We start from the raw sequence: 181194 nt of genomic DNA on the forward strand, positions 1-181194 counted from the left end.
TTGGTCAAAATTATGAGGGATCATTTTTTATAAAGGGACTATATGCGACTTATCCCGATAAGCAAATTGCGACAGATATAGGCGAATTTCCACAAGTCAATAAGCGGTTTACTATAAGTCCAAATCCAGTTATTGATGATTTAGTGATAGGAAGTCAATTAGTTAGTGAGGCCCTAGAGTTTGAGTTGTTTAATTTGAATGGACAGCTTGTTGGAGTATGGAATGTGGCAATGGATGGAGTAAGCAGATGCACCGTGAATGTGAGTCATTTGTCGCCCGGCCTTTATATCTACAAGATTAGAACAAGTAGCTCTTTAGAAACAGGTAAAATTCTAAAGAGATAATTAAAGTGTTAAATTTTAAGTGCTAAAGATGAAGAAACTAATACTTTTAATATTAGTGATTTGGGTATGTCAGATTATTAGAGTCAGTGCTCAATCGCCTAAGCGAGAAATGCGCGCGTCATGGTTAACAACTGTCTATGGTTTAGATTGGCCTCAGCAGCCAATTCCTGTAACTAATCAAGCATATTATATCAGTCAGCAAAAAAGTCAATTAGTCAGCATTCTAGATAATTTGAAAGCTGCTAATATGAATACTGTTTTTTTTCAGGTGCGTTCGGAATGTGATGCTATGTATCAGTCTTCTTATGAGCCATGGTCCTCATACTTAGTTGAGACCAGAGGCGCTAATCCGGGGTATGATCCATTGGCTTTCGCTATTGAGGAGGCACATAAGCGGGGAATGGAGTTGCATGCATGGTTAAATCCGTATCGCTTTGAAACACAGGTTGGGAAATACAAAGGTAAAGCAGGTGATTACCGGCAAACGAATCCAGAATGGGTGTTGGAATATCCGGATAAAGCAGATGGAGGTAAAAACGTATCAATTTTAGATCCTGGCAGGCCTGGGGTTCGTAAGCGCATTGTTGATATTGTGAAAGAGATTCTTTCAAATTATGATGTAGATGGAATTACGTTTGATGATTACTTCTATGCTTACGGCGGAACACCCGATAACTTAGACCTTAATACACAGAATCTGCATAAGCCGGCAGGTATGGATTTGCATGATTGGCGCCGTGATAATGTCAACAAAATGGTTGCTGATGTTTATCAGGCAATTCAAAGCACCAAGCCTTGGGTAACTTTTGGATTATCTACTTTTGGTATTTGGACTACAGATCAGACTGTTGCTGCAAAAGAAGGTTTAACCTTACCACAGGGAATTAAAGGGTTGGATACTTATAAGTCAATATATTGCGATCCTGTTGCCTGGTTACGTGACGGTAGTGTAGACTATATTTCACCCCAGTTATATTGGCCCACAACTAGCATCGGTCAGGATTATGATGTATTAAGTCCCTGGTGGTCAGATGTGTGTGGTAAATACCATAAGCATTTATATGTAAGTCACTCTTTGTCCGATTTGGAAGCATCCTCTTATTCGGCTTTGAAATCGGGCTCTTCGATTGATATTGCAATGGAATTGAATGGAATGTCTATGCTCGAATACTTATCTTTTAACGAAGGAGTTAATTTAAAGTCAGCTCCTACAGAGTATGGTCAACAAATTCAAATTAACAGGGCTGCTGATAAAATGGGAGCTCCTGGGAGTGTGTTTTTTAGAGCTAGTAATTTTTATACTCAGGGATTTGTAAACTACCTGAAAACCAATGAGTACCGCAATAAATCTTTAGCTCCCGCAATTAATTGGAAGACAGCGCCGGTAATGAATTTGCCTTCAAATATACAACTAGATGGGCAGCAGCTGGTATGGGAATCAGTCGATAAAGGCATGAGGTATGTTATATACGCGGTTCCAAATGAAGCAGTTGGAGGAAAAGTTAATTATGCGAGTCCAGAGTATTTATTGGATATTACTTATACGAAAAGTTTCGACTTAGCTAACCAGTCAGAGTTAATAGCCACACATCAGTTTGCTGTTGCTACATTGGACAGGTATGGCAACGAGTCTTCAGCGGTAATGATGGGGCAAAATCCGGGCAATAACTTGCCAGCTAGTTTGTTGATGCCTGAAAATGGACAATCTGTTTTTCTACCTTTTTCATTTAGATGGGAAGAGGTCGCTGATGCTAATGGTTATCATATTGAAATAGCAAATGATATTTCTTTTTCTGATGTGATCTATAAACGGGAACTTTCAGGTACTGATTTTAAAGCCTCAAACGTAAATTTTCTGGTGGGGAATACCTACTATTGGCGTGTTTATTCTAGGAGTAATGGAGTAGTTGATGAAGTATCAGAGACACGAAGCTTTACGGTTATTGAAGCCCCTAAATGCGTGATTTCATCTCCTGCCAATAATGATATAAATGAATCTTTAACGCCGCATATAGCTTGGGAAAAGTTTGGGGATGGATATACTTATATACTTCAGGTGTCATCGAATAGTAGTTTTTCATCTTTTGTGTTTGAGAATGCCGATATAGGATCTACCAGTATTCAGATTCCAGCTAATACTCTATTGCCATACAGCACCTATTTTGTAAGAGTTAAGGCGGTTTTCGAAGGAGTAGAATCGGCATGGTCTGATGTTGTTCAGTTCTCAACGGTTGAGGAAGCTCCAAATATACCTGTTATTCTATCTCCTACAGAAGGACAGAACATTGGGGCGAGTTCTGTTGAAATATTGATACAAGCAGATCCTAAAGCTGCATCATTCAGGGTTGAGCTGAGTGAACGACCAGATTTTCATTTTATGTATTTAAAGGTTTTAACCTTAGATGCATTTACTTACAAGGCTAATTTCGAAAAATTAGACGCAACAAAATATTATGTCAGGGTACGCGCTAACTATGGGAAAAATAATTATACAGCTTGGTCAGAAGTACGATCTTTCGAACGTTTGGCAACTAATACGCCACAGCTTGAAGGTGATATGTTGAGTTTATATTGCCCAGGGCAACTATCCGATAGTGAGGTGATTGTTAATGTGGAATTACCCGAAGAAACCATGGTTAATTTATCTCTTTATAATATAAGTGGTGCACAGGTCATGTTATTGGAAAGTTCTCAGATGAGAAGAGGAAAGTATGAATTTGTTTTGCCTGCAGACCAGTTGCAGCGTGGTATGTACATTTTATCATTAAAAACTGGCCTAGGAAGTAAAACTCTTAAAATTGTAAAGTAAGTTTTTATCCCACTCGATCTATTTGTTGGGTGGGATTTAATTCATTCCCTATGAAAATAAAATTCTTTTTCTTCGTCTTTTGGCTATGTAAAACTATTGTAGCACAGGATTTTGTGCAAGTTGATTCTGTGCAAAAAGTAAATCTACCAACTTATGGGGGTGTTTTTTACCCGGTTTTAAGTCATGATGGTATGAAGGTGGCTTTTACAAGTTATGCAAAAAGAGGTCTTCAATTATATCATTTTAACAGTGGTCAACTAGACACTCTTTTATTGAGAGATACCTTTGTTAAACATGTTGTTTTTGATAAGAGTGATCGACAGCTTTTTTTTACAAAATCTGTTGAAAAAGGATCGTCCGAATTAGATTCATATGCCATTAGGGAGTGTTCATTATATGAATCTGTTACGCGGAAAAATCGCGGTGTTTTTCGTCTTTTTTGTTCTGAAGATGATTCTTATAAGGATGATATGCTTGATTCTTTTGCCATCAAAAATGGGTACTTATCGTATCCGTTTCTAATAGCTCAAGATAAAGAAATAAAAGAGTATGTTGATTCATTAACTGCATACACCCACCTACCGTTAGGTCAATGTTATTATTTAAATCCATCTTTATCCCCCGATGGTGAAAAGATATTGGCGTTTGGAGTTCATAAGGGAACTTTTGTTGCAAGGCGAGATGGAACAGGCTTGATGATGATTCCGAGAATAGAATCTCCTATTTGGTTGTCCGATGAGGTCGTAATAGGAATGGTTACTCAGGATGATGGGCATGAAGTAAGTTCTTCTGCAATTGTGGCCTATAATCTTAAAAGTAAGAGCTATCAGGAGTTACTTCCGTTTAGCTCTCTAGCTCAGTATCCACGATATAATGCAAGCTGTAAAAAAATTGTTTGCCACACGGCCGGTGGTCATTTTTATATCATTCATTTAGCTCCTTAAATATTCAAATTTACATATTATTTAAACTATTCTCTTGATCCGCGCAGGAACAAGGATAGGGGAATTTTTTTTGCTGATTTCACGAGGGATGTTGCCTCTTGTTATTGGCTGAATGTTAACACAATAAATTTAAATTCAAAATTATGAAACATCCTATGTTACTCATTAGTTTGTTGGTGTTTTGCACGTGCGAAATGCTTGCGCAACCAGCTTTGAAAAGAGGGCCTGTCAAGCTCATTGAGGCTCATGAGAAGCACTACATGAATGCAGAATGGTCGCCCGATGGGACAAAAGTAGCATTTACTTCTGAAAAGCACGTTGGCATATACGTGTGCGATCCAAATGGAAAAAATTTAAAGCAGCTCAGTGAAGACGATAATGCTGGCTTTAGTTTTTCTTGGTCTAGTGATGGTCGGTCTATTTTATCACGTCCAACTGTCATTACCGATGGGAATAGATATAAAGAAATTGTGATGTATGATGTGGTTGACGGGGTAAAAGAAGTACTTGTTGAAAAGTCTCAGAGTATTATCAGCCTGCCAGTCTGGGCTGAAGGTGGATCAGCTGTCGCATACAGCACATTAAACGGACTAGAGAAAGTTGAAACGGGGAAGGTTGCTTTAAAAGGACAGGAAACACAGCCTGTTTCATTACTGAAGAGTAGTGTTGTTGCGGCTCCTAAGGATATTGTACTCCATCAACCCGAATTTGAAAACAGATATGTTTTCAATGTTGTACAGTCACCTAATAGGGCAAAGGTCGTGTTTCAGGTAAATGGATTGGGTTTATATGTTATAAATGCCGATGGAACCGAGCTTAAGCATTTGGGGTATGGTGAGCAAGCGTCCTGGACACCCGATAGCAGGTATGTATTAGTGACCCTTGTGAAGGATGATGGAGTGACTTTAACAGAAGGTTCAATTTCAGCGATTGATGTTGAGACAGGTGTTACTTATCCTTTGCTTAATGACCAGCAAATTATTGCATTAAATCCTGCTGTATCCCCCGATGGAACAAAGGTGTTAATTGATAATGCTAAAGATGGTTCTATTTATCAGTTTGAATTAAAGTAATGTAATATCCGATATTTAAATAAAATGAGAAATAATATATATAGAAGTGTGCTTTTTATACTCCTTATGAGTATTGGGGGGCAAAGCATTTTAGCACAGATTACAGGACTTAGTGAGTATGAGATTTTTCTTGATCCCGGGCATTCGCAAACAGAAAATATGGGACTGTATAATTACTCAGAATCTGAAAAGGTGTTGCAAGTTGCATTAGAACTGAAGGCTATGTTCGAACAGCAAACCGATATTAGAAAGGTGCATATGTGTCGTTTAACTGATGAGGATGTTATTTCTTTAACAGCTCGAACAGACCTGGCAAATTCACTGGGAGCTGATTTTTATTATTCCATACATAGTGATGCAGGAAGTCCTTCTGCAAATAGCACTTTAACAATGTATGGTGGGTATAATAATGAAGGAGTAACTTTGGAGAAAATGCCTCAAGGAGGCAAAGCCTATGGTGCTATTCTTTGCGCGGATTTAACAGGTGTTATGAGAACTATCACAAGAGGGAATTATGCTGATCGGGTTTATTACGATGGAAACTTAACAACACATTCAACTCAAACCCCATGGCTCCATGTTAATAGAACAACAAACATGGCATCTTTACTTAGTGAGGCTGGTTTTCATACTAATCCAACTCAGCAGCAGCTTAATATGAATGCCGAGTGGAAAAAAATGGAGGCCTTATCTGCTTTTAGGTCCTTTTTACAATATAAGGGATTGGTTTGTCCTGAAATAGGCATATTAGCAGGAATAATTACTGATGCTGACACAGGTATGCCAATTAATGGGGCATCAGTATCTGCCGATAATAAGAACTATATCACCGATACTTTTGAATCATTATTTAATAAGTATTCGAACGACCCAGAGGAACTGAGGAATGGCTTTTATTTTATTGATGGCTTTCAACCTGGCAAAATGCTTGATGTTTCAGTTGAAGCAGACGGATATGTTTCGCATCAGGAGGCTATATCGTTGACGTCTGCGATAGAGGGTTCAACGGCTGATAATATTTCCTTTTTGGATGTTGCCTTAACAAGCACAAAACCTGCAAAAGTTGTCGAGGCAATCGCTTCAGAGGGGGAGTTGTCTTCTTTAATGCCTGGTCATGACATTATTGTTTCTTTTTCACGAAAGATGGAACAGGCGTCAGTAGAAAGTGCCATTGCAATATCACCTGAAGTTCCAATTTCAGCCAAATGGCAAGATGAATTTACATTACTGATTAATACTGAGCAGTTAAATTTTGAAACAGCATATGTTTTATCATTAGATGGGGGTGTAGCTAAGAATGCTTTAACTCAGCAGTTGTTGGATGGAGATGCAGATGGAACAGAAGGTGGTATTTATGAGTTAGCTATTAAAACATCGCCAAATGATGTTGATGCGCCAGTAATTATACAATGCTGGCCAGAGGAAAACCAGATGGTCGAAGAAGTAAGACCAGTAATTCGTGTTGTGTTTAACGAGCGCATTGATGCTGCCAACTTACCAAAAGAGGCTTTGAGTGTTGTGAATACTGTTTCAGGTCAGGTAATTAGTGGAAGTTTGGAAGCAAATGAATACGATGGACAGGCGATTCTTCATTTCTTTCCTGCTGAGGATTTGGTCGATAATGAATCTTACAAGGTTGTAGTTGCTCCAGGGGTATCAGATATTTATGGTAATGAGATTCTGGGCAAAGAAATTGTGTTTAATGTCGAAGAAAATGAAATTATCTCAGAGACAGTAATCGATGGTTTTGATAATGGAATCGCACCTTGGTGGCAACCACAGGCTTCGGGCTCAACTTCAGGAATTGTAACGGAGCAAACAAACACTGTTCATGAACAACAGACGGTTGTCAAATTTAACCAGCTAGAAGGAAGTCTCAGGTTGAATTATGGTTGGCTAAATCCAGGTTCAGGCTACATCAGACACTACCTGCCACCATCATCACAACAAAATACAAATCGGTTTAGTTCAAAACATGTCCTACAAATGTACGTTTTTGGAGATGCATCAAATAATAAATTTCGTTTTATGCTAAAGGATGGAAATTCAACCTACGAAGCAAGTGATTGGTATGTGATCGATTGGTTGGGCTGGAAGTTAATTTCTTGGGATTTGAGAGAAGGAAAGTCGGTTGCTTGGGTTAATGGTGACGGTGTTTTAGACGGTGAAGGATTCTATTTGGATGGCATACATCTTACATCATCTGCCGAAGGGAAGAAGCTTGGAACTATTTATTATGATGATTTGAAGTTTGTTGAGTATCGTAATGTGGTAACCTCTTCTGGAGCGGAACGGCAACAAGTTATAGACGTGTATCCAAATCCGGTACGCGACATACTATTTCTTGAAGCAAATTCGGTTATTGAGAAGGTTAGTGTGTTTGGAGTTGATGGTCGATTATTACTTAATAAAGTTCTTGGTGCTAAGAGTGGTAGTTTTAGTGTAGTAAGTTTGCCTACTGGTTATTATATAGTTCACATAACAACAAGTGAAGGGGTAGAAGTCCGAAAAATAAAGGTTGTGATATAATAATATATCCTATTTGTTAAGATATATTATAATTGACTTGTTAGTTTAAGTTATTGCCAAACAGTTGATTACTATTTTTTGGTTCAAAAAAATAGTATGGCTGTTTGGCAAATCTTAAAAAAGAAATATATTTGAACATCTAATTTGTAATACATATTAGATGTGATAAAAATATAAACTTTTAATTCAATGTTATGAAAAATTTTTTTACTCTTTTAACGGCGGTTGTAATCAGTTGTACCGCATCAGCTCAAAATTTGAAGGTGAATAAACTTTGGGATCACTCAGTTCATGGCACTGCCGACTGGAGTGGTGGATTTCCCAATGGAGGTAACGTCCCTGCTTGGATGGGAAATTTAACAGAGCGTGGAATGGCTCATTTTGATGGAAAGCTATACATTCCATCTCGTCACTCTAATACTATTATAGTTTTAGATGCATTAACAGGTAATAAGGTCAAAGAAATAGGAATTGACGCTTCAATAACTGGCGGTACGTATGCTTTTAATGATATTGTCATGACTGATAATGGTGATATTGTTTTAGCTAACTTAACAACAGCGTCAACAAAATCACCATTTCAGGTATATGTTTTATCTGATGATGGAACAGGAAATTATACAAAAGTAAATAAAATAATAGAGTGGACCTCTCCTGCCGGTACAGAGGAGACTCCTGAGCCTGAATTTCGTATTGGAGATGGTATTGGAGTTTATGGAGATGTTATAAATGGAAATGGGTATGTAGTAGCTGCGAATAATGCTATACCGGCAAGGGTGTTCCGTTGGGATGTTACCGATGGAGTTGTTACAGCCGACCCTGTTGTGTTTGATGTCCAAACAGTTTTACCTGCTGTAGATCCTGGGAAAGCTCCAAAGATTGGTTTGGCCCCAAAGTTTTGGCCGGTGAGTAATGATTATTTATATATTGACGGACACTCAATAATGCCTGGTTTATACGATATGTCTGGAAACATGATTAGCTCCTTTGATGTTGAAGGAGTTCTTCCTAAAACTTCCGGTATTTCTGGTATTTCTGCATTTTCATTTAAGGGTAAAGAGTATTTATGGTTGGCTACTACTAATCATGTAGCAGAGCCGAAAGCGGCGTTTGAATTATTTGAAGTTCCGACTTCTGGTTTGGCAAGTGCTGTATCTTTAGGGGTGTATCCTGAAAACGGTTTGGGTACTAATACTAATGCCTCTTATATGGCTCCAGTTGCTTTTGATGTTCAGTTGAATAAGGTGTTGCTTTTCTGCTTGTCGCCTAATAATGGTGTTGCAGCGTTTGAATTGGTGGAAGATGCAGCTACCTCAGTAGATAAAAATGAACGAGGAGGTTTGAGGATGTATCCTAACCCGGCAACAGATGTTATTAACTTTACAGAAGAGGTGGTTGAAGTGCAGTTGATGGATATGGCTGGTAAAGTTGTATTGCGTTCAAATAATGTTCAAGAATTGTCTTTAGTAGGGCTTAAAGGGTTTTATATTATAAAAGCAACCTCTCAGACTGGAGCTCAGTTGGTTGAAAAGCTGATTGTTAGATAGGGGTAAAATATAAGTTATTATTGATAGGATTAGCTGCGCTACAGCTAATCCTATTTTTTATTATAGAATAGAATGAAGTTAAAAAATTTAGTTTGCCTACTGCTTGTGGTGTTTATTTCTCAACAATATCTTGTTTCTCAAGTTTGTTTTATTAATTCTACAGATAATGTTTTCACCTTCTCAGGTCGTGTCGATCACACAGAGGAGGGAGCGGTGCGCTTCGACTGGCCGGGGGTATCTGTTAATTTTCAGTTTACTGGCGAAACCCTGGAGTTGTGCATCGATGGTGGAGCGCGCAACTATTACAATGTCTTTATAGATGGCGATTTGCACAAGGTGATTCATGCACCGGCTGATACTATAATACCAGTTGAAGGAATAAAAGGCAATGGTTGGCATTCGTGTCGCATTCAAAAACGGACCGAAGGTGAGATGGGAATGACTGTATTTAAGGGTGTCCGTTTGGCGGCAGATGCTCAAATTAGAGCACTTAATGACAGTCATCGTCGTAAAATCGAGTTTATCGGTAATTCAATAAGCTGTGGCTATGGTACCGAGGGGAAAGCGCCGGAAGAGGATTTCTTGCCAGAGACCGAGAATGTGGATAAGTCGTATGCTTTTATCTCTGCACGGGCATTTAATGCCGAGTGCTATGTTACTGCTCATTCGGGCCTTGGGGTGGTGCGTAATTACGGCGATAAAGAGCCGGTTTCAACGCAATTGGCAACACTGCCACAGCGCTATCACCAGGTCTTTGATATGGATACCTCTTTAGTCTGGGATTTTTCTCAGTGGCAACCCGATGTGGTGGTTATAAATTTGGGAACTAATGATTATTCAACAGATGTCAGTCCGCCAAAAGAAGTGTTTATTAATAGGTACCTTGAGTTTATAAGGCAGATACGGTCGTACTATGGTGATGTGCCGGTTTTTTGTGTCAATGGTCCGATGCGTGATGAACCGGCCTACTCCAATGTTAAAGAAGTGGTGGAACGGGCTCGTAATCAATACCAGGATAAAAACACTTATTTTATAGGTATTCCTAACTATTTGCTCAACACAACTTCCGATTTGGGATCGGATTATCATCCCTCTTACCGGGGGCAATTGAAAATGGCCCGCCATATTTTGCCTGTCATTGCCAATGTTATGAATTGGGAGTATGACGATAGTGAGTTTGAGACACTAATGTATTAATCTGAGTTCGATGTGAAATTTAGAACTCAGGTTGTTTTGAGTTCTTTTTATCGTTCTGTTTGTTGGTGCCTTTTGAAGTAGTGTTTTGAATCTCCCCATTCTCCATAACCAATTTCACGCCCGGCCATCTCAACCCGTATGCTTAAGCAGTTGCTGCAATCTTCGGCTCCCTCATCGGTGCAGGGTTTGTTTTCATACAAGGTGTAATCTTTACGGTGAATGGTTGGGGTGATGTTGGGCATAATAACATTGGCACCGTATTTTAAGGCTTTTTCTCGTCCCATTGGGTCGATAGCCTGTAGAGCCGTAGCTGCTGCAATATTAATATCGGGCATCAGTAATCGCAAGGCAGCTATCATGTTTAGTGCCACCTCAAACCGTCGCTGGAGTGGCCATAGTGTCTTTCTGTGTTGATACAGTGGTGTTTCTGTGTGTTCAATAAACGGGCCCATGCCTACCATGTCTATCTCCATGCCTTTGAAAAACAGCAGGTCGTCGGCCAAATGGTTGTATGTCTGAAATGGCAGGCCAATCATAACGCCTGTTCCGGTTTGGTAGCCTATTTTCTGAAGAATTTTCAAACAGTTGATACGGCTTTCAAAATTGTGTTTGTCGTCGTTGGGGTGAATTTTATAGTATAATTCCTTGTTCGAACTTTCGATTCGTAAGAGGTAACGATGGGCACCAGCACTGAACCATTCCCGGTAGACATCTTCACTTTGTTCGCCAAGTGATAGGGTAATGCCAAGTTCTCCCTGGGTTACTGATTTTACTTCCTTTAAAAGCTTGGTAATCCTCTCGGTGAAAGTATTATCGCTTCTTTCTCCTGATTGAAGTACTATCGATCCATATTGGTTTTTGTGAGCAAAAATAGCTGCCTCAATAATGGCCTTGTCATCAATATCGTAACGTTGAGAGTGACTATTGCTTTTTCTAATTCCACAATAATAACAGTCTTTGGTGCAATAGTTTGAGAATTCAACAAGCCCTCTGAAAAACACTTTTTTTCCTAAGGTCTTTGGATATTTACTGCCTACAGACTTTAGAAAGTAGTCACGTTCTGCCCCGGAAAGGCTAATTAGAAAGCTCAAGTCTTCCTTTGTAAGCGACTGTTTATTAATGATATTGAGTATTTTGCTATTCACACTTTGTTCCTTTTTAGACTGTGTAAAAATAAGAAAAAAACAGTAGCTTATCGTTTGAAAGTTGAATCATTCGTGTATTTTTGCCATAGTAACAATTTGTTATTAAAAGGTCTTTAATGTGTTGTGTATGGCGATATAGATGCTTTATATATAGGTCTTTTAGGGGCTTATGATTTTCATCATATTTCAACATGACTTTGCATGAAGACCGATTTTAGCTGAATAGACAAAATCGAATTCAAATGATAAATGAACAACTGCTTAACCCCAAAAGTATTGTAGTAGTAGGAGCTTCTGAAGATGTGATGAAGCCGGGAGGTAAAATACTGAAAAACATCGTAGATGGTAATTATAATGGCGATTTGTATGTTACCAATCTTAAGAGTGATGTGGTGCAGGGTATTAAATCCTATCGCGATGTGGCCGATTTGCCCGATAGTATTGACTTAGCGGTGCTGGCTATTGCAGCCAAATTTTGTCCCCACACCGTTGAGGTACTGGCCAAACAAAAAAATACTAAAGCGTTTATTATTATTTCCGCTGGTTTTAGTGAAGAGAACGAAGAAGGGGCTCAGTTGGAGCAACAAATTGTTAAAACCATTAACGAAGTGGGTGGTTGTTTGATTGGACCTAATTGTGTGGGAGTGTTGACAACAAACCACAGTAGTGTCTTTACCACTCCAATACCCGCCTTGGAGCCTCATGGAGCTGATTTTATTTCGGGTTCGGGAGCGACAGCTGTTTTTATTATTGAGGCCGGAATGGCTAAAGGACTTAAATTTAATAGTGTTTATTCGGTAGGTAATAGTGCTCAAACAGGGGTTGAAGAGGTGTTAGAATATCTCGATTATAGTTACGAGCCGGAAAAGAGTTCAAAGATTAAACTGTTGTATCTCGAGAGTGTAAATAATCCTCAAAAGCTACTTAAGCATGCGTCTTCGTTGATTAAGAAGGGTTGTAAAATTGCGGCGGTCAAGGCGGGTAACTCCGAAGCAGGTAGTCGTGCTGCTTCCAGTCATACCGGAGCGTTGGCCAGTAGTGATTTGGCAGTGGATGCTTTGTTTAAGAAGGCAGGGATAGTCCGTTGTTATGGCCGCGAGGAGTTAGCCAATGTAGCGGCTGTGTTTATGATTGAGGAACTTCGAGGAAAAAATATTGCTGTTATAACCCACGCTGGAGGACCAGCAGTGATGTTGACCGATGCCTTGTCGAATGGAGGCCTCGAGGTGCCTGCCATTAGCGGCCCAAAGGCGGATGCTTTGCTTGAAAAGCTCTTTCCTGGTTCAAGTGTAGCTAACCCGATTGATTTTTTAGCAACAGGAACAGCCCAGCAATTAGGGGATATTATTGAGGCTTGCGAAAATGATTTCGATCACATTGATGCGATGGCGGTAGTGTTCGGAAGTCCTGGTTTGTTTAAGAACGAGGAAGTCTACAAGGTACTGCATCAAAAAATTAGAGCTTGTAAGAAGCCTATTTACCCAATTTTACCATCCGTAGTAAACGTCAAGGACGATATTGAGATGTTCATCAATATGGGCAATGTTAATTTCCCCGATGAGGTATTGTTTGGTAATGCATTAACGAAGGTGTTTAATACGCCAAAGCCGGTAATGGTTAATGGAGATGATGCGTCCATTGATGTGGCTGCTGTCAGACGAATTGTTGAAGCACAACCCAATGGGTATTTAACACCGGAGGCGGTTCAGGACTTGCTGGATGTGGCTGGTGTGCCAAGGGTGAAAGAGTTTGTGAGCAGTAAGGTTGAAGAATTGCAGAAAGCTGTTGATGAAGTGGGATTCCCGGTTGTGATGAAGGTGGTTGGTCCTGTGCATAAGTCAGATGTAGGTGGTGTGGTGCTCAATATCAGTTCAGGCGAGCAGTTGGTGGCTGAGTTTGAACGCATGATGAAAATTGAGGACGCCACTGCTGTAATGGTGCAGCCAATGGCAAGTGGGAAAGAGTTGTTTATTGGCGCCACTTATGAGCCTGGTTTTGGTCACATGGTGCTTTGTGGCATGGGTGGTATTTTTATCGAAGTGCTTAAGGATGTGTCAACAGGATTAGCCCCTGTTAATCAGGATGAGGCTTTGGAAATGATACGTAGTTTGAAGAGTTATAAAATTATACAGGGCGTGCGCGGGCAAAAAGGCATAGACGAAAACAAATATGCTGAAGTCATTGTTCGTTTATCTAATATGTTGATGCATGCACCTGAAATAAAAGAAATGGATATAAATCCGTTATTGGGCGAAGGCGAAAAGGTTATTGCTGTGGATGCCCGGATACGGATTGAAAAGTAACTGTTTGTGTATTGATAATGATGAAAAAGTCGGTGCTTCAATGGAAGGCCGGCTTTTTTGTGGTTAATAACCTAATTAGAGAAATAATTCTATAATTAAAGGTATTTTATTGGCTTTGTCTAGTTTTTAGTCAGGATGAAGTCGTGATTTAAAGAAAAAATACCTTAAACTTGATTTAAATCATTATTGGCGATGCATCAATAATGATAAAACCTTATATTTTTGTAAAGGCTTATAAATTGATACGTATATATGTGGTTGGTTGTTAGAAGGTAGGTGTTGGTTTGGTCTTGTGAAGTCGGATAGTAGCTTAAGAAATGAAGGGGTGATGGCACGTGAATTAATCTAAACATGATGAACAGGAAGTTAACATACGATTTGGTCTTTTTTACTTTTGTTATAGGGCTGTTTGCTCCATTTTTTTTGAGTGCTGCCGTTTTTAACTGGTACGAGGGGTTTAATCACAATCATCCGATGGTAATGAGTTTTATAAAGTTCGCGGTATTAGCAACTTTAGGTGAAGTAATTGGGCTGAGGATAAAAACTGGACGCTACCGAGCCGATGGATTTGGTACCCTGCCTCGAGCAGTAATCTGGGGTTTGCTGGGACTCACTATTCAACTTTCTTTTGTAGTGTTTGCATCGGGTGTGCCTGTTTTTCTGGAAAAAATGGGGCTAAGTGGTGCATTAAAAATAATGAATCAGCCCTTTTCTGGTGAAAAGTTACTGGTGGCCTTTAGTATCAGTACAGCCATGAATTTGATTTATGCCCCCATAATGATGACTTTGCACCGTATAACCGATACGCACATTGTTTTAAATGAGGGGAAATTTAGTTGTTTGTTAAAGCCAATAGCTTTTGGGAAAATATTAAAAGAACTGGATTGGGGGGTGCAATGGAATTTTGTGTTTAAAAAGACCATCCCGTTTTTCTGGATTCCGGCACATACAATTACATTTTTAATGCCTCCGGAATATCGGGTATTGTTTGCCGCCCTATTGGGAATTGTGCTGGGAGTGTTACTGGCAATCGCAGGAAATAAAAAGCCTGCAGGGCGCTGATTAATTGCATATCTCGGCTAAAAAAAGCATATTTGAAATAATAGAAACCTCTGTAAAATCAATAACTATGTCTAAAATTGGTATATTTTATGGTCCTGAATTGGGTAGCGTTGAGAAAGTTGCTCGCGTTATCGAGCAAAAGTTAGGTGCCGATAAAGTAGAGTTGATAGCTGTTAAGAACGCTGATGAATCAACACTTAATAAATTTGATAAGGCCATCTTTGGAGTGTCAACAATTGGTAAAATCAACTGGAATTCAGAACATAAAGATACCGATTGGGATGAGTTTACTACACATTTTGGTAAAGTGAACTGGAATGGCAAAAAGATTGCGATGTATGGGTTGGGCGACCATATTCAGTACCCTCAACATTTTGTTGATGCGTTGGGCTGGATGTATGAGCGCCTGGAAGGTACAGGGGCCGAAGTTGTAGGCTTTTGTGCAACCGAAGGCTATACTTATGAAGAGTCGGAAGGTATAAAAGACGGGCAGTTCCTCGGTTTACCGATAGATGAAGATAATGAGGCTGATAAGACAGAAGTCCGCGCAGAAAACTGGATTAACCGACTCGTAAATGAGTTTGGTTTTTAAATGATATTTAATTGGGTGGTGCACTGTGCCACCCTTTTTGTTTTCAGTCAACAAGAGTATGAGCTCTAAAAAATCAAATTAAATGCAATCACACATAAACACCCCAATTGATGCCAAAATTGTTGATAAAGTTTTGGCTAAATACCAGGTTGGCGATCTTAACAATGCGACCATCCGCGAGATTGTTTCAATTGTTAATGATATTGAAGAGGAGAGCGGTGATCAATTTATCCGCATGGAAATGGGGGTTCCAGGCCTGAATCCCTCAGAAATTGCGACTAACGCTGAAATTGCAGCATTGCAAAGAGGCGTGGCGTCCAAATATCCGATGCTGGAGGGGATTAAGCCGCTAAAGGAGGAGGCCAGTCGGTTTGTTAAGGCGTTTCTAAACCTGGATATACCGGCAGAGTGCTGCGTGCCAACGGTGGGATCTATGCAAGGTTCTTATGCCAACTTTTTGGTTTGTGGGCAAATTTATAAAGAGAGAGATACGCTTTTGTTTATTGATCCAGGCTTTCCGGTGCAAAAGCAGCAGTTGGATGTTCTTGGCTATCAATACGAATCGTTCGATGTGTATGATTACAGGGGCGAGGCTTTGCGCGAAAAACTGGAATCTTATTTCAAAACCGGAAAAATTTCGGCAGTTATTTACTCGAATCCTAATAATCCAACATGGGTGTGTTTCACCGAATCGGAACTGCAGATTATAGGTGAGTTAGCTACAAAATATGATGTGGTGGTGATTGAAGATCTAGCCTATTTTGGTATGGATTTCCGTAAGGATTTATCGCGACCATTCGAGCCGCCTTACCAGGTGAGTGTTGGAAATTACACCGATAATTATGTGTTATTAATTTCCAGTTCGAAAGCATTTAGTTATGCCGGCCAGCGTATTAGTATGACCTGTATGTCGAAATACCTTTATAACCGGCGTTACGACAATTTGGAACAACGCTTTGGTGTTGATAAATATGGGCAGGTTTTGGTAACACGCGTGTTGTATGCGCTATCTTCCGGTACGTGTCATTCGGCCCAGTATGCGTTAGCCGCCATGTTGAAAGCTGCTAACGATGGTGACTTCAATTTTCTTGAAGAAGTGAAGGATTACCGGGATAGGGGCCACGTGATGAAGGAACTATTTTTGGCAAATGGTTTCAATTTGACATATGATAAGGATATTGATCAGCCATTGGCTGATGGATTTTACTTTACGGTTTCCTATAAAGACTGGAGCGGAGGAAAACTCCTCGAAAAATTATTGTACTACGGTATTAGTGCAATAACCCTCGGAAAGACTGGTAGTAAGCAGGAAAGCCTGCGGGCTTGTGTTTCCCAAACAGGTAAGGAACGCTTTGATGACCTAAGGAAAAGATTGGAAGCCTTTAGAGCAGATAATCCCTGAAATGGTTGAGTTGTTATAAATCGTAAGCTTGTTTATATCCTTTATAAACAAGCTAATAATGACACTCATCATGTTGATATTTGGCACTTAAGTTTAAATTTGTAACATCTATTAAAGACTCTATAATATGGCAAAAGCAAAAGGTGCAATTGTGGTGGATATAGCAAGGTGCAAAGGCTGCGGCGTTTGTACAACAGCTTGCCCTACAAAGGTAATTGAATTAGCTGCCGAGGTTAACGGCAAAGGGTATCATTATGCCTATATGGCAAATCCTGATGCCTGTATCGGTTGTTCTAATTGCGGGATTGTTTGTCCCGACACTTGTATTACTGTTTATCGCGCTAAGGCAGGAGCTACTGCTTAATGTAAAACTCATAAAGGAAATTAGTCACACATGAGAGAATTAAAACTAATGAAAGGAAATGAGGCAATTGCTGAAGCAGCTATCCGTGCTGGTGTGGATGGTTACTTTGGTTACCCTATTACTCCGCAATCCGAAGTAATGGAAACCCTCATGTCCGAAAAGCCTTGGGAAACAACCGGGATGGTTGTGTTGCAGGCAGAGAGCGAAATCGCATCTATTAACATGGTTTATGGCGGAGCCGGTTGCGGTAAGCGCGTAATGACTTCTTCTTCGAGTCCTGGCGTGAGTTTAATGCAAGAGGGATTGACCTATCTTGCGGGAGCTGAACTCCCCTGTGTTGTTGTAAACGTTGTTAGGGGAGGACCTGGTTTAGGTACCATCCAGCCTGCTCAGTCCGATTACTTCCAAACAGTTAAAGGAGGAGGACATGGCGATTATAAATTAATCACCTTAGCGCCGGCCTCAGTTCAGGAAATGGCTGACTTTGTTGAAACAGCTTTTGACCTGGCTTTTAAATATCGTAACCCGGTTATGATTTTATCTGATGGTGTAATTGGTCAGATGATGGAGAAAGTGGAATTGAAGGAATTCAAACCACGTTGGACTCAAGAATACATTGAGCAAAACCATACCTGGGCTACTACCGGAAAGAAAAAAGACCGTGCTAAAAATATTATCACTTCAGTTCAGTTAGAGGCTTCAGTACAGGAAGCTTTCAACCACAAGTTGCAGAACAAGTATCAGCAGGTTGAGGCGAACGAAGTATTGTTTGAAGAAGTGATGTGTGATGATGCCGAATACTTGATCGTAGCTTACGGTTCAAGTGCACGTATCTGCCAGAAATCTGTAGAGATAGCTCGCGAAAAAGGCATTAAAGTGGGTATGTTACGTCCTATCACGCTGTATCCGTTCCCAGTCGAACAGCTTAAGGAAAGAGCGAAACAGGTAAAAGGAATTTTATCAGTTGAAATGAGCGCCGGACAGATGGTTGAGGATGTGAAACTGGCAGTGGAATGTAAAGTTCCGGTTGAGCATTATGGTCGTTTTGGTGGTGCGGTGCACTCGCCAGGTGAAGTGGTTGAGGCACTCGAGCAAAAACTAATTGGAGGATAAGTAATGTCAGATATTAATACAATTATAAAGCCTGAAAACATCATCTATAAAAAGACGGATGTTCTTTCAGAGAATGAAATGCACTACTGTCCAGGCTGTAGCCACGGAACAGTGCATAAGCTGATTGCTGAAGTAATCGAAGAAATGGGAATACAGGAAACCACAATTGGTATTGCACCTGTAGGGTGTTCTGTACTCGCTTATAACTACTTGGAAATTGACTGGCAGGAAGCAGCCCACGGACGCGCTCCGGCGTTGGCTACAGCTGTCAAGCGTCTGATGCCCGAAAAGATGGTTTTCTCTTATCAGGGAGATGGTGATTTGGCGGCTATCGGTACGGCCGAAACCATTCACGCATGTAACCGAGGTGAGAATATTGTAATGGTATTCATCAATAACGGTATTTACGGGATGACAGGCGGCCAAATGGCACCAACAACTTTGCCAGGTATGCCAGCTTCTACTTGTCCCGCAGGTCGCGACGTAAGCCACGATGGTGCACCAATCAAAATTTCTGAGATTTTGGCTCAATTGCCGGGTACTTGCTATGTAACGCGTCAGTCGGTACATACGGCTGCCAATGTTCGCAAAACAAAAAAGGCTCTGAAGAAAGCTTTCGAAAATCAGGTTGCTAATAAAGGAACGTCATTGGTGGAAGTTGTTTCAACCTGTAGCTCAGGCTGGAAAATGACACCTGTTAAAGCCAATGAGTGGATGGAAGAAAACATGTTCCCATACTACCCGCTTGGCGATATTAAAGACGAGTAGTTCGGTTTAATCTCTTAAAATTTGAAGAAATGAAAGAAGAAATAGTAATAGCCGGATTTGGTGGACAAGGAGTACTTTCAATGGGTAAGATATTAGCTTACTCAGGCGTAATGCAGGATATGGAAGTATCTTGGATGCCAGCTTACGGCCCGGAGATGCGCGGTGGAACGGCTAACGTAACAGTGATACTTAGCGACGAACGCATCAGCTCTCCGATCTTACACGAATATGATACTGCAATTATTCTTAATCAGCAGTCGATGGATAAGTTTGAGCAAGCTGTTAAAGCCGGTGGTACGCTAATATATGATGGGAATGGTATTACCCGCCATCCGGAGCGTACTGACATTAACATTTTCCGTGTTGATGCAACTGAAGAAGCAGCACGTATGCATGCTGTCAAAACATTCAACATGATTGTATTAGGTGGTTACCTGAAGGTGAAGCCGGTTGTGAAAATGGAGAATGTGATTAAAGGCCTGAAAAAGTCGTTGCCAGAACGTCACCACCACCTTATTCCAATGAATGAGAAGGCCATTGTGCGTGGTGGAGAAATAATTAATGAAGTTTCGTTGGTGGAATAACCCAACTTGTTCATAAAGTAAAAAGAGCACATCAAAACTGGTGTGCTCTTTTTGTATTATCTGCAAAAGGTTGTGGTTTTAGTCGAGTTCAAAACAAACAAAACCTCGTGCCCGCCATATTTCCATTACATTTTGCCAAGGCATGCAATAGGTATCGAACATTGGGTTATCTGACCTGAGTTCGAGCAGCTTGTCTTCGGTTTGGTGCAGCCGCTTAAAAACAACACCTTCGTCGCGTGTAATAACGATGTGTGGATCGCCCCATTTGAGTTGTTCCCAGTTTTGAGTGTATTCGCAAATGATGTAGGAACCATGTTTGATGGGAAGCATGCTGTCGCCTTCAATTTGAAACACCCGATAGGTTTGGTGTTGCGATAACTCTGCAAAAGGAAGCGAAAAGCGGGGTAAGTCAGCAATAAACTCTGCATCGGCATAGCCGGCTGTATAGCCAGCCGCTGCTTTAACAGGAACCAGCGATACGTGCTCGGCATCACTTTGCTCATCCACAACAATGGGGAGGATTCTGATTTTCTCACCTCTCAGGTGCTCTGGAGTTTCCTTGTCTGCTTTTTGCAGATCAATGTACAGCAGTTCGTCAATCGTTCTTTTATAGACCTCAATTAATTTTTCGAGACTCGATAGTTTAGGCTGCGACTGTCCTTTTTCCCACTTGCGGTAGGTGGAGATAGTAATTTGTAATTGACCAGCCGCCTGACGTTGCGACCAGTTTTTAAGCTGTCGTAAATAAATTATGTTGCTTGATAAATGGTGCATGTGTGGATAACGTGTTTTAAAATCCGGCGCAAAAGTAATATTGTTTATTGAAGATACTGTATGTGATAAGAAGAGAATACAGCAAAAGAATAACTTTGGTGATGTACCTCTTACCTTAATATTAGCCGAAGTATTGTATATTTAATCATAGAAAAGCGCAGTGTGTGTTTATCCCCTCGCTTTTATAGCTAACCTTACTGAATGACTGAATAAATGGTGCATTTTATTGAGATTATTATTTTTGGGGCCCTGGTTCTCTTAAGCTTTTTGCTTATCGCAAACCCATTTAAAACAAATGCAGTTGCCAACCGATGGCTTGGCGTATTTACTTTTCTGTGGTCCTTATACTGGTTAGAAGAAATCATCTTCTTAGCAACCAACAAGGCGATTTCAATTACTTCAATTCCTGTGGTGGGATTTGTTCAGTTTCTGCTTCCTATTACATTTTACTTATGTGTTAAATATTTCACTAATCCCAACTATCGGCTTCGCAGGAGGAGTCTCCTAATTTTAGTGGTGCCCATCGTTTACCTGTTTATTTTGATTTGGCAGCAGAGAACTGGCATCAATCTTCAAGTATTACTCATTGCTTTTTTGTTGTTGCACTCACTGTTTTATGTGACCCTCTCATACGTTTGCATTTTTAAGCACCAGAAGCAAATACAGCGCTTTGCCTCCAATACTGTTGAGATAGATTTACGATGGCTCGAGTACATTATTATTGTGTTGTTTCTGGTGACTTTACTGTTTGCCGGTTTTAATATTCTGTTTTATGAGGCTCCTTTAAACCTTATTATGAATGGTATTACCTTGTGTACCGTTTTTTTTATTGCCTATTATGCGTTGAAGCAAAAAGAAATTTATCCTGTGGATGAGCAGGAGCGTTGCGAGGCACTCAATGTGGGAAGTGAAGATGAAACAGTGTTGCCAAAACGCAAGTTGCTGACTGATGAGAAGCTCGTTGAGCTCAAATCACAGCTCAATGAGTTAATGCAAGACGAGGAGCTTTATTTGGATACCGAATTAAATCTAATCAGCCTGTCGAAACACCTGCAGATTTCAACCAATCACTTGTCGTATGTGATTAATAATGGGTTTGATGAGAACTTCTACAGTTACATCAATAAGTTTCGTATTGAAAAAGCAAAATTGCTTTTGAATGATAAGCGCTTGGCCCATTTGTCAATAATTGGCATTGCATATGAATCCGGGTTTAGTTCAAAAACATCTTTTAATACCACGTTCAAGAAAATGACTGGCCTAACGCCATCAGAATACAAAAATAGATGTTCTGATCTATAGAAGTGCACTTGATGTTTTATTAATGCATTAACTATGAGTGTTCTAAAGAGGGTGTTCATCTCCTCATTCTCGAACATCTGAAGCCTGGTTGCCCTCTACTTTTGTCACGAAACCTAAAAGTAATCGTGATGAAAAATAAAACGAATTCTTCCTATGCAGTCATTACAGGTGCTAGCCAGGGACTAGGTAAAGCATTTGCTTTTGAGTTGGCTCGTTTAGGCCGAAATGTTGTATTGGTTAGCCTGCCTGGCCAGAGTCTGCAGAGTGTTGTCGCTGCAATAAAAGAAGCTTACAATGTTGAAGTCGCCTATTTTGAAACTGACTTTGCCTGCAATGACAACATTATGGAGTTATGTGAATGGCTCAATAGTAATTTCAGCATCGATATTTTAATTAATAATGCCGGTGTGGGTGGCACAACCCGCTTTACTGATGTGGATGTTAACTATATAGAAACCATCATACAGGTAAATGTAAAGGCAACGGCTATTCTTACCCATCAGCTGCTATCAAATTTAAAAAGGCAGCCTTGTTCCTACATCTTAAATGTGTCGAGTATTGCAGCCTTTACGCCGGTAGGTTATAAAACGGTTTATCCGGCTTCAAAAGTGTTTGTTCATTACTTTGCCCGCGGCTTAAGGGCCGAATTAAAAGATTCAAATATCAGTGTCAGTGTGATTCATCCGGGGGCGATGGCTACTAATCCTGAAATTGTTTCACGCATCGAAAAGCAGGGTTTTATCGGTAAGCTTACCTTGTTAAAGCCCGAGAAAGTGGCACAGTTCGCCATTTCTCGTTTGCTGAAGAAAGATTCTGTCATTGTACTGAGTCATCTTACCTGGGTGGTATCAAAACTAATGCCCGAATGGCTGACACTTTATCTGATGACCGGAATTGTGAAGCGTGAGATAAACAATCAACTTGTCTGATGTACAGCTTTAGTTTAAGCACAAATTATCGAAGCATGAAAACCATATTTGTAACTGGAATAAATGGTTTGCTGGGCACCAATCTGGTCAATTTACTATTAAAAAGTGGGTTTAAGGTAATTGGTCTGGTTCGCAGCATCGACTCCTATAAAGGAGAGCGGAGTGAGCACCTGAAAATTATGAGTGGTACTTTGTTTGATGATTATACAGCCATCCTGTCGAGAGTGGATTATGTGATTCATATTGCCGCTGTAACGGGACAGAATATTTTGTCGGAAGCTTATTATTGGAAGGTTAACAGTAATGCCACCAAGCATCTTTATCAGGCGGCCAGCAGCTGTCAGGTTAAGAAGTTTGTGTTTGTGAGTAGTGCAAATACCATTGGCTATGGTTCAAAGGAGAAACCGGGCAGTGAGGAGAGCTGGTTGAGGCAGCCCTTCAGTGATTCGATATATGCCCAAAGTAAGAAATCAGCCGAGAACCATGTTTTATCCGACAATGGAAGTATGGAAACGATTGTGGTTAATCCGACATTTATGCTTGGTGCTTTTGATACCAAGCCCAGCTCGGGCAAAATTGTATTGATGGCATGGAAAAAAAAGATGGTGTTTTATCCTCCCGGAGGTAAGAATTTTGTCCATGTTGAAGATGTGGCCAAAGGGATTTTATATGCCTTGCAAAAGGGACGAAATCGGAATAGATACCTTCTATCCAATGAAAACTTGTCTTATTACGAGTTTTTTCAAAAGCTGAATAGCGTGTGTCAGCAAAAGCCTGTTATGGTAAAAGTTCCAAAGGTGATTTTACTGGCGGTTGGTTATTTGGGCGATTTTATGCGACGTGCGAATGTGGCTACAAGTTTGAGCTCTGTTAATATGCGCATATTATGCATCAATAACTACTACGCCAACAATAAGTCGACAGAGGAGTTAGGGCTTAGTTATCAACCTATTGATGAGGCGATCGCCGATGCCGTGAGCTATTTCGAGCAAGGAATTTCTTCTTAAATATTTGACTGTCCATAGCGGGTAAGCTTAAAAAGATGATTGGGCGATTTTACCATTGTAAGAAACTGACGGCAGTTTAAAAAAACTAACGAGCTATTGTGATGAAAGATGATAAATTAAATAGAATGCTATTGATGCTGATGCTGTTGATTTGGGCTATTAATGCCAACTCACAGCTCAAAACAAAAGCAAATTATAAGGCCTTGTTGAGCAATGCCAGGTGCGATAATTGGCAGGCTATAAAACATGAAGAGGGCGTTGATATCAGGTATCGTTGGCTGACCTTCGGCGATACGCTTAAAACACGTGAACTTATGCTGAGCTTTTCCGTGAGGGCAAGCGTTCAGAATGTATTGCATTATTTGCGCTCTGAGTCTGCTTTGTCAAGTTGGAATTTAGGTGTGCGAGATTTAAATGTATGGACAGACTCTGATTCGACCTGGCTCACGCACATGATTTATGATATTCCCTACCCTCTGTCGCAACAGGATTTGGTTACTCAAAACACCATTGTTGAGAGCAGTGGAGATGTATTGATTGATGTTGATGCTGCACCTGCATTGGTGAGCAGGCTCCCTAATGTAAATCGGCAGCAGTTTTACTTTGGTCAGTGGAGGTTAAAGACACAGCCAAACGGAAAAACCGCTGTGACGTTTTCGCTTGTCTCCTTATCTAAATCCAGGATTCCACGGTTTATCCGCGATCCGATTATTCAAAATAAATTACTCGGCTCTTTTATAAAGCTGAAAGAGTTGTCTGCCAATCGGATGGAAATTGTTTCTGTCGGTCGAGTATTGTAACAACTGTCGCGCAGGAGTTGCTGAAACGGTTGAGCTTTCAAGAAGGTTTGAGTAGGTGGGTTGTGAACCTGTAACTGTGTGTCGATAAAAGCTACAGTCTCCTCAATCTGTTTTGGTTATCTGGCCAAAAAATCGGGTTTTAATGTTTAAAAGCATCCAATCCAACCGGGCTTTTCTTTTTTTAAGTATTCATGTTTAAACATTTTAGTGTTAGTTTTGTCACCGTGAATCATCAGTCTCAACATATCAACTGTAAATCGGTTAGCCGCTTTAAAAAGTGGAGCCGAAAAGGTTACGCCATTTTCGGATCACTTGGGCATGTCGTGCACATTGGCCGTCTGTCGGTTGATTTGGTGCAATGGATTGGCCAGGTTGTACTACATGTTGAAACAACGCTCCAACAGGCCTTAGAGCTTGAGCAGGATGATGATGATTTAAAAGAAATAAATGAAGAGGCATTGCTTACATTGGTTTTACAAACGAATGAAGAGGCATGTGCTGTAATGAATAACGAACATTATTAACAACCGTCAGCAGGGGTAATCCTTGTTGGCGGTTTTTTATTTTATGCATATGGTACAAGAGATTACCGAACGAATTCTACAAGGCGGGGCGCTGACCCATGAAGAAGCCTTGGCTTTGGTTCACCTGGAGAACAAAGACGAACTTTATAGGGCCGCCGATGTGCTGCGTCGCCACTTTAAGGGCGATTTTATGGAAATGTGCTCCATCATGAATGCCAAATCGGGCAAATGCACGCAAAACTGCAAATGGTGCTCACAATCCATGTTTCATAATACCAATGTGGAGGAGTATGAGCTGGTTGATTTAAAAGAAGCCGAGCAGCTGGCCGAGGAAAATGCAAGTAAAGGTGTTTATCGCTTCTCCTTGGTGACCAGTGGACGAGCAATTTCCAACAGCAACCTGGATAAGTTGTGCGGGGTGTACAAAAGCATTCAGCGTAAAACACCCATTCACCTGTGTGCTTCAATGGGCTTGTTAAACCGTTCGCAACTCGGTAAGCTGCGGGAAGCAGGTGTTGGGCATTACCATTGCAATATCGAAACGGCACCATCTTTTTTTAAAGAGGTGTGTACCTCGCATACCATGGAAGATAAAATTCGCACCATAAAGGCAGCCCGTGCAACTGGTATGGGCATTTGTTCAGGAGGTATCATTGGCATGGGCGAAACCATGGAGCAGCGCATCGAAATGGCCTTTACCCTGTCGGAGTTGGAGATTGAGTCCATCCCATTGAACGTGCTGATGCCGGTGGAAGGCACCCGGTTAGCTGCTGCAAAACCTTTGTCGGATGAGGAGGTCTTGACCACTTTTGCTCTCTTTAGGCTGATTAATCCTAAAGCTAACATTCGTTTGGCCGGCGGTCGCAACCTGATTAGTCATATTCAGGATAGGGCTTTAAAAGCCGGAGTGAGTGCTGCTTTGGTGGGTGATTACTTAACTACTGTTGGTACCAATATCAATCAGGATAAAGAGGCATTTAGCGGTGCCGGTTTTTCACTTGACCATGAATTATTGAAAGAAAAGACCTGTTGTAAAGCCTAATTGGAGTTTCAAATGGATATAAATCAACTGATTGACACTGACCGCGAGCATGTGTGGCATCCCTATACTTCCATAGTTAAGCCGCTGCCTGTTTATCCGGTTGAAAGAGCCGAAGCCTGTACTATTTATCTTAAGGATGGTCGTGCGTTAACGGATGGAATGTCGTCGTGGTGGGCGGCCATTCATGGCTATAATCATCCGGTTTTAAATGGGGCTGTTGAGAAGCAGTTAAAAAGTATGTCGCATGTAATGTTTGGTGGATTGACGCATGAGCCGGCCGTCGAGCTGGCTTCCCGCTTAATTACGCTTACTCCACCGGTTTTACAAAAGGTTTTCTTTAGCGATTCGGGGTCAGTAGCTGTTGAGGTGGCCATGAAGCTGGCACTGCAGTATTGGATAGCACGAGGACAGAGCGAGAAGTCGAAGTTTGCCACCATACGTTCCGGCTACCACGGCGATACCTGGATTGCCATGTCGGTTTGCGATCCGCACACGGGGATGCACCACATATTCAGTAAAGCTTTGCCGGTGCATTTTTTTGCCTGTCAACCGAAGTGCCCGTTTGGTTCATCTGCTATTCAGTCCGATTTAGAGGCGGTACATGCCATTTTGCAAAAACACCACGCTGAAATCGCCGCTTTCATTCTGGAACCAATTGTGCAGGGGGCAGGAGGTATGTGGTTTTATTCAGCTGACTACTTACGTGAGTTGAGGTCGCTGTGCAAGCGTTACAATGTATTGCTCATTGCCGATGAAATTGCTACCGGCTTCGGGCGTACCGGTAAGCTCTTTGCTTGCGAGCATGCTGGTGTAGCGCCCGATATTATGTGTCTGGGGAAGGCCATTACAGGTGGTTACATGAGCTTTGCCGCGACTTTAACCACCAATCAGGTGGCTGAAACCATCAGTAATGGTCAGCCGGGTGTGTTTATGCACGGGCCCACTTTTATGGGAAATCCTCTGGCCTGTGCGGTAGCCAATGCAAGCATTGATTTACTGCTGCAGTCAGGCTGGCAACAGAAAGTGCAGCACATAGAAGCGCAACTTCAAAAGGGCCTGAGTGCTTGCTCGCAATTACACAATGTGAAAGAGGTGCGTTGCTTAGGGGCGATTGGTGTAGTGGAGCTGCATCAGCCGGTTGATATGGCTGTTGTGCAAAAACGTTTTGTGGAATTGGGGGTTTGGGTCCGTCCCTTTGGGCGAAATGTTTACCTGATGCCACCTTTCATTATCCGTGATGATGAATTGGAAAAGCTATGTTCAGCAGTTTATAAAGTTGTTAAAGAGGAGGGGGAGAAATGACTTATGAAGAACAGCTGGCTGGGTTAGAGGCGACAGGGTTGCTGCGTGAGTTAAGGGCTGTGCAGCAGCTAGACGGTGCGTATTGTCGGTACAAAAATCGGCATTTGCTCAACCTTACATCCAACGACTATTTGGGCTTGGCCAATAATGAATGGCTCAGGCAGTTCTTTTATCATCAGCAGGAAGAAAGCGGGATGTTTCATTTCGGAGCTTCGTCCTCGCGCTTACTAACGGGTAACACAGCGCTCTATGATGAAGTGGAGGACCTGTTAAAAAATTACTACAAGACTGAGGCGGCTTTATTTTTCAACAGCGGCTATCATGCCAATATGGGTATTTTACCGGCTTTGGCCGACAAGCAGGACTTAATACTATCTGATAAACTGTGTCATGCCAGCCTGATTGATGGCATACGATTGTGTAATGCTGACCACGTGCGCTACCGACATCTCGATTATGTGCAGCTGGAAGCCATCTTAGCTAAGCGGCGACACCTTTATCAACGGGTTTTTATTGTCACCGAGTCGGTGTTTAGCATGGATGGCGATGTGGCCGATTTGAAACAGCTTGTGGCAATTAAAGAGCAGTACGATTGCACTTTGTATGTAGATGAAGCCCATGCGGTTGGAGTGTTGGGCGATAAGGGCTTGGGGGTGTGTGAGGTGCAGCAGGTAAGCCCTCGCATTGATATAATTGTGGGTACATTGGGTAAGGCTTATGCATCGCTTGGTGCTTTTGCTGTTGTAAGCAGTGCCATGAAGCGCCTGTTGGTTAATAAGTCGCGCACTTTAATCTATACCACCGCTTTGCCACCGGTTAATATGGCCTGGACGAAGTTCATCATCGAGCGGATGGCCGGTTTTAGTGATGAGCGACAACGTTTAAGCAGTCTTTCGGAGTTTATGTGTGAGGCTTTGCTCAACAAAGGGTATCCGGTGCAGCAAAGTCACATTATACCCGTTTTGTTGGGAGCCAATAGAGTGGCAGTGCAATTGGCCGAACACCTGCAAAAAGAGGGCTATTTGGTGTTTCCCATTCGTCCGCCAACGGTGCCGCTAAATACCGCAAGGTTGCGTATCTCATTAACATCAACGATGGAGAAGGGCGATTTAGAGCACTTCTTGCAGTATATCCCTAATAATCAATAATGATGAAATACAAATGGTTACATAAGAATGAATCGGAAAGGCTGATCCTGTTTTTTAACGGATGGAGTTGTGATGAGCACCCTTTTAAAGCCATTGGTGATGGTGGCAATGATGTGCTGATGGTCTATGATTATCGCGATTTAGCCTTGCCAAACCAGGTGATTGAAGCCATGGAGCACTACCAAAGTGTTTCAGTGGTCGCCTGGTCTTTTGGGGTCTGGGTGGCTCAGGTGGCGCTGGAGCCACTTAAAAATAACCTGGAGCGCACCATTGCGGTTAATGGTACAGGAGCGCCTGTTGATAAGGCTTTGGGTATTCCGCCGCCAATAGCAATGGGGACCTTATCGGGCCTGAATGACAGAAACCTGCAAAAGTTTCAGCGACGCATGTTTTGCACGCAGCAGCAATGGATGCAATTTAGAGGGAATCAGCCGATTCGCCCTATGGATGAGGTTAAGGATGAGCTGTTTCTTCTTTTGCAGCATGTTAAAGTACAGAAATTGACAGGTGATTTTTACGATACTGCTTTTATTGGTTCTTGTGATCTAATATTTCCTACGACCAATCAGCATAATTATTGGAAAGACAAGGCAACAGTCATTGAATTGGAACACGGACATTTTTGCTTTTATGAATTTGAAAACTGGGAGAAACTCATTCATTTAACTAAGTGATATGGTAGAGGAATTATTAGAACTGAAGCCTCAGATAGATAAAGTCTTGCTGAAGAAACGCTTTGAATCGGCTGCATCGACTTACTGTGCACATGCAAAAGTTCAGCAACACATGGCCGTTCGTTTGGTCGAAATGGCACAAATGTATTTACCAATCAAGCAAGAAAGATTGATGGAGTTTGGCTGTGGAACAGGCTTATTAACCCAGCAAATTATTAAGTATTTTTCAGTAGGTGATTATGTAATCAACGATTTGGTCGATCGCGTAAGTGGCCTGGTTCATACCATCCTCAAGAATAGAGTTGCAAAGCAGCAATTTATTGCCGGAGATGTTGAGTGCCTCGATTTGCCAGATGCATTGGATAGTATCTGGTCGGGTGCAACCATTCAGTGGATAAACCAATTGCAGCCATTTTTTTATAAACTATCTCAGCACCTGAAACCCGGAGCTTACTTGCTTGTGTCGTCATTCGGACCCAATAACTACAAGGAGATAAAAGCCACAACCGGCAATGGAATCGCTTATAAAACAAAGGAGCAGTTGATTTCTGCGGCAAGCAGTGGTTTTGAGCTGATGGCTTTTGAGGAGTGGCACGAGCAGTTGTGGTTCAGTACGCCATTGGAGGTGCTAAAACACATGCGTAGCACCGGAGTAAATGGTGTTTCTGCATGTTCCTGGACCAAGGGTAGAATGAGTACCTTCTGTAATTCCTACAGCCAATTGGCTCAATCTGATGGGTATCCGCTCACCTATCATCCTTATTTAATGGTATTCAAAAAGAACTAAATATGTCAACTTACTTTATAACAGCCATTGATACCGATGCCGGAAAAACAGTGGTGACCGGCTTGCTTGCTAAATTCATTAAAGAGCTTGGTCGAGATGTTATCACCATGAAGCTGTCGCAAACCGGGTGTGAAAAGTTGTCCGATGATATTGTAATGCATCGGCAGATAATGGGAATGGAGCTTAGCAACGATGATCAAAATGGCCTGACTTGTCCTTATTTATTCCAGTTTCCGGCCAGTCCGCATTTGGCTGCAGCAATGGAAAACAGGCGCATATCAGAAAAAGTATTGATAAAAGCCATTGATGCTATAGAAAAGAAACACGACCATGTACTGGTTGAAGGTCTGGGAGGGCTGATGGTGCCCATTAATGAAGAGTTGCTGGTAGTTGACTTTATTCAGATGTACAGTGTTCCAGTTATTTTAGTGACATCAGGTCGTCTGGGGTCAATCAATCATACCCTGTTAACTTTAGAAGCTTTAAAGGCGCGGAACATTCCTGTTTATGGTCTTATTTATAATCACTACCCAGTTACTGCACCTGAAATTACAGCCGATTCAGCATTGCTAATTAAGTCATATCTGCAACGTTATTATCCTGCGGCATTGTGGGGCGAAGTGCCGGTTCTCGATCATGATGCCTGTACCGGTAAAGCGCTAAAACTAAATGGTTGGTTTGAGTAAATTTGGCAGAGCACGGCTTTCTTTTTTGAATGGGGTATCGCCATCATAACTAATTGCTGCATCTCTGTTCTTTTTTTGTCCTGCTTTATGCTGTATATTTCTTTCTTTTTTGCTAACTTTTTGAAGCTAATGATTAAAACCTGACACTATGAAAGGGGGACACATCAACTTAATAGATCTCGATTTTGAGTATAAAATATGGAAGAATCGATTGGAGCTGTTTATTAATGAGATTGATATTCTTAAAGACAGGAATGAAGAAGTTAAAGATGAGGAGTTTATAGCTGAACTTAATACAGTGGAGTTAATGGTTCTCGACGAGCACAGTGAGCAGTTGAAAAAGCTGGTGAACCGAATTAAGGTGCAGGAGAATGAACTTCAATTCTACAATAAGGATTTTCCTATTACGCAATCGCATCAGTATTTTAAAGATCATGAAGTCTTGCGGGTGAAGGTGGCAGATATTTCCGAGGTGCATTTTTATAGGGTGGCCGACTTAATGAAGGCTCTTGGTATTTAGTGCTGTTCTCAGAAATGGCTTTGGAAAATAGATTGCAGCAAAGGAGGAAGCAGGTGCTTTATTTGGCCACGCACTATTTCTGTTTTGAAACATCTGTTGATGTGATAATTGTCAACTTTTCGCGCGGATGCATTTGATAGTTTTGTAACAAAAATATGCAGGTGCGCCTATTGATTTGTGCAATGTATGCTGCAGTAGACGATTGTCAAAATGAAGGAGAACAGAAAAGTACACGCTATATTTTTTAGTCCGGCCAGATCAACAAAGAAAGTAGTGGAGGCCGTTGCTTCAGGTATTTGTGGCGAAATTGTTATTCATGATATTACACAAGGCATTCAGAAAGCAATCACTATAGACTCAGGTGATGTGGCTGTTGTGGGTGTGCCTGCCTATTCGGGCAGAGTGCCCGCTTTAGCCCGGCAATATCTGGAGCAGATAAAGGGCAACGGGGCAAGAGCTGTGATGACTTGTGTTTATGGCAATAACGACTACCAGTTCACCCTGGATGAATTGGTGCAAATTTGCAGCGATGCCGGGTTTATTCCCATTAGTTCGGGCGCTTTTGTTGCGCGTCACTCTATTTTTCAGGAGGTGGCAAAAGGGCGTCCGGATAAAAATGATTTGGATAAGGCCCGGCAATTTGGAAAACAGAGTGTAAGGCATTCTCGCATAGGTGCTGATGGTAAACGCCGGCTGAGATGCCAACATCCAAATCATCCTGCTGGCGAAGTGCCGCTTGTGGCAAAGGTTAATTCCAACTGTAATTTTTGCGGTGCTTGTGCGCGTCTCTGCCCGGTAGGTGCCATTGATATACACAATCCGGCGAAAACCAATAAAAAGAAATGCATTGCCTGTGCCCGTTGTGTCGAGATGTGCTCCTATAATGCCCGCAAGTTTAGTGGCCTGATGTATTACATGGCGCGTAAGCGTTTTGAAGAGAAGAATAAGGAGCGCAAAGAGATAGAGGTATTTATTCCTTTATAGAACCTACCTCAGTATTGAAATGATGAAGTCGCATGGCACAAATAGCAAGCGCTCGAGTTATCAGTTCAACAATTTTCCTTTCCTTTGCATAAAATAACTAGAAACATGTACAAGGACTTTAAAACACGTATCAAAGTTAAAGCAGAAATGGAAGATGCTTTTGCTGCCTTTATTAACCCATTTACCATTGAGCTTTGGAGCGGGTATCCGGCTGTGATGAGTAAAGAACCAGGCTCCGAGTTTTCCTTGTGGGAAGGAGATATTGTGGGGCGTGTTTTGGAAGTTGAAGAAGAAAAAAAGATTGTGCAGGAATGGTTCTTTGGTGAGCAGGAGGAACCTTCTGTGGTAACTATTAAGTTTTTTCCGCAAGGAGGCTCAAAGGTGCAAATAGACCTGTTGCACACAAATATTCCTGAAGAAGCCTATGACGACATTGTTGAAGGCTGGAATGACTATTACCTAGGGGCAATAAAAACCTTCCTGGAGCTGGAATAGCAGGCCTAAAAAGTAGGGCCAGACCATTGAAAGTGGCTTTCGGTAGTCTGGCTTAAAATAGCTTACTCAACGGCAACTTTAATCACAATCTTTTCAACCTTTGTTGGCGCATCAATGCTGATGCAAGGTGCATGTAGGTCTTCGGGGTAAAGTATGCAGCCCGTTCCGGCAGTTAGTCTGAATGAGGAATAGTCGGCTACTTTTGGAAAATGCAAGTCGTTTGTTGCATCGTAGGCAGCCTCCTTAATAACCCTGTTAATGGGGGCCACTAAAATCTGTTCCGTGCCTTTATGGATATACTGGATATCAATATATTTTTTGTGTCCTTCTATTTTAGCCTCGCTAATAGATTTGGTTTCATAGGTTTGGAAGATGGCGAACACCTTTCGTCCATCAATTTCAATTTCCACAGGAGCATCTTTTTTTACTCCCGCAAAAATATTGCTCAAGTCGGTTTTGCTTAAGTACTCGAGAGCGGTGCGGATTGAAGCACTGCCGGTTTGTTTGCTCAGCGTTGTTAGGCTGCCTAATATTGCCATTGTATCAATTTTAAGGTTGGTGTAAAGATAATGCATTTTTAGTTGTCGGAGACGCTAAAAATAAAGAGCCGGCGACTGAAGTCCGGCTCATTATCGGTTTAGTTGTGCAAATACTAGGTAAAAACATTGACTGGCAATGTTGGATTATATCGATTTTGGTTTTATTACTGACAGTGAATGTACCTTAGAACTAGTTCGCGAATTTCTTCATTTTTACCATATAAGCGCTCGCTAAGGTTGCTGTCTTCAAAGCCTTTGAGTTTGTTAATGGTGTGTGAAATAACTCTTTCCGGGAAGATGCCGTTTTTCTCAAAAAGATGCCTTTTATGCTCGAGTCGCACAGCAGATTCGTAACACGAAGTGGGCAGTTGTTCAAGGCCTCCCTCTGGCATTTTGTGAAAGATATTTCCGCTAACGTAGAGTTTCTCTGCTCTCTCCAGGCTGTCTGGTAGATTTAAACCATGCTCGGCTGCAGTAATTAGTCCTGCTATGGTCAGATGGATATTTGCAGAACCATCTGGTGCCCTAAATTCAACTGTTTGCTTACTATCAGTGGGCGCGGTCGTTATTTCTACACCAGGATTGGCATCATAAATCATTTGTTCAACTCCTCCGGTCCAGCCCAAAGGAACACGCACCAGGGCTGAACGGTTGCGATCGCCCCAGCAGATGTTGGTTGGAGCTTCCTGATGAGGTACCAGGCGCAGATATGAGGTAGGGATGGTGTTGCCAAAAGCAGTGAGCGCATCGGCTACATCAAGTATGCCGGCAATCACTTTTTTAGCAACCTCACTTAAGCCATCACTGCCCAGCATAATGTTTTTCCCGTCTTTTTCTACCAGCATGTGAAAATGAAGGCCGCTGCCAGCCTTGCCAACTGTAATTTTGGGAGCAAAACTGATCTCCACATTCAGTTTCTCGGCCAGCATACGAAGAACCCATTTGGCAATGAGCATTTGATCGGCCGCAAACTCCGGGTCAGTAGGTAAAAATTCGATTTCATGCTGCTCGTAAGCCTCATTGCCAGCAGTGAACGTGCCCACTTCGGCATGGCCGTATTTTATTTGGCCGCCGCATTGAGCAATCAGTTTAAGCGCTTCCTTGCGCATAGCTTCAAACTTCGCAAAAGGTTCTGATTCGTGGTAGCCTCTTTGATCAGATCCCGGGAAAATGCTTGAGCGCTCACTGTTTACGTAATATTCTAATTCACCCAGAAACTTCATTGACATTCCGGTAGCCTCCCTAAAGTGCTGGTGGGCTTTGCGTAAAATATTTTCGGGCGCCGATTCTAAGGCCTGACCTTTGTGATCGTAAAATGAGCACAAAATCTCCAGCGATGGTATTTCCGAAAACGGATTTAAAAATGCCGTGCGGTAGCGAGGTACCACATACAGATCGCTGCTGCCGGCTTCCATAAACGAAAAAAGACTGGAGCCATCCACACGCTCGCCTGCTGATAAAATGGCGTCAAGGTGTTCACGGCTGGAAGCAACGAAGTTCAGGCTTTTTAACCGGCCGTCTTCCGCAACATACCTGAAATTAAGCATTCTAATCTCATTCGCTTCCATGTATTTGATAATGTCTTCTTTGGTAAATTCAGAAGTGGGCTTCTGGAGATATCTGACAAGTGGATTTGGATTTAATGTTACTGATAAATTCATGGTTGTCATTTAATATTTTGAGAATTGCAAGATGCTAATTGTGAAAAGTCAATTTGATGATGAAAATCATATAGTTTATAAAAATGACATGTTTTAGAGCAGAATACAGGGTTGATGTGTCACCTCATTCAAAAAATAGGCATAAAAAATAATTCAGTATGGGGTTGCGTGAGTACTAGTAGAATATTTACTATTCAAAAAGGAAATAGTTACAGGTAGAAATTGTTGATTACATGGAAATGCGACTGGCGATTGGTGTGATTTTTGTATGTTTACTGCTTCAAAATTAGAAGGTATGCGTTTATTCGGAGTCATCGTTTTACTAATCCTTAGTTCTCACTTATTAAGTGCCCAAAATGAGGTGTTTGATCAAACTTCTATAAAGTTTACCGAACCAGAGAGCAGTATAGCCGTTGATAGTTTGGCAGTGACTGATTTTTCAGTAAATGTTGGACTGAGCGCATTTACCAATTTTGAAGGAGCATATGGTTTTAATACCTACGTGGCACCTACATGGTCAGTACTTCCCTTTAAAAAGTTTCAGGTGGATATTATGCCCTTTGCCAGTCGTACCAACTACTACAATATACCAGCCTGGGGCATGAGTGATGCAACAAGGCTTACATTGGACGAAACCATGCTTCAATTTGGGGTGTATGCTCAGGGCACCTATATGATCAATGAAAAGTGGTATGCTGGGGCAGGTGTTTTTCTGGATACTAATATTCCTGAAAGCTCCAACTCTTCGCTAAAAGGAGTCAGTAATTATGGTGCTTCAACTTATGTTGGGTATAAATTCTCCGATCATTTTAGTGCAGAGGTATCTTTTGGCGTGAGTAAATACCCATCATTCTACATGCCATCACCCGGATTTATGCCAATGGTACATCCCCGAAATCCGTATAATCGATTCTGATTTTTCAGAAGGACTCATACATATAGGTTAAGTAATTAGTGCATTGTTCATAAGGACCTGTCGAGTGGGCCTCAAGTTGTCTTGTCACTTTCAGATATAATTAATATCTTCAAGTAGCTCAATCTTAGTTATGTACATCCTAAATCTCATGCATTATGCTCAACATTGCTCTATTTGGTCCTCCGGGCGCGGGTAAAGGCACACAGTCCGAATTTCTAATTAAAAAGTACAATTTGTTTTACATCTCCACTGGCGATATTTTGAGAAAGGAGCTGGCTGAAGAAACAAAACTTGGACTCCAGGCAAAGCATATTATTGCGCAAGGCGGACTGGTTTCTGATGAAATTATTGTGCAGATCATTGAGAAAACCATCAAAAATAACCCCGATGCCAATGGATTTTTATTCGATGGATTTCCACGCACATTTGTACAGGCCTATATCTTGGAAGGGTTAATGATTAAGCTCAATACCAAACTTGATTTATTAATTAGCATTGAAGTGCCGGAAGAGGTATCTGTTGAACGCCTTTTACTGCGAGGAGAGACCTCAGGGCGCTTGGATGATAATGAGCAGGTTATACGCAACCGGCTGCGAGAGTACGATGAAAAAACCAAGCCTGTTCTCGATTTTTACAAGCAGCAAGGGACTTATGTTTCAGTGAACGGGGTGCAAAAAATTAAGAAGGTAACGTCTGATATTCGAAAAGCCGTTAATAAAGTGGTTGGGAAAAAGCAGGTGAACATTGTTTTATTTGGTTATCCTGGCTCCGGGCGCGGGTCCTTGGGCAAAGCTATCGCTGAAAAATACAAGCTGGAGTTTGTATCCACCGGTGATATGATTGATGAGGAAATTAGCAAAGGCACACCGCTCGGCCTGCAAGCAAAAGAGCTGTATGAGAACGGACAACTAGTACCTGATGAAATGGTGATCCGACTGATTGAGCGGAAGATTGAGCATTCGAAAAAGGCCAAAGGTTTTATTTTTAAAGGTTATCCACGTACTTTAGTTCAGTCTTACATCCTAGATGGAATATTACACAAGCACGATGCCATTATCAATAAGATAATCGAGTTAAAAGTGGATACGCTTGAGCTGATTAAGCGGCTCGATAGTAGGAGTAAAACAGCGGCCTGTATGCCGTATGATACCAGTACAGAAAAAATTGTTAAGCGTTTGCAGGAACATCAGGATAAAACCCTACCTGTAATTGAAAAGTACCGGGAGATACATGATGTGGTGGAAATTAATGGAACAGATGCCTTTGATAAGGTGATGGCGCGTGTGTCCTGTGAGATCGAAAGCAGCTTTAAAACTATGGATTAGATGGCGGTAAGGCACAGGCGGATTTCAAAGGGCAAGGGGATTACCAGTTTATCTGATTCCTTTTGTTAAACCGCAATGGACCACCAAAAAAGAAACCACCTCGCACAAATGAGGTGGTTCTGTTATTTTGATGTCAACCAAGCAGCGCCTATAGTTCAATAATTTTATCTTCTTTTGTTTGGGCATCCACAGCCGTAATAGCCGCCATGTCAACAATTTCGCGCACAGAGCATTGCTGTTGCAAAACGTGTATGGGTTTTTTTATGCCCAACAGAATCGGACCAATTATTTCTGCTTGCCCCAATTCGTTCATCATTTTATAGGCAATGTTTCCGGAGCTGAGGCTTGGAAAGATAACCGTGTTAACCTCTCTGTTTCCCAGTTTCGAGAATGGGAAACGACTGGCTCTAAGTTCGGGGTTAAAAGCATAATTGGCCTGCATTTCGCCATCAACCAGTAAATCGGGATAGTTTTCGTGCAAGTACTCCACAGCATTTCTTACTCTCAGGGGACTGCCATTGCGGGTAGAGCCAAAGTTGGAGTAGGAAACCAGCGCTACCACCGGCTCAATATTAAACTTTCTCACTTCGTTAACAGTCAATAGAGTTGTGTCGGCCAGGGTGCGGCCCGAGGGCTGGTAGTTAACCGTGGTGTCGGCAAAGAAGTATGGCCCTTTTTTGGTCATCACAATGTACATCCCAGCAATGTGGTTGAGCGTATTGTTGGTGCCTGCAATTTGAAGAGCCGGCCTTATTGTGTCGGCGTACTTATTGGAAAAACCACCGATAAAGCCATCAGCATCTCCATTTTCAACCATCATTATACCAAAGTAATTCGGATCAAGCATCTGATTGAGTGCTCCTTCTCTATTGAGGCCTTTGCGTTGTCTTTTCTGGTAGAGCAACTCGGCATAGGCTTGACGTCTGGAAGCCTGATCGGCTGCTTTATTATCGATGATTTCTAAATCGTGCACACTCAGGTTATTCTCTTTTGCGATTTCTTCAATTTTCTGGCGGTCGCCCAACAGTATAGGTTCGGCAATCTTTTGTGAACGAACAACTTCAATCGCTTTCAGAACTTTAAAGTTATCCGCATCAGAGAATATGATTCGCTTGAGGTCCGCTTTAGCCCGTGTTCTGATGTCGCGAATAAGTTTGTTATAGATGCCCATCCGTTTCATCAGATCAATTTTATATTGCTCCCAATCGGCAATGTCCAATCTGGCTACACCCGTTTCCATGGCTGCTTTGGCCACAGCAGGGGCTATTTCGGTGATCAGCCGTGGGTCAAGGGGTTTGGGGATGATGTATTCTTTACCAAAAATAAGGTTTTGACTTTTGTAGGCGGCATTCACTTTATCGGGGACATCCTTTTTAGCCAATTCGGCGAGCGCATAAACGGCTGCTTTTTTCATTTCCTCATTAATGGCTTTGGCGCGCACATCAAGGGCGCCTCTAAAGATAAATGGGAAACCCAATACATTGTTCACCTGATTAGGGTAGTCAGAGCGGCCTGTTGCAACAATTACATCGGGACGGGCAGCAATGGCTTCCTCATAGCTTATTTCCGGAACCGGATTGGCCAAGGCAAACACAATAGGATTGGGAGCCATGCTTTTGACCATGGCCTGATTCAAAACATTGCCTTTTGATAGACCAAGAAACATATCGGCTCCCTGTATCACTTCTTCTAGCGCGGTGAGTTCACTATCCTGGGCAAATTCAATTTTGTATTTATTCAGGTTCGTTCTGCTGGTTGTCATCAGCCCTTTGCTATCTAGCATCCACACATTTTCACGTTTCACGCCCAGGCTGATGTACAACTTGGAGCACATAATTGCCGAGGCGCCCGCTCCATTGACAACAACTTTAATTTCATCGATTTTTTTGCCGGCTATTTCTAAAGCATTGAGCAGGCCGGCGGCTGAAATGATGGCCGTGCCGTGCTGATCGTCGTGGAAAACGGGAATATCTAATTCTTGTTGGAGGCGCGTTTCTACTTCGAAGCACTCAGGGGCTTTAATGTCTTCCAAATTAATACCTCCAAATGTTGGCGCTATGGCTTTAATTACTTTTACCATTTCATCAACATTTTTTTCATCAATTTCAATATCGAAAACATCAACATCCGCAAATACTTTAAAAAGTAAGCCTTTTCCTTCCATAACAGGTTTCCCGGCTATCGGACCGATATCTCCGAGGCCTAAAACTGCGGTTCCGTTGGATATTACCCCAACCAGGTTGCCTTTTGCTGTGTAACGATAAGCATCGTCAGGATTTTGTTCAATTTCTTTGCAAGGTTCGGCTACCCCGGGTGAGTAAGCAAGCGATAGGTCGAGCTGTGAGCTGTAAGGTTTGGTTGGAATGACTTCAATTTTACCTGGCCGTCCATTTTCATGATACTGCAAGGCATCTTGTTTTGTGGTAGACATGTGTAGTTAGTTTTATATTGTGGCAAATGTTGAGATTTTAAATTAATTCTTAGTTGATAAATAGCCAGTTTATAACATAACTTATATCACTCTTAAGGTTATTGAAAGTTACCTATTCGGTTTTTCAAAGTCCAAAATATCTTTCGGAATCTTTAGAAAAAGATGCAGCTTTTTGCCTTTGCTCATAATTATCCAGGACGAAGGATAGTGGATTATTAATATTTGTTAAGTATTGAGGAGCGTGTTGGGGGCTATTGGGGCAATTAATGTGTTATTGCGGGCGTCAAGTAATTGAACAAGTTGTTATTATGAGTGTTTTCACTCAGTGGGTTGATTGAGAATAGTTGGGGGCAGCTGATTTGAAGAGACTTTTTTTACGAGACGTTTAAGTCGCTTGGCTCATAACAAATTATTAACTTTGCAAGCTGTAGCTAATGAAACATTAGTTAGCTGGTAAAAAATGGTAATAGAATAAAACTACTCACATCGGGTATATAAATTGGATGTAATATGTCAGTTGCTCAAAAAGGACGTAAAAAAGTGACCACTCACGTGTTGAGTGAGATGAAGATGCGCAGTGAGAAAATAGCCATGCTTACGGCTTATGATTATTCGCTGGCGAAGATTGTTGATAGTGCCGGTGTGGATGTGATTCTTGTTGGCGATTCAGCATCGAATGTGATGGCAGGATGGGAAACGACACTGCCTATTACGCTGGACCAAATGATTTACCACGGGGCCTCGGTTGTGCGTGCTGTGCAGCGTTCGTTGGTAGTGGTTGACATGCCATTCGGTACTTATCAAGGGAATTCTAAAGAAGCCCTCACATCGGCCATTCGAATAATGAAAGAAACGGCAGCCGATGCAGTTAAGTTAGAAGGTGGAAGTGAAATTCTGGAATCGGTGCAGCGCATATTGTCAGCTGGCATACCTGTGATGGGACACTTGGGATTGACCCCTCAGTCGATTCACAAATTCGGAACTTACACCGTGCGTGCCAAGCAGGAAGAAGAAGCTAAAAAGTTAATCGAGGATGCTCATTTACTCGAGGAGGCAGGCTGTTTTGGAATTGTGCTCGAGAAAATTCCCGCCAGCCTGGCCGGTCAGGTAGCCGGAGAACTAAAAATACCAGTAATTGGTATTGGAGCAGGTCATCAAGTTGATGGGCAAGTTTTGGTGTTGCATGATATGTTGGGCATAACTCATGAGTTTTCGCCACGATTCCTACGTCGTTATCACAACTTGTTTGCCGAGATTCAGGGAGCAGTAGGTAGTTACATCAATGATGTAAAAAGTGTTGACTTCCCCAATGAACGGGAGCAGTATTAGAAATGTGAACTGCCACTAAAATGACAAATAATAGGGGAGGTGAGCAGTGGTTGCCTTACCAGGTTTAAAATATAATTGATTGCATTAACGCTAAATAGCTAGAAGCGAATAGAATGAAAAAACTGGATATATTATACGAAGATAACCACATAATTGCTGTCAATAAGTCCTCGTCAGACATAGTGCAGGGCGATAAAACTGGCGATGAAACTCTGAGCGATCGGGTTAAAGCATACATAAAGAAGAAATACAACAAGCCAGGAGATGTGTTTTTGGGAGTGGTACACCGCTTAGACAGACCGGTTAGCGGGGTGGTGTTATTTGCACGCACCAGTAAGGCCTTGAGTCGGTTAAATAAGATGTTTCAGGATAAGGAGGTTAAGAAAACCTACTGGGCATTGGTGGCTGAGTTACCCGCCGAAGACAGTGGTCGCCTGAGGCACTATATTCTCAAAAATTCGGAGAAAAACAAATCCTATGCCTTTCCAAAGGAGCGGGCTGGAGCTAAAGAGGCCATCTTAAATTACAAACTGATTTCAGGCCTGAAAAATTATTACATGCTGGAGGTCGATCTGGAAACCGGACGTCATCACCAGATTCGCTGTCAGCTGGCAAAAATAGGCTGTCCGATTCGGGGAGATTTAAAGTATGGTTTTCCCCGTTCCAATAAAGATGGAAGCATATCGCTGCATGCCCGGAGAGTGGAGTTTATGCATCCGGTTAAGAAGGAGCTGATCACTATTGTAGCACCAACACCTGATACAGAAAACCTCTGGAAAGAATTTCGAAATGTAAATGAATAACTATAAGGTGGCCGTTAGCTTTTAGCTATCGGCCTTTTTTCAGTCCTTCACCGACAAATGATAATGGCAGCAAATCTTTGCTGCTTTTTATTTTATGGATGGCAGAGGCGCCAACAAGTATAATGTCGTAAGGTTGTTCAAAGCGTAACTCTGTCTCAAGCAGTACTTGTCGGCAAGCGCCACAGGGAGCAACCGGTTTGTCAATAATGCCATCTTGGTTCATTGCTATAATGGCAATGGAAGAAACGGGTGTATCGGGGAACTGAGCATTGGCATAGAACATAGCAGTTCGCTCGGCACATAAGCCTGAAGGGTAGGCCGCATTTTCCTGATTACTACCTGTGATTATTTCTCCATTTTCTAATAAAACCGCAGCGCCAACGCTGAATTCCGAATAGGGTGCATAGGCTTTGTGACAAGCTTTTTCAGCTGCATCAATCAGTATCTGTTCCTGGGCGGTTAATTCATCTTTCGTATCGAATGCCTCGATGCTTGTTGTCAGGTTTAGCTGTTTCATAATTTGTTAAATGGGCACGCAATATACTAATTAAAGCGGAACTGCAACAGGGAGGAAACAAAAAAGGAGACTCATCAGGTCTCCTTAGTATCATCTTGCTTAATGATAATTAAGCGTTGGTTGCTTTCTTTACGATTGCTTTGAAAGCTTCCGGGTGGTTCATTGCCAGGTCAGCAAGAACTTTACGGTTGATTTCAATGTTTTGAGCGTGCAGCATACCCATTAATTTGCTGTATGATACACCTTCAAGGCGTGCAGCGGCGTTAATACGCTGAATCCAAAGAGCACGGAAACTGCTTTTCTTCTTCTTTCTGTCGCGGTAAGCGTACTGTAAACCTTTTTCGTATGAGTTTTTAGCAACTGTCCATACGTTTTTTCTACGTCCAAAGTAACCTTTGGTTTGCTTTAAAAGCTTTCTGCGTCTTTCTCTTGACGCCACATGATTTACTGATCTTGGCATTTTAAAATCATTTTCGAATGGTTAGCGCCCCCTTTGGGAATCTTTTTCAGCTAATTCATTCTGGTTAAAAAAAATCGTTTCTCTTCCTTGAAATTTGAATTACTTCATGTTCAGTAAGAGCTTGATGTTTGTTTCATCAGCTTTGTGAACAGTGCCAGCATAGGTCAAATTTCTCTTCTGCTTTGTAGTCTTCTTAGTTAAGATGTGACTCTTAAAAGCATGCTTCCTCTTGATTTTTCCACTTCCGGTAATTGTAAAACGCTTTTTAGCACCGGAATTTGTCTTCATTTTTGGCATTATTCCTATATATTTAGTTATAAAAAATAAACTATTTATTCTTAGCACTTGCCTTAGGGGTAATGAACATTGTCATTCGTTTTCCCTCTAATTTTGGCAGTTGCTCTACTTTGCCAATTTCCTCTAAGTCCTGAGCAAAACGTAACAAAAGAATCTCGCCTTTATCTTTAAATAGGATCGAACGGCCTTTAAAGAATACATAAGCTTTTACTTTTGCGCCTTCGTTCAAAAACTTTTCAGCGTGTTTTAACTTAAACTGATAATCGTGATCATCGGTATTCGGGCCGAAACGAATCTCCTTAACAATAACTTTAACAGTTTTGGCTTTCAATTCTTTTTGCTTGCGCTTTTGCTGATAAAGGAACTTCTGGTAATCCGTTATCTTACAGACTGGAGGATCGGCGTTTGGTGAAATTTCTACCAAATCCATATCCAATTCGTCAGCAATCTTAATGGCCTCCATCGTAGGGTATACTCCTGGGTTTTCGATGTTGTCTCCAACTAATCGAACCTGGGGTACCCTAATGTTTCTGTTAATTCTGTGAGCAGGCTCCTTTTTTTCCGGACGCACATGCCTTCTGTTTGGTCTAGCTATTGTTAAACCCTCCTTTGTTTAATTAATACTTATTTTTCAATCTCTGAAAGCATTGTATTCACTTCCTGATTAATGAAATCGACGAAATCTTGTTGTGACATGGTGCCTTTATCTCCTTCGCCTTGCTTCCGAACGGCAACTTTCCCTTCTTCAGCTTCCTTTTCACCTACAATCAGGAGGTATGGAATACGCTTTAACTCGTTGTCTCTTATTTTCTTACCGATCTTCTCATTGCGGTCGTCAAGAACGCCACGAATATCGGAATTATTTAGGAAATTTAAAACTTTTTCTGCGTAATCATTATATTTTTCACTGATAGGCAGAATAACCACCTGTTCGGGGGTTAACCACAGCGGGAATTTACCGGCTGTGTGCTCAATCAGTACAGCCACAAAGCGCTCCATGCTACCAAAAGGTGCGCGGTGAATCATGACCGGACGGTGCTTTTGGTTGTCGCTGCCAATGTATTCTAGTTCAAATCGTTCTGGTAGGTTATAGTCTACCTGAATGGTTCCCAACTGCCATTTACGCCCCAGGGCATCTTTTACCATAAAGTCGAGCTTTGGACCGTAGAAAGCGGCTTCTCCATATTCGATAATGGTATTCATCCCTTTTTCTTCGCAAGCTTCAAGAATGGCTTGTTCAGCTTTATTCCAGTTATCTTCGCTGCCTATGTACTTCGAATGATCGTTTTTATCGCGCAGTGATACCTGCGTAATATAATCTTTAAAGTCAAGGGCCTTAAAAATGTAAAGGATGATGTCTATCACCTTCTTGAATTCATCCTTCAACTGATCGGGGCGACAGAAAAGGTGAGCATCATCTTGAGTAAATCCTCTAACCCTTGTCAAACCATGTAACTCGCCACTTTGCTCATAACGGTACACCGTACCAAACTCAGCAAATCGAATGGGTAAATCCTTGTAGGAGCGTGGCTTTGTTTTGTATATCTCGCAGTGGTGCGGACAGTTCATAGGTTTAAGTAAGAACTCTTCGCCTTCAGCGGGTGTGTTGATGGGTTGGAACGAGTCTTTGCCATACTTAGCATAGTGCCCCGAGGTAACATACAGCTCTTTATTGCCAATATGTGGTGTTATTACGGGTTCATAGCCGTATTTAACCTGTACGCGTTTTAAGAAATTCTCCAAACGTTCGCGCAGCCTGGCTCCTTTAGGTAGCCACAAAGGCAACCCTTGCCCAACTTTCTGTGAAAAGGCAAAAAGTTCAAGTTCCTTACCTATTTTTCGGTGATCCCTTTTTTGAGCTTCTTCCAGCATATGTAAGTGCTCTTCCAGCATCTTAGCTTTTGGGAATGAAATAGCATAGATGCGTGTCAGCTGCTTACGGGTTTCATCACCTCGCCAGTAGGCACCTGCCACACTTAACAGTTTAATCGCCTTAATTGGAGCTGTTGAAGGTAAGTGGGGGCCACGGCATAAATCGGTAAAATTCCCTTGTTTGTAAAAAGAGATGGTGCCATCTTCCAGCTCACTAATCAGCTCCAGCTTGTACTCATCATCTTTTTTGGTGAAATAATCCAATGCTTCCGCTTTGGGGACTTCACTGCGAATGTATTCTAGTTTCTGGCTGGCCAGTTCCTTAAATTTCTTTTCAATTTTTGGCAGGTCAGCATCCTTAATCACCTTATCGCCTGTGTCAATATCGTAATAAAAGCCATTTTCGATGGTGGGGCCTATGCCAAATTTAGTACCAGGATAAAGAGCCTCAATCGCTTCAGCCATCAGGTGAGCCGACGAGTGCCAAAATGCGTGTTTCCCTTCTTCATCTTCCCACTTATGCAGCTTAATGCTGGCATCGGTGGTTATAGGGCGCGTTAAATCCATTAAGGTATCATCGACCGTAATTGATAAAACTTCTTTAGCCAAACGCGGGCTAATACTCTGCGCAATTTCTAAACCAGTTACGCCTGCCTCAAACTCTCTGACACTTTGGTCCGGGAAGGTAATTTTTATCATGCTACTTTTGCTTAGATTTTTAAAACACGCAAAGATAAATAAAACGCACGAAAGCAAAGAGATGTGGTGCTTTTTTTTAGCAATATTACTTTGAAATGGCAAATGCTGTCAAAATCCATTGTTTTATAGCTAGGTAATTTGTTAGTTTTGACATTCTTATAAATTAAAACACTTTTAAGGTATAAATATTTTACAAATGAAGTACTTAAGCATTTTAGTTGTAACATTACTTTTATCGCTGGCCGCACAGGCACAACAGCAGCATGTTTCGCTGGACGATATAACCAGTAAAGGAACCTTCTATGCCCGTTCGGTCAATGGGTTGCGTTCAATGACTGATGGGGTTCACTACACCACCCTCGAAGAAGGCAAGCGCATTGTTAAATACCAGTATGCTACCGGTAAGCAGGTTGCAGTGGTGTTTGATTTGGATAAGAAAATGAAGGGGGAGTTCGATATACAGCGCATCGAAGGGTATGAGTTTAATAATGATGAAAGTAAGATTTTGCTCTATACCAATGCTGAGTATATCTACCGTCACTCATTTAAGGCCAATTATTATGTCTATGACATCAAGTATAACGAGATGAAGCGGCTGTCGGAAGAAGGAAAGCAGCAAATCGCTTCTTTTTCCCCCAATGGTGAGATGGTGGCTTTTGTGCGCGACAATAACCTGCACCTGTCGAAGCTGAAGTTCGGAACCGAAAGTGCTATTACGAGCGATGGCGAGTTTAATAAAATTATTAACGGGATGCCCGACTGGGTATATGAGGAGGAGTTTGGCTTTAATAAGGCCTATGACTGGTCGCCCGACAGCAAAGAAATTGCGTTTATTCGTTTTGACGAATCGCAGGTGAAGGAGTTTGCTTTTCCACTCTATAAAGCCTCCCATCCAAGCAACGAAGAGTATAGTCTGTATCCCGGACAATATAAGTTCAAATATCCAAAAGCTGGTGAGGCCAATTCGGTGGTAAGTGTGCATGTGTTTAACATTAAAAACCGTACTACAAAAACGATGGATATTGGTGAGGAAACTGACATCTATATTCCAAGGGTACGTTTTACCAAAACAGAAGGCAAGTTAGGCATCATTAAAATGAACCGTCACCAGAACTACCTGGAGCTGATGATTGCCAATACCAACTCAGGAGTATGCAATACTGTTTTTACAGATCGGGATGAGCGTTATATTGAACAGGATGTGTTAGATAACCTGCAGTTTTTGGAAGATGGTGAGCATTTCGTATATGTGGGTGAGATGGATGGATACAATCATATTTACCTTTATACCATGGCCGGTCGTCAGGTGCGTCAGATAACCAAAGGAGAATGGGATGTGACCGATTATCTGGGGTATAACGAAAAGACCCGCATGTTCTATTACCAAGCAGCCGCTAAGTCGCCTATGCAGCGCGAAGTATATGCTATTCGTAATGATGGCAAGAAGCACATCGACTTTTCGAGCGTTGAAGGTACTAACCGTGCTGTGTTTAGTAACGGGTTCAAATACTTTATTAACTACTTCTCTAATACACAAACACCCACACAGGTAACACTGCATGATAGTAAAGGGCGACAGATTCGTGTATTGGAAGACAATAAGGCATTGAATCAGCGAGTGGCTCAGTTTGAGATCAGTCCGAAAGAATTCTTTTCGTTCACCACTTCTGAAGGAGTGAACCTGAACGGATGGATGGTGAAGCCATTAAACTTTGACGCCAACAAGCAGTATCCGGTGCTGATGGTGCAGTATAGCGGGCCAAACTCTCAGCAGGTAGTCGACCGTTGGGGATTAGGCTGGGAGCAATACCTGGCGGCAAATGGTTACATGGTGGCCTGTGTGGATCCGCGCGGAACAGGTGCTCGTGGAGAAGAGTTTCGTAAGTGTACCTATATGAACTTAGGAAAACTGGAGTCGGACGACCAGATTGAAGCAGCAAAATACCTTGGCTCGTTAGAATATGTTGATGCATCGCGCATTGGTATATGGGGCTGGAGTTATGGTGGCTTTATGTCGTCTTTGTGCTTGAGTAAATCAGATGTGTTCAAAGTAGGTATTGCGGTGGCTCCGGTCACCAACTGGCGCTACTACGATTCGGTTTATACAGAGCGTTACATGCGTAAGCCACAAGAAAATGCGCACGGTTATGATGATAACAGCCCCATCAACCATGTGGAGGATTTAAGCGGACGCTTATTTTTAATTCATGGTACAGCCGATGATAACGTACATTTTCAAAATGTAATGGAATATGTGGATCGTTTGGTACAAGCAGGGAAGCAGTTTGATATGTTTGCTTACCCGAACCGTAATCATAGCATTTATGGGGGCAATGTAAGAAATCACCTGTATAAAATGAAGGCCGATTACCTGTTCAGAAACCTGTAAAAGAGCCTGCGAAAATAAAGTTAAGCCCCGGTGTGATGCCGGGGCTTTTTTATTATTAGTTAAGAAGCATTTTCTATGACATTTTACCAATCGGCCAGGTGATTATTACTGCTATAAATCATTTCGCCAATTATTTTACCATCAGAATTGAAGGTGTGGGACAGCATGAAAGAGAATTTATATTTCTCACCATTTTTTTTGATAGTCATGTTCCACCACGAGTATACCACATACATATCGTTTTTAGCGTAGTAGATGCAGTCCGGGTAACCCATTTGCTCGATCATAAATTTTTTGTCGGGTGTAAATGTTTTATTATAAATTTCCTTTTTCTCATCCACTGTTTGGTATTCACCTGCTTTAAGAGCAATGTGCCCCATTTGGGCATCAGCTGCGTAAAAGCTGCCCCAAAGCTCATAGTCTCGGTCAATAAATGCATTCATTGCCTTGCGAACAGTTAGAATATGGGGATGGTTGATGTACACTGTTCCGTTTTCTTTGGTTTGGTGGCTATTACTTATCTCTTCAAATACATCGTTGTTGTAATACCAATGGATAGACGTAATTTTACCATCTTTATTAAAACTGTACAGGCGGTGTACTGGCAACTTGACGTTAATGCCTGTTTTAATGTTTCGCGCGCTCAATATCATCCAGTCCTGAACCCAAAGACCTCCATCTTTATATTCCAAGGCATCAGGGTAGGCTGGCTTGGCATCTTTGAATTGTATGTTTTCAAATTCTTTTTGCCACCAGTCGTAGTTTTTGCTCAGGTTTGTCTTTGTCCATGGCCGCATAATGCCGTGACTGAACACTTTAACGCTATCTGAAAAATAGTTCATGTAAGCTTCTTTATCACCGGCTTCAAAGGTTTTCCATAAAGCAGCAACTTTATCAATTGCCTCATGTTCCGAAAAGATGGTGCCATTTTTCTTTTGTGAATGCGCTGTTAGTCCAACTAAAAGCAACACCAGTAAAATACTCGTTGAAGTTCGCATAACGTAATGTATTTAAGTGATTAAACGAGAATTGAGGCGTAAAGATACTGCTGTATTCAGCGCGAGTAAAAGCAGGAAGAGGTGGCAATGTATGGTTAATATTGCTGAAAGTCAAATTATTGGAGGTATCAGTGTCGCAGCTGATTGATGATGGGGTTCTGCTTATTCAGGATGTGTTGTATTAAGCACTTGATGTAACTTCGTCTGGCGCTAGCTTTACAAACTGGGCCAGACGAAGCTTTTCTTAGTCAGCAATTTTAATTACTGTTCGACCTTTTAGCTTGCCAGCCAGAATTTGTTGGATGCTGGCTGATACTTCTTCTAATTGTATCTCTCGGCAGTTGGCCTCAAGTTCTGATGGTTTCCACTCATTGGCGAGCAGCTCCCAAACCTTCACCCTTTCGCTCATAGGGTAGTTTTGTGAATCGATACCTATCAATGACACGCCTCGCAAAATAAATGGAAATACGGTGAGATCTAATTTGGGAGAAGCTACGTTTCCACAGCAAGTCACTGTGCCTAGGGCTTGTGTCGATTTAATAATATTCTCCAAAATAGTGCCCCCCACTGTGTCAACAGCCCCGGCAAAAGTTGGTTTTAACAGAGGTCTTTTGTCCAGGTTTTCTAAATCTTGGCGCAGTATTACTTCTTTTGCACCTATTTGTTTCAGATAGGGAGTTTCAGCTTCTTTCCCTGTGATGGCGGTAACTGAATAGCCCAATTTACTGAGTATCGACACGCTTATTGCGCCCACTCCTCCGGTGGCACCAGATACAGCAATGGGACCATCGGAGGGGTTGATCTTTTCTGATAATCTTAAGACAGACATGCCGGCCGTGAATCCGGCTGTTCCAAATATCATGGCTTCCTTCATTGTGAGTGAAGCCGGTAATTTTACCGCCCAGTCAGCTGGTACTTTGATGTATTCGGCAAATCCACCATCTGTATTCATGCCGAGGTCGTAGCTGGTCACTATTACCTGTTCCCCTGTCTTGAAAAGAGGACTGGCTGACTCTTCAACAACGCCTGCTGCATCAATGCCAGGTGTGTGAGGGTAGTTTCTTGTGACACCTTTATTACCCGTGGCCGACAAGGCATCTTTATAGTTTAATGAGCTGTAGTGCACCTTTATCAAAAGCTCACCTTCTTGCAAGGGACTGGTCGTGAGCTCCTGAATGGAGGCTTCAAATTGACCTGAACTTAGCTCTTCCACGCGAAAGGCTCTAAAAGTCTTTTTCATATTTTTCATGCTTGCACTGTTAATTGTTTATTTTTGTGCAAAATTCAGCATAAATAAATTAGATATCAATAACTTACAAAAAGTGCCTTAGCGCACATTTATTTCCGTATTGTTGATATTCAGTCACTTGAGCACATAAAAAATGGAGAAAAGTTATTGTCCGATAGATACCTTTATTAATGCCGTGAAAGGCAAGCGTAAAGGAACCATTATTTTGCACCTCTCGCAGGGTAATAAAAGATATTCTGAACTGGTTAAGTTGCTCACAGATATAAGTGAACGGATGCTCACCAAGCAGCTTAGAGAATTGGAAGATGATGGTTTGGTGATTCGGAGTGTTTTTCCTGAAGTGCCGCCACGAGTGGAATATAGTTTAAGTGAATTGGGAAAAACCATTCATCCTTTTCTTAAAGGCATGTATAAAGGAGGGCTTTTACTCGAAAAAAGCCTTGAAAATAACTCGCCACAATCGCCTTAGTTTTGCAAAGGCAATTGCGGTAGGGAGTTGTGAACGGAATAACTCAATTTTGTTCCTCTTACACAGTTATTTGAGTCTTCTATCTGATGTTGAATGAGACAGCCAACTCTATGGACATATATAGTTAATTCGGTCTATTTATCCAATTTCACGCCCCGGGTAATGAACGACAGGCCTTGTTGTCCATAAGTTGAAATCATTACTGCTTCAAATAACGGAGGAATGTTGCTGTTTTTTGCCGCCCAGTCAAATACAAAATTCGCACCGGAGCCCCCTTCGTTATCCTGCTCCTTAATAATTATTTCAATGGTTTCCATGGGTTTTAAAAAGACCGGGTGTTTCAGGTATTGCCTGATGTGGTCTCCCTGCGTGTTGAAATAATCGGCTTTAAGTATGTGCACCGTGTCGCTTTGCGATATGTTTCGAATGCTGATGGTTACGGCCAGGTCAACTGTTCTGTGCTCGTGAATATGATAGATGTGTGAATAAACAGGGAGGTAGCTTTGGCCCTGCGCATACCCATTAAAATCTGCGGGAGCTGATTTTCTATTGGCCCAATCCACAATTTTTATGGTGTCCTTTTTTGCCGGATGTTGGCACGAAAAACTTAGTAACGCGATGAATAGTATAAGTAGATTTCGCATGGCAGCTTTTTAGCAAAGTTAACAAACTTATTAGTAAACTTTTCTTCTAAGTGTGCAGTTTGGGCCGTTCAGGATGACTTGCTGCATAAGGTGTAATATGCCTATGGGTTATGTAAAGGATTAATGGGTGTGCTGTTGTATTAAAGCAATGCAGCCAGTCGAGGAACTTTCTGTGCTATTTTTATTGCAATGTCGCCCAACTCCCTTATGTTGTCAGCCAATTGAGACTTTGAAATATTTTCTTTGGATGCCTGTTCAACCACTTTAATAAGTACCGAATAAACTCTTAAATCTTCAGTCCCCGGTGTCACTGCGTCAATTTCTTTTTTAGACAAGCCAGTAAGCTGCTCCAGTTCGTCCTTGTATAGTCCATCGAAAGCTGCATCGGCTTCTGCAAATAGCTCTTTGAATCGTCCCATTTTTACTTAGTTTTATTGGTTATTGTTTTAATCTGTTTAGTTATTTCTTCTATTTTTTGGAGTGCTTCCTTACTTTTAATATCAATCTCTTTCCCTTTATTTATAGCTGTTTCCACAATGTCAGATGTCTGCAACAGAATGCTGTTAAGTTCAGCTTCAGCTCCATCAAGGCCGGCCAGAGACAGAGCTTCCTGCTGGGCTTCTTTCACTTTTCTGATGGATTCCAAATAGCTGGTAATGGTTAAATTGGCGTAAATGGCATTTGCATAGGAGGCTTTGATACGCGCTATCAGTTCTTTTTTTTGTTGGGTTATTGGGGTTAATAATTCCGTTCTTTTCTTCTCAATCTGGTAGTTGGCATCTTCCAGAAATTCAGTCATGACATTTAGCGCTTCATCCGTTTCTGTTTTACCTCCCGTTTTTCCAGCCGCTTCAATTGTGCCATAAATAGACGCTTGCTGGTTCGAGTAGTTTTCCATCTCCTTTTTCAGGACATAATGAATGATAAAGGGTGCGTAAACGTCATCAATGAAGCGATTAACATCGGTGATGATTTTATTGTAGTATAAGTCAATCATGGATTCGTGCGACCTCTGAAGCGTTTGGATATCGCTCCCTAATACTTTTGATAATTCAACCGTTTCTTTAGGGATAGAAGCACAGGAGCTAAGTAAAGAAATGATGATGATCGCCGCTAAAAATTTTAATTGCATGGGGTATGATGTTTGGTTAGCTATTAGGCTCCCGCTGGTAACAGGAGCTTTTTAGGAATTGGTTTTTCGAGTTTAAAGTGTTTAACCGGAGTTGACCTGCTGGAGGTAACCAGGTTTTGTATTTTGATAAGTAAAAATATAAAAAATCTTTGATACTCCTACTAAAAGCGTCAATGATAGTGAGTTTCATCTGCTTGAATGGCGGAGTGCCATCTTGCAGGTGCTTTATGTGGCTCCATTGCAGAGTGAGCGGCTGCCAGACCAGGTCTTTTCGTTAGTGGAGGAATGTATGTTGAGATACGGCTATAAAAATAGCGGTTAAAGTAGCACCTTAACCGCTATTTATCTGTGTATGCAATAATCGTTTTTATCTTTCAATTACCAAGTCCCAGTGGGCGCCGCTAATGTCGGTTATTTTAAGGGTGTAGCTGCCTTGTGGTAAGTTGGTAAGGGCGTCATTGTGTAGACTTAGCTTTGCTTTTGCACCAAGTGGTACAATTAAGCTATGCTTCCCCGGTTTTATTTTTGCCACGTAGTAGTTGGCAATGCTCTCGGTGGGTAAAGCGGCCAAATCATCTTGTTTATATTGCAGCACTGTGTTATTATGCTCATCGAGCAGGTGTATGCTGATTACCCATGAGCCATATACATCCACGCCTTCCGTGCGGTAGACATCGAAGGAGAGCGTCGAGTTATCAATTTTGCCCTCTGTGATCTCCAGCTTTGGCTTGACTGATTTATTGTGAAGTGTTCCCCATAGCCCGCCGTGGAAAATCTGGTTCGTCATTAAGGTGGTGCCAAAAATGATTAGAGAGCCGATTAAAACAACTTTTGGGAAGAGGCTTTCTTTTATGGGAAGGATGCCCGAGCCAAGCCAGCTGAACCATTTCTTTTGAGTAAATGCAACATCCTTTTTTATCAGGTAGTTGTCTATGGAGTATTTTCCACTACCCGTTAAGAACAAGACAAAACCGGTGGCTATTCCTAAAACACCTATTTGCCATTCGTCTAAACAGGTAGTTCCTATCCAGCCTGAGCCAAGTAATATGCCCAATGCTAAACCGAATACACCAATGCTCATCAGGCGCGTAAAGAAGCCAAACATTATTAGTAAACCTACAATGCCTTCAATAATGGTGAATGCAACCATGCTTATCCACAGGCTGTCTGGATTTTCTACCAGGTATTGGATAATGGGTTTAATGCCCAGTGCATTGGGCAGGAAATGATTGAATTTTTCGCCAATATAACCGGCAACCTCCGGGTCGAGTTTGTTGGCCAATAGTGTTCTTCTCCAAAAGGCTGAGAAATAGGTCCAGCCTATTACTAGTCGTACAGCCAGTGCTAAAAGTCCGGCATCCTTTTTTATATTATTGGTATTCATGTGTTTGTATTTTAACCGTTATTTGGAACTTGCTACCATAGCTATTTGTCTGATTGATAAATACTCTATGCTCGCTTGTTTCATACGTTTTACGTAATTGTTTATAAAGAGGAGTTTCTTCCTGATAACTCTTCGTGAGCTTTTTCGAACTTGATGTGGGAGCGTCCAATCATCGCTTGCTGCTCAATTGCATTTTTAGCTGCTTGAGTAAGCTTAGTCCGCAATGAATTATAGATAAGCTCTTAAGTTTCGGTATAAAATGTAGAACGGAACATCCCTGGCTACCTTATTTTGTGCCAAAGCAGGGGAGGACGAAGGTGCTTGCCGGGGATTGTTAAAATCAAACTGATAAAAATTAGAAATGAAGCCATCGGGCTGCTGCGATGTTGTGGGAGAGTTGGCCAAGGCCGACTCCAAAAACTCAAGCGATAAGCAGCTGAGCTGATGCACTGCCGATTGACTCTTGTTTAATACTTCGGATGGAGGAACGCCCAATTCGGATTGGATAGAATGCCTCACCTTACAAGGAGAAATCAGCAGTAAAAGTACCAATGCAGGAACGGACAGGTACGACCAGAGGGCTTTTATTTCGAATGGTTTTTTCACTACTGCAAATGTAAAAAAAGCCATTGGATGGTTTTGTTAAGGCGATCCTAATACGCACAAATCTTCAATGATACAGGGCAGCAGGAGTGTGGCTGGGTTAACTCACCATGGTTTGCGGTTGCCGTTCCATTCATATTTTTAGAGCGCTTGGTTTTTGCAGGCTAGTTTATTGTCAGGTAAGCCAAGTTGGTCAATGAATTGGGTTAGGTCTGGTAACGATTTTTTATCGATGAACTCGGCAAAGATTCTTAACTCTTTTTTGTCTGATATGAGGGCGTAGCCATAGGAAGTCCTTTTAATCTGACTGATTTCGTTTAATCGGATTTTTCTGCCGAAAAAAGTGTGTTTTTTAATGGCCCCATTTTTAATCGTCAGGTATTGATTAATTTTCTTATGGAGGAAAATTGCAAAGTAGAGGATGGCTACCATAAAGAATCCCAAATTTTTCCAATTATCAGCGGCCTGATGATCGTAGCCAATTAGTCCGATAATAAGCCATAAAAACCCAAAAGCCAGATAATAATAGACGCGATGTTTTTTATAAGCTATTTTCATATCATCAACTGTTTACTGGCTAATGTACAGAATTTTTATCCATTTCATTGGATGCAATATATCTTAAAATCCATATTGGCCATCGATTAAAAGTACTTTTATTCGTTCTTAGTCAAACTGCCCTTGTATGATGGTATAATAGTTACAAATTTTATCTACGGATTTACAGTCCATGCACTTCCCGGTTTTTGTGCACGGTGTTTTTTTATTTAACCTTTTGGCATCAATGGGAGCGGCAATATTTCTTATTCGAGCCACCGCTTCTTCATCATTCTTCACAATTTTATTGGTTCCACAGACCAGAAATACGCGTTTGGGACCAAATATTATTGGAGCCACCCGACTGCCATTACCATCTAAGTTAAATATTTTACCTTCAAGCGTAATCGCATTAATCCCACTAAGAAAAAGGTCAGTCGAAAAATTATCTCTATAAAGCTGGTCTTTCTCGCATCGTGTTAGGTCTTTTCTGTATTTATCCAGAAAGTTAATATTACTGTTCCTCAAAAGTTCGAATACTCCCATTTGTTCGAGTGTTAGGGAGTCGCCAGTCCCTACTGTAATATTGGGTTTCAGATGATCAATAAAAAAATCAATTAGTTTTTCTTTCGATGTGAAATAGCTTGCTTCAATTCTATTTTTTTTAACGACCTAATGAGCTGCTCTATTTTTTCTATATCCATTTTATTCATCAATAACAGTACGAGTTCTTTTCCTTATCCTTGTTAGAAGTTACACTATTGTTGTTGGTTGGTAATCTTCATAAGTAGGAGGTAAATTTTTGGGGACTAATTCCATATATCATTAGATTTGGTTAGAATGACCGGTTGGTTATCAGTTACTAGAATTGTGTGTTCATGTTGTGTTACGTAGCCTCCTTTGTTTCCAACAAGTGTCCAGCCATCGCTTAATTCAACCGCTAATGTTGATTCAGTTGAAATGAAGGTTTCAATAGCAACTGTTGTGTTTTTCTTAAATCTTTCTTTGTTGGTCTTTACTCTGTAGTTTAATATGTTTTCAGGCTGTTCATGTAAGCTTCTGCCAACTCCATGTCCAGCCAAATTCTTGATTACTTTAAATCCATATTTTTTTGCTTCTACTTCTATCAAATCGCCAATATCAGCAATTTTTACACCTCCTTTGATGTTATGAATTGCTTTGTATAAGATTTGTTTAGAGGCATCAACAAGGGGTTGATGATTGTAAATGTCTTTCCCCAGAATAAAAGAACCGCCATTGTCGGACCAAAACCCATCTAGTTCAGCCGATACATCAATATTAATTAAATCGCCCTCCTTTAAAATTTTTTCCTCAGATGGAATGCCATGAGCCGCTTCTTCATTTACACTTATACAGGTATAACCCGGGAATCCATAAGTTTCAAAAGGGGCTGATTTAGCTCCGTAACTTTTTAAAATCTCACCTCCATATTCATCCAGTTCCTTGGTTGACATGCCAACTTTTGCATATTCCCTCATTAGTTTTAGTGTCAGTCCTACAATTTCACTAATTCTTTCCATTCCAATTAATTCGGCCTCTTTTGTGATCGACATATTTATTTTCTTTTATTTAAATTTATCTATTAGTTCGGTCAGCTTTTCATTAATGTCTTCTTCCAAAATCCCTCCATGGTAACAAATGATTTTACAGGGATTTAATTTTTTTATTTTTTCCAAAGATTTTACAGCTGATTTAATATCTAATGTAAACGATGGATTGGCTATATTTAACTTTCCATTTTCAATGACCATTGAGTCTCCGGCTACTAAGGTTTTTGTTTTAGGGTGGAACAAAGATATATGCCCTTTAGTGTGCCCGGGTGTGTGAACCACCAATATCCCGTGCTCACAATATTCCATATCAACTAGCCCTTTATCTACATTAACGGGCTCTATGCGTTTTAACTTTTCAATAAAATTTATTGCCCATTTTTTTATACTCTTTGGGTATGCTGTCCAGAGATGCTTCTGCTTGAATAAGTCTTTCTGATTTGGTGAGGCCTGAAATAGAATCTTTTTCATATTCGCCACAGTATACCTTCAAATCTATATTTTCCTGTTTCATTAATTTCAAACTGCCCAAATGGTCATAATCATCATGGGTAACAAGCACTCCTGAAAGGTCTTTTATTTCTACCCCATGTAAGTTTAATTGCGATTTAAGCTCTGGATAAGTTTCTTTATACCCGCAATCGATAAGGTAATTGCGATTCTTACTTTGAATCAACACCGGGAACAAAACAATGTTCTCGCCATCGATTATCTTTTCAATTTTTAATACAATCAGTTTCATTTGCTGTTTATAGTTGTTTAATTGTCAGTTGGGTGTATTTTTCAAACCTAAACTAACATAACGCATTTGAATCGTCGTTTTAATATTGTTTTTTCACCTGAGCTCTCAAATAAGGGCTACTAGCATAGAGAACAAGGCCTACCACATTTTGAGATTGCTTTCGTATAGTTTACTCGTTTTTCCGATTTTGTCTGTCCCGGTGAAGGGGAGTAACTGAACTGCCTGAATATGCCGAAGCAAGCTTATTTTCCGGAGTATAAGTCATTTACTTTTCGGAGGTCAGTTGAATTGTTTATTTCGTAAAAATAATTCAATTGCCATTTTTGAGTTCTCTCTGCCAGTTTGCTCATTGGAATATCCCATTGAGGGTAAACTCTGAATGCTCTTTTACCTTCTTTTGTTTCTGTTGAAATGATTCCCTTCTTTATCAGTATTGATTTGGGAAATACGAATTGGCCGTATTTCTCTTTCTTTCGAGTGTTCACAACGAAGAAATCGATTTCATCTTTCTGGGTAAATGGCTCAATTACCCCGTTTTCATTTCTTTTCCAGAATGTTACAAATTGTCCTGTTTTTTTGGGCGTGATTTTGGCATTTCGGTAAAAGATATTTAGTTCGTTAAGTTTAAATTGACAGGCACCATATTCTTTACCTTCCAGCTCTTGCCTATAGTCTGCAATTTTCAAAGAGCATTTGCTATAGATCTCCCTATTAATTTCATTGAGGGTTTTATCCATCTGTTCTTAATTCCTCTGGTTATTGTTTCCCATGCAATGCCGAAATAATATTGACAGTATCGGACTTATACCTTTGTGTCGAGCCAAAGTTAGATCCTTTTACGTAGTTCAAAGAGTAGATTTGGTAGATACTACGGCCCACATATGCTGTTATTATTGACTATAACTACTTATAATTCTTTTGGTTTCTTTAGTATGTGGCTTTTTATACGCGCATTAATAGCCGGTTATGCTTTATTAACCAGGCAATTCATCCAATAGCAGAGATAAATGCTTTTAGCACTGCTGAGTTGTATATTCAGTTGTCACCCTAAAAAAATGGTGGATTTTCTTTATTCCATGCGGGCGAAATGTATAGGTTGCTTTAATTGTTCCTATACAATGCATTTGATTGGATAAATCGGGAAGATGCAAAAGGTTGGTAACCTTCCACTGTTTTTCACCCAATGTTTTTTGTTTAAGTTCACTGATAATTGGTACTTGTTCCTTGTTCCTGATACGCTTCCACTACGGGTGATTGGTTATAGGCATTGATGTGCCAGACTATGACAACAGCAAATGTTTTATTTCCAATTGCATTGAAAACTTATCGCCTATTCGAAATAGGATGTTCTTCATTCAGTTCCAATAAATCCCACAGATTTCCGTATAGATCTTTAAATACAGCAACCATTCCATAATCTGCTTTTTTAGGTTCTCTTACAAATTCAATTCCTTTTGAAACCATTTCGTTATAGTCTCTCCAAAAATCATCTGAATTCAGGAAAAGAAATACTCTTCCCCCTGTCTGATTTCCAATGAAATCTTCCTGTTTTGCATTTGATGCTTTTGCAAGAAGAATTGTTGTTCCTATGGAACCCGGGGGAGCAATTACCACCCACCGTTTATCTTGTTCTGGTTGGTAAGTGTCTTCAAGTAATTCGAAATTTAATTTCTTGGTATAAAACTCAATTGCCTCATCATAGTCTTTTACGACCAATGCTATATGAACTATCGTTTGTTTCATCTGTGTTTTTCCTCTGTCTTTATGAATTGGTGCTATAGGGGAGATGGCTACATTAGGTTAACATCAGTAATTCCTCCTTCTATCCACAATAAAAGTACGATAATTATTAAAAAATGAATGTTAAGGTTATTACTAATTATGTAAGTAATATCGGCTATTGTCAGGTCTATCGGCTATTGATACTTCCACTGCAGGTTAGAGGACCTGCGGCACTTAAGGGGATGCCTGTTTGCATCCTCATACAGAAAGATTTGGGCAATTATTGCTAACTGCCCAAAATCCACTGCAGCATCCTTGTGCCTTTGTTACGGCCCACTATTTACTCTCTCCAATGCTCTGGTTTATTCAATTCAACCGAACAAATCACATTTCCTTTACTAGTTACAATTCCATCCGGATGTAACGATTGAACCATCCATGCATTGGCGTGCTCATTTGGTATTGGATGAGGGGCGTTAAATCCAAGTTTTTTAGCATCGGGAATAAATCCAAACTTGGGGTAATAGTCCGTGTGCCCCAATACAAACACCATTTCGGAGCCCATTTCTTTTAATCTGTTTAACCCTTCGGTAATCAGTAAGCCTCCAATACCTTGCTTTTGGTATTCGGGTATGACCGCTAAGGGGGCAAGAATATGGTTTAAGGGCTGTGTTGTGCTCATTTCGTTTATATACACGCGGGTAAATAAAACATGACCAATGGGCTTTTTATCATGAAATGCCAGCAAGGATAGAACTGGTTCGGCGCTTGTGTCACTTAGCAAATCGGCCGTTAACCGGGCTTCTTTCACGTAGCCAAATGCTCGCTCTTCTACTGTCATAATGTCTTCGAAATCCTTAGGATTCGTCTCTCTGATTTCAATATTTATTTTTGTCATACTAATGTATCGTTTAGGGACACCTACCTTGGTAGGTTAACTCAAGGTTCTGCTAAAATTAGCTGAATTGTGCAGCTATCCTGATAGTTGCAGAACAATGCGTTTTGCAATTTCTGCAAAAGTGTCGTAATGAAATTATTTAACAGGAATAGGTGACGATCAGAATCACACACAATGTAACTTGATCAACACATTGCTTGAAGAGTTCGACAGGCGTTATGTTTTTTTTACCCTTATCAGAATAAGGGCAGCACTTTCCATAGAAGACCGCCTGCCTGCTATGCCGAATACTTATAGGTATTGAATGAAGTTTTATTCATAAGCCACAAGGATACTCTTTTTTAGTGAGTTATGAAAATAGTATTGAAATTTTATCTATTGTAATGGCCTCTGGCAGACGCTGCTACCAGGCACAACTAGAGTTGCACCGGTGGCGAGCGTTGCAATATGTTCTGGCTTGAGGGTTCGGTTATTTATTCACTCCAAACCCCGTTTTTAAACAGTTGGAACCATTTTTCTAAATCGCTGTCCTTTTTAAGCCCTAGTGTTCTAAAAACCTCTCTGGCGAATTCGATTGGAGCAATGCCGTTTGCCGTAATAATGTTCTTATCTGTCTCAGCCAATTGGTTTTGGTAATAGTTGCTCCCCTTATACTCTGGCGCAACGGCTTTTAAATAATTCAGGTCGATGCTGGTATGATTCAGGTTATCTAAAATTCCCAATTGTCCTAAATAGACTGTTGCCCCACAGATGGCCGCAATTGTTTTTCCTTTTTCAAACAAGTCTTTTACCAGTTGGTCGATGGTGGTGATTGCTCTTTGTTCCCATGCCGTTCCGCCCGGAAGCACTAATAAATCAATTTCGCTACTGTTTAGTTCCTTGAGTGAAGCTAAAGGCTGAACCGACATGCCGCCCATTGACCTAATTGCATTTCCATCTGCCGAAAAGTATATCAAATCAAATCGTTCGTCCTTATTGATTTCCGGCGTTAAGTAGGAAATTTCCCAGTCTGAGAAGCCATCAAATAGAAACACATATACTTTCTTCTTCATTTTATTTTTTTGGTTTAATGAATAGTCTTTTATTGATATAGAGTGCTTTGGGTGGGTGTGTGGCCCGGCCGTGTATGCTGGTTACTTGCTAAGTGGCGCCGCGGTGGCGTAAATGTTGGGTTTTCTGTTATTGCAGATACTCCGTAATTTCTTCATAAATAATGTCGGTTCGCGCTTTATAAAAATCTTTCAGCACCGCTGTGTGGCCCTGACCAAAGATGATCAGAATGCGATCGCCCGGCTCTTCAATTTGATCAATGTTGAACATGATTCTGAAATTCCGTTCCCACCATTTTGCCACCAAATTGGTTCCGACAGGATTATTGGCATCACCCATTTGATTGGTATGGTACAGGTACATGTTTTTATTACCTGCATCAAATTCATCGCTATTGAGCAGCACAAAATAATCGCTTAGGCTGCTTTCATCATAGGCTTTTTGAGAGGCCTGCAGAATATTCGTCTTCATATCTGTAATCATATTCTCCAATTGCGCCATTTGATCAGTTTCTTCCATGTAATCGCTTAGCTCTTTAAAGGGCAGGCTCATTTTATGATCGGCCGGATAAATGTGGTGATGCCCCATTTTCCTGGCCAATCGAAAGCCTATTTGTTGGCTCTCGTGGATGGATAGGGCATGAGTACCTTTTAAATATAACTGGTAGAGCGAATCTGTTTTATGATCGCCGAAGGGATGCTCAACCAGTATTTTGGTCGGCTTAAAGTCGCTTAATCGATTCACCAGATCTTTGATCTCATTCTGCCTTTGAGCAGACGCCAAATCATCAGCCTTAATAGAAATAAGATCGGACGTGCCCGCAAAATGGAAGACGCCCAGTAAGGCGATTACCGATTTTTTGGCTGGCGCATCAGTATCTGTCTGACCTTTTATCATATAATTGGAGGCCATCAACATTATTACTACAATAATACTTGCTTTCTTCATGGGGTTTAGTGATTGCTGTTGGTTATTTTTTCATGACTGCCCGAGGCTTAAATTTCGATGTTATAATTCGCCCTTGTTGGCATAGTCTTTTTATCTTTTCCGTTTATAATGACTCTGTGTGATCTGATCCAGATAAGTTTTTGTTCCAATCAATTCAAACTGTAATTCGTTGGGTAGTTCGGCAAATAAGGAAATACCGCCGCCTAATAAAATGGGGATGGTGGTAAGCACCATATCATCTATTAAGTCCTCTCGCAAAAAACTTCGAATTGTGGAGCCTCCATCCACATATAAGCGATAAAATCCTTTTTTGTGAAGGTGGGCTAAAACGTCCATTGGTGGTCCTTTGAGCAAAAACGCCTTGTCTTTATACTTTTCCGGTATTTCGTTTAATGTGTGGCTCAATACAAAAACAGGTTGAGTATAGGGCCACTCCATATCAAATCCGATCACTGTTTCAAAGGTTGTGCGTCCCATTACAAGTGCGTCAATGCCTTTCATAAATTCCAAATATCCCATATCATCGTTGCTGGGATTAGGAATGGAAGATAGCCAATCGATTCCTCCATTTTTATCTGCGATATAGCCGTCTAAACTTGTTGCGATAAATACGCTGTTGTTTTTTTTCACTTGCTGTTCTGTGTTTATGTATTATTGATGTCCCTTCCAGAATTCTTCAATCGTCCAGAGGGGCTTTTCGCCTATTCCATTTCTTATTTCTTTTATGACTTGTTCATATTCCTCGGAATTAAAATTGGACCATGCAGTCTTATTCGAATCTCTCCAAAACTTAGCTTTTCCATTAAAATTCTTCGCGGCTAACTCCTTTAGCAATACAGAATCGATAGGTGGATGAATGAATTTTGAATTAGGATGCTTGTAAAATCCGCCACAAATAATAATTGATTTTAAATAGACATTGATAAGTTTTGTGCTCACTCCATGCGTAAAGGGTATTGACTCTTCTTTGGCATAGGCGATAATTTCATCACGCCACTCTCTATGCATTATGCACATAGTTAGTTGTAGTTTTTATCTTGTTTTTCACATTCTCAGTGAGTTTAAGTGCGAATTGATCCACGTCTTTCACAATAATTTTTTTATCTGCATAGGGACTATGTAGCGTTACTGTTGGTAATTCAGCTTCAAATAGTTGATTCATATAGTCCAATGCTTGCGGTCGTCTATAGAAAAGCATGCCTTCTGGGAAATTATTTTTTTGATGCCATACTTCAAATTCTTCCCAAAAACAATGATGCTTTGGGCAAGCTATTTTTTCAAATAGTTCGGGATCAATAACTCTGGCGAAGCGATACAGGCCGTGAATTTCGGAAGCAAAACATTTAGCCATTTTATTATCCAGTTTGCCAACAGTATGTTCCATTTTTTGATACGCAATGCATAGTTCCTGCAGGCAGTTGCTGGCTTCTGTGCTGTTTTGGTTGACCAATGCAACAAAATATAAAACAACATACTTTTCCCAACGCGAAATTTTTTTTGAAAGAAACTTCTGTGCTTTTTGTAAACTGTCTGTTTTTAGCGAAGTTTCTTTGTAATAGAGTACTTTCAATAAATTAAACGCTATTTGGGTGTAAAATTGGTCTTTAGCAGGAGATAAAGCTTTGGGCAGGAATGAGTCAATCACACCAAAATCGTTACAGGCAAAAGCGCAAAATACGTTCATTAAAATATTACAGTGGTCTGTTCCGCTCGCCGTCATACCGCTGTTTAGAAGTTTTTGCCGTGAAGTTTGGTATAAAACATTATTTAATAGTTCACAGTTGGGTTGTTGAAACGCGAGATAGAATCCAAAGTCATTGGTTGTGTCCAATAGACTGACATACGATTTTGTCTTTTTTATACCATCCTCTTTGTCTGCCAGATATTTTTCAAAGGTGTCATTTTCCCAGGTATAAAATTCATCCCAGGTTTTGGGCGGATAATAATAGCCCCATTTCTGGAAGCTTTCTCCAGTTTTATCTTCGTAAATGGTTATAAATTTTTTTGCGCTCTTCATTTCTTAATTATTCGATATCGAAAACTTTTTTGCACCCGAACTAAAACAGCAGTTAAATAGATTAGGTATGCTTATGTTTTATTCGGAAGCTTTGCGTGGGCAATTATGGCTACCAGGTTGCCATCCGAATCCCACTATATTCGACCTAAAAGTACCATAATTATTTAAAGCAGTGTTTAGGTGTTTTTGCTTTCAAAGTCTGAAACGAAATTATGGGAGTGCCATGGTTGATCATTCGCAAGCAGCTCCCAAAGTCAGGTTATTAATAGCTGTTGATAGTCGTTACCAACTTCGGCGAGCGGGGGGCTCGGCTATGAGTGTTGCGTGGTTTAGCGCTTAACTTAGCAAGTACCCACCAAACTGAAAATCTGGGAGGATTTTCAGAAGTAGACAAAAACCAGGCAATTACTTATAGCCATTGTTGGTGCAGTTTTTATTCCTTCATTTTTTTGTAAATTAATGAACCCGTTAAAAGGGAATCATTTTTAATTTCAAAATCTCTTGTTAAGACACCTAAATTACTAAAGTACCCGTCTTCTTCTTTTGTATAGATTTTTCCATCTAAAATCCCCCACCTAAAAGTGTAATAATTATCTTTTTTGCCAATGGAAATGATAGGCCAATTTTCTGAATTTTGATAGGTCCCCAATATTTTGTCCGTAATGTTACTTTGGATTAAAAGTTGTGAATCCTTAGGATATGAGATTTCATTCTCTCTATCAAAACTTTTGTCAAATTTTGGTTTTTCACTCTTGAAAATACTGTCTGCTGCTAGGCCATTGATTAGACTGTAAGCATAATCTGCCATTAAATGAGGCAACAGATAGGCTCTGTTATCATTTGAAAATGCGATAATTCCATTTTTTTTATCTGGCATAAATGACATATGAAAGCTGATTCCTGCCAAGTTTCCGAAGCGTGTTAGGATTTTTTCTTTCTGATATTCGGCAATATCCCAACCCAAACTGTAGCCATTACGGTAGTAAGAGAAATAGTCTTTATTTTGAGGTGTGGTCGAACTATGAAGCTCTGACCAAGAGTTTTTATCAAGCAAAATATGGTCTTCTCTAATATTTGCACTTAACCATTTTGAAAGGTCGTTTATAGTGGAAATTATACCACCTGCTGCGTGCATTGTAAGGTCTTTTTTATAAAACCCTTTTTCAATGATTTGTCTTTCTTTGGAAACGGTAAGTGATGGACGGATGTCTTTTAGGCTATAATCACTAACATTGGTACTTGTGTTTTCCATTTTTAAAGGGCTGAAAATATAGTCGTTCATTTCTGACTTCCATGTTTTTCCTGTGACGCTTTCTACGACCATACCTGCGATGATAGGACCAACATTGGAATATCGATATTTACCTGATGGGTCATAAAGAAAGTCGGCATTTAAATCGTGGATTAATTCTTCATTTTTACCGCTATATCCCAAAAAGGCCGTTTTCCAGGTCATACTTGTGCTAAATGTTCCGTGAGTGTGATTTAAGAGGCTTTTTATTGTGATTTTCTTAGTGTCTATACTGTCATTGTAATTTAGTTGAGGAAGGTACTCATTAAGTGATTTGTTTAAATCGAGTAGCTTTTTCTGTTCTAATATTTTTAGTAATGTTCCTGTAAATGCTTTTGTGCTGGATGCAATATAAATAGGGGAATTATTGTCAAGAGAAGACTTTTTACCATTTAAAATATCCCTGTTGATAGCAAATGAATACGCCAATCCATTTTCATCAACTACGGCAAAAATGAAATCTCCAAACAACTCTTTGTCTTTGTAGATGTGTTTTATTCGGTTTTCGAGTTTTGATGAAAAATTGGGATGTTCTTTTTTAAATTTGCTTGTGTTTTGAAATGTAGAATCTTTATCGGTATTGCAAGAAAATGCCAGGAGTAAAAAGAGTATTAAAAAATGTGGTCTGATAATTCGATTTATTTTTTCCATTATTTATTGTTTTATAAATAAGACAATAAAATTGTTAAATCGGTTACAGGTTTATAGGGGGAATTGCACATAATGGCCTGCCGCATGAAGCGGATGGAGGTTTATCCTAACAAACGTTCCAAGTTGAGCGGAGCCAAAGCGTTGTATTTGTTTTTAACTTTTCATTTTTAAAGCCAAATCAACCTTTGGCGGTGGTTGCCGAAGCCACAAAATTTCAATATTCATTAATTCTTCCAATCCATGCATTCATAATGAACTCTTGAAGTATGTGCAATCGCAACTGGTTTCCCATCTATTTTGCCTGGATTTGTGTGAATATTTTCAAATAGCCTGATAAATTGAGCTTTTAGTATTTTAGAATTACTTTCAATAGATAATGAGTCACATGCTATAAACTGTGGGCAAACAACGATATTTGATAAAGTCCCGCTAGTCTCGACTACAAAAGCAAACCAAACATATATTGGGCAACAGCTTAATTCATCTAATCTTATTTCCTTATTTTTTTTCATAAAGAACTCACTACTGCTAAATATATCAGGCATTTCTTCAGCTATAAATACAACTTTTCTTTCTGTAGTATCAATTGTCGCAAGATAGTTCCTTAGTGAGTCTTTACAGGTTTGTCCATGAATTGACAAGCCAATAGATAACAATAATAAAATGGTCAGTTTCCTCATGTCAAAGTGTTGCTAACGGTTCGGCAATGAAGCTGTGGCGATAGCCATGCTTTATTAGCCACTGTTGTGTGCAGCGTTATTTTCTTTTTACTTTCAATGTATATTCAGAATTCACTATTTCACCGTCTTTAACGCCAGGTACAAAAGGTTCAAGTGTTAAAATTTCAAGTTTCACAGCTTCATAATCCTTGTTTCCTATAGAATCCAAATCTGCGATAAATCCATTCTTGTCGATTTTGATATTCAACTCAAAATCCTCGTATTTAATTTCTTCAATGACCAATTCATCTATTAACAATGAATACCCTCTCATAGAAATTGATATCAATTCTGAGTTGTCAAGTTCATTTGATGAATAAAATTTGGAATTATTTGATCTCACTAAGTTTTTATTGTAATTCAAGAATTCAAATTCTGCTTTATGAACATCCTTTAATTTTTTCGTTGCTGAGCAAAATCCAAAACCGTATTTGCCATCAATTCTTTCTTCTGCGTATATCAACCATTCCTCTCCAACACCTAGATAAATATCACAATCTGAGAAATAAATTAGAGTATCACCATTTTCAACTGTTTTATAATTTTCAGGAGTACTAAATACTATAAATTCAGATATACTATCACCTTTAAATATATTTTTTATTTCAATTTCTATGTTATAAGAGTCCTTTGTTCTATTGAATACCTTTTTTACTTTACCTGAAACAATTACATCGCAATGATAGTATTCCGAATCATATGAATACTCACCATCACAATCACACGGAGACACTTTCATAGAATAAATCAGGAAAGCAAATAGTAGGATTGTTAATCTTTGCATATTGTTCGTTATAAATCTGCTTTTCTGCTAGATGTGGGGAATGCGCTACAACTAGTGGATATCCCCAATCACCTCATATATCCCACCTAAAAGTACAATAACTATTGCAAATAGCGCCTGCGGCAAGTTCTGTTTCAAAAGCCATTAATTGCCACTTCATTTTTGAATTAATTGTTCAATTTGATTTAATAACTCATCTCCTTCGCTTGGCAGTGCTGCTTTATTTTCCAGAATACACCCTTTGGAATCAATTATTAGGAAGGTTGGAAAGCTCAGGTTATTTGCTGAAACTCTTTTTAAATCCTCTTTAAATTTATCATTGGCTATAAAATGATAACCCTCCAGCGCTTTTGCTTTAATTATACTTTCCCATAGCTGTCTGTTATCATCGTACTCATAGGCAATATAAACCATTGCTATATCCTTTTCTTTTAAGCGTGGTTTTAGAGGCTCTAGATGGTTAAACTGAGCTAAACACGGCATGCACCAGGTTCCCCAGCAATCGATTAATAGTGCTTTCCCTTTTAATAGCTGTGATAATTGGCTAAATGAATCAATAGAATCTCCATCTAAAAACAGACATTCGGGAGGCATTTCTATATATTGAAGCTTCTCATATTCTTCCACTCGGGGAAGCAGTATATTCTCAATCAATTGATTGCCATAAGAATCTTTCATATCATCATTATCTGCCAGATACTTCTCAATGCGTGCTTTTGAAATTGTTCCTAAGGCTGCGGCATTGCACATGGTATGGTATTGTTGATAGTGCTGATTAACTTTAACTGGTAGTATTTGGTCACTTTTAGCATAGATATCTTTAAAAGCTCTATTTCCCTTTCGTTTCGTGTAGGTGTAGACTCCGTCTTTATAATCTTCTATAAACTCCAGATACATATTTGTGTATTCAATCATATTATCAATGAGTCCAATTGTTTCAGCATGAATTGGATATTTCTCAAAAACTTTAGGATAAATCTGACTTAGCTGTTTAGATAGGATACTATCATTAACTTTAAATTTATCGTGCCAAAAGGTTGACCGAATAGCTGTTGCCAGCCTTTCAGCATATTTATACTGCACATTAAGTTTACATATTTCAAAGAATTCACTATCAATTTCTCCTGAAGCCAATAGTTCATTGAGTGGGATTAGTTCATTGTTTATCTTTTCATCCAGTCTATCCAATAGTGCATCTGGCTGTTTTAGCCCCCATTCATCTTGATGAGAGAGAATACCATGTGATTCATTGTCGATTAGGTTGTAGTATATTTGTCCTTTATCCAACTTGCTTAGAGGTACTCCATCATTTTGTCCTATGTCAATAGTATAAATATCAGGGCTATTGGGATATCCCCACCAGGTATTCCTAATAATTTCAACTCCTGTACTGTTGAATGAATACTTTCTGTTAGGCCTCACAATTAGTTCTACTAAATGATATCTCGAAGCATCATAATAGCAAACCCTGAAGAACTCTGTTTTTTCGACATAAGCTTTAATAACAAAATTCCCTAGATTATCTGGTGTTATTTCTTCAGAAGCATTGGCTCCAGCAACAGTTTCCAGGGAATATAAAACTTTTCCACTTCCATTATAGCCAATAATTCTGCCTTCTATTACAACATTATGCTGCTGTGCAAAGGTTTGTAGCGATAAAAGAAGTGCAATAACAATTAAGGAGCTGATTTTATTCATGTGTACTGGTCGAATAGTTTGAATCTGATTATTACTGGTTTGTAAATTTGCATGCATGGCAGCTGGTTGCAGCTTGTTGTGTTGCGTTATTTTAATATTCTTAACGCTGGAATATATTTTACTTTTTGTTTTTGATGATAATAATTTGAATTGCTAAAAATCATGATTAGGTTGAAAACATAAAGTCCAACTACAACAAATATTATTGCAGGAAATGGAAGTGGAATTAGTACGACATGAAAAAGGAAACTAATACCTAATAAAGAATAAAACGCAAATAATAAGATAATCCAACTAATCTGGAAATTGATAATGGCTTTTCCTGTGGTATCCACATCTCTAATTTTTTCTTTTTTCAGCATCCATATTGCTAATGGTATAATAATTCCAAGTAATGGAAATACAAGAAATCCTAACTGTGATAAATTTAGCATCGTTATCACATTTTTATCTTCTATTGTTTTCCAATCAATAATATCGTCAGGTGAAACTTGAAGAGAAACAGCTAATCGTTTCAAAGTATCGCCACGTGGAACTGTTTCACCATTTTCAATTCGTTGAATAGTTCTTACACTTAATTTAGATTGTTCAGCCAAATTTTCTTGAGACATACCTTTCGATGTCCTAAGTTCTTTTACTCGTTTTTGTAATTCCGTATTATTCATTTTTTCTTGTTTTTGAGTTCTGAGTAAAAGTATGTTTCGTCTTCATAAATTGTAACGTCAGGCTTACGACATTTACCTGACAATTATGTCTGATTGTTTTCAACTCCCTCTTTTTTAATGGCTAATGTGGTTTTACTAACTGCAACACAACTAGCGGATATCCCCAATCACTTCACATATGACACCTAAAAGTACAATAATTATTTAAAGTAGTGTTGAGGGGTTTCGCCTATCAAACTCTGAAAAGTAATTATAGGAGTACAATGGTTAATAATTCGCAGCAAACCCTCAAACTCCGCCAAAGCAAGGGGGCTTAAGGGCTGATGTTATTCGTTGTAAACTCAGCGTTATTGGCCGCCGAAGTTGCCAGCTTCGGCGAGTGGGGCCCCTTGTTATAGGGCGTTTTTTAATTCTTCTTGGATTTCTTTTTCCTTGGTGTCAATTACTTCTGTATTAATTCCAGTTAGTTGTTTTTTTAATTCTTCGATTACAAGTTCAACCCGTTCTTCCATAAACTGGTCAAGTGCATTTGTTGGCATTTCGTCCATTCTTGCCCAAGTCAAGATTTGTTTAGGGAGGAGATGAGAGTCAATTACTCTCTCAAAATTTGGATTTTGGTCGTATTCTTTGATGTATTCTAAAGGATTTTTGTCGCTAATCTCCAAGTTTGTAAGCTGAGTGAGATATGCGATATTCATTAGACTATTGTTGTCAAGTTGATTGTCCGCCCTGTTGTTTGTGATATAGTTGGTAGGGAAAATATGATGAAGATTTGGTTTGTCCGTTGAAAAGAAAAGATTGTCAACGTTTACGTTTCTATCCGTGTACTTCCAATCTTTAGGGCATTTGTGTGAGAAGAGAGACAGTATTGCTCTCGAAATGCGTCCTTTTGAACTATATGATGATTTTCTCAATGTGTCTTTGTCGATTAGGAATCGACCAAATCGTTGTTCGTTGTCGTACTTCTCTCCATTTAAAAGACTTATGTGTTGATTTATGTCTCCTGTGTTACTTAATAAATCGTCTCTATGCAATGAGTTAAACCAAAAATATTTTTTCAAAAAGTCATAGTTAGGATTGTCGTTCTTGTAGAAGTAGTTTGCAATCGTGAGATAGAAGTAACGATACGGAATAAGTTGTGGCCCTTTTAAATTTAAGGTGTTTTCAAAGAAATCAAACGTTTTAAGTATTGCCTTTTTTGCTGAATCCCAAATACATTCTATTTGTTCTGTCTTGATGTCGTTCAGATATCTTGGTGTGATATTATGGATGCCTGAATTGTCAATGTTCTCACGGATTAGAATAGCAATTATTTGGAGGTAATCGAAATTGTCAATTTGCAAGTAGTTGCTATTATTGACCTTTTTGAAATCATCAATTAGGTCACGTAGATAAAAGCCTTTATCGATTTCAGATTTTGGTCTAAATGTTTTTGCAACGACTATATCAAAAATGTCAAGTGGTTTGCCAGCTTGATTTATTCGCTCAAATATTTGACAGACTTCTGCTACCTTGATACCTTTTAGTTCTATAAAAGAAATTCGATAGTTGCTTAGTACTTGTTGAACTTTTCTAAGCTCTACCCAATATGGATGGTTGTACTGTTGAGCAACATCTGGATGGTTAACAATTTTTTGCTGTATAGTTTCAAAGTTTTGTTTGACTTCAAGTAGTTTGACAATTAGTCCTTCATCATATTTATTCTTCCTTCCAATATTTCTTTTGAAACTGCCGTCCCGGTCGTCAATTTCGTTCCAATAAAGGAACCTCTTCTTGTAACTTTCATCATCTGTTTCGTCTTCACTCTCAATTGTCAGGTCAATGTAAAGAGAAGGGTTGAATCCGTCTCTACCTTCTATTTTACCACCGTACAGAGATGTTAACAAAGAAGTAGTTCTTTGCTGTCCGTCAAGTAAATATTGGTACTCACTTCTCGTGAAATTTTCAGCTGCTATTTTATGTCCACCAATTTGTCGATGGTTTTGTAGCTTCAAATCTGTTTTCCAAACTAAAATGCTTCCAAGAGGGTAGAATTTGTAAATACTGTCCCACAACTTTTTCACATTTTCTTCTTCCCAAACCACATCTCTTTGGAAAGTCGGAATTTGATAATTCTGGTTTTTCAGTTCGTCAAGGTAGGTTGTGATTCCCTTGTCTGTTGGTTTTATTCTGTCGGTAAAGTTCATTCTCATTCGTTTAATGTCTTGCCTAACGGTTGGCGGTATAAAGCGTTGGCTTGTGTTGCTGCGCCTGCGGCAAGTCTATGCTTTATACCGTGTGTTACAGGCAGTACTTTTTTAATCTTCATTAATGGAATCAAGTATTTCTACTATTTTTTCATTTCTAACAATGTGCATGCCTAACCTTTCATGGGACACACCTTTTTTAAGTAAATAATCATAAACAGGAACATTATTGACTAATGTTGAATCAAAATAATTATAAGCTACAGAATCTGATTCTCCAATCTCTTTTGCAACTTCAGTAATATGAGTGGATATGCAAAATTTACAGCTTTTAATTTCCGCAAATGCTTTAATTATGATTGATGAAGCATCAAAAGCATCCTTGACGTTTGTTCCTCTAAATAACTCATCAAAAATCACGAATAATCGCTTCTTATCTTTTATTTTCAATGCTGTATGTTTAACACGAGTAACTTCACTATAGAAATGACTATATCCTTTATGCATATTGTCTGACAAATTTATGGTCGTAATTATTCCATTAAATACTGAGGTCGTCATTCCGGATGCAGTTACAGGAAAACCTAAATGTGATATGTAAATAGATAAACCTATTGATTTGAGAAATGTAGATTTTCCAGCCATATTCGGTCCCGTTAAAAAACAGAGATTCTTACTTTTTGTAAAATCAAAATCATATGGTACAGCATTATCAAGAAGTGGATGATAAAGGTTCTGAATTGTCAAGGTAGGTGCAGATGTTTCTACAAATTCTGGAAATGAAAGATTCTTCTTATTTGCAATTCGTCCAACAGAGCTTAATGCATCGAATTTATAAAGAATACGAACCAAATTAAGTAATTCATTGATATACCTGTTTCTAAAGAGATAGTCCAATCTATTTAATTGTCTTTTTTTTATACCATCATCGTTCCCTGTAAAAACATCAAACTCTCTTTTGCTAATAAACTCTAATATAAAAGCAATATCCTCTTTTAATTTAGCTGGTGCATTGTTATGCTCAATCTCACTTATAAAACCTTTCAAATAAACAAATAAATGCTTTAAGTGCAATATTCCTGTTTGAATGATATAATAATCATTGTTTGGCTTTAACTTGTATGATAAGTCTTGGAAAAATGCATTTATAATATTGTCTTTTAATGAGGGTATATTTAGTTTACAATAGCGTTCTATAAAATCAAATTGACTTTCACTAAAAACGAATTCTATATTATTTGTTGAGAAGTATTCTATCGTTCTTTTCCTAGTGCAAAGTTCTTGAAAATTCGTTGAAGGATTACTCATAATCCGCATTAAATAATCTCGTCCACCTATTGTTTTTGTATTGTTATAAAAACTGAAAATAGATTTCGTGGACCTACCATCACTAAATATTTCTAGATCTTTTATTGTTTGTGGGTCAAGTTCAAATTGCATATGCTTATTGGTGTTAGTCGTATTACCTGTAACTAGCGGATATACTTCATATATCCCACCTAAAAGTACAATAATTATTTAAAGTAGCATTGAGGGGTTTCGTCTATCAAAGTCTGAAAAGTAATTATAGGAGTACAATGGTTAATAATTCGCAGCAAACCCTCAAACTCTGCCAAAGCAAGGTGCTTAATAGCTGATGATATTCGTTATAAACTCAGCTTTATTGGCCGCCGAAGTTGCCAACTTCGGCGAGCGGTGGTTTTATTACCTTAATTTCCATTAGAGAATCAATCAAAAGTAGAAATGAGTCTTTTAAATAATTTAAATCCTTTATCTCTATAGAATCATAATTCCCCCTTAATCTAATTATTGTCGTGTCATTTGAATTCCTAACATTAAATACAATTCGTATATCTTGAAGAAAAAGGTCTCTAACCTTTTCATAGTTAAATAATCTTGCAATAGCTCTTTTATTTTGTCCGGCTACTCCAAACTGACGATCAAAATCTTTGTTGCCTGTTTTGATTCTATTCCAATTGAATATTTTATCCAAAAAATCTATTTTCCAAATTGATATGTTAAAATCAATTGATCTTTTAATATTAATTGAAATGTCAATAGGGTTAAATCTAAAATGTCCTTTACCACCTTGCAGAATTCCTTGATGAATCAAGATTTTAAATCCTTTATAATTAAATTTTACTTCGGCAGTTATTATATTTGCATCTACTTCTGCTCTTATTTTTTCACAGAATTTCAACTCTCCATCTAAAGAGTCTGACAGTTTTTGCCAAATATTTTTGAGTTCTGGAACTGTAATTTTGTATCTCATTTGTTTGGTGGTGGATTTCCCCTTGCTTACAACGGTCCGGCTATGAAGCGTTGGCCTGTGTTGCGCCTGCGGCGGGCCCATGCTTTATGAGCCACTATGATAAAACATAGGCATTTACCAAACGACTCAACTGTTTTATTTTGAGTCCAAAATTAAGATCTATGAAAACGCAAATTAAACAAAAAAAAGATTTTACAGGTCAGGATATCTTTATTGGTTTAGATGTTCATAAAAAAAGCTGGCATGTTACTTTAATGGGGCAGCATATTTGTTTAAAAAGTTATACCCAACCTGCCAGTAGCGAATGTCTGCATCAGTTTTTACAGGAACATTATCCTGGCGCTCGGTATTTCAGTGCCTACGAAGCCGGTTTTTCGGGTTATAGCCACCACAGAAAACTCAATGAATATGGAATCAAAAATATAGTGGTCAACCCGGCCGATATTCCCAAGACCAACAAAGACGACCATTACAAAACTGATAAACGCGACAGTCGCACCATTGCTGAAGCACTTCGAAGCGGACTTCTAAAAGGGATTCATGTTCTCTCCCCCAAGGATGAAGAATTTCGCAGTTTATTCAGGTCTCGTTTAGCCATTGCCAAAGACATACGTCGCACTCGAAACCGGATTAAGAGTTTTCTTGCTTATCGTGCCATAGAGATACCATCTGCTTATATCTATAATCCTAAGAGCAAAGGTTTTCTTGTATGGTTACAAAGCATCAAGTTGCCAGATGCTCAATCTGTCATTCAAAAACAGCAACTTATAGAGCGTTTACATTTCTTACTGGAACAGCGGCTCTCGTTAGAGCGTCAATTACGTATTCTAGCCCGAAACAAAGACAAAGTATTGTATGAATTATTACAAACTGTTCCTGGCATAGGTCCCATAACAGCTATTGGTTTTATGGCTGAAATAGGAGATATAAATCGGTTTAGACATATCAAACAATTTGCAAGCTATATTGGCATGGTCCCACGAATACATCAAAGTGGCAATACAGAGCGAATAGGAAGCATTACCTACCGCAACAACGGCTACCTGCGTCCTTTGGTTATAGAGGCCGCATGGCAGGCTGTCCGCTGCGATTCTGCCATTTTACAGTACTACCAAGAAAAATGTGCTCATGAAAATGCAAAAAAGGTTATTGTAAAGGTGGCTCGTAAACTATTAAACCGCATAATGTATGTGATGAAACATAGAACAAAATACGAAAGAGGAATAAACTAACTGATCCAATTGGGGAGAAGCACATAACAATGTGGTGGTATTTGCAATAAATCCCTTTTATGAGACTGTGCCTCCCCATCATTTTCATAAGTAAGCTGTGACTCAGATCACAAATAGCAGCCTGATCAAATTAGTTTATTCAACTCTTTCAAAAGTTAATGTACGAAAGAGAACCCGTCAACCCACAAGGGGTATGACTGAACCTCTTTTTGCCGATTAAAAGTGTAATTACAGGTTGAAAAAACTTGTAAAATGATGTAGATTAAGAATATACGGTTAGTATTGTTTTACATAGTAGCCATTGTTGGGTACTGGCTATTTATATTCTTCAAATAACTGCAGGACTTCAAACTTATTTATCGCTCTATCATAGAACCGTACGTTGTCAACAGAACCATATAAATAAGGATCAAACTCATTTATATTATAGCAGTTGCTTGCTGAAATATATAATTCACCATCATAGTAATTAAACAAGCCTGTATCTTCACCATCGTATCCTTCGTAGCTTCTATCACCATCATCATTTTTGGGCTTAAAATCGTTAGCAACAATAGCTAATTCCCCATTAATGTAAACTCTCTCAAGGTTATTTTCAATTGTCATAACTACATGGTACCAATTACCGGTATTCATTTCAAATGGAGCTTCTAGTCTATAGCCATTATATGAAGAAACAGTTTTTGAAACAGATCTATAATACAACAAAACATCCCAAAATGCACTATAAGACAATCTGGTTCCTAATAAAAACGGTGCATTATTATTAGTATACTTATCCATTTTAACCCATATTGAATAACTCCAGTTTTTCTGAGTAGGATTAATTACATTTGGCATTGTTATATGACAACCTGGCCCTTCAAAAAATGCAGATTGATTATTGATATCATCCGCTACCCCATCTTTAAAAGTGATATTTTTTGAAGTTGCATGGTAGTTATTATTTGTTTGATCTAAAAAGTCACCATCGAATTTATAATATGCCTTTAATCCACTTTTAATGTCAATACTTGTTGATTTAAATTGAATTGAAAATGCTTTATTATAGCTTTCTTCATCAAGTGTTTTCAAGCTTGATTTTACCTGAAGTTTATAAATAGATTCTGGTTTCAACTCTTCGCTGATATGATAAATGACCTTGAATTCACTTTCGTTATATTCAAAGCTACCTGATACTATTTCGTTGCTAGAATTAACAATCCTAATATGTTCTTCATTTACCGTAGTAATATCTAAAGCTTTATTAAAACTTAATGTAATGTTGTCCAAATTATAAGGGACTTCCATTTCGTCCGAAGAAGGGTTTGTTGTTAATACTTCTAAAGGAACAAGTCTTTTTGCATACTTCTCAAAAAATGGAATCGTTGCATTGCTATTAAGGCTATTGTATCTATTTATCAAGTTATTTCGCACCTTTGAAAGGTTTAACAATTTGGCATTTTCAGCCAGTTTATCTATTATCGTTTGATTATTTAATTGTCCATCTTCTTTAATATCCAAAATGATCTTTGATATGGTTTCAGAAAGCTCACCAACACTAAACTTACCTTGCAATACTACTGAAGCTGCCAATAGTATTGCATTTTCATTACCTTTTTGACTAATGTCAAGTTGATTGAAATTTATTGAATCATTTTGGGGAATATCAAATATTTCCAAAATTTCATTCTGAGCTCTAGTCTTTGCATCCTTAAAATTCATCCCATACTCTTTTACTAAATAGAGAATTCTTTCCTTTGATAAAGTCGTTAATAAGTTCACATTAGTAAGAGTTGAATCTGTTACCTCAACTAAAGATCTTAAAGATAGGTTTGCATTCGATATATTTCCTTCTACTTCATTAAAGTAAAAACCACTGGTAATAACTTCCACATAAGGTGAAATTATTTCATTTCTAACACTAAAACCTCCAAAATCATCATTTGTAGTTGTATTATATGTTTTTCCAGTAGCAACAAATGAACTATCTAACTCCTGTATAATAACACTTGATCCGGTAATAAATGGTCCTTTCTGAATATTACCTGTTACACCTTTACTAATGATCTCTTTCGGTTTATTTAAATCTTTAGATTCATCAGCACCAATTTCGTCGGATTTATCGCACATACTAAAAACTAGCATTATGCAAATCATCATTCCAATAGATTGAATCTTGTTCTTCATTATTGTCTTATATTTTTGGTTTAGTTTTTTTGCTTCTGACTAACGTAAAAATAAACGTCAGTAGTTCAGCGATTTACAATTCTGTGCTTTTCTTCAATTTTCATCTGCTTTGATGTCCCCATTTTACGTTAGCATAAGAAATCCATAAATCTTAAAAAGTATTGATTACCTTGGTTTTAAATCAATACTATGGGTTTATAGGGGGAATTGTACCCAACGGTTGGTGTATGAAGCGTTGGGCATTTCGAAGCACTTTCCTGTCAGACCGCTACAAAATTGATTAATTGTAATGCGTTTAAAACCTGCACTATCTGCCCAATGATTTATACACTTTGTTACCATTTCGTGCTTTATTTTTTCAGTCAGTGCGACTGGGATAGGCAAGCTCTTTTGCAATTTTTGGCTTGTGCGTTGGTTTGTGCGAATTGCAAATGTGCTTGACTATGAAGCGTTGGGATTCATTAACGCCTCTTGTTCAATCGTCTTTCTATATTTATTAATAATTTTTGCCAAGTCCTTAATCTCTGGATAATTGTCGAAATTTAGTCCTTTAATTTTTGGGTCATTCAATTGATTTACATAGTCTGTATAATTTTTTGAATCATTAATTATTTTTTCAATGTTGTTGGGGATGAAATAGCTGCATCTCCTAAAGTCCATTTTATTACGATATTCCAAAACATAGATGGCAATTCCTGAAAGGTCAAAATCACCAAAATGTAAATATCTATTTTGAATTTGCTGAAGCCATTCTATAAAGGCATTATTATTAAAGCGTAACAGAAATAAGGGCTCAATTTTATCAAAATATTGTTTGTAATTTTCAATACGATAGAATGTCTCAGGATTTTCAATCCCAACAATTGTAACATTCTCTGAAATTGCAAAATTCTTAAAATCAGAAATAAATAACGAACTTCCTTTTAAGGTCTTAAGATAAATTTTCTCCCCATTAAGACTGCCTTCAATATCTGCAAAGGTTCTAACAAAGAAACCCGAGTAAACCTTTGTTTGTTTTAACTTTGAATTAGAAGCAATTTGAGCTGATTCACTTTTTGTCGAGACAGGTTTGTTTAATAATTGATAATAGTCTTCAATGTTTATAATTCCGTAGCGTTCTCTAATAAAATTTCTAAGTTGCTCAACGTTATTTGTGTAAACAATAAATGTATTTTTTCTTTTGCTTCTATGAAGAATGTTTTCATCCAAAAAAATCTTAAGTAAATCCTTATTTTGTTTGGATTTAAACTGACCAATTGAGACAGGCTCCTTTCTGGAAATGGTTATAAGTTTCTCGATAAATGAAATTGGTATTTCCATCTCGTTTAGTTTTGTGCTATAAGACGATTTGCATGAGTTATACTATCAGAAGTTTTTTCAAAGTCATACACATATTTGTATGCCATAGCATTCGTTTCAATTGGAGAACCATTTATCATCCAAATTCCTCTGTCGTTTGCAAAATCAATCAGACTATCTATGTTTTTTGGATGAATAATGTTTATTTCATCCATAATGCAATGAAGTTTAAAATCCTTCTGTTTTTTTGACGCTTTCTCCTTAAAAACATTCAATAACATAATGTAAAGCATTGCTTTTACCAAAACATCAGTCCCGTTTGAACCAATGTCCGCAAGCTTTGTTTGCCAACCTGTATCTTTGTTGTTTTCAACAACCCTGAATTTCAATTCAAAAGTATCTTCAAGTGAAATTTCAGTTTTATTTTGTTCTTGTGATAGGTTCGACATTAATCCAACAAGAAGTTTGAATGCAGCATCGTTGTTCTCTTCTAATTTTAATCCCGTGAATAAATTTAACTCTCCAAAACCAAATGGATTTTCACCATGAAACTTTCTTATTTCTTCGAATGTCTGGAATACTTTGTTTTCACTTGGGTCAGCTTTCAAAACAACTTCCTGTACTACACCAACAAAATTATGCCTTTCAAAATCCTTGTTCATTTTTGAGATTATCTCATCTATTTCTTTTTTCTTGGATGAAAGCTGCTCGATATGTTTCACAATAAGACTTATCAAATCAGCATGATTCTTTTTGATGTATTTTTTATAGTCATCAATCTTATTGTCGGTTATGAAATCTTTAAGGTCATTAGCAAATGAACGATAGGCTAAGTCATCGGGAAAATTAGTCGGGAAATTAAATATATTACCTTCTCTTAGTGGGCTTACAAATTTATTTATCGATGATTTTAAACTCTTTATGTTTTCGGATATGTTTTGTTGAAGGTCTTTTATTATTTTGATTAAATCAGTTAATAATTCCTCATTTGCAGATTCTTCACAATGTTCTACAAAATATTCCACATCTGAGTAAAAAGGTGATTTCTCAAAATCTTCAAATTCCTTTTGCTGCCTTTTCTGCTCTTTCAATTGTTCATTGATGCTATCAAGTTCTTTCTTTATCTGAGTTTGATTGTCACGAAGCTCTTTGTTTTCCTGTTTATATTTTTCTTTTATAGAATTAAATTCTGAATTCAATTTTGAAAATGTAGCTTCAAAAATTGGAAGTTTATCAATGAAATTTGTTTTATCTTCATTATAAATTGCAACTACCTGATTAAGTTTTTTTATTGACAATAAATTTTTATTTAGATTTTCGATATCCGTTTCAAGCAAATCAAGACGGTCTGTATCAACTTTTCCCTCTAGTTCCTTTTTTCTATCATCTTTTACTTTAGCTACTTTGTCTTGATATTTTTGCTTTTCTTCAGTTACCTGAGCTGCTAGTTTTTGTTCAAGTGCAGAAAAATGGCTTTTAAGCTTATTTATTTCTTGCTTTTGCTCATCTTGTTTTTCCCTAACTTTTTTTTCTCGTTCTGACTTTAAATCTTGTAGCTTTTGTTTACTTCTTCCAATATTCTGTGAAACATCCTTGATTAAAGGTTCGATTATGGATAATTCGCTTATTTTTTTCTTTTCTGCTTCCTTTTTGAGGCTTGATATTCTCAATTTTGTTTGGGTACTTTTTACCTCAGTTTGAGAAATTAGTGTTTTCAACTGGAGTATCTCCTGATTTAGCTTTTTAAGTTTTTGGTTATACTTAGTATTGATTTTTTGCTGTTGATTTTCAAATTCCGATTGTTCTTTCTGAAAATCAGTCTTAATTTCTTCGATGATTATTAATAATTTATCTTTCTCTATTTGGTAATCAGTGATGGTTTTAACGTTAATATCAATTTCCTCAAGATTTAGTTTTACACCATAAAATGACTGATTGGTCTCAATAATTTGAGGCGAGAGATTTTGGGAGAGTAATATCTTTTCATCAAATACCTTTCCGATTGTTTGTTCCCATTCAGGATAGTTTTGATTTAGAAATTCATGAAGTGAGTCTTTAAATGCTTCAAGTTTTTCGTCTATTTCATCGAGCTTTTCTTGTGTGTCAATACGTTTATTTTCAAGCTCTTTTGTTTTGTTTTCAAAATGTAATTTCAATATCTCCTTTTCGTGATTTCCTTTATCCTGGAGTTTTTCAATTTCTTCTTTATTCAGATTTATTTTATTTGTGCTTTCTACTATTTGATTGTTATAATCTGTCAGATTCTTTTGTTCCGTTTTAATATCTTCATCATAAAATTTGGTGAGGTTAATTTTGTCTCTTTGGCGTTTAAGCTTTAGTTCTTTATCATTCAACTGATTTTGAAGTTCAGTTTCTTCTTCTATTTGCTTTTCAAATAGTTGTCTTAAATCCTCAATAAATTCAGAGTATTGTTCAATAATCTTGCTTTGTTGTCTTGCGGAATCAGATTTTATAGTGGACTTTTCTCCATTCAGAATATTAAGGTTTGCATTATGACTGTTCTCAAGCTGCTGCAAAATAGATTTGTATTTTTCTTCAATCGATTCAACTTTTGATGTAAGCAACTTTAATTCGTTTTCTAAATTTATCTTTTCAATTTCAAAATTTTTCTCTTTAGATACGAAATCAAGAATTGCATCAATTCCTTTCAGGTTTTCCTTTTGCAATGTTCTGTAATGTTCTATTTTATTCTTCGTATCTGATATATTCTTTTGTTCAATTGCAATTCGCTTATCATAATCCGTTTTCGTATTATCAAAGTTGTTTTGTAAATCCGAAATTTGCTTTGTAGATTCAGTATACTTTGTATCAAGTTCTGAAGAGTCAAATTCTAACTTATCAATCTTGCTTGTTAGCTCTTTATGGTTTGCCCCCAGAGTTTTTGCAGCAAGTATTTTTTCTTGTTCTAACCGAATTAATTCATCATAGTTTTGAATTATTATCCCCGCTCTCTTCTTAATCTTTTCATAAGCTGAAATGTCATTGTAATCTTGTTTAAAATCACTTAACTGTGTTCTGAGTACATTTAAGTCGACTTTATAACCTTTACCATCATTAAGAGCAAAATCATCTATACTAATTGAATTAATAATAGTTGTTTTAATTGCATCAGACTTAAGGTTTGAATTAAGATAAATATTTGAAATCGTTTTTGGGATGTTTTGATAAGCAGGGCTTTCAATTATAGCGTATTGCTTGAAATTCCTGCTCAATCCACTTACATTATTTGTGGCACCGTAGATAATATTACGATATTCCGTGAACTTTATAATTTTTCGTGAATGCCTCGTTTGACTTAGGATTGTTTCTGAAACTTTATTTGGTTTCAAAGGGAGTATTCCTTTGGGCGTTTCTTCAAGAAAAAAATGTTTTTTGTATTCAGAGTCTATGAATCGATAACAAAGTTTGTTGTGTTCTTTATAAAGCCAAATTAAATATTTCCCCTCTTTGGTTGCTACTTCATAAATAATATGTGAGTTAGGGAATTCAAAATAGTAATCGGCAAAATCACTTTTATTTGCAACCTTTGGTATTCCAAGCCTCTGAGTATCGGCATTATAAAAAAATAGAATTGCTCTTAAAACAGTAGTTTTTCCAACTCCTTGGTCACCTGTAAAATGAACATTGCCATTCAACTGAATTTCTTGGTAATCAACATTGGCTGCTTTTATAAATATTATTTTATTCAAATGTTTCATCGTCATCTTCTTGTATTACAATTGATACTACTAATTTTTGTAAATAACGATATGAAGCAAGAACTTTGAATTCATCCGAGTATTCGTTTGTGAGGTCAAAAAAGGTTTCTTTAACCATATATCGTGATAGCTTTTGAATTCTTTCTAAAGGCTTTTCTGTTGCAAATTCCTGATAATTTTTAAGTGCCTCTAATTTTTCCTGTAATTCACTATTAACTTTGGATTTTTCAAAAATTCTGGATGGGGAGAAAATAGTTCCTTGGGTAAATGGTTCGTCAATCGCTTTAGCATATGTGTTAAAAAAGTCTAGTATATCAATCCATTTATACGCTCGCTTTACCTTATCTTCAATTATTTGATTTGTTTCTTTACGACTGAAATAATAATATCCAGTCCCTTTTTCTAATATGAATCCTATGCGTTGAAAATAATCTCTTAGGACTTCATAATTATTTTCCAATTCAATAATATTGAATAAATCTTTAACTTCATCGCTTCCACTATCCTCGCTAATAAACTGTCCTTTACTCAGTCTATCAAATATCTCTGATGTTTGTATTGGTGGTGTTCCTATCATAGTTTCGGTGTAATTAGTGCATATTCAATATTTCTGATTTTTGAATATTTGTCTGATATTGAAAATTCATCTCTAAACTGAGAAGCTAACTTACAGTACAAAGTTACTTTGTCCTCAAAAGTAAGTTCATATTCAAAGTTGTAATTATTTATAAAATCAAATAAATCACCACCTCTGGACAAAAAGCTTTCTTTAAGTTTATTTGTATCAACTACGAAATGGTTTTTATCTTTTTCATTTAAAAACTCGTCTCGAATAACACCAGATGATTTTTCATCTAATTTCAATGATTTTTTCAGCTTATAACTAATTCGCAATAGAATTTCAAAAGCATCTTCTGATTGAATGTATTCAAGGGATAAGGGGGTAGAATATCTAATCTCATTTTGGAATTTAAGACTATTTTCTTTCAGAACTACATCTAGGAAATTGCTTTTCTCTGCTAACAATAGCTGGTCTTTTAAAAGTTTTACCTTTTGGATATGTTTGAATATCTGAGAATCATGTCTAATTCTATTGATGAAGTCAAGAATCTTTTGAGTTATATCAATCAGGTTTTGTCGAGCAATTATAATGTCTCTGTCAAGCCTAAGAATAATTTGGTTCAGCTCATCATCTTGTACCATTTTTATAAAATAGCCCCAAGTGCTTTCTTGAAAGAAAGCGTCAATTTGCTCTAATAAATCATCTAGATTTTTTCTTTTGTTATCGTATTCCTGAAGTTTGCTTTTTTTAATGGTAAAATCTTTCTCAGTTGCAAAAACATCTTCAACACTACCGCGTAGTGTTGTCACATTTCGTAAAACATCTTTACCAACATTTCCAATATTACGTTTGATTTTAAGAAGATATTCGTTTTGTTTATTTAGTCTTTTTTCAATTTCCCAATTTTGGATGTTTTCTTTTAATATTCTTATTAATCCACTGGTGTATTCGTAATTAATTTCCTCTATTGAGTCCGTAAATTTTTCCAAAAATTCAAGGATGTCTTGATTTAAATCAATTGTATTTCCAAATTGGACTAAAATATTTTTTTCAATTAAAGTTGTCAGTTTTTCTTCTTCAAAATTCACAAACTCCAAAAGATTATCGTATTTGACACTATTCTTTCTTTTGGCAAAAAGGAAATCAATTATTTCCCTTTCTCTATAGAGGGTATTTATTAAATCTTTTATCGAGTTAAATGCAAACATTATTACTTCTGGTTCTGTGGGTTGGAAAAGAAATAGCTCTTTTGGTTTTTCTTGTTGGGGCTTTTGTGTCGGCAAAAACCAAATGTGCTATTTGTGCGTTGGCTTATCATCATATTTTGTAGTTCGTTTCTCTTTTTTAGCATGAATGGTAACTAGCGGATATACTTAATAACTCCATATATCCCACCTAAAAGTACAATAATTATTTAAAGTAGTGTTTAGGCGTTTCGGCAAATTATTAACAGCGTGGGTAATTAGGGCTGCTGATACAAACAGGAGCAGGTTGCAGGGGCAGTGTGTTTCGGGGTATCACAGCCTTGCAAAATGTCCAAACATTTTGTTTGGGGTCTCTGCAGCCTTGCAAAATGCTCAAACATTTTGTTTGGGGGCTTCGCAGCTTTGTAAAATGCTCAAATAGTTTGTTTGGGGGCTTTGCAGCATTTGTAAAATGCTCAAATAGTTTGTGCCAATAGCCAGGCCTTAACAGGAGGGCAGTAGAGGTGGTGTTTAAAAAGTAAACCCCGGCGCGGGGCACCGGGGTTTGTTCAATTTGGTTCAGGGAGTTAGGGAATAATTAGTTAACTGAATTGATGAGTATTTCTAACTCCTTATAGGCCTCAACGGTGGCATTATTACTGCCTATTCGGGCATGGGCAAACATAAGGGAATACAGGTTTTGTAAATCCTCGGTGAGCTGCGGCGCCACCAGGCCGGCCGCACTAATTTCGGCTTGGCGGGCACTGTCTTCAATAATGGCGTTGCTGGCCGTTTTAAAACGGCTGTTGGCTGCTTCCATGAGTGGCAGCCAGCGCTGAATTGCTGGCAATGCATCAGCGGGCATCTTGAGTTTATTAATTTCATCCAGCAGGTTGTCGATGGCTGCTGTTTGTTCATTTAACGGAAAGCGGGTAATTCCGGTGTACTTACCGGCAATAGTGGCCAGCCTGGTCACCAGTTGAGCAGTTGCCTCCTCCTGGTGGTTGTAATAGGTTTCGGCTTTTATGCTCTGTAATAAGCCATAAGTAAACCGGTCGCGCTCCTGGTCGATTTCAGCTTTGGATATGCCGCTCGATTTATCCTTTTGCATGCCTTGCCTAAAGGTTTCCAGCGATGCTTTGGCTTTGTCAAGGGCTGTTTGTACTTCGGCTATGTTACCGCATATGCGGATAGATTGTTCGCCAACGGTCTGCAGTTCTTTGTTGCGCAGGCGTGGTAAGTTTAATAGTTCCATGTAAATAGGTTTTTGGTTAACTCCCTGAAGGGAAGTATTAAAGATATAAATAAATGAGCAATAGGCAATGTTTTGTTAAGAGGCAATTGGTAGTCAGTAAGGAGCACCGATCGCTTTGTTTTACAGCTGATGGCTTTTTCCTACCGGTCAAGTCCGGGCACTCAACTGTAAGTCCTCAACTTTTAACCGATCACCCAAAAAAGGCAGAAGGCACAGCAGAACTTCGTTAACCTGTGAAGTTGCAACTTCAGCGCTTAAATACGATGCACCAACAGGCTTTGCCGGGTAAAGTGGCATGGCGCAGTTTTTAAGCGGCTTGTGGCGATGGCATTTTTCTTTAAAAATAATGATGTACTTCACTATATTTGATTGTTTAAATAACCCTATGAAAAATTTACTGTTCATTTTCGTCTTTTGTCTGATTCTTGTTTTGCCGGGGTTCTCACAGCGTCCTAAAATTGGATTAACGCTTAGTGGGGGAGGTGCAAAAGGATTAGCCCATGTGGGAGTATTAAAAGCCATTGACCAGGCTGGTCTTAAAGTTGATTATATAACCGGCACCAGCATGGGCAGCATTATTGGAGCCATGTATGCCGTTGGTTATTCGGGCGAACAAATAGAACAAATTGCGGGCGCACTCAATTGGGAGAGGCTGCTAAGCGGAAAGCCTTTCTACTACGATGTAAGCCTTATGGATAAGCAAGAGTACGAGAATTATATTTTTTCTGCTCCGTTTCGTCACGGTAAACTGGTGTTAAGTACGGGGTTAATCGAATCGGAGGAAGTATGGCTGAAATTCTCAGAAATTTTTTTCCCGGTTTATGATACCAAGAATTTTTCTGACTTTGATATTCCTTTTAAATGCGTGGCCACCGATTTATCAACCGGTAAAGCAGTGGTATTGGATAAAGGAGAGATTGTGTTTGCGCTAAGAGCCAGTATGGCTTTGCCGGGTATTATTAAAGCGGTCCCCTATAATAATACCAAACTGGTGGATGGCGGTATTGTAAGAAACTTTCCGGTTAGCGACGTGAAAACCATGGGGGCTGATTATGTAATTGGGGTCAACCTTTATAGCGGGTTATCCGAAGCAGAGGAGTTAAATTCGGTACTGGATGTCATGTATCAGATCATCAATTACCGTGATGCCGAAGATTTGGTAAAAGAAAAACGACTATGCGACCTGATTATTGAGCCGCCTCTGGATGAATATAGCGCGGGTAGTTTTAACGACGTGCCAGCCATATTAGAGATTGGTAATGAAATTGGCGAAAAATACTATCCTTATTTTAAGCACCTGGCCGATTCCTTAAATGCGCTATACCCGGCCGAATACGTTTCAGATAACCGCCTGCCGGCATCTGAGCCTGTATGCATTGATAGTATTGTAGTAACTGGGTTGGAACAAATTTCAGAATCCATGTTTTTAGAAGATTTAGATTTAGCTGTGGGGCAGTGTTACCAAGCCCATCAGTTGAGCAAAATCTTTCGTGAAGCCTATTCCCGCTTAAATTACCAATATGTGTATTACGAAATAGAAGTTCTGAATAACGATCGTTGTGTTTTACATTGTAAAGTAAAGGAGAACCCGCCAAGTCAATTGAGTCTTGGATTATCGTATCATTCCTTTACCAATGCCGCACTTACCTTGGGGTATTCGTGGCGAAACCTTGTGTTTGATCGGTCATACAGTTTAGCAAAAGTCAATGTTAGCGAAAATTGGCGCATTCGTTTACTGCATAGGCAAATGTTTGGTAAACAATTAAACCATGGCATGGAAGCAGTAGTGGAATCTAATCGCTTGGATGTGCCCATTTATGATAATGATAAACAGCTGTATTTGTATAAAGGGGTATTTAGTTCTGCCAATCTGGGATATTTCTTTCAATTGAATACACACAACCGTGTTATGCTGGGGGGTGAATATTATAACGTTAATTTTAATCCGAGCATTTCTGAGGCATCAGTAAAAGGCTATTTAAACCGTGTAGAGCTCTATGCCTCCTATCTGCATAATTCACTTGACCGTCGTCATTTTCCAACCACCGGACGGAGGGCCAGCTTTAAAATGGGCTATGCCACTGCAAGAAAATATCATTACAGGGCCGATTATGGTGGGGTATTAACAGATAGCACATTCACCGAAAGCCACCCCTTAATTACCATTCAGTTTAACCACAGCGGATACCATGCTATCAGTTCGCGGTTATCGGTATTTGAGCAATTGCACCTGGGCTATATTGATAATGGCAATAAGACCATTTTTGAAGATTTTATAGTAGGCGGTATTCAGCCTCTGTTTGAATCCCATATACCCTTTGCAGGCGTGAACGATGCTCAGCTTCATTCCAATTCGGTGGCGTCAATCGGATTAGGGGCTCAATACAAGGTTTTCGGCGAAATATATACCTTGCTGAGGGGCAACGTGGGCTATTTTGGATTTAATAACCCAATAAAAGCAAATGCATTTGACAAAGCGACTTTATTAAGTGGTGCCGCTTTAAGTGTGGCTTATAACTCTTCGGCTTTGCCACTTGAATTTTCAGTTATGTATTCGCCCAAAATTAAAAAGGTTTACTCCCATGTAAATATTGGGTTTTATTTTTAATGCAAATCGTAAGCTCATCAATGGTCAATAAACAAATAAGGCAACAGGATTTTGTTGCTCAATAAAGCCTTGCAAAACCTTGAAGTACTCTGCCTGGCAGAAGCTAAAAAAAGGCAGAAAACAGATTACTATCAAAGTATTCGCTGTTTACTGCCCTTATGTTTGAATCGGGTGGATGTCCCGGTATTACTTTTTGGCTTCCGGGAAGGGCAGATTATCTGCCAAAGAGGCTCTGATTTCGCTTAATATGTACATTTCGATTTGATGAAATTGTAAAGCAGTTACCGGATTGATTGTTTTACTTATCTTTTTCACATAGCGCTCCAGCAGTTTATCGTTTTGCTTAATCAAGGCCAAAACCTTTTTTAGAAAATCGGCGGCTTCATCATTGCTCAGGCCTTCATAATTATCGCCGTAGGCAAGTAGCAGGTTCAAACGCTTTTTACCCAAATCTTTGCGGGCGGCTTCATAGTCATCGTACAATTTCCAGAAGGCCGCCTTCTGTGCCTCCTCCGGCTTAACAACTTCGCCTATTAAGGCCTTTTTTTCCATGCCAAAAATAGACTGGATATAATCAATTTCCTCTTTGGCCGATTGGGCCCACAGGGTAACACTAAACAGGGTCAGTGCTAGTACCAGGAATGTTGTTTTCATAATCAATTGTTTAAAGTTCATTATTTTGTATTAGTGGGCTTAATTGAATCATTGCTTCTGGTAGTTGGTATACTCATATATATCCTTAACGAGCACAGTTTTTCCCAGTGCTTTCACATCCATGTTAATTTCTTCCGTTGCCACCTGGTAGAGGTTCTCAGTCCGGTTGAAATTATAGTGAACAAGCATATAAAAAGTAGTAACATTAAAAGGTCTCATCTTTGTAGGTCTTTCATTGGTGTATTCTACTTTTTCAAGCAGTTTAGTGCGTTTATTAAAATAGGCTTTGCCCTTCATGTCTGCCAAATACTTAAAACGCCCTTTAGAACTGGTACTATCGTATTTAAAGTTGACTACCAGATAGTCGTTTCTGTCGCGTTCAATATCCCATGAGGCATCATCAATTTTGGCTTTAATCTCTTCTTCTTTAAAATTGTGGTTCTTATTAAACTCTTTCAGCTCTTTTGCTGAGGGCTCTTTCCCATTGTAGGTCAGCAGCGTCCAGCGCTCATCAAACTTTTGTGAGGGGTCGTACTTTGCCTCTTCAATAATGGTTACAGAATCGATACAAGAGCGTATTGTTGCATGAAAGGAATAATTGGCATTAACCTCCGCGCCTCCAATACTTTTGGCCAGTAAGTCCATCGGAAAGTGATAAGCCTTAAGTTGATTAAGAACTTTGTTTTCCTGAGCCACCGCTGATAGTGAAAGCAATGCAGCTAAACAATAGAAGAGTGTTTTCATGTTGTTGATGGTTACTTGTATGAGTGTGATTAATGTAACATGTATTTCTCAACTGCAGGCATCGCGTATAAGGGTTCAAGGGCCGAAGGTTCGGGCCAGTAAATGCGCGTTTGTAACGAGAAAGGTCCATCATGGGCCGGCAGCCAGTTATTTACCTTATCTGCTCCCGGGTGCTTCGTTTGGATATAAATATCCAGCGAGCCATCGTCGTTATACTTCAGGCCTTTGGTAGCACTGCTAATAATATAGCGATTGATTTCATTTTCGATGAGTAGTTGCTCAGGCAGTTTATACATGGTTAAGGACCAGAAAGCCTTGGCCGGAGGCAGTTCATCGGCATCAAAATGCAGAATATAGGCATGGTTGGAGCCATTCAGCTCTTCATTGTCTGCATCTAATGAGGTTTCCGGATAAAAGGCTTCTTCCAAATCATTTCCCCACAGGCCAAAGTAGGCAGCGGCGGCACGAGTGAGGTATTTTTCTTTCATGGCTTTGCGGGTCCCAAACACACCGGCTATCTGTTGCCAGCCATTTTTTCGTACGCCCAGTTTGGCCGATTCCTCGGTGAAGGCTTTGCGGCCGGCTTCAATGCCTTGCCTGATGGCTTCGATTATTTCGGGACTGTAGTCGTCTGCATGGAAGGCTTTGCCGGGCTGGATGCCTATTCTGGCAAAGCGCTTAAACAGTACTTGCTCTGAGGGGTGAATCTGACCGGTGGCCATCAAGGCATTCAAATAGCCAATAAAATGCTCGTCTTTTATATGCGCTGGATTGTAAGGGGGAATTGCCGGGTTTTCGGGGATAACGGTTGTTTCAACCATCCCCAGGTAGGCGTTGAGCGACTGAATTGTGTAGTGACTCATCACGGCTTGCGCATTCTCAATATCATCCGGCCCAAACACCTGGGTTCGCCCCAGCGCCAGCAGATAGTTGCCTTCCGATCGGATCACCTTATTAATTCCGTCCGGTGTTTCGCCCTCCCAGTTGGGCCCTGCAAACATGTAGGCACCGGCTTTGCTGCCCGTTTTTCGCGACCCAATGTAGTCAATGTTGTGGGTGTACATATCAATAATTTGGAAGGAGTAGTAGCGGCCACCGGTAATGGCGGGTACCGATAGAATTTGTGGCTGAGCCGATAAGTCGAGCCAAACGGCTGAGTAGAACGTGTCGTTGTTGGGCCTGACAATGATGGTGTCTTTGGGGCCATTCAATTCAGAATTGTTGGTGAGCACATTAAATGGCGCCATATAAGCGCCTGATTCAGGATACATGGCCATGGCGAACATCATCTTGTAATGCTCCAGCATGGGGTAGGCGTAGATGTAGGCTTCTTTGGCTATCTGCCGCGCTTCAGCGGGAGTTAATTCTTTTTGTTTTTGGCTGCATGCGGTTGCAAACAGTAACAGTCCAAGTACACTTAGTTGTAATATCTTTTTCATATTTACAAGGTTTAGTAAGTCATTCGGGTTCATCAGTTATCTTTTGAAAAAATGCTTTTGGGAAGAAGAATCTGCGCCTGCAAACGCCATTGCCATTCCGGGCCAAAGTCGGGCCTTACCACATTGTAATAGAGTTGAGTCTGCAGGTTTAAGGGGAGTTTGCCCCCCAGCATAACCAGCCGGCCTCCTCCGGCGCCCAGGGGCACAATCCAGCGGTCCTCGCCCTTCTGTGTCCAGTCTGCCGTGATGATGGGGGCACTGTTGACATACCAGCCATCGCCCAATTGCTTTACCACAAATAAATTGCAGAGCATGTGATTCACCTTGTCCGCCTGCGAGTCGCCGGCAAACGACCAGGCATTGTTCATCAGTAGGCCAAAGGTCCAGTCTTTGGGTTGTATAAGCGCCACCACCGAAGGACCGGCACTCCATTTTTCGGTGCCCCGCTTATCGCCTCCGGTGGGGAGTTCCAGCACGGGACCAATGCCCAGTGTCAGACCCGGTATTTCGGGCACATAAAAGGCTGTAAAAATAATGTCGCTGAGGCCAGAGGCCAGCTTCCCGCTTTCCTGGCTGAAATCAGGAATGCGCACCAGAGGGAAAATAGTGCGGGTAATGATTTTCCCATCCGCAAAAGGAATGACTGGCTGAATGTTGAGCACATTGACATTCCGGTTGTGAGGACCATTATTCATATTCAGGTTATTCTGAAATGGGAAGCTCATCAGGTTGGCAATGGGGTTGGCTGCCGCAGTGGATAGCTCATCCTGCGATTCCTGAGCATTCAGGTGGCAGATAGCTATCAAACACCATACGAAAAGGGCTGTTTTTTTCATCGCTGTAAACCTTAATTGTTTAATACGATAGGCGGATTTACCCAATTGCCTGCCAAAGCTTCGGCTTTTGGGCCATACAAACGCAACACACAATAGAATGGGCCGTCGGGGGCGGGCAGCCAGTTGGCCTCCAGTTGCTTACCCGGCGATTCTTTCTGTATGTACAGGGTTAAAGAGCCGTCCGCAGCATAGCTAAAGTCCGGTGCCATTGCTGAGTTAAGCAGGTAGCGGTCTAAAGGGTTGTCCACTAAAAGTTGAGTACGTCCATCGTACATGGTGAGCGACCAAAAGGCTTTCACCGGTGGCAACTCCTCTTTTTTAAAGGTGAGGGTGTATTTGTTTTCAGCAGCATTAAAGGGGACGCCCGGTGCTTCCATCAGGTAAGTGGGGTAGATGGCTTCGTGCCCCGAATTGCCATACAGCCCCAGGTGAGCGGCTGCTGCTCTGAGTACATATAAGTTATCGTGCGGGTAATTTTCTTCGGCACTTTGGGCAAGGTACTGGCGGGTGCCAAATATTTTTGCGCTGGCCAGCGGGTCGCTGCTTATTTTTTTAATAAAGCTTTCTATTTCGGCAAATCCGGCTTTCATCCCGGCCTTGATAGAGTCCTGTATGGCTGCATCGAAAGCGTTGAGGTTAAAGCCTTGTTCGGTGCCAATTCCCAGTTTGGCAAAACGGGCGAGCACTGCTTTTTCTTCATCCACTGGTGTCAGCATGTTAAGCAGCTGGTCTAAATAGGTAAAAGAGGCCACAGTGAACTGGTCGCCTTCGTGCCAGGCCGTAAAGTTCTCGGCATGGTTTGTCGGGGCGGTTTTTTCGCCCAGGTATTCGCTCAGTGTTTCCAGCTTATACGCTCCCTGAATGGTTTGTACCTGTTCCAGATCGTTCTCATCCATTAGCTGGGTGCGCACAATCATAAAAAACAAATCGGTTTCGCAAGGGATTACCTCGCTAATGCCCTCCGGCTTATCACCGCTCCAGGAGGCCGGGGTAATCAGGTACTGGCCGGCATTGTTACCGGTTGTTAATGAGCCGATGTAGGCAAAGTTATGCGTGTATAGATCAATGAGCTGGAGCGAGTAATAGCGCTCCGGATCCATGTCGGGTACCGATATCACCAGCGGTTCGTTACGAATATCGCACCAGACCATGCAATAGGGCGTATCCGAGTTAGGGGTAACAATGGCTTTATCTTCCGGGGTATAAAGGCGGGCATCGCAAGCCAGCTCGTTGAATGCGCCCTTGAACTCCTTCGAATTGGTGTTGAGTGTGTAGACATAGAGGGTTTTGTAGTTCATCACCATTGGAAAGCCGTAGATATAGGCTTCTTTGGCAATTTCTTTAGCTTCCTGTGGCGTTAATGTTGGCTGCTTTGTGCAGCTGCAGAAAATACAACAGCTTAGAATGGTTAATAATACATGGGTTTTCATAGTAAAACAGATTTTGGGCGTGTTATTTGGGTGTTGATTAATTCATAGGATTACCGATATCGGAGATGCTTTCATCTTTTTCAGAACTTTTGATCGTTGGTCAGCTATTTTGCAGCTATCTGTGAAATGTCCCGTCTCTTCTCAAAGTTACCAACATCAGCGCCAGAAAACTAGACAAGGGTGTCAGTGGCCGTTCGGCTCAATTCAGTAATGTGTGCCTTGTCAGCTTTTCAGTGCCACTAGCTCCTCAGACTGCACACACAGGCCTAGTGTGTACTGCATTATCTCTAAGGCCAGTTGGCACATAGATTCGGCACTTATGTTGTTAAAACTTAGCCGGGCATACCAGGCATCGGTTAAGGTGGCATAGAACTCGGTGATTTCATGATCGGGCAGCTTGGTTTTAAAATGCTCTTTTATGTGTGGCAGGAGGATGCGAATCGATGAATTATTGATGCTTTGGTACAGAGCGGCGAAGCCTTCCAGCTGGTTGTTTTTGAGTAGCTGCTGATGAAACTGCACACTACCCTTGTACTGAAACATGATGGTATACAAATCGGGAATCAGCCTGCTTACCTGTTTTTTTAAATCAGATTGAAAGTCATTCGCTATTTGCAAATGCAAATCCAATAGCTCTTCAATCAAATGATTCTTATCGCTGAAATGGTAATAAAGGGTTGCGCGCGGCAGACTGGTCTTTTCAGCCAGTGCTTTGAGGCTAAAATGGGGCCCGTAAAGCGCAAATTCGTTGTAGGCGGCAAGAAGCCATCTATGGTATGTGTGGCTTTTCAGTTTCACAGAGATTTGGCGGTTAAAATAAGGCTGCCTTATCTGCTACGGTAACGCCAAATAAAACAGCCACAACAATATAGGGCTGTTTATTCTAAAACGCCAGAAAATGAGTTGATTAATGTGAAGTAAACGGCTTGTCGGGCGCTGTGCTTACAAATTGTTGGTCGGACAGCTCGCTTATTTCTTTAGTTCCTCTCTCAAGTACTTTGCCGTGTAGCTTTTTTTGCTCTTAGCCACCTGTTCGGGTGTACCTGCACAAAGGAGTTGCCCTCCAAAGCGTCCGCCATCCGGTCCAATGTCGATCACGTGGTCGGCTACCTTTATCACATCCAGGTTGTGCTCAATCACCACCACGGTATTGCCTTTAGCCACCAGGCGGTGCAGCACATCGAGCAGTACCCTGATGTCCTCAAAATGCAGGCCGGTAGTAGGCTCATCCAGTATGTACATGGTTTGGCCGGTATCGCGTTTGGCCAGTTCAGCCGCCAGCTTGACGCGCTGACTCTCACCGCCCGACAGGGTGGTGGATGGCTGCCCCAGGGTGATGTAGCCCAGTCCAACGTCTTGCAGCGTTTTTAGGATCTTCGATAGCTTGGGGATGTGTTGGAAGAATTCAACCGACTGGTTGATGGTCATGTCCAGCACGTCGCTAATGGATTTGCCTTTGTAGCGCACCTCGCAGGTTTCGCGGTTGTAACGGCGGCCTCCACAGTCAGGACATTCCACCATCACATCGGGCAAAAAGTTCATTTCAATCACTTGTACACCACCACCTTTGCAGGTTTCGCAGCGTCCGCCGGCAACATTAAAAGAGAAACGACCGGGCTTGTAGGCGCGTATTTTCGATTCGGGCAGTTCGGCAAACAGTTTTCTTATCTCATCAAATATCTTGGTGTAGGTAGCCGGGTTCGAACGCGGGGTGCGCCCCAGTGGTTTCTGATCCACATCCACTACCTTATCCAGGTGCTCCAGGCCTTCCACTGCTTTAAACGGCAAGGGATCTTTTACCGACTTATAAAAGTGCTGGTTGAGAATGGGGTAGAGGGTTTCGTTGATGAGCGTGGATTTACCACTGCCCGAAACGCCTGTTACACAAATGAGCTGGCCCAGCGGGAAATTCACATTCACTCCCTGCAGGTTATGGCCGCGGGCTCCTTTTATGGTTAGCATTTTACCACTGCCCTGACGGCGCTCCTTAGGAATTGCTATTCTTTTTTTGCCGGTCAGGTAGTCGGCGGTTAGTGAGTTGCTTTTCAATAGCTGTTTGGGCGTGCCATGGGCCACCACTTCGCCTCCATGGCGTCCGGCATGCGGGCCCATGTCTACCACGTAGTCGGCAGCCATCATCATGTCGTGGTCGTGCTCCACCACCAGCACGCTGTTCCCCGTATCGCGCAGCTGACACAGGGAGTTGATCAGGCGGTGGTTATCGCGCTGATGCAGGCCAATACTGGGCTCGTCGAGGATGTAGAGCACATTAACCAGTTGCGAGCCAATTTGTGTGGCCAAACGAATGCGCTGACTTTCACCCCCTGAAAGCGTCATGGCGCTGCGGTTGAGCGACAGGTACTCCAGGCCAACATTCATCAGGAAACCTAAGCGGTTGCGGATTTCTTTCAGCACTTCGTAACCAATGGCTTTTTGCTTATCGGTCATGCGTTCTTCGAGTCCCTGAAACCATTCGTGCAGCAGTCCCAGGTCCATCTCGGCCAGTTCGGCAATGTTTTTATTGTCTATCTTAAAATGCAGCGCTTCCTTGTTGAGGCGTTGCCCGCCACACTCGGTACACTGGGTGTTTTTGATAAACTGGTTGGCCCATTTTCGGGCTTTCATAGAGGTGTCGTTATCCTGCTGTTCCAGTATGTATTTGATAACGCCCTCGAAACTCAAATAGTAGTTGGATGAGGAGCCCAGAGGCGTATTCTTGAGCGTAAGCGGTTCGCTTGAGCCGTGCAGAATAATGTCCTGTGCTTCTTCGGGAATATTTTTGATAGGCGTATTAACGGTAAATCCGTATTTATCGCCAATGGCTTCAATTTGCCAGAATATGAGGCTGTTTTTGTATTTGCCAAGGGGGGCAATACCTCCTTTTTTGATGGTCAGATTGGCGTCGGGCACTATCTTATCAAAATCCACTTCATCAACCGTGCCCAGGCCTTTACATTTCGGACAGGCTCCCTGAGGCGAGTTGAAGGAGAAGGAGTGAGGCGCCGGCTCGTTATACGACAGCCCGGTGCTGGGGCACATTAGCTGACGGCTGTAAAACCGCTGCTCATCCGTGTCTTTATCAATCAGCATCATAATGCCTTTGCCGTGCTGCATGGCCAGGCGAATGCTTTCCTTCAGCCGCTTGGTGTCTTTGCTCGAAACAGCAAAGCGATCCACCACCATCTCAATAAAGTGTGTTTTGTAGCGATCGACTTTTAGGCCATGCACCACCTCCTGAATCTCGCCATCGATGCGCACATGCAAAAAGCCCTTTTTTCTGATTTGTTCAAACAGCTCTTTATAGTGGCCTTTACGTCCTTTTACCAGAGGGGCTGCAATGTATACTTTCCGCCCTTCAAACTGCTCCAGTATCAATTGCTGAATCTGCTCATCGGTGTATTTCACCATTTTTTCACCCGTGTGATAGGAATAGGCTTCGCCGGCACGGGCATAAAATAAGCGCAGGAAATCGTATATCTCGGTGATGGTACCTACTGTGGAGCGTGGATTTTTGCCGGTGGTTTTCTGCTCAATGGAAATGACCGGGCTCAGGCCGGTTATCTTATCCACATCGGGCCGTTCCATGTTGCCTAAAAACTGCCGGGCATAGGCCGAAAAGGTTTCGATGTATCGACGTTGTCCCTCAGCATAAATGGTGTCAAAGGCCAGCGATGACTTGCCACTGCCACTTAAACCGGTTACTACCACCAGTTTATTACGTGGAATACTGACATCGATGTTTTGAAGGTTATGGACGCGGGCGCCGTAGACATCTATTTGCTCAGTTTCGTCAATCTGCTCAATAGCGGGTACTGTTGTTTCTTTCACTTTCATCAACTTAAAGAACACACAAAGATAGTTATTAGTTCGAACAAGGCGTGACAAGTGACTGGCTTTAGCTCTTTAAAGCCACCCTCTATAATGGGCAGTCGGTTACTTCACCTCGGTGCTATCTGTTACCGCTTTCTTGGGTGCGTCGATAAATTGTTTAGAGGTGAGGGGCAACTGAATCGAATAGGTTTTTCGGCTGCTATTGGTTAAATGCGCTTCACGTAACCAGGGATTCAGATTTTTTAGTTCTTTGTAGCTGGTGCCATACTCTTGGGCAAAATCCGCAAAGTTGGCCACCGGTGTGTTCACATCGATGTTAATGGTTTCAATAACCGGATACTTGTCTTCTGGATTTACAAAGAACCCGTATTTTTCAGGGCTGGAAAGTATTTCTTTGGCAGCCAGAATACGGAATACATACCGACCGGTTTCTTCCCCCAGCAGCAAATCGTAGTAGCTTTCTGTTTTTTGGCGGGCCAGCTGTCTGTTCACTCCAGCTCTTCCTGCGTTATAGGCCGCTGCAGCCAATGTCCAGCTGCCATAGTGGTCATGCATCTTTTTGATGTACTTGCAGGCCGCAAGGGTTGATTTTTCAATGTGATAGCGCTCGTCAATTTCAGGGTTGACTTCCAAGCCATATTCGCGGGCAGTGGCGCGCATAAACTGCCACAGGCCAACGGCTCCGGCCGGTGATATGGCTCGTGGCATAAACCCGCTTTCAATCAGCGATAAGTATTTAAAATCATCAGGCACGCCCTGTTCGGCCAATATAGGCTCAATAATAGGGAAATAGCGGTTCGCCCTTTTGATAAAGAGAATCGTTTGCGATTGCCAGTAGGTATTTACCAACAGTTCGCGATCAAAGCTCTCCTTTATGTCATAACGTTGAACGGGTACCTCCTCGCCGGCAAAATTTAGTGAGGCGGGTATGTCTAGCGCCGAAATTGCATAGGTACTTTCTGTTGTTTCTGCCTTTTTAGTTGAAACAGATGCTGGTTCAGACGATTGAATAAACACTTGAGAAACCAACACTATTGCAATAATTGCTGCAGATACCGATAATAGTTTTGTAAAGAAATTTGTTTTCATAGCCACTCCCATTTTCAACATTTAACGCAAAGGACACCAAAAGTAATTTTTCGGTTAAACAAACCAAAAAACGTGCCGCATTACTTATCAACACTACGAATTTTTGTACATGTGTAGCAGGTAAACATACTACGCTGTGAGATTAAAAATGTTTGGTTCCCAGTATAAAAAAGTTTGTGAGCGACGTTTTGGATTTGATGGTTGAGCAGGCCTTACAGCAAAAATACGCCGATGAAGCCTATCTTCACCGATTCAGGAGCCCCAGTTCAACAAGCTTTAGCGAAGAGTCTGATAGTGAAAGATTTTAAGGTCTTTTGTTGCCTGAATCGCGCACAAACAGCTATTTATTACATGATTTTTATCTGTGTTTTTAAATGCTAAAGACTATGTAGGAAAGGTGATTGACAAGGGGTGCTTCTGCTTGTGAATGGTTAATATATTAACTACTTTAATGCCATAATTCTCACTGATTATGGATAATTATCATGTAGATATTGAGTTGCTCGTAAGTGCGTCACTGGAGCCCGTTGTGGCTTTTGAAAAACCAGGCTATGAGGCTACCTTGCTAAATGACAAGGCACTAGCCTTGTTTAAGTATGAAGCGTCCGACCAATATTTTCTTCGTGATTTTTGTTCAAGAGCGGATAAGTTCAATGAGCAATCGGCCATCAAGCTGTTTGAAGAGCTTTTGCCCGGAGTGCCTCGCATTGTTGACTGGCCCGTACGATTAGGTCATATTAAATGGTTGTCGGCACATATTCAGCTGGTAGAGTCGGGCGAGCAGGAGTTTGTGGTGGTTATTTACAGGGATAATACCTACTCCAAAGAGAACCTCCTTAAGCTGGATAACATGATTGCTTACCGGGAGATGCTGGATCGTCTTTTGGCCTATAACATCAACATTAACGTGAACGAAATTCCATTGATTATTGATCAATCACTGGAAATGGTGGGCAATTATTTTGGCTGCGATCGCAGTTATGTGTTTGAATACAGTGAGGATTTAAGGTTCAAAAATAACATCAACGAGTGGTGTGCCCCTGGAGTGGAGCCTTATATCGACCAGCTACAAAATTTACCAATTAGCTCATTTCCCTATTTGAAAAAGATGTTGCTGAATATGGAAGTGGTGTGTGTGGATGATATCGCCTACCTGCCTCAGGATGCCTATGAAGAGCGGGAGGAGTTTGCAAAAGAAGGAATTCAGTCAATTTTGTTAATTCCTTTTAGTGAAGGGGACCGGCCAATTGGGTTTATCGGATTAGACCATGTTAATTCACAAAAAAACTGGTCGAAAAGCGAAGTGTCTAACTTAAAGCTGCTGGCACGCACCTTTGCCAATTTTTTGGTGCGTGTGAGAAGTGAACGGCAAATAGAGGCGCAGCGTCATATGTATCAAACTCTTTTTGAAGCCGCCAACGATGGTATTCTTATTTTCAAAAACGGGGTTTGTATTGATGGCAACAGCAAAGCAATGGGAGAGATGCGCTGTGACCTAAAATATTTGATAAGCAAGACACTGGTTGAGCTGTCGGCGGTGCAGCAGCCCGATGGCAAGTCGCCAACCTATGCGAACGTTTATTTTGGTGAAGCTGAAAATGGGTTTGCACAGAGTTTTGATTGGCGTTTAAGGCGGCCAGATGGCAGTGAGCTGGATGCCAGCATAAGTTTGAATAGCAGCAGGCAGGGAAGTGACCGGCTGGTTATTGCTATTTTTAGAGATGTGAGTGCCTATAAACAAACGGTTGATTCATTGGTGATTCACCAGCAACAGCTTCAGAAAGAGATTGATGTCATTGTCAACCCGGTTGAAGATGTCAGCCAACTTGAGCTGCTGCATGTATTTGAGTTGGAGCAATTACAAAAAATGCAGGATGCCTTTTCGTTTGCTACCGGTATTTCATCTTTAATTACCGATGCAGAAGGGAAACCCATCACCAATATGTCATTTTCCAATAAAGTATGCAGCCGGGTACGGTCAATACCCAAAGGCATGGAAATGTGCATGCATAGCAGTAAGTTGTTGGGCAATAAGGCTAAGGAGCTGAAGCGACCAGTCTCCAGTCCCTGCTTATCATGTGGCTTTATTGATGCGGCGGCGCCCATTATTGTCGATGGAACCCATATTGGCAACTGGTTGATAGGACAAGTAAGGCCCGAGGACCTGGATGCGCAGCACCTGCTTAACTACACCCGCTCTCTGGGTTTGGATGATGAGGACATATTAGCCGAGTTTAAGGAGCTCATTAAAATGACCCCGGAACACTTTCAGCGAATTCTCAACCTCCTCAATGTGCTTTCCATTGAGCTATCGGCCCTGGGCTATAAAAATTTGAAGCTTGCAAAAACAGTGCATAAGCATGTTAATTTAGAGAAAGAGCTGCGGGCAGCAAAGCAAAGCGCCGAAGAGAGCGATCGTTTAAAGTCGGCATTTCTGGCCAACTTGTCGCACGAGATACGTACCCCCATGAATGGCATTGTTGGGTTTTCCGAGTTATTACAGTACGAAGGCCTCACACCCGATGACAGGCGGGAATATGTTCGCCTGATTCATCAGAGTTCGAGTCAGTTGCTCAGTATTATTAACGACATAATCGATATTTCAAAAATTGAATCGGGACAAATTGATGTTCGTCCGGGGTATACTGATTTGGTGCGTCTGGGCGACGATTTGCATGCTTTCTTTATTGATGCAGCGACCGTTAAGAGCATAGACTTGCTGTTTGAACACGATAATCACAGTGAAATAGAGGTATTTACTGATGAGATTAAGTTGCGGCAGGTGCTCACCAATCTCATCTCTAACGCCATCAAGTTTACCACTTCCGGATGTGTGAGGTATGGCTTTAAAAAGCTTGAAAGCGGAGGTATTGAGGTGTATGTGCACGACTCGGGGGTTGGTATTGAAGCAGAAAACCTGGAGCTTATTTTTGAGCGCTTTTGGCAAGCTAAAGATACCGATATCAAGAGAGGCGGAACCGGTTTAGGCTTAGCTATTACCAAGGCATATGTCGAGTTACTGGGCGGGCACATCAAAGTAGAGTCCGAACGGGATAAGGGAACGCGCTTTAGTTTTGTAATACCAAAAGAATTGAAATAAAACCAGCGTTCTAAAAATTTTCCATCGAACACAGGCTGGTGTTTATAGCTACTAACCGTTTTTAGAAACTAAAGAAATACCCCAGGCTAACCAGCCCTTTGTGCCCAAAGCCTAACTGACCTGTCAGTCCATTGGTTTTTCCCCACGTAAATGATAATAGCTCAAGGTGGGCAAAAGCATCTATTTTACTGCTTTTCTCTTCCTGAAACTCAAAAGTTGTAATTGTTGTATTGTGCAGTAGTACCAAGCTGATGGCACTTCCTAGCTTGAATTGATCGTTGTTGATGTAGTGATAGATTAGTTGGGGGCCAAAAGAAAAATAGCGGTACTTCTGGCTGCTAGTATATGTAATGTCGATGATGTTGTTATGGTTGGGGTAGGGCGGTTGATAACTTCCAGTTCTCTTATCCTCATATGATGCGGTTTCATAGCTGGCGCTTAAGCCAATTTTTATGCGCTCATTGATGTGTCTGTAATAGTCCAGGGTGAAAGCACCTGAGTAGCTGCTTTTATCGTTATCGTGGGAGTGCAGCCATTCCTTGTCCATCTTTAAGAACTGAACAGGGGAGTAGCTGAGTTTAAAGGTATTTTTTTGTGCATTTAAGTTCAATGCAAGTAATAATAAGGTGTAGGTAAGTAAGGTTCTCATAAAGCAAGTGTTAGTTTGTTAAAAATAGCATTTTTTTTGGATATGCTTTGTGAGTAATGAGCTATCTGTCAGGGTTTTTGTATAAAAAAAAGAGAAGCTCCTAACGAACTTCTCTTTCATATGCTGAATATACTTCTTATTATACAATACCGGCAAAGCCCATAAATGCCAATGCCAACAGGCCAGCTACCACCAAAGCAATTGGTGTGCCTTTCATGCCTTTTGGAATGTCCATCAGGTCCAGCTGCTCGCGGATACCGGCAAATGTTATCAGGGCTAACCCAAATCCAATGGCATTAGCTATGGCAAACACTACCGATTCAACAATATTAAAGTCCTTTTGAATGGTCATAATCGCCACACCTAATATCGCACAGTTGGTGGTAATCAGTGGTAAGAATACGCCCAGTGCCTGATATAAAGGCGGACTCACTTTCTTCAAAATAATTTCAACCAGCTGCACCAATGAGGCAATCACCAGAATGAATGAGATGGTTTGCAGATAGCCAACGCCAAAGGGCTCTAAAACGGCTTTTTGCAAGAAGAAAGTTACAATGGTGGCAATCACCATTACGAAGGTCACTGCACCAGTCATGCCAATTCCTGTCGAAATCTTTTTTGAAACCCCCAGAAATGGACAAATTCCTAAAAACTGGCTCAGTACAATGTTGTTAACAAAGATGGCCGAAATAACAATTAATACATATTCCATAATTTATGCCTCCTTTTTAACCTGGTTAATAAATGCGATAAGATAGCCTAAGGCAATAAAAGCACCTGGAGCCAGTACGAATACTAACATACCGTAGTCTTCCGGGTAGATAATGGTGCCAAATAGCTTTCCACTTCCCAGTAGTTCGCGCACCGAACCCAGAATGGTTAAGGCCATAGCAAATCCCAGTCCCATGCCCAAGCCATCAACTACAGATGATCCCAGATTGTTTTTAGATGCAAATGCTTCAGCTCGTCCTAAAACCAAACAGTTTACCACAATAAGCGGGATAAATAGTCCCAATGAGTCAAACAGGGCAGGAACGTAGGCCTGCATCGTCATTTCTACAATGGTTACAAAGGTGGCAATTACTACAATAAATGAAGGAATGCGCACTTTATCTGGTATAAACCCTTTAATGAGTGCCACTACCAGGTTCGACATCACCAATACAAATGTGGTGGCCAGTCCCATCCCCAGTCCATCAATGGCTGATGAGGTTACCCCCAGGGTTGGACACATCCCTAACAGAAGCGTAAATACCGCATTCTCTTTAAAAAATCCTTTTGAAAAATTCTTCCACTGATTCATCGTGTACCTCCTTCCTCGCTTGAGGTATTAGCAGCAGCCGGCTGGCTACCCGTGTTTTTCGTATAGGTTTCGTAGGCTACGCGTACTGCGTCCAAAAAGGCGCGAGAACTGATAGTTGCAGCCGTAATGGCATCTACTTCACCACCGTCTTTACTAACCGTCAGGTTGTTGTTTTCGGGATGCTTGCCTAAGATATTTTGGTTGCCCTTATCGGATTTAAACCAATCATCCATTTTGGTACCCAATCCAGGTGTTTCTTTGTGTTCCAGCACCTGGTAGTTAATGAGCGTACCATCTGGCTTTAAGCCAACCATTATTTTGATGTTCCCTCCAAAGCCTTTATTGGTCATTGATTCGATCGCAACGCCAATTAGTTCACCATCTTTTTTGGCGGGAAAAAGTTTTAATTTAAACCCTTCTTCTGATGTTAATTCATACATCTCGTCGCCCGGATTATTGGTAAAGCCCGGCACAACTTCTTTAATAGCCGCCTGTTGTTTGGCTGCTTTTGCTGCTTCAATTGGTCCTTTGGTGAGCTCATACATAAAGCCCAACGATGCCCCTGCCACGCCTGTGATGACCAGCAGGGTTAAAACCATATTTTTAAGCGTTGATTCTGTTTTTGCCATGATTATAGGTTTTCCTGCATTAAGCTTTAGCTGGTTTTACAACTTCGCCAAAGCGTTTTGGTTTCACATATTTATCAATGAGTGGTACAAACCCGTTCATGATTAGGATGGCAAAGGATACACCTTCGGGGTAAGCCCCGAAAACACGAATTACCACCGTAATCACCCCGATGCCAATGCCGTATATAATCATTCCTTTATTGGCCATTGGTGAACTTACATAGTCGGTAGCCATAAAAATAGCGCCAAGCATAACCCCACCGGTTAGTAAATGGAAAAGCGGTCCGGCATAGAGTTCTGGGTTAACCAGGTGAAGAATACCTGTGAATACAGCTATTGAGCCTAACACGGCAACAGGAATGTGCCAGGTTATGATTTTGCGAACCAGCATAAACAGCAGACCAATCAATAGTGCTGCGGCGGCAATCTCGCCAGCCGAACCACCTGAGTTTCCAAAGAACAGGTCGGTATAGCTAGGCAGCTTGGCCATTAATGCACTGACCGACTCGCCGTTGGCCAAACCTTCTTTCATAACCGAAAGGGGCGTAGCGCCGGTGGCAGCATCCAGATAATGGGCCTGCGATTCGATCGGCTTTGGCCACAATGTCATTTGTACAGGAAAGGAGATAAGCAGGAATACACGTCCAACCAATGCCGGGTTAAACGGGTTATTACCCAATCCGCCAAACGACATTTTACCAATTCCTATGGCCACTAAACTACCAATGATGATGATCCATATCGGCAGGTTACTTGGCATGTTAAATGCTAATAATAACCCTGTTAAAGCGGCCGATCCATCCAGAATGGTGGACTCGTTTTTTAACAGGAACTTTTGAATAGCCCACTCAAAAAAGACACACGACACCACAGCAGTTATTGTTACGATGGCGGCACCCAGACCAAAATAGTAGAGGGAGGCTGCCAGTGCCGGAACGAGGGCGATGATCACCCCATACATGTTTTTCTTCACAGAGTCGCCACTGTGCACATGCGGGGATGGTGATACGGTTAACCTATTCATATGTATTTAATTTTCTTATTTCAGTTTTTGTCTGTATCGTCAAACGACCAATATTAAATGCAAAAGCTGATGCCTCAAGGCTGTCAGCTCATAGCTATTTTGTTCGGCTGCGCATGATTTGTCCAACCTTACCTTTACCAAGGCGTATGTAATCCAGTAAAGGACGACTGGCCGGACAAGTGAAGCTACATGAACCACACTCGATGCAATCCATTATCTTTTCTTCTTCAGCCCGCTCCCAAATAGCCTTGTCGGATACGGTCATTAACAAATATGGTGAAAGCCCCATTGGACAAACAGACACACACTTTGAACAGCGAATACAAGCTTCTGTTTTTCCTCGTTTGGCAATCTCATTCGGCATAATCAAAATACCCGAGCTACCTTTTGTGATTGGTACTTCAATAGATGAAAGTGCTTTTCCCATCATCGGGCCACCGCCAATTACTTTCCCTGTATCTTCAGGAAGTCCGCCTGCAGCATCAATCAGCTGGTTAAGCGGAGTACCCACGCGAGCCAGGAAGTTGGACGGTTTTGAAACCGATTTACCGGTTACCGTTACTACACGCTCAAATAATGGCTTATTCTTTTGTACGGCTTCGTAAACCGCAAGGGTTGTGCCCACGTTTTGAACCACGGCACCTACTTCAATCGGCAGTTTGCCCGATGGTATCTGGCGGCCAATGCAGGCGTCGATTAGCTGTTTTTCACCACCTTGTGGGTATTGTACTTTCAGTGGTTGAATGGTGATGCCTGGATATTTGCCAGCTAGCTCAGTCATGTGCTTAATGGCATCGGGTTTATTGTTTTCAATACCAATGATGGCCTTATCCACTTTAAGCGCTTTCATTAGGATCTGTGTACCTACCATAATTTCATCACCTTTTTCCATCATTAGCTGATGGTCGGCAGTTAGGTAAGGCTCACATTCAACCCCGTTTAAAATCAATACCTCGCAGGTTTTGCCCGGAGGAACTGAAAGTTTTACATGAGCCGGGAAGGTAGCACCGCCAAGTCCTACAATACCCGCTTCACCCACTTTCCTAATGATTTCTTCTGGTGTAGCTGTTATTTCAGTTTTTAAATCTTCAGAACGGTCAATGCTTTCATCCCATTCATCCCCATCTGTTTTGATGATGATGGCTTTGCGTTTGTAGCCACTGGCATCTAAAATTTCATCAATTTTAAATACTTTACCCGAAACAGGTGAATGGATATTGGCCGAAACAAAACCGGTTGATTTAGCAATTAACTGACCCACTTTGACTTCATCGCCTTTAGCAACTACTGGCTCTGAAGGTGCTCCAATATGTTGGGCAATAGGAACCGAAACTTGCTCGGGAACGGGCAAGACCTCAATCTTTTGTCCGGCTGAGAATTTATTTTCCGCCGGGTGAACCCCTCCTAATGAGAATGTTTTTAACACGATTGGTCCTCCTATTTTATAATGTTTTTATTAATGTTCTCTATCTCTTATTCTGCTGATTCAGCAACTGGTTTTTCCACCTTTGGTTTTGGCGGTGGGAAATTCACCATGTGAATAGCATTGGTTGGACACTCGGCCACGCACTTACGGCATAACTTACATTTGTTGTAATCGATGTAAGCCAGGTTGTTTTCAACCGTAATGGCATCGAAAGGACAGATTTTCTGACATTTCTTACATGCAATACATGCTACCGAGCAAGCTTTTTTGGCTGGAGCTCCTTTGTCGGTGTTTACACACGATACGAAGATGCGGCGACTCTTTGGCCCTTTCTTACGCAGCTCGATAATGTTTTTCGGACAGGCATCCACACAAGCCCCACAGGATACGCAGTTATCTTCAATGATTACTGGCAGGCCGGTTTTTTCATCCATGTACATGGCATTAAAAGCACACGCATCCACGCATTCGCCCAGGCCTAAACAGCCGTTTGAGCAGCCCGTTTCACCGCCATAAAGCGACGAAGCAATTGTACATGAGGTAGCTCCATCATATTCGGTGATGCGCGGACGGTTTTCACACGTCCCATTACAGCGTACAACAGCGACCATCGGATCAGCTGCTGCTACCACTTTACCAAGAATAGCTGCTGCAGCACTCATCGTGTCAGCTCCACCAACCGGACAGTTCAGGTCTGAAATATCATCCGATTTGACCATGGCTTCGGCAAAGGCCCGGCAACCGGGATAGCCACAACCACCGCAATTGGCAGCCGGCAATACTTCTTCCACCTGGTCAATGCGGGGATCTTCAAACACTTTAAACTTCTGCGCTACAAAATAGAGGATGATAGCGGCCAACGACCCTAACACACCTAACGAGATTATAGTTATCAGAACAACATTCATATTAGTTGATTTGATGTTTTATTGAAAATGAAAAAGTTTTTTTGAGTTTGTCTTTCAGCAGATAGATAACCGTGTAGTAGGGAATCAGGGCTGCCAGTGCCAGACCGCCGGCAAGCAATTCATCACTGCTCGCATAAAATGTGGTGACCAGCACGGCTAGAATTAGCATGATTGGATAGACGTAAGCCAATAATACCGCTTTGGGAGCTAACGACTTCTTACCGAGGATCATCACTTTTTGTCCAACCTGAATGTCTGTTTCGGGTTGGTATACATCAATGATCTTATCCTGTAAGTCAGCTGCTGTGCAAGAACCTTTGGCATGACATGATGCACATGCCGATTCATTCACAATTCTGACTCTGGTGAGCTGTGGCGTAACCTCTGTTACAATGCCCTCGTGTTCTATGTAATCTAAATCTGCCATAAACGTAGGGTCACAAATGTAACGAAGTAATGGAATTGTTGTAACTGAGGTAGGATATTTGTATTTAGAATGAATTAAAATAAGAGGCGCTACTTACAGGTAATTAGCTCTCGGTTAGTTATATTGCTCTGCTGTGTGTGCAAGTGATTGTGACTAAAAGAATTATAAAGAAAAATATCTGTAATTTATTCTGTGAAATCCTCTTCCAATTTGGGGGCCTTCCTCTTTAATTCGAGCGTTACCAGGTAGGCACAGTGGTCCGAAACAATGGTGTCAGCTATCACTTCGCTTTTTACAAGTGTCCACCTGTCTGCAGGTTGGCTCATTATATAATCAATTTTAATACGTGGTGCATCTGACGGGTAGGTTGGGGCAGGGTGTGCCGGGTTGTAACTGGGCGTCCAAAGCTGCTCTAATGACGCAATGGGCTCACTGCCGGGTACATCGTTTAAGTCGCCCGCTAAGATTGCGGGGTATTTAAGGGCTTTACTCATTGCCAGCAAATGGTCTGCTTGTTGTTGCCTGGAAATGGCATCGGCCTCATGCGACAGATGGGTTGCAATAAAGGACAGGGTATCACTGGTAGGCAAAACCGTTGTAATGCAAAGTGCGGTTCGGGGCTCATTGCCCTCCTTAAACGGCAACGGGGTGTTTTTGGATGCAATAATGCTGTGTTTGGTAAGAAGGCCAACTCCATACTCGCCGCCATCGAAATACATGGCCCGGCCAAAGAGTGGAATCAACTTTGTTCGCCAGCCCAGCTCCGTTGATAAATCATAGTGGTGGGCTCTGTTTGTTTTGTAATCGACTTCCTGCAAGGCAACAAAATCAGGGTTGGCATCGGCTATTACTTTAGCAATGGCATCCAGATCAAATGTATTTTGTGTGGTAGCTCCATGAAGAATATTGAGCGTAAGTACTTTAATGCTTATAGTTTCTTTACCTGTTTGGGCGGTGGTTGCTAAAACAGAACCTATAAATAGCGTGATTCCCAGTACTACATTTTTCATGAGGTATTTATTTTGAAGTAAGACTGCACGAAAGTAGCTATTTGTGTAAAATGTTAAGGCTACAACGATAAAATTACACCCAGGTAACAGTTAAATGGCAGAGCCGGATAATAATAGCGGGGCTGGTTTCTGCCAAAAGCTGGAGCATTTACCAATAGCATCGATGCATAATGCTCATCAAGTAAGTTGTTGGCACCAATGTGTATCTCTCCATCCAGTGAAGCGATTTTAAAGCTTCGCTTTACTTTTGCATTCAACACCTGAAATCCCGCATAGGAGTTTGGATTGCTATCATTAAGGTATTGCTTCCCGTTTATCCGGTAGTTGATGTGGATGTTGTATTTGCCCATTTGTCCGGTGGCCGAAAGGTAGAGATGATAGGTCGGAATGCCAGGCAGGTGGTTGGAGCTGTAATCCTGTCCGTCATCCACAAAATCTACAAAATGGTTAAGCGATTGTGTGTAGGCCGCTGAAAACTGCAGCCGGTTTGAGTGGCTCAGCGGCACCATGTGCTGAATGCTTGCCTCGAGGCCGCGGTGGTTGGTGCGCCCGGCGTTTATACCGTAAAACTGCTCTTCGCTTTCGCGTTTGGTAACCAACAGGTTTGTCATCCACATTTGGTAGGCGGTTAGTTCAAAACTGCTCTTTTTGTTCGCTGAAAGGTAGCGGCCTCCAACATCTAAGTGGTGACCTTCCTCGGGTTTTATAGCGGCGTTAAAATTTCCGTTGGGGAGTTGTGCTTCCTCAAGAGAAGGGGCTGAGAATCCGTGACCGGCAGATGCAAACAGATACATTGTTGAATGAAGCTGATAGTTAATGCCAAGATGTGGGGATACAGTTAGTGGATAACGGTGCTGTATTGGCTCATTGCTGCCTGTTTCCAGATTGGACTGGTAATGTGTGGTATTGATGTTGAGCGCAGCCTGAAACAATAATTTTGGATGTATCTTGTATTCGGTCAGGCCAAAAAAGTTGAGGTAGTAGCGTTGATGATGAGTGTGGCTCAACTGCTTGCCCTGGTTCGAATCTTTGACGCCAAACAGTTGTACATCATTGAACTCAAGCATAAATTCCAGGCCTGCTTCCACTCTGAGCTTTAAGCGCTGATAACTGAGTTTTTCTCTTAAGCCAACCGCCTTCTTAGCTTCGTCGAGCCGGTTAAACGGTCTCAGTTCGTCGAGGCCTGAAATAGAGCCAAATACATTAATGGTATTGATGGTTTGATTGGATAGAGAGCTGATCATACCTATGTTAAGGAGGTGCCTGTTCGATTCCTCATAGCCTCTTATAGCTGCCCATGAATCGGCTGCTTTTTGGGGATTTGTTTGGAAGTCGAGACTGTCCAGCGAGCTGGGGATTTGTCCCTTGAGGTAGCGGTAATTATAAAGGTAGTACCAGTAGTGCTGTTTTATCTGGTATTTTCCTTTGAGAGTGAGGTTATAGCGCTTGTAGTGACTATTTTCGCGATAGCCATTGGTGTGTAGCTGGTTGGCAGATAGCGAGCTGGTACCTGTTTGGCCTGCAAAGGAGGTGCTTAGCTGGTTGGAGTAGGTGCCATAGTTGCCCACTTCACTGCCTACTCTCAGCTTTTTTGCCTGCTTGCTCCAGGGGTCGATAAGAATGACACCACCTAAGCCGGCTCCGTATAAGGCCGATGAAGGCCCCTTTAAGATAGAGATCGAGTAGATATCATCTAAACCAATGTCTTCAATGGAGGTGACACCATCGCCATCAGTTAAAGGGAGTGTGCCCCAATAAGCCTTTATACGGTTGGAATTATAGGGCGTGCGCGAGCCAATGCCGCGTATGGTAATGCGGTTGGTACTCAGGGTACCTTCCTGCATGAGCACCCCCGGGACACTGTTTAAATGGTTGGATAATTGGTAGGTGTTCGCTGTTGCTAAACTAACAGAGTCCAGAAACGAAACGCTTCCGGGCCACTGTTGCTGCGATCTGATTTTCAGTGGCGCACTAATCACCACTTCATCAATCGCATGGCGTTTTGTCCTCAAAGAATCTTGTCCGCCAGGGATGTTAATGCTTTGAGAGTAAACCCCAAATGTGTATAATAAAGCAAAACCGGTTAAAAGGTGCTTCATTGATGCTCAGCTTATTGAGGGATGAGTTTAAGTATTTTACCAGGTTTTTCTATGGCTACATAAACATAGCCATCGGGGCTCATTTCAACATTTCGGACCCGGCCAATGCCCTGTAATAATTTTTCTTCATGGCTTACTTTATTGCCATCTAAAACAACCCTGTGCAGGTATTCAAAACGCAGTGAACCGGTTAGGATATTGTTTTTCCAGTTCGGATAGCGATCGCCTTTAACAAAGGTCATTCCACAGGGCGCTATGCTAGGTACCCAATAGTGTATGGGTTGCTCCATACCTACTTTGGCAGTATCGTTTGTAAATGTTGTGCCGTTGTAGTTGATGCCAAATGAAATAACTGGCCAGCCGTAGTTTTTGCCCGGTTCAATCAGGTTAATTTCATCCCCTCCTTTAGGCCCGTGCTCGTCAGTCCATATTTGCCCTGTTTCGGGGTGCATGCACACCCCCTGAGGATTGCGGTGGCCATAACTGAAGATTGAGGGCCTGGCACCTGCCGTGTTGATAAAGGGATTGTCCTCAGGAATCGAACCGTCGTCATAGATGCGGTGTATTTTGCCGCAGTCATTATTCAATCGCTGTGGATAGGTATCTCTATCACCACGATCGCCCACTGAGAAATATAAATACCCTTCTTTATCAAACTCCAGCTTACAGCCAAAATGGTGGCGCTTATCGCTTAGTGGCTGTGCCTGAAAAATAACTTCATTATCCGTGAGTTTGTTCCCTTCTAAGCGGGCCCGCATAATGGCGGTGTTACTTAATGTTGTATCGTCTTCGTTCCAGAATGAGTAGGAGATGTATATCCATCCATTATTTTCAAAATCCGGATGCAGCTCCAAATCCAGCAGGCCGCCTTGTCCTCTGGCCGCCACTTTTGGCCCGTTCTGTACTTTTTCCTTTTGTCCCTGTTGATTAGCGATGAGCAGATCGCCACTTCTTTCGGCAATAAGTATCCGGTTGTCTGGTAAAAAGGCCATTCCCCAAGGCACGTCTAGTCCGCTGACAATGGTATCGACCCAAAAATTTTGTACTTCAGAGGCTTGTCTATTATTGCTTTCGCTTGTGCGTGTTAGGTTTGTTTTTTTATGCGATGACAGAGCCAGGATATAATCTGTGAGGTATTCAATTTGTTTATCGCTCATTCCTTCACTGAATGCAGGCATGCCAAATGATACACGACCATGCTTGATGCTTTCGATGATCTCTGCTTTTTGATCGCCAAATAGCCAGTTGCGCTCAATGAATGAGGATTTTTTATCATTGTGACAGCCAATGCAGTAGTTGTTGAAGAGTTCTTGTCCTTTTTCGAGGTTGGAGGCATTAGCTCTTTTTACAATTGTACTATACAAGCCGAGTCCAATGCCTATTACAACGATAGCCAAGTATGTTATCTTTCTCATAATAATGGAGTTTGGTGATGTTCCTCACTATTAACAAAAAAACATGTGGTTTTGTTATCAGCGGTTGGGCGAAGTGGAGGTAGGAGATTGAGCGCCTATTATACTCGGAGTGAAGGAGCAGATGCAGTATTTACAAGCTGCGAAGTGGGGGAGTGTCAACAAAGTTGATTGGTAACATGGGCTATCGCGAAAGCCCATGTTACCAATGTTTTACGATGCGTAATCGTACTTGTTCAGGATAATTTCATCTATTATATCTGCATGCTGGCGGTAAAAGTTGTCTTTAACCCATTGACTGAATTCTTTTTGCTCTTCAGTGCTTAGCCATGCTAATGATTTTATAAGTTCTTTTTTAAATAGTTGCTTGTCTTCTTTTACTCCGTTTAGCACAATTTTACAACTTTCTAACATGTTAGTGGTTTTTAAGATTATTGTTTTTATTGTTTTTTTAAAGGTTGGGTTTGTAAACAAAAGAGGGGTAGTGTTGACTACCCCAACTTATTACTTAATTTCAATTTGTCTGATAGGTTTTGGCTTCTGCTCTTCGCGTTTTGGTAAACTAATGTGCAGGATGCCCTCCTTATAGTTGGCCTTAATTTTGTCTGCATCAACTATGTTTTCGGAAATGGTAAATGACCTTTGGAATGATTGGTAGCTAAATTCACGGCGTGTAACCTTATTGCCATCTTTTTCTTCCTTTTCATTCTTTTTTTCCGATGAAATAGTGAGTTTGCCATTGTCGTAGCCAACATTAAAATCATCTTTTTTCAAGCCAGGAGCAGCTACTTCAATCAAAAATTCATTGTCGTTTTCCATGACGTTAACTGCAGGTAATGTTGTGTCAGTACTGGAAAAATTGCTCCTGTTCCAGTCCATCAATTCGCTATCGAAAAAACGGTCAAATAATGAAGGAACTGATGGAAACCAATTGTTAGATAATCTTGCTAGTGTCATAATTGTATCCTCCAAAATTTTAGTTCAACATATTTAGTTAATTCACGCTATTAGGGATACAAATTGAGTGCCAAATTTATGGTCAAATAGCGCTATAAAATTAAGTGACATAAAATCAGTGGGTTCTAGTGTGGCCGGGCGATGAGGTGTAAAACACTGGTGACATGTTGGCATTTTGCTGAATGAAAAAAATGTCAATTTTTCAGTTTTGTCATAAAGCCTGTTATGTGGTTGGTCAGTCGCACTGATTAAGTTAAATTTACCGGAGTTTACATACAGCCATTATGTGGTTTAATTAGATTTTATACGATGAAAATAACAATAATTGGAACAGGGGGAGTTGGAGGGTATTTTGGCGCTAAACTGGCAAAGGCTGGTCATGAAGTAACTTTTGTGGCCCGGGGTCAACACCTGCAGGCTATTCGTGAAAAGGGCCTGCTGGTGAAGAGTATTGCTGGTGACATACATGTTGAACAGGTGCTTGCAACGGATCAGATCACCTCTATTGAACGGGCCGATTTAGTAATTACGGCCGTTAAAGCCTGGCAGATAAAGGAAATACGGGAAGACATCCAGCAGATCATCCATTCAGAGAGTATGGTGCTGCCTTTACAAAACGGAGTTCTGGCTGCTAAAGAGTTGAGTGAGGTTATTCCTGCAGAAAATGTATTGGGCGGCTTATGCCGGATTATCAGTAAAATTGAATCACCGGGGGTGATTAATCATTTCGGTGTTGAGCCTGAAATTGTTTTTGGCGAACTAAACAAACAGCATAATGCGCGGCTGGACATCTTGAGTGCCTTGTTTAGCGAGGCCGGAATAAAAAGTAAAGCTTCCAGAGATATTGAGGCTGATGTGTGGAAGAAGTTCATTTCAATATGTGTAAGTGCTTTGCTGGCTGTTACCAAAACCACTTATGGGGAGATGTGTGAGTTGAAGGAGACTTATCAAATGATGACTGAGTTATTGCAGGAAATCTATGTCGTATCGCAAAAGGCCGGGGTAAATATTAAGCCTGATTTTATAGAGAAGACCATCGGCTTTATCAAGTCGTTTCCTTACGATTCAACTTCTTCATTAACACGTGATGTGTGGGCTGGTAAACCTTCTGAAATTGATTATCAGAATGGAACGGTTGTGAGGCTGGCCGAACAGTATGGTGTAGACGTGCCGGTTAACCGATTTATATACAATTGTGTGTTGCCCATGGAGTTAAAGGCAAGGAACCGGTCGCTCAAGACAATTTAGCCTTGCTGCTTGCCTGGTATTGACTGGTGGACTGCTTTAATTGCTGCTCCAACCAGTTGATACACGTATTGGCTTGCTGCTGGCGTTCAATATCATTGTGTATTTCGTGGTAAATACTCTCAAACTCTTGGTAGCTCACCATGTTTGGGTTGCGCGATGCGGCCAGCTTACTGGCGGCACATGAGGTAATGTGATCTTGATCACCATGCAGCAGCAAAGTTGGCGTTTGTAGTTGGCCGATGTGGTCCATGGCCCACACACCCTGCTTTATTACCGAACTTAATAAACGAAATGAGATGCGGCCATGGTTAAGCGGATCGCGCCGGTAGGCTTCCACATTTTTGGTGTCGGTGCTGATGTGATTGATGTTCAGTCCACTCTTAATGGTTAGGTCAGGGCATAGGTATTTCAGAGAATGAATCAGAAGCTTACTCAGGCCGTTGGGCTCCTGGCTCAATTTCAACCAGGGTGATGAAATGATAGCTCCCTTAAACGGATGGGTGCGCGTAAGCAGGTAGTTCAGGGCAATGTTGCCGCCCATGCTATGGCCATACAGAAATTTCGGGGTATCCGGAAACAGCTCTTCAGCCTTATCAACCAGCAGACCTACATCATTTAAGAGCTGTGTATAGGATTGGATAACCCCTCGTTTCCCTTCTGATTGACCATGTCCAATATGATCCATGCTGATAAACGCAATATTGGCTTTCTCAAAAAGCTCTATGTAAGGCGCATAGCGCGAACAATGCTCGCCAAAGCCATGGATTAAGACTATCAGTGCTTTAGGTGGCTCTGGCGTAATCCATGCTTTTCCGAATAGTTGACAGCCAGCTGTTGAGTTCAGATAAAAGCCTTGCTCTTTCATCGGTAATGCTTTATTTAAAAGTAAGTTTTTGGGCAGCAGCTTTATCCATCAGCCAGGTTGTATTGCTGGTACTAACCAGTGCGGCAGGGTATTGCTTAAAGTTCCCTTTTTGATTCATGATTTCATCCACCTTATCGGCTTTATTATCACCCGTTACAAGAAAAAATATGTGTCGACTGTGGTTGATGACTTTCCCTGTTAGTGTCACACGGAACTGACCACTATCGGGGTGCTGCGCCAATTCACACAGGTTGTCACTGTTCCATAAACCTATCTGGTGAGGAAAAATAGAGGCCGTATGCCCATCGTCACCCATGCCCAGCAGCATAATATCAAACTGTGGCCGGCCATTAGTAAAAGGCACATTCTCTTCCAGTGTCGTGATGTAATCCTCTACGGCTTCCTCCGGCTCCAGCTCCCCTTTCACTCTGAAAATATTTATGGCTTTGGTTTCTACGTGATCAAACAGGTATTCCCGAGTCATTCGAAAATTACTTTCCGAATCTGTGGGGTCAACGCAGCGTTCATCGCCCCAAAAAAAATAGAGCTTACTCCAGTCGATGGATTTTGCATACTCTTTTGCTAACACTTCGAAAATGGCTTTGGGCGTGCTTCCACCTGATAGCGCAATGTAAACCTCTGATTTATCCTGCGTGGCATTTAGCAGGTAATCGCCAAAATAACGTGCTAAGTCATGCTTTGATTCAAATATCTTGTGCATCGTATTTGATTAATACTGGTTATCAATAGTTGTGCAGGTCTTGATTGTCCTGCTGCCAAATGTGCTTATAACAGTTATAAAAGTAGCTTATAGCTCGCAATAATTGCCATCGTTGGCCAGATTTTTACATGGGTAACGCCAGGTGATATCTTCCTCTTCAATCAAATCATCGGATACATCAGGCCCCCAGGTGCCCGCCGGATACCCATGAACCGGGATGCTGTCGTTGTTGTGCCAGGCTTTTAGTATCGGATCGACAAATTTCCAGGCGGCTTCAACGGCATCTCCACGATGGTAAAGGGTGCTGTCGCCCAACATACAATCCAGCAGCAAACGTTCGTAGGCACTTGGTAAATAGGTGTCCGATAAATCGCTATAATGAAAATCCATATTCACGTTTTGAACTTTAAATCCTGCGCCCGGCACTTTCATGCCAAATTTTAGCAGAACTCCCTCGTCTGGTTGAATGCGGATTACCAGCTGGTTATAGTTGTTGCAGATGGATTTATCATTGGCAAACAAGTGGTGCGGAGTTGATTTAAAGTGAATCACTATTTCTGTAACTCGCGTAGGCAGCATCTTTCCGCTGCGGATATAAAAGGGAACACCGGCCCAGCGCCAGTTGTCGATGAACAGCTTGATAGCCGCAAAGGTTTCGGTTCTGGAATTGGGAGCTACGCCCGTTTCATCGCGATATCCTTTTACCGCCTCGCCTTTAATATGGGAGGCCGTGTATTGACCTCTGATGGCGTACTTTGGTACTTCGTCTTCTGTAATTGGTCGCAAAGCATGAAATACTTTGGCTATTTCGTTCCTGATATTGGTCGAATCGATTATAACCGGCGGTTCCATCGCTACCAGTCCCACTAACAGCAGCAGGTGGTTCTGAATCATGTCGCGCAAGGCCCCGGAGCCTTCGTAATAGCCGCCCCGGTTGCCAACACCAATGTTTTCTGCCCCGGTTATCTCCACATGATGGATGTAATTGCGGTTCCACAGCGGTTCGAAAATGCCGTTGGAAAAACGGGTGACCAACAGGTTTTGAACAGTTTCTTTACCCAGGTAATGGTCGATGCGGTAGATTTGTTCTTCATCAAAAAAGCGCAGAAGAACCTTGTTCAGCTTTTGAGCCGTCGCTAAATCATACCCAAAAGGCTTCTCAATAATCAGGCGCTTAAACCCGGCTGTTTCCTCGCTTAAACCTTGCTTAGCCAGCTGTTCGGGAATAAACTCATACATGCTGGGGGGCGTGGCTAAATAGTAGATGAAGTTGTTTTTCGTTTCGTACTGCTCATCCAGTTCGCGCAGTTTACCTTTTAGCAGGCAGTATTCATCCGGGGCTTTGGTGTCGAACGAAAAATAGTGCAGCTTTTCCAGGTAGTCTTGCAGTTTATTTTCATTATCGGGCTTATTGAGGGCAAATTGCTCAATGCCGGTTTTCATTTTTTCTCTGAAATCCGCATTACTTAAATCGGTTCTTCCCAGTCCCAATATGGCAAACTTATCCGGCAATAAGCCCTGATCGAACAGGTCAAAAACCGCTGGAATGAGTTTGCGGTAGGTCAAATCGCCCGAAGCGCCAAAAATAACAAGTATATGGTTTTTAGAATGATTCATGCTTTTGCTCTTTTATCTGTTAGGCCAATGCCCGATGCTTTAAAAGTACCGCAAGATAGTGAAGCGGCCTACAAACTAACAAGTGCCATTATCGGTTTGTTGCAAAAAAAAATGGACAGCCTCATTTGTTATTGTGCTGTCCGTTCTTTGTTTTTGCAGTAATTGTCTAATTATTAATGTTGATGCCCACTCTTACTCCCCAGCGTGCATAGCTGCCGTCTTCGAAACCGGCGAAGATACCGGCACTTCCAATCAGGAAAATCTGATTCATGCTGTAGCCTACTTCGAGGTAATTCTTAAACTGTGGCTGTGTCAGGTAGCTGGTGTATAGATTTTCGGTCCACAGACGGTTACTTAGCCCGGGTAAAAACTTAAGTAATAAGTAAGGCGTTGTGTAGGAAACGTGGGCTTTGGCAAACCAATCGTTGGTGCTGTGGCGGTAATCGTCGAGCAGCATAAAGGCATTCTCAAACGACTTAAAATTAAATGGTACCTCCGAGGTGTTGAAATGTTGGAAACGAGAGAAATGCATGTGTTTGTTACTGAGGAAATAGCCGCCTTCGACCTGCCAGTTGAAGGCGTTGAAGATACCCCATTCTTTTTTCTGAGCAGCAGAAGCTCGCAGGATATCATATTCCGAGTCGCTTTTGAAAACCCCGTTTATACCTTTTTGATAGTTTAATTTAAAAGTTGGATACTTTGAGCCATACAACAGCTTTTGTCCTTTGTATATCCGGTAACGCATGCGTGGCGTATAGCTTATTTCGATCGAAGTAAACAAGTCGGTCTGATCCCCTAAATGCACAGGTGTTATCAGCTCGTTGTCTGGAATATTATCAGCATACCGTTTATCCTGTTCTAAAACAGACCAGTTGGTGTTATTCTGTAATTGTTGGTACCAGCTATAGGAGGCTGCCAGATGCACCCGCATGCCATGTATCAGGTCAAACGAGCCGTTGATGGCTGCGTAATCTTTCTGGTACAATTTCATATAATGGTCTTTGAAAAACAGGGAAGAGAACATGTTTAAGGTTCGGTCAATGCCGTATTGTCCATTAAAATCTTTACTTACCTGGCCGCCTGATACGCTAATGCGCCCATGTTTTAAGGGAGCAAAGGTGTAGGATGCATCGGTAGACCATAATATTTTTTTGCGGGCAAAAGCATATTGCAGCATAGGGTCAATACGCAGCTTATGCAGCGAATCAAACTCATGTCTGATGGTGAATTTTTGCTGATAATTCCAGCCGTCAACCGCATTGAAATCAATCTGACTTAAGCCGATTAATCCGTGATAGGTAATTCGGGTGGATGAGTCGTTGGCATAAAAGCTGTGGCCAGATAGAAAACCACCGGAAGCTTTGCTAAAAGCCGAACGTTTTTTTTGTGCCTTCTTGAGCGTGTCTGTTTGCATGGTGGCCAGCTGAATAGAATCTTTTACTTCAAAGCTGCGCAGCTCATCACTGGTTAAAGGGATGGGCCGGATGGCTTGCCAATAGGCTGAGTCTCTTTTAGTGCTGTCCTTTCTGTGGGTAATCTTATACGTGTTTTTTATTTCCAGCGATTGATCTTTCTCTTCTTCTTTGCGCGATTCTTTTTCTATCAACCTCGACAGCTTAATCATTTCGCGATTACTTAACTCTTCTTTGGCCAGGAGTTCCTCCATTTTTTGCTGTTGGCGCGTTGGCTCCTCAACTTTATCGGCTTGTTCTGCTGCCTTTTTCGCTGCTTCCTCAGCTGCATACTGCTGCATAAGCGTGTTGGGAACGGGCAGGGAGGTGTTTAGTTGGATATTGGAATATTTAACCGAGCCGGCATAGCGAAAATCGGCTTTGACGCCAAAAATCGATGCTTTGACAATAAAGCGGTGACTGATGGGCAGCCATGAGCGCTCTTTAACGGGGGCGTAAACCTGTTTAATAGTTATCTCGCCAAAAAAGGCGTTGTTGGTTACATCAATGGAGTGAATGTTCCAGAGGTTATCTACAATATAAATGTATCCGCTATAGGTTTGCTGACTCTTGCGTTTGGGAACAACTTTTATCTTGTTCACTGCCACCTCGCCTTCGTAAAAGAAGCCTTCATACACAAACTTGTAGTGAGCAAAAGCGTTGGGCGCCAGGGGTGAAATGGCCATGTCCTGATGGGGTTCGTAAAAGCTGTAGGCTATATAGCCCATCACATCTTCATCGTTGGAGCCGGGGAAGGTACTGCGTGATGAGATGACTGTATGCTGGTAATTATCGGGCGCTTTAAACTCAATGTTGTTCATGGACTCCATGGTGTAGGTTTTTCCTTCTTCAATAACCACTTCATTGTCGTTCACCTCGGCCTTCATCATCTTTTGAACCAGTTTAGGAATTTTTTTCATCAGCAGGCTTCCTTTTAGGTATACCTCGGCTTTGTATTGTTCTGTTTGGCGCTGATAATAGGGAGCCAGGCTAATGGCTTTACGCATGATGGGGTAGGCCGGGTCTTCACCTCCCGAGTACACTCTTACTTCTTTGATGCGATACTCTTGCTTTTTCAGGGTGATGTTATGGGTAACAGAATTCCCATTGATATTTACGCTCACTTCGGTTTTCTGGAAACCAAGCCCCTGAAAAATAATTGTGTATTGGCCGTTGGGAAGCTGTATTTCATATTCTCCCAAACCGTTGGTGGTGGTGCCGGTAGTTGTTTCTTTTACATAGATGGTTGCAAACGGAATGGAATTGCCTTCTTCGTCGTTGACGGTTCCTTTAACACCTTGTGCCATTGTGAGCAATGGCAATAGCAATAACACTCCAACCAAATAAATTTTAGTCATAGGTTATGAGTTAGATTAGCGGTTTAAGTTATAGTAAAGATACTTATTCGATGTAAAATGCAAAGACTCGCTAAAGAGCTATCAGCATTATCTCAACGTATGGCGTTTAACATTCAATATAAGTTACAGAAGCATCAATGAAAAATTTAAAAAAATCTATCGATGCTGAATGCTGAGCTAAGGTATGAGGTACGACAGGCCTTATTTGGGCATCCTAATTATAGCTGATTACAGCAGGCAGCCATAGGAGCTTTGTCAGCTCCTTGTTGCCGCTACATTGCTCTACTGGCAAGAATAAAGGTAGGGTTAGTCCCAGATGGGTATTTTTTAGAATTTCAGGCTAAATGAATTATTTACGGTGTAGAACAGCTGATCAACATCTGGCGGCACCAGGTTGTCGTAATCAAACCGGAGGTACAGTGCAAACGAGAACATTTTGGTTATTTTAACATTAAACTTCGTTTCGCTCCAGATACGAAAGTCAGCCGGATCGGAATAGTCCGGTTCGTAATAGGTACTGTGCGACAACGATGCGCTAGGCGACATTTGCCAGTCGGTTGATAGCATGGAGCTGAATTTGACCAAGCTTTTACGGCGCTCATAATCACTGGTTTCGAACAGCTCGTTGAGGTAAATCGTGTAGGCGACTAAAAACAATGAGAATTTCTCCTTATCGGCTATGTTAAAGCGGGGGCCGCCTCCCATAATATGGCGGTGTTTCAGTTGCTTAACCCGGTTGTATTGATACTGGTAGAAAGCTTCTGCAATAATGATTTTATCGGGCACCCAATAATTGTATTTAAACATCAACCCGCCATTGTTTACGTTGCGTTCATCATTAACTTTGCTGTAGCTAATATCCGAGGAAAAAAGGTAGGTGTTGTCATTGTCGTTGTACTGTAGTTTCAACCTCGACATTAATTGCATCATATCCGTGGTGGTGTGCACAAAATTAAGGCCCAGGTTAACATCGCCCTGAAATCCTTTATTGGGATTTTTTGTGCGTCGTTTATCAATGCTAACGATTTGAGCCGAAAGCGATAGGCTAAAAAGAGTTAAAATTAAAATGCTTGTTAGTTGCTTGAGCATGTCACTACCTTTTTTTGACAAAAATAAGTTTTCCATTGAGATGATGAAAATGTTAGTATTTTCGCTTAGTTGACAGATGTGAAAAGATGTTTAAAATCATAAAAAATGTATTGTATTAACTCTAAATTTGCCTGTCACAGTTCGTAATTAAAACCCTTTAAACAATATAAAAATGCCTACAATATCAGACAGAGGACTACAGATGCCGGCTTCTCCCATTCGAAAGTTGGTACCTTATGCAGAAGCTGCCAAAGCTCGAGGTGCCAAGGTGTATCATCTAAATATTGGACAACCTGATATTAATACACCCAAAGTGGCTTTGGATGCTATCCGCAATATCGATTTGAAAGTGGTTGAGTACAGCCATTCAGCGGGGATTGTCAGCTATCGAAAAAAGTTGGCAAAAATGTATCAAAGCATCAATATAAATGTAGATGAGAATGAAATTTTGGTAACAGCCGGCGGTTCAGAGGCCATTACTTTTGCATTCTTATCGTGTTTAAATCCAGGGGATGAGGTGATTATTCCAGAGCCATTCTATGCCAACTACAATGGATTTGCGGTTTCGGCTGGTGTGGTGGTAAAGCCCATCCGTTCGAGTATTGAAGATGGATTTGCTTTGCCGGCTATCGAAGAGTTCGAAAAAATGCTTACCCCCAAAACCAAAGCAATAGTTATATGTAACCCCAATAACCCAACTGGTTACCTGTATTCTCAGGAGGAGATGGACCAACTGAAACAAATTGTATTGAAGCACGATTTATATTTGTTTTCAGATGAGGTGTACCGCGAATTTTGTTACGATGGGGAGACACATATTTCGGCCATGCATCTTGAGGGGATTGAAAACAACGTGGTGATGTTCGACTCCGTGTCGAAACGCTACAGTGAGTGTGGTGTGCGTATTGGCGCGTTGGTAACAAAAAATAAGGACATTATTAATACGGCCCTTAAGTTCGGTCAGGCACGCCTGAGCCCTCCGGGATTTGGACAGATAGCTGCCGAAGCCTCACTTGATACGCCCAAAGAATATTTTGACGAGGTGTATAATGAGTATATCGAACGTCGTAACTTCCTGGTGGAAGGATTGAATAAAATAGAAGGAGTGTATACTCCAACTCCTAAAGGTGCTTTCTATACGGTAGCTAGGTTACCCATTGATGATTCGGACAAATTCTGTCAGTGGATATTAAGTGACTTTGAGTATAACGGACAAACGGTGATGATGGCGCCCGCCTCTGGGTTTTACAGTACGCCCGGGGCCGGAAAAAATGAGGTGCGGATTGCCTATGTGCTGAATAAGGATGACTTGGGCAATGCTTTACAAACCTTGGAGCAGGCCCTTAAAGTGTATCCGGGGCGCACTATCTGATGCGTTGATATGACCGTATGAGGCCGGTACGGGCTCATAAACTTTTTTAAACAACGGGTAACTGGTGGCTAAGCTGCAGTTACCCGTTGACTATTTAATTGGTGGCTCATTATTCTTTCCCGTCTTTTTCTAACTTTGTACAAAATCATGCACATTGAATATCGAACTTTTTATTGCGAAAAAAATTGCGTCAGGCGGTCTTGTTGGTAAAAAACTGGCCGGTCCAGTTATCAAAGTTGCTACCTTGGGTATCATCCTGGGGATGGTGGTCATGATCATCTCGTTGGCAGTAGGCTTCGGCTTTAAGGGGGAGATACGAGAGAAAATCAGTGGCTTTGCTTCGCACATTCAAATAATGAGCTACGATTACAATTATTCGCCTGAAACCAATCCAATTACAATTGATTCATCGCTCGAGGAAAGTATACAAGAAATTGAAGGGGTTAGCTATGTGCAGCGCTTCGCAACAAAGCCAGGTATCATAAAAGCCAATGAACTAATTCAGGGAGTCGTTCTCAAAGGGGTTGACAGCAGCTATGACTGGGAGTTTATTCAGTCCATTCTGGTGGAAGGGCGTTTGCCGGTTTTTACCGATTCCATTCGTTCGGATGAGGTGCTTGTTTCTGAGGATATAGCACGACTGTTAAACTTGAGTGTGGGTGACGATATTCGCATGTATTTTATTCAGGACAGAGCCCTTGCCAGACGTTTCACCATAACCGGTATCTATAACTCGCATTTCCCTGAGTACGATAAACTCTTCGCATTCGTTGATCTTCGCCACATACAAAAGCTCAATGGTTGGGAAGCCAATCAAATTTCGGGTTATGAAGTGGGAGTGACATCTTTTGATTTAATGCATCCGGTGAACGATGCAATTTATTACCTGACCAGTGCCCGAATTGAAGAAAACGGAACCATGCTGCGGAACCGAACCATAGAACAGTTGCAGCCCCAGATATTTGGCTGGCTCGATTTGCTCGATACCAATGTGTATGTCATTTTAGTTCTCATCATATTGGTGGCGAGTTTTAATATGATATCTGGTATTCTCATCCTCATCCTTGAACGTACCAATATGATTGGTATTCTTAAGGCTTTAGGAGCCGAAGACTGGAGTTTAAGAAAAGTCTTTGTTTACCTTTCAGGGTTTATAATTGGCCGGGGTTTATTATGGGGAAATATCATCGGGATATTGTTATGCATCGTTCAGCATTACACTCAAATAATCACGCTTGATCCCTCAAGCTATTACCTGTCCACAGTGCCCATTTACATTACGCCCCTTGATTTATTTCTACTCAATGCCGGCGTTTTGTTCATCACCATGGGAATGATGCTGGGGCCATCGTATCTGGTCTCCCGAATTCTTCCGGTGCGGGCCATTCGATTTAATTAAAAATTACTGTCCGTTAAGGATACACGGATGTACGTATTCGGACGAATACTTTAACGTTGCAACTCTGTAAAAATTTTTATGGTGTTTGTATTGTAATTTTATTGCCTTTAATGAACCTTGATAATCAAGGCATTAATCTAATAAGTACACTATTTTTTTATTCGCTCGGAGATAAATTAGCTAAAATGGTATGGTTGTTGATTTAACACGACCAAATACTTAATTAAGGTTTAAGTTAATAAATGGGACAAATAGCCGGGAACGCCCGGCTTTTTTATGCCCAAAATTCAGCAGAGCCATAGGATTAATCGTTACAATTCCTTAACTTAAAAGAGAACAAACAAGCTGGTTGATGAGTTACTTTTGTAGGTAAATGACAATGGACAAGGAAATAAAACTGCTGACACAGGCACTTACAGGTCCGCTTCCTGGTGTTGATGCACAGAGGCGAATGTCACCTTCGGTGCGTGCCACTCATGTTACAAAATACGATTGTACACAGGCACGTTCCAGTAGTGTGCTTATTCTGCTTTATAAAAAAAATGGGCAATGGTTCATTCCTTTGATACAACGCACTAAATACGAAGGAGCACACAGCGGGCAAGTGAGTCTGCCGGGTGGTAAATGTGAAGAGAGTGATTTTTCATTTTTAGATACAGCACTGAGGGAGGCTGAAGAGGAGGTAGGTATTAACCGAAACGATCTGACATTTATCAGTGAGATGAGCTCGCTGTACATACCCAACTCGAATTTTATTGTGTATCCTCAGGTGTGCATAACCAGAGAATTACCTGTTTTTGTTCCAGATCTGCGCGAGGTGGAAACAGTAATAGAAGCGCCATTGAACCGCTTGCTGGCTCCCGATACCATCCATCGCTTTACCCGCACAATTAACGGTATAGTGGTAAACGCTCCTTTTTATAAGATCGATGATTATGTCATTTGGGGTGCAACCGCTATGATACTGAGTGAGTTTCTTGCCCTTATTGCAGCTTGCGAATTATTTGCTAATCCGCAAGCACATTTTTATAATGAGTATAACGCTCCAGAATGTCACTAACATAGTGGAAAGGCTCTTCTCCCCGGCAATAGCCATATTTAACAACCGGATCGTTGTAAAACGACGGCTTGGACTTATTTAGCAGGTAGTAATCTACGTTGTCTTCCCATATGTAGGGATTCTTATTATTTTTTTCAGCTAGCCGCATGGCGTCTTCTACATGGCCCGGCCCCACGTTATAGGCCGCTAAAACAAATTTCAACCGCTCCTTAGGGTCGCTTATCTTATCAGCAAAACGCTTATCCAGCCATATTAAAAACTTCAGGCCACCCTGTATATTATCTTTTGGGGAGGTAATTTCCTCTACACCAAAGCTTTCGGCCGTTTGTGGCATGAGCTGCATCAGCCCCACGGCACCGGCCCAACTCTCAACCTCTGGTAGAAAGCGCGATTCCTGATAGATGAGTGCTGCAATTAGTCGCCAATCCCAATTGTACTTAGCACTCTCTTCTTTGATGATGGCATCGTAATCCGATACAACACCACCTTTGATAGAGTGAAAATTGGCATTGACTAAATGGGTGGAACGCTTGTTGATAAAGTACTTTCGGTATATGCGTTTGTATTGATTAGTTTTCTTAAAGTTTATCAGCCAGTTGTCCACTAGATCTTTCAGGTTTTTGGCACTAGGGCGAACGGCCCAGGCTATTTTTTGCGGAAAACTAACGGCTGTTTCAATATCAATGTTATCATAGAAATTGAGATTGATACGTGCCAGGTTCTCGTCGCATACCGTATAAGGGATCTCTCCATTGGCCACAAGGGCAATGAGCTGCTCCACTTCGTAATCGGGTATTTCAACAATGTGGATGCTGTCGCCAATTTCATTACCCAAGCTTTTCAGGCGCGATACATAGGCCGAGTTTTCCTGTACATATATGGTTTTTCCTCCCAGATCTATTTGGTTGCGTATCAGCTCTGTTGCTTTGGATGGCTTATCATCTCCCGTCGACTTCTGTTGCACCAATACCTGGTGGGTTACACAGTGTGGTTCGGTAAAGGCCACCTGGTGGCTTCGGTCGCGTGTAATTGTTAGATTGGTGGCAATAAGGTCGATATCTCCCTTTAGCAGGCTTTCGAAATTCTGTTCCACATCGTTGGATACAACAATCTCCAGTTTGAGCCCCAGCGTATTGCTCAATGCTTGCAGCAGTTCAAGCTGGTAGCCAAGCGGGCGACCTCTGTAAACAAAGTAGTTGGTGGAGTTGTAGTCGGTTACAACCCTGATTTTACCTCTTTTTATTATTTCATCCAAATCCATGGCAACAGCGGCTTCCTTTTGCTTTGCTGTTTTCTTTTCCTTATCAACAACGCAGGCAGATAAGCTGATAGCCAGAATTAATAAAAGGACAATTTTTTGCATAATAAGCTTGTTAAAATCAGGTGCAAAGTTAATTAATTGAACTGATTAAAAGCCAATTAAGTTGCTTCTTTAGTCATAAAAATTCCAGGATACGCCAAATTTTAAGTTGCGCGGGTTGCCCGGATACTGATAGGTTGAGTAGTAGGGTTCTGCCGGATAGCCTTGGTTAACGTGGTCTAATTTAACGTAGATACGTGCTCTTTTCAGCTGTAGGTTAACAAATGCATCGATGAATGGATAATTACCTACTTTTTGCTCCGTTTGGTTAACAAACTGGCCGCTCGCTGGCATGTACTTGGGAGCATAATACTCGGTATTATAGCGGGCATCAAATCCAATCTGAAAATGTAATACTTTAAAGAGGGTGTTTTGGTAATAGGTAGAGTTATAAAGACTCACCAAGGGTACCGGAATGTACTCCTCATCGCTGGTGTATTGAACAACCACATCATTAACGAAGTGAACGCGTCCAAATATAAAGTGCTTTTTTAATCGAGCATTTAAAACTTGCAGCACTGTGCTGGTCTGATACGGCATACCGTCTGCTTTCCAGTAGATGTGTTCAGTGATTAGATTCGCCCCACCACTTAACTCAAAGCGTCGGGTCGGAATTCTTATACCTCCCTGAATGCGAATGCTTTTTACCTGGTTAAAGTCATTTGACCATTGCAGGTGGTTGGAGAAGTATTGGTTTTCAAACAGCTCCGGCTGACGCAGGTAAATACCTCCGTTGGCAAAAAAGCCGGCTGTATCTTTGCGAATCCTAAATTGGGAGTTAAGGCTTCCGGTTATTTCCGAATCGCCGGCACGGTAGCCCTGAAAGTAGAGCTTTACACCCGCATTCCACCAGAAATTATCGCCCAGATTCTTAAATATCTGACCGCCTATTGCAGAAGTAATCAGCGTAGAGTCTTGTGTTTGGTAGTTTGGGATTTCTTTCCCGCTATCGTCCAACAGCTTGTTGGTAGCTTGTGGCATTTTATACTGCCTCACATCATTTGTAATGTAGGCTCGTAAACCGAATCGCAGTAATGAGTTAGCTTCCTCATTAAATTTTATCTGAAAGGTATTACTCAGGTTGCTGTAGGTTGAATTATCTCTTGTTTGTAAGGAGTCCCTGTAATAAATTGGGTAAAAAGGATTTTCAGTTTGGTAAAAGAAGGGTAAATCGGCGATGTTATATTCGTGTTCTCCCTGGTCGAATTTGAAGGTATGGTAGATGGTGCTAACCGGCAATTGGGTGGTGGTAGAGTCGTTTTGACGCACATTAATGTTCCCAATCGATAGTGAATGGTTGTAAAAGAATTGATAATTTGTGATTTTGTGTTTGGCCTTGTCATCAAAATTCATTGGGATTTCTCTGGGATCCAATTCGGGCCAGTTTATGTCGGTTGCGTCGAGACTTATCCCACCATTCTCCTGGTTGTTAATAAGGGCGTATATAAATGCGGTGTGCATGTTGTAGCGCCGGCCATTGTAACTGCTCCAGAATTTAAAGTTCTGATTCTCTGCTTTTTGATATTGGTATTGCCCAATCGAAGAACTCAACTGGTACTGAATCCCCACATTTGTTTTTTTGTTAATGTTTTGCGTATACAGGGCACTGATGTATTCTTCCGAATAGCTTTTGGGGCCACCAAAATGATAGGTGAGGTTTACAAATGGGGTTTTGGTATTGTAAAAATGTAGCTTTTCCGGCTGTGGCAGGTAGGTCAGAAACGAGTTGTAAAACAGGTTTCCATAATATCTTTGCTGCTCACTAAATATCATGGACTGGTGGGCACTTCCCATATTTCCGAGCCATGCCTGTGCGATGCTGCGCTTAAAAATGGGGTTGTAAATCTGGTACCCATTGCTGATGGTGTCGACGGCTACTGTATCGCTAAACGTGAAATCATCCCTTAGATGCCAGGTTCGCACATCGGCAGGGATGTATTCCGATTTTGCTTTAGATTCATCATTGGCGGATTCTCCTAATTGCTGTCCCCGACCCATTTGGTCCGGACCATTAAGGGTTCTTTGTGCCAAGCTGGCAGAGGCAAAGGAGATACTTATTATTAAAGTTAGAAGGTATTTGTTGAAATTAAATTCCATATGAAAGGAGCAAAGTGTTTGCATTAATACTTGGTTAGGGAGTGGGATAACCCAACTGCAAACAAATATAGACAAAAAGTTTTCAACTCGGTTAATCACTTGAATGGTGTGAACCGATAAAAAAGAAGCTATCATTGATAGCTTCTTTAATTTATTTTTTACGCAAAATAATATTTATCTGAACACCATTGAAGTTCCAGTGCTCTCTGATTTTATTTTCGAGAAAACGCTTATAAGGATCTTTAATATATTGCGGCAGGTTACAAAAGAAGGCAAACGTTGGCGAATGCGTTGGTAACTGCGTAATGTATTTGATCTTAATAAACTTACCCTTTGTTGATGGGGGTGGATATTTTTCAATCAGAGGCAGAAGCGTTTCGTTCAGCTTAGAGGTCGTTATTTTAGTGTTCTTATTTTCGTACACTTTTAAGGCCGCTTCAATTGCTTTATGAATGCGCTGTTTGGTGAGTGCCGAAGTGAAAACAATCGGAAAATCAGAAAACGGCGCCATGGACTCACGTACCATTGCTTCAAACTGCTTAACTGTATTGGTATCTTTCTCAATAAGGTCCCACTTATTGACCAGCACCACAATTCCTTTTTTGTTTTTCTGGATCAGGTTAAATATTTTTTGATCCTGCGTTTCGAATCCACGGGTGGCATCGATCATCAGCATGCACACATCCGAGTTCTCAATGGCACGAATAGCACGCATCACCGAATAAAACTCAAGGTCTTCGTTGACCCTTGCTTTTTTTCTTAGTCCGGCCGTATCCACCAAAAAGAAATCGTGTCCAAACTTATTATATCTGGTAAAGATCGAGTCGCGCGTGGTCCCTGCAATTGGGGTGACAATATTTCGCTCTTCGCCAATAAAGGCGTTGATGATGGATGATTTTCCGGCATTGGGACGACCTACAATAGTGAATTTTGGTAAATCTAGCTCCAACTCATTTTCCTTCTTCGGAAACAGAGATACCAGCTTATCCAGAAATTCGCCTGTACCGGCACCGTTAATGGCCGAAATAGGGTATAAGTTATCCAATCCTAATGCATAAAAGTAGCTCGATTCAGCAATGCGCTCGTTATTATCGACCTTATTAACCACCATTAGCACCGGCTTTTGCGAGCGTCGCAGAATATCGGCCACGCCTTCGTCATAATCGGTAATTCCGGTTACAACATCTACTACAAAAACAATGATGTCGGCTTCTTCAATAGCAATTAATACCTGGCTGCGGATGGCTTCTTCGAAGATGTCATCCGAGTTGGTAGCATAGCCCCCGGTATCAATTACCGAAAAGTCCACTCCATTCCAAAAGGCCTTACCATATAAGCGGTCGCGTGTTACGCCGGCCATCTCGTCCACAATCGCCTGACGCGTTCCGGTTAATCGATTAAAAAGTGTTGACTTACCTACGTTTGGCCGGCCAACTATTGCAACTATATTTCCCATGATGACAATTCTATTTTATTTCGGGGCTGCAAAGGTAGTTAAACCTATGCTTACGACCAATCTTTATTTTTGATTTAGATGGTTTTACTATTTTAATTCGTAGCCGTGGCCACGCAGGAAGTTGTCTTTGTCGCGCCAGTCCTTGCTTACTTTCACGTAGGTAGTTAGGTTCACCTTCTTTTTAAAGAAGCCTTCCAAATCTTTACGGGCTTCGATGCCCACCCATTTGAGCTTAATGCCTTTATGGCCAATAATGATGCCTTTTTGCGATTCGCGGGCCACGTGTATGATTGCACGAATCTCAATCCGTTCTTTTGCTTCCTTAAACTCTTCAACCTCTACTTCAACCGAGTAAGGGATTTCTTTTTTGTACTGAATCAAAATCTTTTCACGGATAATTTCAGTCACAAAGAAGCGTTCTGATTTATCGGTGAGCGACTCTTTATCGAAAAAAGGAGGTGAATCAGGCAGTAGTTCAATGATGCGGTCGAACAGGTTTTGTACGTTAAACTTGTGCAGTGCCGACATGGGAAATACTTCGGCTTTGGGCAGCTGTTCTTTCCAAAAATCAATAATGTCGTCCAGCTTACTTTGGTCTATTAAGTCAATTTTGTTAATAACCAGCAGCACCGGAATATCTGTTTTTTGTACCGAGCTCAGGAAATCGTCATTTTTATCGGGTTTCTCAAACGTATCAGTCACATATAAAATGATATCAGCGTCAGTCAATGCCGATTTTGAAAACTTAAGCATCGATTCTTGTAGCTTGTAATTAGGCTTCAATACACCTGGGGTGTCGGAGAACACGATTTGGTACTCTGGCTGATTAACAATGCCAAAAATGCGGTGGCGGGTTGTTTGTGCCTTAGAAGTAATAATCGATAGGCGCTCACCAACCAATTCGTTGGATAATGTTGATTTACCTACATTGGGGTTGCCGACAATATTTACGAAGCCTGCTTTATGTGTCATATTTCTTTTGTTTTCTGCTGCGAAGATACGATAAATTGTTCAGAGCTGTGAAGAAATGGAGTAGGTGAGGGTTATTATTCGTTGGTTTTCGAAAGCATTCATCTTGATGATGTTAATGAAAAGAAAGAAATGAGTCGCTTAATCAATTGCTTTTCGTTAGTTTTGGAACTATTCTGTTCATTTATCGAACAAATCGTCAATCATTAACAGTTATTCAATATGAGACTTCCTAATTACATTTGTATTCTTTTATTAGTAATGCTGATGGCATGTCAATCAGAATCACCGCGTCAAAGTTATAATGAGGGCATTAATATTGTGCCATACCCTAATCAGCTTACCGAGCAGCAGGGGCAATTTGTTTTAAATAAGACTACCCAGTGGGTAGTAACCGATGATGATTTCAAGTCTGTTGCTGAGTTTATCAATGCAAAGCTGGGGTTATCTACTGGGTTTGAGCTGGAGTTTAGCAGCGAAACACCTGCTCAAAATTACATAGCTCTGCAGCTGGATAACACTATTTCCCTGAACGATGAAGGTTATGAGCTCACTGTAACACCTCAAGCGGTGGTGATTAAAGCAAAAACACCACACGGCGCGTTTTACGGTTTGCAAACGTTCTTACAGTTGCTGCCTGCTGAAATTGAAAGCCCAACACTTGTCAGGAATAGGGACTGGACTGTGCCGGCAGTAGAAATTAGCGATGAACCGCGATTTAGCTGGCGAGGTATGCATTTGGATGTATGTCGTCATTTTGTGCCGGTTGAAAACATCAAAAAGCACCTGGATATGCTGGCTATGTTTAAGATGAATACCTTCCACTGGCACCTGACTGAAGATCAGGGCTGGCGCATAGAAATCAAAAAGTATCCTAAACTCATCGAATTGGGTTCGCCCCGTATCGAAGGCGAAGGGTTCGAGCATGGCGGCTATTACACGCAGGAAGAAGTGAAAGAAATTGTTAATTATGCCGCTGAACGTTTTATTACGGTGGTGCCAGAAATTGAACTGCCGGGTCATGCCTTGGCCGCTCTAACTGCTTACCCTGAATACTCGTGCACCGGAGGACCATTTAAGGTGCGCAATGTATGGGGCGTTGAACCGGATGTGTATTGCGCCGGAAAAGAGGAGACTTTTCATTTTCTGGAAGATGTGATTGATGAAGTAGTGGCCTTGTTTCCATCCGTGTATTTTCATATTGGTGGCGATGAATGTCCAAAAGACCGCTGGAAGGAATGTGCAGATTGTCAGCGTCGCATGAAACAGGAAGGGCTGAAAGATGAACATGAGCTACAGAGCTATTTTGTGAAGCGCATTGAGAAGGTACTGATTGCTCATGGTAAAAAAATGATTGGCTGGGATGAAATTCTTGAAGGAGGCTTGGCTGAGTCGGCCGCTGTGATGTCGTGGCGAGGCGAAAAAGGAGGCATTGAAGCTGCTTCGCAAGGGCACGATGTGGTGATGACGCCGGGAAACTGGTGCTATCTGGATCACTATCAGGGCGATTACCGGGTGGAGCCGGTGGCCATAGGTGGTTACACCACCTTGGAGGAGTCGTATAACTACGAACCTGTTCCGGCAGAACTGTCAGAAGATAAGGCCAAGCATGTGCTGGGAACCCAAGGCAACGTCTGGACTGAGTATATGTATACGCCCGAATTGGTTGAGTACCGTGTGTATCCACGCTTACTGGCGTTGGCCGAAGTCAATTGGACTGCTAAAGAGAACAAAGATTATGAGAGTTTTGCCCGCCGTATCAATAATCAATTGGTACGCATGGATCAGCATGGGATTAACTACCATATTCCATTGCCCGAAGGTCCGGTTAATAAGGTGGTTTTTATTGATAATGTGAAGCTGGAGTTTTCAAATACCCGCAATTATCCAATGGTTTATACCACCGATGGAAGTCAGCCAACAGCTTATTCAACAGAATATAAACAGCCGTTGATTTTTGCCGGGAATAAGACCATTAAAATTGCCACTGTACTGCCAAGTGGAAAAATGAGCCGGGTGCGAACCATTCAAATAGAGAAAACAAAAATGCTTCCTGCTGTTGATGTTGAAACAACAAACGTAGGCCTTTCAGAGCAATACACCGAAGGTACATTTATAAAAGTGGCAGAATTGGACAAGGTGTCTGATTGGCAAACACGCGATGGATTCATCGACAATAAAGGCCCCAAATACCGCAAGAGTGATTACCACCATCCATCGGCACACCTCTATACGGGCTACCTAAGCATAGAAGAGGATGGTATTTATGAATTCCAAACAAACCTCGATCAATTTTATATAGGAGAGCAGCTGTTAATTAATAATGATGGTGAAGTGAAACGTTTCTCGCGCAATAATTCCACCATTGCCTTATCAAAGGGAAAGCACCCTGTAAAGCTTATCTACCTGAATAATATTATTGGCGGATGGCCGCAGGCCTGGAATGGCCCTAAGGTGCAGTATCGCTTGTTGGGCGATGAGAAATTTACTCAGGTTGAAAATACGCACTATACTTACTAAGTTGAAATGCTGATGCCCATTATTCCGGGCGATGAGTTTTCGATGGTAATGAATCCCCTGAGGTTTTCTTCAGGGGATTTTTTTACGATCCGATTAGGATGTTCTTTCAAAGTCAGCTATTGCATTTGCCTTATAAATGAGAATAACGTATCTTAAAATGCGACAATAAAATTTTATCAATCAAACAGATAGTCGCATCATGAAAACTTCAATCCCCCAAAGTGTCATTCCAGAATCTATCGACTCGCCTAATGCTTTAACAACCTACTACACCACCAATGTGCTTTATCCAAAAATAGGCCCGCTGGCGGTTAACCGGTATGTAAAACTAATAGCGCGCTTACTAAAGGATTATGCTGCTTCTGTTCATTTAATTGAACTGGTTAAAGCCTATAAGGAGCAGTTTGGTAAGAATGTGAGAGTGCTTGAACAGCCGGCTGCCTGGTTGAGAGAAGAGCTTGTTTTTCAACCTTTACTAGGTAGTTCGGATAACTATTTAAACGCATTTGTGGTTGATTTGTCCGCTTTTAGAAGCCCGCATACAGGTAGTAAGGCAGATTTTCGAACCGGTGATAAACCGGCAGCAGGTTCAGCAGGAAGTCCTAATGAATCCATTGGGACTGGCCGGAGCATTCCTGTGGTGAGAGCTCATCCTGTTATCATCACTTCAACCCGGCTGGGCAATGAATCAATTAGGGCCATTAGCGATATTAAAGAGGGTGAATTGGAGTTGATGAATAGCCGTATCGTTGCCCGCCCAATCACCCGTGAAGAACTGACCGAAGCAAATGCTGCATTCAGTTCACTTCATACAGGTGAAGGCTTGCGCCTTAAGGCCGGAGAAGCGCAGGCAATTGTTAAAAGTCAGGAACGCGCCTATAAATTGGGCAATATTTTGCACGGTCTTTCACAAGTCAATGCTGTTATGCCCGATCTGATCGAGAATGAAATAATTCGCACCAAAGGCGAGCTTGTGGAAGCATCACTGTTTAGGGAAGCCGACTATCTGCTCAAGACTGCTCAGAAGTTGGCACATCAGTTTCAGGTTACACTAAACCGGTTAAAAGAAATTAGCAGGTTGATCGATCAGGCTTTTGCCTACCTGCTTGGATTGGGAGCTGCCGAAAAGGGCCTTTTCAAACTTTACAAGACCAATGCAGCCTTTAAGAAGCAGGTACAGTTGTATATTATTGGAAAGCTCGATAAGGCAAAAATTATTGATAATGCCCTGCTGCCTTTACCGGGTGAAAGTGCCCTTGCACAATCCCGCGAGTGGGCGTTTCAGCGGCAGGAAAAGCTGCAACTATTCATTCAGAAGCCTGTTTTTAGAGGCCCGTTTAGTGCGGTGTCGGTGTCTCCCAACAGTGAGCTAACCATTTCGGAAACACACTTTTCCAGTCAGTTTATTAGTAGCGGCCAGGCGCAGGGTACAGCCGTTAATCAGCTGACAGAGCGAGGTGTTTTTTCTTCTGATCGCTTCCGATCGGAGCTATCTAACATGACAGAAAGTGGCGAGATGGATGAAAACTCTTTCAGTTCGGAGGCCACCTTACTAAATACCCTTCGTGAGCGGCGAAGAGAAACAATAGATCTGACACTAACCAATATTTCGAGGGAAAATGAAGAGCGCACGCTCAGTGCGTATGAAGTGGGGCGTAATGCTTCAAAAAATTATACAACCAAGGGGAAGGATCCTGATTTTGCAACCACTGAGCTTAGCTTTCAGGTGGTCACACCGGTAGATGTTAAAGTGAGTTTGGAAGCGGTTAACCTTGTGTGGGCACCGCATATTCCATCGCCTTTTATTAGTCTGCACAGAATCATCAGGCGCCGAAAACAAAGAGCACAGCTCGATTATATCCAACAGAACTACGTGATTGATCCGGTGAGACCCATTGAAGAGTACGAAGAGGCGATTATTGAAAAGGAGCTGGGTATTCGAGGACGCCACCGTTATCAAACCGGTACCTTCGATTTTCCGGTAGGAGCGAGCTACCAAACTGGTGGCTGGGAGCTCGATTTGGCTGCCTCCACCGTTGATTTTCGCAATGGAACCAGTGATGATTATAACTGGAATGAGGCCTGGAACTGGGATGATTTGGAGAACTGGGATACGCACTTTCAAACATTGGAACAGGACGGTAACCGCATCACAGGTGTGGCGGTGCTGGAAACCACCGATCCCGAATATTTTAACCGGGGCTTTTTTACTTTTCGTTTTGTGATGAAACGCTTGACTGAAGCCAGCAAAGCTGCATTGCGGGTGTATGCTTCCGATCAGGCTGTTGCCGAGGCGGAGCGTCGGGCTGTCAGGTCTAGAGCACGACAGTATGCCAAACTCAAAGAAGACGAACTGATACAGCAATTTGAAGACAGGCTCAAACTCGAAGAGGAGGTGTTTGATGTTCTGATTCAACGCGTATTTCAGGGCCAGGACCCCAATCATTTTAGCTACTATAAGGAAGTCATCCGATCGTGTATCAACTGGTCGGAAGCCGCCATTCATTTTGAGTCGAATGACAGCCCTGGATTGCCGTTTCCCGAATACAGCCGTTCGCATTTCATGAATGCCACCGGTGTGCGGTTTATCCTGCCAATATTGCGTAATGCGGAAGATAATTTTGTCGATTCCATCCGGCAAAACGGGAGTGATTATTACAGTGAATCTGTGGAAAAGGTGCGGCAATTGACAGAGCAATACCGGCAGACGCTGGCTGATTTAAAAGCTGCTGACTCTGAAAAGCTTATTTTGGATCAGTACACTAAAGATGTTGTCATAGGAAATCACCTGGAGGCAGTTATTTCCAACCACCCTTTCACCAATCAGGAATAATCATTACGGAATAATTTCGCTATGCTTAACAATGTTAATTATCCGGTTGAAGCGCAGGTGATTATTATTATGGGGCAGCCTGCGCTGTACGAGCGTTCTTGGATGATAAGTCCATTATTGAGAGGGGATTATTCGTTGATTATTTATCCTCGCGGTATGCTCGATCTTTCTTTTTCGGTTTTTCGGTTTGATGTGTTTTGTGCAGCTGGTGACCAGGCACCTGAGCAGTTGCGTTTTGAGGTTCCTGTCTATTTGCGCAGTGTTAAAGAGTGGGAGTGGAAATTCATTAAATGGGACAGGAGCATGGATTTGCATCTTGAGGATAAGGCACCTTCTGTTTCTGAACTGCTGTTTGAGCATCAGCTGTCTGCCGAAGGCAGCTTTGCACTCAAACCTTCAGGCATCAGTCTTCCCCACACTCTTGTTGTATGGTCGTGTAATCAGCCTTTTGAAACCAATGCCAATGGTGAAGCAATTCTTCATGCGCATGCCGAAGCCATTTTTGACTGGTATGCCAGGCAGGTCTCCAATTTTAAGCCCGATGTCATCTGGGGATTAGGTGATACCGGCTATAGTGATGGCACCGAAGCAACCGACTTCATCAATCAGTACTATAACAACCCACAGGTATTGAATAGTTCAGTGGGCAAGGAGAGCCTGCTAAAAGCCTATCGACGAATGTACAAAGGGCATTGGAGTTTTCGGCCACTGCAAGAAGTGATGAGAAATTTTCCGCATATTACCGTATGGGATGATCATGAAATTAGGGATGGTTGGGGCAGTGAAAGTAATGACTTTGAAAAAAGCAATACGGTTATTTTTCAACAGGCTCGTAAGGTGGCCGGGGAATTTATTCTTAATAACGGACCACGGGTGGTGCCTGATTCAGACAGTGGTGATGCTCCGAATGATGCGCATCAGGCCTATGTGGAGGGCAATATTGCCTCGTTTGTGTTTGACGGGCGTTCGAGCCGAAAATACAGTGACCCCAATGGACAAGTGGTATCAGCCTCTCAACTGGAAGATTTTAGGGTGTTCTGTCAGCTGGTGGCTCAAACGATGGAGGTAAAATTTTTACTGATGGGTTCGGCAGTGCCTTTTATTAACCTGAAGGATTTCATTGAACGTTTGGGCGCCAATACACCGGACTTTGTTAATGAATTGGTCGCTGAAATTCGGGATGATGTGCGAGATAGCTGGCACTCACCGGGTAATATCAACCAGTTAAAAAAAATGATAAGCATTATCCGTCAGCTTCATCGAAACCGTCCGGATATCAACATTGTCAATATATCAGGTGATATTCATGTCGCCAATTTGTTTTCGTTTCAGCCTTTAGGGTTTACAAGGGCACTCTATCAGGTGACCACTTCTGCGTTAACAAACAGGGAGCATCCAAGTGAGTTGCTTAACGATTTGCTTCAGGTTGGTACAGAGGCCTGGTCCGAAGCACTAGGTCTGATCACCCGAATCTGGCCAACAGTATCGGAGCCAAATATTCTTAAGATTGAACCGGTTGGGCAGGATTTGCAGTTAAGTCTCAAAGTTTTTGACACGGCGTATACAGAAAAGGCCAGCCGCCCTTTAGACAGCAGCATGGATTTGGTTTACAGGGTAGGGCACCATCGATTGGTGGGCGAGCATTTGTTACCCGTTTAATAACCAGATGGCGATGGGTAATTAATTGATTTTATTGCATGTTCAGTCTATTTTGGTTGATAAAGTATTGTTTGAGGTTGGCCGAATTGTTGCCGGGGCACTTTCAGATGCAGCAAAGCCTTTTTAACAGGTAAGCAGAGCGAAGTTGGTAAAGCTTGATTTTTAACTTTTTAATGGGTGGTGTATTAAAAAAATAGCTATATTTTCACTTTCACTAAGCCAAACTAACTGTTTATAATGAAACGAATAAGCCTGCTCACTTTACTTGTTTTTATTTCTGCTCATTTGCTTTTTGCTCAGCAGAAAAAGGAAGCTAAAAAAGATACGTATACACCTTATGAACTGCTTTCTAGTTATTACAACACCAATTTTAGTCCGTTTAAGAAGAAAAATATTTATGTAGGATTGTCTTTTTCACTGGCCGACAAAAAGTTGCAAAATACTAATTATTTGTTTCAGGAGGTGATAGACGGGCAGCGCTTGAATTATGATCTTGTAGCTAAAGTTGGTTATTATACTGGTAATTATGGGATGGCAGGCCTAAATGTCAACTATTATCAAAACCGGTTTGAAGGCACTATATTCAGAGACCCGGATACTCTACAGTCTAATTCCATTACCAGAGGGTTTGCCATTGTTCCGCACTTTAGATCTTCGGTGCCGCTTACCCCAAATGAGCGCTTGAGCTTTTTTACTGATGTAGGCCTTTCGTTTGGGATGGCACATAATTTAAAGCGCGAAACCAAGAACCATGATGATGTAGATAAGCAATTTAGTAAGGACTATTATCTTGGGATAGGAATCAGTCCCGGCATTACCTTTTTTGCAATGGAGAATTTTGCTTTTGAGATGCAGTTAAACGTTTTGGGTTACCAGTTGCACATTTCGGAAACCCGAAAGAACGAGGGGCCGTTATCGCGCGAAGTAAGGCAAAATGTGAATTTCAATATCGATATCCTGTCGCTCGAATTAGGGTTAGCCTATTATTTTGGCTCAAAAAAAATGAGAAGAGGTGTTGGTTAAAATGAAGTAATAACGAATCGATAATGCATCAACTATGTACAAAAAGCTACTTATATCCTCAGGACCCTTTTTATTAGCTATGTTGTTAATTCAATCATGCATAAAGGAAGATTTTTTTGGCTTATCTCCCTATGGCAATATAAAAGACATCGTGCTAAGTAATCAGGCAGGTAATGCCAAAATTGTTAACGATAGTAACCAGGTTATTGTTGAAATACCGGGAGGCGTTGATTTATCACACATACAAATTCAGTCCATTAAGCTCTCGTCTTTTGCTAAATCAGATAAAAACGTCGGCGATGTTTTAGATCTCAATACTTCGCAAACTATTACCGTAACAGCTGAGGATGGCAGTCAACACATTTGGGCAGTCATTTCCTTTGTGGCGTCAGCGAATCCGCAGCTGGCGAATGGAGATTTTAGTTTGTGGTACAAAACAGCATCAGACTATTATGAACCGGGCGAGAGTGCGTCCAATACCATTTGGGGTACCGGTAACCCAGGCACTCAAATATTAGGTAAACTGGCCACAACGCCCATTGATTTAGGCGACAGTAATCTGGCTGCAATGATGGAAACGCTCGATAATGGGAAATTAGCCGGCACTTTTGGAGCTCCTATTTCGGCAGGATCAATATTTACGGGTGTATTTAATCCGGATAAAATTAACCCGTCGGATCCACAGGCAGCCATTGAGTTTGGGACGCCATTTGCCGGAAGGCCATTAAAATTGCGCTTCAAATACAATTACTTGCCTGGGGCAGAAAATAAGGATAAACAAGGAAATATTTTAAGCTATGGCGATGCTTGTGATGTATATGCTTTGCTCGAAGTGCGATTGGGGGGCAAAACAGAAAGGTTGGCTACGGCGTGGTTCCGAAGTGAGCAGGCACAAAGTGAACTGGTAACGCAGGAGGTGGCCTTTACATACGGAGAGCTGGATAAGGCATTTCCCGACTACATGTTTCCCACCGATCATGACTTTGTCAGTGCTGATTCAGCCAGTTTTATACTGCCAACACACATCGTATTTGTTGCATCTTCCAGTTTCGACGGGGCTAATTTTGCCGGAGCAATTGGCAGTAGCTTAATTATTGATGATGTTGAGTTGTTGTACGAATAGGAAATGGCGTGCTGCTGTCTTATGGGCAAAATGTATAATCCGTTATTATAAATACAGGCTACACGTTGGTGGTGTCTGTTAAATGGCATACAAGGCTAATCCCTTACTGCTGGAGTGTGTCAGCTGCTTTCTTTTTCATATTTAGCCCAGCGGTTATATTTCGACAGCAACTGTTTCAGGTTATACTCAAACAGATAGTGTTTATTGCTGTTTTTGCCTTCGCAGAAGCTAAAATTCACTAAAAACCGCCATAGCCTAGCAAGCTTCATGGCGGTTTGATTTTTAATTTGCGTATCAAAAGTTACTTAATGTAAGCACTTTCAGCGTTAGATTTTCTTTATGCGGACGGCATTCAAGCCCTTTAAACCTTGTTCTATTTCAAAAGAAACCTGATTGTTTTCGCTTACTTCATCTATCAAGCCATTTACGTGAAAGAAATATTTTTCTTTCGTTTCAAGGTCGATAATAAAACCAAAGCCTTTTGAAGTATCAAAATAATCTACTCTTCCTTTCCGGATCGGATCAAACTCTTCTTCTTCTCTTTTAGGAATACTAATTTCAATACTTTCTGCGCTAACCTTCTCCTTTTTTGTTGGATCGGGAGGTGTTTCTGTGATATTGCCATACTCATCTACATAGGCAATCATATCATCAAGCTTAGAGCTTTTGGAGTTCGCTTTACGCTCTTCTTGCTTTTTTTGCTTATCCTGTCGTTTTTTCAAACGTTTTTTCTCTTTTTCTTTTTTGCTAAATGTCTGTTGCGATTTCGCCATTCTTAGTTTTTATTATTCTACTATCGCCAAAAGTAATGATTCCATCTTTGATTTGCACATTTCTTTAAAAAGTAAATCATGCATTTTTATCAGTGGCGGGGTTTATTGGTCAAGTTTTATACAACATATTAACGCTCTAAACCTTATACAATCTATATTATAACACATTTTGATTAACGAATACCATGCCGATTAAATTTGAGACGGTTTGCCAGAAAGGTTTGTCCGGTTTTTCTTTTTTTTAATGAAAAGAAGACAAAGAGTCGTATGGTTTTCATCAGGAATGCCTGAGCACGTAAAATATTTGGCAGGGTAAATAAGCCGCATTTGCTAAGATTAGTTACTTGAGATAAGCATAAAATGTAGTTGCTTGTTTCACAATGCAATAAAATTATTGAAGAAAATGATTGCTCGAAACCCTTGTTTTATTGCATAAATTGTATTGTTTTGTGTCAAAAATTTAGATACTGAAGAACCATGTTAGGAAAATACATCCGATTAGTATTAGCAATACTTACAACTATAATTTCTGTCTTTCTTTTTATTAATGGCTTTATTGGCTGGGGCGTGCTGGCTGTGTTCATTTCCTTGCTGCTGGCATTATTTCAGTTTAAGAATGAGATGAACCTGTTTGCTTTCTATTTGATTCGTAAAAACAAGTTTGCATCAGCTGAAAGTTTTCTTTCAAAAGTAAAGCGTCCTGGGAACATGATAAAAAGTCAAGAGGCTTACTATTACTATTTGTTGGGCTTGACACAAGCGCAGACTCATCAACCAAACCTGGCTGAAAAAAGTTTGAAGAAAGCATTATCAACCGGACTTAGGCTGAAAAGTGATCAGGCAATGGCAAAGCTGAATCTTGCTGGTTTCTATTTATCGAAGAGAAATAAAAAATTAGCCAAAATATATGTGTTAGAGGCCAAGAAATTGGACACACAAAAAATGCTGACGGCGCAGATTAGAGAAGTGGAAAACATGATGAAACGAATATAGGTATTGGCTGAAATAGCAATGGACTTGAGGGCATGAATTTTATTGTATGCTACGTAAGTTAACCAAGGTCTCAGGCTATTTTCGATTTAGTGCACTTTTAGCTGTTTTCTGCTGGCGGTATCCAAGTAACGGTGTAAGAAATAAATCTCACAAGGGGATATGCCCAGGTGAGATTTTTTTTATGGCAGTATTTTACGATGTTTTCTAAATCTATCCCGAACATCTCGCCTCAAATTATTTATAACAATGATATTCCAAAAATTACATTTAAACTATTATAGTTTGAGCTCCAATACATGTAATCGGATAGTAGTTCACGGTTTGTGTTATAACGCATTTCTAAGCTATATTTATCTTTGTATTTATAACCTATCCCAAAAGCTAGGTTTCTTCCTGATTTAATTTCAAGTTCATTTAGCGTTATATTCCCGTTTCTTAATATTTTAATGTCTGAATAATTAGAAAAGTCAACAACATAAGAAATGTTTGCAAATAATTTCGATTTATCATTCAAATAAAAATAGTGTCGTACACCTATTGGTACTTCAATTGACTTGTAATCAACTTTAGAAACAATACTTCCTCCTGAAAGATTGCTTATTTCTTTTACTTGTTCTGATTTATAGTATTGATAAGTTGGTTCAATTACTATCCCCCATTTATTTTTATTAAAGGGCAGAATGAATTCAGCTTCAATTCCAAACCTAATTCCAAGTTTATTTGCAAAATCAGTATTTCTAGTCTCGTATATTGAATTTTGAATATCTAAACTGCTATAATTTAACCCTGGCCTGATAGCCAAATTAAACAAATCTTGTTTTTGCTTTGGTTTATAATTGACATAATCTGAGTTTGTACATTCATTGTATTTTATAAAAACTCTTTCTATGTCTTTTTTAGAATATCTGATATTTTTTATATCCTTTAATCCAATATTTTTACATTTCAAATTTAAAAATAGCTGCTGCTTAAAGTATTCATTTTTAGAAACAATGTCGTTGTCAATATAGCTCTTATAAACCAATTGAGTTATTTCAGAATCTTCAAGCTTATAAAATAGTCGAGTTAAATTACCATCAACATAAATAAATAAGGATGCCGGCCCCTCAATAAGTACTTTTAAAAATAATTTTTCTTCTTTAAAATGAGGGTTTCGTTCAGAACTCATTGTATTTATTTGTTCACTAGATCGGTCTATATTAGTTGTAGCTCTTATATACTTGGAAACGTTATTAATTCCAAATTCCTTTACTGTTTGAATAGTTGCTTTTTGAACAGATTCGTTTGGGGAAAGTTTGTATTCGAACTCTGTTGGATTATTTCTCCAGTCAACATTTTTAATTAAACATTCAATTTTTTTGTTTGATTCATCAATGAAATAGCCATCTTCAAACACAATTTGAGAATATGATTCAATGCATGAAATTGTAAGTAATGCTAATATTAATAATTGTTTTCCCATATAATCTAATATTTAAACCCTTCAATTGGTTAATTATGTTTTATTGATTGAGTTGTAATAATGTTCGTGAACATATAGCTTCGCCTACTCAGTCACACATGTTATGCCGAACTGAGTTATGTAAATTTGGTTAATGTATTGAGGTATCATTTTCGATAGTCCAAAAGTCTAATCGCAATCAGCTCTATCTTCCTTTTGTCTTACTTGTAAACCTTCCTGCAATAAGTTTTTATCCATCCGCTAATAATACTTTGACACAAATTTTATTCATCATAAAAAAACTTAATTTTTTTCATAAATCCAAGTCGTCCAGCGGGCTTTTTAGCTTACAGATATCCCGCTTTGATACGTAGGTGTATATCTGTGTTGTTTTGGTGCTACTATGTCCTAATAGCTTTTGTATGTTGCGTATATCCATGCCGGTGTCATGCAGATGAGTCGCAAAGGAATGGCGGAGCATATGAGGTGTTACGTGCTTATCTATCCCTGCATTTTCTGCCGCCTTTTTTAATATTTTTTGCACACTACTCGAGCTGTATACACCACCTTTCTGACCTTCAAACAGGTAGTCGTTTGGTTGCTCTTTTCTTAGATAAGTCTGTAATAGGGGAGCTAGTTTTTCCGGCAAGCTGACGATACGGCTTTTATCTCCTTTCCCGTTTTTTATTGTGATTACTTTTCGATTGAAATTTACATCTTCCACTCTCAGGTTTATTAATTCGCCGCACCTTATACCCGTTGCATACAGCATGTAAAGGATGCATTTATGTTTAGTGTTCATGTTCAGACTAAGTAAGGCTGCAACTTCCTCTTTTTCTATTGTTTTGGGCAGCGTAAGCCGTTTTTTAGGGCGGGGCAGGTTAAAAGAGCCGGGCTCTCTTTCCGAAAATGCCGATAGGAAACGTTTTACAGCACTCACTACAATGTTTTGCGCCGATCGGGAATAGCTTAATTCTTCTCGCAGAAAAAACAGGTAGTCTTGAATTTCTTCATCGGATAAATCACCTACGGGTTTACCATCGTAATAATTCTTCAGCTTTTTGATTTGGCTGGCGTAATTTTCAATGGTGCGTTTCCCTGCGCCTTGTAAGGTCATTAGTTTAATAAAATTGAACACCTCTTTATCATCTCTATAATTTTGTTTGTCTAAATGACGCTGAATTTTTTCGTTATGTTTCACATGAACTTTAATATGACAGCCCTGACTCGTAAAGTAATTATTGAGACTTTCTTTCGTTTTCTGATAGTCGGGGACGATCCAAAATCGACGCTTGGATTCATACGCAAAGCCTTGCGAATTCAGGAAATCCACCCAGCTTTTTTTATAAACTGTTGGAAGTTTCAGGTAGGATTTTTCATTGATTAGCACAATGGAAACTATCGGAGGTGGCAGAGTAGGCGACCCTATTTGAGGTGTTGTGTTGTGAAGATATACCGGTTTGGTATTCTTATATTGATCGGTTGGATTTAAGTACTTGGTGCTGATGAATGCGAATGGTTTCAGATCCCATGTCAGTTGTTGAATGGTGCTTTGTTGGTCGCGCATGTAGTGGCATTTATACTGCTGGCTGTAGTAGACATAAGTCAATTTGGTAATATTTGCCTCTAGTTGTGGGTTGGCAAAAAAGAATAATTTAATTAAGGGAGTGGTACCATGCACAAAGCGATTGAGGAAAATAGTAGGCTTCATAACGTTTGGTTTTTGTTTAACAGCATTAAACTCATGTTTTCAGTCTCCAATTAACGGGATAATCACACTTAAAGCCAATTTATTAGTATATTTATACGTATATTAACCGTTTAACTCAACAACTAGATGTCAAGCTGCCCCTATTGCAACGAAGTAATTACTGGTCGAAGTGATAAGAAGTATTGCTCCCCTTATTGTAAGTCGGCTTATCATTATCGGCAAAGCAAACAAAAAGAGAGTTCACTATTCAGAACCATTGATCAACACCTAAAAAACAACAGGCGGTTACTAAAGCTCTACAATAAAGCAGGTAAAGCCACTGTTCGCAAGGCGACCTTACTTGCTGAAGGGTTCGTTCCCAAATATTTCACCCATTATTGGAAAGCACAAAACGGAAATCTGTATTTATTTTGTTATGAATATGGTTTTATGGAAGTCAAAGAGAATGATGCCCTCAAGTATGTTCTGATCACCTGGCAAAATTATATGGAACGATCGGGCGAAACTTAATTGCAACAGAAGGGCTTGGTATTGTGGGGTGTCCTTTGCAGTTATGGGGTTACCATGTTTACTTACCCTGATTTTGTCCGCGACTCGCTATTTTGATATAATTGACTATAAGAAAAGGTAATTTAAACTGCTTTGGCACAAAAAAGTCACACTCAAGACAGGTCCTTTAACAAATAGTTTGTTGCCATTCAAGGTGAGGTCGAGGTTTGATGCAAAAGTGTTCGCATAAACGTGCTAAAATCAATTAAAGACATTTTCTTTCCGCCAAACTGGCCCTACAGCAAAAAGCTTGCTATTATTACGTGCTGCAAGATACAAGATCTTTGCTCTGTCCGTTCAAAACCTCTTTGAATTGATTTCTTTTTCCAACGCACGAGGCTTCTTTCTGTTTTCTTTTGCCATGCCAGGCTGTCTAAAATAAGGTTGCTTATTCATCTTATTAACTTAATACCTGTTGAATATTAAATATTGCTTCTCAAACTAATAATTCGATAATTCATTATGATTATTACAAGAGGGCTTGTTTGTTATGTATTTTAATAATCTTAACAAAGGTATTCACTTCCTAGTATCGTATGTATTTTGTTTTCTAGATGTTTGTGGTTGGCTATAAGTAGTGTATGGTGAGTGGAGGAGGTGTTGATTGCTTACTATGTTGATAACATATTGGTTATAAGACTTGTGTATTCGCTTTATTTTGAGGGTTAAATTAATTGATTATGCATTATTTAGAATCATTTTATTTGTATTTGATATTGTAACAAATGTTAAAACATTAAGTACAATAGGGAGTTTGTTATGTTTAGATAAATTAATATGTGTGTTAATTATAAAATAGATGTGTAAGCGTTATAATATAAGGGGTATTCTAGTGATTTTTATCGTATTGGTCTCTTCTAATACGATGGGACAGCTGCAGGATAGTATCGGAATCCAATGGAGAAATGGCCTAGCGGATTATGCTTTGGAGGAAAAGTTAGTGTCTGATAATTCAGCAGATAGTCTTATTTCGATTCTGACTGGCTTTAGTTTGGATACAACTATCTATGTCCGTTATAAAGCTTATGAGTTATTTTATAAAAAAGCCTTAACCCTTCAATCACATAAAAGACTTTCTCTTATTGAACAAATTGTTGAGGGGTGTCATGATTCTGATTTCAATATACAGCTAGCTTGCATTGGCTATTTAAAAAGATTCTCAAATGAGGAGTTTAATCAGCAGTTACTGTCCGAATTGAATAGTCTTTTGAGCGGAGGACGTTTGTCTGTAAATAAAGAATATATGCTGTTGGCAGGCTATTTAGGTTTTGGAAAAGAACAACTGCAGCGTAGGTTACTTGCACAAGATAGATTTAGTCCCATACAGCAATACTGGATGCATTTGGCACTGGCAAGGATGGGAGAAGTTTCAAGTGTTGACTATTGTCTAAAACAGGCTTCAGAAATTAAAAACGTCCATAGCAAGGTGATGTATATAGTACCTCAGCTTATATATACACGCCAGCGTGCGGCAGTTAACCATTGCATTGAGATGCTTTATATTGATGAAAAACTATGCTACTCTTCAGATCCTGATAACAATAATATGGTTTGCTGCGGTTATCGAATCATGGAGTTGCTCGCGCCTGTTATTGTAAATTATCCGTATGAAGTTGATTTCAGTGGAATGCTTATAGCAAAAGATTATGAAGAAGCGTTGATTGAAATTCGAGAATGGCTACTTATTAATCAGGATTATCAACTTACAACAACCACTTATTAAGACCTAAATATCCCTTCTATGAATAAAACCTTTACCCTTCTTCTCCTTTTTATAACCTTATTTTATTACATATCGGCACAAACTCCAATTTCAGTCTCAGACTTGGCAGATGTTAACCTGTCGGCAGCACAGAAAAAAAAGATTGAAGCGGCATTCGCGGCTATGGATGCTGTTCAAAAGGCAAGTGCCTATGTGGAATCCTTACAGGATCTTTTTGAGGAAGGTATTGTTACCCTCCCAGTCGGGATTAAAAAAGGTGACTACGAATTGATTATACAGAAATTGACCTTTGATAATAACACTGGAAAAACCAAGATTTATGCAACATGTGCTTTTAAGTTCAAAGATAGTGGCCAACAGATAGCTTTCGAGGGGTGGACTGATTTGGAAGGAATGAAAGGTATTGGCACACAGGGGGCCTTAGAACTGATTGCTCCTGTTCGTCGAAATGTTGGTTCACAATTTGCTATTCTTTTTAATTCCGGAACAAAAGCTAATTTTGGATGTGAAGGTGTTGAGTCATTTTACGCAAAACTAAACCTATTTCTCACCTCAGAGAAGATTCAGGCTGTTGATCAGACCGGTAAACCTACCGGAAAGATGGTTAATACGACTATTGAAACAGCCTTTCATAATTTTGATGACTATACGATTTCATTTGGTTTTAATCAGTTAATATCTATAAAAGGGGTGAAGGATATTATTTTCTCCTTAAAAGGTGCAACCTTGGATCAAAGTGATATCGAAACACCTGTTGGAATTGAGTTTCCCGAAGATTATTTTACTTCATCAAATGAGAATGAAAAACAAATATGGAAAGGACTTTCATTTAAAGAAGCTGCCTTAGCATTGCCTCCTATATTTAAAAGGAACGCAGTAATTGACACCTTGTCAGCTAATCAGAAAGGAGGAAGTGTTGCAGAGCGGATCATGATAGGTGTTCATGGGTTCATTATAGATGAGAATGGGCTGTCTGGTAAAGCGTTGGCAAAAAATATTATTAATAGCGCAACATTACCCAAAGATAAATGGGCCATATCTATTACTGATTTTTCGTTGAGTCTTTTGAAAAATGCAATATCAGGTATTGGATTTGGGGGTGATATGAATTTACCACCGTTGGGAAAAAGCTCCTTACTGCCATACATGGCACACTATAACGAGAGTGAAGATGCTTACGAATTTCAGGTAAACATTCATGGTGAGTATGATTTTCCTGTATTAAGAAGTACATTGACATTAAACGAGTCATCTTCTTTAGAAGTACTGATTAAAGATGCGGATTTTTACCCAACATTGAATGCCTCGGGCATGCTAAGCATCGATGCTCCTATCAATAAAAATGATTCGACCAAAAAATTTTCATTGCCTGACATTGCTTTTCAGAATATGCTCATCAGCCGCGAAGATCCTTACTTTGGGATTGGAGCTATTGGTGTTAGTGGCAATGTTCGCTCACCCAAAGTGGCTGGATTTGAATTAACCATTGAAGATATTAAGCCCTTTACTAATAATTTGGGAACCGGTTTGTCCTTCGATGCAGGCGTTAAGTTAAGTTCCCTATTTGGAGGAGAAGCTCAACTTCAATTATATGGCGATTATTCAAAGTGGCGATTCAAAAGCGTGGCGCTTGATAAAGTCAATGTGGATTTTAAATCAGGAGCCTATAGTGTTAATGGAGGAGTGGCCTTTAAAAATGGCGATGAGGTATATGGCTCAGGATTCAGAGGAGATATCAAATTTACCTTGATTGATAAGTTTGACTTTGATGCCATTGCTGTGTTTGGTAAAAAAGACGATTACAGATATTTTCTCACAGATGTGTTTTATGAAACTTCGCCTTATTCGGGGCTAAAGATTCCCCCGGCGCTATCCTTTTATGGTTTTGGCGGAGGTTTATACAAACGAATGCAGCAGACTTCGGATAAGTCGTCTGATAGTGAGTTTGGTGAATCTTTATCGGGCATACATTATGTGCCAGATAAGAATGTAGGAATGGGTTTTATGACCGCCACTAAGTTTGGGTTGCTGGGTGCGTCATCAGCTTTTAATGCCAAGGTGGGATTCGAAATGCAATTTAACCAGCATGGCGGACTAAATTTTATTCAGCTAAGAGGGGATGCCTCTTTTATGAATAATCCTGCTAAATGGGGTAAACTGGCAGATAACATTAATGATCAGGTTAAAAAAGTAGAACAATCCGGAGGTAAGGTAAAGTTATCCGCAAAATCGGATTTAGGAGTCCCTGAAAATCTTAACTCAGGATTCCTGACGGCCTCATTGAATATTAAATACGATATCGCGAACAGCATTTTTTCAGCCGATTTAAGTACCTATTTGAACGCTGGGTTTATACGAGGAGTTGGGCAGAACAATCGAATGGGCTGGGCGTCAGCTTATTTTTCGCCGGATAAGTGGTACACTTATATTGGTACACCCAGTGATCGACTAGGTATCGAAATATTAGGACTGGCACGTTCAGATGGTTATTTCATGGTGGGAGACGACATTCCCGAACTGCCACCTCCACCTACGCAAGTACTGCAGAATTTTAGTAAGTCTAAACAAGAACAACTTAAGCGCAGTGGTGATGAGCATCTGGCAACAGGCAGTGGCTTAGCTTTTGGCTCTTCATTGGGGGTTAATTTCAAGGCTACCTTGCCTCCCTTTTATGCAAAATTAGGGGTTGGCTTAGGTGCTGAATTTTTACTAAAGAATTACGGGGCAAGTGCGTATTGTGCGGGAAGTAGCTCAACCCTTGGGATTAATGGGTGGTATGCTCGTGCGCAGGCATGGGCCTGGGTAGAAGCGGATATTGGAATGGAGGCCAAGATTTTTATGAAGCGTCGGAAATTCAGTATCCTGAATATGTCAGCCAGTGCTTTGTTGGCAGGAGCAGGGCCTAACCCCTTTTATTTCACAGGAGCAGTGGGCGGACGCTTTAGCGTATTAGGCGGTCTTGTATCAGGCCAATGTAATTTCGATTTTGAAATTGGTGAGGAGTGTAAAATTATGGGAGGGAGTCCTTTCGGCCAGGAAGTGATTGCACAGCTAACCCCACCTGAAGGTGAAAAAGGGGTGAATGTTTTTGCCGCACCTCAGGCGATTTTCAATATACCAATTGATTTGGAGATGGAGGTGGACGAAGACGATGGTAAAATGGCCTGGTATAAAGTAACGCTCGAAGAGTTCTCAATTCAGTATACCGATAACAACCAAAAAGTGGAGGGGTACACCCAGTTAAGCGATGATGGAAAAGTATACCTATTGGATCCGGCCGAACCATTTGAAAGTAACAAGGAGATGCGTGTGGTGGCAAAAGTTGGCTTTAAGCGCAAACTCAACGGCAATTGGATATATGTAAAAGGCAGCGATGGCAAACCTGTGTATGAAGTAAAAGAAGCTCTATTCACCTCAGGTGAAAGACCAAAACAGATTCTACCGGAGCATGTGGTACACAGTTACCCGATTAACAGGCAATATAACTATTATCCTCAGGAGCATACAGGTGGTTATGTTATGACATCGGAAAACTACACATATCTGTTTACAACCGATAAGCCGGAAGGCTATAAACAGGTGCTGCGGGTGACTGATACTAACCAACAAACACAAGAAACCGACTTTTCTTTTACAACGTTCTCGGCAGGTAGTGCTGTTCGTTTTGAACTGAACTATCAGCTGGCCGGCAACATTAATCTGAGTAATGACGAGGTTTACCAGTTGGCTATCGTTAATACGCCTGAGAGGACAACTAGCATGACTGAGAATATTACCAGTCAGTCAACGGGGTTTCAAGATAATGATAGCATTAGTGTAACCACCCAAAGTGCTGAAGGAACATTGGAGATGCTTGAGGAGAAGGCGGTATATGGCATTCGTTTCAGAACCAGCCAGCACAATACATTTAAAGCAAAGATGGAGGCGATTGAAATTACTAATGGGCTAACCTGGCAGGAATACCCTAGTGTCAATAAGCTGATTTCAAACATCTATGATCAATCTGTCAAAGCAGAGGTATTTGATGGATATGAAAGCAATTGGTTAAATAAAGAAGAGAGCTTAATTAAAATGAGCCTGGTTTATTCTGACAATAAATGGTACACCAACAAGCTGGCGCCATTAATGTATGAAAACAAGGACTTACTCAGTATTACAAACCAAACAGGCATAAAACCTCCAGATAAGCCTGGTGTACTGCAGTTTGTTCTTACTTCTGATGGTAATATTCTTAGTGATGATATGAGTAATGTGGGAACCGAAAGTATTATATACAAGGGAGGTTCCCTGCAGCTATGTGCCCCGTATTATGTCGATCAGGACTTTATGTTGCTACAGAACCTGATTGCTAATAGGATTAGTTCTGGTACCGGAAGCAAGGATATTGAAAAGTTTTTGGCCAGTGATCACATTCCGGCATTGGAAAAAGGTAAGTACACGCTTAACATCAGTTATACACTTCCGGGTAAAGACATTATTACTTCAACCGTTCAACGCAGCATTGAATATAAAAACTAAACAAAATGAAACAACACGTATTTTTAATCGCACTGTTATTAGTAGCCCTTTTGGCATGCGAAAAAGATGAAAATAAGTTACCTACCGAGCCGGTTTTGCTCTTACCTGCCAATGGCAGTGTGGTCGACTTGTCAAAGCTGGGATTTGATTTTTCAGAAGGTAGCGATCCGGAAAATGCTTACGTGAGAAATTTTTTAAAGGTAAGCGAAGATTCTGTCACTTGGTACGAGGTTAAAACGTATGCCAATTCATTTGAATGCGAGTTGGAATTTAAAGAAGGGCAGAAGTACTATTGGAAAGTACAATGCTTCGAATACGATGAATCGGCTAATCAGGTTATTGCGGGCCGTATGACCGAAAGTAATGTGTTTCATTTTTACACCAATGCACCCAATGTATTTGATTTAAAGGCAGAATCGAGCTCTCATACCAACTGGACTGGGCGTAATTTTGTTAAACTAACTTGGCTGGAGCCCGATAATACCGATTATGTGGAAGTTACTTTTGAGCCGCAAGTAACAGGTATAAAGCAACCTATTGAGGTGCCTGCTGGCACTTGTGAATTGCTTATTGAAGATTTCTTTAACAATTGGGTAGTCTTAAAGAAAGAAGAGGCCAAAGTGTATTCGTTCGCAGTTAAGGCATATAATGCCGATGGTTTGGCTGCTGTACCAGATACTATTAAAGCTGTACCTCTTGATAAGCATTTGGTTAATGATGCTGATTTAAATGTATATGGTACTGTCATGATCAATAATCAGGTTTGGTTGGATGTAAACTTAATGACCACGCGTTATAATGATGGGACTCCTATAAATAAGTACTACTTTAAAAAGGGAGAAAATAAAGAAGTATATGGGCACTATTATGATAGTGTTGTTCTAACCAAGGAGGGTAAGAATCCCTGTCCTTGTGGATTTCATCTTCCTACATTAGAAGAGTGGCGAACATTAGAACGATTTATAGGCATTTATGACAATGGTCCATCTACATATGATCCAAAGGATATACCCTACGGAACCAAAGAAATGAAAATTTTATTCTCAAAAACAGATTGGTTGCCTGGATCAAATGGAGAAAATAATAATGGTAGTGATCTGCATGGTTTTAATTTAAAACCTGCGGGTATTGACAATACTAGTATTGGTGAAATGTCAAAACTAATGATTAATGAAAATGGATCCTATATAATGAGAATGTTTTCTCCAGATGGTATATGGAAAGGTAGTGCTCCTGATGGATCTAGTATTCGTTGCATTCGGGATAATTAGGCTGCTAAAAATGACCATTTTAAGTCAATACATTAGACCGCAGTATTAAGCTACATGCCTCTATAGTAAAATTGTGCTATAGGGGTATACAACTTTCAGCAGGCCAACCAATAAACCAAAACATGCTTTTATGAATAAATCTTTACTTCTCATTGCATTCATCACCTCTTTCTTTATGTGCTCTGCTTTCACATTCGGGCAGGCTCCTGATACAATTCCGAATGCTTTTGGCCTCGTGGTTAAGCAAAGCTGTTATTTGTATAGCGAATGTAGCAGCAGTAATCCTAAGCCTAAGTACAATTTCACTGAGGTGAAAATGGCAAGAGGAAGTACCATAATTAACGATTTATCAATGACTATTGATGCCGTTGATGAGGAGTTTAAATTGAATAGATGTTTTTACTTAAATAGCAAAGATGGTTTGTTTTATTCAAACGCTGATTGGCAAACTGAAGTTGATACCATTTCTGTAAGACTTCGGATTGAAAGCATGCCACGTTATAATGACAAAACAACACAAGTTAAACTTACTAACAATGATGAGCCAATTAATGTGCACTTTTCTGCAGGTACACATTGTGGCTGGAGCCGTAAGAAAGAAGGGTATAATGCCACAACTACTATTTACATAGATGATCCGGTGGATATTCTTTCTATTCCAGGTGAAAAAACACGATACTCGGTAGCCTCAGAAACTGTGCCTATTAAAGTCAGTAATTTTTATGATAATGGGCGTGAGGTTAAACTGCAATACGCTCTGCAATCTAATGAAGGGAAACCTGATAATTGGGAGGACATAAATGTTACAGTTAAGCCAAATACAACCATCCATTTGCCTTATTGGCGCATTGTTGGGAATAAAAGTGCGTCAAACCCAAAGTACTTCAACTACCTGGGGCGCGGACTAAAATTCAGAGTGGTAAAAAAGCTTGCTAATGGCACCGTTACCTATGGTAATGTACTATCCAATGTGGTGTTTTATCCTGAAGGCCTGCAATTTTCTATCACAGACTTATATAAACCTTATTGCGCAAAAAAAGGCGTGAGTATTATTGTTGAATTAAAAAACAGTAATGATGTGCCATTTGCCCACAACTTTAACGATTCCATAAAGTGGAAGATGGTAAGATTAAATGAGTTAGGTGACGTCGATCATATATCGACCTGTACCATGCTAGATGATGGTGACGGTAATGATTTAACTTATGTAGTAAGGCCTGATTCTATAAGATTCATTGAGTATTTGGAGAGCCTGGATAATCAGGAGGAGGTAGTGTGTGGGCTAATGCTTGAAGACCAGAGAAAAGAACTTGAGCGTGATTATTGCAAAAAAGAGTTTACAATACCTGCCCGTCGAAAAAAAATTAGCATTTGGCAATCAGAAGAAATAGAAACAGTTAATGGCGGGGATTATCATCTATTAAGTTCGCATGATCCGTATGCCGTTGTTTATATTGATGACGCTAATTCATACAATAGTAAGCAGCCAACTTATACTCTGAAAGTTACAGATTCTACAGAAGTTGAAAATGTCAGGACATACACAGTTAATGGAATTCCCCCTACTTATGAAAACTTAAGTCCAACAGAACAAAAAGATTGGGATAAAGATTTTGAAGCGGACTTTGAAAATGAAATTGCAAAGGCCAATGGCGAATGGGCATCCTTTCTGAAGTATAAACACAACGTCTGGTACAGTGAACAGGCCGAAGGGGTTGTCTACACCGGAAGTGTGCCATCAATGAGTTACAAAGTAAATCTATCTTATACATCCTTAGATGAATACCTATCTTTATTTAAGCCAGATAAGAAAACACATTATTATGGATATTTTGCACAAAATGGCTTTAAAGTTCTTCGTACTACCTTTATATATGATAATACACAGGTGCTAAATGATTCAGAGTTAACAACAAAAGATAATTTAGAGGACTGGACTGATATACCAAAAAGGGTTGTAGAATATTATGCTACAAATTCTGGCTTATATGTAACAGGGTCAGGACAAAGTGTAAGCACTGTTGATGATGGTACTTATACTGTTATAGGTGGTGGCGGCACTAATTTCTTAATAAAAGATCCAGATGTAAATTGGCCGAATAGAGTAAGTATATTCAGATTGTATAGGCGGCTGGGTGATTCTAAGTTTGTTGTAGCTGATGATTGTCACCAACCATTTCTATCAAGCGGAGGCTCCATTTGCCTTTATACTCCTTCTACAAAATTCGGATTATATGCTAGTGGAGGAAAGGACTTTACATATCTGACTGGTACGAAACTGTCCTCTCGCCAAATTGACCAAATTAATTACATCGACAATAGTAATACGTATTGCATTTTCAAGTCTGGTGCTAATTATTACAAACGCACCTTTATTATAAAGAGTTATGATGACCTATATAATGAGTTGAAAACTGCAGGTAACGATTTTAATGGGTGGAAAAGCGAGTTTAGAGATAAGTTTTGGAAAAAATGGCTTTTAAAGAAGACTGGGTTTCACTTAAAAGGGCTTAAGGCTAATTATAACTATAAACTAACTTTAATTGATGGTGACAGTTGTGCTCATACACCACCAATTGATTTAATAATTAAAGTGCCACCTCAAGCTAGATTTGACACTATTTCAGTAAAGATAGCGGATAATAACTGTGCAACAAATGGTGAGGTTGTACTCGAATATAAAGGGGGAGGGGAAGTTAAGTATTTAAAACCGGGCGATCAGGTAATATTATCAGGCTTAGAAAGAGGTAGTTGTTCTAAGATAATTTATGATACCGATAAAGGTAAGGAAATAGGTGAATATAAGGACTATTTCCCACTTGATTGTTTAAGTATAAGTACTTACTCAGTAACCTCAATTGTAAATAGTGAAACATCTATTATCAGTAATGGACAAATAACAATTAGCTATACCGAATCGCCTAATAGCTTAAAAACATATACTTTACAGCGAATGGGAGGTGGTGTTTATACCGAGACAACAACCAAAACATCACATTCTTTTACCAATTTGCCGCATGGGATTTATAATGCTACTGTTATTGTTGATGGCTGTAGTGTACCCAAAAATGGTATTGTTATTAACAACAACACCTTTGCTTTAGTACCAACTGTTACACATTCAAATACCTTTAATGGCAAAGGCAGTGTTGTGTTAAAAGCAACCAATAGGCATGGTTCCATTACATGGGAAGGGGTACCGCCGTCAGGTTTTCCAACATCAATGGATGGAGATATAATTACGGTTCATAATATTAAACCGGCAACCTATAATTTTACCGCAGTAATTAAAGATGAGGATGGCAGAACTATAAAACAACCCGTAAGCTTTAAGGTAGAAGGTCCCTCTTTTACGGCCAATATCTCAATTAACTATTTCAACGATAAGGCAAATATCAACGCATCCTTAAGTGATGTTATTCGCCTTTCTGGGGCATCGTTGTATTTATACAAAGGATCATCAAATGTGTCTCCTGATAACAGTGGATTAGAATTGAGTGCCAAAGGACTATCGAACGGGACTTACGATATTAAATTAGAAGGTAGTCAGGGGTCTACATTACTATATAGTTTCACGGTGCCAGTATCTGGCATTACAGTGCAAGAGTCGATTACTAATCCCAAATGCCAGGGAGAAGAAGGAAGTATGGCTATTACTGCTACTGGTGGCCTGGGCGCGAATAACTTCACGTATAGCGCAGATAATGTGAGCTTTGTTACGGATAATACTATTCGTTCAAAAGCAGGAACGGTTGGCTACTTTGTTAAGGACACAAAAGTACAAACCACTCAAAGTACATCGGGTAATGTTGTAAACGTAAATGAATCAGTGGTTTCCTCCTTTACAACGGTCATGAATGAACCTTTAACGGTCGGAGCTAATCGCATCATACCAAGCGACGTGAGTTGTAAAGGCCTTAATGACGGTTCAGTTGAAATTAGTCACTTTACCGGCGGTAATAGTTCAACTAAGTTTCAATTAATGGTGAACAATAGCGGGGCCTGGGTGGATACAACCCATACAATTGATCAATTGAAGCCGGGGACTTATGAAATTCACCTGAAAGATGTTGCCAATGAGTGTGAAGCTGAGCTGTTAACCCAATTTGAGATTTATGAGCCCGACACCATGCTTGTAGAAAACTACTCAATCGGGCAACCCATTTGTGAGTTGGATAACGGGTCAATTGAAGCGGAAATAACAGGCGGTTCAGGCTACTATAAGTATGAGTGGATATATAAAAGTGCAATTTTTAAAGAGCAAGATGCATTGTTTGATACAACAGCAATGACCTCGTTGGGTGACACCTTACGTTATGGTACTTATCAACTCAAGGTTTCAGATTCCAACGGGTGTAAATCTGAAAATAACCTTTTTGAGCTGGAGCAATATTATAATCCGCAAGTAGAACGTATTAATCTGACTGATGTTCGTTGTTTTGGAGAAGCAAATGGAGAAATAAAAATTGACTCGGTGAGTGGTAGCATTGATTTAAATCGGGCAATTTTATCGTTGGATGGCAACAAATTAGACAGCATTAGTGAACTGACCAGCAGCTTCACTGGCCTTGTGAAAGGTAATTACCATTTGAGCGTGATAGATAATAATGGTTGCTCATCCAATCAACCGTATACTGCCTTTGTTCATCAGCCTGATAAAGCGATTAGTGTATCCATTGATACCATACGGCCTGTGATTGATAAGGGATCAAACACCGGGTTTATTGCGCTCACAACGGATGGTGGTAATATTGGGGAGAAGACAGTGGTGGTAAGCGATGTTTCATCTGCAGTTGTTACTACGGATTTGATAAAGAGTGAAGTGGTGCATTATATCAGTCAACTTTCTGCCGATGAGTATACGGTGACTGTTTCCGACGAGAAAGGATGTAGTATTACTGAAACAAATGTTGAGGTAATTGAGCCGGCATTGCCCTTGAGTTTTACCATCACCGAACAGCTCGATGCCCGTTGTAAAGCACAAACGGGTGGTTTTACTGTTGAAGGTACAGGTGGATGGGGCGGTTATGCCTATAAGCGGGCCAGTGATGCAGCTTTTTATCCCCTGAATGAGTTTAATAATCTGTATGCCGGACGCTATTTATTAAGTGTTAAAGACCGCTTGGGTGCCGTATTTACCGATACAGTAAAGATCTCAGAGCCCAAAGATAGTCTGCAGGTTCAGTTAATTGATGTACAATCGGCCAGCTGTAATGTGGGGGGGCAAATTAGTGTGAAAGGGCAGGGAGGAACAGGACCTTACCGCTATGTGTTAAACCAGGGGGTGGATACTATTGATGTTGCTGGTAATATGGGGCACACTTATACAAACCTTACCAATCGTCCATATCTGATCAGCGCCATTGATGATAATGGTTGTCGCGCCGATATGGATGTAGCGTTAGATGACCAACTGGAACTAAAAGGTCTCACATTTAAGAAAATTTACCCAAGTACTGTTGCTGCTGTCAATGGTCAATTATCAGCTGTGGTTGAAGGTGGGCAGGCACCATTCAGTTTTGTGTGGAAGAAATTGAATGGTAGCACCTTTACAGAAACCGGAAGTGAGCTTACGGGCATTGGTACCGGTTTTTATACAGCAACAGTTTATGACGCAGGTGGTTGTTCAATGCGGTCAGCTACCTTGCTGGAGGCAGTGACTGATTCAGTTTTAATGGTCATTGACAGGGGTGACGAAACAGGCTATCAAAAGGCTGATGGTTATATTGAGTATGATTATCAGCGTGCCTATTGCCAGTCAGTGCAGGTTTTATATCCTGATGGTCGACTTGTTTCGTTTAATGGAGATGAGGTAAATGGGCTGTTTAATGCCAATGGACATCTGTACCTGAGCAATTTAACGGGTGGCCAATACCATGTGCTGTTAACGGCTGTTAGTGGTCAAAACTATACATCATCCTTTGCAATAGAAGCATACCAGCCATTGACCATCGCCCAGGTTGAACGGGGACATGTGAGCCAAAAAAATGGCGGCGATGGAGCAATCAAGCTGACCATATCCGGCGGTGCGGCACCGTTCGTGTTCGACTGGATACACCTGGAGAAGAATAGTGCCATAGGCGCTTCCTCTAGTGCTTATGTTTCCAGCCTTGATAAGCTGACTGCCGGCACCTATCAGGTGACTGTTACCGACCGCTATAATAATGTATTAACCGAAGAGGTTAACATTCTGGAACCAGCTGAGGCTTTAACAGTAAGCATTAAAGAATACAGAAATGAAAGTTGTAAGACCTACGAAGATGCCTATGTGGTGTTGCAGGCAAATGGTGGCTGGGGCGATTACCAGTTCCGTCACGATAGTGTGGAGTATTTTGTAAATGCTGCCAATTGGCTGAACCTGGATGTGAGGAATCATACATTTTACCTTACTGATAGATTGGGAAATATTGATAGCCTTAGAATAGCTATTACAGAGCCCGATTACCTTCATGCAGCGATTAGTTTAATTGACAGCGTCGATTGTAAGGGGGATGCCAATGGTGTGATCAGCTTTAATGTTACAGGTGGAACAGCTCCTTACAGATACAATATGGCCAGTCAGCCACAGTTATGGGTTGAGAGCACCCGGGCGGAGAACTTATTGGCAGGTGATCACACCTTCTATTTTACCGATGCCAATAATTGTATTGGGCAGGATACGCTTAAAGCCTATATGCCTGAGCCCGATGAGCTGTTGTTTAATCAGCAGCTGGTGACTCATACTACCTGTAATACCGATAATGGGGTTATTACAGTAGCTATGCAGGGTGGTTCAGCACCATATAATTATGAGTGGCGCAATGAGGCCAGCTTGTTAATAGGAACCGACAGTGTTATTACCAGCCTTGCTCAGAATGGCCTTTATACACTGGATGTGTATGACTACCATGGCTGTCATCAGCAACTGGAGCAGAGAATTAAGCCATCTACTTTACCGCTTATTAATACCATTGCCACCACGCCTGTATTATGTTATGGCGACAGTACCGGAACAGCCACGGTAATGGATGTTACCCCTGCTGAACCATTTGCCCCTTATGGATTTACCTGGTCAAATGGTCAAACAGATGATAGTTCAACCAAGTGGACAAGTGAGATGCACCATGTAACCATTGCCGATACCAATGGCTGCGAAACAACCAAATGGTTTATGATTGATACGCCGGATTCATTACGTGCCAGTATTGAGTCAATAAAGCACGCCCACTGTTTTGGCTATAACGATGGCTTTATAAAGCTGTTGCCACAAGGCGGCGTTGGTGCATATCAGTTTACCTGGTCCAATGGCGACACAGAAGCTTTGGCCGATAGTCTGTCAAAAGGAGATTATAAGGTGCTGCTGACCGATGGAAATGCCTGTGAATATGAGCGCACCATTAGCATTGTTGAGCCCGACGAGCTAATAGTGGATTTAGGTGAGGGCATAAAAATTTGTCCGGATAACACCATTGTGATAGATGGGCAGGATTTTACCACACACCGTTGGTACAATGACGAAGGTGACCTTTTAAAGGAGCGATTTATTGAAGTGGGTGCGGAAGATGATTATTATCTGGAAGTTACCAATGATATTGGCTGCTTTGCCCGCGATACCATAACACTCACAATAGGAAATGATGCGTTGCAGGCAGATTTTCTGATGACATCGGAAGCTTATCTGGGCGATACCTTGCGGGTGTATGAGCTCTCTAACATGCCATTGGATAGTCTTAACTGGGACTATTCAGGCAATGCTTTCCTCAATGTCAAATCGGCCGATATGCCCGACTATGTTTTGCACCTGCTAACGCTGGAAGACGGCATGTATAATGTGTCGCTTCAGGCCTACTCAGGTGGTTGTATATCTAAAATGGTGAAACAGGTTGAAGTGTTTGAGCTGGATGGCGACCAGTCACCGGATGTGGAGCTGGGTTATCAGGAGCCGTTAATTCAATCATTGAAGGTAGCACCTAACCCAACAGATGGTAATTTCTCGGTTTTAATTGAATTGCGCGAACAGGCAGATGTGCATCTGAGCATCTATAATATCAATCAGGCACTGAAAGTAAATGAGCGGGAGCAGTATGGCCAATCGGAATACACCATCGATTATCAGCTAAGCGGGTTAAGTACCGGTGTTTACCTGGTTGTAGTGACCGCTGAGAATGAACGTAAGCAGATTAAAATTGTGATTAATTAAGATTTAAAGAAAACAAGACTCAAGAAGTCAAGAAATACAAGAAAGACAAGCAAAACAAGAATTCAAGGGAATTAAGTAAAAGAAGAACAAGGAAAACAAGTCTTGAACCCTTGAATCTAGGAACTTGAATTCTTGAACCTTGAACCTTGACTTTTTGAGGCTTGAACCTTGAAGCCTTGATTTCTTGAGATTTAAATAAAAATACCAGCACAGCACTGTGACTGAGGAGGCGAAGCTGTGCAAGCCAACGAAGTGTTGACGACTGAAAGGAGGAAATCCCGATAATTCGGGAAGGAGGCGAAGCTGTGAATAAAACTCAAGAAAATCAAGTAACAAGAACTCAAGAATGACAAGCAATACAAGGAAATCAAGAAACACAAGAAACACAAGTAATCAAGAAAAACAAGTCGTGAACCTTGAGTTCTTGGAACCTTGGATCTTGACTTCTTGGAACCTTGATCTCTTGAACCTTGATTTCTGGAACTTTAAAAAGAATAAAATGAAAAACCTAACAGACCGGACGTTTCAGTTCGCATTAAGGGTACGTAAACTAATTAATGTATTACCGCGCTCTTATTCCAATATAGAAGATGGGCGACAGGTTATTCGTTCATCCGGCTCTGTGGGTGCTAATTATATAGAAGCCAGTGAACCGCTAGGTACTAAGGATGAACTAATGAGGCTGCGTACCTCACGCAAGGAAGCAAAGGAGTCCTTATTCTGGTTACAATTATTGAAGGAGATTAACAAGGATTTGGAGCAGGAAGAGTTTGAAAACCTTATTGATGAAGCACAGCAACTGGTTTTAATCCTTTCAACAATTATTATTAAAAAAAGCAGGTAACAGTAATGTTAAGAAAGTCAAGAAAATCAAGAAACACAAGAACTCAAGCAAAACAAGTCGTGAACCTTGGAATCTTGATTTCTTGGAACCTTGATCTCTTGAAAACTTGATCTCTTGAACCCTTGAACCCTTGAAACTTGCCTTCTTGGAACCTTGATCTCTTGAAAACTTGATCTCTTGAACCCTTGAACCCTTGAAACTTGCCTTCTTGGAACCTTGAAGTCTTTAATCTTGACTTCTTGGAACTTTGACCTAAAAAAACTCACACGCATGACCCGAATACAATTTCTATTACTATCATTTTTGTTGCTGTTGACCAGTTTTGTGACGGCACAAAGCAACTACCCGATATATGTGACGCCAACGCTCACACCTCCCTACTCGTTAAAGCTTAGCGATTACGGGGCGGTAGGTTCGCAGCACCTGATGGTACAGATAAATGTCAATGATTTAAACATTGTTGATCTGCCGGTTAAGCTGCATATTAAACTCGAAACGGCGGGTGTCACCATCGAAACACCGCCCACCATTACGACAACACCTATCTATCTCAATGGTGGTGTTACCAGCATCTTGTTTGGCGAAGATTTGGCCGACTATTTCCATATCAACAACCTGATATTTAAGGGTTACAGCAAGGATGCCTATAAGCGTACCGGGCAGTTACCAGGTGGGTTTTATAAGTTTACGGTGGAGGTGCTGCACTATAATACCAACCGTTTGATATCCAACAGCGGCAACACCTCGGCGTGGATAGTACTAGGTAAGCCACCGGTGCTGCAACTACCCGAGCAAGGAGAGGAGATGGGGCAATATCCGGGCATGCCGCTCAGCTTCTCATGGCTGGCCAGTAATGTGGGTTCGCCGGTTTCGGTAGGAACCATCCAGTACACCTTTGAATTATGGGAGATGCGTGTGGAAGGCGTGGACCCCAATACAGTGGTTCAGAGTATTCCGGTCTTTCACGAGGAAACCACCTTTAATACCTTCTGCCAGATCTATCCGGCCACGCTGATGATGGAGCCGGGGATGCGCTATGCCTGGCGGATTACAGCCAAAGATGCCAGTGGCTATGTGCCCTTTGAGCAGGACGGGCACAGCCAGGTGCGTACCTTCGTTTACAAGGCCAAGTGTGAGGATGTGAGTCAACTGAAGGCAGAGGCACGTGGACGCAGCGCTACGTTTACCTGGGATGTGGAACCCAACCACACCTCTTTTAATGTGGAGATACGGCAGCCTGCAACGGGCTGGATGCTCAACAGCGAAACCTATGATAGCAAGGCGGCTTTTTTTGACCTCGACCAGGGGCAGGTGTATGAGATGCGGGTGCAGGCCGTGTGTAATGCCGACCCTTCGTCGGTGAGTGATTACAGTGAGTGGACCAGCGTTAAGATACCCGTTCAGCAGCCGCTGATTGATACGCTCAATTGCCCCACTTGCGGTTGCGACGATAATTTGCCCCAGGTAAACCTGACTAATTTTGAGTTGCGCAGCGACCTGGCACCCGGCGATACCATTATTAATAAAACCGGTACTACGCGCTTTATTCTGCATAAGGTAGAGCCCCAGGGCGAGAATACCTATACCGGCATTTTCTATTACTGGGCCGAAATATGGGGCATTAAGTTTGTGTGTGAGTACGACAACCTGCAGGTAAACACCGACAATGTGATTGTGAACATGAACTTTGAGAGTGTTTACGACCCCCAGTTTTTGCTCGATGTTGATGCGCTGACGGATTACCTGGGCGAACTGGCCGATAACCTTGCCACAGTAACCACAGGCATGGCAGTAAAAGATACCCTGAAGGTGGATGAACCTTTTGATGTCATTTATGTGAACGATACGGGACAGGTAGTAGCCGTGAAGGTGGATGCCGATGGCAAGGTGGATGAAAAGGTAATTGGCCACAGCAGCGATTTAGACAAAACATTGGTGACCAATAAAGAGGGGAAAGAATATGTGATAAGCGGCAACGGCCAGGCCATGGGCGTGGAGGAGTTTAAAGCCACGGGTGGTAACTCACGATTGCTAAAGAAACACAACGAAGAAAAGGAAACCAATAATCTGTCCCAGGGCGGCATGGTTGGCTTTCGAGCTTCGGAAAAGCAGCACTATGGCTTTGATAGTTACAGTGACCTGAAGAAAAATTTGCAAGCGCACTACCTGCCGCTTAGTAACGGCTACCGACCTGCCTGGAAAAGCCTGCCGGCCTTTGGTACCGACCCGGTAGAGGCAGATACCTATGATAAGGTGGTGTTTAAAGATGAGATGGGGCTGCCGGCTATTGCTACAGCTGCTGGCCTTAGCTTACGTGGCAGCTTTGACGGAGCTGAGGTGCCGCTTTATGCCTACCGCGATACCACTACCATTGTGGGTAAGCTCAACATGGTGAGCTATGCCCCCAAAACCCTGAAGCTATACCTTGTGCCGGTTAATACAACCACATTGCCCGATATATTTCCGCTACAGGATACCATCAACGATATTTATAAGCAGGCGGTGGTAAGCTGGCAGGTGACTCCTGTAAAAAAGCCTGTTGAGGTAACTTTCCCCGGCGGGCAAATGACCCATGGTGGCTCAGGTAGCTTCTCAACCTACAATGCCGACCAAAAAGCCATTATCAATGCCTTTACCGCCCAGGGGAATGTCATTGATAAAAACGCATTCTACCTCTTTTTTATTGATAATGTAACCGATAAGGGTAGTAGTATTGCCGGCTTTATGCCCTTGCAAAGGCAGTTTGGATTTATCTATGGCAGGCCAAACTACAACACCATTGCCCATGAGCTGGCACATGGGGCCTTCAACCTCTACCATACCTTCTCGGCTCATGATAATGTTGCGCCCGAAGGGGCCACACCAAACCTGATGGACTATACCCCTGGAGCCCGCCAGCTTTGGAAGCACCAGTGGGACTTGATACATAACCCGGAGAACCTGGTACTTGGCTTTATGCAGGATGAAGAGGAGGGGGAGGCGATACGTGATGATAAGGATAAGCTATTGTCATTAATGAATACTCTTGGAAACAATGTTTTTGTGTTTTTAAAGAAGTGTGATAGACAACAGAGGGAAGGGGAACTGTCTTTTATTTTTAGTGGGATAAAATATAAAGCTGTTGTTGGTAAATACGATTATATTACCGGAGATATCGAAATAAATGAAGGACAACTAACTACAAATGAAATTCAAGCTCAATATAATGAACTTGATGTACCTCAAGGTTTAGAAGAGTTTATTCTTATAGGACGTGATAATAAAGCTATAATTTGTCACACAAACGAGGATTATAGCAGCTTTTGTAGCAATAGTAATAATCATGAATCATCAAATTTTATTGCAAAATGGATGTCTGATATTGCAAATTGTGTTCATGATAATTCATTTTATCAGCATGAGTATAAATTGACTAGTTCTGATACCGAGTCATTTGAATCTATTAAGAGTGAGTTAGACAATCAACTAAGTATTAGTTATTTCAGCAATGTAAAAATTGTTATCCGATTAATAGATTCTAATGGTAATTCCACGAAGCTTTATTCAAAAGGAATTTCATCTGATAATGAAGCTGAAATTGCTGTTGATTTCTTCATTGATTACGCAAATAAGAAAGTGTATTTGAATGAGCAAATTAGTGATGATTTCATAGATGCGTCAAAACTTAGCTCAAAAATAAAAGCCACTGCAACTCAAAGAAACTTATCCCTATCAGAACTTCAGCAAGAATCATCTATTGCTTTTGAGTTACTGCGAGAAGAGCGAATTAATTATGGTAGTGGTTTTATAGCTAGTATTAAAAATCTATTGGCATCATATACTACCGGCTTACAGGTTACCGGTAAAATTGGTAAAAACGTATGGGAAGTTGGTGAGATACCGGATGGTCTTTGGTATAGTAAAGGAGAAGGACGTCAATATTATCAAGGTAAATTCACTATTCCGGGCGTTCCTTCCGGTGCAGTTGATGGAATTATTGGAGAAGTAGCAGGATTGCCATTGATGATTAAAACAACTGGGGAAATAGCATTAGATGCAGAGAAGCGTCAAGCATTTACTCAAGTGTTTTCAAAAGATGGTATGCAAATGATGCTCGATGGTATTGTCGAGGATTTTAAGGATGAAGAAAAACGTCCTTATGCCATCTCAAAAACAACTGTTGAGGTAGCATCTATGTTTGTGCCAGGAGGAGCAATCGTAAAAATCGGAGAAAAGGCAGGAAAAGAATTAGCAGAAGAAGCATTAACAGCCTTTATAAATCAATTACCTGGTGGGCCTCAAATTGCTAAGGGATTATCAAAGTTAAAGTTTGAAGAGTTAGTTAAAGTTGTTAAAGAGTTAGGTGATAGGGTAGATTTTGATAAGATAGCTAAACAAATCGGCGAGTTTTCCGAGATGACACGTCTTCGCTTTGCCAAAGATTTGCTTAATGATGTTACTTTCTTTGAGGAAGTAATTGGTAATCCAGACATTATTAAGTTATTTCAAATTCATAAATTCGACCTTTCGGCATCCGAACTTGGAGATCTTTATGAGATTTTCAAAACTATGACAACAGAAACTGCTGAAAAATGGAAGAATTATGGAGATGAGATGCAAGCTGTGTTAAAGAAATTCAAGCTGGCTGATGATTTTGAAAAGCTTGTTTCCAAACATCTTAGAACAGTATTTAAAGCAGAAGATGGCTTTAGTGTAACAAGTCAGGTTTATTTAAAAGTTGATGGTGTTACGTCTATTGCCGATGATATTATTTATAATTCCAAAACGAATCAGTTCATATTAAATGAAACAAAATACGGTGTTTCAAACATATTAAGTAAAAATCAGAAAATAATTGAAGATGCTGTTAAAGCTGGGAAAAAACTTGAAATAAGAACTGTCGAGGACTTTATAGTAAATGGAAAAGTAATCTTCTCTCAAGGTGATAAAATTACAATTTCAAGAATGTTACGTTCGCATAGTGTAGAAGGAATAATAACAAATAACACAATAAAAACAATATGGTAATGTTAAACAAGAAATATGTGACAAATGAGATACGTACACAAATAGCTGAGAATTTAAAAAATGATGGATTTAAATATATAAAAGCAAAAGAACGTATAATACGCAAACATGATAATGGTTTTGATGTAATTTATATCAGGGTAGTTGATTATGCTCCTATCTTTCTGATAGAATATTCTATTGCAATACGCCTAAATACAGTAGAAGATTCTGTAAACAAGTTTCTTGGAGAAGAATTATTTAACCCTAAAAACAAACCTCTAACTACGACCGTAGCTTCATCTTATGATTTATTATCGGGAACAAATCATAAGTTTATTGAAATATCATCAGAAGATGAGTTGAAAACCTTAGTACAAAAATTAATAGAACTCACAAAAAATAAAGCTTATAGCTTTTTTCAAACATACAGAAGCCTTTCAAATACAAATAAATTGAAAAAAAACCAAATTCTTAATGATGATACTGGTTTGAGTAATATATTGAGAAATCTAATGCAGTCACTTACACTGATGAAGCTATGTAACGACCCTGATTTTGATGAATTGTGTGAGAAATATAAAGAATTATATGCTCCTTGGGTAGGTCAGGAAGTTGCAGGTCGTAAAGCCATGGATGATTTGATTAGCAATCTTAAATCAAAGACACAGGATAGTAGGCCATGATGACGAAGAAATATGTATTTACAGAGACTGCAAGGCGAATAGAAGATCGGTTTAAATCACAGGGTTTTAAGTTTGTTAAGTCGAATGGAAGAATACTAAATAATTATGCCCCCTCGTTCGGCGTAGAAGCCAATAAAAGGCAGCTCGGCGAAGTGTTCCACTTCGTCGACCATAACAAGTAGTTGGCAACTACATCAGTATGCAAACGAATAATACCGATTATACATTAAAACGAGCCATATTTCACTTCGTTCGGCGTAGCGTTTCGCTACGTCGCTGCAAATAAGGCCTCTGGCCTATAATCACGATTCAAACAAATTTATATTTATAACTATCGCCTACTGCTAATATGAGCACTGGCTATAAAATAGATAATCAGGATGGCGCCTATTACATCACTTTATAAATTGTGAGCTGGGCGGACTTATTTTCGCGTCAGGTTTATCGAAATATAATCATTGACAACTTACAATATTGCATAGCTAATAAAGGTTTGATTATTTATGCTTATGTCATAATGAGTAACCATGTCCATTTATTGGTGCAAAGTAATAGTGGTCAATTAAGTAATACTATTCGCGATTTTAAGAGCTATACCAGTAAAAAGTTCATACAGTGCATTGAGCAAAATAAAGAAAGTCGTTCTGAGTGGTTATTGAACGTATTTAAACAAGCTGCCTCAATGCACAAGCGCAATAGCCATTATCAGGTTTGGACACATGAGAACCATGCAGTACATGTCTATTCAGATAAGTTTGTAATGCAGAAACTGGATTATATACATATGAATCCGGCACGAGCAGGCTTGGTTCGTCAGCCTGAAGATTATATTTATTCAAGTGCCTGTAATTATGCTGGTGAAACGGCTGTTTTGCCAGAAGTTGAAGTTTTAACATTAAGCGTAATATCAGTGAAGTGATAGTCAGGCCAGAGGCCTCCGTACCAACGGAGCAGGCTTTGCCGGATTAAACGTAGCGAGACGCTACGCTTAACAGGGTGCTGCTTAAGAGAATGGCCTGGTAAATATGTTTAATGGCGCAACAGTAAAACTATTGAGTTTTGTTAAGTTGCTGGCAGAAAGTGTATCCCATATTGCCTGAAATAAGATAAAAAGCTGGATGAGTGTTTAGAATTCATCTTTTTATTGTAAAAGATTATGTTATTTTACCCATAAAATTCAAAATCTATGAAGATGAAGCACCTCTGTTTTGCCTTGTTAATTTTATTTGTGGCTTGTCAGCCCAATCATACAAAATCGGATCAGCTGCTCAACCTGGAGGGCGATTATCTGGGGCAATCACTTCCGGATTCCCTTCCTGAAATTTTTGCGCCAGGTATTATTAATACCGGTAAGTTTACCCGCGATATCACCATGACACCCGAAGGGGATGAAATCTGGTTCAGTATCTGCGGTCATGCATTTAGTTATGGTACTATCCTTTTTACAAAGCGAACTGAAGAGGGATGGACCCAGCCACAGGTGGCCCCCTTCGCCACCAATTCTAAATACCATTACATTGAGCCATTCATTTCGCCTGATGGGAAGTACCTTTATTTTGCCTCCAACTGTGCTGAGGATCTGGAGGGTGAAGTCAAAGATTTTGACATTTGGCGTTGTGAGCGCCTGGGCACACAATGGGGTGAGCCAGTAAATATCGGTTGGCCTGTAAATACAGCCGGGGATGAATTTTTCCCTTCTATAACGTCAACAGGCACCATTTACTATACCAGTGAAACCCAAGGGAGTGAAGGGGTGATTCTGAAAGCACTTGCCACTCAATCCGGTTTTGCGCAGCCCGATTCTTTGCCGCGTTCAATAAATTGCGGACGTACGCGCTACAATGCCTTTATTTCTCCCGACGAATCATTTTTAATACAAGGTGTATGGGGGCTGGAAGATAGCTACGGAGGTACCGATTATTATATCTTTTTCAGAGATGAAAAAGGCGAGTGGTCGCAGGCACTTAATATGGGTGATAAAGTCAATTCGAAAGGACATGCTGAGTATGCAGCTTCTCTATCTCCCGATGGCAACTATTTGTTTTTTATGAGCGATAGGGTGCAAGATACGTTTAAGGGCGAAAAGTTAATGACAGCTGCTTTGCTTGATCAACTGCATAACACCGGTGGTAATGGTCTTTCTACAGTTTATTGGATGAGGAGTGATTTTATCAATACGCTGCGAAAGCAAGCGCAATGGTAGAAGATGGATGTTCTAAAGTTTGAGGCAGCCAAAGAATGGGGCTATCAACTTATCCCTCCTCTCGCTACAGCATATGTCCTCACCCGCGGTTCATCTAAGTAGTTGAAGTATCCATAGCTAACCACATCAATATCTGCGGATACCAAAAACGATTATAAACTTAATAACTCACACACAATTAAACTTTTACAATGAAACACATATTAAGGTATTTAGTGCTGGCCTTATTAGCCGGTGCTTTTTTTGCATGTGAAAAGGATGATGAACCAGTAAATAGGACTCCTGCAACAGGAGAGTATGACGGCGTGTATGCCGACTCTTTTCACGAGAGTATAGTAATTATTGGTGGGAGTGAATTCACCTTATATGAGTATGATTATGAGTTTGATGAGGTCACTTTTGTTACCGGTTTTGTAAACATTGAAGGACAGCTTATTTATGATAGCGATATGAGCCTATATAAAATACACTTAGATGCTAGTGTTACAGCTGAGAACACAATTCAGGGGACATTTGAGATATCAATGGGAAATACTACCGATTTCAAAGGCTTAGGACGTTTAGCAAGACTGGAACAATTTGATGAACGCAGTAACACGGCTGAAGAAGGTTTTTACGAGGGCAAAATAATCAAACCTTATTGGAACTCCGATACGGATGTATCTTTCATAGCGGTTGTTTATGGTAAAAAAATAATGGTTGTGAGACGATTAATAGGCTTTAAAGCAATATCACCATTGGTAGATGGCAGTTTTGATTTGGTTTCGGAAGACGGTCAACAAATGCAAGGAACGATTACCAAAGGCTTGATAATGGGGACTTACATCCCAAGATCTCAGGGAGAACCCAAAGATATAACTGCTAATAAATACTATCCAAAGCCCTATAATTAAGTATTCAATTAGTTAAGCTTACAATGCAATTGTCATACGTATCCCCATGTGTGGTAATGCAGTAAGGTGTTTACTTAATCCATATACTATAAACTTTTATTGATGACCACTAAACACAAAATCCTTTTATTTCTTCTATGCGTAATCAGTGTCAGTGCCTGGAGCCAGGAAAGCATTGGATTGCTCAGCCGGCCCATGCCCGATTCAATCATGTTACGCTGGGCGCCTGTCAGTGCCAAAGTGTGGCGCCTGGGCAATCAGTATGGCTACCATGTAAAACGCTATACTTTGCTGCGTAATAAAAAAATGCTGAAGCAGATTGAGGAGCAGCTGCTGACCGCAGAGCCTTTAAAACCGGCACCTGTTGAACGCTGGGAGCCCTACGCCGATAATAAGTATGTAGGCATAGCTGCCGAGTGTATTTATGCATCTGAGTTTAAAGATGTGCCTACGGGCGGGAATCCGCACATGGCCTATAAAAAGTACCAGGAAGAGCAGCAGCGCTATAGTTTTGCGGTTTATTCGGCCGATCAGTCCTTACAGGCTGCGCAGCTGTCGGGTCTGTATTTTGCTGACAAAACCGCCAAAGCAGATGAGAAGTACCTCTACCGCGTGTTTATCAATTGCCCCGATTCACTGGCCGTTGATACTGCTTTTGTGTTTACCGGTCAGTCGGCCTATCAGCCATTGCCTAAACCCATTGCTTTATCGGGGCAGTGGGACGATAAAAAGGTGCAACTGTTGTGGGATATTCAAACACTTAAGCATATTTATAACAGCTATGTGATCGAAAAATCGTTGGATAGCGGGCACAGTTATGCCTTGTTAGACAGCAATGCTGTGGTGCAGTTTAGCGACGAGGGAGTTGATCCGCGTTTTTCTTATCGAACAGATACCTTGCCCGATAATAACACCCTGGTTTATTACCGCGTCAGAGGCATTAATGCCTTTGGGCAGATGGGGCCGCCTTCCGATTCTATCTTCGGTACCGGACAGCTGCCCATTAAAAATGCACCTGTGATTGTCAGTAACGAGGTGATCAATAACCAGTATGTAGAGTTGAAATGGGAGTACCCTGAGGAAATGAATGACTATATCACCGGGTTTAAAATTTACCGGGCCGAATCGCCTAAGCGCCGGCACCAGATCATTTTACGTGGCAACGATAGTGCACAGCGTTCATTTATTGATTCAACGGCCGATATCAATAATTATTACCGGATTGCTGTTTACAGGGAACAAGAAGAGAAAGTATCGCCCTTAATCACCTATGCTGCGCGTATTGATAGCTTTCCGCCTGCCCCGCCGCAGATTGCCAGTGCTTTAATTGATAGTGTTGGTCGTGTCACCATTCGCTGGCAACCCAACACCGAGACCGATATGAATGGCTATAGGGTGTATGCATCCAATCATCCTGATTATGAATACATGCTGCAAACACCGGCCGTACTTACCGATACAGAGTTTAATGATTCCATCAACATCCGCACCCTTACCCGCGATATCTATTATAAGGTAAGGGCTGAAGATGTGCGCATGAATCAATCGGCCTTTTCTGAAGAGATTAAGTTAGTACGTCCCGATGTGATACCACCGGTGGCTCCTGTGTTGCGGGCGGTCAATGATGCAGAGGGATGGCCTCAGCTTCAGTGGATAAACAGTTCGAGTGCTGATGTGGCCAAACACCATGTGTACCGCAATGTGCAAAATGATACCATCCAACAATCGTTGAGCAGTTTGCCGTATGATGGGCAGGTGAGGGCCGCCTATACCGATAAAACCGTGGCTGCGGGCCAAACCTATGTGTACCGGATAGTGGCCGAAGACGAAAGTGGTCTTTTATCGCCGCCATCCAAAACTATGCTGTTCAGGGTACCATCAGGTATAGTGGAGTCCATTAAGCTCAAGCGCCGTTTACAAACAGATAAAGTGAAGCTGACCTGGGCGGTTGAATCGGATAAAAAAGTGCAGAAGGTACTGGTGTATCGAAGTGTTAATAATGCCGCAATGCAGCTGTATGGGCATACAACAGATGAGGTGTTCTACGATGATCGCTTAAGTCCTCAAAAAATGTATGAATATGCAATTAAGGTGATTTACGAAGATGGCAGCTCATCCGCTTTAAGTAAATCCGTTCAAGTGAAAATGTAACGCTATTAAGAAATTGAAGAGTTCAAGAAAAACAAGAATATCAAGAACTCAAGTAAAATAAGAAAATCAAGAAATACAATAACTCAAGAAAAAAAAGAATTCAATAAAATCAAGAATGACAAGAACTCAAGAAATACAAGAACTCAAGCAAATCAATAATTCAAGCAAAACAAGTCTTTTACTCTTGGATCTTGAATACTTGGATCTTGATTTCTTGAACTCTTGGAACTTGTTTTTTTGAGCTTTTGGATCTTGAACTCTTGGATCTTGATTTTCTTGAAACTTAAAAATCTACATTATTAATGATCAACCTATCCCTTCGTGGCCTTGGCATCACCCTGCTGGCTTTGCTATGGCCCGTCCTTATGTACTCTCAGGATATTGAGCAGGTGGTAAAAGCACCGGTTTTAACTGGTAATGGTGGTATCTCGTTGAGCCAGATTGCTCAACATTCACCAGACTCCCTGGCTCGTGTCACGCCTTATTCCTATTATTTGTCGGGTAACATGAACTTTCGATTGTTTGGTGTGGTGGATGTGCCAATGTCAATGGCATACACCAATAACCAAACAACGGCTAACATGACCATGCCCTTTAATCGCTTTTCACTGGCACCTTCTTATAAGTGGATTCGTACCTATATGGGGTATGCCTCAATGTCTTTTTCGCCATATACGCTGTCGGGGCATGAGTTTTTTGGTGGTGGTGTTGAGCTGACACCTAATGAGAAAATTGAGATTGCTGCTATGTACGGTCGCCTGAGGAGGGCTGTTGAGCCGGATTCATTAGGAATGAATACTGCTTATCGCAGGATGGGTGGCGCTGTTAAGTTTGGCTATAAGACGGATAAGTTGCAGGTGATGGTTAACGTACTCAAGGCTAAGGATGATGCCCACTCACTTGGATTTACAGAGAAGGACAGTAGCTACATTGCACCACAGGAGAATCTGGCAGGAAGTATCTCATTGGCATTGCAGCTTAAATATAACCTTACCCTGCATGGAGAATATGGTGTAAGTGCAATCAATCGGGATGTAAGTCGCGCTGATACGGTAGGTGGCTTTGGCAACCGTTTGTTTAACACTTACGGTGATGTGGCAGTTTATCATGCTATTAAAGCGGGTATTACACAAAGTTCTGAATTAGGACAGATTGGGGCTACCTATGAACGCATAGCGCCAAACTATACCACTTTTGGGGCCTATTACTTTACAAACGATTATGAGAACATCACCTTTAATGTGGCCTCGTCATTAATCAGGTGGCTGAACTGGACTGTTGATGCCGGATTTCAGAGGGATAATTTGCAAAAACAGAAGGTAAATGGGAGTAAGCGGGTCATACTATCTGCCAGTGCTACAGCTGCATTGTCAAAAAAGCTTACGCTCGGTCTCAACTACTCCAATGTGCAGTCGTATGTGCATGTTAAAGATATTTATGACCAAATAAACCAGACCAATGAATTTGAAAATCTGGATACATTAAGCTTTACACAATTGAATATGTCGACTTCTGCAAATCTGGGGTATGCCATCCGCAGTAGTAAAACACACCGCCAGAATATTAACATTGGTTTTACCTATCAGGAAGCCTCAGAACAGCAAAGCGACGACAAGCGCTATTTGGGTAATCGGATAACTAATGCTATGTTGGCTTACCAGTTTTCGCTCATCCCATCAAGATTGAACATTGCAGCCGGAATTAATCATAACCAAAATACAACCCGTGAATCAAATATGCAGGTGTTAAGCTACAACCTATCGGTGCAAAAAGCTTTTTTCCAAAACCTGAAAACGGCATTAATCACCACCTACAGTAATTCATTTAACAGCGAGCAGAATTTATCAGATGTGGTCAATATACGACTAACGGCAGGTTACAGGTTAAAGAAGCGGCACTCGTTCAACCTGAGTCTGGCCATGCTCGACAATAAAAGTATCAGCCGACACATCCGTCAATATTCCGCCAATCTAAACTACAATTACGTGTTTGATTTTAATTTGAAACGAATTAATAAGCAAACAAAGTTTGAAGGGCATTTTTAGGAAGCCATTTTCCAAATTAGCGTCAATAATAGGCGAAATAGAGGTTAATCTTAATTGGTTAACCTCTTTTGTTTTTAGTCGATCTAATCGGAGTCATGCCTTTTATGCATGCTCAGCAAAGGTGTAACGGGGCATATGAACCGTCAGGTTTTTCGTTATCCGGCAAATATCTGCCAGTCCTCTGAGGTAGCTGTTAAAGCGTTGACTACTTGATATTGACAATGTGCGATTTTTTGGGAGTACTTCAGGATATTCCGCATACTTGCTTAAATTGTATCTGATCTATGTTGTGGTAGATTGTTCGTAAAAAAAAAAGCCCCACAATCTTTCGATTATGGGGCTTTGTGTGCCCAGTTAAAGACTTGAATAAAAAAGATGGACCAAAGGCTTTTGTTAGATATGTGTACGAGTTCAGATACTTGTTGTAGTAAAGAGTAAAATAATAAACAATTAATAATCAGTTTGTTTTAAGCGCTTGCTCATGAAAAATGGTATTTAGTTATAACCATAAGATGGGGAATAATATTTCATGTACTTGTTTAGAAGGCTTCAGTCATATTGAAATAAATCAAGGTTTGTTTATCGTGAGAATCCCGCCCAACATCCAAACGGAAGTTCATACGGGGTTGCAATTCTATTCGTAAACCAGCACCGTAATTAGGAAGAATAACAGACCACTTGTTGATATCGGGTGCGATAGCTCCTGCGCCTGACCAGATGGCAAAACCAAGCTTAGAAGCTAGATGGCGTAACTTGGTAGCATCCCCGAAATTAAACATATGCCTGTATTCAATTATGCCACTGGCCGAATGCCTGTCGCGGTATTGTCCAGCGTAATACCCTCGCAAATCAAAAGGAGAACCAAGCATGGATAGTTCTGTTATTGGTACCTTACCGCTTGTGAAATTTCCATTGATCATCCAGGCTAGTATTTTACGCTCACCAATAAATTTAAGTTGTTTAAATTGTCTATAGTCCATTTTAAAAGAACTAAAGCTTGATGAACTTCCTAATATTGTTGAATAGAAGGTGCCAGTCAACTGCAGAAATAGCCCGGAGTAAGCATTAGCAGGTACATCACGTGTATCAAAGCTCATATTAAAACCTATCCCTATATTATTAATTTTTAGTCCGGTTGAGTCTCCGCCTTGATTAATATAATCCTTATCATTAATAATTCCTTCGCTGGGATCTTTCATGTACTTGTGAGCAACATCAAATGAACCTCCAATAAATAATGGTGAGTCTTTATATCTGAACATCAGGATAGGATTAACTTTCATTTGCACACTTCTATATTCAGTAGAATCTCGGTCCCTTATTCTTTCAGAATTCGTCTTATAACCAACACCATAATAATTATCAAAGGCACTTCCGACTAGTGCTTTCCCAAATATTCGAAATCGATCGTTATTATAAAATAACTGGGGCTTTATAATTAAAGTGCCACCGCCTGAAGTCATATAGGCAAATGAAACAGGTAATACAGAGCGCTTTAATAAAGAGTCTGCCGGACTAGTAGAGAAGGTGAATAGAGCACTACCACCAAGTACTATTCCATAGTCTGGGGTGTAACCTGGACCACCTAATATACTGAAGCGTAAGTTCTTTCGGACTTTTGTGCTATCGCTTGCTTGTGCGTTTCCTAGGTGGAAAATACACATAATACATAGAAGAATTTTAACTCTCATGGTTAGATTTGAGTAATGAGGATTAACAATTGCTGTGAACATCCAAAAATAGTAGTGCCGGAGGCAGCTTCAAAGATGCAGAATGCGGTGATCAGATGCAGTTCTCACATTACCACAGCCTAAAGTTCTAAAGGTAACTAAAAGACAAATAAAACGCTTTTTTCAAAATGAGCAATACTTTTATTTAATTGTTTCAATAACTTATTAATCAATACTTACGAGGCAACAGAAGTTAACCATGGTTTAATTTTACTGCCATTTGGTAAAAGGATTTGTATTGTTCTTATTGATATTGAAAGACTAAACATATATACACTTGGTAAAATAACTTTTGAAGTTGTTAGTAAGCCTATCGATATCAAATAGCATTGAGTAGTTTTATTATTTGTTGCAATATTTCTTATTTAAACTCTCCTTTAAATGATTTAGTCATAGATGGACTGCTTTCCTTTGTATATCATGTCTTTTTATATTTGAGATTCTTTATATTTTCATTGAACAATATATACAATAATTTTGTTCTAAACAGCACATAATATTATACTATGTGTATTCTGTATGTATTATGTTCTATTAATTTAGATGTGCGAAGGGTTTGTATTTATTGAGTTTTAATGCTTGCAAAACTAGCTCAGAATGACAAAAAAGTATTGTGGGAAATGCTCGTACAATATTTTTTCCTTGACTATTAATGCGACTAGTATGCACCTAAATATAGGTGCAAGATGGAACTAATCTATTTTGCATCGCAATGACTTTAGTCTTTTGATAGTCAGTTAATCAAATTTATTTTGTATTGAATGTACTGATTAATACCTTTGATTTTTAGCTTTTAACGACCTAATTTTTTGAAATATGGATATTCTAAAAACCAGATTCCATAGACCTCCAATTGGAACAAAAATAATTTTCAGAGAGAGAATTATTAATAGATTAAACCAATGTTCCGAGAAGTCTTTGATTCTAGTTTCCGCGCCTGCCGGGTATGGTAAATCTACTGTTGTCAGTCAATGGCTTGAGGTACAAGATAAGCCTTATTCGTGGCTTTCTCTCGATGAGATTTTTAATAGTTTCACTGTATTCTTAGAATATTTAAGCATTGCATTTGCCCGTTTTCGGCCTTCGGAGGATAAGCGGATTTATGATTTTGTAGAGGCATCATCTGTTTTAAGTCCACAAGCGATTGCTGAGAGTATTTGTAATTATTTGAGTGAGAATACTGACCCGGGGATATTGGTGTTGGATGATTATAGTAAAATTAAGAATCCTGACGTTCATGAATTGATTGATAATTTTTTAATTAATAGGCCTGTAAATAAGCAGCTTGTTATAATTACGCGCTACGATCCTCCTTTATTGTTAAAGCAACTTAGGCTGTACGGAAATCTTGCTGAAATTAGAATGGCTGACTTGACAGTCGATACGCAAGAATTTCAATGCTTGTTAAAAAATCATAATAAGCAATTAAGCGCGAGTGATTCCCTTGTTTTGGATCGGTCTGAAGGCTGGATTCTAGGTATTTCTATGCTTTTTCAAATTGCTAACACGGGCAAGAAAAATGTGGAGCATGTTTTGACGACCGATATGTTGACCGATTTAGATTTTTTACTTGGAGAATATTTGTCACAACTACCGGAGAGTTTCTCCGAACCACTTCTCCTGGCAAGTATTTGTGAGCGGTTTAACGAGGAGCTTTTAGAAGGACTATTTCAAACCTACTTATCACAAAGGGTTAATGTTTCTGAATTTATTGCCAAATTGAAGAAGTACAATCTTTTTATTATCTCCGAGGATGATAGCGAGGAATGGTATCGGTTTCACCATTTGTTTAGTAAAGTACTAAGGGGACAGCAAAAAAGAACAGCTACTTATAATACAGAAAAGGCATTACTTTTTATTAGTGAATGGTTTGCCAATAATGGGTATATTGAAGAAGCTATTGCGTATGTTATTCGTATGGGAGATTTAGAAACTGCATCATACCTCGTTAACCATCATCGTAGAGCGATGTTTAATAAGGGACAATGGTGGAGGATAAAAGCATGGCTGGATCTATTGCCAGATGATCTGATTCGAATCAAACCTGCTTTGTTAATTGCCCATGTATGGGTGCTTGAAAACTTTTGGGATTTATCGGATACTCATAATGCCCTATTTTTGCTCGGGCGTATTATGGAAAAAGGGGCAGGAAATTTGGAAACATCGGAATATTACTTCCATTTAAGCTTTCATAAGTTGTTTTTTCATTCTTCTCCAAGTGAAGCACTTAAATATGCCAATAAATCGAAAGCCCTTTATGAGGATGGCGAGATGCTGGGAGCCAGACGTGAAATGGTTATCGTTTTTTCTATGCAAATGTTGGGACAGAAAAGTGAGGCGATCAAAATGCTGGAAGATACAGAAAGGAACTATAGCCCCGGTAAAGTTATGTACTTACGTTCTTTTTCTTCCCGCCTGTTTATTTTACTTCTTTCAGGTGATTTTCTTGAGGCTAAGAAGGTGAGTCAACGTTTTACCTATATTGTACAAAACACATATCGCTATTTAGAAGGTTGGAGTGTTTATTTGGCAGCAAATGTCGATTTTCAACAGTTCGATCCTCAAGGCACTCTTGATTCACTTAAAAAGGCTCGACATTATGAAGGAGCGATGGATTGGCGCGGATACATGGATTGTTATTCAGCGTTATGCCTCTGTTACGTTCTAGTCAATGACATTGAATCAGCAAATGATGCTTTATTAAGGATGAAAACAAAGCAGGGGCAAATTAAAGGAGGACTTTTTGCCCATATCTATACTTCGACTCAAATGAGAATCTGTTGGCTACTGGGGGAGTCTCAAAAGGCCTTGGATTGGGCGATCCAGAATTTGGAACTGAAAATGAATGCTGTTGACCCTGTTTTTACGATTGAAGTCCCGGCCTTAACTCGTATCCGGATACTTATCACTTTTGGAAATAGTGAACAACTACAATGTGGATTAAACATGTTGGAATCTTTTGAGAACCTACTGCATAGTGTTTACAATTCTTATAATGATATTGATATTTTATTATTGAAGGCACTAGGTCATATGCGTATGGGAGTTGAGAATCAAATTAATATCTTTCTGAAGAAAGCGTATGACGTGTATAGCAAACAGCGAATTACAAGACCGTTTAGGGAGTTTATGATGGTAGCACCAAATATTTTCCATGGAGATGTTGATGTTCCCCTGACTTTGCAATCCATTATTTCAGTCAATCCAAAATCAACTCAAAAACTTAAGGTTTTTTCCAAAGATAAAGGCTATGGCTCAGAAGAGCTTACTCAACGTGAACAGGAGATTGTTCGATTAATCTGCAAGGGACTTAGAAATAAAGAAATTGCTGAACAATTGCATATCTCTACCACTACTGTTAAAACGCATCTTACCAATATATACGGGAAGCTTAATGTTCGTAATCGTACTTCCTTGATAAGTGTGATGCAGGAAACTGACCAATATTCATTTTGATAGTGTTGGTTTAGGAGTAAGGCAATAGCTTCCGTTATATAATTGTGTCTTACTAAGACAATCGACTTAAGTCGTTTTAATAACTACTATACAATGCATTTGATAATGAGTCAAGCAGCTGGTTATTTCAGGGGAAATAACCAGCTGCTTGCCATCAAACCCTCTCGGATCAAAATCTTCTAGCCCGGATACCTTTATACGTCTTCATATCGAAGGCTCAGGTTTTAGTGAAATAGCTAAAATGGGTTTAAGGTTGTTGCTCTCATTTAATAAATAATCAAACTGCAAATTTATTCTGCGTTTATTATTGACTTCTCTTATGGCTACGCCTGATTTTTCTGAAAGAATGGCGCATTTCTTTGTGTTATATGCTGCTTAGAGTGCACATTAATAGTGTTTTGTATTTGCAGTATTATGGGTGTTTGAAAAGAGTAAGCATAGGCCGATAAGGTCGTAAATTAGGCTTATCATACTTTTATACGACTTTGGTATGATGCGGCATAATACCTTTTTCCCGGTACTTTGCTTCCATGAAAGAAACAACAAAACAGACGACTATTAAAGTGTATTCACAGGCATGTGTCTATCACATCGTACTGCAAGGAAGGA

140 protein-coding genes and 1 pseudogene (1 of these 141 cut by a window edge) are annotated in these 181194 nt (G+C 40.7%); 62 read left to right on the forward strand and 79 right to left on the reverse strand.

Annotated elements, in window-relative coordinates; all coding sequences use genetic code 11:
• The 7 genes from ACSX1H_RS04695 to ACSX1H_RS04725 all read left to right on the forward strand — a co-directional run.
• On the forward strand, nucleotides 1–344 hold the 3' portion of the coding sequence (locus ACSX1H_RS04695) for a phosphodiester glycosidase family protein (protein WP_439182567.1). It extends 2113 nt beyond the left edge of the window; 344 of the gene's 2457 nt are visible here — the last part of the coding sequence; the start codon falls outside the window, past its left edge; the stop codon is at nucleotides 342–344.
• 28 nt (nucleotides 345–372) lie between these two features.
• A complete protein-coding gene (locus ACSX1H_RS04700; protein ID WP_439182568.1) occupies nucleotides 373–3153 on the forward strand; it encodes a family 10 glycosylhydrolase in 2781 nt (926 codons plus the stop codon).
• A 50-nt stretch (nucleotides 3154–3203) separates the two neighbouring features.
• Nucleotides 3204–4097 (forward strand): hypothetical protein, encoded by an 894-nt coding sequence (locus tag ACSX1H_RS04705; protein ID WP_439182570.1) that lies wholly within the window; start codon nucleotides 3204–3206, stop codon nucleotides 4095–4097.
• Nucleotides 4098–4240: 143 nt separating this feature from the next.
• Nucleotides 4241–5170: a TolB family protein gene (locus tag ACSX1H_RS04710; RefSeq protein WP_439182571.1), complete on the forward strand. Its 930-nt coding sequence runs from the start codon at nucleotides 4241–4243 to the stop codon at nucleotides 5168–5170.
• Between the two features lie 24 nt (nucleotides 5171–5194).
• Nucleotides 5195–7699, forward strand: a complete 2505-nt coding sequence (locus ACSX1H_RS04715; protein WP_439182572.1) for an N-acetylmuramoyl-L-alanine amidase — start codon at nucleotides 5195–5197, stop codon at nucleotides 7697–7699.
• A 194-nt stretch (nucleotides 7700–7893) separates the two neighbouring features.
• Nucleotides 7894–9246, forward strand: a complete 1353-nt coding sequence (locus ACSX1H_RS04720) for a T9SS type A sorting domain-containing protein (RefSeq protein ID WP_439182573.1) — start codon at nucleotides 7894–7896, stop codon at nucleotides 9244–9246.
• A 72-nt stretch (nucleotides 9247–9318) separates the two neighbouring features.
• On the forward strand, nucleotides 9319–10443 hold the full coding sequence (locus ACSX1H_RS04725; RefSeq protein ID WP_439182574.1) for an SGNH/GDSL hydrolase family protein: 1125 nt from the start codon (nucleotides 9319–9321) through the stop codon (nucleotides 10441–10443).
• A gap of 47 nt (nucleotides 10444–10490) precedes the next feature.
• Here the strand turns inward: ACSX1H_RS04725 and hydE are convergent, their stop codons facing one another.
• Nucleotides 10491–11588 (reverse strand): [FeFe] hydrogenase H-cluster radical SAM maturase HydE, encoded by a 1098-nt coding sequence (gene hydE, locus ACSX1H_RS04730; protein ID WP_439182576.1) that lies wholly within the window; start codon nucleotides 11586–11588, stop codon nucleotides 10491–10493.
• A gap of 242 nt (nucleotides 11589–11830) precedes the next feature.
• Here hydE and ACSX1H_RS04735 point away from each other — a divergent pair, with 242 nt between their 5' ends.
• The 8 genes from ACSX1H_RS04735 (at nucleotide 11831) to ACSX1H_RS04770 (ending at nucleotide 19776) form a co-directional block, all read left to right on the forward strand.
• Entirely contained in the window at nucleotides 11831–13891 is a 2061-nt protein-coding gene (locus ACSX1H_RS04735; RefSeq protein ID WP_439182577.1) for an acetate--CoA ligase family protein, read from the forward strand.
• A gap of 351 nt (nucleotides 13892–14242) precedes the next feature.
• Entirely contained in the window at nucleotides 14243–14953 is a 711-nt protein-coding gene (locus tag ACSX1H_RS04740; protein ID WP_439182579.1) for a hypothetical protein, read from the forward strand.
• Between the two features lie 67 nt (nucleotides 14954–15020).
• Nucleotides 15021–15545: a flavodoxin gene (locus ACSX1H_RS04745; RefSeq protein ID WP_439182580.1), complete on the forward strand. Its 525-nt coding sequence runs from the start codon at nucleotides 15021–15023 to the stop codon at nucleotides 15543–15545.
• A gap of 82 nt (nucleotides 15546–15627) precedes the next feature.
• Entirely contained in the window at nucleotides 15628–16947 is a 1320-nt protein-coding gene (locus tag ACSX1H_RS04750; protein ID WP_439182581.1) for an aminotransferase class I/II-fold pyridoxal phosphate-dependent enzyme, read from the forward strand.
• A 127-nt stretch (nucleotides 16948–17074) separates the two neighbouring features.
• Entirely contained in the window at nucleotides 17075–17311 is a 237-nt protein-coding gene (locus ACSX1H_RS04755) for a 4Fe-4S dicluster domain-containing protein (protein WP_439182582.1), read from the forward strand.
• Nucleotides 17312–17341: 30 nt separating this feature from the next.
• Entirely contained in the window at nucleotides 17342–18424 is a 1083-nt protein-coding gene (locus ACSX1H_RS04760; protein ID WP_439182583.1) for a 3-methyl-2-oxobutanoate dehydrogenase subunit VorB, read from the forward strand.
• A gap of 3 nt (nucleotides 18425–18427) precedes the next feature.
• Nucleotides 18428–19192: a thiamine pyrophosphate-dependent enzyme gene (locus ACSX1H_RS04765; protein ID WP_439182584.1), complete on the forward strand. Its 765-nt coding sequence runs from the start codon at nucleotides 18428–18430 to the stop codon at nucleotides 19190–19192.
• A 29-nt stretch (nucleotides 19193–19221) separates the two neighbouring features.
• Nucleotides 19222–19776 (forward strand): 2-oxoacid:ferredoxin oxidoreductase subunit gamma family protein, encoded by a 555-nt coding sequence (locus ACSX1H_RS04770; protein WP_439182585.1) that lies wholly within the window; start codon nucleotides 19222–19224, stop codon nucleotides 19774–19776.
• Between the two features lie 78 nt (nucleotides 19777–19854).
• Here the strand turns inward: ACSX1H_RS04770 and ACSX1H_RS04775 are convergent, their stop codons facing one another.
• Nucleotides 19855–20550 (reverse strand): XRE family transcriptional regulator, encoded by a 696-nt coding sequence (locus tag ACSX1H_RS04775; RefSeq protein WP_439182586.1) that lies wholly within the window; start codon nucleotides 20548–20550, stop codon nucleotides 19855–19857.
• 213 nt (nucleotides 20551–20763) lie between these two features.
• On the opposite strand from ACSX1H_RS04775, the gene ACSX1H_RS04780 reads away from it, so the two are divergent.
• The 14 genes from ACSX1H_RS04780 to ACSX1H_RS04845 all read left to right on the forward strand — a co-directional run bounded on the left by ACSX1H_RS04780 (nucleotide 20764) and on the right by ACSX1H_RS04845 (nucleotide 32750).
• Nucleotides 20764–21852, forward strand: coding sequence for a helix-turn-helix domain-containing protein (locus tag ACSX1H_RS04780; RefSeq protein ID WP_439182587.1), 1089 nt, complete (start codon nucleotides 20764–20766; stop codon nucleotides 21850–21852).
• A 128-nt stretch (nucleotides 21853–21980) separates the two neighbouring features.
• Nucleotides 21981–22781 (forward strand): SDR family NAD(P)-dependent oxidoreductase, encoded by an 801-nt coding sequence (locus ACSX1H_RS04785; protein WP_439182588.1) that lies wholly within the window; start codon nucleotides 21981–21983, stop codon nucleotides 22779–22781.
• Nucleotides 22782–22816: 35 nt separating this feature from the next.
• Nucleotides 22817–23788 carry an NAD-dependent epimerase/dehydratase family protein gene (locus ACSX1H_RS04790; protein WP_439182590.1) on the forward strand — a complete coding sequence of 324 codons (972 nt, stop codon included), beginning with the start codon at nucleotides 22817–22819 and terminating at the stop codon, nucleotides 23786–23788.
• Nucleotides 23789–23889: 101 nt separating this feature from the next.
• A complete protein-coding gene (locus tag ACSX1H_RS04795; protein WP_439182592.1) occupies nucleotides 23890–24588 on the forward strand; it encodes an SRPBCC family protein in 699 nt (232 codons plus the stop codon).
• A gap of 191 nt (nucleotides 24589–24779) precedes the next feature.
• Nucleotides 24780–25112, forward strand: a complete 333-nt coding sequence (locus ACSX1H_RS04800) for a hypothetical protein (RefSeq protein ID WP_439182594.1) — start codon at nucleotides 24780–24782, stop codon at nucleotides 25110–25112.
• A 49-nt stretch (nucleotides 25113–25161) separates the two neighbouring features.
• Entirely contained in the window at nucleotides 25162–26154 is a 993-nt protein-coding gene (gene bioB / locus ACSX1H_RS04805) for a biotin synthase BioB (protein ID WP_439182596.1), read from the forward strand.
• Between the two features lie 12 nt (nucleotides 26155–26166).
• On the forward strand, nucleotides 26167–27456 hold the full coding sequence (bioA, locus tag ACSX1H_RS04810; RefSeq protein ID WP_439182597.1) for an adenosylmethionine--8-amino-7-oxononanoate transaminase: 1290 nt from the start codon (nucleotides 26167–26169) through the stop codon (nucleotides 27454–27456).
• Complete coding sequence (locus tag ACSX1H_RS04815) at nucleotides 27453–28604, forward strand: aminotransferase class I/II-fold pyridoxal phosphate-dependent enzyme (RefSeq protein WP_439182599.1); 1152 nt, start codon at nucleotides 27453–27455, stop codon at nucleotides 28602–28604. Before bioA ends, ACSX1H_RS04815 begins: the two co-directional genes overlap by 4 nt.
• On the forward strand, nucleotides 28604–29278 hold the full coding sequence (locus ACSX1H_RS04820; RefSeq protein ID WP_439182601.1) for a DUF452 family protein: 675 nt from the start codon (nucleotides 28604–28606) through the stop codon (nucleotides 29276–29278). The genes ACSX1H_RS04815 and ACSX1H_RS04820 overlap by 1 nt, the downstream gene beginning before the upstream one ends.
• Before the next feature lies 1 nt (nucleotide 29279).
• Nucleotides 29280–30065 (forward strand): malonyl-ACP O-methyltransferase BioC, encoded by a 786-nt coding sequence (bioC, locus tag ACSX1H_RS04825; RefSeq protein ID WP_439182602.1) that lies wholly within the window; start codon nucleotides 29280–29282, stop codon nucleotides 30063–30065.
• Between the two features lie 2 nt (nucleotides 30066–30067).
• Nucleotides 30068–30751: a dethiobiotin synthase gene (gene bioD / locus ACSX1H_RS04830; protein ID WP_439182603.1), complete on the forward strand. Its 684-nt coding sequence runs from the start codon at nucleotides 30068–30070 to the stop codon at nucleotides 30749–30751.
• 148 nt (nucleotides 30752–30899) lie between these two features.
• Entirely contained in the window at nucleotides 30900–31271 is a 372-nt protein-coding gene (locus ACSX1H_RS04835) for a hypothetical protein (RefSeq protein WP_439182605.1), read from the forward strand.
• Nucleotides 31272–31481: 210 nt separating this feature from the next.
• Complete coding sequence (locus tag ACSX1H_RS04840) at nucleotides 31482–32255, forward strand: 4Fe-4S binding protein (protein ID WP_439182606.1); 774 nt, start codon at nucleotides 31482–31484, stop codon at nucleotides 32253–32255.
• A gap of 105 nt (nucleotides 32256–32360) precedes the next feature.
• A complete protein-coding gene (locus tag ACSX1H_RS04845) occupies nucleotides 32361–32750 on the forward strand; it encodes an SRPBCC domain-containing protein (RefSeq protein WP_439182607.1) in 390 nt (129 codons plus the stop codon).
• Between the two features lie 62 nt (nucleotides 32751–32812).
• On the opposite strand, the gene ACSX1H_RS04850 is transcribed toward ACSX1H_RS04845, so the two are convergent.
• Both ACSX1H_RS04850 and ACSX1H_RS04855 read right to left on the reverse strand, forming a co-directional pair.
• Nucleotides 32813–33289, reverse strand: a complete 477-nt coding sequence (locus ACSX1H_RS04850; RefSeq protein WP_439182609.1) for a NanQ anomerase/TabA/YiaL family protein — start codon at nucleotides 33287–33289, stop codon at nucleotides 32813–32815.
• A 164-nt stretch (nucleotides 33290–33453) separates the two neighbouring features.
• Nucleotides 33454–34950 carry a glutamine synthetase family protein gene (locus ACSX1H_RS04855; protein ID WP_439182610.1) on the reverse strand — a complete coding sequence of 499 codons (1497 nt, stop codon included), beginning with the start codon at nucleotides 34948–34950 and terminating at the stop codon, nucleotides 33454–33456.
• Nucleotides 34951–35245: 295 nt separating this feature from the next.
• On the opposite strand from ACSX1H_RS04855, the gene ACSX1H_RS04860 reads away from it, so the two are divergent.
• Nucleotides 35246–35866, forward strand: coding sequence for a hypothetical protein (locus ACSX1H_RS04860; protein ID WP_439182611.1), 621 nt, complete (start codon nucleotides 35246–35248; stop codon nucleotides 35864–35866).
• 155 nt (nucleotides 35867–36021) lie between these two features.
• Nucleotides 36022–37191 (forward strand): adenylate kinase, encoded by a 1170-nt coding sequence (locus tag ACSX1H_RS04865; RefSeq protein WP_439182613.1) that lies wholly within the window; start codon nucleotides 36022–36024, stop codon nucleotides 37189–37191.
• A 148-nt stretch (nucleotides 37192–37339) separates the two neighbouring features.
• On the opposite strand, the gene ACSX1H_RS04870 is transcribed toward ACSX1H_RS04865, so the two are convergent.
• Nucleotides 37340–39622: an NADP-dependent malic enzyme gene (locus ACSX1H_RS04870; RefSeq protein ID WP_439182614.1), complete on the reverse strand. Its 2283-nt coding sequence runs from the start codon at nucleotides 39620–39622 to the stop codon at nucleotides 37340–37342.
• A 510-nt stretch (nucleotides 39623–40132) separates the two neighbouring features.
• Here ACSX1H_RS04870 and panB point away from each other — a divergent pair.
• The gene (panB, locus tag ACSX1H_RS04875; RefSeq protein ID WP_439182615.1) at nucleotides 40133–40951 is read left to right on the forward strand and encodes a 3-methyl-2-oxobutanoate hydroxymethyltransferase; all 819 of its coding nucleotides are present in this window, start codon (nucleotides 40133–40135) and stop codon (nucleotides 40949–40951) included.
• A gap of 113 nt (nucleotides 40952–41064) precedes the next feature.
• Nucleotides 41065–41754 (forward strand): RluA family pseudouridine synthase, encoded by a 690-nt coding sequence (locus tag ACSX1H_RS04880; RefSeq protein ID WP_439182616.1) that lies wholly within the window; start codon nucleotides 41065–41067, stop codon nucleotides 41752–41754.
• 25 nt (nucleotides 41755–41779) lie between these two features.
• Here ACSX1H_RS04880 and cdd read toward each other — a convergent pair whose 3' ends face one another.
• The 5 genes from cdd to thrS all read right to left on the reverse strand — a co-directional run bounded on the left by cdd (nucleotide 41780) and on the right by thrS (nucleotide 45599).
• On the reverse strand, nucleotides 41780–42271 hold the full coding sequence (gene cdd, locus ACSX1H_RS04885; RefSeq protein ID WP_439182617.1) for a cytidine deaminase: 492 nt from the start codon (nucleotides 42269–42271) through the stop codon (nucleotides 41780–41782).
• A gap of 109 nt (nucleotides 42272–42380) precedes the next feature.
• Nucleotides 42381–42731, reverse strand: a complete 351-nt coding sequence (gene rplT, locus ACSX1H_RS04890) for a 50S ribosomal protein L20 (protein ID WP_212228208.1) — start codon at nucleotides 42729–42731, stop codon at nucleotides 42381–42383.
• Nucleotides 42732–42830: 99 nt separating this feature from the next.
• Complete coding sequence (gene rpmI / locus ACSX1H_RS04895; protein WP_212187852.1) at nucleotides 42831–43028, reverse strand: 50S ribosomal protein L35; 198 nt, start codon at nucleotides 43026–43028, stop codon at nucleotides 42831–42833.
• Nucleotides 43029–43059: 31 nt separating this feature from the next.
• Nucleotides 43060–43599, reverse strand: a complete 540-nt coding sequence (infC, locus tag ACSX1H_RS04900) for a translation initiation factor IF-3 (protein WP_439182619.1) — start codon at nucleotides 43597–43599, stop codon at nucleotides 43060–43062.
• Between the two features lie 53 nt (nucleotides 43600–43652).
• Complete coding sequence (gene thrS, locus ACSX1H_RS04905; RefSeq protein WP_439182620.1) at nucleotides 43653–45599, reverse strand: threonine--tRNA ligase; 1947 nt, start codon at nucleotides 45597–45599, stop codon at nucleotides 43653–43655.
• A 196-nt stretch (nucleotides 45600–45795) separates the two neighbouring features.
• On the opposite strand from thrS, the gene ACSX1H_RS04910 reads away from it, so the two are divergent.
• Nucleotides 45796–47988 carry a S9 family peptidase gene (locus ACSX1H_RS04910; protein ID WP_439182621.1) on the forward strand — a complete coding sequence of 731 codons (2193 nt, stop codon included), beginning with the start codon at nucleotides 45796–45798 and terminating at the stop codon, nucleotides 47986–47988.
• A gap of 83 nt (nucleotides 47989–48071) precedes the next feature.
• On the opposite strand, the gene ACSX1H_RS04915 is transcribed toward ACSX1H_RS04910, so the two are convergent.
• The gene (locus ACSX1H_RS04915) at nucleotides 48072–48986 is read right to left on the reverse strand and encodes a nuclear transport factor 2 family protein (protein WP_439182622.1); all 915 of its coding nucleotides are present in this window, start codon (nucleotides 48984–48986) and stop codon (nucleotides 48072–48074) included.
• Between the two features lie 244 nt (nucleotides 48987–49230).
• Nucleotides 49231–50235: a YhdH/YhfP family quinone oxidoreductase gene (locus ACSX1H_RS04920; protein WP_439182623.1), complete on the reverse strand. Its 1005-nt coding sequence runs from the start codon at nucleotides 50233–50235 to the stop codon at nucleotides 49231–49233.
• Between the two features lie 133 nt (nucleotides 50236–50368).
• Between ACSX1H_RS04920 and ACSX1H_RS04925 the strand changes: the two genes are divergently transcribed.
• The gene (locus ACSX1H_RS04925; RefSeq protein ID WP_439182625.1) at nucleotides 50369–50704 is read left to right on the forward strand and encodes a winged helix-turn-helix transcriptional regulator; all 336 of its coding nucleotides are present in this window, start codon (nucleotides 50369–50371) and stop codon (nucleotides 50702–50704) included.
• Between the two features lie 134 nt (nucleotides 50705–50838).
• On the opposite strand, the gene ACSX1H_RS04930 is transcribed toward ACSX1H_RS04925, so the two are convergent.
• From ACSX1H_RS04930 to ACSX1H_RS05055, 26 genes and pseudogenes are all read right to left on the reverse strand, one after another.
• A complete protein-coding gene (locus tag ACSX1H_RS04930; RefSeq protein ID WP_439182626.1) occupies nucleotides 50839–51348 on the reverse strand; it encodes a DUF3124 domain-containing protein in 510 nt (169 codons plus the stop codon).
• 140 nt (nucleotides 51349–51488) lie between these two features.
• Entirely contained in the window at nucleotides 51489–51767 is a 279-nt protein-coding gene (locus ACSX1H_RS04935) for a hypothetical protein (RefSeq protein WP_439182627.1), read from the reverse strand.
• 2 nt (nucleotides 51768–51769) lie between these two features.
• Complete coding sequence (locus ACSX1H_RS04940; protein WP_439182628.1) at nucleotides 51770–52480, reverse strand: hypothetical protein; 711 nt, start codon at nucleotides 52478–52480, stop codon at nucleotides 51770–51772.
• 367 nt (nucleotides 52481–52847) lie between these two features.
• Nucleotides 52848–53864 (reverse strand): TQO small subunit DoxD, encoded by a 1017-nt coding sequence (locus ACSX1H_RS04945; protein WP_439182629.1) that lies wholly within the window; start codon nucleotides 53862–53864, stop codon nucleotides 52848–52850.
• Between the two features lie 228 nt (nucleotides 53865–54092).
• Complete coding sequence (locus ACSX1H_RS04950; RefSeq protein ID WP_439182631.1) at nucleotides 54093–54494, reverse strand: hypothetical protein; 402 nt, start codon at nucleotides 54492–54494, stop codon at nucleotides 54093–54095.
• Between the two features lie 114 nt (nucleotides 54495–54608).
• Complete coding sequence (locus ACSX1H_RS04955; protein WP_439182633.1) at nucleotides 54609–55025, reverse strand: hypothetical protein; 417 nt, start codon at nucleotides 55023–55025, stop codon at nucleotides 54609–54611.
• Nucleotides 55026–55133: 108 nt separating this feature from the next.
• Nucleotides 55134–55661: pseudogene (locus ACSX1H_RS04960) on the reverse strand (lactate utilization protein); the annotation flags it as partial.
• Between the two features lie 152 nt (nucleotides 55662–55813).
• Nucleotides 55814–56578 carry a type I methionyl aminopeptidase gene (gene map, locus ACSX1H_RS04965; RefSeq protein ID WP_439182634.1) on the reverse strand — a complete coding sequence of 255 codons (765 nt, stop codon included), beginning with the start codon at nucleotides 56576–56578 and terminating at the stop codon, nucleotides 55814–55816.
• Between the two features lie 12 nt (nucleotides 56579–56590).
• A complete protein-coding gene (locus tag ACSX1H_RS04970; protein WP_439182635.1) occupies nucleotides 56591–57046 on the reverse strand; it encodes an MBL fold metallo-hydrolase in 456 nt (151 codons plus the stop codon).
• Nucleotides 56934–57317 carry an MBL fold metallo-hydrolase gene (locus ACSX1H_RS04975; protein WP_439182636.1) on the reverse strand — a complete coding sequence of 128 codons (384 nt, stop codon included), beginning with the start codon at nucleotides 57315–57317 and terminating at the stop codon, nucleotides 56934–56936. The genes ACSX1H_RS04970 and ACSX1H_RS04975 overlap by 113 nt, the downstream gene beginning before the upstream one ends.
• Before the next feature lie 242 nt (nucleotides 57318–57559).
• The gene (locus ACSX1H_RS04980) at nucleotides 57560–58054 is read right to left on the reverse strand and encodes a MepB family protein (protein WP_439182638.1); all 495 of its coding nucleotides are present in this window, start codon (nucleotides 58052–58054) and stop codon (nucleotides 57560–57562) included.
• A gap of 586 nt (nucleotides 58055–58640) precedes the next feature.
• Nucleotides 58641–59060 carry a VOC family protein gene (locus tag ACSX1H_RS04985; RefSeq protein ID WP_439182639.1) on the reverse strand — a complete coding sequence of 140 codons (420 nt, stop codon included), beginning with the start codon at nucleotides 59058–59060 and terminating at the stop codon, nucleotides 58641–58643.
• 319 nt (nucleotides 59061–59379) lie between these two features.
• A complete protein-coding gene (locus ACSX1H_RS04990) occupies nucleotides 59380–59937 on the reverse strand; it encodes a GNAT family N-acetyltransferase (protein WP_439182640.1) in 558 nt (185 codons plus the stop codon).
• A gap of 473 nt (nucleotides 59938–60410) precedes the next feature.
• Nucleotides 60411–60989, reverse strand: a complete 579-nt coding sequence (locus ACSX1H_RS04995; RefSeq protein WP_439182641.1) for a type 1 glutamine amidotransferase family protein — start codon at nucleotides 60987–60989, stop codon at nucleotides 60411–60413.
• A gap of 127 nt (nucleotides 60990–61116) precedes the next feature.
• A complete protein-coding gene (locus ACSX1H_RS05000) occupies nucleotides 61117–61935 on the reverse strand; it encodes a DUF5694 domain-containing protein (RefSeq protein WP_439182642.1) in 819 nt (272 codons plus the stop codon).
• 90 nt (nucleotides 61936–62025) lie between these two features.
• The gene (locus ACSX1H_RS05005) at nucleotides 62026–62565 is read right to left on the reverse strand and encodes a dihydrofolate reductase family protein (RefSeq protein ID WP_439182643.1); all 540 of its coding nucleotides are present in this window, start codon (nucleotides 62563–62565) and stop codon (nucleotides 62026–62028) included.
• A gap of 21 nt (nucleotides 62566–62586) precedes the next feature.
• Nucleotides 62587–62943, reverse strand: coding sequence for a hypothetical protein (locus tag ACSX1H_RS05010; RefSeq protein WP_439182644.1), 357 nt, complete (start codon nucleotides 62941–62943; stop codon nucleotides 62587–62589).
• Nucleotides 62936–63766 carry a hypothetical protein gene (locus tag ACSX1H_RS05015; protein WP_439182645.1) on the reverse strand — a complete coding sequence of 277 codons (831 nt, stop codon included), beginning with the start codon at nucleotides 63764–63766 and terminating at the stop codon, nucleotides 62936–62938. Before ACSX1H_RS05015 ends, ACSX1H_RS05010 begins: the two co-directional genes overlap by 8 nt.
• A 619-nt stretch (nucleotides 63767–64385) precedes the next feature.
• Nucleotides 64386–65894 carry a serine hydrolase domain-containing protein gene (locus tag ACSX1H_RS05020; RefSeq protein ID WP_439182646.1) on the reverse strand — a complete coding sequence of 503 codons (1509 nt, stop codon included), beginning with the start codon at nucleotides 65892–65894 and terminating at the stop codon, nucleotides 64386–64388.
• Nucleotides 65895–66118: 224 nt separating this feature from the next.
• A complete protein-coding gene (locus ACSX1H_RS05025; protein ID WP_439182647.1) occupies nucleotides 66119–66574 on the reverse strand; it encodes a hypothetical protein in 456 nt (151 codons plus the stop codon).
• A gap of 76 nt (nucleotides 66575–66650) precedes the next feature.
• Nucleotides 66651–67397 (reverse strand): hypothetical protein, encoded by a 747-nt coding sequence (locus ACSX1H_RS05030; protein WP_439182648.1) that lies wholly within the window; start codon nucleotides 67395–67397, stop codon nucleotides 66651–66653.
• 156 nt (nucleotides 67398–67553) lie between these two features.
• Nucleotides 67554–69095: a TlpA family protein disulfide reductase gene (locus ACSX1H_RS05035; protein ID WP_439182649.1), complete on the reverse strand. Its 1542-nt coding sequence runs from the start codon at nucleotides 69093–69095 to the stop codon at nucleotides 67554–67556.
• Between the two features lie 86 nt (nucleotides 69096–69181).
• Nucleotides 69182–69760 (reverse strand): magnetosome magnetite crystal formation protein family, encoded by a 579-nt coding sequence (locus ACSX1H_RS05040; protein ID WP_439182651.1) that lies wholly within the window; start codon nucleotides 69758–69760, stop codon nucleotides 69182–69184.
• 392 nt (nucleotides 69761–70152) lie between these two features.
• The gene (locus tag ACSX1H_RS05045; protein WP_439182653.1) at nucleotides 70153–71946 is read right to left on the reverse strand and encodes a GmrSD restriction endonuclease domain-containing protein; all 1794 of its coding nucleotides are present in this window, start codon (nucleotides 71944–71946) and stop codon (nucleotides 70153–70155) included.
• 111 nt (nucleotides 71947–72057) lie between these two features.
• Nucleotides 72058–73386, reverse strand: coding sequence for a MutS-related protein (locus tag ACSX1H_RS05050; protein ID WP_439182654.1), 1329 nt, complete (start codon nucleotides 73384–73386; stop codon nucleotides 72058–72060).
• Between the two features lie 220 nt (nucleotides 73387–73606).
• The gene (locus ACSX1H_RS05055; protein WP_439182655.1) at nucleotides 73607–74218 is read right to left on the reverse strand and encodes a hypothetical protein; all 612 of its coding nucleotides are present in this window, start codon (nucleotides 74216–74218) and stop codon (nucleotides 73607–73609) included.
• A gap of 161 nt (nucleotides 74219–74379) precedes the next feature.
• Here ACSX1H_RS05055 and ACSX1H_RS05060 point away from each other — a divergent pair, with 161 nt between their 5' ends.
• Nucleotides 74380–75450: an IS110 family RNA-guided transposase gene (locus ACSX1H_RS05060; RefSeq protein WP_439182656.1), complete on the forward strand. Its 1071-nt coding sequence runs from the start codon at nucleotides 74380–74382 to the stop codon at nucleotides 75448–75450.
• Between the two features lie 315 nt (nucleotides 75451–75765).
• On the opposite strand, the gene ACSX1H_RS05065 is transcribed toward ACSX1H_RS05060, so the two are convergent.
• The 6 genes from ACSX1H_RS05065 to ACSX1H_RS05090 all read right to left on the reverse strand — a co-directional run bounded on the left by ACSX1H_RS05065 (nucleotide 75766) and on the right by ACSX1H_RS05090 (nucleotide 85638).
• Nucleotides 75766–77619, reverse strand: coding sequence for a LamG-like jellyroll fold domain-containing protein (locus ACSX1H_RS05065; protein ID WP_439182658.1), 1854 nt, complete (start codon nucleotides 77617–77619; stop codon nucleotides 75766–75768).
• A gap of 441 nt (nucleotides 77620–78060) precedes the next feature.
• A complete protein-coding gene (locus tag ACSX1H_RS05070) occupies nucleotides 78061–78939 on the reverse strand; it encodes a DUF7281 domain-containing protein (protein ID WP_439182660.1) in 879 nt (292 codons plus the stop codon).
• Nucleotides 78940–78944: 5 nt separating this feature from the next.
• On the reverse strand, nucleotides 78945–82637 hold the full coding sequence (locus ACSX1H_RS05075) for an ATP-binding protein (RefSeq protein ID WP_439182662.1): 3693 nt from the start codon (nucleotides 82635–82637) through the stop codon (nucleotides 78945–78947).
• The gene (locus ACSX1H_RS05080) at nucleotides 82621–83214 is read right to left on the reverse strand and encodes a condensin complex protein MksE (RefSeq protein WP_439182663.1); all 594 of its coding nucleotides are present in this window, start codon (nucleotides 83212–83214) and stop codon (nucleotides 82621–82623) included. Before ACSX1H_RS05080 ends, ACSX1H_RS05075 begins: the two co-directional genes overlap by 17 nt.
• Nucleotides 83211–84482 carry a hypothetical protein gene (locus tag ACSX1H_RS05085; RefSeq protein WP_439182664.1) on the reverse strand — a complete coding sequence of 424 codons (1272 nt, stop codon included), beginning with the start codon at nucleotides 84480–84482 and terminating at the stop codon, nucleotides 83211–83213. The genes ACSX1H_RS05080 and ACSX1H_RS05085 overlap by 4 nt, the downstream gene beginning before the upstream one ends.
• A gap of 499 nt (nucleotides 84483–84981) precedes the next feature.
• Nucleotides 84982–85638, reverse strand: coding sequence for a DUF6261 family protein (locus ACSX1H_RS05090; RefSeq protein ID WP_439182665.1), 657 nt, complete (start codon nucleotides 85636–85638; stop codon nucleotides 84982–84984).
• 385 nt (nucleotides 85639–86023) lie between these two features.
• Between ACSX1H_RS05090 and ACSX1H_RS05095 the strand changes: the two genes are divergently transcribed.
• On the forward strand, nucleotides 86024–88246 hold the full coding sequence (locus ACSX1H_RS05095; RefSeq protein ID WP_439182667.1) for a patatin-like phospholipase family protein: 2223 nt from the start codon (nucleotides 86024–86026) through the stop codon (nucleotides 88244–88246).
• A gap of 186 nt (nucleotides 88247–88432) precedes the next feature.
• Here the strand turns inward: ACSX1H_RS05095 and ACSX1H_RS05100 are convergent, their stop codons facing one another.
• The 8 genes from ACSX1H_RS05100 to ACSX1H_RS05135 form a co-directional block, all read right to left on the reverse strand.
• Nucleotides 88433–88900: a hypothetical protein gene (locus ACSX1H_RS05100; protein ID WP_439182668.1), complete on the reverse strand. Its 468-nt coding sequence runs from the start codon at nucleotides 88898–88900 to the stop codon at nucleotides 88433–88435.
• Between the two features lie 48 nt (nucleotides 88901–88948).
• A complete protein-coding gene (locus ACSX1H_RS05105; protein WP_439182669.1) occupies nucleotides 88949–89644 on the reverse strand; it encodes a hypothetical protein in 696 nt (231 codons plus the stop codon).
• Between the two features lie 29 nt (nucleotides 89645–89673).
• On the reverse strand, nucleotides 89674–91083 hold the full coding sequence (locus ACSX1H_RS05110) for a DUF1254 domain-containing protein (RefSeq protein WP_439182670.1): 1410 nt from the start codon (nucleotides 91081–91083) through the stop codon (nucleotides 89674–89676).
• Nucleotides 91084–91115: 32 nt separating this feature from the next.
• On the reverse strand, nucleotides 91116–91919 hold the full coding sequence (locus ACSX1H_RS05115; protein ID WP_439182672.1) for a hypothetical protein: 804 nt from the start codon (nucleotides 91917–91919) through the stop codon (nucleotides 91116–91118).
• A gap of 11 nt (nucleotides 91920–91930) precedes the next feature.
• Nucleotides 91931–93349 carry a DUF1254 domain-containing protein gene (locus tag ACSX1H_RS05120; RefSeq protein ID WP_439182673.1) on the reverse strand — a complete coding sequence of 473 codons (1419 nt, stop codon included), beginning with the start codon at nucleotides 93347–93349 and terminating at the stop codon, nucleotides 91931–91933.
• Between the two features lie 222 nt (nucleotides 93350–93571).
• Nucleotides 93572–94147 carry a TetR/AcrR family transcriptional regulator gene (locus tag ACSX1H_RS05125; protein ID WP_439182675.1) on the reverse strand — a complete coding sequence of 192 codons (576 nt, stop codon included), beginning with the start codon at nucleotides 94145–94147 and terminating at the stop codon, nucleotides 93572–93574.
• Nucleotides 94148–94318: 171 nt separating this feature from the next.
• On the reverse strand, nucleotides 94319–97177 hold the full coding sequence (uvrA, locus tag ACSX1H_RS05130) for an excinuclease ABC subunit UvrA (protein ID WP_439182677.1): 2859 nt from the start codon (nucleotides 97175–97177) through the stop codon (nucleotides 94319–94321).
• Between the two features lie 105 nt (nucleotides 97178–97282).
• Nucleotides 97283–98269, reverse strand: coding sequence for a lytic transglycosylase domain-containing protein (locus tag ACSX1H_RS05135; RefSeq protein ID WP_439182678.1), 987 nt, complete (start codon nucleotides 98267–98269; stop codon nucleotides 97283–97285).
• 472 nt (nucleotides 98270–98741) lie between these two features.
• Here ACSX1H_RS05135 and ACSX1H_RS05140 point away from each other — a divergent pair, with 472 nt between their 5' ends.
• Nucleotides 98742–101369, forward strand: a complete 2628-nt coding sequence (locus tag ACSX1H_RS05140) for a PocR ligand-binding domain-containing protein (RefSeq protein ID WP_439182679.1) — start codon at nucleotides 98742–98744, stop codon at nucleotides 101367–101369.
• Nucleotides 101370–101430: 61 nt separating this feature from the next.
• Here the strand turns inward: ACSX1H_RS05140 and ACSX1H_RS05145 are convergent, their stop codons facing one another.
• The 13 genes from ACSX1H_RS05145 to ACSX1H_RS05205 form a co-directional block, all read right to left on the reverse strand.
• On the reverse strand, nucleotides 101431–102018 hold the full coding sequence (locus tag ACSX1H_RS05145) for a hypothetical protein (RefSeq protein ID WP_439182680.1): 588 nt from the start codon (nucleotides 102016–102018) through the stop codon (nucleotides 101431–101433).
• 139 nt (nucleotides 102019–102157) lie between these two features.
• The gene (gene rsxA, locus ACSX1H_RS05150) at nucleotides 102158–102730 is read right to left on the reverse strand and encodes an electron transport complex subunit RsxA (protein WP_212193127.1); all 573 of its coding nucleotides are present in this window, start codon (nucleotides 102728–102730) and stop codon (nucleotides 102158–102160) included.
• Nucleotides 102731–102733: 3 nt separating this feature from the next.
• A complete protein-coding gene (locus ACSX1H_RS05155; protein ID WP_439182683.1) occupies nucleotides 102734–103321 on the reverse strand; it encodes an RnfABCDGE type electron transport complex subunit E in 588 nt (195 codons plus the stop codon).
• Nucleotides 103318–103950 carry an RnfABCDGE type electron transport complex subunit G gene (locus ACSX1H_RS05160; protein WP_439182685.1) on the reverse strand — a complete coding sequence of 211 codons (633 nt, stop codon included), beginning with the start codon at nucleotides 103948–103950 and terminating at the stop codon, nucleotides 103318–103320. Before ACSX1H_RS05160 ends, ACSX1H_RS05155 begins: the two co-directional genes overlap by 4 nt.
• A 19-nt stretch (nucleotides 103951–103969) precedes the next feature.
• Nucleotides 103970–104974 carry an RnfABCDGE type electron transport complex subunit D gene (locus ACSX1H_RS05165; protein WP_439182687.1) on the reverse strand — a complete coding sequence of 335 codons (1005 nt, stop codon included), beginning with the start codon at nucleotides 104972–104974 and terminating at the stop codon, nucleotides 103970–103972.
• Between the two features lie 94 nt (nucleotides 104975–105068).
• Nucleotides 105069–106400, reverse strand: a complete 1332-nt coding sequence (gene rsxC, locus ACSX1H_RS05170) for an electron transport complex subunit RsxC (protein ID WP_439182688.1) — start codon at nucleotides 106398–106400, stop codon at nucleotides 105069–105071.
• A 47-nt stretch (nucleotides 106401–106447) separates the two neighbouring features.
• Nucleotides 106448–107308, reverse strand: coding sequence for a Fe-S cluster domain-containing protein (locus ACSX1H_RS05175; protein ID WP_439182690.1), 861 nt, complete (start codon nucleotides 107306–107308; stop codon nucleotides 106448–106450).
• Nucleotide 107309: 1 nt separating this feature from the next.
• Entirely contained in the window at nucleotides 107310–107735 is a 426-nt protein-coding gene (locus ACSX1H_RS05180; protein WP_439182693.1) for a SoxR reducing system RseC family protein, read from the reverse strand.
• A 185-nt stretch (nucleotides 107736–107920) separates the two neighbouring features.
• Complete coding sequence (locus ACSX1H_RS05185; RefSeq protein WP_439182694.1) at nucleotides 107921–108745, reverse strand: endonuclease/exonuclease/phosphatase family protein; 825 nt, start codon at nucleotides 108743–108745, stop codon at nucleotides 107921–107923.
• 59 nt (nucleotides 108746–108804) lie between these two features.
• On the reverse strand, nucleotides 108805–110844 hold the full coding sequence (locus tag ACSX1H_RS05190) for a TonB-dependent receptor (RefSeq protein WP_439182696.1): 2040 nt from the start codon (nucleotides 110842–110844) through the stop codon (nucleotides 108805–108807).
• A gap of 11 nt (nucleotides 110845–110855) precedes the next feature.
• The gene (locus tag ACSX1H_RS05195; protein WP_439182698.1) at nucleotides 110856–112259 is read right to left on the reverse strand and encodes a PQQ-dependent sugar dehydrogenase; all 1404 of its coding nucleotides are present in this window, start codon (nucleotides 112257–112259) and stop codon (nucleotides 110856–110858) included.
• 210 nt (nucleotides 112260–112469) lie between these two features.
• Nucleotides 112470–112670, reverse strand: coding sequence for a hypothetical protein (locus tag ACSX1H_RS05200; RefSeq protein ID WP_439182699.1), 201 nt, complete (start codon nucleotides 112668–112670; stop codon nucleotides 112470–112472).
• A gap of 90 nt (nucleotides 112671–112760) precedes the next feature.
• The gene (locus ACSX1H_RS05205; RefSeq protein ID WP_439182700.1) at nucleotides 112761–113213 is read right to left on the reverse strand and encodes an Hsp20/alpha crystallin family protein; all 453 of its coding nucleotides are present in this window, start codon (nucleotides 113211–113213) and stop codon (nucleotides 112761–112763) included.
• Between the two features lie 309 nt (nucleotides 113214–113522).
• Between ACSX1H_RS05205 and ACSX1H_RS05210 the strand changes: the two genes are divergently transcribed.
• Nucleotides 113523–114461, forward strand: coding sequence for a ketopantoate reductase family protein (locus ACSX1H_RS05210; RefSeq protein ID WP_439182701.1), 939 nt, complete (start codon nucleotides 113523–113525; stop codon nucleotides 114459–114461).
• Here ACSX1H_RS05210 and ACSX1H_RS05215 read toward each other — a convergent pair.
• From ACSX1H_RS05215 to ACSX1H_RS05235, 5 genes are all read right to left on the reverse strand, one after another.
• Entirely contained in the window at nucleotides 114448–115326 is an 879-nt protein-coding gene (locus tag ACSX1H_RS05215; protein ID WP_439182702.1) for an alpha/beta hydrolase, read from the reverse strand. The genes ACSX1H_RS05210 and ACSX1H_RS05215 overlap by 14 nt on opposite strands.
• Nucleotides 115327–115336: 10 nt before the next feature.
• Nucleotides 115337–116047 carry a 6-phosphogluconolactonase gene (gene pgl / locus ACSX1H_RS05220; protein ID WP_439182704.1) on the reverse strand — a complete coding sequence of 237 codons (711 nt, stop codon included), beginning with the start codon at nucleotides 116045–116047 and terminating at the stop codon, nucleotides 115337–115339.
• Nucleotides 116048–116134: 87 nt separating this feature from the next.
• Nucleotides 116135–117664 carry a glucose-6-phosphate dehydrogenase gene (gene zwf, locus ACSX1H_RS05225; RefSeq protein WP_439182706.1) on the reverse strand — a complete coding sequence of 510 codons (1530 nt, stop codon included), beginning with the start codon at nucleotides 117662–117664 and terminating at the stop codon, nucleotides 116135–116137.
• Nucleotides 117665–117830: 166 nt separating this feature from the next.
• Nucleotides 117831–120473, reverse strand: a complete 2643-nt coding sequence (locus ACSX1H_RS05230) for a DUF5686 and carboxypeptidase regulatory-like domain-containing protein (protein ID WP_439182708.1) — start codon at nucleotides 120471–120473, stop codon at nucleotides 117831–117833.
• A gap of 327 nt (nucleotides 120474–120800) precedes the next feature.
• Nucleotides 120801–121562 (reverse strand): DUF481 domain-containing protein, encoded by a 762-nt coding sequence (locus tag ACSX1H_RS05235; protein WP_439182709.1) that lies wholly within the window; start codon nucleotides 121560–121562, stop codon nucleotides 120801–120803.
• A 172-nt stretch (nucleotides 121563–121734) separates the two neighbouring features.
• Between ACSX1H_RS05235 and ACSX1H_RS05240 the strand changes: the two genes are divergently transcribed.
• The 3 genes from ACSX1H_RS05240 (at nucleotide 121735) to ACSX1H_RS05250 (ending at nucleotide 125393) form a co-directional block, all read left to right on the forward strand.
• Complete coding sequence (locus ACSX1H_RS05240) at nucleotides 121735–122934, forward strand: pyridoxal phosphate-dependent aminotransferase (RefSeq protein WP_439182710.1); 1200 nt, start codon at nucleotides 121735–121737, stop codon at nucleotides 122932–122934.
• Between the two features lie 154 nt (nucleotides 122935–123088).
• Nucleotides 123089–124333, forward strand: coding sequence for an ABC transporter permease (locus ACSX1H_RS05245; RefSeq protein ID WP_439182711.1), 1245 nt, complete (start codon nucleotides 123089–123091; stop codon nucleotides 124331–124333).
• A 379-nt stretch (nucleotides 124334–124712) separates the two neighbouring features.
• Complete coding sequence (locus ACSX1H_RS05250) at nucleotides 124713–125393, forward strand: NUDIX hydrolase (RefSeq protein WP_439182712.1); 681 nt, start codon at nucleotides 124713–124715, stop codon at nucleotides 125391–125393.
• Here ACSX1H_RS05250 and ACSX1H_RS05255 read toward each other — a convergent pair.
• The 4 genes from ACSX1H_RS05255 to era form a co-directional block, all read right to left on the reverse strand.
• A complete protein-coding gene (locus ACSX1H_RS05255; protein WP_439182714.1) occupies nucleotides 125341–126756 on the reverse strand; it encodes an MltF family protein in 1416 nt (471 codons plus the stop codon). The two genes, ACSX1H_RS05250 and ACSX1H_RS05255, sit on opposite strands and share 53 nt — an antisense overlap.
• Before the next feature lie 69 nt (nucleotides 126757–126825).
• Nucleotides 126826–128874, reverse strand: a complete 2049-nt coding sequence (locus ACSX1H_RS05260) for a putative porin (protein ID WP_439182715.1) — start codon at nucleotides 128872–128874, stop codon at nucleotides 126826–126828.
• Nucleotides 128875–129001: 127 nt separating this feature from the next.
• Entirely contained in the window at nucleotides 129002–130306 is a 1305-nt protein-coding gene (gene der, locus ACSX1H_RS05265) for a ribosome biogenesis GTPase Der (RefSeq protein ID WP_439182716.1), read from the reverse strand.
• An 87-nt stretch (nucleotides 130307–130393) separates the two neighbouring features.
• Nucleotides 130394–131278, reverse strand: a complete 885-nt coding sequence (era, locus tag ACSX1H_RS05270) for a GTPase Era (protein WP_439182717.1) — start codon at nucleotides 131276–131278, stop codon at nucleotides 130394–130396.
• Nucleotides 131279–131497: 219 nt separating this feature from the next.
• Here era and ACSX1H_RS05275 point away from each other — a divergent pair, with 219 nt between their 5' ends.
• From ACSX1H_RS05275 to ACSX1H_RS05295, 5 genes are all read left to right on the forward strand, one after another.
• Nucleotides 131498–133795: a family 20 glycosylhydrolase gene (locus ACSX1H_RS05275; protein ID WP_439182718.1), complete on the forward strand. Its 2298-nt coding sequence runs from the start codon at nucleotides 131498–131500 to the stop codon at nucleotides 133793–133795.
• Nucleotides 133796–133994: 199 nt separating this feature from the next.
• Complete coding sequence (locus tag ACSX1H_RS05280; protein WP_439182719.1) at nucleotides 133995–136628, forward strand: hypothetical protein; 2634 nt, start codon at nucleotides 133995–133997, stop codon at nucleotides 136626–136628.
• A gap of 21 nt (nucleotides 136629–136649) precedes the next feature.
• On the forward strand, nucleotides 136650–138287 hold the full coding sequence (locus tag ACSX1H_RS05285) for an alkaline phosphatase D family protein (protein WP_439182720.1): 1638 nt from the start codon (nucleotides 136650–136652) through the stop codon (nucleotides 138285–138287).
• Between the two features lie 237 nt (nucleotides 138288–138524).
• Nucleotides 138525–139310 carry a hypothetical protein gene (locus ACSX1H_RS05290; protein ID WP_439182722.1) on the forward strand — a complete coding sequence of 262 codons (786 nt, stop codon included), beginning with the start codon at nucleotides 138525–138527 and terminating at the stop codon, nucleotides 139308–139310.
• A 34-nt stretch (nucleotides 139311–139344) separates the two neighbouring features.
• The gene (locus ACSX1H_RS05295; protein WP_439182723.1) at nucleotides 139345–140433 is read left to right on the forward strand and encodes a PCMD domain-containing protein; all 1089 of its coding nucleotides are present in this window, start codon (nucleotides 139345–139347) and stop codon (nucleotides 140431–140433) included.
• A gap of 119 nt (nucleotides 140434–140552) precedes the next feature.
• On the opposite strand, the gene ACSX1H_RS05300 is transcribed toward ACSX1H_RS05295, so the two are convergent.
• Both ACSX1H_RS05300 and ACSX1H_RS05305 read right to left on the reverse strand, forming a co-directional pair.
• Complete coding sequence (locus ACSX1H_RS05300) at nucleotides 140553–140702, reverse strand: hypothetical protein (RefSeq protein WP_439182725.1); 150 nt, start codon at nucleotides 140700–140702, stop codon at nucleotides 140553–140555.
• Between the two features lie 57 nt (nucleotides 140703–140759).
• Nucleotides 140760–141206: a cold-shock protein gene (locus tag ACSX1H_RS05305; RefSeq protein WP_439182727.1), complete on the reverse strand. Its 447-nt coding sequence runs from the start codon at nucleotides 141204–141206 to the stop codon at nucleotides 140760–140762.
• A gap of 477 nt (nucleotides 141207–141683) precedes the next feature.
• Between ACSX1H_RS05305 and ACSX1H_RS05310 the strand changes: the two genes are divergently transcribed.
• Nucleotides 141684–142199: a hypothetical protein gene (locus ACSX1H_RS05310; protein WP_439182729.1), complete on the forward strand. Its 516-nt coding sequence runs from the start codon at nucleotides 141684–141686 to the stop codon at nucleotides 142197–142199.
• A gap of 238 nt (nucleotides 142200–142437) precedes the next feature.
• Here the strand turns inward: ACSX1H_RS05310 and ACSX1H_RS05315 are convergent, their stop codons facing one another.
• Together ACSX1H_RS05315 and xerA are read right to left on the reverse strand one after the other, a co-directional pair.
• A complete protein-coding gene (locus tag ACSX1H_RS05315; protein WP_439182730.1) occupies nucleotides 142438–143661 on the reverse strand; it encodes an autotransporter outer membrane beta-barrel domain-containing protein in 1224 nt (407 codons plus the stop codon).
• 292 nt (nucleotides 143662–143953) lie between these two features.
• Nucleotides 143954–145351 carry a site-specific tyrosine recombinase/integron integrase gene (gene xerA / locus ACSX1H_RS05320; RefSeq protein WP_439182731.1) on the reverse strand — a complete coding sequence of 466 codons (1398 nt, stop codon included), beginning with the start codon at nucleotides 145349–145351 and terminating at the stop codon, nucleotides 143954–143956.
• Nucleotides 145352–145477: 126 nt separating this feature from the next.
• On the opposite strand from xerA, the gene ACSX1H_RS05325 reads away from it, so the two are divergent.
• From ACSX1H_RS05325 to ACSX1H_RS05385, 13 genes are all read left to right on the forward strand, one after another.
• The gene (locus ACSX1H_RS05325) at nucleotides 145478–145861 is read left to right on the forward strand and encodes a hypothetical protein (protein WP_439182732.1); all 384 of its coding nucleotides are present in this window, start codon (nucleotides 145478–145480) and stop codon (nucleotides 145859–145861) included.
• Between the two features lie 904 nt (nucleotides 145862–146765).
• A complete protein-coding gene (locus tag ACSX1H_RS05330; protein ID WP_439182733.1) occupies nucleotides 146766–147623 on the forward strand; it encodes a hypothetical protein in 858 nt (285 codons plus the stop codon).
• Nucleotides 147624–147641: 18 nt separating this feature from the next.
• Nucleotides 147642–152141: a hypothetical protein gene (locus tag ACSX1H_RS05335; RefSeq protein ID WP_439182734.1), complete on the forward strand. Its 4500-nt coding sequence runs from the start codon at nucleotides 147642–147644 to the stop codon at nucleotides 152139–152141.
• A 5-nt stretch (nucleotides 152142–152146) separates the two neighbouring features.
• Complete coding sequence (locus ACSX1H_RS05340) at nucleotides 152147–153412, forward strand: FISUMP domain-containing protein (RefSeq protein WP_439182735.1); 1266 nt, start codon at nucleotides 152147–152149, stop codon at nucleotides 153410–153412.
• Nucleotides 153413–153542: 130 nt separating this feature from the next.
• Complete coding sequence (locus ACSX1H_RS05345; protein WP_439182736.1) at nucleotides 153543–161591, forward strand: T9SS type A sorting domain-containing protein; 8049 nt, start codon at nucleotides 153543–153545, stop codon at nucleotides 161589–161591.
• 499 nt (nucleotides 161592–162090) lie between these two features.
• Nucleotides 162091–162435, forward strand: a complete 345-nt coding sequence (locus ACSX1H_RS05350; protein ID WP_439182737.1) for a four helix bundle protein — start codon at nucleotides 162091–162093, stop codon at nucleotides 162433–162435.
• Between the two features lie 270 nt (nucleotides 162436–162705).
• A complete protein-coding gene (locus tag ACSX1H_RS05355) occupies nucleotides 162706–167442 on the forward strand; it encodes a hypothetical protein (RefSeq protein ID WP_439182738.1) in 4737 nt (1578 codons plus the stop codon).
• Nucleotides 167442–168107, forward strand: coding sequence for a hypothetical protein (locus ACSX1H_RS05360; RefSeq protein WP_439182739.1), 666 nt, complete (start codon nucleotides 167442–167444; stop codon nucleotides 168105–168107). The genes ACSX1H_RS05355 and ACSX1H_RS05360 overlap by 1 nt, the downstream gene beginning before the upstream one ends.
• 409 nt (nucleotides 168108–168516) lie before the next feature.
• Nucleotides 168517–169026, forward strand: coding sequence for an REP-associated tyrosine transposase (locus tag ACSX1H_RS05365; RefSeq protein WP_439182740.1), 510 nt, complete (start codon nucleotides 168517–168519; stop codon nucleotides 169024–169026).
• 273 nt (nucleotides 169027–169299) lie between these two features.
• Nucleotides 169300–170310: a TolB family protein gene (locus ACSX1H_RS05370; RefSeq protein WP_439182741.1), complete on the forward strand. Its 1011-nt coding sequence runs from the start codon at nucleotides 169300–169302 to the stop codon at nucleotides 170308–170310.
• A 191-nt stretch (nucleotides 170311–170501) separates the two neighbouring features.
• Nucleotides 170502–171203, forward strand: coding sequence for a hypothetical protein (locus ACSX1H_RS05375; RefSeq protein ID WP_439182742.1), 702 nt, complete (start codon nucleotides 170502–170504; stop codon nucleotides 171201–171203).
• A gap of 102 nt (nucleotides 171204–171305) precedes the next feature.
• On the forward strand, nucleotides 171306–173354 hold the full coding sequence (locus tag ACSX1H_RS05380) for a fibronectin type III domain-containing protein (protein ID WP_439182743.1): 2049 nt from the start codon (nucleotides 171306–171308) through the stop codon (nucleotides 173352–173354).
• 302 nt (nucleotides 173355–173656) lie between these two features.
• Nucleotides 173657–175399, forward strand: a complete 1743-nt coding sequence (locus ACSX1H_RS05385; RefSeq protein ID WP_439182745.1) for a hypothetical protein — start codon at nucleotides 173657–173659, stop codon at nucleotides 175397–175399.
• Between the two features lie 539 nt (nucleotides 175400–175938).
• On the opposite strand, the gene ACSX1H_RS05390 is transcribed toward ACSX1H_RS05385, so the two are convergent.
• Complete coding sequence (locus tag ACSX1H_RS05390; RefSeq protein WP_439182747.1) at nucleotides 175939–177090, reverse strand: BamA/TamA family outer membrane protein; 1152 nt, start codon at nucleotides 177088–177090, stop codon at nucleotides 175939–175941.
• A gap of 855 nt (nucleotides 177091–177945) precedes the next feature.
• Here ACSX1H_RS05390 and ACSX1H_RS05395 point away from each other — a divergent pair.
• Nucleotides 177946–180585 carry a helix-turn-helix transcriptional regulator gene (locus ACSX1H_RS05395; protein ID WP_439182749.1) on the forward strand — a complete coding sequence of 880 codons (2640 nt, stop codon included), beginning with the start codon at nucleotides 177946–177948 and terminating at the stop codon, nucleotides 180583–180585.
• The last annotated feature ends 609 nt before the right edge of the window (nucleotides 180586–181194 follow it).

Source organism: Carboxylicivirga taeanensis (assembly GCF_051851475.1).
GTDB lineage: Bacteria > Bacteroidota > Bacteroidia > Bacteroidales > Marinilabiliaceae > Carboxylicivirga > Carboxylicivirga taeanensis.

Coding starts and splice junctions, on each gene's coding strand:
- thrS (WP_439182620.1), bottom strand. CDS start 45,599: ATGATAAAAATTACCTTCCCGGACCAAAGTGTCAGAGAGTTTGAGGCA.
- ACSX1H_RS04795 (WP_439182592.1), top strand. CDS start 23,890: ATGAAAGATGATAAATTAAATAGAATGCTATTGATGCTGATGCTGTTG.
- ACSX1H_RS04745 (WP_439182580.1), top strand. CDS start 15,021: ATGTCTAAAATTGGTATATTTTATGGTCCTGAATTGGGTAGCGTTGAG.
- ACSX1H_RS05370 (WP_439182741.1), top strand. CDS start 169,300: ATGAAGCACCTCTGTTTTGCCTTGTTAATTTTATTTGTGGCTTGTCAG.
- ACSX1H_RS05260 (WP_439182715.1), bottom strand. CDS start 128,874: ATGCAAACACTTTGCTCCTTTCATATGGAATTTAATTTCAACAAATAC.
- ACSX1H_RS05255 (WP_439182714.1), bottom strand. CDS start 126,756: ATGCAAAAAATTGTCCTTTTATTAATTCTGGCTATCAGCTTATCTGCC.
- ACSX1H_RS04750 (WP_439182581.1), top strand. CDS start 15,628: ATGCAATCACACATAAACACCCCAATTGATGCCAAAATTGTTGATAAA.
- rsxA (WP_212193127.1), bottom strand. CDS start 102,730: ATGGAATATGTATTAATTGTTATTTCGGCCATCTTTGTTAACAACATT.
- der (WP_439182716.1), bottom strand. CDS start 130,306: ATGGGAAATATAGTTGCAATAGTTGGCCGGCCAAACGTAGGTAAGTCA.
- ACSX1H_RS05160 (WP_439182685.1), bottom strand. CDS start 103,950: ATGGCAAAAACAGAATCAACGCTTAAAAATATGGTTTTAACCCTGCTG.
- ACSX1H_RS04785 (WP_439182588.1), top strand. CDS start 21,981: ATGAAAAATAAAACGAATTCTTCCTATGCAGTCATTACAGGTGCTAGC.
- ACSX1H_RS05395 (WP_439182749.1), top strand. CDS start 177,946: ATGGATATTCTAAAAACCAGATTCCATAGACCTCCAATTGGAACAAAA.
- ACSX1H_RS05020 (WP_439182646.1), bottom strand. CDS start 65,894: ATGGAAAAAATAAATCGAATTATCAGACCACATTTTTTAATACTCTTT.
- ACSX1H_RS05380 (WP_439182743.1), top strand. CDS start 171,306: ATGACCACTAAACACAAAATCCTTTTATTTCTTCTATGCGTAATCAGT.
- ACSX1H_RS05230 (WP_439182708.1), bottom strand. CDS start 120,473: ATGACTAAAATTTATTTGGTTGGAGTGTTATTGCTATTGCCATTGCTC.
- ACSX1H_RS05360 (WP_439182739.1), top strand. CDS start 167,442: ATGTTAAACAAGAAATATGTGACAAATGAGATACGTACACAAATAGCT.
- ACSX1H_RS05295 (WP_439182723.1), top strand. CDS start 139,345: ATGTACAAAAAGCTACTTATATCCTCAGGACCCTTTTTATTAGCTATG.
- ACSX1H_RS04910 (WP_439182621.1), top strand. CDS start 45,796: ATGAAGTACTTAAGCATTTTAGTTGTAACATTACTTTTATCGCTGGCC.
- ACSX1H_RS05100 (WP_439182668.1), bottom strand. CDS start 88,900: ATGAAAACAACATTCCTGGTACTAGCACTGACCCTGTTTAGTGTTACC.
- ACSX1H_RS04835 (WP_439182605.1), top strand. CDS start 30,900: ATGAAAGGGGGACACATCAACTTAATAGATCTCGATTTTGAGTATAAA.
- ACSX1H_RS05115 (WP_439182672.1), bottom strand. CDS start 91,919: ATGAAAAAAACAGCCCTTTTCGTATGGTGTTTGATAGCTATCTGCCAC.
- ACSX1H_RS05300 (WP_439182725.1), bottom strand. CDS start 140,702: ATGAAGCTTGCTAGGCTATGGCGGTTTTTAGTGAATTTTAGCTTCTGC.
- ACSX1H_RS04865 (WP_439182613.1), top strand. CDS start 36,022: ATGCTCAACATTGCTCTATTTGGTCCTCCGGGCGCGGGTAAAGGCACA.
- ACSX1H_RS04720 (WP_439182573.1), top strand. CDS start 7,894: ATGAAAAATTTTTTTACTCTTTTAACGGCGGTTGTAATCAGTTGTACC.
- ACSX1H_RS05235 (WP_439182709.1), bottom strand. CDS start 121,562: ATGCTCAAGCAACTAACAAGCATTTTAATTTTAACTCTTTTTAGCCTA.
- ACSX1H_RS05135 (WP_439182678.1), bottom strand. CDS start 98,269: ATGAAAACAAATTTCTTTACAAAACTATTATCGGTATCTGCAGCAATT.
- ACSX1H_RS05330 (WP_439182733.1), top strand. CDS start 146,766: ATGGGACAGCTGCAGGATAGTATCGGAATCCAATGGAGAAATGGCCTA.
- ACSX1H_RS05155 (WP_439182683.1), bottom strand. CDS start 103,321: ATGAATCAGTGGAAGAATTTTTCAAAAGGATTTTTTAAAGAGAATGCG.
- ACSX1H_RS04925 (WP_439182625.1), top strand. CDS start 50,369: ATGGAGAAAAGTTATTGTCCGATAGATACCTTTATTAATGCCGTGAAA.
- ACSX1H_RS05285 (WP_439182720.1), top strand. CDS start 136,650: ATGCTTAACAATGTTAATTATCCGGTTGAAGCGCAGGTGATTATTATT.
- ACSX1H_RS05075 (WP_439182662.1), bottom strand. CDS start 82,637: ATGAAACATTTGAATAAAATAATATTTATAAAAGCAGCCAATGTTGAT.
- ACSX1H_RS04790 (WP_439182590.1), top strand. CDS start 22,817: ATGAAAACCATATTTGTAACTGGAATAAATGGTTTGCTGGGCACCAAT.
- rplT (WP_212228208.1), bottom strand. CDS start 42,731: ATGCCAAGATCAGTAAATCATGTGGCGTCAAGAGAAAGACGCAGAAAG.
- ACSX1H_RS05055 (WP_439182655.1), bottom strand. CDS start 74,218: ATGAGATACAAAATTACAGTTCCAGAACTCAAAAATATTTGGCAAAAA.
- ACSX1H_RS04840 (WP_439182606.1), top strand. CDS start 31,482: ATGAAGGAGAACAGAAAAGTACACGCTATATTTTTTAGTCCGGCCAGA.
- ACSX1H_RS04955 (WP_439182633.1), bottom strand. CDS start 55,025: ATGAAAATAGCTTATAAAAAACATCGCGTCTATTATTATCTGGCTTTT.
- ACSX1H_RS04775 (WP_439182586.1), bottom strand. CDS start 20,550: ATGCACCATTTATCAAGCAACATAATTTATTTACGACAGCTTAAAAAC.
- ACSX1H_RS04815 (WP_439182599.1), top strand. CDS start 27,453: ATGACTTATGAAGAACAGCTGGCTGGGTTAGAGGCGACAGGGTTGCTG.
- ACSX1H_RS05060 (WP_439182656.1), top strand. CDS start 74,380: ATGAAAACGCAAATTAAACAAAAAAAAGATTTTACAGGTCAGGATATC.
- ACSX1H_RS04760 (WP_439182583.1), top strand. CDS start 17,342: ATGAGAGAATTAAAACTAATGAAAGGAAATGAGGCAATTGCTGAAGCA.
- ACSX1H_RS04940 (WP_439182628.1), bottom strand. CDS start 52,480: ATGCAATTAAAATTTTTAGCGGCGATCATCATCATTTCTTTACTTAGC.
- ACSX1H_RS05105 (WP_439182669.1), bottom strand. CDS start 89,644: ATGAAAACACTCTTCTATTGTTTAGCTGCATTGCTTTCACTATCAGCG.
- ACSX1H_RS04990 (WP_439182640.1), bottom strand. CDS start 59,937: ATGACAAAAATAAATATTGAAATCAGAGAGACGAATCCTAAGGATTTC.
- ACSX1H_RS05275 (WP_439182718.1), top strand. CDS start 131,498: ATGAGACTTCCTAATTACATTTGTATTCTTTTATTAGTAATGCTGATG.
- ACSX1H_RS05280 (WP_439182719.1), top strand. CDS start 133,995: ATGAAAACTTCAATCCCCCAAAGTGTCATTCCAGAATCTATCGACTCG.
- ACSX1H_RS05305 (WP_439182727.1), bottom strand. CDS start 141,206: ATGGCGAAATCGCAACAGACATTTAGCAAAAAAGAAAAAGAGAAAAAA.
- ACSX1H_RS05200 (WP_439182699.1), bottom strand. CDS start 112,670: ATGTTAGAAAGTTGTAAAATTGTGCTAAACGGAGTAAAAGAAGACAAG.
- ACSX1H_RS04915 (WP_439182622.1), bottom strand. CDS start 48,986: ATGCGAACTTCAACGAGTATTTTACTGGTGTTGCTTTTAGTTGGACTA.
- ACSX1H_RS05210 (WP_439182701.1), top strand. CDS start 113,523: ATGAAAATAACAATAATTGGAACAGGGGGAGTTGGAGGGTATTTTGGC.
- ACSX1H_RS04855 (WP_439182610.1), bottom strand. CDS start 34,950: ATGAATTTATCAGTAACATTAAATCCAAATCCACTTGTCAGATATCTC.
- ACSX1H_RS05390 (WP_439182747.1), bottom strand. CDS start 177,090: ATGAGAGTTAAAATTCTTCTATGTATTATGTGTATTTTCCACCTAGGA.
- ACSX1H_RS04740 (WP_439182579.1), top strand. CDS start 14,243: ATGATGAACAGGAAGTTAACATACGATTTGGTCTTTTTTACTTTTGTT.
- ACSX1H_RS04985 (WP_439182639.1), bottom strand. CDS start 59,060: ATGAAACAAACGATAGTTCATATAGCATTGGTCGTAAAAGACTATGAT.
- bioA (WP_439182597.1), top strand. CDS start 26,167: ATGGATATAAATCAACTGATTGACACTGACCGCGAGCATGTGTGGCAT.
- ACSX1H_RS04945 (WP_439182629.1), bottom strand. CDS start 53,864: ATGAATACCAATAATATAAAAAAGGATGCCGGACTTTTAGCACTGGCT.
- ACSX1H_RS04725 (WP_439182574.1), top strand. CDS start 9,319: ATGAAGTTAAAAAATTTAGTTTGCCTACTGCTTGTGGTGTTTATTTCT.
- map (WP_439182634.1), bottom strand. CDS start 56,578: ATGTCGATCACAAAAGAGGCCGAATTAATTGGAATGGAAAGAATTAGT.
- ACSX1H_RS05070 (WP_439182660.1), bottom strand. CDS start 78,939: ATGGAAATACCAATTTCATTTATCGAGAAACTTATAACCATTTCCAGA.
- zwf (WP_439182706.1), bottom strand. CDS start 117,664: ATGAATCATTCTAAAAACCATATACTTGTTATTTTTGGCGCTTCGGGC.
- ACSX1H_RS05345 (WP_439182736.1), top strand. CDS start 153,543: ATGAATAAATCTTTACTTCTCATTGCATTCATCACCTCTTTCTTTATG.
- era (WP_439182717.1), bottom strand. CDS start 131,278: ATGACACATAAAGCAGGCTTCGTAAATATTGTCGGCAACCCCAATGTA.
- ACSX1H_RS04860 (WP_439182611.1), top strand. CDS start 35,246: ATGCGTTTATTCGGAGTCATCGTTTTACTAATCCTTAGTTCTCACTTA.
- ACSX1H_RS05040 (WP_439182651.1), bottom strand. CDS start 69,760: ATGAATAATACGGAATTACAAAAACGAGTAAAAGAACTTAGGACATCG.
- ACSX1H_RS04995 (WP_439182641.1), bottom strand. CDS start 60,989: ATGAAGAAGAAAGTATATGTGTTTCTATTTGATGGCTTCTCAGACTGG.
- ACSX1H_RS04820 (WP_439182601.1), top strand. CDS start 28,604: ATGATGAAATACAAATGGTTACATAAGAATGAATCGGAAAGGCTGATC.
- ACSX1H_RS05385 (WP_439182745.1), top strand. CDS start 173,657: ATGATCAACCTATCCCTTCGTGGCCTTGGCATCACCCTGCTGGCTTTG.
- ACSX1H_RS05190 (WP_439182696.1), bottom strand. CDS start 110,844: ATGAAGCACCTTTTAACCGGTTTTGCTTTATTATACACATTTGGGGTT.
- ACSX1H_RS05140 (WP_439182679.1), top strand. CDS start 98,742: ATGGATAATTATCATGTAGATATTGAGTTGCTCGTAAGTGCGTCACTG.
- ACSX1H_RS05045 (WP_439182653.1), bottom strand. CDS start 71,946: ATGAACTTTACCGACAGAATAAAACCAACAGACAAGGGAATCACAACC.
- ACSX1H_RS05240 (WP_439182710.1), top strand. CDS start 121,735: ATGCCTACAATATCAGACAGAGGACTACAGATGCCGGCTTCTCCCATT.
- ACSX1H_RS05110 (WP_439182670.1), bottom strand. CDS start 91,083: ATGAAAAAGATATTACAACTAAGTGTACTTGGACTGTTACTGTTTGCA.
- ACSX1H_RS05180 (WP_439182693.1), bottom strand. CDS start 107,735: ATGGCAGATTTAGATTACATAGAACACGAGGGCATTGTAACAGAGGTT.
- ACSX1H_RS05080 (WP_439182663.1), bottom strand. CDS start 83,214: ATGATAGGAACACCACCAATACAAACATCAGAGATATTTGATAGACTG.
- cdd (WP_439182617.1), bottom strand. CDS start 42,271: ATGAAACAGCTAAACCTGACAACAAGCATCGAGGCATTCGATACGAAA.
- ACSX1H_RS05090 (WP_439182665.1), bottom strand. CDS start 85,638: ATGGAACTATTAAACTTACCACGCCTGCGCAACAAAGAACTGCAGACC.
- ACSX1H_RS05355 (WP_439182738.1), top strand. CDS start 162,706: ATGACCCGAATACAATTTCTATTACTATCATTTTTGTTGCTGTTGACC.
- ACSX1H_RS04950 (WP_439182631.1), bottom strand. CDS start 54,494: ATGGCTTTTTTTACATTTGCAGTAGTGAAAAAACCATTCGAAATAAAA.
- ACSX1H_RS04700 (WP_439182568.1), top strand. CDS start 373: ATGAAGAAACTAATACTTTTAATATTAGTGATTTGGGTATGTCAGATT.
- ACSX1H_RS05185 (WP_439182694.1), bottom strand. CDS start 108,745: ATGAAAAATGTAGTACTGGGAATCACGCTATTTATAGGTTCTGTTTTA.
- ACSX1H_RS04755 (WP_439182582.1), top strand. CDS start 17,075: ATGGCAAAAGCAAAAGGTGCAATTGTGGTGGATATAGCAAGGTGCAAA.
- bioC (WP_439182602.1), top strand. CDS start 29,280: ATGGTAGAGGAATTATTAGAACTGAAGCCTCAGATAGATAAAGTCTTG.
- ACSX1H_RS04770 (WP_439182585.1), top strand. CDS start 19,222: ATGAAAGAAGAAATAGTAATAGCCGGATTTGGTGGACAAGGAGTACTT.
- xerA (WP_439182731.1), bottom strand. CDS start 145,351: ATGAAGCCTACTATTTTCCTCAATCGCTTTGTGCATGGTACCACTCCC.
- ACSX1H_RS05050 (WP_439182654.1), bottom strand. CDS start 73,386: ATGCAATTTGAACTTGACCCACAAACAATAAAAGATCTAGAAATATTT.
- ACSX1H_RS05000 (WP_439182642.1), bottom strand. CDS start 61,935: ATGAAGAAAGCAAGTATTATTGTAGTAATAATGTTGATGGCCTCCAAT.
- ACSX1H_RS04975 (WP_439182636.1), bottom strand. CDS start 57,317: ATGAAACTGATTGTATTAAAAATTGAAAAGATAATCGATGGCGAGAAC.
- ACSX1H_RS04845 (WP_439182607.1), top strand. CDS start 32,361: ATGTACAAGGACTTTAAAACACGTATCAAAGTTAAAGCAGAAATGGAA.
- ACSX1H_RS05350 (WP_439182737.1), top strand. CDS start 162,091: ATGAAAAACCTAACAGACCGGACGTTTCAGTTCGCATTAAGGGTACGT.
- ACSX1H_RS04710 (WP_439182571.1), top strand. CDS start 4,241: ATGAAACATCCTATGTTACTCATTAGTTTGTTGGTGTTTTGCACGTGC.
- ACSX1H_RS04850 (WP_439182609.1), bottom strand. CDS start 33,289: ATGGCAATATTAGGCAGCCTAACAACGCTGAGCAAACAAACCGGCAGT.
- ACSX1H_RS05025 (WP_439182647.1), bottom strand. CDS start 66,574: ATGAGGAAACTGACCATTTTATTATTGTTATCTATTGGCTTGTCAATT.
- ACSX1H_RS05030 (WP_439182648.1), bottom strand. CDS start 67,397: ATGCAAAGATTAACAATCCTACTATTTGCTTTCCTGATTTATTCTATG.
- ACSX1H_RS05120 (WP_439182673.1), bottom strand. CDS start 93,349: ATGAAAACCCATGTATTATTAACCATTCTAAGCTGTTGTATTTTCTGC.
- bioB (WP_439182596.1), top strand. CDS start 25,162: ATGGTACAAGAGATTACCGAACGAATTCTACAAGGCGGGGCGCTGACC.
- ACSX1H_RS05195 (WP_439182698.1), bottom strand. CDS start 112,259: ATGAGAAAGATAACATACTTGGCTATCGTTGTAATAGGCATTGGACTC.
- ACSX1H_RS04870 (WP_439182614.1), bottom strand. CDS start 39,622: ATGTCTACCACAAAACAAGATGCCTTGCAGTATCATGAAAATGGACGG.
- ACSX1H_RS05310 (WP_439182729.1), top strand. CDS start 141,684: ATGTTAGGAAAATACATCCGATTAGTATTAGCAATACTTACAACTATA.
- ACSX1H_RS05340 (WP_439182735.1), top strand. CDS start 152,147: ATGAAACAACACGTATTTTTAATCGCACTGTTATTAGTAGCCCTTTTG.
- bioD (WP_439182603.1), top strand. CDS start 30,068: ATGTCAACTTACTTTATAACAGCCATTGATACCGATGCCGGAAAAACA.
- ACSX1H_RS04930 (WP_439182626.1), bottom strand. CDS start 51,348: ATGCGAAATCTACTTATACTATTCATCGCGTTACTAAGTTTTTCGTGC.
- ACSX1H_RS05315 (WP_439182730.1), bottom strand. CDS start 143,661: ATGGGAAAACAATTATTAATATTAGCATTACTTACAATTTCATGCATT.
- ACSX1H_RS04880 (WP_439182616.1), top strand. CDS start 41,065: ATGAAAAAACTGGATATATTATACGAAGATAACCACATAATTGCTGTC.
- rpmI (WP_212187852.1), bottom strand. CDS start 43,028: ATGCCAAAAATGAAGACAAATTCCGGTGCTAAAAAGCGTTTTACAATT.
- pgl (WP_439182704.1), bottom strand. CDS start 116,047: ATGCACAAGATATTTGAATCAAAGCATGACTTAGCACGTTATTTTGGC.
- ACSX1H_RS04780 (WP_439182587.1), top strand. CDS start 20,764: ATGGTGCATTTTATTGAGATTATTATTTTTGGGGCCCTGGTTCTCTTA.
- panB (WP_439182615.1), top strand. CDS start 40,133: ATGTCAGTTGCTCAAAAAGGACGTAAAAAAGTGACCACTCACGTGTTG.
- ACSX1H_RS05165 (WP_439182687.1), bottom strand. CDS start 104,974: ATGAATAGGTTAACCGTATCACCATCCCCGCATGTGCACAGTGGCGAC.
- ACSX1H_RS05095 (WP_439182667.1), top strand. CDS start 86,024: ATGAAAAATTTACTGTTCATTTTCGTCTTTTGTCTGATTCTTGTTTTG.
- ACSX1H_RS05010 (WP_439182644.1), bottom strand. CDS start 62,943: ATGCATAGAGAGTGGCGTGATGAAATTATCGCCTATGCCAAAGAAGAG.
- ACSX1H_RS05375 (WP_439182742.1), top strand. CDS start 170,502: ATGAAACACATATTAAGGTATTTAGTGCTGGCCTTATTAGCCGGTGCT.
- ACSX1H_RS05205 (WP_439182700.1), bottom strand. CDS start 113,213: ATGACACTAGCAAGATTATCTAACAATTGGTTTCCATCAGTTCCTTCA.
- ACSX1H_RS05325 (WP_439182732.1), top strand. CDS start 145,478: ATGTCAAGCTGCCCCTATTGCAACGAAGTAATTACTGGTCGAAGTGAT.
- ACSX1H_RS05290 (WP_439182722.1), top strand. CDS start 138,525: ATGAAACGAATAAGCCTGCTCACTTTACTTGTTTTTATTTCTGCTCAT.
- ACSX1H_RS05215 (WP_439182702.1), bottom strand. CDS start 115,326: ATGAAAGAGCAAGGCTTTTATCTGAACTCAACAGCTGGCTGTCAACTA.
- ACSX1H_RS04920 (WP_439182623.1), bottom strand. CDS start 50,235: ATGAAAAATATGAAAAAGACTTTTAGAGCCTTTCGCGTGGAAGAGCTA.
- ACSX1H_RS05175 (WP_439182690.1), bottom strand. CDS start 107,308: ATGAATGTTGTTCTGATAACTATAATCTCGTTAGGTGTGTTAGGGTCG.
- ACSX1H_RS05065 (WP_439182658.1), bottom strand. CDS start 77,619: ATGAAGAACAAGATTCAATCTATTGGAATGATGATTTGCATAATGCTA.
- ACSX1H_RS04765 (WP_439182584.1), top strand. CDS start 18,428: ATGTCAGATATTAATACAATTATAAAGCCTGAAAACATCATCTATAAA.
- ACSX1H_RS05145 (WP_439182680.1), bottom strand. CDS start 102,018: ATGAGAACCTTACTTACCTACACCTTATTATTACTTGCATTGAACTTA.
- ACSX1H_RS04705 (WP_439182570.1), top strand. CDS start 3,204: ATGAAAATAAAATTCTTTTTCTTCGTCTTTTGGCTATGTAAAACTATT.
- ACSX1H_RS04970 (WP_439182635.1), bottom strand. CDS start 57,046: ATGAAAAAGATTCTATTTCAGGCCTCACCAAATCAGAAAGACTTATTC.
- ACSX1H_RS04800 (WP_439182594.1), top strand. CDS start 24,780: ATGTTTAAACATTTTAGTGTTAGTTTTGTCACCGTGAATCATCAGTCT.
- ACSX1H_RS05250 (WP_439182712.1), top strand. CDS start 124,713: ATGGACAAGGAAATAAAACTGCTGACACAGGCACTTACAGGTCCGCTT.
- ACSX1H_RS04980 (WP_439182638.1), bottom strand. CDS start 58,054: ATGGATAAAACCCTCAATGAAATTAATAGGGAGATCTATAGCAAATGC.
- ACSX1H_RS04715 (WP_439182572.1), top strand. CDS start 5,195: ATGAGAAATAATATATATAGAAGTGTGCTTTTTATACTCCTTATGAGT.
- ACSX1H_RS05035 (WP_439182649.1), bottom strand. CDS start 69,095: ATGAATAAAATCAGCTCCTTAATTGTTATTGCACTTCTTTTATCGCTA.
- ACSX1H_RS05335 (WP_439182734.1), top strand. CDS start 147,642: ATGAATAAAACCTTTACCCTTCTTCTCCTTTTTATAACCTTATTTTAT.
- ACSX1H_RS04735 (WP_439182577.1), top strand. CDS start 11,831: ATGATAAATGAACAACTGCTTAACCCCAAAAGTATTGTAGTAGTAGGA.
- ACSX1H_RS04935 (WP_439182627.1), bottom strand. CDS start 51,767: ATGGGACGATTCAAAGAGCTATTTGCAGAAGCCGATGCAGCTTTCGAT.